Origin of the sequence: uncultured Serinicoccus sp., from assembly GCF_947487915.1 — a bacterium.
Lineage (GTDB): Bacteria > Actinomycetota > Actinomycetes > Actinomycetales > Dermatophilaceae > Ornithinicoccus.
The window spans coordinates 57,551-286,151 of sequence record NZ_CANKYH010000006.1 but is presented as its reverse complement, the minus strand read 5'-3'; the positions used below and the strand labels follow the sequence as shown (position 1 = coordinate 286,151).

General features: G+C 73.4%; 201 protein-coding genes, 9 tRNA genes, 1 pseudogene and 1 riboswitch (1 of these 212 only partly in view). Of the genes and pseudogenes, 133 read left to right on the top strand and 78 right to left on the bottom strand.

Annotated elements, in window-relative coordinates; genetic code table 11:
• The first annotated feature begins 10 nt into the window (after window positions 1–10).
• The 5 genes from Q0795_RS09910 (at window position 11) to Q0795_RS09890 (ending at window position 3,707) form a co-directional block, all read left to right on the top strand.
• Window positions 11–83, top strand: a tRNA-Ala gene (locus tag Q0795_RS09910).
• A gap of 141 nt (window positions 84–224) precedes the next feature.
• Window positions 225–1,229: an ornithine carbamoyltransferase gene (gene argF, locus Q0795_RS09905; protein ID WP_298889259.1), complete on the top strand. Its 1,005-nt coding sequence runs from the start codon at window positions 225–227 to the stop codon at window positions 1,227–1,229.
• On the top strand, window positions 1,226–1,747 hold the full coding sequence (locus Q0795_RS09900) for a PH domain-containing protein (RefSeq protein WP_298889257.1): 522 nt from the start codon (window positions 1,226–1,228) through the stop codon (window positions 1,745–1,747). Before argF ends, Q0795_RS09900 begins: the two co-directional genes overlap by 4 nt.
• Window positions 1,748–1,827: 80 nt before the next feature.
• Window positions 1,828–3,348: a PH domain-containing protein gene (locus Q0795_RS09895; protein ID WP_298889255.1), complete on the top strand. Its 1,521-nt coding sequence runs from the start codon at window positions 1,828–1,830 to the stop codon at window positions 3,346–3,348.
• Window positions 3,349–3,356: 8 nt separating this feature from the next.
• Window positions 3,357–3,707, top strand: coding sequence for a tetratricopeptide repeat protein (locus tag Q0795_RS09890; protein ID WP_298889254.1), 351 nt, complete (start codon window positions 3,357–3,359; stop codon window positions 3,705–3,707).
• 57 nt (window positions 3,708–3,764) lie between these two features.
• Here Q0795_RS09890 and Q0795_RS09885 read toward each other — a convergent pair whose 3' ends face one another.
• The gene (locus tag Q0795_RS09885; protein ID WP_298889253.1) at window positions 3,765–5,375 is read right to left on the bottom strand and encodes a phospholipid carrier-dependent glycosyltransferase; all 1,611 of its coding nucleotides are present in this window, start codon (window positions 5,373–5,375) and stop codon (window positions 3,765–3,767) included.
• A 96-nt stretch (window positions 5,376–5,471) separates the two neighbouring features.
• On the opposite strand from Q0795_RS09885, the gene Q0795_RS09880 reads away from it, so the two are divergent.
• The 5 genes from Q0795_RS09880 to Q0795_RS09860 all read left to right on the top strand — a co-directional run bounded on the left by Q0795_RS09880 (window position 5,472) and on the right by Q0795_RS09860 (window position 10,299).
• Window positions 5,472–6,173: a succinate dehydrogenase cytochrome b subunit gene (locus Q0795_RS09880; protein WP_298889251.1), complete on the top strand. Its 702-nt coding sequence runs from the start codon at window positions 5,472–5,474 to the stop codon at window positions 6,171–6,173.
• 8 nt (window positions 6,174–6,181) lie between these two features.
• On the top strand, window positions 6,182–8,170 hold the full coding sequence (locus Q0795_RS09875) for a fumarate reductase/succinate dehydrogenase flavoprotein subunit (RefSeq protein ID WP_298889248.1): 1,989 nt from the start codon (window positions 6,182–6,184) through the stop codon (window positions 8,168–8,170).
• Complete coding sequence (locus Q0795_RS09870; protein ID WP_298889246.1) at window positions 8,167–8,913, top strand: succinate dehydrogenase/fumarate reductase iron-sulfur subunit; 747 nt, start codon at window positions 8,167–8,169, stop codon at window positions 8,911–8,913. The genes Q0795_RS09875 and Q0795_RS09870 overlap by 4 nt, the downstream gene beginning before the upstream one ends.
• Window positions 8,914–8,918: 5 nt before the next feature.
• A complete protein-coding gene (gene rsmI / locus Q0795_RS09865; protein WP_298889245.1) occupies window positions 8,919–9,752 on the top strand; it encodes a 16S rRNA (cytidine(1402)-2'-O)-methyltransferase in 834 nt (277 codons plus the stop codon).
• Between the two features lie 118 nt (window positions 9,753–9,870).
• On the top strand, window positions 9,871–10,299 hold the full coding sequence (locus Q0795_RS09860; RefSeq protein WP_298889244.1) for a hypothetical protein: 429 nt from the start codon (window positions 9,871–9,873) through the stop codon (window positions 10,297–10,299).
• A 101-nt stretch (window positions 10,300–10,400) separates the two neighbouring features.
• Here Q0795_RS09860 and Q0795_RS09855 read toward each other — a convergent pair whose 3' ends face one another.
• Complete coding sequence (locus Q0795_RS09855) at window positions 10,401–11,012, bottom strand: DUF4126 domain-containing protein (RefSeq protein WP_298889243.1); 612 nt, start codon at window positions 11,010–11,012, stop codon at window positions 10,401–10,403.
• Between the two features lie 144 nt (window positions 11,013–11,156).
• Here Q0795_RS09855 and Q0795_RS09850 point away from each other — a divergent pair, with 144 nt between their 5' ends.
• The 7 genes from Q0795_RS09850 (at window position 11,157) to Q0795_RS09820 (ending at window position 19,976) form a co-directional block, all read left to right on the top strand.
• Window positions 11,157–11,639: a SigE family RNA polymerase sigma factor gene (locus Q0795_RS09850; protein ID WP_298889242.1), complete on the top strand. Its 483-nt coding sequence runs from the start codon at window positions 11,157–11,159 to the stop codon at window positions 11,637–11,639.
• Window positions 11,632–13,038 (top strand): hypothetical protein, encoded by a 1,407-nt coding sequence (locus Q0795_RS09845; protein WP_298889241.1) that lies wholly within the window; start codon window positions 11,632–11,634, stop codon window positions 13,036–13,038. Before Q0795_RS09850 ends, Q0795_RS09845 begins: the two co-directional genes overlap by 8 nt.
• 285 nt (window positions 13,039–13,323) lie before the next feature.
• Window positions 13,324–15,156, top strand: a complete 1,833-nt coding sequence (gene metG / locus Q0795_RS09840) for a methionine--tRNA ligase (RefSeq protein WP_298889240.1) — start codon at window positions 13,324–13,326, stop codon at window positions 15,154–15,156.
• A 19-nt stretch (window positions 15,157–15,175) separates the two neighbouring features.
• Window positions 15,176–16,021, top strand: a complete 846-nt coding sequence (locus tag Q0795_RS09835; RefSeq protein ID WP_298889239.1) for a TatD family hydrolase — start codon at window positions 15,176–15,178, stop codon at window positions 16,019–16,021.
• Window positions 16,022–16,070: 49 nt separating this feature from the next.
• Entirely contained in the window at window positions 16,071–16,976 is a 906-nt protein-coding gene (rsmA, locus tag Q0795_RS09830) for a 16S rRNA (adenine(1518)-N(6)/adenine(1519)-N(6))-dimethyltransferase RsmA (RefSeq protein WP_298889238.1), read from the top strand.
• A 43-nt stretch (window positions 16,977–17,019) separates the two neighbouring features.
• The gene (locus Q0795_RS09825) at window positions 17,020–18,033 is read left to right on the top strand and encodes a 4-(cytidine 5'-diphospho)-2-C-methyl-D-erythritol kinase (RefSeq protein WP_298889237.1); all 1,014 of its coding nucleotides are present in this window, start codon (window positions 17,020–17,022) and stop codon (window positions 18,031–18,033) included.
• A complete protein-coding gene (locus tag Q0795_RS09820) occupies window positions 18,033–19,976 on the top strand; it encodes an ABC-F family ATP-binding cassette domain-containing protein (RefSeq protein ID WP_298889236.1) in 1,944 nt (647 codons plus the stop codon). Before Q0795_RS09825 ends, Q0795_RS09820 begins: the two co-directional genes overlap by 1 nt.
• A gap of 17 nt (window positions 19,977–19,993) precedes the next feature.
• On the opposite strand, the gene Q0795_RS09815 is transcribed toward Q0795_RS09820, so the two are convergent.
• The 3 genes from Q0795_RS09815 to Q0795_RS09805 all read right to left on the bottom strand — a co-directional run bounded on the left by Q0795_RS09815 (window position 19,994) and on the right by Q0795_RS09805 (window position 21,461).
• Window positions 19,994–20,497 (bottom strand): MarR family transcriptional regulator, encoded by a 504-nt coding sequence (locus Q0795_RS09815; protein WP_298889235.1) that lies wholly within the window; start codon window positions 20,495–20,497, stop codon window positions 19,994–19,996.
• A gap of 142 nt (window positions 20,498–20,639) precedes the next feature.
• A tRNA-Gln gene (locus Q0795_RS09810) sits at window positions 20,640–20,718 on the bottom strand.
• Between the two features lie 134 nt (window positions 20,719–20,852).
• Complete coding sequence (locus Q0795_RS09805) at window positions 20,853–21,461, bottom strand: TetR/AcrR family transcriptional regulator (protein ID WP_298889234.1); 609 nt, start codon at window positions 21,459–21,461, stop codon at window positions 20,853–20,855.
• 92 nt (window positions 21,462–21,553) lie between these two features.
• On the opposite strand from Q0795_RS09805, the gene glmU reads away from it, so the two are divergent.
• The 4 genes from glmU (at window position 21,554) to pth (ending at window position 25,668) form a co-directional block, all read left to right on the top strand.
• Window positions 21,554–23,071, top strand: a complete 1,518-nt coding sequence (gene glmU, locus Q0795_RS09800; protein WP_298889233.1) for a bifunctional UDP-N-acetylglucosamine diphosphorylase/glucosamine-1-phosphate N-acetyltransferase GlmU — start codon at window positions 21,554–21,556, stop codon at window positions 23,069–23,071.
• On the top strand, window positions 23,068–24,051 hold the full coding sequence (locus Q0795_RS09795) for a ribose-phosphate diphosphokinase (RefSeq protein ID WP_298889321.1): 984 nt from the start codon (window positions 23,068–23,070) through the stop codon (window positions 24,049–24,051). The genes glmU and Q0795_RS09795 overlap by 4 nt, the downstream gene beginning before the upstream one ends.
• Before the next feature lie 242 nt (window positions 24,052–24,293).
• Window positions 24,294–24,971: a 50S ribosomal protein L25/general stress protein Ctc gene (locus tag Q0795_RS09790; RefSeq protein ID WP_298889232.1), complete on the top strand. Its 678-nt coding sequence runs from the start codon at window positions 24,294–24,296 to the stop codon at window positions 24,969–24,971.
• A gap of 97 nt (window positions 24,972–25,068) precedes the next feature.
• Complete coding sequence (gene pth / locus Q0795_RS09785) at window positions 25,069–25,668, top strand: aminoacyl-tRNA hydrolase (RefSeq protein WP_298889231.1); 600 nt, start codon at window positions 25,069–25,071, stop codon at window positions 25,666–25,668.
• Window positions 25,669–26,368: 700 nt separating this feature from the next.
• Here pth and Q0795_RS09780 read toward each other — a convergent pair.
• Complete coding sequence (locus tag Q0795_RS09780; protein ID WP_298889230.1) at window positions 26,369–27,091, bottom strand: PspA/IM30 family protein; 723 nt, start codon at window positions 27,089–27,091, stop codon at window positions 26,369–26,371.
• A 119-nt stretch (window positions 27,092–27,210) separates the two neighbouring features.
• On the bottom strand, window positions 27,211–29,280 hold the full coding sequence (locus tag Q0795_RS09775; RefSeq protein ID WP_298889229.1) for a TPM domain-containing protein: 2,070 nt from the start codon (window positions 29,278–29,280) through the stop codon (window positions 27,211–27,213).
• A gap of 136 nt (window positions 29,281–29,416) precedes the next feature.
• Between Q0795_RS09775 and mfd the strand changes: the two genes are divergently transcribed.
• Window positions 29,417–33,091 (top strand): transcription-repair coupling factor, encoded by a 3,675-nt coding sequence (gene mfd / locus Q0795_RS09770; protein ID WP_298889228.1) that lies wholly within the window; start codon window positions 29,417–29,419, stop codon window positions 33,089–33,091.
• Window positions 33,092–33,230: 139 nt separating this feature from the next.
• Here mfd and Q0795_RS09765 read toward each other — a convergent pair whose 3' ends face one another.
• Window positions 33,231–33,677, bottom strand: a complete 447-nt coding sequence (locus Q0795_RS09765) for a hypothetical protein (RefSeq protein WP_298889227.1) — start codon at window positions 33,675–33,677, stop codon at window positions 33,231–33,233.
• 54 nt (window positions 33,678–33,731) lie between these two features.
• On the opposite strand from Q0795_RS09765, the gene Q0795_RS09760 reads away from it, so the two are divergent.
• The 6 genes from Q0795_RS09760 to Q0795_RS09735 all read left to right on the top strand — a co-directional run bounded on the left by Q0795_RS09760 (window position 33,732) and on the right by Q0795_RS09735 (window position 39,030).
• Window positions 33,732–34,268: a hypothetical protein gene (locus tag Q0795_RS09760; RefSeq protein WP_298889226.1), complete on the top strand. Its 537-nt coding sequence runs from the start codon at window positions 33,732–33,734 to the stop codon at window positions 34,266–34,268.
• Window positions 34,244–35,260 (top strand): MazG family protein, encoded by a 1,017-nt coding sequence (locus Q0795_RS09755; RefSeq protein WP_298889225.1) that lies wholly within the window; start codon window positions 34,244–34,246, stop codon window positions 35,258–35,260. The genes Q0795_RS09760 and Q0795_RS09755 overlap by 25 nt, the downstream gene beginning before the upstream one ends.
• 119 nt (window positions 35,261–35,379) lie before the next feature.
• On the top strand, window positions 35,380–36,660 hold the full coding sequence (gene eno, locus Q0795_RS09750; protein WP_298889223.1) for a phosphopyruvate hydratase: 1,281 nt from the start codon (window positions 35,380–35,382) through the stop codon (window positions 36,658–36,660).
• A gap of 191 nt (window positions 36,661–36,851) precedes the next feature.
• Window positions 36,852–37,394, top strand: a complete 543-nt coding sequence (locus Q0795_RS09745) for a septum formation initiator family protein (RefSeq protein WP_298889221.1) — start codon at window positions 36,852–36,854, stop codon at window positions 37,392–37,394.
• Between the two features lie 23 nt (window positions 37,395–37,417).
• Window positions 37,418–38,071, top strand: a complete 654-nt coding sequence (locus Q0795_RS09740) for a DUF501 domain-containing protein (RefSeq protein ID WP_298889219.1) — start codon at window positions 37,418–37,420, stop codon at window positions 38,069–38,071.
• Entirely contained in the window at window positions 38,068–39,030 is a 963-nt protein-coding gene (locus Q0795_RS09735) for an exopolyphosphatase (protein ID WP_298889218.1), read from the top strand. The genes Q0795_RS09740 and Q0795_RS09735 overlap by 4 nt, the downstream gene beginning before the upstream one ends.
• A 12-nt stretch (window positions 39,031–39,042) precedes the next feature.
• Here the strand turns inward: Q0795_RS09735 and Q0795_RS09730 are convergent, their stop codons facing one another.
• From Q0795_RS09730 to Q0795_RS09720, 3 genes are all read right to left on the bottom strand, one after another.
• A complete protein-coding gene (locus Q0795_RS09730; RefSeq protein ID WP_298889216.1) occupies window positions 39,043–39,900 on the bottom strand; it encodes a uracil-DNA glycosylase in 858 nt (285 codons plus the stop codon).
• A gap of 159 nt (window positions 39,901–40,059) precedes the next feature.
• Window positions 40,060–40,133: transfer RNA gene (locus Q0795_RS09725), tRNA-Leu, on the bottom strand.
• 11 nt (window positions 40,134–40,144) lie between these two features.
• On the bottom strand, window positions 40,145–42,631 hold the full coding sequence (locus Q0795_RS09720) for a M14 family zinc carboxypeptidase (protein ID WP_298889214.1): 2,487 nt from the start codon (window positions 42,629–42,631) through the stop codon (window positions 40,145–40,147).
• Between the two features lie 161 nt (window positions 42,632–42,792).
• On the opposite strand from Q0795_RS09720, the gene Q0795_RS09715 reads away from it, so the two are divergent.
• Both Q0795_RS09715 and Q0795_RS09710 read left to right on the top strand, forming a co-directional pair.
• Complete coding sequence (locus Q0795_RS09715; RefSeq protein ID WP_298889212.1) at window positions 42,793–43,689, top strand: Bax inhibitor-1/YccA family protein; 897 nt, start codon at window positions 42,793–42,795, stop codon at window positions 43,687–43,689.
• 14 nt (window positions 43,690–43,703) lie between these two features.
• The gene (locus tag Q0795_RS09710) at window positions 43,704–44,036 is read left to right on the top strand and encodes a hypothetical protein (RefSeq protein WP_298889210.1); all 333 of its coding nucleotides are present in this window, start codon (window positions 43,704–43,706) and stop codon (window positions 44,034–44,036) included.
• Window positions 44,037–44,057: 21 nt separating this feature from the next.
• On the opposite strand, the gene Q0795_RS09705 is transcribed toward Q0795_RS09710, so the two are convergent.
• From Q0795_RS09705 to Q0795_RS09685, 5 genes are all read right to left on the bottom strand, one after another.
• Window positions 44,058–45,017: a DUF808 domain-containing protein gene (locus tag Q0795_RS09705; protein ID WP_298889209.1), complete on the bottom strand. Its 960-nt coding sequence runs from the start codon at window positions 45,015–45,017 to the stop codon at window positions 44,058–44,060.
• Window positions 45,018–45,226: 209 nt separating this feature from the next.
• Window positions 45,227–46,450: an acetyl-CoA C-acetyltransferase gene (locus tag Q0795_RS09700; RefSeq protein WP_298889207.1), complete on the bottom strand. Its 1,224-nt coding sequence runs from the start codon at window positions 46,448–46,450 to the stop codon at window positions 45,227–45,229.
• A gap of 163 nt (window positions 46,451–46,613) precedes the next feature.
• Entirely contained in the window at window positions 46,614–47,585 is a 972-nt protein-coding gene (locus tag Q0795_RS09695; protein ID WP_298889205.1) for an NAD(P)-dependent oxidoreductase, read from the bottom strand.
• Window positions 47,585–50,308, bottom strand: a complete 2,724-nt coding sequence (locus Q0795_RS09690; protein WP_298889203.1) for an alpha/beta fold hydrolase — start codon at window positions 50,306–50,308, stop codon at window positions 47,585–47,587. The genes Q0795_RS09695 and Q0795_RS09690 overlap by 1 nt, the downstream gene beginning before the upstream one ends.
• Before the next feature lie 16 nt (window positions 50,309–50,324).
• Window positions 50,325–51,347 carry a 3-oxoacyl-ACP synthase III gene (locus Q0795_RS09685; protein WP_298889202.1) on the bottom strand — a complete coding sequence of 341 codons (1,023 nt, stop codon included), beginning with the start codon at window positions 51,345–51,347 and terminating at the stop codon, window positions 50,325–50,327.
• Window positions 51,348–51,499: 152 nt separating this feature from the next.
• Here Q0795_RS09685 and Q0795_RS09680 point away from each other — a divergent pair, with 152 nt between their 5' ends.
• Both Q0795_RS09680 and Q0795_RS09675 read left to right on the top strand, forming a co-directional pair.
• A complete protein-coding gene (locus Q0795_RS09680) occupies window positions 51,500–52,396 on the top strand; it encodes a hypothetical protein (RefSeq protein WP_298889201.1) in 897 nt (298 codons plus the stop codon).
• A gap of 198 nt (window positions 52,397–52,594) precedes the next feature.
• On the top strand, window positions 52,595–52,918 hold the full coding sequence (locus Q0795_RS09675) for a hypothetical protein (protein WP_298889199.1): 324 nt from the start codon (window positions 52,595–52,597) through the stop codon (window positions 52,916–52,918).
• A gap of 9 nt (window positions 52,919–52,927) precedes the next feature.
• Here the strand turns inward: Q0795_RS09675 and Q0795_RS09670 are convergent, their stop codons facing one another.
• Window positions 52,928–55,624, bottom strand: a complete 2,697-nt coding sequence (locus tag Q0795_RS09670) for a CDP-glycerol glycerophosphotransferase family protein (RefSeq protein WP_298889197.1) — start codon at window positions 55,622–55,624, stop codon at window positions 52,928–52,930.
• Window positions 55,624–56,958 carry a Gfo/Idh/MocA family oxidoreductase gene (locus Q0795_RS09665; protein ID WP_298889195.1) on the bottom strand — a complete coding sequence of 445 codons (1,335 nt, stop codon included), beginning with the start codon at window positions 56,956–56,958 and terminating at the stop codon, window positions 55,624–55,626. The genes Q0795_RS09670 and Q0795_RS09665 overlap by 1 nt, the downstream gene beginning before the upstream one ends.
• A gap of 45 nt (window positions 56,959–57,003) precedes the next feature.
• On the opposite strand from Q0795_RS09665, the gene Q0795_RS09660 reads away from it, so the two are divergent.
• A complete protein-coding gene (locus Q0795_RS09660) occupies window positions 57,004–58,698 on the top strand; it encodes a glycosyltransferase (protein ID WP_298889193.1) in 1,695 nt (564 codons plus the stop codon).
• 21 nt (window positions 58,699–58,719) lie between these two features.
• Here Q0795_RS09660 and Q0795_RS09655 read toward each other — a convergent pair whose 3' ends face one another.
• Entirely contained in the window at window positions 58,720–59,787 is a 1,068-nt protein-coding gene (locus tag Q0795_RS09655) for an acyltransferase (protein ID WP_298889191.1), read from the bottom strand.
• A 44-nt stretch (window positions 59,788–59,831) separates the two neighbouring features.
• Here Q0795_RS09655 and Q0795_RS09650 point away from each other — a divergent pair, with 44 nt between their 5' ends.
• Entirely contained in the window at window positions 59,832–61,586 is a 1,755-nt protein-coding gene (locus Q0795_RS09650) for a glycosyltransferase (RefSeq protein ID WP_298889189.1), read from the top strand.
• Entirely contained in the window at window positions 61,583–64,126 is a 2,544-nt protein-coding gene (locus tag Q0795_RS09645; protein ID WP_298889187.1) for a hypothetical protein, read from the top strand. The genes Q0795_RS09650 and Q0795_RS09645 overlap by 4 nt, the downstream gene beginning before the upstream one ends.
• Here the strand turns inward: Q0795_RS09645 and Q0795_RS09640 are convergent.
• The 3 genes from Q0795_RS09640 to msrA form a co-directional block, all read right to left on the bottom strand.
• Complete coding sequence (locus Q0795_RS09640) at window positions 64,119–65,006, bottom strand: glycosyltransferase (RefSeq protein WP_298889185.1); 888 nt, start codon at window positions 65,004–65,006, stop codon at window positions 64,119–64,121. The genes Q0795_RS09645 and Q0795_RS09640 overlap by 8 nt on opposite strands.
• A complete protein-coding gene (locus Q0795_RS09635) occupies window positions 65,003–65,854 on the bottom strand; it encodes a CDP-alcohol phosphatidyltransferase family protein (protein WP_298889183.1) in 852 nt (283 codons plus the stop codon). The genes Q0795_RS09640 and Q0795_RS09635 overlap by 4 nt, the downstream gene beginning before the upstream one ends.
• A gap of 123 nt (window positions 65,855–65,977) precedes the next feature.
• Complete coding sequence (msrA, locus tag Q0795_RS09630) at window positions 65,978–66,649, bottom strand: peptide-methionine (S)-S-oxide reductase MsrA (protein ID WP_298748890.1); 672 nt, start codon at window positions 66,647–66,649, stop codon at window positions 65,978–65,980.
• A 226-nt stretch (window positions 66,650–66,875) separates the two neighbouring features.
• On the opposite strand from msrA, the gene greA reads away from it, so the two are divergent.
• Window positions 66,876–67,367, top strand: a complete 492-nt coding sequence (gene greA, locus Q0795_RS09625; RefSeq protein WP_058890847.1) for a transcription elongation factor GreA — start codon at window positions 66,876–66,878, stop codon at window positions 67,365–67,367.
• Window positions 67,368–67,394: 27 nt separating this feature from the next.
• On the opposite strand, the gene Q0795_RS09620 is transcribed toward greA, so the two are convergent.
• A complete protein-coding gene (locus Q0795_RS09620) occupies window positions 67,395–67,865 on the bottom strand; it encodes a DUF4307 domain-containing protein (protein ID WP_298889178.1) in 471 nt (156 codons plus the stop codon).
• 128 nt (window positions 67,866–67,993) lie between these two features.
• Here Q0795_RS09620 and mca point away from each other — a divergent pair, with 128 nt between their 5' ends.
• Window positions 67,994–69,049 (top strand): mycothiol conjugate amidase Mca, encoded by a 1,056-nt coding sequence (gene mca / locus Q0795_RS09615; protein ID WP_298889176.1) that lies wholly within the window; start codon window positions 67,994–67,996, stop codon window positions 69,047–69,049.
• Window positions 69,046–69,300: a hypothetical protein gene (locus tag Q0795_RS09610; RefSeq protein ID WP_298889174.1), complete on the top strand. Its 255-nt coding sequence runs from the start codon at window positions 69,046–69,048 to the stop codon at window positions 69,298–69,300. The genes mca and Q0795_RS09610 overlap by 4 nt, the downstream gene beginning before the upstream one ends.
• Before the next feature lie 54 nt (window positions 69,301–69,354).
• Here the strand turns inward: Q0795_RS09610 and Q0795_RS09605 are convergent, their stop codons facing one another.
• Window positions 69,355–70,056 (bottom strand): hemolysin III family protein, encoded by a 702-nt coding sequence (locus Q0795_RS09605; RefSeq protein ID WP_298889172.1) that lies wholly within the window; start codon window positions 70,054–70,056, stop codon window positions 69,355–69,357.
• Window positions 70,057–70,172: 116 nt separating this feature from the next.
• Here Q0795_RS09605 and Q0795_RS09600 point away from each other — a divergent pair, with 116 nt between their 5' ends.
• From Q0795_RS09600 to Q0795_RS09585, 4 genes are all read left to right on the top strand, one after another.
• Window positions 70,173–70,937 (top strand): isoprenyl transferase, encoded by a 765-nt coding sequence (locus Q0795_RS09600; RefSeq protein ID WP_298889170.1) that lies wholly within the window; start codon window positions 70,173–70,175, stop codon window positions 70,935–70,937.
• 218 nt (window positions 70,938–71,155) lie between these two features.
• Entirely contained in the window at window positions 71,156–72,529 is a 1,374-nt protein-coding gene (locus Q0795_RS09595; RefSeq protein WP_298889168.1) for a PhoH family protein, read from the top strand.
• A gap of 230 nt (window positions 72,530–72,759) precedes the next feature.
• Window positions 72,760–73,704 carry a lytic transglycosylase domain-containing protein gene (locus tag Q0795_RS09590; protein ID WP_298889166.1) on the top strand — a complete coding sequence of 315 codons (945 nt, stop codon included), beginning with the start codon at window positions 72,760–72,762 and terminating at the stop codon, window positions 73,702–73,704.
• Window positions 73,705–73,784: 80 nt separating this feature from the next.
• Entirely contained in the window at window positions 73,785–74,594 is an 810-nt protein-coding gene (locus tag Q0795_RS09585; RefSeq protein ID WP_298889164.1) for a DUF1206 domain-containing protein, read from the top strand.
• Window positions 74,595–74,645: 51 nt separating this feature from the next.
• On the opposite strand, the gene Q0795_RS09580 is transcribed toward Q0795_RS09585, so the two are convergent.
• From Q0795_RS09580 to coaA, 3 genes and pseudogenes are all read right to left on the bottom strand, one after another.
• On the bottom strand, window positions 74,646–75,200 hold the full coding sequence (locus tag Q0795_RS09580) for an MFS transporter (protein ID WP_298889319.1): 555 nt from the start codon (window positions 75,198–75,200) through the stop codon (window positions 74,646–74,648).
• Window positions 75,201–75,216: 16 nt separating this feature from the next.
• Window positions 75,217–75,720, bottom strand: a pseudogene (locus Q0795_RS17245) (MFS transporter); the annotation flags it as partial.
• Window positions 75,717–76,673, bottom strand: a complete 957-nt coding sequence (coaA, locus tag Q0795_RS09575; RefSeq protein ID WP_298889162.1) for a type I pantothenate kinase — start codon at window positions 76,671–76,673, stop codon at window positions 75,717–75,719. The pseudogene Q0795_RS17245 and the gene coaA, both read right to left, overlap by 4 nt.
• 86 nt (window positions 76,674–76,759) lie before the next feature.
• Here coaA and glmS point away from each other — a divergent pair, with 86 nt between their 5' ends.
• The 3 genes from glmS to Q0795_RS09560 are packed head-to-tail and all read left to right on the top strand — an operon-like array spanning window position 76,760 to window position 80,567.
• On the top strand, window positions 76,760–78,619 hold the full coding sequence (gene glmS, locus Q0795_RS09570) for a glutamine--fructose-6-phosphate transaminase (isomerizing) (RefSeq protein ID WP_298889159.1): 1,860 nt from the start codon (window positions 76,760–76,762) through the stop codon (window positions 78,617–78,619).
• Window positions 78,620–78,661: 42 nt separating this feature from the next.
• On the top strand, window positions 78,662–79,039 hold the full coding sequence (locus tag Q0795_RS09565; RefSeq protein ID WP_298889157.1) for a holo-ACP synthase: 378 nt from the start codon (window positions 78,662–78,664) through the stop codon (window positions 79,037–79,039).
• 1 nt (window position 79,040) lies between these two features.
• Complete coding sequence (locus Q0795_RS09560; protein ID WP_298889156.1) at window positions 79,041–80,567, top strand: bifunctional ADP-dependent NAD(P)H-hydrate dehydratase/NAD(P)H-hydrate epimerase; 1,527 nt, start codon at window positions 79,041–79,043, stop codon at window positions 80,565–80,567.
• On the opposite strand, the gene Q0795_RS09555 is transcribed toward Q0795_RS09560, so the two are convergent.
• On the bottom strand, window positions 80,564–81,031 hold the full coding sequence (locus Q0795_RS09555) for a transcriptional repressor (protein ID WP_298889155.1): 468 nt from the start codon (window positions 81,029–81,031) through the stop codon (window positions 80,564–80,566). The two genes, Q0795_RS09560 and Q0795_RS09555, sit on opposite strands and share 4 nt — an antisense overlap.
• Before the next feature lie 60 nt (window positions 81,032–81,091).
• Between Q0795_RS09555 and Q0795_RS09550 the strand changes: the two genes are divergently transcribed.
• Window positions 81,092–81,550, top strand: a complete 459-nt coding sequence (locus Q0795_RS09550) for a VOC family protein (RefSeq protein WP_298889153.1) — start codon at window positions 81,092–81,094, stop codon at window positions 81,548–81,550.
• 181 nt (window positions 81,551–81,731) lie between these two features.
• Here the strand turns inward: Q0795_RS09550 and leuA are convergent, their stop codons facing one another.
• From leuA to leuC, 4 genes are all read right to left on the bottom strand, one after another.
• On the bottom strand, window positions 81,732–83,480 hold the full coding sequence (leuA, locus tag Q0795_RS09545) for a 2-isopropylmalate synthase (protein ID WP_298889151.1): 1,749 nt from the start codon (window positions 83,478–83,480) through the stop codon (window positions 81,732–81,734).
• 127 nt (window positions 83,481–83,607) lie between these two features.
• Window positions 83,608–84,624 (bottom strand): TerC/Alx family metal homeostasis membrane protein, encoded by a 1,017-nt coding sequence (locus Q0795_RS09540; RefSeq protein WP_298889149.1) that lies wholly within the window; start codon window positions 84,622–84,624, stop codon window positions 83,608–83,610.
• 231 nt (window positions 84,625–84,855) lie between these two features.
• Complete coding sequence (leuD, locus tag Q0795_RS09535; RefSeq protein ID WP_298889146.1) at window positions 84,856–85,455, bottom strand: 3-isopropylmalate dehydratase small subunit; 600 nt, start codon at window positions 85,453–85,455, stop codon at window positions 84,856–84,858.
• Window positions 85,455–86,891: a 3-isopropylmalate dehydratase large subunit gene (leuC, locus tag Q0795_RS09530; protein ID WP_298889145.1), complete on the bottom strand. Its 1,437-nt coding sequence runs from the start codon at window positions 86,889–86,891 to the stop codon at window positions 85,455–85,457. Before leuC ends, leuD begins: the two co-directional genes overlap by 1 nt.
• Before the next feature lie 97 nt (window positions 86,892–86,988).
• Between leuC and Q0795_RS09525 the strand changes: the two genes are divergently transcribed.
• The 4 genes from Q0795_RS09525 to Q0795_RS09510 are packed head-to-tail and all read left to right on the top strand — an operon-like array spanning window position 86,989 to window position 90,342.
• Window positions 86,989–88,107: a 3-isopropylmalate dehydrogenase gene (locus Q0795_RS09525; RefSeq protein ID WP_298889143.1), complete on the top strand. Its 1,119-nt coding sequence runs from the start codon at window positions 86,989–86,991 to the stop codon at window positions 88,105–88,107.
• Window positions 88,104–89,285 carry an alanine racemase gene (gene alr / locus Q0795_RS09520; protein WP_298889141.1) on the top strand — a complete coding sequence of 394 codons (1,182 nt, stop codon included), beginning with the start codon at window positions 88,104–88,106 and terminating at the stop codon, window positions 89,283–89,285. Before Q0795_RS09525 ends, alr begins: the two co-directional genes overlap by 4 nt.
• Window positions 89,282–89,764, top strand: a complete 483-nt coding sequence (gene tsaE, locus Q0795_RS09515; RefSeq protein ID WP_298889139.1) for a tRNA (adenosine(37)-N6)-threonylcarbamoyltransferase complex ATPase subunit type 1 TsaE — start codon at window positions 89,282–89,284, stop codon at window positions 89,762–89,764. The genes alr and tsaE overlap by 4 nt, the downstream gene beginning before the upstream one ends.
• The gene (locus tag Q0795_RS09510) at window positions 89,761–90,342 is read left to right on the top strand and encodes a low molecular weight phosphatase family protein (RefSeq protein ID WP_298889137.1); all 582 of its coding nucleotides are present in this window, start codon (window positions 89,761–89,763) and stop codon (window positions 90,340–90,342) included. Before tsaE ends, Q0795_RS09510 begins: the two co-directional genes overlap by 4 nt.
• On the opposite strand, the gene Q0795_RS09505 is transcribed toward Q0795_RS09510, so the two are convergent.
• Complete coding sequence (locus tag Q0795_RS09505; protein ID WP_298889135.1) at window positions 90,333–90,701, bottom strand: S26 family signal peptidase; 369 nt, start codon at window positions 90,699–90,701, stop codon at window positions 90,333–90,335. The genes Q0795_RS09510 and Q0795_RS09505 overlap by 10 nt on opposite strands.
• Before the next feature lie 278 nt (window positions 90,702–90,979).
• On the opposite strand from Q0795_RS09505, the gene Q0795_RS09500 reads away from it, so the two are divergent.
• Together Q0795_RS09500 and pheA are read left to right on the top strand one after the other, a co-directional pair.
• Window positions 90,980–92,470, top strand: coding sequence for a sugar transferase (locus Q0795_RS09500; RefSeq protein WP_298889133.1), 1,491 nt, complete (start codon window positions 90,980–90,982; stop codon window positions 92,468–92,470).
• Between the two features lie 24 nt (window positions 92,471–92,494).
• Window positions 92,495–93,403, top strand: coding sequence for a prephenate dehydratase (gene pheA / locus Q0795_RS09495; RefSeq protein ID WP_298889131.1), 909 nt, complete (start codon window positions 92,495–92,497; stop codon window positions 93,401–93,403).
• 58 nt (window positions 93,404–93,461) lie between these two features.
• Here pheA and Q0795_RS09490 read toward each other — a convergent pair whose 3' ends face one another.
• The 13 genes from Q0795_RS09490 to Q0795_RS09430 all read right to left on the bottom strand — a co-directional run bounded on the left by Q0795_RS09490 (window position 93,462) and on the right by Q0795_RS09430 (window position 109,632).
• A complete protein-coding gene (locus Q0795_RS09490) occupies window positions 93,462–94,133 on the bottom strand; it encodes a GDSL-type esterase/lipase family protein (RefSeq protein WP_298889129.1) in 672 nt (223 codons plus the stop codon).
• Window positions 94,130–95,182 carry an N-acetyltransferase gene (locus Q0795_RS09485; protein ID WP_298889127.1) on the bottom strand — a complete coding sequence of 351 codons (1,053 nt, stop codon included), beginning with the start codon at window positions 95,180–95,182 and terminating at the stop codon, window positions 94,130–94,132. The genes Q0795_RS09490 and Q0795_RS09485 overlap by 4 nt, the downstream gene beginning before the upstream one ends.
• On the bottom strand, window positions 95,179–99,114 hold the full coding sequence (locus Q0795_RS09480) for a multifunctional oxoglutarate decarboxylase/oxoglutarate dehydrogenase thiamine pyrophosphate-binding subunit/dihydrolipoyllysine-residue succinyltransferase subunit (protein ID WP_298889125.1): 3,936 nt from the start codon (window positions 99,112–99,114) through the stop codon (window positions 95,179–95,181). Before Q0795_RS09480 ends, Q0795_RS09485 begins: the two co-directional genes overlap by 4 nt.
• Window positions 99,115–99,223: 109 nt before the next feature.
• Entirely contained in the window at window positions 99,224–100,063 is an 840-nt protein-coding gene (locus Q0795_RS09475; protein WP_298889123.1) for an ABC transporter permease, read from the bottom strand.
• Window positions 100,063–101,016, bottom strand: coding sequence for an ABC transporter ATP-binding protein (locus Q0795_RS09470; RefSeq protein WP_298889121.1), 954 nt, complete (start codon window positions 101,014–101,016; stop codon window positions 100,063–100,065). The genes Q0795_RS09475 and Q0795_RS09470 overlap by 1 nt, the downstream gene beginning before the upstream one ends.
• Window positions 101,017–101,103: 87 nt before the next feature.
• Window positions 101,104–102,537 carry an aldehyde dehydrogenase family protein gene (locus tag Q0795_RS09465; RefSeq protein WP_298889119.1) on the bottom strand — a complete coding sequence of 478 codons (1,434 nt, stop codon included), beginning with the start codon at window positions 102,535–102,537 and terminating at the stop codon, window positions 101,104–101,106.
• A gap of 216 nt (window positions 102,538–102,753) precedes the next feature.
• Window positions 102,754–103,788, bottom strand: a complete 1,035-nt coding sequence (gene selD, locus Q0795_RS09460; RefSeq protein WP_298889117.1) for a selenide, water dikinase SelD — start codon at window positions 103,786–103,788, stop codon at window positions 102,754–102,756.
• A gap of 168 nt (window positions 103,789–103,956) precedes the next feature.
• Window positions 103,957–105,648 (bottom strand): selenocysteine-specific translation elongation factor, encoded by a 1,692-nt coding sequence (selB, locus tag Q0795_RS09455; RefSeq protein ID WP_298889115.1) that lies wholly within the window; start codon window positions 105,646–105,648, stop codon window positions 103,957–103,959.
• Complete coding sequence (gene selA / locus Q0795_RS09450; protein WP_298889113.1) at window positions 105,645–107,090, bottom strand: L-seryl-tRNA(Sec) selenium transferase; 1,446 nt, start codon at window positions 107,088–107,090, stop codon at window positions 105,645–105,647. The genes selB and selA overlap by 4 nt, the downstream gene beginning before the upstream one ends.
• A gap of 28 nt (window positions 107,091–107,118) precedes the next feature.
• Window positions 107,119–108,513, bottom strand: coding sequence for an FAD-binding oxidoreductase (locus Q0795_RS09445; RefSeq protein WP_298889111.1), 1,395 nt, complete (start codon window positions 108,511–108,513; stop codon window positions 107,119–107,121).
• A complete protein-coding gene (locus Q0795_RS09440; RefSeq protein WP_298889109.1) occupies window positions 108,489–109,373 on the bottom strand; it encodes a class I SAM-dependent methyltransferase in 885 nt (294 codons plus the stop codon). Before Q0795_RS09440 ends, Q0795_RS09445 begins: the two co-directional genes overlap by 25 nt.
• 51 nt (window positions 109,374–109,424) lie before the next feature.
• A tRNA-Sec gene (locus tag Q0795_RS09435) sits at window positions 109,425–109,518 on the bottom strand.
• A gap of 42 nt (window positions 109,519–109,560) precedes the next feature.
• Window positions 109,561–109,632, bottom strand: a tRNA-Arg gene (locus tag Q0795_RS09430).
• A gap of 84 nt (window positions 109,633–109,716) precedes the next feature.
• Between Q0795_RS09430 and argS the strand changes: the two genes are divergently transcribed.
• From argS to Q0795_RS09325, 21 genes are all read left to right on the top strand, one after another.
• Window positions 109,717–111,378: an arginine--tRNA ligase gene (argS, locus tag Q0795_RS09425; protein ID WP_298889107.1), complete on the top strand. Its 1,662-nt coding sequence runs from the start codon at window positions 109,717–109,719 to the stop codon at window positions 111,376–111,378.
• A 65-nt stretch (window positions 111,379–111,443) separates the two neighbouring features.
• Entirely contained in the window at window positions 111,444–112,436 is a 993-nt protein-coding gene (locus Q0795_RS09420; RefSeq protein WP_298889104.1) for a homoserine dehydrogenase, read from the top strand.
• A 249-nt stretch (window positions 112,437–112,685) separates the two neighbouring features.
• Window positions 112,686–114,644 carry a transcription termination factor Rho gene (gene rho, locus Q0795_RS09415; protein ID WP_298889102.1) on the top strand — a complete coding sequence of 653 codons (1,959 nt, stop codon included), beginning with the start codon at window positions 112,686–112,688 and terminating at the stop codon, window positions 114,642–114,644.
• A gap of 110 nt (window positions 114,645–114,754) precedes the next feature.
• A complete protein-coding gene (rpmE, locus tag Q0795_RS09410; RefSeq protein ID WP_058890808.1) occupies window positions 114,755–114,970 on the top strand; it encodes a 50S ribosomal protein L31 in 216 nt (71 codons plus the stop codon).
• 82 nt (window positions 114,971–115,052) lie between these two features.
• Window positions 115,053–116,132, top strand: coding sequence for a peptide chain release factor 1 (prfA, locus tag Q0795_RS09405; protein WP_298889100.1), 1,080 nt, complete (start codon window positions 115,053–115,055; stop codon window positions 116,130–116,132).
• A 115-nt stretch (window positions 116,133–116,247) separates the two neighbouring features.
• Window positions 116,248–117,099 carry a peptide chain release factor N(5)-glutamine methyltransferase gene (prmC, locus tag Q0795_RS09400; protein ID WP_298889098.1) on the top strand — a complete coding sequence of 284 codons (852 nt, stop codon included), beginning with the start codon at window positions 116,248–116,250 and terminating at the stop codon, window positions 117,097–117,099.
• Between the two features lie 297 nt (window positions 117,100–117,396).
• Window positions 117,397–118,296, top strand: a complete 900-nt coding sequence (locus Q0795_RS09395; RefSeq protein ID WP_298889096.1) for an L-threonylcarbamoyladenylate synthase — start codon at window positions 117,397–117,399, stop codon at window positions 118,294–118,296.
• 10 nt (window positions 118,297–118,306) lie between these two features.
• A complete protein-coding gene (glyA, locus tag Q0795_RS09390) occupies window positions 118,307–119,617 on the top strand; it encodes a serine hydroxymethyltransferase (RefSeq protein WP_298889094.1) in 1,311 nt (436 codons plus the stop codon).
• Between the two features lie 67 nt (window positions 119,618–119,684).
• The gene (locus Q0795_RS09385) at window positions 119,685–120,791 is read left to right on the top strand and encodes a glycosyltransferase family 4 protein (RefSeq protein WP_298889092.1); all 1,107 of its coding nucleotides are present in this window, start codon (window positions 119,685–119,687) and stop codon (window positions 120,789–120,791) included.
• A gap of 123 nt (window positions 120,792–120,914) precedes the next feature.
• Window positions 120,915–121,352 (top strand): hypothetical protein, encoded by a 438-nt coding sequence (locus Q0795_RS09380; protein WP_298889091.1) that lies wholly within the window; start codon window positions 120,915–120,917, stop codon window positions 121,350–121,352.
• Window positions 121,349–121,582 (top strand): hypothetical protein, encoded by a 234-nt coding sequence (locus tag Q0795_RS09375; protein ID WP_298889089.1) that lies wholly within the window; start codon window positions 121,349–121,351, stop codon window positions 121,580–121,582. The genes Q0795_RS09380 and Q0795_RS09375 overlap by 4 nt, the downstream gene beginning before the upstream one ends.
• 73 nt (window positions 121,583–121,655) lie before the next feature.
• Entirely contained in the window at window positions 121,656–122,474 is an 819-nt protein-coding gene (gene atpB, locus Q0795_RS09370) for a F0F1 ATP synthase subunit A (protein WP_366942463.1), read from the top strand.
• A 93-nt stretch (window positions 122,475–122,567) separates the two neighbouring features.
• Window positions 122,568–122,783 (top strand): ATP synthase F0 subunit C, encoded by a 216-nt coding sequence (locus Q0795_RS09365; RefSeq protein WP_058890803.1) that lies wholly within the window; start codon window positions 122,568–122,570, stop codon window positions 122,781–122,783.
• A 142-nt stretch (window positions 122,784–122,925) separates the two neighbouring features.
• Window positions 122,926–123,480 (top strand): F0F1 ATP synthase subunit B, encoded by a 555-nt coding sequence (locus Q0795_RS09360; protein WP_298889315.1) that lies wholly within the window; start codon window positions 122,926–122,928, stop codon window positions 123,478–123,480.
• Entirely contained in the window at window positions 123,480–124,301 is an 822-nt protein-coding gene (locus Q0795_RS09355; RefSeq protein ID WP_298889088.1) for a F0F1 ATP synthase subunit delta, read from the top strand. Before Q0795_RS09360 ends, Q0795_RS09355 begins: the two co-directional genes overlap by 1 nt.
• A gap of 70 nt (window positions 124,302–124,371) precedes the next feature.
• Window positions 124,372–126,018 carry a F0F1 ATP synthase subunit alpha gene (gene atpA, locus Q0795_RS09350; protein WP_298889086.1) on the top strand — a complete coding sequence of 549 codons (1,647 nt, stop codon included), beginning with the start codon at window positions 124,372–124,374 and terminating at the stop codon, window positions 126,016–126,018.
• A gap of 58 nt (window positions 126,019–126,076) precedes the next feature.
• Window positions 126,077–126,976 carry a F0F1 ATP synthase subunit gamma gene (locus Q0795_RS09345; protein ID WP_298889084.1) on the top strand — a complete coding sequence of 300 codons (900 nt, stop codon included), beginning with the start codon at window positions 126,077–126,079 and terminating at the stop codon, window positions 126,974–126,976.
• A gap of 16 nt (window positions 126,977–126,992) precedes the next feature.
• The gene (gene atpD, locus Q0795_RS09340) at window positions 126,993–128,450 is read left to right on the top strand and encodes a F0F1 ATP synthase subunit beta (RefSeq protein WP_298889082.1); all 1,458 of its coding nucleotides are present in this window, start codon (window positions 126,993–126,995) and stop codon (window positions 128,448–128,450) included.
• 125 nt (window positions 128,451–128,575) lie between these two features.
• Complete coding sequence (locus Q0795_RS09335; protein ID WP_298889080.1) at window positions 128,576–129,901, top strand: solute carrier family 23 protein; 1,326 nt, start codon at window positions 128,576–128,578, stop codon at window positions 129,899–129,901.
• A 22-nt stretch (window positions 129,902–129,923) separates the two neighbouring features.
• Window positions 129,924–130,205: a F0F1 ATP synthase subunit epsilon gene (locus Q0795_RS09330; protein ID WP_058890797.1), complete on the top strand. Its 282-nt coding sequence runs from the start codon at window positions 129,924–129,926 to the stop codon at window positions 130,203–130,205.
• A gap of 17 nt (window positions 130,206–130,222) precedes the next feature.
• Window positions 130,223–130,654 (top strand): DUF2550 family protein, encoded by a 432-nt coding sequence (locus tag Q0795_RS09325; RefSeq protein WP_298889077.1) that lies wholly within the window; start codon window positions 130,223–130,225, stop codon window positions 130,652–130,654.
• A 24-nt stretch (window positions 130,655–130,678) separates the two neighbouring features.
• Here the strand turns inward: Q0795_RS09325 and Q0795_RS09320 are convergent, their stop codons facing one another.
• Complete coding sequence (locus Q0795_RS09320) at window positions 130,679–131,305, bottom strand: cob(I)yrinic acid a,c-diamide adenosyltransferase (RefSeq protein ID WP_298889075.1); 627 nt, start codon at window positions 131,303–131,305, stop codon at window positions 130,679–130,681.
• Window positions 131,306–131,339: 34 nt separating this feature from the next.
• Window positions 131,340–132,866, bottom strand: coding sequence for a gamma-glutamyltransferase (locus Q0795_RS09315; RefSeq protein WP_298889073.1), 1,527 nt, complete (start codon window positions 132,864–132,866; stop codon window positions 131,340–131,342).
• 71 nt (window positions 132,867–132,937) lie between these two features.
• Here Q0795_RS09315 and Q0795_RS09310 point away from each other — a divergent pair, with 71 nt between their 5' ends.
• Window positions 132,938–134,581, top strand: coding sequence for a DUF6056 family protein (locus tag Q0795_RS09310; RefSeq protein ID WP_298889314.1), 1,644 nt, complete (start codon window positions 132,938–132,940; stop codon window positions 134,579–134,581).
• On the opposite strand, the gene Q0795_RS09305 is transcribed toward Q0795_RS09310, so the two are convergent.
• From Q0795_RS09305 to nucS, 3 genes are read right to left on the bottom strand one after another with little or no spacing between them, the layout of a single operon-like run.
• Window positions 134,544–134,927 (bottom strand): GtrA family protein, encoded by a 384-nt coding sequence (locus Q0795_RS09305; RefSeq protein ID WP_298889072.1) that lies wholly within the window; start codon window positions 134,925–134,927, stop codon window positions 134,544–134,546. The two genes, Q0795_RS09310 and Q0795_RS09305, sit on opposite strands and share 38 nt — an antisense overlap.
• Window positions 134,924–135,910, bottom strand: a complete 987-nt coding sequence (locus Q0795_RS09300; RefSeq protein WP_298889070.1) for a glycosyltransferase family 2 protein — start codon at window positions 135,908–135,910, stop codon at window positions 134,924–134,926. The genes Q0795_RS09305 and Q0795_RS09300 overlap by 4 nt, the downstream gene beginning before the upstream one ends.
• 15 nt (window positions 135,911–135,925) lie before the next feature.
• Window positions 135,926–136,621 (bottom strand): endonuclease NucS, encoded by a 696-nt coding sequence (nucS, locus tag Q0795_RS09295; RefSeq protein ID WP_298889068.1) that lies wholly within the window; start codon window positions 136,619–136,621, stop codon window positions 135,926–135,928.
• Window positions 136,622–136,661: 40 nt separating this feature from the next.
• Here nucS and Q0795_RS09290 point away from each other — a divergent pair, with 40 nt between their 5' ends.
• The 3 genes from Q0795_RS09290 to Q0795_RS09280 all read left to right on the top strand — a co-directional run bounded on the left by Q0795_RS09290 (window position 136,662) and on the right by Q0795_RS09280 (window position 139,745).
• Window positions 136,662–138,323, top strand: coding sequence for a 3-hydroxyacyl-CoA dehydrogenase family protein (locus Q0795_RS09290; RefSeq protein ID WP_298889066.1), 1,662 nt, complete (start codon window positions 136,662–136,664; stop codon window positions 138,321–138,323).
• Window positions 138,324–138,327: 4 nt separating this feature from the next.
• Window positions 138,328–138,651 (top strand): hypothetical protein, encoded by a 324-nt coding sequence (locus Q0795_RS09285; RefSeq protein WP_298889064.1) that lies wholly within the window; start codon window positions 138,328–138,330, stop codon window positions 138,649–138,651.
• Between the two features lie 194 nt (window positions 138,652–138,845).
• Entirely contained in the window at window positions 138,846–139,745 is a 900-nt protein-coding gene (locus Q0795_RS09280; RefSeq protein WP_298889062.1) for an N-acetyltransferase, read from the top strand.
• Window positions 139,746–139,932: 187 nt separating this feature from the next.
• Here the strand turns inward: Q0795_RS09280 and Q0795_RS09275 are convergent, their stop codons facing one another.
• Both Q0795_RS09275 and mce read right to left on the bottom strand, forming a co-directional pair.
• Window positions 139,933–141,288, bottom strand: coding sequence for an AI-2E family transporter (locus Q0795_RS09275; protein WP_298889060.1), 1,356 nt, complete (start codon window positions 141,286–141,288; stop codon window positions 139,933–139,935).
• On the bottom strand, window positions 141,285–141,764 hold the full coding sequence (gene mce, locus Q0795_RS09270) for a methylmalonyl-CoA epimerase (RefSeq protein ID WP_298889058.1): 480 nt from the start codon (window positions 141,762–141,764) through the stop codon (window positions 141,285–141,287). Before mce ends, Q0795_RS09275 begins: the two co-directional genes overlap by 4 nt.
• A 70-nt stretch (window positions 141,765–141,834) precedes the next feature.
• On the opposite strand from mce, the gene Q0795_RS09265 reads away from it, so the two are divergent.
• From Q0795_RS09265 to Q0795_RS09235, 7 genes are all read left to right on the top strand, one after another.
• Window positions 141,835–143,349 carry an amidohydrolase family protein gene (locus Q0795_RS09265; protein ID WP_298889057.1) on the top strand — a complete coding sequence of 505 codons (1,515 nt, stop codon included), beginning with the start codon at window positions 141,835–141,837 and terminating at the stop codon, window positions 143,347–143,349.
• 78 nt (window positions 143,350–143,427) lie between these two features.
• Window positions 143,428–144,633, top strand: coding sequence for an acetyl-CoA C-acetyltransferase (locus tag Q0795_RS09260; RefSeq protein ID WP_298889055.1), 1,206 nt, complete (start codon window positions 143,428–143,430; stop codon window positions 144,631–144,633).
• Window positions 144,630–145,211: a GNAT family N-acetyltransferase gene (locus Q0795_RS09255; protein WP_298889053.1), complete on the top strand. Its 582-nt coding sequence runs from the start codon at window positions 144,630–144,632 to the stop codon at window positions 145,209–145,211. Before Q0795_RS09260 ends, Q0795_RS09255 begins: the two co-directional genes overlap by 4 nt.
• Before the next feature lie 173 nt (window positions 145,212–145,384).
• Window positions 145,385–146,368, top strand: coding sequence for a prolyl aminopeptidase (pip, locus tag Q0795_RS09250; protein WP_298889051.1), 984 nt, complete (start codon window positions 145,385–145,387; stop codon window positions 146,366–146,368).
• A gap of 6 nt (window positions 146,369–146,374) precedes the next feature.
• Window positions 146,375–147,142 carry a DUF1353 domain-containing protein gene (locus tag Q0795_RS09245; protein WP_298889049.1) on the top strand — a complete coding sequence of 256 codons (768 nt, stop codon included), beginning with the start codon at window positions 146,375–146,377 and terminating at the stop codon, window positions 147,140–147,142.
• 37 nt (window positions 147,143–147,179) lie between these two features.
• Window positions 147,180–148,301 (top strand): hypothetical protein, encoded by a 1,122-nt coding sequence (locus Q0795_RS09240; protein WP_298889047.1) that lies wholly within the window; start codon window positions 147,180–147,182, stop codon window positions 148,299–148,301.
• A gap of 52 nt (window positions 148,302–148,353) precedes the next feature.
• Window positions 148,354–149,373, top strand: a complete 1,020-nt coding sequence (locus tag Q0795_RS09235) for a tetratricopeptide repeat protein (RefSeq protein WP_298889045.1) — start codon at window positions 148,354–148,356, stop codon at window positions 149,371–149,373.
• Window positions 149,374–149,457: 84 nt separating this feature from the next.
• Here Q0795_RS09235 and glgB read toward each other — a convergent pair whose 3' ends face one another.
• The 4 genes from glgB to glgX are packed head-to-tail and all read right to left on the bottom strand — an operon-like array spanning window position 149,458 to window position 161,474.
• The gene (gene glgB / locus Q0795_RS17240; RefSeq protein ID WP_366942462.1) at window positions 149,458–155,448 is read right to left on the bottom strand and encodes a 1,4-alpha-glucan branching protein GlgB; all 5,991 of its coding nucleotides are present in this window, start codon (window positions 155,446–155,448) and stop codon (window positions 149,458–149,460) included.
• The gene (gene treS / locus Q0795_RS09215) at window positions 155,445–157,163 is read right to left on the bottom strand and encodes a maltose alpha-D-glucosyltransferase (protein WP_298889043.1); all 1,719 of its coding nucleotides are present in this window, start codon (window positions 157,161–157,163) and stop codon (window positions 155,445–155,447) included. The genes glgB and treS overlap by 4 nt, the downstream gene beginning before the upstream one ends.
• Window positions 157,164–157,174: 11 nt before the next feature.
• Window positions 157,175–159,265 carry a maltotransferase domain-containing protein gene (locus Q0795_RS09210; RefSeq protein WP_298889041.1) on the bottom strand — a complete coding sequence of 697 codons (2,091 nt, stop codon included), beginning with the start codon at window positions 159,263–159,265 and terminating at the stop codon, window positions 157,175–157,177.
• A gap of 10 nt (window positions 159,266–159,275) precedes the next feature.
• Window positions 159,276–161,474: a glycogen debranching protein GlgX gene (glgX, locus tag Q0795_RS09205; RefSeq protein ID WP_298889038.1), complete on the bottom strand. Its 2,199-nt coding sequence runs from the start codon at window positions 161,472–161,474 to the stop codon at window positions 159,276–159,278.
• A 70-nt stretch (window positions 161,475–161,544) separates the two neighbouring features.
• Between glgX and Q0795_RS09200 the strand changes: the two genes are divergently transcribed.
• The 11 genes from Q0795_RS09200 (at window position 161,545) to ligA (ending at window position 172,672) form a co-directional block, all read left to right on the top strand.
• Window positions 161,545–162,132: a hypothetical protein gene (locus Q0795_RS09200; RefSeq protein ID WP_298889036.1), complete on the top strand. Its 588-nt coding sequence runs from the start codon at window positions 161,545–161,547 to the stop codon at window positions 162,130–162,132.
• Window positions 162,129–162,929 (top strand): enoyl-CoA hydratase-related protein, encoded by an 801-nt coding sequence (locus Q0795_RS09195; RefSeq protein ID WP_298889034.1) that lies wholly within the window; start codon window positions 162,129–162,131, stop codon window positions 162,927–162,929. The genes Q0795_RS09200 and Q0795_RS09195 overlap by 4 nt, the downstream gene beginning before the upstream one ends.
• Window positions 162,930–163,231: 302 nt before the next feature.
• Window positions 163,232–163,588, top strand: a complete 357-nt coding sequence (locus tag Q0795_RS09190; protein WP_298889032.1) for a PadR family transcriptional regulator — start codon at window positions 163,232–163,234, stop codon at window positions 163,586–163,588.
• Complete coding sequence (locus Q0795_RS09185; protein ID WP_298889030.1) at window positions 163,585–164,322, top strand: hypothetical protein; 738 nt, start codon at window positions 163,585–163,587, stop codon at window positions 164,320–164,322. Before Q0795_RS09190 ends, Q0795_RS09185 begins: the two co-directional genes overlap by 4 nt.
• Before the next feature lie 107 nt (window positions 164,323–164,429).
• Window positions 164,430–165,209: an electron transfer flavoprotein subunit beta/FixA family protein gene (locus Q0795_RS09180; RefSeq protein WP_298889029.1), complete on the top strand. Its 780-nt coding sequence runs from the start codon at window positions 164,430–164,432 to the stop codon at window positions 165,207–165,209.
• Window positions 165,210–165,245: 36 nt separating this feature from the next.
• Entirely contained in the window at window positions 165,246–166,202 is a 957-nt protein-coding gene (locus tag Q0795_RS09175) for an electron transfer flavoprotein subunit alpha/FixB family protein (protein ID WP_298889027.1), read from the top strand.
• Between the two features lie 67 nt (window positions 166,203–166,269).
• Window positions 166,270–167,499: a cysteine desulfurase family protein gene (locus Q0795_RS09170; protein WP_298889026.1), complete on the top strand. Its 1,230-nt coding sequence runs from the start codon at window positions 166,270–166,272 to the stop codon at window positions 167,497–167,499.
• Window positions 167,499–168,617, top strand: coding sequence for a tRNA 2-thiouridine(34) synthase MnmA (mnmA, locus tag Q0795_RS09165; RefSeq protein ID WP_298889024.1), 1,119 nt, complete (start codon window positions 167,499–167,501; stop codon window positions 168,615–168,617). The genes Q0795_RS09170 and mnmA overlap by 1 nt, the downstream gene beginning before the upstream one ends.
• Before the next feature lie 71 nt (window positions 168,618–168,688).
• Window positions 168,689–169,675, top strand: coding sequence for a methionine synthase (locus Q0795_RS09160; RefSeq protein ID WP_298889021.1), 987 nt, complete (start codon window positions 168,689–168,691; stop codon window positions 169,673–169,675).
• Window positions 169,676–169,741: 66 nt separating this feature from the next.
• Window positions 169,742–170,404, top strand: a complete 663-nt coding sequence (locus Q0795_RS09155) for a hypothetical protein (protein ID WP_298889019.1) — start codon at window positions 169,742–169,744, stop codon at window positions 170,402–170,404.
• Window positions 170,405–170,464: 60 nt separating this feature from the next.
• Entirely contained in the window at window positions 170,465–172,672 is a 2,208-nt protein-coding gene (gene ligA / locus Q0795_RS09150) for an NAD-dependent DNA ligase LigA (protein ID WP_298889017.1), read from the top strand.
• A gap of 126 nt (window positions 172,673–172,798) precedes the next feature.
• Here the strand turns inward: ligA and Q0795_RS09145 are convergent, their stop codons facing one another.
• Window positions 172,799–174,205 (bottom strand): MFS transporter, encoded by a 1,407-nt coding sequence (locus tag Q0795_RS09145; protein WP_298889015.1) that lies wholly within the window; start codon window positions 174,203–174,205, stop codon window positions 172,799–172,801.
• 80 nt (window positions 174,206–174,285) lie between these two features.
• On the opposite strand from Q0795_RS09145, the gene Q0795_RS17235 reads away from it, so the two are divergent.
• The 11 genes from Q0795_RS17235 to Q0795_RS09090 all read left to right on the top strand — a co-directional run bounded on the left by Q0795_RS17235 (window position 174,286) and on the right by Q0795_RS09090 (window position 186,337).
• Window positions 174,286–174,726, top strand: a complete 441-nt coding sequence (locus Q0795_RS17235) for a glutaredoxin domain-containing protein (protein WP_366942461.1) — start codon at window positions 174,286–174,288, stop codon at window positions 174,724–174,726.
• Window positions 174,727–174,815: 89 nt separating this feature from the next.
• Complete coding sequence (locus Q0795_RS09135) at window positions 174,816–175,373, top strand: NAD(P)H-dependent oxidoreductase (protein WP_298889013.1); 558 nt, start codon at window positions 174,816–174,818, stop codon at window positions 175,371–175,373.
• A gap of 43 nt (window positions 175,374–175,416) precedes the next feature.
• Window positions 175,417–175,713, top strand: a complete 297-nt coding sequence (gene gatC, locus Q0795_RS09130; protein WP_298747162.1) for an Asp-tRNA(Asn)/Glu-tRNA(Gln) amidotransferase subunit GatC — start codon at window positions 175,417–175,419, stop codon at window positions 175,711–175,713.
• A 1-nt stretch (window position 175,714) separates the two neighbouring features.
• A complete protein-coding gene (gatA, locus tag Q0795_RS09125) occupies window positions 175,715–177,271 on the top strand; it encodes an Asp-tRNA(Asn)/Glu-tRNA(Gln) amidotransferase subunit GatA (RefSeq protein ID WP_298889011.1) in 1,557 nt (518 codons plus the stop codon).
• Window positions 177,268–178,839: an Asp-tRNA(Asn)/Glu-tRNA(Gln) amidotransferase subunit GatB gene (gatB, locus tag Q0795_RS09120; RefSeq protein WP_298889009.1), complete on the top strand. Its 1,572-nt coding sequence runs from the start codon at window positions 177,268–177,270 to the stop codon at window positions 178,837–178,839. Before gatA ends, gatB begins: the two co-directional genes overlap by 4 nt.
• Window positions 178,840–178,847: 8 nt before the next feature.
• Window positions 178,848–179,837 carry an NAD(P)-dependent oxidoreductase gene (locus Q0795_RS09115; protein WP_298889007.1) on the top strand — a complete coding sequence of 330 codons (990 nt, stop codon included), beginning with the start codon at window positions 178,848–178,850 and terminating at the stop codon, window positions 179,835–179,837.
• A 209-nt stretch (window positions 179,838–180,046) separates the two neighbouring features.
• Window positions 180,047–182,896 (top strand): cell wall-binding repeat-containing protein, encoded by a 2,850-nt coding sequence (locus Q0795_RS09110; RefSeq protein WP_298889005.1) that lies wholly within the window; start codon window positions 180,047–180,049, stop codon window positions 182,894–182,896.
• Between the two features lie 143 nt (window positions 182,897–183,039).
• The gene (locus Q0795_RS09105) at window positions 183,040–183,543 is read left to right on the top strand and encodes a histidine phosphatase family protein (protein ID WP_298889004.1); all 504 of its coding nucleotides are present in this window, start codon (window positions 183,040–183,042) and stop codon (window positions 183,541–183,543) included.
• 79 nt (window positions 183,544–183,622) lie between these two features.
• Entirely contained in the window at window positions 183,623–184,546 is a 924-nt protein-coding gene (locus Q0795_RS09100) for an ABC transporter ATP-binding protein (protein WP_298889002.1), read from the top strand.
• Window positions 184,539–185,459 carry an ABC transporter permease gene (locus Q0795_RS09095; protein WP_366942460.1) on the top strand — a complete coding sequence of 307 codons (921 nt, stop codon included), beginning with the start codon at window positions 184,539–184,541 and terminating at the stop codon, window positions 185,457–185,459. Before Q0795_RS09100 ends, Q0795_RS09095 begins: the two co-directional genes overlap by 8 nt.
• An 80-nt stretch (window positions 185,460–185,539) precedes the next feature.
• On the top strand, window positions 185,540–186,337 hold the full coding sequence (locus Q0795_RS09090) for an ABC transporter permease (RefSeq protein WP_298889308.1): 798 nt from the start codon (window positions 185,540–185,542) through the stop codon (window positions 186,335–186,337).
• Window positions 186,338–186,356: 19 nt separating this feature from the next.
• Here Q0795_RS09090 and Q0795_RS09085 read toward each other — a convergent pair whose 3' ends face one another.
• On the bottom strand, window positions 186,357–187,223 hold the full coding sequence (locus Q0795_RS09085) for a hypothetical protein (protein ID WP_298889000.1): 867 nt from the start codon (window positions 187,221–187,223) through the stop codon (window positions 186,357–186,359).
• 212 nt (window positions 187,224–187,435) lie between these two features.
• Between Q0795_RS09085 and Q0795_RS09080 the strand changes: the two genes are divergently transcribed.
• Window positions 187,436–188,536, top strand: coding sequence for a branched-chain amino acid aminotransferase (locus tag Q0795_RS09080; RefSeq protein WP_298888999.1), 1,101 nt, complete (start codon window positions 187,436–187,438; stop codon window positions 188,534–188,536).
• Here the strand turns inward: Q0795_RS09080 and Q0795_RS09075 are convergent.
• Complete coding sequence (locus Q0795_RS09075) at window positions 188,521–189,408, bottom strand: 3-methyladenine DNA glycosylase (protein ID WP_298888997.1); 888 nt, start codon at window positions 189,406–189,408, stop codon at window positions 188,521–188,523. The genes Q0795_RS09080 and Q0795_RS09075 overlap by 16 nt on opposite strands.
• Before the next feature lie 84 nt (window positions 189,409–189,492).
• Window positions 189,493–189,559: riboswitch (guanidine-III (ykkC-III) riboswitch) on the top strand.
• A gap of 31 nt (window positions 189,560–189,590) precedes the next feature.
• Between Q0795_RS09075 and Q0795_RS09070 the strand changes: the two genes are divergently transcribed.
• The 10 genes from Q0795_RS09070 to Q0795_RS09025 all read left to right on the top strand — a co-directional run bounded on the left by Q0795_RS09070 (window position 189,591) and on the right by Q0795_RS09025 (window position 198,981).
• Window positions 189,591–189,917, top strand: coding sequence for an SMR family transporter (locus Q0795_RS09070; protein ID WP_298748173.1), 327 nt, complete (start codon window positions 189,591–189,593; stop codon window positions 189,915–189,917).
• Between the two features lie 87 nt (window positions 189,918–190,004).
• On the top strand, window positions 190,005–190,787 hold the full coding sequence (locus Q0795_RS09065; protein WP_298888995.1) for a fumarylacetoacetate hydrolase family protein: 783 nt from the start codon (window positions 190,005–190,007) through the stop codon (window positions 190,785–190,787).
• 1 nt (window position 190,788) lies between these two features.
• Entirely contained in the window at window positions 190,789–191,616 is an 828-nt protein-coding gene (murI, locus tag Q0795_RS09060; RefSeq protein ID WP_298888993.1) for a glutamate racemase, read from the top strand.
• Window positions 191,617–191,841: 225 nt separating this feature from the next.
• Window positions 191,842–192,348 (top strand): DUF2975 domain-containing protein, encoded by a 507-nt coding sequence (locus Q0795_RS09055; protein WP_298888991.1) that lies wholly within the window; start codon window positions 191,842–191,844, stop codon window positions 192,346–192,348.
• Window positions 192,348–192,629 carry a helix-turn-helix transcriptional regulator gene (locus Q0795_RS09050; RefSeq protein WP_298888989.1) on the top strand — a complete coding sequence of 94 codons (282 nt, stop codon included), beginning with the start codon at window positions 192,348–192,350 and terminating at the stop codon, window positions 192,627–192,629. Before Q0795_RS09055 ends, Q0795_RS09050 begins: the two co-directional genes overlap by 1 nt.
• A gap of 4 nt (window positions 192,630–192,633) precedes the next feature.
• Window positions 192,634–193,806, top strand: a complete 1,173-nt coding sequence (locus Q0795_RS09045) for an NAD(P)/FAD-dependent oxidoreductase (protein ID WP_298888988.1) — start codon at window positions 192,634–192,636, stop codon at window positions 193,804–193,806.
• A gap of 176 nt (window positions 193,807–193,982) precedes the next feature.
• Window positions 193,983–195,494 (top strand): hemolysin family protein, encoded by a 1,512-nt coding sequence (locus Q0795_RS09040; RefSeq protein WP_298888986.1) that lies wholly within the window; start codon window positions 193,983–193,985, stop codon window positions 195,492–195,494.
• The gene (locus tag Q0795_RS09035; protein WP_298888984.1) at window positions 195,491–196,507 is read left to right on the top strand and encodes a hemolysin family protein; all 1,017 of its coding nucleotides are present in this window, start codon (window positions 195,491–195,493) and stop codon (window positions 196,505–196,507) included. The genes Q0795_RS09040 and Q0795_RS09035 overlap by 4 nt, the downstream gene beginning before the upstream one ends.
• On the top strand, window positions 196,504–197,271 hold the full coding sequence (locus Q0795_RS09030) for an MBL fold metallo-hydrolase (protein WP_298888982.1): 768 nt from the start codon (window positions 196,504–196,506) through the stop codon (window positions 197,269–197,271). The genes Q0795_RS09035 and Q0795_RS09030 overlap by 4 nt, the downstream gene beginning before the upstream one ends.
• A gap of 84 nt (window positions 197,272–197,355) precedes the next feature.
• Window positions 197,356–198,981 carry a molybdopterin-dependent oxidoreductase gene (locus Q0795_RS09025; RefSeq protein ID WP_298888980.1) on the top strand — a complete coding sequence of 542 codons (1,626 nt, stop codon included), beginning with the start codon at window positions 197,356–197,358 and terminating at the stop codon, window positions 198,979–198,981.
• A 60-nt stretch (window positions 198,982–199,041) separates the two neighbouring features.
• Here the strand turns inward: Q0795_RS09025 and Q0795_RS09020 are convergent, their stop codons facing one another.
• Both Q0795_RS09020 and Q0795_RS09015 read right to left on the bottom strand, forming a co-directional pair.
• The gene (locus Q0795_RS09020; RefSeq protein ID WP_298889306.1) at window positions 199,042–200,313 is read right to left on the bottom strand and encodes an MFS transporter; all 1,272 of its coding nucleotides are present in this window, start codon (window positions 200,311–200,313) and stop codon (window positions 199,042–199,044) included.
• A 160-nt stretch (window positions 200,314–200,473) separates the two neighbouring features.
• On the bottom strand, window positions 200,474–201,943 hold the full coding sequence (locus Q0795_RS09015) for a PLP-dependent aminotransferase family protein (RefSeq protein WP_298888978.1): 1,470 nt from the start codon (window positions 201,941–201,943) through the stop codon (window positions 200,474–200,476).
• A gap of 128 nt (window positions 201,944–202,071) precedes the next feature.
• Between Q0795_RS09015 and Q0795_RS09010 the strand changes: the two genes are divergently transcribed.
• Window positions 202,072–202,815, top strand: a complete 744-nt coding sequence (locus tag Q0795_RS09010; protein ID WP_298889304.1) for a hypothetical protein — start codon at window positions 202,072–202,074, stop codon at window positions 202,813–202,815.
• On the opposite strand, the gene Q0795_RS09005 is transcribed toward Q0795_RS09010, so the two are convergent.
• Window positions 202,790–203,071, bottom strand: coding sequence for a Rho termination factor N-terminal domain-containing protein (locus Q0795_RS09005; protein ID WP_298888976.1), 282 nt, complete (start codon window positions 203,069–203,071; stop codon window positions 202,790–202,792). The two genes, Q0795_RS09010 and Q0795_RS09005, sit on opposite strands and share 26 nt — an antisense overlap.
• A gap of 34 nt (window positions 203,072–203,105) precedes the next feature.
• Between Q0795_RS09005 and Q0795_RS09000 the strand changes: the two genes are divergently transcribed.
• The 5 genes from Q0795_RS09000 to Q0795_RS08980 all read left to right on the top strand — a co-directional run bounded on the left by Q0795_RS09000 (window position 203,106) and on the right by Q0795_RS08980 (window position 207,625).
• Window positions 203,106–203,906 carry an LLM class F420-dependent oxidoreductase gene (locus Q0795_RS09000; RefSeq protein ID WP_298888974.1) on the top strand — a complete coding sequence of 267 codons (801 nt, stop codon included), beginning with the start codon at window positions 203,106–203,108 and terminating at the stop codon, window positions 203,904–203,906.
• A gap of 94 nt (window positions 203,907–204,000) precedes the next feature.
• On the top strand, window positions 204,001–204,795 hold the full coding sequence (gene rph, locus Q0795_RS08995) for a ribonuclease PH (RefSeq protein WP_298888972.1): 795 nt from the start codon (window positions 204,001–204,003) through the stop codon (window positions 204,793–204,795).
• Window positions 204,792–205,499: a non-canonical purine NTP pyrophosphatase gene (locus Q0795_RS08990; RefSeq protein WP_298888971.1), complete on the top strand. Its 708-nt coding sequence runs from the start codon at window positions 204,792–204,794 to the stop codon at window positions 205,497–205,499. The genes rph and Q0795_RS08990 overlap by 4 nt, the downstream gene beginning before the upstream one ends.
• A 78-nt stretch (window positions 205,500–205,577) precedes the next feature.
• Window positions 205,578–206,672, top strand: coding sequence for a threonine synthase (thrC, locus tag Q0795_RS08985; protein WP_298888969.1), 1,095 nt, complete (start codon window positions 205,578–205,580; stop codon window positions 206,670–206,672).
• Entirely contained in the window at window positions 206,672–207,625 is a 954-nt protein-coding gene (locus Q0795_RS08980; RefSeq protein ID WP_298888967.1) for a homoserine kinase, read from the top strand. The genes thrC and Q0795_RS08980 overlap by 1 nt, the downstream gene beginning before the upstream one ends.
• 7 nt (window positions 207,626–207,632) lie before the next feature.
• On the opposite strand, the gene Q0795_RS08975 is transcribed toward Q0795_RS08980, so the two are convergent.
• Window positions 207,633–208,427 carry an SGNH/GDSL hydrolase family protein gene (locus Q0795_RS08975; RefSeq protein WP_298888966.1) on the bottom strand — a complete coding sequence of 265 codons (795 nt, stop codon included), beginning with the start codon at window positions 208,425–208,427 and terminating at the stop codon, window positions 207,633–207,635.
• A gap of 66 nt (window positions 208,428–208,493) precedes the next feature.
• Between Q0795_RS08975 and Q0795_RS08970 the strand changes: the two genes are divergently transcribed.
• A tRNA-Leu gene (locus Q0795_RS08970) sits at window positions 208,494–208,578 on the top strand.
• Between the two features lie 46 nt (window positions 208,579–208,624).
• On the opposite strand, the gene bcp is transcribed toward Q0795_RS08970, so the two are convergent.
• Window positions 208,625–209,110: a thioredoxin-dependent thiol peroxidase gene (gene bcp / locus Q0795_RS08965; RefSeq protein WP_298888964.1), complete on the bottom strand. Its 486-nt coding sequence runs from the start codon at window positions 209,108–209,110 to the stop codon at window positions 208,625–208,627.
• Between the two features lie 75 nt (window positions 209,111–209,185).
• On the opposite strand from bcp, the gene corA reads away from it, so the two are divergent.
• Together corA and Q0795_RS08955 are read left to right on the top strand one after the other, a co-directional pair.
• Entirely contained in the window at window positions 209,186–210,178 is a 993-nt protein-coding gene (gene corA / locus Q0795_RS08960; RefSeq protein WP_298888962.1) for a magnesium/cobalt transporter CorA, read from the top strand.
• Window positions 210,179–210,274: 96 nt separating this feature from the next.
• The gene (locus tag Q0795_RS08955; protein WP_298888960.1) at window positions 210,275–210,553 is read left to right on the top strand and encodes a DUF3618 domain-containing protein; all 279 of its coding nucleotides are present in this window, start codon (window positions 210,275–210,277) and stop codon (window positions 210,551–210,553) included.
• A gap of 6 nt (window positions 210,554–210,559) precedes the next feature.
• Here the strand turns inward: Q0795_RS08955 and Q0795_RS08950 are convergent, their stop codons facing one another.
• The 5 genes from Q0795_RS08950 to tdh all read right to left on the bottom strand — a co-directional run bounded on the left by Q0795_RS08950 (window position 210,560) and on the right by tdh (window position 216,014).
• Window positions 210,560–212,503, bottom strand: a complete 1,944-nt coding sequence (locus Q0795_RS08950; RefSeq protein WP_298889302.1) for a heavy metal translocating P-type ATPase — start codon at window positions 212,501–212,503, stop codon at window positions 210,560–210,562.
• Between the two features lie 170 nt (window positions 212,504–212,673).
• Complete coding sequence (locus Q0795_RS08945; RefSeq protein ID WP_298888958.1) at window positions 212,674–213,150, bottom strand: hypothetical protein; 477 nt, start codon at window positions 213,148–213,150, stop codon at window positions 212,674–212,676.
• Window positions 213,147–213,728: a hypothetical protein gene (locus Q0795_RS08940; protein ID WP_298888957.1), complete on the bottom strand. Its 582-nt coding sequence runs from the start codon at window positions 213,726–213,728 to the stop codon at window positions 213,147–213,149. The genes Q0795_RS08945 and Q0795_RS08940 overlap by 4 nt, the downstream gene beginning before the upstream one ends.
• A gap of 23 nt (window positions 213,729–213,751) precedes the next feature.
• Window positions 213,752–214,945 carry a glycine C-acetyltransferase gene (locus Q0795_RS08935; RefSeq protein ID WP_298888955.1) on the bottom strand — a complete coding sequence of 398 codons (1,194 nt, stop codon included), beginning with the start codon at window positions 214,943–214,945 and terminating at the stop codon, window positions 213,752–213,754.
• Between the two features lie 7 nt (window positions 214,946–214,952).
• A complete protein-coding gene (tdh, locus tag Q0795_RS08930; RefSeq protein WP_298888953.1) occupies window positions 214,953–216,014 on the bottom strand; it encodes an L-threonine 3-dehydrogenase in 1,062 nt (353 codons plus the stop codon).
• Between the two features lie 99 nt (window positions 216,015–216,113).
• Here tdh and Q0795_RS17230 point away from each other — a divergent pair, with 99 nt between their 5' ends.
• From Q0795_RS17230 to Q0795_RS08905, 4 genes are all read left to right on the top strand, one after another.
• Complete coding sequence (locus Q0795_RS17230) at window positions 216,114–217,223, top strand: NUDIX domain-containing protein (protein WP_366942459.1); 1,110 nt, start codon at window positions 216,114–216,116, stop codon at window positions 217,221–217,223.
• Window positions 217,224–217,374: 151 nt separating this feature from the next.
• A tRNA-Lys gene (locus Q0795_RS08915) sits at window positions 217,375–217,450 on the top strand.
• A 767-nt stretch (window positions 217,451–218,217) separates the two neighbouring features.
• Window positions 218,218–219,282: a YihY/virulence factor BrkB family protein gene (locus Q0795_RS08910; RefSeq protein ID WP_298888951.1), complete on the top strand. Its 1,065-nt coding sequence runs from the start codon at window positions 218,218–218,220 to the stop codon at window positions 219,280–219,282.
• 150 nt (window positions 219,283–219,432) lie between these two features.
• A tRNA-His gene (locus tag Q0795_RS08905) sits at window positions 219,433–219,505 on the top strand.
• A 70-nt stretch (window positions 219,506–219,575) separates the two neighbouring features.
• Here the strand turns inward: Q0795_RS08905 and Q0795_RS08900 are convergent.
• From Q0795_RS08900 to orn, 6 genes are all read right to left on the bottom strand, one after another.
• Window positions 219,576–220,397: an ABC transporter permease gene (locus Q0795_RS08900; protein WP_298888949.1), complete on the bottom strand. Its 822-nt coding sequence runs from the start codon at window positions 220,395–220,397 to the stop codon at window positions 219,576–219,578.
• Complete coding sequence (locus Q0795_RS08895; RefSeq protein WP_298888947.1) at window positions 220,394–221,371, bottom strand: ABC transporter ATP-binding protein; 978 nt, start codon at window positions 221,369–221,371, stop codon at window positions 220,394–220,396. The genes Q0795_RS08900 and Q0795_RS08895 overlap by 4 nt, the downstream gene beginning before the upstream one ends.
• Before the next feature lies 1 nt (window position 221,372).
• Window positions 221,373–222,143, bottom strand: coding sequence for a hypothetical protein (locus Q0795_RS08890; protein ID WP_298888946.1), 771 nt, complete (start codon window positions 222,141–222,143; stop codon window positions 221,373–221,375).
• Window positions 222,140–223,009, bottom strand: a complete 870-nt coding sequence (locus Q0795_RS08885; protein WP_298888944.1) for an ATP-binding cassette domain-containing protein — start codon at window positions 223,007–223,009, stop codon at window positions 222,140–222,142. The genes Q0795_RS08890 and Q0795_RS08885 overlap by 4 nt, the downstream gene beginning before the upstream one ends.
• The gene (locus Q0795_RS08880; protein ID WP_298888942.1) at window positions 223,006–223,380 is read right to left on the bottom strand and encodes a GntR family transcriptional regulator; all 375 of its coding nucleotides are present in this window, start codon (window positions 223,378–223,380) and stop codon (window positions 223,006–223,008) included. The genes Q0795_RS08885 and Q0795_RS08880 overlap by 4 nt, the downstream gene beginning before the upstream one ends.
• Before the next feature lie 160 nt (window positions 223,381–223,540).
• A complete protein-coding gene (gene orn / locus Q0795_RS08875) occupies window positions 223,541–224,137 on the bottom strand; it encodes an oligoribonuclease (protein ID WP_298888941.1) in 597 nt (198 codons plus the stop codon).
• A gap of 43 nt (window positions 224,138–224,180) precedes the next feature.
• Here orn and Q0795_RS08870 point away from each other — a divergent pair, with 43 nt between their 5' ends.
• Window positions 224,181–225,419: a PrsW family intramembrane metalloprotease gene (locus Q0795_RS08870; protein ID WP_298888939.1), complete on the top strand. Its 1,239-nt coding sequence runs from the start codon at window positions 224,181–224,183 to the stop codon at window positions 225,417–225,419.
• A 14-nt stretch (window positions 225,420–225,433) separates the two neighbouring features.
• Here the strand turns inward: Q0795_RS08870 and Q0795_RS08865 are convergent, their stop codons facing one another.
• Entirely contained in the window at window positions 225,434–225,664 is a 231-nt protein-coding gene (locus Q0795_RS08865) for a hypothetical protein (RefSeq protein ID WP_298888937.1), read from the bottom strand.
• A gap of 83 nt (window positions 225,665–225,747) precedes the next feature.
• Window positions 225,748–225,820, bottom strand: a tRNA-Arg gene (locus tag Q0795_RS08860).
• Window positions 225,821–225,865: 45 nt separating this feature from the next.
• Between Q0795_RS08860 and tyrA the strand changes: the two genes are divergently transcribed.
• Both tyrA and Q0795_RS08850 read left to right on the top strand, forming a co-directional pair.
• Window positions 225,866–227,008, top strand: a complete 1,143-nt coding sequence (gene tyrA / locus Q0795_RS08855; protein ID WP_298888935.1) for a bifunctional chorismate mutase/prephenate dehydrogenase — start codon at window positions 225,866–225,868, stop codon at window positions 227,006–227,008.
• Between the two features lie 53 nt (window positions 227,009–227,061).
• Window positions 227,062–228,601, top strand: partial view of an ABC transporter gene (locus Q0795_RS08850; protein WP_298888933.1) — the 5' portion only. It continues 161 nt past the right edge of the window; only the first 1,540 of its 1,701 coding nucleotides appear in the window; the start codon lies at window positions 227,062–227,064; its stop codon lies beyond the right edge, outside the window.

Genomic DNA, 228,601 nt, shown 5'->3' with positions numbered 1-228,601 from the left:
ACACGCACACGGGGCTGTGGCGCAGTTGGTAGCGCGTCTCGTTCGCAATGAGAAGGTCAGGGGTTCGATTCCCCTCAGCTCCACCCGAGTCCGACAGACGGCCCCGCCCACCGGCGGGGCCGTCTCTCGTCCCCCGGGGAACGCGGACCCGCGTCCGGACTACGCTGAGCCCGCACGAGCGCACCCTCGGCACGGTGCGTGCCCGACCCACGAAGGAGCCCGCCATGGCCGTCGACCTGCGGGGACGCAGCCTGCTGTCCCTGGTCGAGGAGACCCCTGAGGAGATCCTCGCGCTGCTGGACCTCGCCGCCGAGCTCAAGGCGGCCAAGCGGGCCCGCACCGAGCAGCGACGCCTGGTCGGCCGCTCCATCGCCCTCGTCTTCGAGAAGACCTCCACCCGCACCCGCAGCGCCTTCGAGGTCGCCGCCGCCGACCAGGGTGCGGCCACGACCTTCCTCGACCCCCGGAGCAGCCAGATCGGGCACAAGGAGTCGATCAAGGACACCGCGCGCGTGCTGGGCCGGATGTACGACGCCATCCAGTACCGCGGGGCCGCCCAGGCGACGGTCGAGCAGTTGCACCGGTATGCCGGGGTGCCGGTCTACAACGGCCTCACCGACGAGTGGCACCCCACGCAGATGCTCGCCGACGCCCTCACGATGCGTGAGCACGTGGCCAAGCCGTGGTCCGAGACGTCCTTCGCCTACCTGGGCGACGCCCGCAACAACACCGGCCACTCGCTGCTGCTCCTCGGGGCCAAGCTGGGGTGCGACGTGCGGATCGGTGCCCCTGCGGGCCTGCAGCCCGCGCCCGAGGTGGTCGCCCTGTGCGAGGAGGTCGCCGGGAGCACCGGGGCCCGGCTGACGGTGACCGAGGACCCCCGCGAGGCGGTCGCCGGGGTGGACGCGGTGCATACCGACGTCTGGGTGTCGATGGGGGAGCCGGCGAGCGCCTGGCAGGAGCGCATCGACCTGCTGCTGCCCTTCCGGGTGGACCGCGCGATGATGGAGGCGACCGGGAACCGGCGGGCGGTCTTCATGCACTGCCTGCCGGCGTTCCACGACACGGACACCGAGGTGGGGGAACAGCTCATGAGCATCCATCCAGAGCTGAAGGATGGGCTGGAGGTCACCGACGAGGTCTTCGAGTCCGGCGCCAGCATCGTCTTCGACCAGGCGGAGAACCGCCTGCACACCATCAAGGCCCTCCTGGTGGCGACGCTCGCATGACCGTCACGCAGCCCTCCTCCGTGCCCGACGCCGCGCCGCTGCACGAGCCGGCGCACCAGGTGAGCCCGCGGGCGGTGCGCTACTGGGCGCTCCAGGGCTTCCTCGGCGCCGTCGTCGTCTGGGCCATCCTGTTCGCGGTCTACTGGTTCGTGCCCGACGGGGTGAAGCAGTGGCTCGGGCCGGTCTTCGTGGCCATCCTCGTCTACACGGTCGTGGAGCAGGCGCTGGAGCCGCTCATCCGCTACCGCCGCACCCGGTGGGAGGTCACCGGGGAGCGGGTCTTCGCCCAGACCGGCTGGCTGTCCCGGGACCAGCGCATCGCACCGCTGTCGCGGGTGCAGACCGTCGACACCGAGCGGGGTCCGCTCATGCGGATCTTCCGGCTGGCCAACGTCACGGTGACCACCGCCTCGGCGGCCGGGCCGATCCGGCTCACCTGCCTGGACACCGACGTCGCCGACCGGGTCACCGCCGAGCTCGCGCGGGTGACCGGGCAGACGCGCGGCGACGCGACGTGACCGCGCTGCCGCCCCCCACGGGCGAGCCCCTCGCCCCGGCCGACCCGGGTACCCCGCCACCGCCACCGGAGGTGGGCGGGGTGCAGGACTGGCAGCGCCTGAGCCCGCGCATGCTGCTCGTGCACCCGGTGCGAGCCATCCGCTCGATGATCGTGCCGCTCGTCCTGGTCGTCTTCGGCACGACCCGTGGCGACGGGAACAGCTTCTGGTTCTGGGCCGCCCCGGTCTTCGCCGTCCTGGCCGTGCTGTTCGGGGTCCTCGCCTGGTTCTTCACCCGCTACCGGTTCACCGAGGAGCAGCTGCAGCTGCGGACCGGGGTGCTGAGCCGCAAGGTGGTGACCGCCCCGCTGGACCGCATCCGCAGCGTCGACCTGGAGTCCACCCCGATCCACCGTGTCCTCGGGCTGACCAAGGCCAAGGTCGGGACCGGGGTCGACGACTCCCAGATCGAGCTCGACGGGCTCACCCGCGACCAGGCCTCCTCGCTGCGGGTCTACCTGCTGCAGCGGTCCGGTGGAGCCGACGTGGACGAGGCCGAGGAGCCGCGCGCGGAGGGCGGGTCCGGGGACGCCGCCGGGGCGGGCGGGCCGCGGCGCGGTGAGGACACCGAGCTGGCCCGGATCGACTGGGGGTGGCTGAGGTATGCGCCGTTCAGCCTGTCCAGCCTCGTCGTGGTCGCCGGCGCCGTCGGTGTGCTCGGCCAGTTCGGGGACGACCTGCCGCTCGACGAGACCGAGGTCGCGCAGGACGCGTGGGGCTGGGTGGCGGCGCAGGCCCTGCTCGTCCTCGTCGCCGGCGCGATCGTCGTGGTGGTCCTCGGGTGGGTGGTCGTGTCCACGGCCTCCTACGTGCTGAGCTGGTGGAACCTGAGTCTCGTGCGCGAGGCCGGGGGCAAGATCCGCACCACGCGGGGCCTGCTCACCACCCGCAGCCAGACCATCGAGGAGGCCAAGATCCGGGGGGTCCGGATGACCGAGCAGTTCCTCCTGCGCTTCGTGCGCGGCGCCGAGCTGACCGCGCTGGCCACCGGGGTCGGCAGCGACGGCACCACCCGGCTCCTGCCACCGGCCCCGCGCCGGGTGGTCCAGGAGGTCGGGCACGCGCTGCTGGAGGAGGACGGACCGCTGACGATGACCCTCACCGGGCACGGTCCGCGGGCCCGCCGCCGCATCCACGTGAGCCGGCAGTGGGGGACCCTCACCCTCGCCGGACTGGCGGCCGTGCCGACCTGGTGGCTGGACGTCGGCTGGTTCGCGACCTGGCCCTGGTGGGTGCCGCTCGCCGTGCTCGTCGGGGTCGGCCTGCTCAACGTCGTCATCGCCGAGAACGCCTGGCGCAACCTCGGGCACGCGCTCACCGACCGGCACCTCGTCGTCCAGACCGGGGCGGTCATCCGCACGAGGGAGGTCTTGGAGCGCGGTGGCGTCATCGGCTGGGTCGTCCACCAGGGGCTGTTCCAGCGGCGGCTCGGGCTGGCCGACCTCACCGCGACCACCGCGGCCGGGCCCGAGCGCGTCGTGGCGCCCAACATCCCCTTGGGGATGGCGCTCGACCTCGCCGACGCCGCCACGCCGGGAATGCTGCAGGGCTGGCGGACGTAGTGCAGGGCATGGGTGACTTCGTGGACCTTCCCGACGACGCGAGGGTGGACGACCACGCCCGCTACGACCGGGCCACCTTCGCCTTCGAGACCAAGGACTACGTCCGCGCCGCCGGCCTCCTGGAGCCGCTCGCGCAGGCCGACCCGGGCAACGCCCAGGTGCGGCTGCTGCTCGCCCGCAGCTACTACCACTCCGCCCGGTTGGGCCGCGCCGAGACCGAGCTGCGCGCCATGGTCGAGCGGTGGCCCAGCGACGCCTACGCCCACCTCGTCCTGGCTCGCACCCTGCAGCGCGCCGGCCGCGCCGAGGAGGGGGCGCCGCACCTCAAGATCGCCGAGGCCATGGGCCTGGAGGCCTGAGCCGAGGGCATACCTCGGGGCGGGGGTCCGACCGCGGTGCTCTCGCGCGCGTCCCGCTCAGGTCCAGAAGTCGAACCACAGCCGCAGGTTCCAGGCCTCGCGCGGGATGGTGATGGCCGTGTAGACCGGCCAGTACCACGCGAAGAACGCGGCGGCCAGGGTGAGGTAGCCGACGACCGCGACGGCACCCCACCGCCGCCGCTGCGCCGGGGCGTCCGCCGGCCCCAGCACCAGCGCCAGACAGGTGACGACGACCAGCACCAGCCACGGGACGAAGGCGACGGCGTAGAAGCTGTAGATCGTCCGCGTCTGGTAGAGGAACCACGGCAGCCAGCCGGCCGCGATGCCGGCCAGGGCGGCCCCGGCCCGCCAGTCCCGGCCCAGCAGCCACAGGAAGAGGACGACCAGCAGCCCGATCGTCGCCCCCCACCAGAGCACGATGTTGCCCAGGGAGGCGATGTACTCCACGCACTCGGCGGCCTCGCAGCCCTGCTCGTCCCGCTCCGGCCACTCGGCGTAGAACAGGGTCGGGCGCCACTGGACCGTCCAGCTCCACGGGTTGGAGCTCCAGGCGTGCTCGTTGGCCAGGTCGATGTGGAAGGTCCACTGCTCGACGTGGTAGGCCCACAGCGAGCGCAGCGGGTCGGGCACCAGCGCCGCGAGAGAGCCGTCCGGGGCGGGGTGGTCGGCCGCCCACTGCCGCTTCCACCCGCCCCGGGTCGCGAACCACCCGGCCCAGCTGGCGACGTACGTCGCCAGCGCCGTGGGCACCATGAGCAGGAACGCCGGTATGCCGTCGCGCACGACCGTGCCGGCGAGCCAGTCGCGCGCGCCGACGGCACGGCGGGCACCGAGGTCCCAGGCCACGGTCATCAGCCCGAACACGGCAAGGAAGTACAGCCCCGACCACTTGGTGCCGATGGCCAGGCCGAGGCTGACCCCGGCCGCCAGCCGCCACCACCGGACGCCCAGCGAGGGGCCCCACCACCGTGCGGCGCGAGCCCACGCCGAGCGGGGGACCGGCACGTCGGGGCCGTGCCGCTCCTGCCACCACGGCCCCCACCGGGCCGCCAGCCGGCGCCGGCCCTGCTCGCGGTCCAGCAGCAGGAGGACGAAGGCGAGCAGGACCCACCACATGAGGAAGAGGTCGAGCAGGCCGATGCGGGAGGAGGCGAAGTGGTGCCCGTCGACCGCCAGCAGCGTGGAGGCGCTGATCGCCAGCACCGCGTTCTTCCAGATGAGCCAGGCGCACAGACCGAGGAGCGCGATGGACAGCGTGCCGATGGTCGCCGCGGACAGCCGCCAGCCGGTCGCGGACCCCGGGCCGGTGACGAGCTCACCGAGGGCGATCATCCACTTGCCCACGGGCGGGTGCACGACGAGGTCGGGCTGGTTGCCGAAGACGTCAGGGTTGCCGGCGTTCCAGAGCTCGTCCGGTTCCTCGAGGCCGGCCTTGGTCTCCCGCTCGTGCCCGAAGCGGACGAGGGACCAGGCCTGCTTGACGTAGTAGGTCTCGTCGAAGACCAGGCGGTCGGGGTGACCGAGCCGCCAGAACCGCAGTGCGCCCCCGATGACGGTCACCACGAGGATGCCGAGCGCGGCGACGCGCCGCTGCCCGGCGAGCTCTGCGGGCGCCGGGCCGAGCAGGCGCGCCCGCAGTGACTCCATACCGGCCATCGTAGGTGCTCACCCCGGCCCCGACCCGGGATCGGCCGGGGCGGGGCCAGCGGGAGACGACGCAGGTCGGGGGCTAGAATCAGGCTTGTGGCCACCTCAACCGCTCCCGCGCCTGCGGCCCGCAAGGGGCCGCCGACCATCCTGCTGAAGACCGTCGTGGCGGCCAGCGGGGTGTTCTTCGTGCTGTTCGTGCTCGTGCACATGTACGGCAACCTGCAGATCCTCATCAGCCCCGAGGCCTTCGACGAGTACGCCCACCACCTGCGGACCTTCGGCGAGCCGATGCTGCCGGAGCGGTCCTTCCTCTGGGTGGCCCGGATCCTGCTCCTCGTCTCCGTCGCCGCGCACGTGTGGGCGTCCATGTCGCTGTGGCGGCGCGCCGGGCAGGCGCGCCGGACCCGCTATGCGGGGAAGAAGAAGACGTCCTACGGGCGGTTCTACGCCAAGGCCATGCGGTGGGGCGGCCTGGCCCTGCTGGCCTTCGTCGTCTTCCACATCCTGCACTTCACCACCCAGACGATCACCGTGGCCGGCGAGTACCCGAGCCCGGCCGAGCGCGTCATCAGCAGCTTCGGTGTCTGGTGGGCCGTGCTCATCTACACCGTCGCGATGATCTTCCTGGGGATGCACCTGCTGCACGGCATCTGGGGCGCGGCCATGACCCTCGGCCTCAACACCTCGTTGCAGCGGGCCGAGCAGATCAGGTTCGTCTCCATCGCCCTGTCGACCATCATCGTCGTCGGCTTCCTCATCCCGCCCTTCGCCATCTTCTCCGGCTTCATCGAGTGAGTGGACCCATGACTGACACTGTGACCCGCGGCAACGACCTCGTCGACGGCATCTACCGCGAGGGTGCCCCCATCACCGACACCAAGGCCCCGACCGGGGACATCGCCGACAAGTGGACCACCCGCAAGTTCGAGGCGGCGCTGGTCAACCCGGCCAACCGGCGCAAGCTGTCGGTGATCATCGTCGGCACCGGACTGGCCGGTGCCTCGGCAGGGGCGACGCTGGGCGAGGCCGGCTACCGGGTGAAGTCCTTCTGCTACCAGGACAGCCCGCGCCGGGCCCACTCGATCGCCGCGCAGGGCGGCATCAACGCCGCCAAGAACTACAAGGGCGACGGCGACTCGGTGCACCGGCTCTTCTACGACACGGTCAAGGGCGGCGACTACCGCTCCCGGGAGACCAACGTCTACCGCCTCGCCGAGGTCAGCGCGGACATCATCGACCAGTGCGTGGCCCAGGGCGTGCCCTTCGCCCGCGAGTACGGCGGCCTGCTGGACAACCGCAGCTTCGGCGGCGTCCAGGTGTCGCGGACCTTCTACGCGCGCGGCCAGACGGGCCAGCAGCTGCTCATCGGGGCCTACCAGGCGCTGGAGCGGCAGATCGCCGCCGGGACGGTCGAGATGTTCGCCCGGCACGAGATGCTCGAGCTGGTCGTCGTGGACGGCAAGGCCCGGGGCATCATCGCCCGCGACATGGTCACCGGTGAGATCGAGACCCACCTGGCGGACGCCGTCGTCCTGGCCTCCGGTGGCTACGGCAACGTGTTCTTCCTCTCCACCAACGCCATGGGGTGCAACGTCACCGCGTCGTGGCGGGCCCACCGCAAGGGTGCCCACTTCGCCAACCCCTGCTACACGCAGATCCACCCCACCTGCATCCCGCAGACCGGTGAGCACCAGTCCAAGCTCACGCTCATGAGCGAGTCGCTGCGCAACGACGGCCGCATCTGGGTGCCCAAGAACGCCGAGGACTGCGACAAGAACCCGCGCGAGATCCCCGAGGAGGACCGCGACTACTACCTGGAGCGGATCTACCCCGGTTTCGGCAACCTCGTGCCCCGCGACATCGCCTCGCGGCAGGCCAAGAACATGTGCGACGAGGGTCGCGGTGTCGGGCCGGCCGTGGACGGCGTCCGACGCGGTGTCTACCTGGACTTCGCCGACGCGATCGAGCGGATGGGCGAGGACGCCGTGCGGTCCAAGTACGGCAACCTCTTCGACATGTACGAGCGGATCGCGGGGGAGAACCCCTACGAGGTGCCGATGCGCATCTACCCGGCCGTGCACTACACGATGGGCGGCCTCTGGGTCGACTACGACCTGCAGTCCTCCATCCCCGGACTCTTCGTCACCGGAGAGGCCAACTTCTCCGACCACGGGGCCAACCGGCTCGGTGCCTCGGCGCTCATGCAAGGCCTCGCGGACGGCTACTTCGTGCTCCCCAACACCATCCGCGACTACCTCGCCCAGGGGCCGTTCACCAAGATCACCGACGACGACCCGGCCGTGGCCGAGGCCGTGCAGGGGGTGCGGGACCGGATCGAGACGTTCTTGTCCATCGACGGCACCCGCAGCGTCGACTCCTACCACAAGGCCCTCGGCAAGATCATGTGGGAGAAGTGCGGCATGGAGCGCACCGAGGAGGGCCTGCGCGAGGCCATCGAGGAGATCCGGGCCCTGCGCGCCGACTTCTGGACCAACGTGCGGGTCCTCGGCTCGGCCGAAGGGCTGAACCAGAGCCTGGAGAAGGCCGGCCGGGTCGCGGACTTCCTGGAGCTGGGCGAGCTCATGTGCATCGACGCCCTGCACCGCAACGAGTCCTGCGGCGGGCACTTCCGCGCCGAGAGCCAGACCGAGGACGGCGAGGCGCTGCGGCACGACGACGAGTACGCCTACGTGGCCGCCTGGGAGTGGGGCGGTGACGGCGAGGCGCCGGTGCTCCACAAGGAGGACCTCGTCTACGACTTCATCGAGCTGAAGCAGAGGAGCTACAAGTGAGGATCGCGCTCAAGATCTGGCGCCAGGACGGGCCTGCCGACGACGGCCGCATGGTCGACTACCAGCTGCCGGACGTCAGCGAGGACAGCTCCTTCCTGGAGATGCTGGACCTGCTCAACGAGCAGCTCATCGAGAAGGGCGAGGAGCCGGTCGCCTTCGACTCCGACTGCCGCGAGGGCATCTGCGGCATGTGCGGCGTGGTCATCAACGGCGAGGCGCACGGCCCCGAGCGGACCACCACCTGCCAGCTGCACATGCGCAGCTTCGCCGACGGCGACGAGATCGTCATCGAGCCCTGGCGCGCCGACCCCTTCCCGGTCATCAAGGACCTGTGCGTGGACCGCACCTCCTTCGACCGCATCATCCAGGCCGGCGGCTTCATCTCCGCCAACACCGGCTCCGCCCCGGACGCCCACGCCACGCCGGTGCCGAAGGAGGACGCCGACCGCGCCTTCATGGCGGCCGAGTGCATCGGCTGCGGCGCCTGCGTCGCGGCCTGCCCCAACGCCTCCGCCATGCTCTTCATGGGCTCCAAGGTCACCCACCTGGGCGAGCTGCCGCAGGGCCAGCCCGAGCGCGAGGCGCGGGTGCTGCAGATGACCGCGCAGCACGACCTCGAGGGCTTCGGCGGGTGCACCAACCTCGGCGAGTGCTCCCGCGCCTGCCCCAAGGGCATCCCGCTCAACGTCATCAGCCAGCTCAACGGCGACTACCGCCGCGCGGGTTACGGCGGGCGCGACTGAGGGGTATGCCTGACGCCGCGCTCGTCCTCGCCGCCACCCCCATCGGCGACAGCCGCGACGCCAGCCCCCGGCTCCTGGCCGAGCTGGCGCACGCGCCGGTGGTCGCGGCGGAGGACACCCGGCGGCTGCGCCGGCTGACCGACCGCCTCGGGATCGCCGTCACGGGCGAGGTCGTCAGCTACCACGAGCACAACGAGGCCTCGAGGACCCCCGACCTGGTCCAGCGCATCGCCGGCGGGGAGCGGGTGCTCCTGGTCACCGACGCCGGTATGCCCTCGGTCTCCGACCCCGGCTACCGGCTCGTCCAGGCCTGCGTGGCCGCCGACCTGCCGGTGACCTGCGTTCCCGGCCCGTCGGCGGTGCTGATGGCGCTCGCGGTCAGCGGCCTGCCGGTGGACCGCTTCTGCTTCGAGGGCTTCCTGCCGCGCAAGCCCGGCGAGCGCGAGCGCACCCTCGCCGGGCTCGCCGACGAGCCGCGCACCATGGTCTTCTTCGAGGCGCCGCACCGCCTGGCGGCCACCCTGGCCTCGATGGCCGCGACCCTGGGGGAGGGACGAGCGGCCGCGGTCTGCCGCGAGCTGACCAAGACCTACGAGGAGGTGCGCCGCGGCGGGCTGGGCGAGCTGGCCACCTGGGCCCAGGGCGGGGTCAAGGGAGAGATCACCGTCGTCGTCGCCGGCGCCACCGCCGCCTCGCAGGTGGACTCAGCTGACGTCATACCCGAGATCCTGGGGCGGGTGGCCGCGGGCGAGCGGCTCAAGGACGTCACCAAGGATGTCGCGCGCGCCACCGGGCTGTCGGCCAAGGAGCTGTACGACGAGGCGGTCCGCTCCCGCTGACCGACCGCCGCGGCAACCCTGTCGACCCCGGCGAGGACGCTGGAGGGCGGGGCGGGCGCGTGGTTGACTGTGCCCGGCGCCGCACCGTGGTGGCGCACCCCTGACGGAGGACAGGCAGATGACCATCAACTGGCAGGCGATCCTCGGCGGTCTGGTGGGCGGCATCCTCGCCGGTCTCGTCGCGGCCTACGCCACCACGCAGGTGCTGCCCGCCGCGGAGCCCGCCTACGGCGTCGCGGAGATGCTGTGGGCGGCGGTCGTCGCGTGCGTCGGCGGGGTGCTGGGGGTGGCTGCCGGATGGCTGGTCAACGCCCGGCGGGCGCGCGGGCTGGGCGGGATCGCCGCGATCACGAGCCTGCTGGGGTCGGTCATCGGCACGTATGCCTGGGCCCGGGTGGTGAGTGCGCTCGACGAGACCGGGCTCTTCCTCGTGGGGTCGATCCTCATGCTCGGCGGGGGCCTCATCATGCTGGCGGCCGTGTGCGGGCTCACGGCCGCGCTGCTGCGGGTCCAGTCGCCCGCCGGCGAGGCCCCGGCCCGGCCGTAGCGTTCACGTGAACGCCTCAGCCGGTCGGGGTCGGCGTGTCGTCGGCCCAGGCGTTCACCTGAACGCCTCAGCCGGCGCGGCGGCCGTGCGGTCCTCGCCGCTCAGCTGTAGCCGGCGTCGGCCATGAGCTGGTCGCGGTGCGCCTTGCGGCGGCGCTTGCGGCGCCACAGGACGAAGGCGCCCCACAGCAGGAGCAGCAGCAGGAAGATCACCAGCACCGGCAGGAAGATCGCCACCAACGAGAGGGTCAGCGACACGCCGTCCTCGGCGGCGGAGACCACCGGCGTGCCCAGGCCCCCGGTCGTCGTGTTGACGATGGGCCGGCCGACGGCCTTGCCGGTGTGGACGATGCCGGCGGTGATGATGCCGAGGAGCACGCCCACCCACGGGTTGTCCTGCATGAAGCTCGAGCCCTGCTCGAAGTCCTCGGCGGCCGTGCTGGCGGCGAAGATGAGCCCGCCGGTCGCCGGGCGGACGAAGGTGCCGACCGCGTCGTTGACATGGTCGACGATGGCGATTTTGTCCAGCACGACCTCGGACAGCAGGAGCACCGCGGCGATGCCGATGGCCCAGTTGGACTCGATCCAGGCGTACTGGTGCGGGAGGTTGATGACGTCGGTGAACCGTGCGATGAGCGCGACGAGGATGAACGGGATGTAGGCGTTCAGCCCCGCCGCGGCCGACAGGCCGGCACCGGTGAGGGCAGCGAGCACGTCGTGGCCTCCTGACTCGCGCGGCGCCCGGCGGGAGCCGTCGTCACGACCCAGTATGCGCCATGAGCCGGTTCTCGCCCTCGACCCCACGTCCGGGCCACCCGGTCCGTTGAGGGGATGACAGGGTGTCGAGCAGGAGGCGGTATGCGGTCCACGCACGAGCAGGAGTTCGCGGAGTTCTTCGACTCCGCCTCCCCGCGGCTGCTCAGCGCGGCCTGGATGCTCACCGGCGACCCGCACCTGGCCGAGGAGCTGGTGCAGGAGGCGCTGGCGCGCACGTACGCCCGGTGGGGCCGGGTGCGTCGCGGGAACCCTGCGGCATACACCCGGCGCATCGTCGTCAACCTGCACACCGACCGCTGGCGCAAGCGGCGCCGTGAGGTGCTGACCGACGAGGTGCCCGAGCGGGCCACCTCGGACGACCCGATGTCGGTCGACCTGGTCCGGGCTCTGGCGCGGTTGCCGAGGCGTGAGCGCGAGTGCGTCGTCCTGCGCCACTACCTCGACCTCTCCGAGGCCGAGACGGCGCGCACGCTCGGTGTGGGCGTCGGCAGCGTCAAGAAGTATGCGATGAACGGTCGCCGCGCGCTGCGCGAGCTGCTGGAGGGAGTGGAGTCCTATGACTGAGGCCCGCGACGACATCGACGAGGTCGTGGCGCTCCTGGACCGAGCCGCCGGCGGCACCCCGCCCCTGCACGTGTCGCACGACGACGTGGTGCGGCGGGGCAGCACGATCCGTCGTGGTCGTCGGGTCGGAGCGGCCGTGTCGGCGCTCGCCGTGGCGGGGGTGCTGTGGTTCGGCTGGGCGGCCGGGCCGCTCGGCGAGGACCCCACCACCGACCCGGCGGAGGTCACCTGGTCGGAGCTCGACCTGGACGGCCGGCTCTTCGGGCTGTCGGGTGAGGGAAGCTCCACCTGGAGCGCCGAGCTGCGGACGGGGGACGGGGAGCAGCCTCCCGAGCTCGTCGTCTCGCGCGACGGTGAGGTCCTGCCCGAGCCGCTCGAGGCGCAGGACGGGCCGGGAGAGATCCAGGTGTTCCGCACCGACGGGCTGACGGTGGCCGTCTGGCTGCGCACCGGGGACGAACTCGGCCAGGTGGCGTGGGGTGGCCGGTGCAGCCTGTGCGTCGGCGGGGCGAGCGAGGTCGACGGGACGAGCATCGGGTATGCCGCGACCGCGGCGAACGGGTCGAGCGACCCGGCGGAGCTGTACGTGATGACCGAGGGCGCGGTCACCACCCTGGATGGACGCGATGTCCCGTCCCTGGAGCTCGCGGTGGAGGAGCGCCGCTTCACGGTCCTCCTGGACGAGCGGGCGGGCCTGTGGGGTGTCCGGGGGCCCGAGGACGGCGAACGCATCGAGGTCATGCCGGCCCATGGCGGCGCCGGTACGACGAGCGGTGGCGACGGATCCGCACCGTGGGTGGTGTCCTTGGTCCCGCCGGAGGCGGAGGCCGTCCTGGGGGACGGCGGCGTCGAGGGCGCGGCGGCAGAGCTGGCCGGGCACGAGGTCCTGGTCTCGATCGGCGCGGATTCGGTGGTGCCCGAGGTCGACGTCGTCGTGGCCGGGGAACGCCAGCCCATCGCGTCCTACGTCCGTGCGCACGCCACGGAGGTCGGCGTGGGCGAGCCGCCGGTGACCTGGACCTCCACCCCGCAGGGGTTCCTCCGGTTGGACCAGGGGCCGAGCACCGAGGCCCTGTCCGTCGAGGAGGAGCTGTCGGACGGGCGGGCCGTGGTGGTGCCGGTGGCGGGCGGCACCCTCGTCGTGGTCGGCGGCTGGGAGCCCGCGGCGGACGAGGCTTCCGTCCGCATCGGCGACGGCGCGGGAGGTCGCTGGGAGGCGGCCACCTCCGTGCGGGTGCGCGCCCTCGTCGACGGCCGGCCGGTCACCTTCCTCGGCCTTCCCGAGCTGTCGGCGACCGAGCAGGAGCAGGTCGTCGACGTGGGTGTGGTGGACGAGGACTCGCCAGAGCCCGAGCCCCTCGGGCTGGAGGAGGTCCAGGTCGTGCCGCTCGGCGACTGAGGCGGCGGGGCTGAGCAGCCGCGCGACGGCATACCGGGCGGAACCAGGTCACAGGGATCCCAGACGTCACGGGCGCACCGACCTGCGGGGATCTGCACCGATGACGGAGATATAACGGCGGTTTCGGCACTCTTCTCCGCAGTCTGCGCCTGGTGGGGCTCATGGGGCCTGCGTGAACGCCGGCCGTCGGTCGCGTACCGGCCGCCCGGCCGATCGTGTGCCGGGCGCCCCACCTCCGCCGGGAGAGGGAAGGCGCGGGCCGGGGCGCACCTAGACTGGTGACCCATGAGTCATGTCCTGTCCGCGGTCGCCTGGCCGTACGCCAACGGCCCGCGCCACATCGGCCACGTCGCCGGGTTCGGCGTCCCCTCCGACGTCTTCAGCCGCTACATGCGGATGGCCGGCCACGACGTGCTCATGGTGTCCGGCTCCGACGAGCACGGCACGCCGATCCTCGTGCAGGCGGACCGGGCGGGGCAGAGCCCGCAGGAGTTCATCGACACCAACCACGCGCTCATCGCCGCCGACCTCGCGGCCCTGGGGGTCTCCTACGACCTCTACACCCGCACCACCACGGCGAACCACGACGAGGTCGTGCAGCAGATGTTCCTCGCCTGCTGGCGCAACGGCTACCTGCTGGAGCAGACCCAGCAGGTGGCGATCAGCCCGTCGACCGGCCGCACCCTGCCGGACCGCTACATCGAGGGCACCTGCCCCATCTGCGGGTATGCCGAGGCGCGCGGCGACCAGTGCGACAACTGCGGCAACCAGCTCGACCCGGCCGACCTGCAGGACCCGCGCTCGAAGATCAACGGCGAGACGCCGGAGTTCCGCGACACCGAGCACTTCTTCCTCGACCTGCCCGCGCTCGCCGAGGCGCTCGGCGAGTGGCTCGACGGCCGGGAGGCCAGCGGCCTGTGGCGGCCCAACGTCATCCGCTTCTCCCAGAACATCCTCGCCGAGATCCGGCCGCGGCCCATCACCCGCGACATCGACTGGGGCATCACCATCCCGCTCGAGGGCTGGGCGCAGAACCCGACGAAGAAGCTCTACGTCTGGTTCGACGCGGTGATCGGCTACCTCTCGGCCTCGGTCGAGTGGGCGCGGCGGCTGCCCGGTGAGCAGGGGGAGCGCTGGCGCGAGTGGTGGAACGGCGACGACGCGCTGACCTACTACTTCATGGGCAAGGACAACATCACCTTCCACTCCCAGATCTGGCCCGCCGAGCTGCTGGCGCACAACGGCCGGGGCAGCAAGGGCGGGGAGGTCGGGCCGTTCGGAGAGCTCGCCCTGCCGACCGAGGTGGTCTCCAGCGAGTTCCTCACCATGGAGGGCAAGCAGTTCTCCACCTCGCGGGGCGTCGTCATCTACGTGCGGGACGTGCTGGAGCGCTACCAGCCGGACGCCCTGCGCTACTTCCTCTCCGCCGCCGCGCCGGAGACGGCCGACTCCGACTTCTCCTGGCCGGAGTTCGTCAAGCGCACCAACACCGAGCTCGTCGCCGGCTGGGGCAACCTCGTCAACCGGACCGCCTCGATGATCGCCAAGAACTTCGGTGAGATCCCGCGGCCCGGCGAGCTCGAGGACGTCGACCGGGCGCTGCTGGAGCAGGTGGCGGCCGGCTTCGACACCGTCGGTCGGCTCATCGCGACGCACAAGCAGAAGGCCGCGCTCGCCGAGGCGATGCGCCTGGTCGGCGAGGCCAACGCCTACGTCTCCACCACCGAGCCGTTCAAGCTCAAGGGCGAGGACCAGCGGGAGCGCCTGGCGACCGTGCTGCATACCTTGGCGCAGGCGGTGGTCGACCTCAACACCCTCCTCTCGCCCTACCTGCCGCACTCCTCGACCGCGGTGCACCAGGCGCTCGGCGGCGAGGGCGACTTCCAGCCGATGCCCCGCCTGGAGACCGTCGCCGACCTCGACGACCCGGGGCGGCCGGACTACCCGGTCATCACCGGCGACTACTCCGCGGCGCCGCGGTGGGAGCACCGCCCGGTCGCGGTCGGTGCGCCGGTCGCCAAGCCCTCGCCGATCTTCACCAAGCTCGACCCCTCGGTGGTCGAGGAGGAGCGCGCGCGCCTCGGGCTGGTGGAGGACACGACGGGTGCCGCGGTATGACGTCGCTCACCACCGCCCGATGAGCGGCGACCGCGAGGCCGGGCGGCCGCCGGCTCCGGACCCGTTGCCGATCCCCGTGGTGGACAACCACTGCCACCTCGACATCTCCCGGGACGACGCCGCCGTGCAGCCGCTCGAGGAGGTCGTGGACCAGGCCCGCGCGGTCGGGGTGGACCGGCTGGTGCAGATCGGCAGCGACCTCGCCGCCGCCCGGTGGACGGCGCAGGTCGCGGTCGGCCACCCCGCCGTGCTGGGCGGGGTGGCGATCCACCCCAACGAGGCGCCGGGCCACGAGGCCGCCGGAGACCTCGACGACGTCATCGACGAGATCGGCGAGCTCGCGCGGCACTCGCGCGTGCGGGTGATCGGCGAGAGCGGGCTGGACTACTTCCGCACCGGTCCCGAGGGCCTGGCGGCGCAGCACCACGCCTTCCGCCGGCACATCGCGCTGGCCAAGGAGCACGGGCTGGCCCTGCAGATCCACGACCGCGACGCCCACGACGACGTGCTGCGGATCCTCGCCGAGGAGGGCGCACCGGAGAAGACCGTGCTGCACTGCTTCTCCGGGGACATGGAGATGGCACGGGAGTGCGTGCGGCGCGGCTACTACCTCTCCTTCGCCGGCACGGTGACCTTCAAGAACGCGCAAGGCCTGCGCAACGCGCTGGCGGTGACCCCGCTGGAGCACCTGCTCGTGGAGACCGACGCGCCCTACCTCACGCCGACGCCGCACCGGGGGCGGGCCAACGCTCCCTACCTCGTCCCGCTGACGGTCCGCGCCATGGCCGCCACGCTCAACACCTCGGTGCCGCAGCTGTGCGAGGCCCTCTCGGCCACCAGCGAGGCCGTCTACGGGCCCTGGTGAGCCTCGACCCGTCCCCTCCGCGGAGTGGGCGCGTGCGAGGATGCCGCTCGTGAGTGCGGACCCCGACGTCGAACCGACCGACCCGCCGGGAGCAGCGCTCCTCGGGCCGGCGCAGGTCCGGGAGCTCGCCGACCGGCTGGGCATCCGGCCGACCAAGCACTGGGGGCAGAACTTCGTCATCGACAAGGGCACCGTGCGCCGCATCGTGCGCGCCGCCGGGGTCGGGCCGGAGGACGTGGTGCTCGAGGTGGGCCCCGGCCTGGGCTCGCTCACCCTGGCCCTGCTGCCGCAGGTCCGGCACGTCACGGCCCTCGAGATCGACCCGGCGCTCGCCACCCAGCTGCCGCGGACGGTGACCGACCTCGCCCCGGACCTCGCCGGCCGGCTGACGGTGCGGCATACCGACGCGCTGCGGGTCACCGAGCTGCCCGACCCGCAGCCGACCGCCCTGGTCGCCAACCTGCCCTACAACGTCGCCGTGCCCGTCGTCCTGCACCTGCTCGCCACCGTCCCCACGCTGCGCACCGTCCTCGTCATGGTCCAGCTCGAGGTCGCCGAGCGGCTCGCCGCGCGCCCGGGTGGCAAGGTCTACGGCGTGCCCAGCGTCAAGGCCGCGTGGTATGCCGACGTCACCGGTGCCGGACGCATCGGCCGGCACGTCTTCTGGCCGGCGCCCAACGTCGACTCCGGGCTCGTGCGCATGGTCCGGCGCGAGCCCCCCGCCTCCGTCGCGACCCGCGAGCAGGTCTTCGCGGTCATCGACGCCGCCTTCGCCCAGCGCCGCAAGACGCTGCGGGCGGCGCTCGCCGGGTGGGCGGGTTCCCCGGCGCAGGCCGAGGCACACCTCATCTCGGCCGGGGTCGACCCCCGGGCCCGCGGCGAGGTGCTGACCGTGGAGGACTTCACCCGCATCGCCGACGCCGCCGCAGGTCAGGACCCTGGGTCGGCGGGCTGACGCCCGCGGCGCCGCCCGGGGAGCGACACCATAGGGTGAGGTCATGACCACGGGCACCCAGGCGCACTCCGTCACCGTCCGGGTGCCCGGCAAGATCAACCTCGGGCTCTCGGTCGGGCCGCTGCGTGAGGACGGCTACCACGAGCTCTCGACGATCTACCACGCCGTGAGCCTCTACGACACCGTGACCGTGCAGCCCGCCGAGCGCTGGTCGGTGCACGTCACCGGACCCTGGGGCGAGCGGGTGCCGACCGACGAGAGCAACCTGGCCCTGGTCGCGGCCAAGACGCTGGCCAAGCGCCGGGGCCGCCGGGCCAAGGTCGACCCGGTGCGCATCGACATCGACAAGCACATCCCGGTGGCCGGGGGCATGGCGGGCGGCAGCGCGGATGCCGCGGCGGCCCTCGTCGCCTGCCGGGAGCTGTGGGGACTGGACCACTTCGAGAACGACCTGCTCGAGCTCGTCGCCGCCAGCCTGGGCTCGGACATCCCGTTCCTGCTGCACGGCGGTACCGCGATCGGCAGCGGCCGCGGGGAGCAGATCACCCCCGTGCTCGCCCGCGGCGAGCTGCACTGGGTGCTCTGGGCGGGGGAGGGGCTCTCGCTGTCCACCCCCGAGGTGTATGCCGAGTGCGACCGCCTCCGCGCCGAGGCCGGGGTCGAGGCGCCGGCGCCGGAGCCGTCCGGCGCGCTCATGACCGCGCTGCGCCGCATGGACACCGACGAGGTCGCCGACGCGCTGCGCAACGACCTCCAGGAGGCGGCCGTCTCGCTGCAGCCGGCGCTGGCCGAGGCGCTGGCCACCGGGCTGGACCTGGGCGCCCGCGGCGCGCTGGTCTCCGGCTCCGGACCGACGGTCGCCTTCCTCGTCGGCTCCCAGACCGAGGCCATCGACCTGTCGGTGGGGCTGGCCGCCAACGGGCCCACCGGCGACATCGTGCGTGCCGTCGGCCCGGTGCCCGGGGCCCAGATCGTCCACCACCGCCCCGGGCCCGAGCCGACCCGCCCGCGCAGCGACCCCGACCGCCCCGGGCCGCTGGGCCCGGTGGTCGGCTGATGGCGCCGGCCCGCGCCAGCCTCGTCACCCTCGACCGCGCGCACCTGCTCGCCGGCACCCAGGTGCTGCTGGACCAGGTGTCCGTCGGGGTGCTCGACGGTGACCGGATCGGCGTGGTCGGCCGCAACGGAGGGGGCAAGACCTCGCTGCTGTCGGTCCTCACCGGGCGGCGCTCCCTCGACGCCGGTCGGGTCATCCGGACCGGGGACGTCACCGTCGGCATGCTCAGCCAGACCGACGTGCTCGCCCCGGAGGCCACCGTGCGCGAGGTCGTGCTGGGCGACCTGGACGAGCACGAGTGGGCGGGGGACGCCCGGGTGCGGGAGGTGCTCGAGGGGCTGCTCGGCGGCACCGACGCGCCGGCCGTCGGCGGGTGGGACGCCGTCGTCGGGCCGCTCTCGGGCGGCGAGCGGCGCCGCCTCGCCCTGGCCTCGCTGCTCGTCGCCGACCCGGACCTGCTCGTCCTCGACGAGCCCACCAACCACCTGGACGTCGAGGGGGTCGCGTGGCTCGCGGCATACCTCTCGGGCCGCAGGCCGCAGCCCGGCAACGCGCTGGTCGTCGTCACCCACGACCGGTGGTTCCTCGACGCCGTGTCCACCCTGACCTGGGAGGTGTCCGACGGCGAGGTCCACGTCTACGAGGGCGGCTACGCGGCCTACGTGCTCGCCAAGGTCGAGCGGCAGCGCATCGCGCGGGTGACCGAGGAGCGCCGCGCCAACCTCGCCCGCAAGGAGCTGGCCTGGCTGCGGCGGGGGGCGCCGGCGCGGACGAGCAAGCCGAAGTTCCGCATCGACGCCGCGACCGAGCTCATCGAGGGCGAGCCGCCGCCACGGGACAGCGTCGAGCTCGTCCGCTTCGCCACGACGAGGCTCGGCAAGGACGTCCTCGACCTGCTGGGTGCCACGATCCGGGTGGGCGAGCGAGACCTGCTGACCGAGGTGACCTGGCGGATCGGCCCCGGCGACCGGTTCGGGGTGGTCGGCGTCAACGGGGCCGGCAAGTCGACGCTGCTGCGCGTGCTGCAGGGGGAGCACCCGCTCGTCGCCGGCAAGCTCAAGACCGGCAAGACCGTGCGCATGGCCTGCCTCACGCAGGAGCTGCGCGAGCTGGACCGGGTGGCCGGGTGGAGCGTCATTGACGCCATCACCGAGGTGCGCTCGTTCACCGTCATCGGCGGCAAGGAGGTCTCGGCGAGCTCGCTGGCCAAGCGGCTCGGCTTCTCCGGCGGGCGCCAGCAGTCGCGGGTCGGCGACCTGTCCGGCGGGGAGCGGCGGCGGCTGCAGTTCGTCCGGCTGCTCATGGACGAGCCCAACGTCCTGCTGCTCGACGAGCCGACCAACGACCTCGACATCGACACGCTCACCGCGATGGAGGACGTGCTCGACGGCTGGGCCGGGACGCTGCTCGTCGTCTCGCACGACCGCTACCTGCTGGAGCGCATGACCGACCGGCAGGTGGCGCTGCTCGGCGACGGCTCGCTGCGGGACCTGCCCGGTGGGGTGGAGGAGTACCTCCGGCTGCGCCGCGAGCGCTCCCGGGGCGCCGTGCGGGGCGCCGGCGGGCGAGGTGGTGGTGTCGCGGGTATGCCGTCCGGCGGCTCCGCCGGCGCGGCTCGCGGGCGCGGTGGTTCCGCGGGGGGCGCTGCGGGAGGTGGCGCGAACGGTGCCGCCGGGGCGGTCACGGGTGCCGGAGCCACGGGCGCCGGGGCGTCGGCATACTCGCCGGCGCAGGTCCGGGAGGCGCGCAAGACGTTGGCGCGGGTCGAGAAGGCGCTCGACCGGCTGCACACGCAGCAGTCGCGGCTGCACGAGCAGATGGCCGCCGCGGCCACGGACCCGCAGGAGCTGGGCCGGCTGAGCGCGCAGGACGCCGACCTCGTCGCCCAGGAGGAGGCGCTGGAGCTCGAGTGGCTCGAGGCGTCGGAGGCTGCCGAGGGCTGAGCGGGCGCGCCGGGTGGTCAGCTCCCGTCGAAACCGGTGAGCAGACCCTTGAGGAGCTGGGCCAGCTCGGTCTGGCGCTGCGGTGGCAGGCCGTGGAGCAGCTGGCGCTCGTCGGCGACCAGGTCGGCCAGCGCGGCGTCCACGACGTCGCGACCGGTCGCCGTCAGCCGCACCAGCGTGGACCGGTGGTCGGCCTCGGAGGCGGCCCGCTCGACCAGCGAGCGCTCGACCAGCCGGCTGATCCGGTTGGTCATGGTGCCGCTCGTGACCAGGGTCTGCCGGACCAGCTGCGTCGGCGTCAGCTCGTAGGGGTCACCGGCACGGCGCAGGGCCGACAGGACGTCGAACTCCCAGGACTCCAGACCGTGCGCCTCGAAGACCGCCCGGCGCGCCAGGTCGAGGTGGCGCGCGAGCCGGGAGACCCGGGAGAGCACCTCGAGCGGGCTGACGTCCAGGTCGGGACGCTCCCGGCCCCAGGCGGCGACGATGCGGTCGACCTCGTCGTCCGGCGCCTGGCTCATGGGGACCACAGTAGGCGACTGCCCGGGCCGCCGGCCCGGCGCAGGACAACCATCTGCGGCGCTCGGTGGGAGGGAGGGCAACCATCCGCGGCGCTCGGTGGGAGGGAGGGCAACCATCCGCGGCGCTCGGTGGGAAGGAGGGCTCCCCGGGTAGGAATCGAACCTACGTCGCTAATCCTGATTCAAAGTCAGGCGGCCCCTACCAGCAGAGCAACCGGGGAAAGCACCGGCCAGCCTAACGGTTCGCGCCCCGGCCCCTGCCCGGCTGCCCGGGGCGCCGGGACCAGCACGGCCCGGCTGCCCGGGGCGCCGGGACCAGCACCTGACCCGGCTGCTCGGAGCGTCGGGGGGGGGCTCAGTTCTTGACCCGGCTGCGCAGGGTCGGGCGGGCCTCCATACCGGCCAGGCCGTTCCACGCCAGGTTGACCAGGTGCGCGGCGACGTCCTCCTTCTTCATCCGGCGCGAGTCCAGCCACCAGCCGCCGGGGATCGCGACCATCCCGACGAGCATCTGCGCGTAGAGCGGCGCGGTCTTGGGGTCCAGCCGGCGCCGCTTGAACTCGGCCGCGAGGATGTGCTCGACCTGGGTCGCGATGTCGCTGATGAGCGAGGCGAAGGACCCGGTCGACTGGCCGGGCGGGCTGTCCCGCACGAGGATCCGGAAGCCGTCGGTGGAGGTCTCGATGTAGTCGAGCAGCGCCATCGCTGCCGCCTCCAGCAGCGCCCGGGCGTTGCCCTCGTGCTCGGTGAGCGCGTCGGTGATCTGCCCGAGCAGGGCCTGGATCTCGCGGTCGACGACGACGGCGTACAGCCCCTCCTTGCCGCCGAAGTGCTCGTAGATCACCGGCTTGGACACGTCCGCGGCCTCGGAGATCTGCTCCACGCTGGTGCCCTCGAAGCCCCGCTCGGCGAACAGGGCGCGCCCCACCTCGATGAGCTGCTGGCGCCGCTGGGGCCCGGTCATGCGATGTCGGGAGGTCTTCGCGCTGGGGGTCACGCCCCCATCATGCCAAGCGCCGCGTCCGGGGCCGCGGGCGCAGAGGTACAGTCGGTGCCGTGACGACCCACCACCCCGCTGCCGTCATCATCCTCGCCGCCGGCCAGGGCACCCGCATGAAGAGCTCGATCCCCAAGGTGCTGCACCGGATCGGGGGTCGCTCGCTCGTCGGTCACGCGATGTATGCCGCCCGCCGGGCCCGGCCGCAGCACCTCGCCGTGGTCGTGCGGCACGAGCGGGAGCGGGTCGCCTCGCACGTCGCCGAGCTGGACGGCGACGCGGTGGTCGCCGACCAGGACGAGGTGCCCGGCACGGGGCGGGCCTGCGAGTGCGGCCTGGACGCCCTGCCCGCCGACCTCACCGGCACCGTCCTGGTGACCATGGGCGACGTGCCGCTGCTGTCCGGCGAGACGCTGCTCGAGCTGACCCGGGTGCACGAGGAGCGCGGCTCGGCGGTCACCCTGCTCTCGGCGGTCGTCGACGACGCCGGCACCTACGGCCGCGTGGTCCGCGACGCCGACGGCGAGCTCGCCGAGATCATGGAGTTCAAGGACGCCCGGAGGCGGCGCGAGGAGGGTGACCCCGACTACGCGCACGTCGTGGACATCCGGGAGTTCAACTCCGGCATCTACGCCTTCGACGTCGAGGTCCTGCGCCGCGCCCTGGCCCAGGTCGGCCAGGCCAACGAGCAGGGGGAGAAGTACCTCACCGACGTCATCCGCATCGCCCGTGAGGAGGGCCGCACCGTCGTCGCGCACCCGTTGGCGGACCTCATGCAGACCGAGGGCGTCAACGACAAGGTGCAGCTCGCGGCGCTCGGCAAGGAGCTCAACCGGCGCGTGGTCACCCGGCACATGCGCGACGGGGTGATCGTCGTGGACCCGGACACGACCTGGATCGACGCCGACGTCACCATCGGGCAGGACACCGTCATCCGCCCGGGCAGCCAGCTGCTGGGGGCCACCACGGTGGGCGCCGAGGCTACCGTCGGTCCGGACACGACGCTGACCGACTGCGAGGTGGGGGACGGGGCCAGCGTCGTCCGCACCCAGGCCGAGCACGCGCTCGTCGGCCCGCGCGCCACGGTCGGTCCGTTCTCCTACCTCCGTCCCGGCACGGTGCTGGGCGAGGGCGGCAAGATCGGCGGCTTCGTCGAGACCAAGAACGCCGACATCGGCCCCGGCGCCAAGGTCCCGCACCTGACCTACTGCGGGGACGCCACGATCGGCGAGGGCGCCAACATCGGGGCCGGCACGATCTTCGCCAACTACGACGGGGTGGCCAAGCACCACACCACCGTCGGCCGGCACAGCTTCGTCGGGTCCGACTCGGTGCTGGTGGCGCCGGTCGTGATCGGCGACGGGGCCTACGTCGCGGCCGGCTCCACGATCGAGGGCCGGGTCGACCCCGGGCAGATCGCGGTCGCCCGCTCGCGACAGCGCAACGTCGACGGCTGGGTCGCCCGTCGCCGGGCCGGCACCGCGACCGCCGCCGCCGCCGAGGCTGCGGGGGCGGACGGCATACCCCCGCAGGACCGCGACGACACCCACCCCGAGCAGAGCGCGCAGGAGAGCTGATGGGCATCCACAAGACGACCGAGAAGAACCTCATGGTCTTCTCCGGGCGGGCGCACCCGGACCTCTCGGAGGAGGTGGCCGACGAGCTCGAGACGCACCTGGTCCCGATGCAGTCCTACACCTTCGCCAACAGCGAGATCTACGTCCGCTTCGACGAGTCGGTGCGCGGCTGCGACGCCTTCGTCATCCAGAGCCACACGGCGCCGGTCAACGAGTGGATCATGGAGCACCTCATCATGGTCGACGCGCTCAAGCGCGGCTCGGCCAAGCGGATCACCGTCGTGCTGCCCTTCTACGGCTACGCCCGCCAGGACAAGAAGCACCGGGGCCGCGAGCCCATCTCCGCCCGGCTGATCGCCGACATGTTCAAGACCGCCGGCGCCGACCGGCTCCTGACCGTGGACCTGCACACGGCCCAGATCCAGGGTTTCTTCGACGGCCCGGTGGACCACCTCATGGCGACGCCGATCCTGTCCAAGCACGTCCGGGAGAAGTACGGCGACCGCAAGCTCGCCGTGGTCTCGCCGGACGCCGGCCGGATCAAGGTCGCCGAGTGGTGGAGCAACAAGCTCGGCGGGGTCCCGCTGGCGTTCATCCACAAGACCCGCGACGTGGAGCGGCCCAACCAGTCGGTGGCCAACCGCGTCGTCGGTGAGGTGCAGGGGCGCACGTGCATCCTCGTCGACGACATGATCGACTCCGGGGGCACCATCTGCCAGGCCGCCGAGGCGCTCATGAAGGACGGCGCCAAGGAGGTCGTCATCGCCGCGACCCACGCCATCTTCTCCGACCCGGCCATCGAGCGGCTGACCAACTCGGTCGCCACCGAGGTCGTCGTCACCAACACGCTGCCGCTGTCCGAGGAGGCCCTGGCCATGGACAAGCTCACCCAGCTGTCCATCGCGCCACTGCTGAGCCGGGCCATCCGCGAGGTCTTCGAGGACGGCTCGGTGACCTCGATGTTCGAGGGCCGCGCCTGACCGGCCGTTCTGGACGTCGCTTCCTGGTGCCCGTCCCCCAGAAGGCGATGTCCAGAACCCCGGGGGCGGGGGATTTCGTGACCGGCCCGGGCGGGCGATAGACTGGAGGGCGTTGCCTCGGCGAGGGATGCTGCACGGTGTCCGTCATCGACGAAGAGCTCACGGTGGTCGCTGCCCCGCGCCGTGTCCCGCGTCGAGGCCTGACCCCATCCCACCGCATACCCCTGAACGAGGTCCCACCCATGGCTGACCAGCTGAAGCTTCCCGCCGAGAAGCGCACCGAGTTCGGCAAGGGCGCTGCCCGCCGCATCCGTCGCGCCGACAAGGTGCCCGCCGTGCTCTACGGCCACGGCACCCCGCCGCTGCACCTGTCGTTGCCCGGGCACGAGGCCATGCTCGCGCTGCGCCACTCCAACGCCGTCCTCACGCTGGACGTGGAGGGCGAGACGCACATGGCGCTGGCCAAGGACGTGCAGCGCGACCCGATCAAGCGCTTCATCGAGCACGTCGACCTGGTCGTGGTGCGCAAGGGCGAGAAGGTGACCGTCGAGGTCGGCGTCCACCTGGAGGGCGAGGCCGCGCCGGAGACCCTGGTCACCACCGACCACTCCGTGCTGGAGGTCGAGGCCCCCATCACCAGCATCCCCGAGTGGCTCACGGTCTCCGTCGAGGGCCTGGAGGCCGGCACCCAGGTGCTGGCCGGCGAGGTCGTGCTGCCGGCGGGCGTCACCCTGGTCACCGACCCGGAGGCGCTGGTCGTCAATGTCTCCCAGCAGCTCTCCGAGGAGGCCGCGGAGGCCGAGCTCGCCGAGGCCGAGGCCGAGGCCGGCATCGAGCAGGAGGAGTCCGACGACGAGGCTGCCGAGGGCGGCTCCGCCGAGGGCGACTCCGGCGAGGACGCCGAGGCCAAGGACGAGTGATCCGTCGCGGGCAGCAGCCCGCACCCCGCGTGTTCGTGGCCGTGCCCGGTGTCGTCCGGGCGCGGCCACGCCGCGTCGGAGCAGGAACGAGGAAGCGATGACTGAGGCACCGTGGCTGGTGGTCGGCCTGGGCAACCCCGGGACGAGGTATGCCGGCAACCGGCACAACGTGGGCGCCATGGTGGTCGAGGAGCTGGCGCGGCAGGCGGGGACGGGCCTGCGCCAGCACAAGGCCGGCCGCGCGTGGGCTGCCGAGGTGCGCCTGGGCACGGCCGCGGGCGGGCTCCCCGGCCCCCGGGCGGTCCTGGCCCGGCCCATGACCTACATGAACGTCTCGGGCGGGCCGGTCTCGGGCCTGGCGTCCTTCTACAAGGTGCCGGTCGAGCGGGTGGTCGTGGTGCACGACGAGCTGGACATCGAGCCGGGCCAGGTGCGGCTCAAGCGCGGTGGCGGGGAGGGCGGTCACAACGGGCTGCGCTCGATCAGCCAGTCGCTGGGGAGCAAGGACTACCTGCGGGTGCGGCTGGGGATCGGGCGGCCCCCGGGCCGGCAGGACCCGGCCGACTGGGTCCTGTCCGACTTTCCCACCAAGGACCGTGTCGAGACCGAGCTGCTCGTCGGGGACGGTGCCGACGCGGTCGTCGACCTCACCCAGCTCGGCCTGGAGGCCACGCAGCAGCGCTTCCACGCCCGCTGAGCAGAGGGCCTCCCGGGTGAGCACCCTGCCTGCCGAGCCCGGGTGGGTGGTGGTGGGGCGAGGCGGCCGGCGGGTGCCGGGCGGACGTGGGGCCACCCGGCGAGCGCGAGCACGTGAGCGGGGGAACGCAGACGGCCGGTCGGACGTGGGGCCACCCGGCGAGCGGGAGCACGTGGGCGGGGGAACGCAGGCGGCCGGTCGGACGTGTGGCGACCCGGCGAGTGCGAGCACGTGGGCGGGGGGAACGCAGGCGGCCGGTCGGACGGGGGCGGGGAATCCGGGGACGGCCCGGCGGACGAGTGTCACACGGGCACCTCCGGACCCGCGAGTCCCACCGTGCGGGGATGTGTCCGTCTGCGCCCGATATATCCCGCGCAGACGCACATGTCCTCGCATCGTGAGGCTCGTGCGACGACTGTGACTGGTGTGGCACGGGCTATCGCGCCTGCTGCGGCGCCCCGGCGCGGAGGCTCCAGCCGAGCCGAACCCCCTCGCACGAGCCACCCACCCGCGCAGCTCCCGCCCGGACGAGCCGCCGCCCGCCCACCGGCGCGAGGCCCTGAGGGCCCCGGCGGATGGACGGACGAGCCGCCGCGCGCCCACCCGCGCGAGGCCCTGAGGGCCCCGGCGGATAGACGGACGAGCCGCCGCCCGCCCACCTGTGCGAGGCCCTCACGGCCCCGGCGGGTGGGTGGGTCGCTCAGCCCCGGGACTGGTTCTTCAGCTGGGCGAGGCGGGCCTCGATCTCGGCGTCGCCGCTGCTCGTCTCCAGCTCGGCGAACTGGTCCTCCAGGCTCGCCGACTGCGCCTCGGCGCGCCCGGCGACCATGGCCTCCTGCTTGCGGATGCTGTCCTCCCAGCGGGACAGGTCGCTGCTGGGGTCCATGACGTCGATGGAGGACATCGCGTCCTGCACCTTCTCCTGCGCCTCGACCGAGCGGGCGCGGGCGACGAGGGTGCTGCGCCGCGCCTTGAGGTCCTCGAGCTTGGTCTTCATGGTGACCAGGCCGGCCTTGAGCTGCTCGACGGTCTGGTTCTGCTGGGCGATCGTGGGCTCGGCGGTGCGCACGTCCTCCTCGTGCTGGATCTGCCGGCCCAGCGCCACCCGCGCGAGGTTGTCGAACTTGTAGGCCCCGTCCGGGTCGCCCGCCCCTCGCATCTCCTCGGCCTTGGCCGAGGCCGCGGCGGCCTTGCGCCCCCACTCGGCGGCGGCCTCGCGGTCGGTCTGGAGGTCACCCTCGGCCATCCGCACGTTGGCGATGGTCTGCGCGACCGCCTCCTCGGCCTCGGCGATCGAGTTGGTGTAGTCCCGGACGAGCTGGTCCAGCATCTTCTCCGGGTCCTCCGCGCGGTCCAGCAGCGCGTTGATGTTGGCGCGGGCGAGCTGCCCCACCCGCCCGAGGATCGTCTGCTTCTGGGTCATGTGTGGTCCCATCCTTTCTCCGCCCGCGTCGTCGCGGGTCACGCTGGTCAGATGTCGAGGGTATGACGTGCCCGCCCCACCACCGGTTGCACTCGGCCCGGTGCGTGGTCGGGTCTGGCTCAGAACCGGCCGCCCGAGAACGTCCCCCCTCCTCCGCCGCCACCGAACGAGCCGCCACCGAAGCCGCCGCCCCCGCCGCCGAAGGACCCGCCCCCGCCCCAGCCGCCCCGGTGCCGGTGCGAATTGCCCATGCCGGAGAGGATGCCGCCCAGCACGAGCGACCAGGGGTCGATGCCGCGGTGCCCGCGCCCCGAGGTCGGACCCCCGAACCCGCCCGGGCCGCCCCACTGGTCGGCGTCCCGCTGCGCCTCGGTGAGCGCCTGCTCGCCGAGCTGCTCGGCGCGGGTGAGCAGCTGCATGGCCGCCGTCGGCGACTCCGCCGCCCGGGCCACCGCGTCGTCGTAGAGCCGCAGCGCCTCCGAGATGCGGGTGCGGGGGCCGCTGCCCACCGCACCACGCCGGGTGGCGACGGTCTGGTCGATGCTGCGCAGCCGCGCCCCGACCCGGCTCACCCGCGCCTCGAAGTCGCCGCGCAGCTTGGCCTGGTGGCGGTCCGACTCCCGCAGCGGCTCCAGCAGGGCGTCGAGGTCGTGCTCGGCGGCGTCGAGCTCGGTGAGGGCGCGCAGCGGGTCGCCGCCGTCCCGGCTGGCCTGGGCCTGCTCGATGGCGGCCCGGGCCCGCTGGACCGCCTGCGCCACCGTGGGCTCGCCCGCCCCCAACCGGCGGGCGTCCTGCAGGTCGGCGGACAGCGAGGCGATGCCGGCGGTGATGGCCTCCCCGGCCCCCCGCAGCTCGGCGTCGGCGGTGGAGACCTGGTCGAGCAGGGTCGCGGCCTGCCCCACGGACTCCTCCGCGGCGCGCGCGGCCGCGACCGCCGAGGCGCGGTCGTCCCGCTCCAGCGACTGCCGGCCGGCCGTGACGAAGCCGTCCGCCGAGTCCAGCAGGTTGGTGGCCTGGGCGAGGTTGCCGCGCACCGTCGCCAGCGCGGCGGCCGGGTGCCGCGCGGCCAGGCCGCGCAGCTCCTGCTCGGCGGCAGGCAGCCGCTCCCGCGTCTCCCGGGCCCGGGTGGCGAGCTCGGCGAGGAACTGCGGGGCGCGGTCCTGCAGCGAGCGCAGCCGGGCGAACTCCTGCGTGCGGGCGTCCAGCTCGGCGCGGGCGGTCCCGGTCAGCTCCAGGATGCGGCCCAGCATGCCGCGCTGCACGCTCTCCGGCTCCTCGGTGTCGTCGTCCAGCTGCTGGCGCAGGCTGAAGGCCTCCCTGGCCGCCTGCCGCGCCCGTTCCAGCGCGGCGCCGAAGGCCTCGGTCCGCTGGGTGCCGAACTGCGCGCGCGCGAAGTCGAGCTCCTCGCCCGCGGAGCGCACGGCGTCGTCCATGCCCACCAGCGCCTCGGCGGCCTCGCGGTGCAGCTCGGACAGGCTCCGCCCCTGGGCGTGGGGCGGCACGGGGGCCCCGGGGTCCGGGCGCCGCCGCTGCCGGCTCCGGACGGCCATGGCGACCCCGCCGACCACCAGGGGGGCGAAGAACAGCAACGGGAAGGCGCTGCCCAGGCCTCCGGAGGAGGTGGGGTAGACCTGGTCCCCGTCGGGCACGCTGACACCGCCACCCGAGGAGGCTCCGGCATACTCCCGGGCGAAGCCCTCGGTAGCGCCCTCGACGGCACCCGCCCAGTCGTCCTCGGCCAGTCGCGGCTCGATGTCCTGGAGCTGCACGGCCTCGACCTGCTCCGCGGACAGGGTGTCGCCGGCGTCGCCGACCCCGTAGGCGCGCTGGTCGACGGCGACCGCCAGCAGCAGGTCGCCGGTGCCCAGCTCGGACTCCTCGGCCGTGAGGGTGGCCCACTCCTCGCCGCCGACCGTGGCCCCGGAGGAGTCCTCGAAGGTGTCGACGTAGGCCACGAAGAGCTGCAGCCCGGTCTCCTCCCGCAGGGTCTCGATCTGCTCCGCGGCGGCGGCCTCCTCCTCGTCGGTGAGCACGTCGGCCGGGTCGTGGACCGCGTCCTCGAGGTAGCTGGGCTGCTCGGCGACGGCGCGGTCCGCGACCACCGGGGCCAGGGCCAGCGCGACCCCCACGGCGAGGAGCCCCGCCGCTCCCGGGCGCAGCGTCCTGGAGCGATGTGTCGAGTGGCTCACACCTCCTGATCCTGCCCGACGGGGGTGCGCGCCGCCACCCTGGGGTGGTCGCCTCCTGCTGGGGCCGGGTCCGTCGGTCGCCGGACCTAGACTGGACCGTCGTCCTCCACCCGACTCTCCCGTGAGGTCTCCCGGTATGCCGCTCGCCCCCCTCCTCGCCGCCCTGCGCACCCAGGCGGAGGTCGCCGCCGTGCTCGAGGCGCGGGCCCGCGGCGAGCAGGCCGTGGAGGTCTCCGCCGCGCCGGGGCTGCACCCGGCGCTGGTCGCGCTGCTCGCGACCAGCGAGGACGGGACCGCTCCCACCGACCCCACCCCGCCGCCGCTGCTGGCCGTGACGGCGACCGGCCGCGAGGCCGACGACCTGGTCGGGATGCTCGGCGAGCTGCTCCCCGGCGGGCCCGACGTGGTGGCCGGCTTCCCGAGCTGGGAGACGCTGCCGCACGAGCGGCTCAGCCCGCGCTCGGACACCGTCGGGCACCGGTTGGCCACGCTGCGCCGGCTCGCGCACCCGGACCTCACCGGGCAGGACCCGGCGACCGGCCCGGCCCACGTCGTGGTGGCCAGCGTCCGGGCCCTCCTGCAGCCGCTGGTCGAGGGCCTGGGTGAGCTCGTCCCCGTGGCGTTGCGCGCGGGCGAGGACCGCCCGCTCACCGAGGTCGTGGAGGCGCTGGCGGCGGCGGCATACACCCGGGTCGACATGGTCGAGCGGCGTGGCGAGTTCGCGGTCCGCGGCGGCATCCTCGACGTCTTCCCGCCGACCGAGGAGCACCCGGTGCGGGTGGAGTTCTGGGGCGACACGGTCGAGGAGGTGCGCTGGTTCAAGGTCGCCGACCAGCGCAGCCTGGAGATCGCGGGGCACGGCCTCTACGCCCCGCCGTGCCGCGAGGTGCTCATCACCGAGGCGGTGCGGGCCCGCGCCGCCGAGCTCGTGGACGTCCTGCCGGGGGCCGAGGACCTGCTCGCCAAGATCGCCGAGGGCATCGCCGTGGAGGGGATGGAGTCGCTCGCCCCCGCGCTCGTCGACGGCATGGAGACCCTGGTCGACGTGCTGCCCGAGGGGTCCGGCGTGGTGGTGCTCGACCCGGAGCGGGTGCGGACCCGCGCCCACGACCTGGTGCGCACCAGCGAGGAGTTCATGCAGGCCGGGTGGGCCGCCGCCGCCGGGGGTGGCGCGGCCGTGCCCATCGACCTGCAGCAGGTGCTCGGCACCGCCTCCTCGTGGTCGCTCGCCGAGATGCGCAGCCACGCGCTCGGGACCGGTCGCCCGTGGTGGTCGTTGTCCGCCTTCGCCGCCGACGAGTCCCTCGAGGAGTTCGTGGAGCAGACCGGCGCGGGCGAGCCCTCCGGGAGCGACGACGAGCCCGCCCTGCACACCCTGGACGTGCCGTCCGCCCCGGCGAGGGCATACCGCAGCGACGTCGACGCCATCGTCGCGGACGCCCGCGGGTGGCTCGCCGAGGGACGCCCGGTCGTCCTCGCGCTGGACGGGCCCGGCCTGGCCCGGCGCGTGGGCGAGGTGCTGACCGAGCACGAGGTCGCCCACCAGGTGGTGGAGCGCCTCGAGGCGCTCGGGGACGACCCGCTGCCGACCGACCGGCTCACCGTGACCACCGGCCGGGTGGGTCGCGGCTTCCTGCTCGGCGACGACGGGCTCGTGCTCCTCGGGGAGTCCGACCTCACCGGCCAGCAGGGCACCGGGGGCAGCACCAAGGACATGCGGCGGATGCCCTCGCGCCGCCGCCACCAGGTCGACCCGCTGCAGCTGCGCCCGGACGACTACGTCGTGCACGAGCAGCACGGCGTGGGCCGCTTCGTCGAGATGGCGCAGCGTCAGGTGCAGGGGGCGACCCGCGAGTACGTCGTCCTGGAGTACGCCCCGTCCAAGCGGGGCCAGCCCGGGGACCGCCTCTACCTGCCCACCGACCAGCTGGACCAGCTGACGAAGTACGTCGGCGGCGAGGCGCCCACGCTGCACCGCCTGGGCGGGGCGGACTGGCAGAAGACGAAGTCGCGGGCCCGCAAGCACGTCCGGCAGATCGCCGCCGAGCTCATCCGGCTCTACTCCGCGCGTCAGGCGACGCAGGGGCACGCCTTCGGCCCGGACAGCCCCTGGCAGCGCGAGCTGGAGGACGCCTTCGCCTTCACCGAGACCCCGGACCAGCTGGTCTCCATCGACGAGGTGAAGGAGGACATGGAGAAGACCGTGCCCATGGACCGCCTCATCAGCGGGGACGTCGGCTACGGCAAGACCGAGATCGCGGTGCGCGCGGCCTTCAAGGCGATCCAGGACGGCAAGCAGGTCGCGGTGCTCGTGCCGACCACCCTGCTCGTCCAGCAGCACTTCCAGACCTTCTCCGAGCGGTATGCCCAGTTCCCCGTCACCGTGCGTGCGCTGTCGCGTTTCCAGAGCGACAAGCAGGCCACGGAGGTCGTCGACGGGATCAAGGACGGCTCGGTCGACCTCGTCATCGGCACCCACCGGATCCTCGGCTCGACGGTGCGCTTCAAGGACCTCGGCCTGGTCATCATCGACGAGGAGCAGCGCTTCGGCGTCGAGCACAAGGAGCAGCTCAAGGCCCTGCGCACCAACGTCGACGTGCTGGCCATGTCGGCCACGCCCATCCCGCGCACCCTGGAGATGGCGATCACCGGCATCCGGGAGATGTCCACCCTGGCGACGCCGCCGGAGGAGCGCCACCCGGTGCTCACCTTCGTCGGCGGCTACGACGAGAGGCAGATCGCCGCCGCGATCCGCCGCGAGCTGCTGCGCGACGGGCAGGTCTTCTTCGTGCACAACAAGGTGAGCTCCATCGAGAAGGTCGCCTCCCGCCTGCGCGACCTCGTGCCGGAGGCGCGCATCGAGACGGCCCACGGGCAGATGGGCGAGCACCGGCTGGAGCAGGTCGTGGTCGACTTCTGGGAGCGCCGCTTCGACGTGCTCGTCTGCACGACCATCGTCGAGACCGGCCTGGACATCTCCAACGCCAACACCCTCGTCGTGGACCGTGCCGACACCTTCGGCCTCTCCCAGCTGCACCAGCTGCGCGGGCGGGTCGGCCGCGGTCGGGAGCGGGCCTACGCCTACTTCCTCTACCCCCCGGAGAAGCCGCTCACCGAGACGGCGGTGGACCGGCTGCAGACCATCGCCTCCCACACCGACCTGGGCGCCGGCATAGCGGTCGCGATGAAGGACCTCGAGATCCGCGGCGCCGGCAACCTGCTCGGTGGCGAGCAGTCCGGGCACATCGAGGGCGTCGGCTTCGACCTCTACGTCCGGCTGGTCGGCGAGGCCGTGTCCGCCTTCAAGGGCGAGGGCCAGGAGGCGCCCGCCGAGGTCAAGATCGAGCTGCCGGTCGACGCCCACCTGCCGCACGACTACGTCCCGGGGGAGCGGCTGCGGCTCGAGGCCTACCGCAAGCTGGCGCAGGTCGGCGACGAGCAGGGGCTGGAGCTCATCCGCGAGGAGCTCGTGGACCGCTACGGCGCACCGCCCCGGCCGGTGCAGACGCTGCTGGAGGTGGCGCGGCTGCGCACGGTCGCGCGCGCGGCGGGCATCAGCGACATCGCCCTGCAGGGCCAGATGGTCAGGTTCGCACCGGTGGAGAACCTCAGGGAGAGCCAGCAGCTGCGGCTCACCCGGGTCTACAAGGGCACGATCATCAAGCCCGCCTTGCGCCAGATCCTCGTGCCCGTGCCCAAGACCGCCCCGGTCGGCGGCAAGCCCCTGCGCGACCAGGACATCCTGGACTGGGCGAGCCAGCTCGTCCGCGGCATCCTGCTCGACGACTTCGCCGCCGCCACCGCCACCTGAGCACGGAGGCCTCGCCCCACCCGTACCTGTGCAGGGATCGGCAGCCGGTGCGGATGTTCTTCCGCACGCACAGGCTGCGTATGGCGTGCACAGGCCGCAGGTCGCACCCGCCGCGGCGGTGCGACCTGGGGAGGCACCCTCAGTGGACGAAGGTCTCCAGGGTGGTGCCGAGCCGGGGCAGGGCCGCGACGACGTGCTCCTTCGCCTTGCCGCGGAAGGAGGCATACACCCGACCGAGGGGGTTGCCCTCGACCCGGGCGGCGGCGGAGTCGGCGACGGCCAGCAGCTCGTCCGCCACCTGGCCCGAGCGCGCCGGGTCGGAGAGGTAGGTCCCGAAGGGCACCTCGCCCTTGGCGTCGAAGTGCGGGTCGAGCGCGCGGGCCATGCCCGGCAGCAGCCGGTCCACCCCCTTGCGGACGTTGCTCTCGCTGGCCTTGCGGGCCCCGCCGAAGGCGGTCTTCAGCATGGCGCCGGAGATGCCCTTCTTGGTGGAGACCTCCGCGTCGGCCAGGACGAGGAGCGCGTCGACCACGCGCGGGCGCGTGGCCGGGTCGAGGAGGGCGTCGCTCAGGGTGCTGGTGCTCATGGCACGAGCATGGCACGGCCGGTCGTCCGTAGGGTGCGTGCGATGATGGGCACCGTGAAGCGCGCATACTCCTTCCCCCTCGCAGCCCCGGTCACCGCGGTCGTCCTGTCCGGGTGCAGCGGGGTCGGCATGACCGAGGGTGTCGTCATCGACGGCACCGGCTACTCCGTCGGGGAGGTGCAGGAGGCGACCGAGCAGCTGAGCGAGGTGTCGCCCGAGCCGGTCGACACGGCGACGGTCATCTACCAGGCGGGCATCGCCCCGCTCCTCGGCGGCTGGTTCGAGGGCACGAGCTATGAGGTGACCGAGAACGAGGTCCGCAGCTCGCTCTCCGACGCCGGCCTCGAGGGGGACGCGGGCGACCTCACCGTGCAGGCCGTGAGCGCGCAGCGCTACCTCGCCGTCATCAACGACCAGGCCGCGATGTCCGACGAGGAGCTCGCGCCGGTCGTAGCCGAGCTGCAGACCCTCACCCAGGAGGACCTCGGGGCGCTCCCGGTGGAGGTCAACCCGCGCTTCGGTGCGTGGAGCCCGGCCGGTGACGGCGTCCTGCCACAGGTGCCCGAGTGGATCGTCCAGCCCGAGAGCTGAGCCTGCTGCTGACCTCTCCCCGGGTGGCGCCGGGGCTGTTGTCGGCCGCGGCCTGGCAGGCCCTGGGCGCGGCCGACCACGTGCTCGCCGCGGACCCCGCGGCACCCACCCCGGGCGCGCTGGCGGCGGCCGGCGTCGAGGTGGCCCGGTCGCGCGGGGCTACACCGGCGCAGCGCGCCGAGGAGCTGCTGACGCTGCCCGGGCGCGTCGTCTGGGTCGGCTCGCCCGACGGGGACCCCGGTCTGGCGGAGGCGCTCGCGGTGCAGCTCCCCGAGGAGGACGCGCCGACCCTGGAGCTGCTCGTCGGGTCCTGGGACACCCCCGGCTCCCGGCTGCTGGACGCCGTGGCCGTCATGGACCGGCTCCGCTCGCCCGGCGGCTGCCCGTGGGACGCGCAGCAGACGCACGCCAGCCTCACCCCCTACCTCGTGGAGGAGGCGCACGAGGCCGTGGAGGCGCTCGACCACCTCGACGAGGCCACGGGCCCGGCCCGGGAGCACGCCATCGAGGAGCTGGGGGACGTCCTGCTGCAGGTGCTCTTCCACGCCCGGGTCGGGGCCGAGCACGAGGAGGAGCCGTTCGACGTCGACGACGTCGCGGCCGGGCTGGTCGCCAAGCTGGTCCGGCGACACCCGCACGTCTTCGGCGGGACCGAGGTCGAGGGCCCCGACGACGTCGCCCGCGCCTGGGAGCAGATCAAGGCGCAGGAGCGCGCCGACGCAGGGGCGGCCTCCCGCGAGCACCCCCTGGACGGCATCCCCACCGGTATGCCCGCGCTCGCCCGCGCCGCCAAGGTCGCCTCGCGCTTGGGTCGGGACGGGCAGGGCGCGTGGCTGGACGACGCGGCGGCCGGGCTCGAGACCGACGGCGACGCCGGCGCGGTGCTGCTGCGCGCCGTCCTCGACCTGCGCGGCCGGGGGGTCGACCCCGACCAGGCGCTGCGGCATACCCTCCGGGCGGTGGAGGCGGCCGCGCGGGAGCGGAGCGGGTGACGCGGCCTGGCCCCGGGGCGCGGGCCTGCCGCGGCCTGCCCGCGGCGCTAGGCTGAGGCCCGACAGAGCCCGCCAGCGCTGCCGGACGACCCCGAGACGCCCTACCGAAAGGAGCGCACATGGCTGCCATCGACGCCATCATCGCCCGCGAGATCCTCGACTCCCGAGGCAACCCCACCGTCGAGGTGGAGGTCGGCCTGGACGACGGCACCGTCGCCCGCGCCGCCGTCCCCTCCGGCGCCTCCACCGGCGCCTTCGAGGCCGTCGAGCGCCGCGACGGCGATGAGACCCGCTACCTCGGCAAGGGCGTCGAGAATGCCGTCGCCGCCGTGATGGACGACCTCGAGCCGCGCCTGCTGGGCTTCGACGCCTCCGAGCAGCGCCTGGTCGACAACGAGATGCTGGCCGCCGACGGCACGGCCAACAAGGCGGAGATCGGGGCCAACGCCATCCTCGGCGTCTCGCTGGCCGTGGCCAAGGCCGCCGCGGACTCCGCCGGGCTGCCGCTGTTCCGCTACGTCGGAGGCCCCAACGCGCACGTCCTCCCGGTGCCGATGATGAACATCCTCAACGGCGGTTCGCACGCCGACTCCAACGTCGACATCCAGGAGTTCATGATCGCCCCGGTCGGGGCTCCCAGCTTCCGCGAGGCGCTGCGCTGGGGCACCGAGGTCTACCACGCGCTCAAGGCCGTGCTCAAGAAGCGCGGGCTGTCGACCGGTCTCGGCGACGAGGGCGGCTTCGCGCCCGACCTCGCCTCCAACCGGGCCGCGCTGGACCTCATCGTCGAGGCCATCACCGCCGCCGGCTACACGCCCGGCTCCGACATCGCCCTGGCCCTGGACGTCGCCGCCAGCGAGTTCTTCGAGAAGGGGAAGTACACCTTCGAGGGCAAGAAGCGCAAGGCCGCCGACATGGTGAAGTACTACGCCGAGCTGGTCGACGCCTACCCCCTGGTCTCCATCGAGGACCCCCTCGACGAGGACGACTGGGAGGGCTGGGCGCAGATGACCGCGCAGCTGGGCGACCAGGTCCAGCTGGTCGGCGACGACCTCTTCGTCACCAACCCCGAGCGGCTGCAGCGCGGCATCACCGAGCGCGCGGCCAACGCGCTGCTGGTCAAGGTCAACCAGATCGGCTCGCTCACCGAGACGCTGGACGCTGTCGCCCTGGCGCAGAGCAACGGCTTCCGCTGCATGATGAGCCACCGCTCCGGCGAGACCGAGGACGTCACCATCGCCGACCTGGCAGTGGCCACCAACTGCGGCCAGATCAAGACCGGCGCGCCGGCCCGCTCCGAGCGCGTCGCGAAGTACAACCAGCTGCTGCGCATCGAGGAGGAGCTCGACGACGCGGCGGTGTATGCCGGCGTCGGCGCCTTCCCGCGCTTCCGCGGCTGAGTCGCCGAGGCGGTCGCCGGGACTCCCGGCGACCGCGCCGGTGCCGGCCACCGCGACGGCGCCGCGTCCCCTCCGGGACGGGCCGCCGGGGGTGCCTGCATCGCGGCGCGGCGTCCGTCGACCGGTCGGGCGGACGGCATACCCTGGCCTCACCCGTCCCAGCCACCCCACCCGACGTTCGAGGAGCCCCGATGAGCACGGCCCGTGGCCCGCGCGACCGGCGCACCTCGCGCGCCGGCAGCCGCCCCACCGGCCCGACCCGTCGGACCCCGGCCCGTCGGCCCGGCGGACGGTCGCGCCCGGCGGCGACGGCGACCCAGCGGCAGGCGCCGGTGCACGTGCGCCGGTTGATCACGCTGGGGGTCCTGCTCGTCGCCATGGCCCTCGTCCTGGCCCCCGCGCTGTCCGGGTTCCTCCGGCAGCGGGCCGACATCGGTGCGCTGCACCAGGAGATCGCCACGGAGCAGGAGGAGATCGCCGCGCTCGAGCGCGAGCTGGCCCGCTGGGAGGACCCGGACTACGTGGAGCAGCAGGCCCGCGAGCGGCTGCGCTTCGTCAAGGAGGGCGAGACGGCCTTCACCGTCATCGACGACACCGGGAGCGACTACACTGAGGCGCTGCCAGGAATGGCCCCGGTGAGCGATGACGTGATGGCCGACAGCCCGTGGTACGCCCAGGTCTGGGAGTCGGTCACGATCGCGAACGAGGGGCTCCCCGAGACCACGGAGCCGTAGGAGCACGGCCCGCAGAGAAGGACATGAGCGAACTCGACCGCACCACGCTCGACGAGACTCCCACCGAGGAGGATCTCGAGGTCATCACCCGTCAGCTCGGCCGTGAGCCGCGCGGGGTCGTCGCCATCGTGCACCGCTGCCCGTGCGGCTGCCCCACGGTGATCCGCACCGAGCCGCGCCTGCCGGACGGCACCCCCTTCCCCACCAGCTTCTACGCCACCTGCCCCAAGCTCACCGGCGCGATCTCGACGCTGGAGAGCGAGGGGCTCATGAAGTCGATGTCGAAGCGGCTCGCCGAGGACGAGGGGCTGCGCTGGGAGTATGCCCAGGCGCACGACGACTACCTGCGTCGCCGCGAGGAGCTGGCGCACGTCCCGGAGATCGCCGGCATCAGCGCCGGCGGCATGCCCAACCGGGTCAAGTGCCTCCACGTCCTCGTCGCGCACAGCCTGGCCGCGGGGCCGGGGGTCAACCCGTTGGGGGACGAGGCCGTCGCGGCCCTCCCGGACTGGTGGGAGGGCGGCTGCTGCTCGGGGGTCTCCGCCGTCGACGACGAGCGCTGCGACTCCTGCCCCAAGCACCACCCGCTGCCCGAGCCCCGGACCGACGCCGACCCCCGGGGCGAGGGTGCGGACGAGGACCCCGAGGCGGGGCGGGCAGGCGGGTCCGCGGCATGACGCGCGTGGGTGCCGTCGACTGCGGCACCAACTCGATCCGGCTGCTCGTGGCCGACCTCGAGCCCGGTGACGGCGCCGCCCCGGCCCTGACCGAGGTCACCCGGCAGATGCAGATCGTCCGGCTGGGCGAGGGCATCGACGCGACCGGGGCGATCGGCGAGGCGGCCATGGCACGCACCCTGGCCGCGGCGCAGGGGTATGCCGAGCAGTGCCGGGACCTCGGCTGCGAGCGGGTCCGCTTCGTGGCCACCTCGGCGTCCCGCGACGCGTCCAACGCCGCCGACTTCGTCGGCGGGGTCCAGGACGCCTTCGGGGCGTTCGGCGTCACCCCGGAGGTGGTGAGCGGTCAGGAGGAGGCGGCGCTGTCCTTCGCGGGCGCGACCGGCCCGCTGCGCGATGCCGCGGCCCCGGGCCCCTACCTGGTCGTCGACATCGGCGGGGGCTCGACGGAGCTCGTGCTGGGGGACGGGACGGGCACCGCGGTGGCGGCGTCGCGCTCGGTGGACATCGGGTGCGTCCGGCTGACCGAGCGCCACCTGCACGACGACCCGCCGGGCGAGGACCAGGTGTGGGCGGCGCTGTCCGACATCGTCCGCGCCGTCGACGACGTGGCCGGGTCCGTGGACCTCTCCGGCGTCGGCACCCTCGTCGGCCTCGCCGGCTCGGTCACCACGGTGACCGCGCACGCGCTGGGGCTGCCGGCCTACCAGCGGGACCGCATCCACGGTGCCGAGCTGGACGTCGACACCGTGGTCGACGCCTGCACCGACCTGCTGCTCAGCCCACGCTCGCGCCGCCGGGAGATGCCGTTCATGCACGAGGGCCGCGTCGACGTCATCGGCGCCGGCGCCCTGGTGTGGCGCACCGTCGTCCAACGGGTGGCGCACGACTCGGGACTGCGGACCGTGCGGGCCTCGGAGTCCGACATCCTCGACGGGATCGCCCTGTCCCAGGCCTGAGCGGCGTCCGGCTCACAGCCGCGCGATGACCTCGTCCAGCATCGCCTCGGTGAGCCGGCCGGTGAAGGTGTTCTGCTGGCTGACGTGGTAGCTGCCCAGGAGCCGCACCGGCCGCCCCGTCGGGCTCCGCAGGCTCGCCTCCGCCCCGTGGCCGAAGCGGGGCCGAGGCCGGGGCACCTGCCAGCTGGCGGACCGCGCCCCGGCCAGGAAGGCGTCCCAGCCGATGCCGCCGAGCGCGAGCACCGAGCGGATCGTCGGCTCCACGAGGGCCAGCTCACGCTCCAGCCACCCCCCGCAGGTATGCCGTTCAGCCGCCGTCGGGGCGTTCCCGGGGGGCGCGCAGTGGACGGCTGCGGTGATGCGCACCGACCGCAGGGTCAGGCCGTCCCCGGCGTGCGTGGAGGACGCCTGGGAGGCGTAGCCGGCGCGGTGGAGAGCGGCGTAGATCCAGTCGCCGGAGCGGTCGCCGGTGAAGATGCGCCCGGTCCGGTTGGCCCCGTGGGCGGCGGGAGCGAGACCGACCACGAGGATCTCGGGGGCGGGGTCGCCGTAGCCGGGGGCCGGCCGCCCCCAGTACGGCTGGTCGGCGTAGGCGGCCCGCCGGGTGCTCGCGACCTCCTCGCGCCAGCGCACCAGCCGCGGGCAGGCCGAGCAGACGCTGACGCGCGCGTCGAGGGTGGCGAGGTCGGGGGACCCGGCCGCCTGTCTGCGCACCCCGCCCTCGCTGCGCGCCGCCCGTGTGCCGGGCGGCGCCGGGTCCTGCGGCCACCCCGACCCGGGCGGCACGGGGGAGGGGAACACCTCCCCGGTGAGCGGGTGCGGGTCGCCGGCGGCCGAGGGGACGGGGTCCGGGGAGGGGCGCTGCGGCATACCCCCATCCTGCCCGGCGGCTCACCCGTGCACGTGAACGCCTGGGCCGACGACACGCCGGGCCGCACCGGCTCATCCGTGCACGTGAACGCCTGGGCCGACGGCGGGCGGTCGAGGGCCGGTCCGGGCCCGGCATGAGACGCCTCAGGCCGGCCTGGGTGCCCCCGGCGGGACTCGAACCCGCACTGAACCCATTTTAAGTGGGCTGCCTCTGCCGATTGGGCTACGGGGGCAGGGCCGGGGCCTACCCGGCGTCCGACCCCACCCAGAGCAGCGCCCGGGCCACGAGGGCGAACTGCCCCTTCGGGTGGGCCCGGAAGAGCGGCTCGGTGCCGAAGAGCACCCCGCGCGAGCCGTCCGCCTCGGTGCTGACGACGACCGCCTGCCCGGCGGCGTCCTCCGGGCCGCCCTCGCCCGCCGACGTGGCCCGCCAGTGCCCGCTGACCAGGGGCTCCTCGCCGAGGCGCTGGTCGACGCGGACGTCGTCGCCGAGGTCGGTGAACCACACGGGGGAGTAGACGAAGGTCTCCGGGGTGGCCGCCGCCGCGACCGGGCTGTCCGCGTCGTTGTCGACGCCGACGACCCCGTTGGCGTCGCTGCGGCCGCGCACGGCGGTGGCCTCCACGAGCTGCACGGCGTCGTTGAGGCGGGCACCGGCCACGCCCCGTCCCACGATGCCGCCACCGTCGGCGAGGAAGTCCTGCACCTCGACGCGCGCGTCGTCGGACAGGTCGGCCCAGTCGAGACCGGTGGAGACGTAGAGCGCGTCCAGGTCGGACAGGTCGAGCCCGTCGTTGAGTGCGGCGCTGCTGACCTCGCGGACGGTCAGGCCCATCTCGGTGAGGGCCCAGCGCTCCTCGGCGCTCCCGGAGACCCCGACGACGCGGTCGGAGGACTCCAGCAGGCCCCCGGACGCCCCGGCGGGAGCGGCGCCGAGCTCGACGCCGAAGGTCTCGACGGCGTTGCTCGCCGCCCAGGGGTAGTCGGCCGGGACCAGCAGCGACCCGTCGGCCAGCAGCTCGACCGGCACGCCTTGCTCCAGCAGCAGGCTGGCGGCCTGCACGTCCGCCGGGTCCTGCATCGGCAGCAGCCACCCCGCTGAGCTGTCGGCGAGCGACCCGGTGGGGTCGGCCCCCTCGACCAGCTCACCGTCGATGCGCAGCGGGTCGCCGTCGGGCACGGTGTCGACGTCGGCACCCCACAGCAGGGCGTGGCTCCAGCCGGAGATGTCGTACATCGCGTCGACCCGGTCCGAGATGTCGGTGCCGCGGCCGAGGATGGTGTTGGCCATGCCGCGCTTGGCCTGGTGCAGGTCCACGACGTAGCTGCCGGCGGGGTAGGACCGTCCGGCGAGGAGCCGCTCCTGCTCGAGCCGGGTCACCTCGACGTCGTTGGCGACGAGGAAGTCCACGAGCCGGGCCGCGGCGGGGGCGGAGCGCTGCCCCTCACCCACCGGGATGACGTAGGCCCGTGGGTAGGAGGTGGTGTAGACGTCCTCGGGCCCGATCACGCCGTCGAAGAGACCCTCCTCGACCGGCGTCTGCGGCTCCCCAGCCTCGCCGCGCCGGAAGATCTCGATGTGGTCGGCGAGGAGCTCCTCGCGGTGCGCCGCGGCATACTCCAGCGTCCCGGAGATCGCCGCGTGGGCGATGTCGGTGTTGATCGCGGAGCGGCGTCGCAGCTCCTCGGCCGGCAGGTCGTAGGACGCGTTGTTGACCCGCAGCGGGATCTCGATGGTGTGCGCGACGGCGCCGTGCAGCGCGGCGTACTGCGGGGTGAAGATCGGCGGCCAGTCGTCCCAGCCCTCGTCCCAGTCGCGCAGCGGCACCTGGACCGGACGCACGCCGTCGCTCTCGTCGTAGCCGAGCCCGTTGATGGCCTCCTCCATGCCCAGCCCGTTGGGGTAGGCGTGCTTGATGAAGAGGTCGTACTCGTAGTTCTCCCCGTGCGGCGGCGTGGTGGGCTCGACGAGGGTGCCGTTGACGTAGCCGTGCAGGTCCAGCATGAGCAGCGGCTGGGTGTGGAGCAGGGCGTCGCGGACGGCGACGGTCTCGGGCTGGGTCGCGGTGACGAAGTCGCGGTTGAGGTCGAAACCGGCCGTGTTGCGACGGGTGTTGTCGTGCCGTCCGTCCGGGTTCATCGAGATGACGAGGTGGATGCGGGAGCGTTTGAGCAGCTGCTTGACCGCGGCGTCGTTGCTGGTCGCGTAGTCCTCCACGAGCCTCAGCGCGGCGTCGGTGCCCTCGAACTCGTTGCCGTGGATGTTGGCGTTGACGAAGATCGGCGTCTTGTACTGCTGCGCCAGCCGCCGGTCCTGCGCGGCCGCCGCCGGGTCCTCGGTGATGAGGTCGCGGTAGGCCGCCTGGCGCCGGGCCTGGTTGGCGTTCTCCTTGGCGGTCAGGGTGACGAGGTAGACCTGCCGACCCCCCGGGGTGTCGGTGAGGACCTCCGCGGAGACCCGGTCCGAGCGCCCCATCGCGGCGTTGAGTCGTCGCGCGATGTCGTGGTATGCCGTCAGCCCCGGCTTGAGAGCGGCGTCCGCCTCGTCCACCGGGGGCTCGGGCAGCGGCTCCTGACGCGGGTAGGCCGCGTCGCTGACCTGGTGGGCGGCCAGCGGGGTGGCGGCGACCTGCGCGGGGGGCGCGGCCGGTGCCGGTGCGGCGATGAGGCCGGCGCTGAGGGCCAGGGTCAGGGCGCCGGTGAGAGCGGCCGGGCCGGTGCGGTGTGGCATGCGTCTCCTCGTCGTGGGGCGCAGGTCAGGATAGCCCGCCCCATCGACCCGCACCAGGCTCGCCCTGTCGACCGGAATCCCCCGGTGGCCTCGCACGTTTATCCTGGTGACACCAGACACCGGGGTCGCACGGCCCTGGTGCCGACCAACTTGGAGGATCCATGGCCGTCAACCCGGTCTTCAACCGCATCGACAAGGAGGCCGCCCAGGGCGGGTATGCCGGTTTCGGCAGCCAGCAGCAGGGCGGATACGCCCAGCAGGGCTACGCCCCGCCCCAGGGTCAGCCCACGTTCCCCGCCGGCTACCAGCCCGGCCCCAGCGAGAGCATGTCCGACCAGCAGCTGCGCGACCTCTACGACCAGCCGCCCGCCGGCCCGGCGCAGACCGGCCGGCTCACGCTGGACGACGTCGTCGTCAAGTCGCTCATGCTCTTCGGCATCGTGGTCGCGGTCGCCGCGGCGACGTGGATCTTCGTCGGGCCCCGGCCCGAGGTGGCGATGCCGATCTGGCTGCTCGGCATGTTCGGCTCGCTCGGCCTGAGCTTCGCCATCGCCTTCAGCAAGAAGGTCAACGTCGGCCTCATCGTGACCCACGCGCTCCTGCAGGGTCTCTTCCTCGGTGCGGTCAGCGTCACCTTCAACGCGCTCTATGAGGGCGTGGTGACGACCGCCGTCGTGGCGACCATGGCGACCTTCGTCGGCATGTTCATCGGCTGGAAGGCCGGCTTCATCAAGGTGACGAGCAAGTCGCGGCGCATCTTCGGCATGGTCGCGATGGGCTACATGGTCTTCCTGCTCGTCAACCTCGGCGCCTCCTTCCTGGGCTTCGGCGACGGCTGGGGCATCTATGGCGGCCCGCTCGGCATCCTCGTCTCGCTGCTCGGTGTGGGGCTCGCCTCCTACAGCCTCGCCGTCGACTTCGACTCGATCGACCGCGCGGTGAGCGGTGGTGCCCCGGAGAAGTACTCCTGGCTGCTCGGCCACGGCCTCGTCGCGAGCCTCGTGTGGCTCTACATCGAGTTCCTGCGGCTCTTCGCGATCCTGCAGAGCAGCGACTGAGCACCCTGCACGACATGAGCGGCACGCGGCCCGCCGGCAGCTCGTCTGCCGGCGGGCCGTCCGCTGTCCGGACGGTCGACACCGAGGTCGATCGCCTCGGCCGGCGCTGGCAGCAGCTGCCGCTGGACCGGGCGCTCACGGCATACCCCGGGGTGCGGGGGGTCGTGCAGGAGCTCGCGGACGCGGTGGCCGACCGGACGGGGCAGCGGCGGGCGACGGTGCCCGACCTCGGCCCGGGGGTGGTCGTGGACCAGCTGCGGGTCATGGTCTACGACTGGCGTCAGGCGGACCTGCCCGAGGCCGACCTCGCCGGAAGGCTCACCATCCTGCGCCGCGGCCTGCCCTGAGGGGTCGTCCCGACCGAGCGCTCAGTGGGCCTCGGCGTGGTCGTCGTGCTTCTTGCCGATGGGCAGCAGGGCGACGACGCCGACGATGGCCAGGCCCACGACGAGCCCGAGGATGGCCGAGAAGAACGTGTTGGTGAGCCACGCCAGGGCGCCCTGGACGGCGGGGACGAGCCCGCCGACGACCTCCTCGGCGTGGTGCACGAACTCGTAGATCGGGTGGAAGCCGAGCTCGTCGATGCCGACGAGCAGGATGTGCCCGCCCACCCAGAGCATGGCGACGACGCCGACGATGGACAGGGTCTTCAGCACGATGGGCATCGCCTTGACCAGGCCACGCCCGAACCTCTGCGAGCCCTCGGACTCGCGCTGCGCGAGGCTCAGCCCGATGTCGTCCATCTTGACGATGAGAGCGACCGAGCCGTAGATCAGCGCGGTGATGGCGAGGGCCACGACGAGGAGGATGATGGCCCGGTTGAGCACCGGCTCGTCGGTCACCTCGTTGAGCGCGATGACCATGATCTCCGCCGAGAGGATGAAGTCGGTCCGGATCGCCCCGCTGGTGACCTTCTTCTCCGCCTCCGGGCCCTGCTCGACCGCGGGCTCGTCGTGGGCGGAGTCGTGCCCCACGCCGAGCCACTCCAGCACCTTGTGGGCGCCCTCGTAGGACAGGTAGCAGCCGCCCAGCATGAGGATCGGGGTGAGCAGCCACGGCACGAAGATGCTCAGCAGCAGCACCGCGGGGACGATGAAGAGCAGCTTGTTGCGGATCGACCCGATGGCGATGGTCTTGATCATCGGCAGCTCGCGGCTCGGGTCCACCCCGGTCACGTAGCGCGGGGTCACGGCGGCGTCGTCGACGATGACGCCGGCGGCCTTGGCCCCCGCGCGGCCCGCGGCCGCGCCGATGTCGTCGACGGACGCGGCGGCGATGCGGGCGATTGCCGCGATGTCGTCGAGCAGGGCAGCCAGACCAGCAGCCATGGGGTTCACCTCGGGTGGGTGGGACGGACAGATCGGCGTCAGGCTACCGGTCGATCGCGAGACGTGCGGGCCCGCGATGCCCAGCCAGCCCTCGGCATACCTCCGCCTGAGCAGAGAAAGGTGCTCGACTCGGGGGGTGCAGCCGCTGCCTGGGGTGCCTTTCTCTGCTCAGGCCGCGACGAGGGCCCGAGGAGGGGGCGTCCAGGCCGTCAGGAGAGCCGCTCGACGACCATCGCCATGCCCTGGCCCCCGCCGACGCACATGGTCTCCAGGCCGAACTGGCCGTCCCGGGTCTGCAGGGCGTTGATGAGGGTGGTGGAGATGCGGGCACCGGTCGAGCCGAAGGGGTGGCCGAGGGCGATCGCGCCGCCGTGGACGTTGAGCCGGTCCTCGTCCATGCCGAGGGCGTCGGCCGAGCCCAGCACCTGGACCGCGAAGGCCTCGTTGATCTCGTAGAGGTCCATGTCGGAGATGCTCATGCCCGCGCGCGCCAGCGCCTGCCGGGAGGCCTCGACCGGGCCGAGCCCCATGATCTCGGGGGAGAGAGCCGACACCCCGGTGGAGACCACGCGGGCCAGGGGGATCAGCCCGAGCTCGGCGGCGCGGGTGTCGCTCATGACGACCAGCGCCGCTGCCCCGTCGTTGAGCGGGCAGCAGTTGCCCGCGGTGACGGTGCCGCCCTCGCGGAAGACGGGCTGCAGCTGGCTGACCTTCTCCAGGGTCACCCCGGGGCGCGGCCCGTCGTCGGTGCTGACGACGGTGCCGTCGGCCAGGGTGACCGGGGCGATCTCGCGGGCGAAGACGCCGTCCACGATGGCCTGCTCGGCGCGGTTCTGGCTGCGGACCCCCCACTCGTCCTGCCGCTCCCGGGAGATCCCCAGGGAGGTGGCGACGTTCTCGGCGGTCTGGCCCATGGCGATGTAGGCGTCCGGCAGCCGGCCGTCCTCGCGCGGGTCGGTCCAGGTCTCGTTGGACGCGGCCATCGCCTCGGTGCGCGCGACCGCGTCGGCGAACACCGGGTTGCGCCAGGACTCCTTGCCGCCCCCCGCGCCGGAGAAGTCGGCATACCGCGACACGCACTCGACTCCGGCGCTGATGAAGACGTCGCCCTCACCCGCCTTGATGGCGTGCATCGCCTGGCGGGTGGTCTGCACCGAGCTGGCGCAGAAGCGGTTCACCGTGGCGCCGGGCACCGTGTCGAGCCCGAGCAGCACGCTCACCACCCGGGCCATGTTGAAGCCGTGCTCCCCCCAGGGCTCGGCGCACCCGAGGTAGAGGTCGTCCACCGTCGTCGGGTCGAGCCCGGGCACCTGCTCCAGGGCCGCGCGGATCACCCCCACGGCCAGGTCGTCCGGCCGCACGGTGGTCAGCGACCCCTTGAACGCGCGGCCGATGGGGGTGCGGGCGGCGGCGACGATGACGGCCTCGGCCATGGTGTCCTCCTTGACGTGAGCGGTATGCCGTGAGTCTAGGTGAGCGCTGCGGCGCCGCCGGGGGAGAGGTCGGGGCCGTGCCGCTCGCGGAGCTGCGCGAGTGCACCGGTTGTGCCGTGAGAACTGCCGCTGAGGCGACATGACCGCTGCAGTCGCGCGCAGCTCAGAGGCGGGTGAGGCCCTCGTCGATGGTCACGGCCGGCCGCCAGTCGAGGACCTCGCGGGTATGCCGCTGGTCGAACCAGTGCGCGGTCGACAGCTGCTCGGCGAGGAAGCGGGTCATCGGCGGCTGGGTGATGGTCGGCACGCCGGGGACCCGCTCGGACAGCGCCGTCGCCCCTTCGACAGCGGCGCCGAGCCCCCAGGCGAGGGGGACGGGCAGGTGCAGGCGCGGGGCGGGGGCTCCCACCGCCCGGCAGATGTCGCCGACCAGCTCGCCGATGGGCCGCGGCTCGCCGTTGGTCACCACGAGGGCCTGGCCGTGGGCGACCTCGATGCGCTCCAGGGCGGCGACCAGCGCGGTGGCGGCGTTGTCGACGTAGGTGGTGTCCACCAGCGCCGTGCCGGCGCCGACCAGCGCGAGCCGCCCCTGGCGCGCGCGCTCGGCGATGCGCCCGACGAGCTGGGTGTCGCCGGGTCCCCACACGAGGTGCGGGCGGACCGCCGTGGTCCTGAGCTCCGCGGAGTCGGCCTCCAGCGCGAACAGCTCGGCGGCGGCCTTGGTGCGGGCGTAGTGACCGCGCGCCCGCATCGGCGTGGCCGGCCCGGCCCCGGCCCCGGCGAGGGATCGGCCGGTGTGGGCCACCGAGGGCGAGCTCACCTGCACCAGCCGACCGCCGCCCTGGGCCCGCAGGGCCTCGATCACGCGGCGGGTGCCGCGCACGTTGATGTCCACGAAGTCGCGCCAAGGACCGACGACGTCGACCTTCGCGGCCAGGTGCACCACGGCGTCCTGGCCGGTCACCGCCCGGCGCACGGCGTCGGCGTCACGGATGTCCCCGAGCAGCTCGCGGTGTCGCCCACCAGCCGGTCGGCGCTGCATGACCGTCACGTCCCAGCCGTGTTCGGCCAGCAGGTCGGCCACGGCGCCGCCCAGCATGCCGCTCGCCCCGGTGACGAGCACCCGGCCCGCCATCAGCGGCTCCTCGTGCGGGGCGCCCCGCCGCGGCGCCGCTGTCGGGAGCCGTGCAGGACGGCCTCGGCCCAGTGCGCCAGCGCGGTGCGGTCCACCTTGCTCGCATGTCGGACGTCCACCGGCAGCCAGTCCCGGACGAGCACGGCCGCCACCGGCACCCCGGCCGCGGCGCGCGCCCGGGCAGCCAGGTCCGGTCCCGCCAGGGCGTGAGCCCCTCGGGGGGCACCGGTGGTGCGTGCCAGGGCACCGGCCCTCCGGGTGGGCACGAGCACGAGGACGACGAGCTGGGTCCCGACCGGACCGACCCCCACCACCGCCACGTCGGTGATCCCCTCCAGCCCCCGCACCCGGTCCTCGACGGGGTAGGGGGTCACCGGCCCGTCGGCGGTCGGGACGACGTGCGCCAGCCGGCCCTCCACCCAGAGCCGACCCTGGTCGTCCAGCCGCCCCACGTCACCGGTCCGGTGCCAGCCCACGGGGCGGGCGCTGCGCCGCTGCGTGCCCCAGCGTCGGTCGTAGCGGTCCTTCACGTGCGGGCCCCGCACCACGATCTCCCCGACCACCCCGGGGGAGGTCTGCAGGTCCTCGGCCGGCACCCCCAGGGGGTCCAGGGCCGCGATGCCGACCTCCACGCCCGGCACCGGGTGTCCGACGCAGACCCCGGCCCCGGGCTGCTCGCCGCCGGAGCCCGATCCCTGGCCCGAGCCCTCGCCCGGGGAGGTCGGGTCGTGGGTCGCCACCGGCAGCGCCTCGGTCATGCCGTAGGGCGTCTGCGTCTGTGCCCCGGTGAGGACGGCGCGCACCTCGTGCAGCAGGGAGGCCGGCACCGGGGCGCCCGCGGAGAGCACCAGCCGCGGTCCGGCGAGCACCTCGTGCTGATGGGTGGTGAGCGAGCCGGCGGTCGCGACGACGTTGCGCAGCGCCGCGGGCGCGGCGAAGACCATGGTCGCCCCGACCGCCTCGACGGCCTGAGCGAGCCCGTCGGCGGTGAGGGTGTGCGGGGCCGTCACGTCCATGTCCGGCACGGCGCTGGTCAGGCCCAGCGCCGGGCCGTAGAGCGCGAAGGGGGCGAAGGCGGCCACGAAGCGCTCGCCGGGCCCGAAGCCGAAGGTGTCGCGCAGCAGCGCCACCTGGGCGCCGAGGCCGCGCCGGGTGTAGACCACGCCCTTGGGCGGTCCGGTGGCGCCGGAGGTGAACAGCACCGCTCCGTCGGCGTCCTCGTCCAGGCCCTCCGGAAGCGGGGCGTCGTGGCCGAGCCCCTCGGCGGCCAGGTCGGCCAGCGTCGACCCGGAGCGGTCCACCCGGATCCGCCGGCCGGGCACCCGGGTCAGCGCGGCGAGCGCCAGGGCCGGGGCGATCCCGATGACGTGCCGGGGGCCGGCTCCCCGCAGTGCCGCACCCAGCCGGCCGAGACCGAGACCGGCGTCGGCGATGACGACGACGGCGCCGAGGCGCCACACCGCATACACGACCGTGGTCAGGTCGATGCCGGGCGGGACGAGCACGGCCACCCGGTCACCCGGCCGCACGCCGCGGGCGGCGAGGCCGCGGGCGAGGGCCTCCACCCGGCCGCCCAGCTCGCCGAAGCTCACCCGCCGCGGCCGGGCACCCCCGAGCTCCACCACCGCCGTCTCGTCCGGGCGGCTGACGTCCACGGCCACCGGCACGGTCGCCACGTGGTGACGGCGCTCCACCGCCGACGCGCGGTCGCCCTGCCCCTCCGGCCCGGCCGGTTCACCCGAGACGTGCTGCTGCACCCACTCCCAGACGACCCCGACCGCCTCGGGGCTGTCCTCGAGCACGAGGTGGGAGGCGGTGGGGCAGACGTGGACGTCGGCGTGCGGGAGACGGCCCAGCAGGTCCTCCAGGTAGCGCTGGGAGAACACCGGGTCCCGGGGGCCCCAGACGAGCAGCGCGGGCACGTCCAGCCCGCGGACGCCGTCGGCGATCTGGTCGAGGGTGGCCCGGCTCGGGTGGTCGTCCTCGAAGGGGATGTCGCGGACGAAGTCCGCGACGGCGTCCCTGCGGTGCGCGCTCGCGTAGGGCGCGGCGAAGGCGTCGCGGACCCCGCGGGGCAGCGAGGGCCGGGAGAGAGCGGTGGTCGCCCGCACGAAGGCCGGCGTGGTCCGGCACACCTGCGCGAGCAGCACGGGGGCCCGGGCGAGCCGGATGACCGACGGCGCGGCGTGCTCGACCGGCTGGTGGACGGCGGTGTTGGTGAGGACCACCCCCGCCACCAGCTCGGGGTGCGCCAGCGCCCAGCCCAGGGCGACCGGGCCGCCCCAGTCGTGCGCGAGGGCGACGACGGGCCCCTCGAGCCCGAGGGCGTCGGTGAGGCCCGCGAGGTCGTCCACCCGCTGGGCCAGCGTCCGCGGTCGTCCCGGGCGCTCGGACCAGCCCATCCCGAGCTGGTCGACCGCCACCACCCGCCACCCGGGTGGCGCCTGCTCCAGCACACGGCGCCAGAGGTAGGCCCAGGTGGGGTTGCCGTGCACCGCGAGCACGGTGCCGCGCACCGGGACGCCGGCCGCCTCCAGCGCAGGGCCGTTGTCGAGCAGGTGCCAGCGACGGGTCAGCCCGCCGGCGTCGGCCGCGAGGACCACCCGGGACCATCCGCGGTCCAGGCCGGGGAAGGTGCTCGGCGGCAGTCCCACCTCCTCGTGCGCCGACCGGCGCGCAGAGTCGTGGACGGACTGGCGGGGGGTGGGGGCAGGGGTGGGCACAGCGGTGTCGCTCAGCTCACCAGTCGAGCTCGAGACAGGTCATGTTGAGCCCGGAGCCGATGCCCATCATCAGGACGCGGTCGCCGCGCTCCAGCGTCCCGGTCTCCTTCGCGAGGGTGATCGCCACCGCGGCCGGGCCGACGTTGCCGTAGGTCGGGAAGGTCAGCGGGATGCGCGACTGGTCCAGCCCCAGCGACTCCGCCGTCTTGCTCGTGTGCACCTGGGAGACCTGGTGGACGATGTAACGGTCCATGTCGCTCCAGTCGAAATCGTGCGCGGCATCCGCCCACAGCTGCTTGGCCAACCCCATACCGGCGACGAGCAGCCCCTGGGCGTCGGTCCGCATCTCGGTGAAGTCCCCGATGCACAGCTCGTGGTGCTCGGTGGCCGCCCGGGTCACGCCGCCGACCACGCGGTGACCCTCGGGATGCTCGCTGGCCCGGCCGAGCAGCATCGCGGCCGCGCCCGAGCCCAGCGTGAGGGTGGCGAACTGGCTGACGATGTCCTGCGCCGTGGCGTCCTCCCCGGAGAGCCGCTCCAGGGTGCGCTCCTGCGGGGTGCGCGAGCCCTCGCCGCACACGACGAGGGCGTAGTCGATCTGGCCGGCGTCGATCATCGTGGCAGCGAGCTGCATACCGTTGACGAAGCCGAGGCAGGCGTTGGTGAGGTCGAAGTTCAGGCAGGCCGTCGGGAGCCCGAGCGCCTGGTGGATCGACACCGCGATCGAGGGCTCGAGGTGCTCCCGGCTGACCGAGGTGTTGATGAGCAGCCCGACCCGACCGGCGTCGACCCCCGCCTCGGCGAGCGCGTCCTGGGCGGCCTGCACGGCGCCGTCGACGAAGGTCTGATCCTCGCGCCACCACCGTCGTTCGGAGATGCCGGCGAGCTTGGCCAGCATGCCCGGGCGCAGCCCGTTGCGGGTGTAGGAGTCACCGATCACCTCGTCGAACTCGGCCGAGGTCTTGACGACCGGGGCGTCGACAGCGGTGACGGACAGCACGGCGGTGTCGCGGTGCCGGAAGGTGGCGTTGCCGGTCACGTGGTGGTTCCTGCGTTCTGCTGGAGGGAAGGTGTCAGACGTCCCATTCGACCACAGCACCGCAGGCTGGGCAGAACCGACAGGTGCGTTGTGCCACGATGGTTCCACCACGGCGGCCGTCGGGCCGGCACCCCAGGGAAGGGCATGGACACATGAGCACCACGAGGATGCGCCTCGGCGCGGTCGTCAGCGCAGGGATCCTGGGCCTCGGGCTCACCGGGTGCAGCGGGGGCTCCGAGGAGGGCGCGGACCCGACCGAGGCCGCGACCGAGCAGGGCGAGAGCACGCCGGCCGACGAGGAGGGGACCGAGGGCGACGCCGCCGAGGAGACCACGGAGGCGTCCGAGGAGGAGGACTCCGGTGGCGAGGCCGCCGAGGGCGAGGAGATCCCGGTCGAGGAGTTCCTGGCGATGCTGCAGGAGCCGGGCGAGGAGACCCTGTCGAGCTACACGCTCACCATGGACATGCAGGCGGACGGTCAGAGCATCCAGGCGGACGGCGCGGTGGACCTCAGCGGTGACGAGGCCGCCATGCAGATGATGATGACGATGCCGGAGATGGGGGAGCTGGAGATGATCACCACCGACGGCCAGCTCTACCTCGCCATGCCCGGGGTCACCCCGGAGGGGATGTACATGCAGGCCGGCGAGGACGTCCTCGGCCAGGCCGCGGCGATGGAGGACATCGACGTCTCCACCCAGTGGGAGGCGTGGGAGGAAGGTGCCGAGCAGGTCGTCTTCCTGGGAGACGAGGATGTCGACGGCACCGAGATGGGCCACTACCAGGTCACCGTCGACCCGCAGGCGATCGCCGAGGCCGGTGGCGAGGACGCGGCGGCGATGACCCAGGCCGTGGGCGACGAGCCGGTGACCTACGACGTCTGGCTGGACGACGACAACCTCATGCGGCAGCTGAGCTTCGAGCTCGAGGGGATGACCGCGGAGATGATGATGGACAACTGGGGCGAGCCGCAGGAGATCGAGGCTCCCCCCGCCGACCAGGTCATGGACATGGGCGACCTCGGCACCACGCCCGGCAGCGACGGCTGACCCCACCCCGCTCCGCACGACGGGCCGCTCCCTCCGGGGGCGGCCCGTCGGCGTGTGCGGGGACGCCCGCGCGACCGGCCGGGGACGGGTGCGTGAACGTGCCGTGAACCCTTGCCGATCCGGGCCGATCTGGCGCCCGGGGCCTTCTCGGCCGGGGCAGACTGACCGTGTCGGCACGTCGAGACGGAAGGAACGGTCATGACCACTGGGTGGGTTCCCGTGCGGGTCGTCCGCTGGCCCGCGCAGGAGGAGGACCGTGCGTGGTGCGCCCAGCGGTCACTGCCCTGCCTCCTGCTGGTCGCCGGGGGGACGCCGCTGCCGCAGCCGGGGCTCACGGAGGCCGTCCTGCCCGAGACGGCGGGCGAGGAGGCGGTCGCCGCGGCGGTGGACGACCTCGCCTGGCGCCCGGCCGCACAGCCGCGTCCCGACCGGTGTGCGGCGCGGGCCGGTGGCCGCAGCACGGTCCGGCGACCGGCCCGACGTCCCCGCTCGCTCGTGGGGGCGCTCGCGGCGCTGCTCTGAGGCGGGCCGTCAGCCCTCGGCGAAGAGACGACGCACGACCCGCTCGGCACTGTGCCCGTCGTCGAGGTGGTTGAACCGCTCGACCCAGTCGTCGTAGCGCCGGGCGTAGCGGTCGGTGTCGCCCATCGCCCGGATCGCGTCGACCACCGCCTCCTGGGTGCTCACCACCGGGCCGGGGGCCTGCTCGGCCAGGTCGAAGTAGACCCCGCGCACGTCGTCGCGGTACTCGTCGAGGTCGGGGACGTAGAAGATCATCGGCCGGCGGGTGACCGAGAAGTCGAACATCACGGAGGAGTAGTCGGTGATCATCGCGTCGGCCGCCAGGAAGAGCTCGGTGATGCTGGGGTAGGTGGTGACGTCGATGACGCCGGGCAGCTCCACGCTGCGACCGTGCCCGACGGTGCGGGAGTGGCCGCGCAGCAGCACGACGTAGTCGTCGCCGAGTCGGGCGGTGAGCCGCTCCAGGTCGAGGAAGAGCACCATCCCGGCGGCGTTGTCCCGCCAGGTCGGTGCGTAGAGGACCGCCTTCTGGTCCGGGCGGATGCCGAGCCGCTCGCGGACGTGCTCGCCCGACCCGTCCACCAGGGCGTCGTTGCGCGGGTAGCCCTCCTCGTAGAAGGTGCCCTCCCAGGCGTAGGCGCTGCGGAAGATCTGCGTGCTGTGGTGGTTCTGGCTGAGCAGGACGTCCCACTTGTCCCGCTCGACCAGGAGCGCGGCGCGGGTGGAGGCGCCCGCGGTCGGTCGGTCGAGGCCGATGCGCTTGAACATCGAGCCGTGCCAGGTCTGCAGGACGGTCTGGAACGGCTGCGGGACGAAGCGGCTGCGCAGCCAGTCGTTGACGACGACGTGGCGCGACCTCGCCCGCGCGTCGAACCACGCCTGCGTGCCGTCCACCACGGCGACCGCGCCCTCGGGCACGGGCACCGACAGGTCGGTGACGCCCCAGTAGCGCACCCAGTCCGGGTGCTCCCGGGCGATCACCGCGTCGATCGCGAACGGGTTGCAGGTGGCGAGCCGGCCGTAGAACGACTCGAGGTAGACCGACTGCTGCGGCTCGTGGGGACCGCGCAGGTATGCCGCGTCCATGCGCCGCTGGTGGAAGGAGCCGAGCTCCTCGGGACCGCGGGTCAGCCCCACCCGTAGCCGCAACGACCGGCCGCGACCGGTCTCCCAGCGCAGGCGGGCCTCGGTGAGGGCCAGCTTCTCGGGGGTCCGAGCGACCAGGGACGGTGCCGTCATGACCCGCACCGTCCGCCCGGTGGGGTCCACGGCCCGCAGCACGTAGCTGCCCGTGCGGGGCAGCTGCGCCGGTCCGCCCCACTGGCTCTGCCGGAGGTCGGCCCACGCCGACCAGGTGCCGTCGGGCCGAAGATCCAGGTGCGCGGCCAGCGTCTGCCGTCGACCGACCAGGCTGAGCGACAGCTGGTCCGCCGGCCCGCCCCAGGTCCCGTGGAACTGCAGGCGGGGGCCGGGGCCGGGATCCAGGGTCGCGTCGGTGACCACCAGCTGGGAGCCGGTCTCCCCGACGAGCAGGCTCCCACCGTCGCCGGAGTAGGCCAGCAGCCCGGAGCGGGGGTCCTGCACGGGATCGGACTGGTCCAGCGGGGTGGCCGCCACGTGCTCCACGCCCTGCTCGTCGACGACGACCAGGCGGTACGTCTGCGCGACCCGACGCTGGCCCTCGTGCTCGTCCCCCTGCGGCGCCGGGGCCGTGGAGGCCGACTGCTCCGCAGAGACCTCCTCCAGGCCCCCGTCCGCACCGTTCTCCTGGGCGCCCTGCGTCGAGGTCTCGTCGCTGTCCGACCCCAGCAGGTCGCTCTCCAGCCACGTCGTGGTCCACGTCTCGGGTACCTGCGCGCGGACCGTGACGATGGCCGGTGCGCCGTCCACCGGCTCGAGCGTCAGGGGGCGACGGGCATCCCGCGACACCAGCTCCGCCCGGGCGACGCGGCCTCCGCGCAGCTCGACCCGGGCCCGCACCTCACGGCCCTCGACCGCCACCTCGCCGGCCGTCGCGACCGGGAGGTGGCGCTCGACGGACAGCCCGCGGCGGCGGACCCAGCGCGGGACGAGCTGGACCCCGCCGGGGAAGGTGCGGACGCCCAGGACCCGGGCCGACCCCGCGCGGTGACGCGCCTTCAGCGTGCCGGAGGAGGATCTGCCGTCCGCTCCCGTGACCCGCACGTGCACCCGCCAGGGGTGGGGGTCCGTGTCGGCCAGGAGGGGTGCGAGGTCGAACCTGGCGACGAAGGCGGTGTTGGCGTAGTCGAACTCGGCGCGCCGGGCCAGGCCGTTGATCTCCATCTCGGTGACCGGCTCCACCTGGGCCCGGACCGGCGTCGAGGAGCCCCGCCGGCGCAGCTCGACCTCGATGCGCGGGTGCTGCTCGTGGCCGTACCCACGCTCGTAGGCCCACCCGGTGATCTCGTAGGTCGTGCCGTCGAGCCAGCGCGCCGACCAGAGGGTGGCCACCCAGCCGATCTGGCGGTCGGTGACCGTGTTGAGGGTGCGGCGGGCGGTCTGCCGGCCCAGCACGTAGGCGCGCTGCAGCACGGCGTTGTCCGAGCCGCGCGCGGCCACGAGCCGACGGCGCAGCACCCGTCGCGCCTGCCGGGTGAGGTGGAAGCGTGCGTCACGGACGGCGGAGCGCACCCGCGCACCGCCCGGCACCGAGGAGGGGCGCTGCGGCGGCGGCGCGGAGGTCATCAGGCGATCACCCGGGCGTCCGCCCGCCCCCGCTCGATGATGTCGGCGATCGCCACGGACTCCGCGGCCCGCAGCTTGTAGGACTCGGCCGTCTCGTTGCGGATGAGCCAGGCGAACTCCGCGAGCTCGTAGCGCAGGCCGTCACCGTCGAACTTGTAGTAGTACTTCTTGTTCTCCCGGCTGTCCTCGAAGCGGGCCTCGAAGTACTCCGTCTTCCACCACGGTGCGGGGACGTAGAGGTACCCGGCGCTGCCCGCCACCACGAGGTCGCCCTCGGCCTTGACGCCCAGGCCCGTCCGCGCGGTGGCCTCCCCGTGCCGGAAGGTCAGGTCCATCTTGGAGTAGACCTCGACGGCCGACCCCTCCGGGCGCAGCGACGTGGTCCGGACGTCGGTGACCTCCGTGCCCAGCAGCTTGATCACCGCCACGAGGGGGTAGCTGGCGAGCTCGGAGATGCTGCCGCCGGCCGGTGCCTCCAGCTCACGACCCTCGTCGACCAGCTTGGTGAAGGTGGCGTCGACCGAGCGGACCTGGCCGATCGCCCCGCTGCGGGCCAGGGCGACCATCCGCTGGAAGCCGGGCGCGAAGGCCGTCTTGATCGCCTCGACCAGCACCAGCCCGCGCTCGCGCGCCCGGGCGAAGAGCTCCTCGGTGTCCCTCCGCGACAGGGTCATCGGCTTCTCGCAGAGCACGTGGACGCCCGCGTCGAGCGCGCGCCGGGTGAAGTCGGCGTGCGTGTCGTGCGGGGTGGCGACGTAGACCGCGTCGACCGCCTCGAGCAGGGCGTCGTAGTCCTCGAAGGCCTGGTTCAGCTCGTGCTGGGCGGCGAACGCCTCGGCCGCGCGGTGCGTGCGGTTGTGCACGCCCTCGACGCTGATCCCGCTGACGAAGCGCGCCTCCTGCACGAAGCGGTGGGCGATCCGGCCGGCCCCCACGACCCCGAGCTTGATGACCCCGGCCTCGTTGCGCAGCTGCGTGCTGGACACGCCCTTGGTCCGCTCGAGGTAGACGACGTCGCAGTAGTCGTTGAGGTAGTCGAAGCGGCCGAGCCAGTCGGAGCCGATGGCGAAGACGTCGACCTGGTGCTTCTGGATGTCCTGGACCTTCTGGCCCTCGTACTCCTCGATGATGATCTTGTCCGCGAGCCCGCTGTCCTCGACGTTCTTGATCCGCGTCATCAGACTCTGCTGCACGTTCAGCTTGCCGCGGGCGTCGTCGTAGTTCTCCGTCGTCACGCCGACGATGAGGTAGTCGCCGAGCGCCTTGGCGCGCTCCAGGAGCCGCCGGTGACCCTCGTGGAACAGGTCGTAGGTGCCGTAGGTGATGACACGCACTCTCGGTAACCTCCTCGTGATGGACTCATGCGAGTATGCCTGTTGATGGCAGGAACACCGAGATCCACGCCGCGCCGCGTCCTCGACCGGCTGCGGCGCTCGCTACGGCCCGGCGACCGCGCGACGGCCTCGGAGCCCCCTCCACAGCCTGCCGCGAGGCGTCGCGACCCCGTCCCCGAGCTACGGCCGCCACCGGACGTCCTGCACGTCGTCCTGGTGGAGGGCATACCGATGGAGTTCGGGGGCCGCACGGCCTCCATCCTGGCCAAGTGCCGGACCCTCTACGAGCAGGGCGGCGTCCGCTCGGTCGTCCTGGTGCGCAACCACGCGCACACCCTGCCCCGCGCCGTCGAGGGCATGCGCCGCCGGGGCCAGCTCGGCGAGGGGGTGGAGATCCGCTGGCTCATGGACGCCTATCCGGACGGCACCGAGCCGGTCGACCCGCCCCTGCCCACGCGGGAGAGCCCTGCCGACCTCGAGGCCCGCGGGTGGGTCTGCAGGGGCCGCGCCCTCGTCCTCCGCTCCGGGGGCGTCCGCCGGGAGGTGCGCCGCTTCCGGGACGGGGTGCTGGAGCACGTGGACTCCTACGACCCCGACGGTCGTCGGGTGCGTCGCGAGGAGTACGACGCCACGGGCCGGCTGCGCCGCACGCTGCGGTGGATACCGGACGTGAGCACGCCCGTGGAGCACATCTTCCACCGCCGCAGCGGCGCGCCGATGTATGCGCTGACCCTCGCCCCACCACCCAGCGCCGGGGGGCGGTCCCGGGAGGTCTCGGTGACCCTCTTCGACGAGACCGGCGAGGTGGAGTCGACGCACGAGGGGTCACTGGCCCCCGTGGTCCACCGGGCCCTGGACACGCTCACCGCGGGTCGGCCGACCGTGCTCGCCGTCGAGGCGCGGCAGGTGGACCGCGACATCTTCGGCTACCGCCGCGACCATGTGCGCACGTGCGTCGTGGCGCACAACTCCCACCTGCGGACGGCCACCGGGGCGACGGACGACCTGCGCGGGTCCTTCCGCCGCCTCTTCCGGCACCTCGACGCCGTGGACGCGATGGTCTTCCTCACCGACAGCCAGCGCGCCGACGCCGAGGCGCTGCTCGGCCGCCGCGACACCTTCTGGGTGATGCCGCACGCCGCGCCCGGGACGGCCACGCACACCGACGTGGAGCGGGACCCCCGGTTGGTCATCATGATGGGCCGGCTGGCCGGGCAGAAGCGCACCGACCACGGCATCCGGGCCTTCGCCCAGGTGCTGGAGCAGGTGCCCGACGCACGCCTGGAGATCTACGGGGAAGGCGTCCGCCGGGCCGAGCTGCAGCAGCTCATCGACGAGCTCGGGGTGGGTGGGTCGGTCACCCTCGAGGGGTTCACCCAGCAGCCGGGGCGGGAGTACCGCCGGGCCACCCTGTGCCTGCAGTCGAGCCTCTTCGAGGGTGCGCCCATGGTGTTCGTGGAGGCGCTGCGGCAGGCGTGCCCGATCGTCAGCTACGACATCCGCTACGGCCCCGCCGACATCGTCGACCACGGGGTCAACGGGTTCCTGGTCCCGGACGGCGACATCGACGGGCTGGCGGCCCGGACCGTGCAGGTCCTGCAGGACCCGGGTCTGGCCCGCAGGCTCAGCCAGGGGTGCGCCGGGGTCGACGAGCGCTTCGGCCAGGAGGCCTTCGCCGCCCGGTGGTTCCACCTGTTCCGCACCCTCTACCCGGACCTGCCGGCCACGGTCCGGGGGTGAGCGTCGAGCCCCCCTGGGGGCTCAGCGCGCCGACAGTGAGCGCTGGACGGCGCGCCGCATCGGCCCGTGGAGCGGCCGCTCGACGAGTCGGTGGACGGCCCAGGCCAGCAGGAGCGACAGCGAGCTCGCCAGCGCCAGGACGACGTGGCTGTCGATGCGGCCGCCGAGGGTGTCGATGACGAAGAACCCGAACTGGCCGTGCACGAGGTAGAGGGGGTAGGTGAGGGCGCCGGCCGCGGTGAGCCAGGCCCAGTCCAGCCGGGCCAGCGGGCCGGTGGAGCAGGCGTAGACGAGGGCGAACAGCAGGACGACCAGCACTGCGACGACCGCCTCCGAGGCCGGTGCGTCGCTGTGCCGGGGCGCGACGGTGTCGGCATACCGGGTCGCCTGATGGACCGCCAGGACGACGTTCAGCCCGATCCCGAGCACGACCAGCAGGTCCGGCCCCTCGCGGTGGAGGAGGTAGAGCAGCATCCCGCCGGCGAAGTAGGGCGCCCAGCTGGTGATGAGCAGGGACTCCAGCAGAGCCGTGTCGGTCGCCCGGGCGAGCTGCGCCAGGACCGGCCACAGCAGCGCGAAGGCGAGGGCCCGGTGGCGGGTCACCTCGCCCAGGGCGAGGAGGACGCCGATGAGCAGGTAGAACTTCAGCTCGACCCACAGCGTCCAGAAGGCGCCCTGGACGTTGGTGACGCCCCACGCCTCCTGCAGCATCGTGAGGTTGACCAGCGCCTCGACGGGGTCGACGCGGCGCCCTCCGTCCCAGAAGGCCTGCAGCGCCACCGTGAGCAGGACCGCCGCCCAGTAGGCCGGGTACAGGCGCGAGATGCGGGAGGCGACGAAGGCGGGGAGGCTGCGGCCGTAGGCCGTCATGAGGATGACGAAGCCGGAGATGACGAAGAACAGCTCGACCCCGAGGTACCCGTAGCGGGTGAGCAGGCTGAGCTGGGGGAACTCCTGCGTGGCGGCGTGGCCCCAGAACTCCTGGTCGATCGCCGTGTAGTGGTAGGCGAGGACCGCCAGCGCCGCGAGCAGGCGCAGCCCGTCGAGCGCGGCCAGTCGTGGCCGGGCGGATGCGTGGCTCGTGGGCATGGTCAGGTCCCTCGTGGGGTGAGCGGGTGAGAGGATCGGTGGTCATGATAGGCAGGCTGACCCGGGCAGCGCGGCGGGCGATCGTGACCGGACGCGAACGGGCGCACGGCGCGACGGCCACCGGGCAGGAGGCGGCCACCGGTGCTGGACCGGCGCAGGAGGTCGCGGTCGAGGCCGTGACGGAGGGCGGCGAGCCGCTCCGGGTGCGCCACGACCCCCTGCCCGAGCCGGCGCCGGCCCCCGACGTGCTGCACGTGGTCGCGGTCGAGGGGATCCCGGTCGAGTACGGCGGGCGCACCTCCTCGATCCTCGCCAAGTGCGGCCACCTCTACGACGTGGCGGGCGTGCGCTCGGTCGTGCTCGTCCGCAACCACTCGCCGTTCCTGCCGCGCGCCGTGGCCTCGATGCGCCGCCGCGGCCACCTCTCGGACGGGGTACAGGTCCTGAGCGTCCTGGACGCCCTCCCCGACGCCAGCGCACCAGGGGTCCCCGACGACCGGGCTGGCCTCACCGGTGAGCAGCTGCTCGCGCAGGGATGGACCGACGTGGGGTCGACGGGATCGGCGTACTCGTGGTTCGAGGAGGGCCGGCTGGTGGCGAGGCGGCGGTATGCGCAGGGTCGGCTCCTGCTGGAGGACCGGTTCGACGACGTCCGGGTGCGGGTGCGCCGGGACGAGTTCTCCGAGGACGGCCGCCTGGTCCGCTCGACGTTCGGTGACGACGGCCCCGGGAAGCGCCGGCAGCACGTGGCCTACCGACGGGACGGGCGGCCCCTGTTCGCGCACGTCCTGCGGCAGCCCGAGACCGGGAAGGGGTGGGCCACGGACCTCGGCGCCACCACCTTCGACGAGGCGGGTGTCCCCGAGGGGGAGCACGAGTCCTTCGCGCCGGTGCTGCACCGTGCCCTCGACGCGGTCACGGCGGGCCGGCCCACCATCCTGTCCGTCGAGGCGCGCATCCTGGACCGGGAGCTGACCGGCTACGACCGCCCCCACGTGGCGCGGTGCTCGGTCCTGCACAGCTCACACCTCGCGGCGCCGGGCGACGACGTGAGCCGGCTGCGGCCGAGCTTCGCGCGGGTGCTGCGGAGCACGGGGCCGGACCCGGTGGTCTTCCTCACCGAGCGCCAACGGGCCGAGGCCGAGGCCTACCTGGGGGAGCAGGCGCGCTTCCGGGTGATCCCGCACGCGGCGCCGCACCCGGAGCAGGGGCGGGCGGTCGACCGGGACCCCGACCTGGTCGTCATGGTGGGGCGGCTCAGTGACGTCAAGCAGACGGGCCACGGGGTGAAGGCCTTCGCGAGGGTCCTGAAGAAGCACCCGCAGGCCCGGCTGGAGATCTACGGGGACGGCGAGCTGCGGCCCCGCCTGCAGGAGCTCATCGAGCGTCGCGGACTGAGCGGCTCGGTGCGCCTCATGGGCTTCACCACCGACCCGCAGGAGGTCTTCCGACGAGCGAGCCTCTGCCTGCTGACCAGCAAGTACGAGGGGGCCCCGATGGTCCTCGGCGAGGCGATGGTCAACGGCTGCCCGGTCGTCAGCTACGACATCCGGTACGGTCCCTCGGACATGATCACCGACGGGGTGAACGGCTTCCTCGTCGCCCCGGGTGACGTGGGCGCGGTGGCCGAGGCTACGCTCCGGGTGCTGCAGGACCCCGGACTGGCGCACCAGCTGAGCGCCGGGTGCGCCCGGGTCGCCGAGCAGTACGGACGCGAGGCGTTCGTCACCCGCTGGGTCCACCTCTTCCGCGAGCTGTCCACGCAGCTGTCCCCGAGTCACCAGGAGGCCGTGTCATGAGCAGGCCGCGCCCGCTGTCCTCCGCCCGTCGGGTGCTGCGCCGGGTGGCCCGCAGGAGGGCCCCCGCCCCGCGCACGCCCGGGCGCCCGAGCGGACCGGCGGGGACCGACGGCCCCGCCCGGGAGGTGACCCAGGAGCCCGCCCCCGCCGCACCCGCTGCGCGACCGGACCACGGCCACGCGGCGGAGGTCGCTCCGCTCGGCAGCCGCGGCCCCACGCTCAGCGAGCGCGTGGTGACCTCGGTCCGTCAACTGCTGGGCGAGGCGCGCGTCGGGGAGGCCGTGTCGACGGGGTATGCCCTCCTGGCCGACCCCGTCGGCAGGCCGCTCGGGCACCTGGTGCTCGGTATGGCCCGCCGGTCCATCTCCGAGGCCGAGATCGCCTGGCAGGACCTCAGCCAGGTCGGGGAGGCGGAGCTGGCCGCCCTGGGTGCGGAGGACTGGTTCGTCCCGGCCTACGAGTTCGACCCGCAGGGCGCCGCCGACATGCTGCGCCGGGTCCTGGACGAGCAGCGTCACCTGGCGTGGACCGGCACCCAGCTGCTGCTCGTCGCCCGGGCCGCGTATGCCGCGCAGGACTGGGAGGGCGTCCGCGCGGTCGTGGCGTCCGTGACGGCCGGGGACACCGTCCACGTGGCGGCGAGCCGTCGCCACGAGCTGCTCGACCTGCTGGAGTGGCTCCCGGGCGGGCGGTACCGCGCGGCGACCCCGACGCTGGACTCCACGGTCCGGGTCGGGCTGATGAACTACCGGGCGCCCGGGCCGGGGTCGCGCAACGTCGGGGACTGGATCCAGACCCTGGCCTCCACCGGCCACCTGGTGCGCCACGCGAACGTCTCCTACGTCGCCGACGACCCCGAGCTGCTGCGCCTCGTGCAGGACCTGGCCGCCGGGGTGCGACCGGAGCGGGTGCTGCGCGACACCCCCCGAGCGACGGTCCAGGTCGTCGAGGTGCACCGGGACGGCATGGCGCTCCAGGACCTCCCGCAGCCGACGTGGGTGCCGACCTTCGGCTGGTTCCTCCACCCCGTCACCGGGCAGGACTACCTCTTCCCGTTCGCCGACGCCGTCCGCCCGATCTTCATCTCCTTCCACGTCAACAAGCCGGACATGCTCACCCCGGCCGCGGTCGACTACCTTCGCCGCTACGGTCCGGTGGGGTGCCGCGACTGGCAGACCGTGGCACTGCTGCACGCCGTCGACGTCCCGGCCTTCTTCTCCGGGTGCATGACCACGACGGTCGACACCGTGGTGCCGCCGGGGCCCGCCGAGGACCGCACGGAGGTCGCCTACATCGACTTCCCGGGTGGGCCGGACGTCGCGGTGGTCGAGCAGTCGATCACCGGGCTGCGCAGCCTCAGCTTCGCGCAGAACCTGGAGCTGGCGCGGCAGTGGGTCGACGACTACGCGAGGCGCTACCACACCGTGCGGACCTCCAGGCTGCACTCCAACCTGCCCTCCCGGTCGGTGGGGTGCACGGTCGAGTTCGCTCCGAAGAACCGGTCCGACGTGCGCTTCGGCGGGCTCATCGACATCGACGACGAGGCGTTCGAGGCCATCCGCCACGGCATCCTGGACAAGCTGGCGGCGGTGATGGAGCTCGTCCTGGCCGGAGCGCACGAGGACGAGGTCTACGCCCGGTGGCAGGAGGTCTGTGCCCCCGACGTGGAGATGGCCAGCACCACCCTCGGTGCGATGCACCTCGACCTCGCCGAGCCCGTCCCGGTCCCGGCGTGGACGGGTGCGGCTGAGCACGCGGTGGTCGTGGACCTGGGCCCCGGCGAGGCGGCGCACCTCCCCGGTCTGCTCCGGGCGTTGGCCGACCGGCTGCCGCCCGCCTCCTGCGTCCTGGTGTCAGGCGACGAGACCCTCAAGGCCGGGCCGCTGCCCGAGGTCGGGGTGCCGGTGACCCTCGTGAACCGGACCACCGCCGACCTCGGGGCGCACGGTCCGCGCCTGCGGGACAGCACGCTGCGCCGGGAGGTGCTGCTGGCGGTGGCGGTGCAGAGCGTGCCGGACGCACGCCGCGTGGTGGTGCTGCCTGCCGCGGTGCTGCTTCCCGACGACCTGTCGGGACTGTTCGACGTCGACCTCGAGGACCTGCCCCTGGCGGCTCCGGCGGACCCGCGGCGCGGGCGTCGGCAGCTGGCCGGACTGATCCGCTCGCTCAGCTCGAGGCAGGGCGACGACGCGGCCGGCGCCCTCGAGCTGGTCGCGGCCGCCTCCCGCGACGCGGACGTGCTCCGGGTGCCCTTCGACCCGGTGGTCCTCGTCGCCGACCCCGCCGCGCTGCGCGCCGCCGGGCTGGAGCGGGTCGTCCCCCTGATGCTGCGCTACGGCGCGACCTTCCGAGAGGCCCTCAACATCGTCCTCGGCGGCCGCTGGACCGCGTTGGCCACCGAGTGGGCCACCGCAGCACACCTGCAGACACCGTCGGCCGACGCCGAGGTGGTCACCTACCGGGTCGGGGCACGGCCGTGGTCGGACCTCGTGACGGCGGGCCAGGAGGCCTGGCAGGCGCAGCAGCCCACGGTCAGATGACGAGGAAGCGGCCGTGGCGCGCCATCCGCGCCACGTCCCGCCAGCGCAGCCGGGACCGGTCCTCGCCGGGCTCGAACGGGTCCTGGCGCCATCCGTCCCACCACCCCGCCCACCAGGACTGCAGGCCGTCCCGCTGGGTCGTCCAGCGCACGAGCTGGATGCCCGTCCAGCTGGTGACGTACGCGAGGGCCAGCGGGCCGGGGAGGTTGCGGCGGGCCAGCCAGACCCGGTTGCGGGCGTTCTTGTAGAAGTAGTCGGAGTGGCGGCGCGGGTCGATGACCGGGTGGCCCGTGCGCAGCGAAGGGACGTAGCGCACCGTGTAGCCCGCCGCCCACACCCGCCACGCCAGCTCGATGCCCTCGTGGGCGTAGAAGAAGATGCCCGGCCAGCCCCCGGTCGCCTCGAAGGCCTGGCGGCGCATCGCGACGGTCATCTCGACCACGCTGAAGACGTCGGCCTCGGTATGCCGCTGGCGCGCCCCGAGCCGGGGGATCCACCGGCCCGGCAGGGGAGCCTCGCCGGCGTCCGGGTCTTCGATGAGCGGCTGGACGAGCCCGACCTCGGGATGGTCCTCGAGGTAGCGGGCCGTCCTCAGCAGCACGTCGTCGTCGATGAGCCAGGCGTCGTCGTCGAGGAAGAAGAGGACGTCGCCCTCGACGTGCGGGACGCCGGCGTTGCGCCCGGCCGGGATCCCGACGTTGGTGGGCAGGGCCAGGGTCTTCACGTGCTCGGGCAGGCCGGAAGGGTTCCACGCGTTGCCCACCACCACCACGTCGAGCTCGACCCCGCGCTGGCGCAGGAGCGAGTCCAGGCCGCGCCGCAGCTCCTCCGGGCGACGCCCCTGGGTGAGGACCACGACGGCGAACCGGGGGGCGCTCACGACGAGCCCTCCCGGCGCAGCCGCCCCGAGGCGAGGATGGCGCTCGCGTGCCCGACCGTCACCGGCACGACGAGGACGGCCATGGCCACGACCTGGACCCGGGCGGCGGCCAGCTCCTCGCCCACGAGCGCGCCCACGAGGGCGACCGCGAGCGTGACGAGGGTCATCTCGACGGAGTGGAACATCCGGTGCACGGGCAGCAGGCGGGCCGTCCGGCGCAGGGTTCCGAGGGCCGTGCGCGGCGGGACGGCGCGGGCCGCCGCGGTGTCCGGGAGCGGCCCCAGGCCGACGGCGGCCCGGGAGGCGTGCACCATCTCGTTGAGCGCCTTGTTGAGGACCAGGAAGGTGGCGAGGACGGCGCCGGCGAAGGCATACCCGAACCACTGCGCCGGGTCCTGCTCCGCGCCACCGACGAGGCCTGCGGCCCGCCACCCCAGGGCGAGCGCGATGGCGGCCTCGACCGTGTAGTGGCCCACCTTGTCGAGGAAGATGCCGACCGGGCCGGACAGCCCTTTCCACCGGGCGACCTCCCCGTCCGAGCAGTCGAGCAGCATCTGCAGCTGCGCCAGCAGCGCGCCGAGCGCCGCGCCGAGCAGACCGGGGACGAGCAGCGCTCCGGCGGCGGCCCAGCCGGCGACCATCATGAGGGCGGTGACGCCGTTCGCCGAGAGCGGGGTGGGGATGAGGGCGCGGGTCAGGTGCGGCGAGAGCCTCCGCAGGTACAGGTCACCCGTCCAGTGCTCGGCGTTCCCGCGGGCCAGGACCTCCGGCGGCTGCGCGACGGCCCGCACCTGGGCGAGGGTGGGCCGGGGAGGCCGCGGGCCGTCACCGGCCGACGGGTCAGCCATGGACCAACTCCCTCGCTCGACCGGCAGTCCGACCCGCTGGAGTCTAGACGGTGAACGCCGGATGTCCGAGGGACACCGTCCACGACCCCGCCGTCGGACGGGCGGGAGGTCGAGGGCGCGGCCTCAGTCGGGCGGGGCGATCGAGGTCTGCGCCGGGAGCTGGTCCTGGGACACGAGGCCGACCGGGCAGGTGTAGCCGTTGGGCCCGTGGTTGCAGTACCCACCGGGGTTCTTGTGGAGGTACTGCTGGTGCGCCTCCTCGGCGTAGTAGAACGGGCCGGCCTCCGCTGCGGGGAGCAGCTCGGTGACGATCGGCCCGTGCCCGGCCCGCGCCAGGACCTCGCCGAAGGCCGCGGCCGTGGCCCGCGCCGCCTCCTCCTGCTCGGCGGTGGTCCAGTAGATCGCCGAGCGGTACTGGGTCCCGATGTCGTTGCCCTGGCGGTCGGCGGTCGTCGGGTCGTGGTTCTCCCAGAACGCCTTGAGCAGCTGCTCGGGGTCGGTGCGGGCGCGGTCGTAGGCGACGAGGACTGACTCGGTGTGGCCCGTGCGCCCCGTGCACACCTCACGGTAGGTGGGGTTCGGCGTGCTGCCCCCCTGGTAGCCGGCTGCCGTGGTCACGACCCCGGGCAGCTGCCAGAAGATGCGCTCGGCACCCCAGAAGCACCCCATGGCCACCGTCATCACCTCGGTGCCCTCCGGCCACGGTCCGTGCATCGACGACCCGAGCACGACATGGCGCTCCGGGATGTCCGGCAGGGGGGTGGGGCGTCCGGGAAGGCTGCTCTCGCGATGCATCCTTCGAGTGTCGCACCCGCCTCGCGGCCGTGCCAGCGCGGGCCGCGTGGGTCGACTCCTCCGGTGCTGCGGGCTAGACTGGTGCGTTGATCCACGGTCCGGGCCCTTCGGTGGCCCGGACCTTGTGTTTGGGCGACGGTGCGTGACCGCACCGGTCCGGACGCACGACCGCAGGGCGCGGTCGGGCCCGGAGCCCGGCCACGCGAGACGACACGAGGAGAGAGCAGTGAGCGACACCGCAGCAGCCAGCTACCTGACGCAGGAGGCGTACGACCGCCTCCACGCGGAGCTGTCCAGGCTCAAGGAGCAGGGACGCTCGGAGATCAGCAAGCGCATCGAGGCCGCGCGCGAGGAGGGCGACCTCAAGGAGAACGGCGGCTACCACGCCGCCAAGGAGGAGCAGGGCAAGATGGAGGCCCGGATCCGCCAGCTCGAGCACCTCCTCCAGACCGCGGTCGTCGGGTCGGCCCCTCCGGACGACGGCGTCGTCGAGCCGGGCATGGTGGTGACCGTGGAGATGTTCGGGGACGAGGAGACCTTCCTCCTCGGGTCCCGGGAGATCATCTCCGAGGGCAGCGACCTCGACGTCTACAGCGAGCAGTCGCCGCTGGGGGCGGCTCTGCTCGGGGCCCGGACCGGTGACACGGTGAGCTACGAGGCGCCCAACGGCAAGACCGTCGAGGTCACCATCGCCAAGGCCTCGCCCTACCAGGCCTGATCCCCACCCCCTCGGCCGACGGGGTGCTCAGCCCTCCCGCGGCGCCTCGTCGGCGTACCAGCACTGGTCGACGTAGCCGGTGATCGCCGGGGACGCGGTCGCGACGCTCTCGACATGACGGCTGGGCGACTCCGCGGACCCCGCGACCCGCACCTCGGTGCGTCCGACGACGACGTGCGCCGCCGACTGGGCCTCCAGGGTGCAGATGGCCTCGCGGGCGGGGTCGCGCCGCAGGTCGAAGCGCACGTCGACCCGGCCGTCGGTGACGACGTCGAAGCCGGTGTTCACCCAGTGCACCCGGCCGCGCGTCGCCCCGAGCCCCCAGACGACCGCCACGAGGCTCATGGCCAGCACGGCGACCAGCCCCACCGCCCACCACCGGCGGTCGCGGGGCGCCGACCGCTGTGCAGCCTCGGCCTGCTCCTCCACGAGGTCCCAGTCCACGTCGTCGGCTCCACCGGCCCGCGGCTCGGGAGGTTCAGGACTGCGGGCGGTCACGTGCGGCTGCCTTCCGGGATGGTGAGAGGATGACACGGTGCCGATCGGCGGCACGACCACCATTGTCCGTCACCCCGGGGTCGACCGTGACGTCGGCCCCGGGGTGACCCGACGCGGAAAGGACCGCCATGCCCACGAGCGGATCGGGCCTGCGCCTCATGGCCGTGCACGCCCACCCCGACGACGAGTCGAGCAAGGGCGCCGCCACGGTGGCGCACTACGTCTCGCAGGGGGTCGACGTGCGCGTGGTCTCCTGCACGGGCGGCGAGCGCGGGGACGTCCTGAACGAGAAGCTCAAGGACGACGTGCACATCGTGCGGGACATCACCCAGGTGCGCCGGGACGAGATGGCCCGCGCCGCACAGATCCTCGGGGTCAGCCACACCTGGCTCGGCTTCGTCGACAGCGGTCTTCCCGAGGGTGACCCGCTGCCGCCGCTGCCGGAGGGCTGTTTCGCCCTGGAGCCGCTCGAGGTGACGACCGAGGCGCTGGTCCGGGTCATCCGGGAGTTCCGCCCGCACGTCCTCACGACGTACGACGAGAACGGCGGCTACCCCCACCCCGACCACGTCATGACCCACACCGTGACCATGGCGGCCTTCGAGGCGGCCGGCGACCCCGAGGCATACCCGCACGCGGGTCAGCCCTGGCAGCCGCTCAAGGTCTACTACAGCGGCTGGGACCCGCAGCGGATGATCCGCCTGGACGAGGCGATGGTCGAGGCCGGCCACGAGCCCCCCTTCGCGGACTGGCGCAAGCACCTGGGGAGCCGGCCGCGGCGGGTCCTCACCACGCGGGTGCCGTGCGGCGAGCAGTTCTCGGTCCGCGACGACGCGCTGCGCGCGCACGCGACGCAGGTGGACCCCGACGGGCCGTGGTTCCGGGTGCCCCTGGAGATCCAGCAGCGCGTCTGGCCCACGGAGGACTACGAGCTCGCGCGCTCCCTCGTCGCGGTCGAGCTCCCCGAGGACGACCTCTTCGGCGGCCTGCGCGAGCACCCGGTCGGGGAGCTGGACCAGCTGTGCGGCCGGGTGCACGAGCGCGACCCCGACGGATCCCTGGTGCTGGCGCACCGTGGCGACCCGCCGCTGCCGCCGTCGGGCGAGGTGCCCGGTGACGGGGACGGCGATGCGGACGGCGACGGGGTGGACGACGTGCGCCGTGAGGAGGGGCACGAGCAGTGAACGAGACCGGCGTCCAGATCACCGCGGGGCTGGGAGGATTCCTCGTCCTCTTCGGCCTGTGCCTGGCCCTGTGGTTCCTGGGGCGCGACCTCACCCGCCGGCTGCGCCGGATGCGTCGCGCGGAGGACGTCCGGCTGCAGGAGCAGGAGAGTCGGGCCCGGCGCCCGCCGGTGCAGGACGGGGCGGCCACCGAGCGCCGCGAGGGCGGGCAGCCCGACGAGGCGCGCGCCGACGAGGACCCGATCGGCTGAGCTCGACGCGCCTGGGAGCGCCGGTCGCATCCCCGGTCGGTTCGGGGCTCCGGCTCAGGACGCGGGGGTGGCGGCGGTGAGGCTGAGGTAGGTCGCCGCCCAGTGCGCGGCGAAGGCCGCGACGGTGAAGGCGTGGAAGACCTCGTGGAAGCCGAACCACCGCGGCGAGGGGTCCGGCCGGCGCAGTCCGTAGACGACGGCGCCCAGGGTGTAGCACAGACCGCCGAGGGCGATGAGGGCGACGACGAGCGGGCCGCCGCTGCGCCACATGGGGACGAGGAAGAAGACGGCCACCCACCCCAGCGCGATGTAGACGCCGGTGTAGAGCCAGCGCGGGGCGCCGAGCCAGAACACCCGGAAGAGCACCCCCGCGATCGCGCCGGACCACACCGTCCACAGCAGGATCTGCCCTTGCGTGGGAGGGAGGAGCACCACCGCGAAGGGGGTGTAGGTGCCCGCGATGATGAGGAAGATGTTGGCGTGGTCCCAGCGCTTGAGGATCTGCGCCGTGCGGGGGCTCCAGCGTCCGCGGTGGTAGAGCGCGGAGGTCCCGAACAGCAGGACCCCGGTGATCGCGAACACGAGCGCGGCCACCCTGGCGGCGGGCGTCGGCGCCACGACGACGAGCACTGCCCCGGCGGCCAGCGCCACCGGCACCATCCCCAGGTGCAGCCACCCGCGCAGGTGCGGCTTGACGTGGTCGGCGAGAGAGCCACGCGGGCCTGTGGTGGGGCTCGGGGCCGGGCGCGATGACATACGGCCAGGCTAACCTACGCAACCGTAGGTTACGAAGTCGTAGGTTGCCCTCCGGGCCCCGCCCGCCCCTCCGCTGGGTGCAGACGGTGCTCAGGGGCTGCGGGTAGGTTGGGCGTATGCCGACGCCGAGGGACCTGGTCTACCGGGCCTACAACTCCTCGCTGCGCCGGCACCTGCCCAGCGAGCGGCTCCCGCGGCACATCGGGGTGATGCTGGACGGCAACCGGCGGTGGGCGAGGCTTCGGGGCGCCGAGACCGCCGACGGCCACCGCGCTGGTGCCGAGAACATCGCCCCCTTCCTCGGATGGTGCGAGGAGGCCAGGGTCGAGGTGGTGACGCTCTGGCTGCTGTCCACGGACAACCTCAACCGCCCGACCCAGGAGCTGGGGCCGCTGCTCACCATCATCGAGGGTGTCGTGGAGCAGCTCGCCCTCACCGGACGGTGGCCGGTCCGGGTCGTCGGCGCCCTGGACCTCCTGCCCGCCGAAACCGCGGACCGGCTGACCGGCGCCGCCCGGAGCACCGGGGCGGTGGACGGGATGCTCGTCAACGTCGCGATCGGCTACGGGGGCCGGCGCGAGATCGCGGACGCCGTGCGTTCGCTGCTGCGGGACGCGGCGGAGTCCGGCACCACCCTGGAGGAGCTCGCCGACACCGTGACCGTCGAGGACATCGCCGGTCACCTCTACACCCGTGGTCTGCCGGACCCCGACCTGGTGATCCGCACGTCCGGCGAGCAGCGGCTCGGCGGCTTCCTGCTGTGGCAGAGCGCGCACAGCGAGTTCTACTTCTGCGAGGCCTTCTGGCCCGACTTCCGCAAGGTGGACTTCCTGCGGGCGCTGCGCGCCTACGCCGAGCGCGAGCGACGCTTCGGCAGCTGAGCGACACGCCGCGCGCAGGTGCGCCCGCCGGGCGGAGCGCGGCATACGGTCGGAGCAGACGCGGGGCACTCCCGCCCCGCCTCTCGGGAGGCCCACCACATGGAGCTCTGGCTCAGGCGGAGGGCCGGTTCCGGCTCACGCCGTGGCGTGGCCCGGTCCCGGACCGCCCATCGCCGCCGATGCGCTGCCGACCGGCGCGCGTCGCCGAAGGAGCCCGCATGAGCCAGCGCCACGGCACGCCCACCGTCGACGTCCTCGACACCGACGTCACCCCTTTCGACGCCCTGCCCGAGGTGGGTCGCAAGACCTACGTCCTCGACACCTCGGTGCTGCTCTCCGACCCGCGGGCGCTGCTGCGCTTCGCCGAGCACGAGGTCGTGGTCCCGGTGGTCGTCATCACCGAGCTGGAGGGCAAGCGGCACCACCCGGAGCTGGGCTACTTCGCCCGGCAGGCGTTGCGCATGCTCGACGACCTCCGGGTGGTGCACGGGACGCTCAGCGAGCCGGTGCCGGTGGGGCAGGCCGGGGGGAGCCTGCGGGTCGAGCTCAACCACACCGACCCCGCGGCCCTGCCGGCGGGTTTCCGGTTGGGTGACAACGACTCCCGCATCCTCGCCGTGGCGGCCAACCTGGCCGCCGAGGGTCAGGACGTCACCGTGGTGAGCAAGGACCTGCCGATGCGGGTGAAGGCCTCGGCCGTCGGGCTGGACGCGCAGGAGTACCGCGCGGAGCTGGCCGTCGACAGCGGCTGGACCGGCATGGCCGAGATCGAGGTCGACGACGAGCAGATGCGCCAGCTCTACGACGGGGGGCGGCTGCAGCACCCCGAGGCGGCGGAGCTGCGCACCCACACCGGCCTGACGATCCTGGGTGCCTCGGGCAGCGCACTCGGTCGCGTCACCCCGGACCGTTCGGTCAAGCTGGTGCGCGGCGACCGCGACGCCTTCGGGCTGCACGGTCGGTCCGCGGAGCAGCGCATCGCGCTGGACCTGCTGCTCGACCCCGACGTGGGGATCATCAGCCTCGGTGGCCGTGCCGGCACGGGCAAGAGCGCCCTGGCCCTGTGCGCCGGGCTGGAGGCGGTGATGGAGCGACGCCAGCACCGCAAGGTCATCGTCTTCCGCCCGCTGTACGCCGTGGGGGGGCAGGAGCTGGGCTACCTGCCCGGCAGCGAGAACGACAAGATGGGACCGTGGGCCCAGGCCGTGTTCGACACCCTGGGGGCGGTGGTCTCCAAGGAGGTCGTGGAGGAGATCCTCGACCGGGACATGCTCGAGGTGCTCCCGCTCACCCACATCCGGGGTCGCTCCCTGCACGACGCCTTCGTCATCGTGGACGAGGCCCAGAGCCTGGAGCGCAACGTCCTGCTCACGGTCCTGTCCCGCATCGGCCAGAGCTCGCGGGTCGTGCTCACCCACGACGTGGCGCAGCGCGACAACCTGCGGGTCGGTCGGCACGACGGGGTGGCCGCGGTGATCGAGGCCCTCAAGGGGCACCCGCTCTTCGCCCACATCACGCTGCACCGCAGCGAGCGCAGCCCGATCGCCGCCCTGGTGACAGAGATGCTGGAGGGGTCGGACGCGCTCCTGTGACGCACGCGGCGTAGCGTAGTCGTCACGGCAGTCACACCGGCCCCAGGTCGGTGTGACCTTCGCCACGTCTCGGCGCCAGGGTTTGACGCGACCACCGCGAACCGGCACGGTAGAGGGGTACATCACGTTTTGGTAACGCCGTCCGGCCCCGATCGTCCACGATCTCCCTGCCGGGCCCCCTGCATCCCTGCGACAGCGACGGCGCCAACCCGACTGAGGAAGTTGTGCCCATGCCCCATGCCCCCCTGACCGACGACCAGCAGGCCCGCCACACGCGCGGCCGACGGATGAGCCCGGCGGCCATCGCCGTCACCGCATCCATCGCCGCCGGGTCGCTCGGCCTGGCGACCTACGCCGCCACGGCCGGCGCCGGCACCGCGGAGTCCGCGGACTCGCAGGACTCGATGCGCGCGTCGGTCGGGCAGTTCTCGCCGACGGTCGCCGCGGACGCGGTCGCCGCGCTGAGCGACACCGCGGCCGAGGAGTCCACCGGCATGTTCGCGCAGATGAAGCAGATGCGCGAGGACCAGGCGGCCGCCCTCGGGGTGTCCACCGGTGTCCGCGACGAGAGCCTGCAGACGGTTCAGGACCAGGCCGAGCGCATCTCGCAGGAGCGGGCCGAGGAGAAGCGCGCCGCCGCGGAGAAGGCCGCCCGCGAAGCCGCCGAGAAGGCCGCTGCGGAGCAGGCCGCCGTCGAGGCCGCTGCCGCCGAGCAGGCTGCCGTCGAGGCCGCTGCCGCCGAGCGGGCCGCCGCCGAGCGCGCCGAGCAGGAGCAGGCCGCCTCCCGTAGCCAGGAGCGGGCCGCCCAGCCCGAGCCGCAGCCGCAGGCGCAGCCCGAGCCGGAGCCGGAGCCGGAGCCCGCCCCGGTCTTCAGCGGCGACGCCCGGGGCATCGCGCAGTCGATGCTCGGCAGCTACGGCTGGGGCATGGACCAGTGGGGCTGCCTGGACTCGCTGTGGCAGAAGGAGTCGGGCTGGAACCACACCGCCATGAACCCCAGCTCGGGGGCGTACGGCATCCCGCAGTCTCTGCCCGGCAGCAAGATGGCCACCGCCGGCGCCGACTGGCAGACCAACCCGGCGACCCAGATCGAGTGGGGCCTGGGCTACATCTCCGGCCGCTACGGCTCGCCGTGCGCCGCGTGGGCCCACTCCCAGGCCGTCAACTGGTACTGAGACCGGGCACACCGGCTCCCGGCACCTCCTGACAGCACCCCCGCTCGCGCCGCGACGGGGGTGCTGTCATGCTCGCCGGCGTGAGCAAGGACATCGTGGACGAGGGTTCCCGCCGCGCGCGCCAGGTCGCGGACCACCCGTGGCTGGAGACGCTCGCGCGGGTCGGTTTCGCGGCGAGCGGGCTCATCCACCTGGCCCTGGGCTGGATCGCCGGCCGGGTGGCCCTCGGGGGCGGTGGCGAGGCCGACACCAGCGGTGCCATCGCGACGGTGCGGGAGGCACCGGCGGGGCCGGTGCTGCTGTGGTTCTGCGTGGTCGGCTTCCTCGCCCTCGCCCTCTTCCAGGTCCTCGAGGGGACGGTCGGGGGCGGTGAGATCGGTGACCGGGTCAAGGCGGTCGGCAAGGGGGTGCTGTATGCCGTCCTCGGCGTCATCTCGGTGCGTTTCGCGACCGGAGGAGGGAGCTCGGGGGGAGGGGAGTCCAGCGCCGACCTGACCCAGCGGCTCATGGAGATGCCCGGCGGGCGGCTGATCGTCGGGGCCGTCGCGCTCGGCGTCCTCGGGGTCGCGGGCTACCACGTCTACAAGGGCCTGAGCCAGAAGTTCCTCGAGGACCTCGCCGCGACCGGCGGTGGCAGCCTCGGGACGGGGGTGAAGGTCGCCGGCACCGTGGGCTACACCGCCAAGGGTGTGGCGCTCCTCGTCGTCGGCGGGCTCTTCGGGCTCGCCGCGTGGCAGGCCGACCCGGAGGAGGCCCAGGGCCTGGACGGCGCGCTCAAGACGCTCGCCGAGCAGCCGTCGGGCACCGTGCTGCTGCTCGCCGTCGCGGTGGGCCTGGCGCTCTACGGCGTCTACAGCCTGGCCCGTGCCCGCTACGCCCGCATGGACTGACCCGCTGCAGGCGTGACGGATCGAGCAGGGCCTGCAGGGGGCCCGTGAGGGTCAGGCGGGTGCGTCGCCCACCCGGGCACCCCGGACCGGGGAGGCGGCCGTGACCAGCGCCGCGCCGAGGAAGACCAGGGCGGCCAGGGCGAGCGCGCCACGGTAGCCGAGCCCGGCGGCGAGCAGGCCCCCGAGCAGCGCCCCGACGACGGCGACCGACCGGTTCACGGTCCGCCGGGAGGCGTTCACCCGACCGAGGAGCTCGCGGGGGGTCAGGGCCTGCCAGTAGCCCATCTCGTTGGGGTCCTCAAGCCCCATCGCGAACCCGTAGAGGGCCTGCGCCGCCCCCAGCACCACGAGCGCGAGGGCCGCACCGTGGTCCCCGGGGGTGAGCAGGGCGAGGATCCAGGCCAGGGTGCAGAGCAGCCGCCCCAGGATCATGGCGTCCCCCTCGCCGAGCCGACGGCCGACCGCCGGGGCGACGAGGGCTCCGGCGAAGCCACCGGCACCCGCCGCGGCCAGCACGAGTCCGTAGCCGGCGGCGCCGAGGTCCAGGGCCCGCAGGGCGAACAGCCCGAGCACGGTGACGGCGACGCTGTTGGCGAGGAACCACAGCGAGAGCCGAACCCGCCCCGAGCGCGGCGACCAGCGCGCCCGCCGCCGGCGGGCCGGCCGACTGCGCGACGGTCATGGACTGGCCGAGCCGGGCGTTGGCGAGCACCAGCGCATGGTGGGGCACGAGGTCGGGCAGCACCGACTGCTCCGCGGCGGCACCGAAGACCGCGAAGGTCCCCGCGACCAGGACGAGGGCCACCACACGCCATACCGTCAGGACGTCCAGCCACCACAGGAGCGCGAGCAGGAGCAGGACCACCCCCTGGGCGAGGTGGGTGACGACCAGCGTCGGGCGGCGTCTCCAGCGGTCCACGAGCGCGCCGGCGAGGAGCCCCACCAGCAGGTAGGGGGCGAACTGCGCCGCCCGGACCACGCCCACCTCGACCTCGTCGGCGCCCAGGTCGCGGATCACCAGGACGTCGAGGCCCAGGGTGGCCGTCGACAGGGCGACGAAGCCGAGGGTGCTGGCGGTCCAGAAGCCGGTGAAACCGGCGGGTCGGGGCTCGCTCGTGGACGTCACAGACGCCGCAGCCGGACCCGGTCGACGCTGTGGTCGGCCCCCTTGAGCAGCACCAGCCGGGCCCTGCTGCGGGTCGGCAGGATGTTGTCGACGAGGTTGGGGGCGTTGATGGTGTCCCAGATGTTCTCGGCGATGTCCACGGCCGCGTCGTCGGTGAGCGTGGCGTAGCGGTGGAAGTGCGAGTCCGGGTCGGCGAAGGCGGTCCTGCGCAGCTCGAGGAAGCGCTCGACGTACCACCGCTTGATGTCCCCGGCGTGCGCGTCGACGTAGACCGAGAAGTCGAAGAAGTCGCTCACGGCCAGCCCAGCCCGGCCGTTGTCGTGCGAGCGCGGCGGCTGCAGGACGTTGAGCCCCTCCACGATGAGGACGTCCGGGCGCCGGACGACGGTCCGCTCACCCGGGACGATGTCGTAGACGAGGTGGCTGTAGACCGGAGCGGTCACCTCCGCCTTGCCGGCCTTGACCTCGCTGACGAAGCGCAGCAGGGCACGGCGGTCGTAGGACTCGGGGAAGCCCTTGCGCGGCATGAGGTTGCGGCGGGCCAGCACGTCGTTGGGGAAGAGGAACCCGTCGGTCGTCACCAGGTCGACCTGGGGCCGGGACTCCCACCGGGAGATGAGCTCCTGGAGGATGCGCGCCGTCGTGGACTTGCCCACGGCCACCGACCCCGCCACGCCGATGACGAAGGGGGTGCGCTCGTGGCCCTCGTCGAGGAAGTCGCTGGTGACCTGGTGCAGCCGCCCGGTGGCGCGCTCGTAGAAGGACAGCAGCCGGCTGATGGGCAGGTAGACCTGCTCGATCTCGGCCAGGTCCAGCCGCTCGCCGAGGCCCCGCAGCCGCTCGACGTCGGCGGCGTCCAGCTGCATGGGATGCTCCTCGCGCAGCCGGGCCCAGTCGTCGCGGTCGAGCTCCACGTAGGGAGAGGGGATGGCGGTGCTGCCCGGCGAACCCATGGGGGCATTCTGCCAAGGCGGACGGGATGACGTGCCGGAGCCTGGGGATGCCGGCTGCGGGGGCCGGGACACGTAGGCTGGAGCCCATGTGCGGAATCGTCGGATACGTCGGGCCACGGACCAGCGAGAAGGCCCTCGGCGTGGTCATGGAGGGGCTCGGCAGGCTCGAGTACCGCGGCTACGACTCGGCGGGGGTGGCGGTCGTCGAGGACGACGGCGTGCAGACCCGCAAGCGGGCCGGCAAGCTGGCCAACCTGCAGCAGGCACTGGCCGACGCGCCGCTGCCGCCGACGGCCACCGCGATCGGGCACACCCGGTGGGCCACCCACGGCGGACCCACCGACGCCAACGCGCACCCGCACCGCGGCGGTGCCGACGGCAAGCTCGCGCTCGTCCACAACGGGATCATCGAGAACTTCCACGCCCTCAGGAGCAGCCTGCTCGAGGACGGGGTGACCTTCACCTCCGAGACCGACACCGAGGTCGTGGCGCACCTGGTCGAGCGGGCCTTCGGCCGCACCAGCGACCTGACCGACGCGATGCGCGAGGTCGTCGGCACCCTGGAGGGCGCCTTCACCCTGCTGGCGGTGCACGCCGACCAGCCCGAGGTCGTCGTCGGCGCCCGACGCAACAGCCCGCTCGTCGTCGGCCTGGGGGAGGGGGAGAACTACCTCGGCTCCGACGTCGCCGCCTTCATCGGGCACACCCGGCAGGCCCTGGAGCTCGGGCAGGACCAGATCGTCACCATCTCCCCGGACACCTACACGGTCATCAACTTCGACGGCTCGCCCAGCGACGGCAAGACCTACGAGGTCACCTGGGACGCCGCCGCCGCCGAGAAGGGTGGCTACGACACCTTCATGGAGAAGGAGATCCACGAGCAGCCGCGCGCCGTCGCCGACACCCTGCTGGGGCGCACCGACGCCGACGGCGACCTGGTGCTGGACGAGCTGCACATCCCGGTCGAGGACCTGCGGGCCGTGACCAAGATCGTCATCGTCGCCTGCGGCACGGCCTCCTACGCCGGGATGGTCGCGAAGTACGCCATCGAGCGGTGGACCCGCATCCCTGTCGAGGTCGAGCTCGCGCACGAGTTCCGCTACCGCGACCCGGTGGTCGACGAGCGGACGCTGGTGGTGTCGATCTCGCAGTCGGGCGAGACGATGGACACCCTCATGGCCGTCCGGCACGCCAAGGAGCTCGGGGCCCGGACCGTGTCGATCTGCAACACCCACGGCTCGACCATCCCGCGGGAGTCCGACGCCGTCCTCTACACCCATGCCGGCCCTGAGATCGCGGTCGCCTCGACCAAGGCCTTCCTCGCCCAGATCACCGCCTCCTACATCCTCGGCCTCTACCTCAGCGCCCTGCGCGGGGAGTCCTACGGCCGCAGCGCCGCTGAGGTCATGGCCGAGCTGCAGGGCATCCCCGCCCACATCGAGGCGCTGCTCGGCACGATGGACCGGGTCGAGGAGATCGCCCACTTCATGGCCGACTCCCGCTCGGTGCTCTTCCTCGGTCGCCACGTCGGCTACCCCGTCGCGATGGAGGGCGCGCTCAAGCTCAAGGAGCTGGCCTACATCCACGCCGAGGGTTTCGCCGCCGGCGAGCTCAAGCACGGTCCCATCGCGCTCATCGAGCCCGGGCAGCCGGTCTTCATCGTCGTCCCCTCCCCGGACAGCGAGCACGGCCTGCACGGCAAGGTGGTCTCCAACATCCAGGAGATCCGGGCCCGGGGCGCCCGCACCCTGGTCATCGCCGAGGAGGGGGACGAGGACGTCGTGCCCTTCGCCGACGAGGTCATCCGCGTCCCGCGCACCTCGCCGCTGCTGGCGCCGCTGCTGACGGTGGTCCCGCTGCAGGTCTTCGCACTGCACCTGTCGACCGCCAAGGGCCTGGACGTCGACCAGCCGCGCAACCTCGCCAAGTCGGTCACGGTCGAGTAGGCCGGTGACGGGCGTGCCGGACCGGGCCGCGCGAGGTGCCCGGTGATCGTCGGCGTCGGGATCGACGTCGTCGACATCGCGCGGTTCGCCGCGCGCATCGAGGCCAACCCCCGCCTCGGCGAGCGGCTCTTCACGGCCGACGAGCTCGGGCTGCGGGCCGAGTCCTTGGCCGCGCGCTTCGCGGCCAAGGAGGCGCTGGCCAAGGCGCTCGGTGCCCCGGTCGGGTTGCGGTGGACCGACGCGTGGGTCGAGCGGGACGGCAGCGGCCGACCGCACCTGCGCACGCAGGGCACCGTTCGCGCCCGCGCCGACCAGCTCGGCATCACCCACCTGCACGTCTCGCTCTCGCACGACGCCGGGGTCGCCTCGGCCGTGGTCGTCGCCGAGGCCCACCCGTCCCCGCTCCCGGGAGGAGACTGACATGCTCCGGGCGTATGCCGTCCCTGACGTCCGCGCGGCCGAGGACGAGGTGCGCGCCGGGCTCGCGGACGGCGAGCTCATGCGGCGCGCCGCCCACGGCCTGGCCGAGGTGGTCGCGGCCCGCCACGGCGAGCGTGGCGGAGGGAGGGTCGTGGTCCTCGCGGGCCCGGGCGACAACGGCGGTGACGCGCTGCACGCCGCGGCGCTGCTCGTCGACGGCGCGGACCGGGACGTGCACGTGGTCGGCATCGCCGAGCGGCTGCACGCGGGCGGCCTGGCGGCGGCGCGGGCCGCGGGTCTGACCGTCCACGACGTCGCCCCCGACAGCGCTGAGCTGCCCGGGGCCGTGCAGGGGTTGCTGTCCTCGGCGGACCTCGTGGTGGACGGACTGCTCGGCATCGGTGGCCGCGCCGGCCTGCGCGGGGCGATGGTCGCCGCCGTGCGCGCGGTGCCGGACACCGCATACGTGCTGAGCGTGGATCTGCCCAGCGGCGCCGACCCGGCCGGCCTGGAGGCGCTCGGCGAGACGGTCCTCGCCGACGAGACGGTGACCTTCTCGATGCTCAAGCCGGTGCACCTGCTCCCCGCGACCGAGCCGGCCGTCGGCGTCCTGACGGTGGTGGAGATCGGTGTCCGGATGGAGGCGCCCCCCGCCGTGGAGCGCCTGGAGCACACCGACGCCGCTGACCTCTGGCCGGTGCCGGGGCCGACCGACCACAAGTACACCCGGGGGGTGGTGGGTGTCGTGGCCGGCAGCGATGCCTACCCCGGCGCGGCGGTGCTGTGCGTCACCGCAGCGCTGGAGACCGGGACCGGGATGGTGCGCTACCTGGGGCCGCGCAGGGCCGAGGACCTGGTGCTGGCGAGCTGCCCCGAGGCGGTGCCCGGACCGGGGCGGGTCCAGGCAGCGGTCGTGGGGCCGGGGATCGACCCGCAGGGATGCGAGGAGCCGGAGTGCTCCGACGGTCAGGTGCACCACATGCGCGAGGCCCTGGACGCGGACACGGCCCTGGTCGTGGACGCCGGTGGTCTGCAGACCCTGGCGTTCTGGCTACGGGGCGAGCGACGTGACGTCGAGGGTGGGTTCCGGGCCCGGGAGGCGGGGACGCTGCTCACCCCGCACGCCGGCGAGCTGGCGAGCCTGCTCGCCGCGCTGGAGGACCGGCCGGTGACCCGGGAGCAGGTGCAGGCCGACCCGGTCGGGCACGCGCGCCGCGCGGCCGTGCTGACCGGGGCCGTGGTGCTGCTCAAGGGCTCCAGCACCCTGATCGTCGACCCCGACCCGGCGGTGCCGGTCCGCACCCAGGCCGACGCGCCGCCGTGGCTCGCGACCGCGGGCGCCGGCGACGTGCTGGCCGGGATCTGCGGCGCGCTGCTCGCCGCCGGGCTGCCGCCGCGCGAGGCGGGCTCCGTCGGAGCGCTCGTGCACGGGCTGGCCGCCGGCCACGCGAACCCCGGCGGTCCGGTGCGCGCCACCTCCGTCGCCGGCGCGGTCGCCCCCGTCGTCGCCGGACTGCTGCGAGGCTAGTCCCGGACGCAGTCCGGGCAGGTGACCGACAGCGCGGTATGCCCCAGGTGGGGCAGGTAGCCCCGCTCCGCGAGGTGCCGGTGCGCCGGCTCCAGGACCTCCGCCGGAAGGTCGAGGACCGCCCCGCAGCCGCGGCAGGCGGCGTGCGCGTGCTCGAGCCCGCTCCCGGTGACCCGCGCGGAGAAGTGGTAGCGGGGCGGGGCGTGGTCGAGGTGCACGTGGGTGAGGATGCCCGCGGCGCACAGGTGCTCCAGCGCGCGGTAGGTCGTGGCCAGGTGCGTCGCCCCGCGCGCCTGGACAGCGGCGTGCACCTCGGCGACGTCCGGGTGGCCGGGCAGCGCGCCCATCGCCTCCAGCACGCGGCGGCGCGGCCCCGTCAGCCGGTCCCCGCGCTCGCGGAGCAGGTCCACGGCGGCGCGCACGTGCCCGTGCGGCGCGACCTGCGCGGGCTCGGGCGTCGGCATACCTCCAGTGTGCCTGATGCTGGCTGCGGGCCTGGTCGGCCGCGTTGCTAGGTTGAGGCCATGGATCAGCGTGTGTCCCTCGTCACCCTGGGGGTGAGCGACCTCGAGCGCGCTCGCGCCTTCTACCAGGCCCTGGGCTGGGAGCCCGGTCCCTCGCCCGACCACATCACCTTCTTCCAGGCCGGCGCCATGGTCGTCGCCCTGTGGGAGCGGGCCGCCCTCGCGGTCGACTCCGGCATCGACGTCGACTCCGACACCGAGGACACCCCCGGCAGCGGCGACTCCTGGGGCGGCAAGGTCGTCGGGGTCAACCTGCCCAGCGCCGCGGACGTCGACGAGCAGATGAAGGACGCCGAGGCCGCGGGCGCCACCGTGCTCCGGCCGGCGTCCACCCGCTTCTGGGGCGGCTACTCCGGCGTCTTCACCGACCTCGACGGCCATGTGTGGGAGATCGCCCACAACCCGTTCTGGACCGTCACCGAGGACGGTCAGACCCTCCTCGGCGACGGCCGCGGCTGACGCTTCCCGATCAGGACTGTGCGCGCGGGTGGCCCTCATAGGGCCACGACCGCACACGGTCTGACGCTTCCCGATCAGGACCGTGTGCCCCGGTGGCCCCCATAGGACCGCGACCGCGCACGGGCAGTCCCACCCCGCGGGCCACGACCGCGGCCGCCAGGGTCCCGGGCCGTCGGGCCCCTCAGGCCTGCGGCCGGTTGAGCGCGCTGCAGACCGCGTGCAGGGAGGCACGGACCGTCGAGGGGTCGATGCCGACCCCCCAGCGCACCTCGCCGTCCACCGCGCACTCCACGTAGGCCGCGGCCAGCGCGTCCTCGCCCGCCGACAGCGCGTGCTCGGCGTAGTCCAGTACGCGGATGTCGATGCCGAGGCCGTTGAGCCCGGCGACGAAGGCCGAGATGGGGCCGTTGCCGTGGCCGCTGATCGCGTGGTCCTGACCGGCCGCGGTCACCCGGGCGTCCAGCCGGACGTCGGCGTCCTCGCCCTCGACGTGGGTGCTGGTGAAGTCGTGCAGCACCACCGGGCCGTCCTGCTCGAGGTACTCGTGGGTGAAGGACTCCCAGATCTGGCCGGGCGTCATCTCCCCACCGGCGGAGTCGGTATGCCGTTGCACGGCCCGGCTGAACTCGATCTGCAGGCGGCGCGGCAGGTCCAGCTTGCGCTCGGTCTTCATGACGTAGGCCACGCCGCCCTTGCCGGACTGGCTGTTGACCCGGATGACGGCCTCGTAGGTGCGGCCGATGTCCTTGGGGTCGACCGGCAGGTAGGGGACCTCCCAGCGGAAGTCGTCCACCGCGGTGCCGGCCGCACCGGCGTCGCGCTCCATGGCCTCCAGGCCCTTCTTGATCGCGTCCTGGTGGCTGCCGGAGAAGGCGGTGAAGACGAGGTCGCCACCGTAGGGGTGACGCTCGGGGACGGGCAGCTGGTTGCAGTGCTCGACGGTGCGCCGGATCTCGTCGATGTCGGAGAAGTCGATCATCGGGTCGACACCCTGGCTGAAGAGGTTCATCCCCAGGGTCACCAGGCATACGTTGCCGGTGCGCTCGCCGTTGCCGAACAGGCAGCCCTCGATGCGGTCCGCCCCGGCCAGGTAGCCCAGCTCGGCCGCCGCGACCCCGGTGCCCCGGTCGTTGTGCGGGTGCAGCGAGAGCACGACGTGCTCGCGGTGGTCCAGGTGACGGTTCATCCACTCGATGGAGTCGGCATACACGTTGGGCGTCGCCATCTCCACGGTCGCGGGGAGGTTGATGATGACCGGGGCCTCCGCGCTCGGGACGAAGACCTCCATGACCGCGTTGCAGATCCGGGCCGCGAACTCCAGCTCGGTGCCGGTGTAGGACTCCGGCGAGTACTCGTAGAACACCTCGGTGCCCGGGGGCAGCTGCTCCTCGTACTTCTTGCAGGCCCGGGCGCCGCGCACGGCGATGTCCACGATCTCGTCCTCGGAGGCGTCGAACACCACGCGGCGCTGCAGGGTGGAGGTGGAGTTGTAGAGGTGCACGATGGCCTGCCGGGCCCCGGCGATGGCCTCGTAGGTGCGCTCGATGAGGTGCTCGCGCGCCTGGGTCAGCACCTGGATGACGACGTCGTCGGGGATGAGGTCGTCGTCGATGAGCATGCGCACGAAGTCGAAGTCGGTCTGGCTCGCGGCCGGGAAGCCGACCTCGATCTCCTTGTAGCCCATGCGGACCAGCAGCTCGAACATCCGCCGCTTGCGCTCCGGTGTCATCGGGTCGATGAGGGCTTGGTTGCCGTCCCGCAGGTCCACCGCGCACCAGCGCGGGGCCACGGTGATGGTCCGTCCCGGCCAGGTGCGGTCCGGCAGGTCGACGGCGGGGTATGCCGTGTAGCGGCCGACCGGCATCCCGCTCGGCTGCTGGGGGTTGGGGTAGCGCGTGGCGCTGGGTGAGGGGGCGGTGCTGATGCTCATCGGTGGCTCTTCTCGCTGGGGCGCTGGGTGTCCGGGACAGCGGCGACTCCGCAGCGAGGGCCGGACCTAGGAGGTCTCGCTGCGGCAGCCGAGGAGGAGCAGGTGAGTCATCGTCCCGAACTCTAGCTCATGACGATGACGCAGCGTCAACCCGCCGGCGCGCGTCGCGGCGCTCGGCGACCAGGCTCGTGAGCACGGTGAGCGCGAGGATGCCGACGATCACCAGCAGCGAGGCCAGCGTGGGGACGGTGGGCACGCCCTCCCAGACGCCGTGCGCCCAGTGCAGCACCAGCTTGACCCCGATGAAGGCGAGGATCAGCGACAGCCCGTAGCCGAGGTGGCGCAGCTGGCCCAGCGCCCCCTCGAGGACGAAGTAGAGGGCGCGCAGCCCCAGCAGGGCGAAGGCGTTGGTGACGAAGACCAGGTAGGGGTCACCGGTGATGCCGTAGACCGCCGGCACCGAGTCGACGGCGAAGACGACATCGGTCCCGAGGATGGCCAGGGCCACCAGGGCGAAGGGGGTGAGGGCCCGGCGCCCGCCCTCGCGGACCGTGAAGCGGGTGCCGCGGTAGTCGTCGGTGACGGCGAAGAAGCGTCGGGTGAGGCGCACGGCGGGCAGCTTGGCCACCTCCACGTGGCTGTCCTCGCGGGCGTCCTTGAGGACCTTCCACGCGGTCGCCAGCAGGATGAGGCCGAAGACGAGGAAGGTGATGGCGAAGTTGGCGATGAGCGCGGCGCCCAGGGCGATGAAGACACCGCGCAGCACCAGCGCGCCGATGATGCCGATGAGCAGCACCCGCTGCTGCAGCTCGCGGGGCACGGCGAAGGCGGTGAGGATGAGGATGAAGACGAAGAGGTTGTCGACCGACAACGACTTCTCGACGAGGTAGCCGGTGTAGTACTCCAGCCCGGTCTGGCTCCCGAACTGCTGCCAGACCCAGAGGCCGAAGAGCAGCGGCAGCGCCAGGTAGAAGGCCGACCACGCCAGGGCCTCCTTCATCGACACCGCGTGCGGCCGACGGGTGAGGACCATGTCGAAGGCCAGCAGCAGCACGACGCCGCCGAGCGTCAGGGCCCAGAGCATCGGGTCGGCGATGCTGGTGGACGAGGCGCTGCCGGCAGCAGCCAGGGGGAGGGGCGTCATGGAAGACCTTCCGATCACGACGGCGCGGATCGAGGTCTCTTTCACCCTGGGCGACAGGGCGCGCGCCGAGCGGGGCATGGGCCCCGCGTCATGACCGACGCGACATTCGGGAAATACTCCCCTCGAGGTGGGACCACCTTAGGAACGCCGGGGCCGGGGTGTCAACGCGACCGGCGCGTCGACGCGGCCCCCGGCGGGCGGCACCGCTGGCCCGGCGCCGGTCGGGGTCGGTCAGCCGACGGCCCGCGTGACGGTCGGCTTCCAGGACGGTCGGCCGCGTTCGAAGGCTGAGATGTCCTCCTCGTGCCCGAGGGTCAGGGAGATGTCGTCCAGGCCGTTCTCCAGCCGCCAGGCGACGTAGTCGTCGACGTCGAAGGTCGTCACCAGGTCGCCGCAGGTGACCGACCGGGCGGGCAGGTCGACGGTGACCTCGGTGCCGGGCTCGGCCTCGAGGATCTTCCAGATGAGCTCGATGTCGCCCTGGTCGAGCTGGGCGGTGAGCAGGCCCTGCTTGCCGGAGTTGCCACGGAAGATGTCCGCGAACCGGCTGGACAGCACGGCGCGGAAGCCGTACTGCTGCAGCGCCCACACCGCGTGCTCGCGGCTGGAGCCGGTGCCGAAGTCCGGGCCGGCGACGAGGACCGAGCCGCGTGCGTAGGGCTCGGTGTTGAGGACGAAGGAGGGGTCCTCGCGCCAGCGCGAGAAGAGGCCCTGGTCGAAGCCGGTGCGGGAGACCTGCTTGAGCCACTGGGCGGGGATGATCTGGTCGGTGTCGACGTCGGAGCGGCGCAGCGGCACACCGATCCCGGTATGCGTGGTGAAGGGGTCCATCAGGCGGTCACCTCCTGCGGCTCGCGGGCGGGGTCGAGGTCGGTCGGGGAGGAGAGGGTGCCGCGGACGGCGGTCGCCGCCGCCACCGCGGGCGAGACGAGGTGGGTCCGGCCACGGGCCCCCTGTCGGCCCTCGAAGTTGCGGTTGGAGGTCGAGGCGCACCGCTCCTCGGGCGCGAGCTGGTCGGGGTTCATGCCGAGGCACATCGAGCACCCGGCCAACCGCCACTCGGCCCCGGCGCCGGTGAAGACCTCGTCCAGGCCCTCCTCCTCGGCCTGCTGGCGCACGGCGTGGGAGCCGGGCACGACGAGCATCCGGACCCCGTCGGCGACCCGGCGCCCGCGCAGGACGTCGGCCGCCAGGCGCAGGTCCTCGATGCGCCCGTTGGTGCAGGAGCCGAGGAAGACGGCGTCGACGGCGATCTGGCGCATCGGGGTCCCGGGGTCCAGGCCCATGTAGTCCAGGGCGCGGCGGGCGGTGTCCTGGGCGTCCTCGTCGCCGGCCAGCGCCGGGTCGGGCACGGCCTCGCCGAGCTGCACGGACTGGCCGGGGTTGGTCCCCCACGTGACGTAGGGGGTGAGGGAGGCGGCGTCGATGACGACCTCCGCGTCGAACACGGCGTCGTCGTCGGTGCGCAGGTCCCGCCACGCGGCCACGGCGGCGTCCCACTCAGCGCCCGACGGGGCGTGCGGCCGTCCCCGCAGGTAGTCGAAGGTCGTCTCGTCCGGGGCCACCATGCCGGCCCGGGCCCCCGCCTCGATGGACATGTTGCAGATGGTCATCCGGCCCTCCATCGAGAGCGACTCGATGGCCGACCCGCGGTACTCCAGGACGTAGCCCTGGCCACCCCCGGTGCCGATCCGGTGGATGACCGCCAGGATGACGTCCTTGGCGCCGACGCCCTCGGGGAGCTGTCCCTCGACGGTGATGGCCATGGTGCGGAACGGCCGCAGCGGCAGGGTCTGGGTGGCCAGCACGTGCTCGACCTCGGAGGTGCCGATCCCGAAGGCCAGCGCGCCGAAGGCGCCGTGGGTCGAGGTGTGGCTGTCGCCGCAGACGATGGTCATCCCGGGCTGGGTGAGCCCCAGCTCGGGCCCGATGACGTGGACGATGCCCTGCCCCCTCTGCCCCCGCTCGTGGTGGACGATCCCGAACTCCGCGCAGTTGGTCCGCAGGGCCTCTAGCTGGGTGCGGGAGGTGAGGTCGGTGACCGGGCCCAGCGTGGTCGGCACGTTGTGGTCCTCGGTCGCCAGCGTGAGGTCGGGGCGGCGGACCGGGCGGCCCTTCTCCCGGAGGCCGTCGAAGGCCTGCGGGCTGGTCACCTCGTGGACCAGGTGCAGGTCGATGTAGAGCAGGTCGGGCTCGCCGTCGGCGGAGCGCACGACGTGCTGGGCCCAGAGCTTCTCGGCCATCGTCAGCCCGGATGACGCGGACATGGGTCGACCCTTCCGTTTCGCTGGTGGGGGCGGTGCGAGACAATGACGCCACTGTAAGCCCATCCCTTGACGTGACGTCACGGAGGTCCGACGACTCATGCGCTCCCACTCCATCGCAGTCCTGCCCGGCGACGGGGTCGGCCCCGAGGTGACCGCCGCGGCCCTGGAGGTCCTCGACGCGGCGCAGGAGGCCTTCGGGTTCACCACCGAACGCACCGACGTCCCGCTCGGCGCCGAGCACTACGTGCGGACGGGTGAGCTGCTCACGCCGGAGATGGTCGAGCGGCTGCGGTCCCACGACGCCATCCTCTTCGGGGCCATCGGCAGCCCCCAGGCCCCCCCGGGGATCCTCGAGCGCGGGATCATCCTCGCGCTGCGCGGCGCGATGCAGCAGGCGGTCAACCTGCGCCCGGTCCGGCTCTACCCCGGGGTGCCGACGCCGGTCGCCGGGCTCACGCCGCAGCGGTGCGACCTCGTGGTCGTCCGGGAGAACACCGAGGGCTCCTACGTCGCCCAGGGAAGCGCGGTGCACCGCGGGACCGCGGCGTGGACGGCCGTGCAGGAGTCGGTCAACACCTGGTATGCCGTGGAGCGGGCGGTCGACTTCGCCTTCCGCCTGGCCTCGGTCCGTCGGGGCCGGCTGACGCTGTGCCACAAGACCAACGTCCTGGTGGAGGCCGGTGCCCTGTGGTCGGCGGTCGTCGAGGAGGTCGGGCGGCGCTACCCGGACGTCGAGACCGACTACGTCCACGTGGACGCCATGTGCATGTATCTCCCGGTCAGCCCGGAGCGCTTCGACGTGGTCGTCACGGACAACCTCTTCGGGGACATCGTCACCGACCTCGGGGCGGTCCTGCAGGGAGGCCTGGGGGTGGCCGCCAGCGGCAACCTGCACCTCGGGGGCCAGGCTCCGAGCATGTTCGAGCCCGTGCACGGCTCGGCCCCCGACATCGCCGGGCGCGGCTGGGCCAACCCGGCCGGTGCCTGCCTCTCGCTCGCCATGATGCTGGGCCACCTGGGCGAGGGGGAGGCCGCCGCCGCCGTCGAGGGGGCGACGGCGCAGGTGCTCGCCGACCTGCCGGCCCTGGCCGGTGCGGGGATGGGGGCTAGCACCGGCGAGCTGGGTGGGCGGATCGCGGCCGCCGTGGCGCAGCGCTCCGCCCCCGTCGTGGAGGACAGCCTGATGAGCCAGCTCGCCCAGGTGATGTCCGCGTGAGCGACGCGGGCGCCTCCCCGTGGCCGGCGCAGGTCACGGTCGACCTGGACGCCATCGCGCACAACGTGGGCGTCCTGCGTGGGCACGCCGGGTCCGCGGGCGTGATGGCGGTGGTCAAGGCGGATGCCTACGGGCACGGTCTGGTGCCGAGCGCCCGTGCGGCGCTCGCCGGAGGGGCAGCGGCACTGGGGGTCGCCCAGCCGGCCGAGGCGCTGGCCCTGCGGCAGGCAGGGGTGGCGGCGCCGCTGCTGTGCTGGTTGCTGACGCCCTCGGTGGACACGGACGCGCTGCTGGCGGTCGACGTCCAGGTGGCGGCCTCGGCCCCCTGGGCCCTGGACCTGCTCGCGGCGGCGGCCCGTCGGGCGGGCCGGACCGCGCAGGTGCAGCTCAAGGTCGACACCGGTCTCTCCCGGGGCGGGGCCTTCGCCCTCCCGGTCGGCCCCGGTGACCCCCGCACCGACTTCCAGGCGCTCGTCCGGCACGCGGCAGCCCTGAGCGCCGAGGGGGTGGTCCGAGTGGTGGGGGTCTTCTCCCACTTCGCCTACGCCGACGCGCCGGAGCACCCCACCGTCCGCGCGCAGCAGGAGGCCTTCGCCGACGCCGTGCGACTCGCCGAGCGGGCCGGGCTGGACCTCGAGGTCCGTCACCTGAGCAACTCGGCCGCCACCCTGACCACGCCGGCCGCGGCCTGGGACATGGTCCGCCCCGGACTGGCGGTCTACGGCCTGTCACCGGTCCCCGAGCTCGCCTCCGCGGCCGACCTGGGGCTGCGTCCCGCCATGAGCGTCAGCGCACGGGTGGCGGTGGTCAAGCGGATCCCCGCGGGGCAGGGCGTGTCCTACGGCCACACCTACGCCCCGGAGCAGGCGACCACGGTGGTCGACGTGCCCATCGGGTATGCCGACGGGGTGCCCCGGCACGCCTCCGGGACCGGGCCGGTGCAGGTGGCCGGGCGACGCTTCCGGGTCTCCGGGCGCGTCTGCATGGACCAGTTCGTCGTCGACGTCGGCGACGTCCCGGTGGCGGCCGGCGACGAGGTGCACCTCCTCGGCGGGGACGTCGACGGGGCACCGACGGCGCAGGAGTGGGCGGACGCGGCCGGCACGATCAGCTACGAGATCGTCAGCAGGTTCGGGCCCCGCCTGCCGCGCCGCCACGTCGGGGAGGCCGGACGATGAGCGAGCACGTCGAGCTGCCCGCGGCCGAGGACACCCGTGCGCTCGGCCGCCGCCTGGGCGCCCTCCTGCGGGCCGGCGACCTCGTCGTCCTCACCGGTGATCTCGGCGCCGGGAAGACCACCCTGACCCAGGGTCTGGGGGAGGGTCTGGGGGTCAGGGGCCCGGTGACCTCACCGACCTTCGTCATCGCCCGCGTGCACCCCTCCACGACCGGTGGACCGGACCTGGTGCACGTCGACGCCTACCGGCTCGCCGACGGGGCCGAGCTCGACGACCTCGACCTCGACGCCTCCCTGGAGGAGTCGGTCACCGTCGTCGAGTGGGGCGAGGGGCTCGCCGAGGTGCTGACCCAGGACCGGCTGGAGGTGCTCCTGCAGCGCTCCGGCAGCGAGGCGCTGCAGGACCAGTCGCGCCGGGCGGTCCTGCGGGGCCGTGGACCCCGATGGGCCGGCGGCGTCCTGGAGAGGGAGGGCCCGTGACCGCGGCCCCCATCCCGACCGTCCTCGTGGTCTGCACCGGCAACGTCTGCCGCTCGCCCCTGCTCGAGCGGCTGCTCCAGCGGGAGGTCGACGTGGCCCACGGGCCGGGCGCCGTGGCGGTCCGCTCGGCCGGCACCCGGGCGCTGGTGGGCTCGGCCATGGACGAACGGTCCGCGCAGCTGCTCCGGCGGCTGGGGGGCGACCCCGAGGGCTTCGCGGCGCGGTCCCTGACCGACCAGGTCGTGGCCGGCGCGGACCTGGTCCTCACGGCGACGCCAGAGCACCGCTCGGACGTGGTGCGGCTCGACCCGCGGGCGCTGCGGCGGACCTTCACCGTCCACGAGTTCGCCGCCCTGGCGGACGCCGTCCCCGCCGAGGCGCGGCCGCGGTGGGGCGACCCGGTGGAGGCGTTGGCCGGGCTCGCCCACTCGGCCCGGGCACAGCGAGGGACGGTGGGGCGGACCTCCTCCGCCGGTCTCGTGGACCCCTACCGCCGGTCCGACGAGGTGTATGCCGCCCTCGAGCAGCAGGTCCGCGAGGTCCTCCCCGCGCTGGCCCGGGCGCTCGGTCAGGGCTGAGCGGCCCGCCGCAGCAACCGCGGTGGTTTCAGCGGGCGTCGCCGGGGCAGGCGCAGCAGGGCCACCGCGACGAGCGCGTCGGGGGGGAGGTGACCCAGCTGGCGGGAATCCGTGCCGGTGCCGTCGGAGCTGATCCAGAGCGCGCCGTCCGGGCGCACCGAGGTGAGGCGCTTGACCGCGACCGGGCGGGGTGTGCCGCGCTCGTCGGCCGGCAGCGCGACGACGACGACCGCGCCGACGCGGGGCCGCCCCCCGTGCAGGACGACGAGGGTGTCCCCGGCCTCGAGGGTGGGCGACATCGAGCTGCCGGAGACGCGGGCCAGACCGAGCCGGCGCACGTCGTTCCGGTGGGAGGGCACGGGCGCTAACCTAGGGCACGACGGGGGGTCGGCGCGGACGCCAGGGCGGACCCGGGGGACCAGAAGGTGTCGGGAGGGCGAACATCGGGGGCGTTGCGGGGTAGACGTACCGACGGTTCAGTGCTTAACTGAGAAGTAGGTAAAGATTTGGTAAGGAGATTTGCTCTGGGGAGAGCATTCTTCGCGCAGGGACAGGACGGAAATCTCCCGTGACCGTGATCACAGGCACAGCAACAGGGACAGCTTTCAGGGACTCGCACGACACCGCGGTCTCCCGCGTGTTCGAGGCGAGACCCTTCGTCATCCCGGACGCCCTCAGGCACTCCGAGAGCCTGCCCAACGGCGGCCGCAAGGCCCCGCACCGGGCGCGCCGCTACCTCAGCGGCTACCTCACCACCCTCAAGGTCCTCGACCTGGTGCTGGTGACGTCCGCGGTGCTGGTGGCCTACGTCACCCGCTTCGGCCTCGACGAGCAGTCGGTGGGCGGGCTCAGCATCGGCTACGGCTACGTCGCCCTGGGTCTGGTCGTCGCCTGGGTGTTGTCGTTGAACATTCAACGCGCCTACGACGGGCGGACCGTCGGGCACGGGGTGCAGGAGTACCGCCAGGTGTTCCAGGGGTCCACATGGGTGTTCGCCGTGCTGGCGATCCTCGGGTTCGCCTTCCAGATCGAGTTCGCGCGGGGCTTCGTCCTGCTCGCCTACCCGCTCGGCACGCTGCTGCTGCTGACCGGTCGCTGGGGCGCGCGGCGCTGGCTCGTCGCCCGCCGCAAGAAGGGCGACCTCTCCGACCGGGTCATCCTGGTCGGTGACGCGGACCACGTGGCCGGGCTGGTCGGCGCGCTGGGGCGGGCGCCGGACGCCGGCTACCACGTGCTCGGCGCCTGCGTCGACGACGCCAGCGGCGAGGTGGCCGGCGTGCCGGTCCTGGGGCCGGAGTCCGACGTGCTGCTCAAGGCGTTCGAGCACCACGTCGACGTCGTCGCGGTCTCCTCCTCCGCGGGTCTGGGCACCACCGGTCTGCGGCAGCTCGGCTGGGCCCTGGAGGCCACCGACATCGACCTCGTGGTCGCACCCGGCATCATGGACGTCGCCGGCCCGCGGGTTCTCACGCGCCCGGTGCAGGGGCTGCCGCTGATCCACGTCGAGGCTCCTCGCTTCGTGGGCCCCGAGCGGGTGCTCAAGAACGTCATGGACCGGCTCGCCGCGCTGGCGGTCACCCTGCTCCTCGGCCCGGTCATGCTCGCCGTGGCGCTGGCCGTCAAGCTCGAGGACCGCGGCCCGGTGCTGTTCCGGCAGGAGCGGGTGGGCCAGGACGGCCGCGGCTTCTCGATGTTCAAGTTCCGCAGCATGGTGCTGGACGCGGAGGACCGGTTGGCCGACCTGACCGCCGCCAACGAGGGTGCGGGGCCGCTGTTCAAGATGCAGCACGACCCGAGGGTGACCAAGGTGGGTGCCTTCATCCGCCGCTACTCCCTCGACGAGCTGCCGCAGCTGCTGAACGTGCTGCGCGGCGAGATGAGCCTCGTCGGTCCGCGGCCGCCGCTGCCCCGCGAGGTGGCGGAGTATGCCGAGGACACGCACCGCCGACTGCTGGTCCGGCCGGGCATGACGGGCCTGTGGCAGATCAGCGGACGCAGCGACCTGTCCTGGGACGAGGCCGTCCGCCTCGACCTCTACTACGTCGAGAACTGGAACCCCATCCTGGACCTCATGATCATGTGGCGCACGGCGCGCGTGGTGGTGAGCACGGACAGCGGAGCCTACTGACGGATGCTCGGCTAGGGTTCCGGGGTGACCTCGCGCATCGCCTACCTCGGCCCGGCCGGCACCTTCACCGAGCAGGCTGTGCGGCAGTGGGACACCCGCCAGGAGCACGAGGCGACCCCGGTGCCGACCGTGGCCGAGGCCCTGCAGCGGCTGGTGGCTGGGGAGGCCCACGCCGCCGTGGTCCCCTTCGAGAACTCGGTCGAGGGGTCGGTCCCTGCGACCCTGCAGGCCCTGCTCGACCAGGAGCGGGTGCGCATCGTCGAGGAGGTCCTCGTCGAGGTGCAGTTCGACCTGCTGGCCCGCCCCGGGACGAGCCAGGACCAGGTGCGGGTCGTGGCCACGCACCCCCACGCGGCCGCCCAGACCCGGGCCTGGACGGCGCGGCACCTGCCGCAGGCGCAGCTCGTGCCGGAGTCGTCCACGGCCCGGGCCGCGCAGGCGGTGGCGGAGGGGACCTATGACGCGGCCATCGCCTCCGCCGAGGCGGCCCGGTCCTACGGCCTGGACCGGCTGGCCGAGCGCATCGCCGACCGGGCCGGCGCGCTCACCCGTTTCGTCGTGCTGCGGCACGCCGCCCCGGCGGGCGCGCCCACGGGCGCCGACCGCACGACCCTGGTGGCCCTCATCTGGCAGAACCGTCCCGGGGCCCTGCTGGAGCTGCTCGAGCAGTTCGCCGTGCGGGGCATCGACCTCACCCGGCTGGAGTCCCGCCCGACCGGGGAGGGACTGGGGGAGTACTGCTTCTGGATCGACGCCGACGGTCACGTCTCCGAGCCGCGGATGGGCGAGGCGCTGCTGGGGCTGCGCCGGACCTGCCGGGACGTGCGCTTCCTGGGGTCCTACCCCCGGGCCGACGGCCAGGCCCGGCCGGTCCCCGTCCATGCCGACGAGCAGGCCTACGACGAGGCGCGCTCGTGGCTCGAGGGGCTCTGACCCCCCGCCCACCCGCCGGAGCGGGAGGGCCGCCCGAGGGCCGGCAGCCTCGTGGCGCTCAGCCGTCCAGCTGCAGCCAGGTGGCCCAGCCCCCGTTGAGGACCAACCAGGCCATCAGCCCGTACCCCGCCTGACCGGGGTGGACGGTGTCGCCGGCGGCGAGGTCGGACTGCCACTGGTCGTGACCGAGCAACGGGGTGAAGCAGTCGACGAAGGGCACTCCCCGCCGCGAGCACACGTCGGCCAGCGCATCGGCGAGCGTCTGGAGCCGCGCATTGACCTCCGCGTCCAGGGTGGGGGTGGGGCCGACGAGGAAGGTCGCGATGCCCGTCGAGCTCGCCTCGTCGAGCACGTTGGCCAGGTTGAGCCGCGAGCGTGCGGTGGTGATCCCCTGGTCGACGTCCTCGGCGCCGACGCCGATGACGAGACGCCGCTCACCGCGACCCTGCCACCGGGCGGGGCACTCGCCCCTCCACCGGTTCATCACGTCGGCCGAGCTGGCGCCCCGGACCCCGAGGTTGTAGCTGGTGATGTCGGTGTCCGTCCCCCCGCGATCGGTCCGGCCCACCACGCGGTTGACCCAACCCAGGGCCTTGGGATCGCCATACCCGGCGACGAAACCGTCACCGACGAAGCACAGACCGATGTCCCGGGGCCCGTCGGCCACCTGGAAGTCGGCGCTGGGGGCGTACTCCAGCTCGACGCGTCCGCCGTGGTCGCCCGCGCTCACCGCTCACCCTCCGCGTCGAGGCTGACCATGCGGTGCCAGGACTGCGTGACGTAGCGGGTCTCCCAGCCCAACGAGCGGTAGAGCCCGTCGGCGCCGGTGGGGGAGTCCGCGTCCACCTCCAGACCGACCGAGGAGCGGCCCCGGGCCGCCGCGTCCGCGACGACGGTCCGCAGGAGACCCTTGGCGACCCCGCGGCCGCGCGCCCGGCGGTGCACCCCGATGTAGTCGATGTAGGAGCTGTCCGGCGACGCCGTGCCGTCCGCACCGATGCTGCCGCGGCTGATGGAGGCGACGACCGCTCCCGCGGGCTCACCGTCCACCGTGGCCAGCCACCAGTGGTCCCAGCGGTGGCCCGGGTCCTCGCGCAGCCGCGACACGAACTCCTCGAAGGTCTCGCGGTAGGAGTTGAAGTGGTCGGCGAAGGACTCCTCCAGGACGAGGTGCACGGCCCGCAGGTCGTCCTCGTCGGGCATCCCCACCCCGTCGTCCTGACGCACCCGGAAGATCTCCACGCCCTCTCGCAGCTCGGGGGTCTCGTCGTCCGCGGCCGGGTCGACCGGACGGGTCATCTGCCACCAGTCCCGGACGTGCTCGTACCCGGCCGCCCGCAACCACCGCTGCTGGCGCTCATCGTCGGCGAAGGCCCCGGAGTCCAGCTGGGTGCGCTGCATACCGCGCTCCTCCAGCAGCTCCCGCCCCAACTCCTGGACGCGGTCGAAGGCCCAGTCCGCCAGCGGGTCCGCGTGCTCGTCCGGCAGGTCGGGGTCGATCGTGACCCCCACCAGCACCCGCCCGGCGGCCCGGTCGTGCAGGCTGAGCCAGGCGCGGGCGGTCCCGTCGGCGTCCCGCACCATCTCGTGACGGTGGGTGCTGGCGCCCCGACCGCTCACCTCGGCACGGACCGAGTCGCTCTGCGCCCCGGGCCACCCTCGGGCCTCGTGCTCGTGCCGGCGCAGCAGCCGGACCAGGTCGTCCAGGTCCGCCTCGGTCGGGCTCGCCGCCGACATGCCCTCCGGGAGGGGTGCCGGGGCGTGCGTCGCCGTGCTCATGCGCGCCGGGAGAAGGCCGCGTCGTGCAGGGCAGCCTGCTCGACGGCGTGGACCTTGGCCGACCCGGTCGCCGGCGAGGCGGAGGCCGGGCGGCTGACCACCCGCAGCGGGCGCTCCTCGCCGTGCTGGCGCAGCGCGTCCGGCAGGTTGAGGGCCATGAACGGCCAGGCTCCCTGGTTCTTCGGCTCGTTCTGCACCCAGACGAGCTCCGCGTCGGGGTACTGCTCGGTGAGCGCCGCCAGCTGCTTGCCGGGGACGGGATAGAGCTGCTCGACCCGCAGGATCGCGGTCCGCTCGTCCTCCCGCTTGGTGCGCTCGTCCTCCAGGTCGTAGACCAGCTTGCTCGAGGCGATGAGCACCCGGTCCACGGCGCCCCGGTCGAGGTCCACCCGGTCCGGCAGCACCGGCTCGAAGGTGCCGTCGGTGAAGTCCTCGACCGCGCTCGCCGCCGCCTTGAGGCGGAGCATGGCCTTCGGGGTGAAGACCACGAGGGGGCGACGGGGCCGCGCGACGGCGTGCGAGCGCAGCAGGTGGAAGTAGGACGCCGGGGTGGAGGGGTAGGCCACCCTCATGTTGTCCTCGGCGCACTGCTGCAGGAAGCGCTCGATGCGGGCGGAGGAGTGGTCCGGTCCCTGCCCCTCGTAGCCGTGCGGCAGCAGCAGCACCACCGAGCTGCGCTGGTCCCACTTCTGCTCCGAGGAGCTGATGAACTCGTCGACGACCGTCTGCGCGCCGTTGACGAAGTCGCCGAACTGCGCCTCCCAGAGCACGAGCGTGTCGGTCTTCTCCACCGAGTAGCCGTACTCGAAGCCCATGGCCGCGAACTCGGACAGGAGGGAGTCGTAGACCTCGAAGGGAGCCTGGTCGTCGGTGAGGTGGTCCAGCGGAGTCCAGGTGGAGGCGGTGTCCTTGTCGGTCAGCACGGCGTGCCGCTGCACGAAGGTGCCGCGCCGGCTGTCCTGGCCGACGAGCCGGACCGGAGTGCCCTCCGTGACCAGCGACCCGAAGGCGATCAGCTCGGCCATGGCCCAGTCGATCCCGCCCTCGCGGGCCATCTGCCGTCGGGAGGACAGCAGCTTGGCGAGCTTGGTGTGGACGGTGAACTCCTCCGGCGGGGTGGCGAGGGCGTCCCCGATGTCCCGGAGGGCCTGGTCGGAGATCGCGGTGGGCCGCGGCCGGGCCGCCGCGTCACCCTCCTCCTGGGCGTGCGGGCGCTCGAGCCCGCCGCCGCCGTCGTCGCTCTCGCCCTTGAGCGCCTTCTTGGTCTCGGTGAAGACGTTCTCGAGCTGACGCTGGTAGTCGCGCAGCGCCGCCTCGGCGTCCTCGACCGAGATGTCCCCGCGGCCGATGAGCGACTCGGTGTAGAGCTTGCGGACCGAGCGCTTGGCCTCGATGAGGTCGTACATGAGCGGCTGCGTCATCGAGGGGTCGTCGCCCTCGTTGTGGCCGCGGCGCCGGTAGCACACCAGGTCGATGACGACGTCCTTGCCGAACTTCTGCCGGAACTCGTAGGCGAGCTCGGCGACCCGGACCACGGCCTCGGGGTCGTCCCCGTTGACGTGGAAGATCGGTGCCTGCACGGTCCGCGCCAGGTCGGTGCAGTAGACCGAGGAGCGTGAGTGCTGCGGGGCGGTGGTGAACCCCACCTGGTTGTTGATGACGATGTGCAGCGTCCCGCCGGTGCGGTAGGCCGGCAGCTCGGACATCTGCATCGTCTCCAGCACCACCCCCTGGCCGGCGAAGGCCGCGTCGCCGTGCATGAGCACCGGCATCACCGTGCTGAGGTCGGCGTCGGTCTCGCGGACCAGACGGTCCTGCTTGGCCCGGGTGATGCCCTCCAGAACCGGGTTCACCGCCTCCAGGTGCGAGGGGTTGGCCGCGAGGTAGACACGGGTGGTCTTGCCGTCCTCCGTGGTGAACTCCCCCTCGGTGCCGAGGTGGTACTTCACGTCGCCGGACCCCTGGACCGAGCCGGCCGCCTGCTTGCCCTCGAACTCGCGGAAGATCTGGCCGTAGGACTTGCCCGCGAGGTTGGCGAGGACGTTGAGCCGGCCGCGGTGCGGCATACCGATCGTCACCTCGGTGAGGCCGTCGTCCGCCGCGCGGTTGAGCACCTTGTCCAGCAGGGCGATGACCGACTCGCCGCCCTCCAGGCTGAACCTCTTCTGCCCGACGAACTTGGTCTGCAGGAAGGTCTCGAAGGCCTCCGCCGCGTTGAGCCGGCGCAGGATCCGCAGCTGCTCCGCGGGGGCCGGCTTCTCGAAGGGCACCTCGAGCTTCTTCTGGAACCACTCGCGCTGGTCGGGGTCCTGGATGTGCATGTACTCGATGCCGACCGTGCGGCAGTACGTGTCGCGCAGGATCCCCAGGATGCGGCGCAGACTGAGCCGTGGCTTGCCGCCGAAACCTCCGGTGGGGACCTCGCGGTCGAGGTCCCACAGCGTGAGGCCGTGGTTCTCGATGGCGAGGTCGGGGTGCCGACGCTGGCGGTACTCCAGCGGGTCGGTGTCGGCCATGAGGTGCCCGCGGACCCGGTAGGCGTGGATGAGCTCCTGGATCCGGCTCGGCTTGGAGATGTCGTCGTCGTGGGTGGCCGCGATGTCCGGGTGCCAGCGGATCGGCTCGTAGGGGATCCGCAGCGAGGTGAAGATGTCGTCGTAGAAGCCCTCCTGCCCCAGCAGCAGCTGGTGCATGATCTTGAGGAACTCCCCCGACTGGGCACCCTGGATGATGCGGTGGTCGTAGGTGGAGGTCAGCGTGAGGATCTTGCTCACCCCGTTGGCCAGGATGCGCTCGGTGGCGGCCCCCTGCCACTCGGCCGGGTAGTCCAGCGAGCCGACGCCGACGATCGTGCCCTGACCCTTCATGAGCCGGGGCACCGAGTGCAGGGTGCCGATCCCGCCGGGGTTGGTGAGGGTGATGGTCGTGCCCTGGAAGTCCTCGAGGGTGAGCTTGCCGTCGCGGGCCTTGCGCACCACCTTCTCGTAGGCGCTCCAGAACTCGTAGAAACTCATCTCCTCGGCGCTCTTGATGCTGGGCACGAGGAGCTGGCGGGTGCCGTCGGACTTGGGCACGTCGATGGCCAGACCCAGGTTGATGTGGGCCGGCTCGACGAGGTTCGGCTTGCCGTTCTCCTCCGCGAAACCGTTGTTCATGGCCGGCATCGCGCGCAGCGCCCGGACCATGGCGTAGCCGATGATGTGGGTGAAGCTCACCTTGCCGCCGCGGCTGCGGGCCAGGTGGTTGTTGATCACCGTCCGGTTGTCGATGAGCAGCTTCGCCGGCAGGTTGCGGGCGCTCGTCGCGGTCGGCACCTCCAGCGAGGTGTCCATGTTGGACACCACCCGGGCCGCCGCGCCGCGCAGCGGGGTGAGGGTGACGTCCTCCTGGGGGCCGGTCTTCTTGGGGGCGGGTGCCTCGCGGGACATCGGTGCCTTCGTGCTCGTGCTCTGCTCGGTGCTGCCGGCCTCGGCCGGCGGGGTGGACGCCGGGGCGTCCGACTGCTGCGCTCCGGCGGTGGGGCTGCCCCCGCCGCTCTTCGTGGCGGTGCTGCCGCCGGTGCTGCCCTCGGTGCTCGTGCCGGTGCCGCTCTTGGCCGTGCTGCCGCTGCCGCCCCGGTCCGCGGACTCGCGAGGTGGTGCCGGGGCCACCTTCGGTCCGGAGGAGGGGGCCGGGCGGGTCCGGGTGGACCCGCGTGCGGGGCTCGAGCCGTTGCTGCTCGCCCGGTCCTGCGCCCCGGACGCGCCGTCCCCCGAGCGGTCTGCCGACCCCGAGCCGTTGCCGCTGGTGCCCCCGCCACCCTTCTCGAAGTATCGTCGCCAGGAAGGGTCGACCGACCCCGGATCCTGGTCGAACTGCTCACGCATCTCCTCCACGAGCCACTCGTTGGCTCCGAAGTCGGTGGTGGTGTCGCTGCTCGGCGGGTTGGCCACGGGGTTAGCGCCTCATCTCACGTCCGGGGACGACCAGCATGCGTCCGCTGCATGTGCGCCGCCCAGCCTATCCCCCTGCCCCTCCGGCCGCAGGGGCAGGGGCGCGAGGTCAGGCGACGTCGCGCCGGGAGGTGAGCAGCCAACCCAGGGCGGCCATGAACGCGGCATACCCGAGGAGCACCAGGGTGCCCCAGCCCCACGACAGGGCGTCCTGCGCACCGCCCAGCGACTGGGCCATGCCCGGGTCGACCCCGGCGAAGAGGTCGAGGGCGCTCATGCTCGCCTGGCTGGGGAAGAACTTGGAGGCGTCCGCCAGCTGCTCCACGAAGGTGAGGCCGAGGCCGAGCAGGGGCTCGACGAGGAGGGTGACGCCGACGCCCACGAAGAGGGCCACCACCTGGTTGGTGATGAGCACCCCCAGCCCGAAGCCCATGAGGCCCCAGAGCACCAGCACGAGGATCATCCGAGCGAAGGTGGCGAGCAGCCCGGCCGGGTCCGGGAAGAGGCTCGCGTCGCCGAGCGCCAGGGTCAGACCGCCGCCCACGACGCTGCCGAGGGTGAAGGCCACGGAGTTGACGGCGACGATCACGGCGACCGAGGCGAGCTTGGCGGCGATGAGCTGGCCACGGCGGGGAGCGGCGAGCAGGGTGGCGGTGATCGTCTTGTGCCGGAACTCGCCGCTCATCGACAGGATGCCGAGCACGAGCGCGAGGAGGTAGCCGATCTGCACGCCACCCGTGTAGACCAGCCGGGCCACGACGTCCTCCCCGAACGCCTCGGCCGGCACGATCATCGAGCCGTCCGGACCGGGGAACTCCCCGATGACGGCGAGGAAGAGCCCTTGGAGGGCGGCGAAGAGGCCTCCCAGCACGGCCATGGCCAGCGGCATCGACCAGGAGAGGCGGGTGGTGAAGTACTTGCGCAGCTCGGCGCGCACGAGCGAGATCATCAGGCGGCCTCCGTCCCGGTGGCGAGGTTGCGGTTGCGGTGCTCGGGCGACTCGGTGAGCTCGAGGAAGAGGCGCTCCAGGTCCGTACGGAGCGGGCGCAGCTCGTGCACCGGGTGACCGGCGGCGTGCGCGGCCTCCCCGATGCAGGCGCCGTCGGCACCCGTCACCCGCAGGCCACCGTCCTCGGGCTGCACGTCGAGCCCGGCCTCCTGCAGCACCCGGGCCAGCCCGGCCGGGTCGGCGACGCGGACCAGCACGGCCGGCTCGCCGCGCAGCTCGTCGATGGTCCCCTGGCGGGCCATCCGCCCGTTGGCGATGATGACGACGTCCTCGACGGTCTGCTCCACCTCGCCGAGCAGGTGCGAGCTGACCAGCACGGTCTTGCCCTGCTCCTGCGCGAGGTGACGCATGAAGCCGCGCATCCAGCGGATCCCCTCGGGGTCCAGGCCGTTGGCGGGCTCGTCGAGCAGCAGCACGTCCGGGTCGCCGAGCAGCGCGGCCGCGAGGCCCAGGCGCTGACGCATCCCCATCGAGTAGCCCCCCGCCTTCTTGCGGGCGGCGGCGGGGATGCCCACCAGCTCGAGCAGCTCGTCGACCCGGCGGTCGGGGATCCCGTGGCTCGCCGCGAGCACCCGCAGGTGGTTGCGGCCGCTGCGTCCGGGGTGGAAGCCGGTCGCCTCCAGGGCCGCCCCGACGGTGCCCATGGGCGCGGGCAGGTCGGCATACCTCCGTCCGCCGATGAGCGCCTCCCCGGAGGTGGGGCGCACCAGGCCGAGCAGCATGCGCAGGGTGGTCGTCTTGCCGGCGCCGTTGGGACCGAGGAAACCGGTCACCCGGGCGGGCGCGACCTCGAAGCTGAGGTCGTCGACGGCGGTGAAGGAGCCGAAGGTCTTGGTGAGGCCGCGGACGCTGATGCCGGTCCCCAACGGCGACGGCGCAGGTGGTGTCGTCATGGGCGTCAGTCAACCAGCCGACGTCGGCCCGGACATCCACCGGTGGAGGGATCCGTGCGGACCCCGGCTCATCCTGCGGGGGGAGGCTCAGCCCAGCCGGACGACCACGGTCTTGGTGTGCGTGAAGCCGGCCAGCGCCTCGATCCCCTTCTCCCGGCCGTAGCCGGAGGCCTTGACCCCGCCGAACGGCAGCTCGACGCCGCCGCCGGCACCGAAGGTGTTGACGAAGACCTGACCGGCCTCGAGCGCCCCCGCCAGGCGGTGCGCCCGCGACAGGTCCCGGGTCCACAGCGCGGCGATCAGCCCGTATGCCGTGCCGTTGGCGAGTGCGAGGGCCTGGGCCTCGTCCTCGAAGGGCAGGGTCACGAGCACCGGCCCGAAGACCTCCTCCTGGGCGATCGGATCCCTCGGGTCGACCCCGTCGATGAGCGTGGGCAGCCAGAACGCCCCGTCGGCGAGGGTGCCGTCGCGCGGCGGGGCCGTGCCGCCCACGACGACGTCCCCGCTGGAGGCGCCCTCGACGTAGCCGCGCACCCGCTCCTGCTGGCGCAGGGAGACGAGGGGCCCGAGGTCGGGGTCGTCCAGCCCGGAGCCGAGGGTGGTCGCCCGGAAGCGGTCCGCGACCGCGGCGACCAGCTCGGCGCGGACGTCCTCGTGCACGACGAGCCGGGACCCGGCGGAGCAGGTCTGGCCGGCGTTCTGCAGGATGCTGCGGGTGATGGCCTCGGCGGCGGCGTCGAGGTCCGCGTCCGGGAAGACGACGTGCGCGGACTTGCCGCCCAGCTCCAGCACCGCAGGGACTACCCGCTCCGCGGCGGCGTGCGCCACCTGCCGCCCGGTCTGCGTGGAGCCCACGAAGCCGAGGTGGGCCACCTGGGGGTGGGCGGTCAGGGCAGCGCCCGCCTCGGCGCCCAGACCCGGCACGACGTTGACCACGCCCGCCGGGAGCCCCGCCTCCATCGCGAGGGCGGCCAGCGCCACCGCCGTCCTGGGGGTCTCATCGGCCGGCTTGAGCACGACGGCGTTGCCGGTGGCGGTGGCCGCGGCGATGGAGCGGGACGCGAGCTGGAGCGGGTAGTTCCAGGCCACGATGCTGCCGACGACGCCGTAGGGCTCGCGCCGGGTGTAGACGTGGGTGTCCGGGCCGAGCGGGATCGTGTCGCCGTAGGCCGCCTCGACGACACGCCCGTAGTAGCGGAAGTAGCGGGCGGCGACCGTGGCGTCGGCGCGGGCCTGGGACAGCGGCTTGCCGGTGTCCTGGGACTCGGTGCGGGCCAGCTGCTCGCGGTCCCGGTCGACGAGGGCGGCCAGGCGGGTCAGGACGTCGGCCCGCTGCTCGGTGGGGGTCGCCGCCCACGCGGGCTGCGCCTGCGCCGCCGCCCGGACGGCCTGGTCCACCTCGGCGGCGCCCCCGCGGGCGACCTGCCCGAGGACCGAGCCGTCGGCCGGGTCCACGTTGTCGTAGGTGTCACCGACCGCGAGGGAGGAGCCGGCGACGAGGGGGAGGGTGAGCTCGGGCATACCCCCACGGTAGATCGCCGCGGGGCGATCCCGTCCGCTGGTGCGCGACTGCAGCGGATATGTCGCCCGCCGGGGCGATTCCGTCCGCTGGTGCGCGACTGCAGCGAATATGTCGCCCACCGGGGCGATTCCGCGACATACCCGTGCAGTCGCGCCCTTCCGGTCCGGAGGGAGGCGCGAAGCACCACCCACCGGCTGCGAGAGGAATCCCGCCGGTCAGCGCAGGGCGAGCGTCGGGCGGGGCGAGGGCAGGGTGCGGCCGACGACCGTGCCGACCCCGGGCGGGAGCTCGCCCACGAGCAGCAGCCCGCCGCTGGTCTGCGCGTCGGCGAGCAGGAGCAGGTCGTCCTCGGTCACGCCGTTTCCCACCTGCAGGTGCGGCCGCACCCACTCCAGGTTGCGCCGGCTGCCGCCGGGCAGGTAGCCCGCGGCGAGGCTCTCGCGGGCGCCCGAGATGGTCGGGACGGCGGCGACCTCGAGCTCGGCACCGACGCCAGAGGCGCGGCACAGCTTCCACAGGTGGCCGAGCAGGCCGAAGCCGGTGACGTCGGTCCCGGCCCGGACGCCGGCGGCCACCGCGGCCTCGGAGGCCGCCTGGTTGAGGGCGGTCATGGTCGCGACCGCCTCGGCGTGCACCTCCCCGGTGCGGCCGTGCCGGTTGTTGAGGATGCCGGTGCCCAGGGGCTTGGTGAGGGTGATCGGCAGGCCAGGTCGCGCCGCGTCGTTGCTGATGAGCGCGTCGATGCGCGCGGTGCCGGTGACGGCCAGGCCGTAGGTCGGCTCGGGAGCGGTGATGGAGTGGCCCCCGGCGAGCGGGCACCCTGCCTCCGTGGCGACCGCCGCGCCGCCGCGGAGCACCTCACGGGCCACCTCGTCGTCGAGCCCGGCCGGCCAGCCGAGCAGGTTGATCGCGAGGATCGGCCTGCCACCCATGGCGTAGATGTCGGACAGCGCGTTGGCGGCCGCGATGCGCCCCCAGTCGAAGGGGTCGTCCACGACCGGGGTGAAGAAGTCGGCGGTGGAGAGCACCGCGAGGCCCGAGGCTTCGTCGAGGCGCACGGCGGCGGCGTCGTCACCGTGCTCCAGCCCGACGAGCAGGGTGCCGGGTGCGCCGACCGCGTCCCGCCGGGCCTCGCCGCACCCCAGGCCGGCGACCATCCGTTCCAGGCGCTCGGCCGGGATCTTGCAGGCGCACCCACCCCCGGCAGCGAGGGTGGTCAGACGTGGTCGAGCGGTGGGGCTGCCTGTCATAGGAGGCAGCGTAGGCGCCGGTTCAGCGGGCAGGGCGGCACCGCAGGCAGGTCGCCCGGGGGCAGGGCGGCGAAGAGGGGCTCACGTCGTTCGGGGTATGGGGCAGGCCGGCGGAGGGGGACTGCGGACGGACCGTGGCAGCGGTGGTGCCCTGGTCAGGGGCGGCGGTCATCCGGACGCGGTGACCGTGCGCAGACCGTCGGCCCCACGATGCGTCCGGCCGCGGGCGTCGAGGTGCTCGAGGAGCGGGATGAGCACCCGCCGGCTGGTCCCGAGCCTCTCCCGGGCCTGGGCGGCGGTGAACGGCTGCGGCAGGTCGCGCAGCAGCCCGACGGCCAGTGTCGGCGCGGTCGAGCCCAGGAGGACGTCACCCGGCAGACGGAGCACGGACTGGGACCGCGCGGCGGCCGCGATCTCGCGCACGCCCAGGCCCAGGGCGGCCAGCTCCGGGCGGGACGGCGCGTCGAGGGGGTCCTCCGCCAGCCGCTGGAGCAGGGCGTCGAGGCCGGAGGAGACCTGCGGCGCGGCGGAGCCGTGCCGCACGAGGCGACCACCCTCGACCCGCAGGCCCGACCCCGAGGCGACGGCGCGCAGCGTGGCGAGATCCGGCATACCGACCCGGCGGCGCAGCTCCGTCAGTGCGGCCTCCTCCTCCACCCACGGCGTGAGCGGATCGGCGTCGGCGCGCCGCGCGAGCAGATCGGCCAGCCCCAGCTGCCAGGCGCTCGCGGTGGCCCGGGACACCGCGCGGCCCGCGATCGTCGTGGTGGCACCGGCCGCCGCCGTGAGCGCGGACGCCCGGGCCCGCGCGGCCCCGGTGCGCCGCAGCGGAGGGGTGATCGCGTCGAGGACGAGGGCGCCGACGAGGGAGCCCTCGCGGCCGGGGTCGCGCAGGATGAGGCGGTCCCCGGGGGCGAGCGGCACCGGCGTCTGCCAGGAGACCCGCGCGTGCCGGCCCGCCAGCAGACGGAGCCGGGCGGAGACCGCAGCCGTCCCGACGTGGGCGGTGACCTCTGCAGGCAGCTCGTCGTCGTCCAGGAGCACGTCAGCCGTGACGGTCGGCCACCACGAGTGGTCGGGGGAGAGCAATGTCTGGCCGCGCCCCACGTCCTCGACGTCCACCCCACGCAGGTTGAGCGCGACCCGCGCGGGGCCGGCCGCCGCCTCGACCGCGCGATCCATGCTGTGCACGCCTCGCACGACCACGTCGCGCTCCCGTCCGCCCAGGGTGGTGAGGGCCAGGTGGTCGCCCGGGCGCACGGTGCCCGCGGCCAGGGTTCCGGTGACCACGGTGCCGGCACCGCGCACCGTGAAGCTGCGGTCGACCCACAGGCGCACCGGGGAGTCTGCGGGGGGTCGCGGCATCCGCCGGGCGAGGGCCGCGAGCTCCTCCCGCAGCCCCTCCAGGCCGGTCCCGGTCCGGGCCGAGACCGTGACGGCCGGTATGCCGTCCAGGCTGGTGCCGCGCAGGCGTGACCGTGACTCGGCGAGGGTCGGGTCAGGGTCGGCGAGGTCGCTGCGGGTGACGGCGAGGACGCCGTGCTCCAAGCGCAGTGCGTGGGCGGCGCGCAGGTGCTCGGTCGACTGGGCGCTCCACCCGCCGTCGGCCGCGACGACGAGGAGCACCCCCGCCGCCGGCCCGATGCCGGAGAGCATGTTGCCGATGAAGCGCCGGTGGCCGGGGACGTCGACGAAGGCGACCGTGCCGGCCCCGGGCAGGGTGGTCCAGGCATACCCGAGATCGATGGTCAGACCGCGACGACGCTCGGCCTCCCAGCGGTCCGGCTCGATCCCGGTGAGCGCGCGGACCAGGGCCGACTTGCCGTGGTCGACGTGGCCGGCGGTGGCGATGACGCTCATGGCGCCGGGTGCCCACCCGTCGGTGGCACGTGGCCCGCGTCCTTGACCCCGACGTCACCGGCCCGTCCGGCTGCGGCGAGGACCGCACCGGCCAGCACGTCGTCCTGTGCGGGCGGCACACAGCGCGGGTCCACCAGGCAGCGCCCGTCGTGCACCCGCGCCAGCACGGCGGGGTCACCGAGGCGCAACGGGGCGGCCAGGCCTTCGGGCAGGGCGATCGCCCACCCGGGCAGCGGCACCTCGGGTGCGCCACCGCCCCCCACCCGGCCGTCGTGCTCGACGACCTCGCAGGGCAGGCCGTGGTCGACCAGCGCGCGGTGGAGCGCGTCCGCCCGCGCCCGCAGCTCGTGGGCGGACGCCCGGCGCGCCACCGTCACCGGCGCTGCCGCAGGGTCACGCAGCGTGGCCTCCAGCGCGGCGAGGGTGAGCTTGTCGACACGCAGCGCCCGGGCCATCGGGTGACGACGCAGGCGCGCGACGAGGTCGACGTCGCCGAGGATGAGGCCGGCCTGCGGGCCACCGAGGAGCTTGTCGGCGCTCGCGGTCACCAGTCCGGCGCCGTCGCGCAGCGTGGTGCGGGCGTCCGGCTCGCCGGTGAGCATCGGGTCCGACTCCAGCAGGCCGCTGCCGGTGTCGACGACGAGGGGGAGCCCGGCACGGTGGGCGACCATTGCCAGGTCGGCGACGGGCACGCTCGCGGTGAAGCCGGCCACCCGGAAGTTGCTGGGGTGGACCTTGAGCAGGGCCGCGATCGAGCTCCGTGCCGTCCCGGTGGTCCCGTCTCCAGATCCCTGCGCCAGAGCGTGCTCGTAGTCGGCCAGGTGGGTGCGGTTGGTGGTGCCGACCTCCCGCAGGCGGGCACCGCCGGACTCGATGAGGTCGGGCAGCCGGAAGCCGTCGCCGATCTCGACGAGCTCCCCGCGGCTGACGAGCACCTGGCGCCCGGCGGCGAGCGCGGTCGTGGCGAGCAGGAGGCCGGCGGCACCGTTGTTGACGACGAGGGCGTCCTCCGCCTCGGGCACGGCCCGCAGCAGGGCGTCGACCACGGACCCGCCCCGGCGCCCGCGACGACCGGTGGCGAGGTCGAGCTCGACGTCGGCATACCCCGACGCGTCGGCCAGGGCGGCCCGCGCCGCCTCGCTGAGCGGGGCTCGCCCCAGGTTGGTGTGCACGACCACCCCGGTCGCGTTGAGGACCGGCCGGGGGCCGGGGGACCCGGCGAGCCCGGCGAGCCGGGTCGCGACCACGGTCACCACCTCCGCGGCCGGGAGCGCCCCCTGGCGGGCCTGCCGCTGGACCTCCCGCACGACCTCCAGCGCGCGGGGACGGCCGAGCCGGCTGGCGTGGTGGCTGACCGAGGGATCGGTCAGCAGCGCGTCCACGGGGGGTATGCCGCGGCGCGGGTCGGGGGACCCTGCCGCGGCGCCTGGAGTCGTCCTCACCCGGTTGATTGTGACCCCTCGACCCGGGTCAGTCCTCGAGGGTCCGCCGCAGGTGGCGGTACCACTCGCTCTGGAAGCGGTCGTCGGGGTCGTGGCGGTGCTTCTCGGCGAGGAAGGCCGGAAGGGTGGGGTGGGCGGCGAGCAGCTGGGACCGGCTCGCCCACCTGTGGTAGGTGAGGTAGAAGGAGCCGCCGCGCTCCAGTGCCCGGTCGATGATCCGGCGGAAGTCGGCGGCGGCCTTGTTGATGCCGGCGAGGTCGTGCTCCACGTGCAGGTTGAAGATGACGCACGCCCGCGCGCCCTGCGCCCAGGGCAGGAAGCTCTCGTCGTCCGGCTCGATCACCCGGACGGTGCCGTAGATGCACTCGACGTCGTGGGCGCGGAAGTCCTCCTGACAGGCGCGCATGAAGGAGATGAGCTCCCCGCGGGGGACGTAGACCTCCGTGATCATCTCGCTGGCTGCCGGGCCGCCGAGGGCGTCGTGGTACCCGTCCACGTAGACACCCATCTGGTGCAGGTCGGAGCGGTAGACCTGCCCGTCGGTGCTGAGGTAGTGCGCGGAGTAGAGGTCGAAGGCACGGGCCTTGTCGGTGTGGGCCAGGGAGAGGAGCTGCTGCCACCGCTCGGCGGTGAGCTCCACGGGGTCCGCGGTCGGGACGACGTCGTCCGGCACCGGCACGTAGGACGCCAGCACGCCACGGTCGAGGAAGCCGGTGGCCTGCGGATCGGTGACGAACTGGAAGTCGCCGTAGGTGGCACCCGCGCGCAGGCGGTCCTCGAACGAGCGCTCCACCTCGCGCAGGTCCAGGATCTCGACGTTGCGGCGCAGGTGGTGGCGGGGGACGAGCCGCAGGGTGACCTCGGTGATGACTCCGAAGAGGCCATAGCCGCCGATGGCCAGGGCGAACAGCTCGGCCTCCTCGGTCCGTGAGCAGTGGTGTATCTCGCCCTCGGCGCCGACCAGGACGAAGGACTCCACGTCGTCGATGAAGGGCCTGAACCGCAACCCACGCCCGTGCACGTTGGCCGCCAGCGCCCCGCCCAGGCTGAGCCGGTCGGCACCGGTCTGCTTCTGCCGGAAGGTCAGGGGGCGTGAGGACCCGGAGGAGGCCTGCTCCAGCTCACGGACGAGGCCCGGCCACTGGATGCCGGCGCCCACCGACAGCAGCGCCCGCTCGGGGTCGAAGGCACGGACGGCGGTGAGGTCGGACAGGTCGAGCTGGACGGCGTCCTCCCCGAACTGCTGACCACCCATGGCGTGCCGGCCGCCGCAGATCGAGACCGACGCGCCCTGGGCGGCCGCGGAGCGCACCGCGGCGACGACGTCGGCGGTGGACGTCGGGGCGTGAACCGTCCGGACCCGGGTGGTGTTGAGCCGCGAGTGCAGGTCGTTGAGGATCACTCGGTCGTCCGGGTCAGGCACAGCGCCTCTCCTTGCGCCAGCGCCCCGTCGATCCCTCGCGGGTCGAGGTAGCGGGCCCGGAGCTGGGTCGCCGTGACGATCTCCTGGGGCTCCAGGCCGAGCGGGGCGAGGAACTCGGGCACGACCCCGAGCGCCAACCCCCAGGTGAAGGGCTCGCGCCGGCTGGCGAGCCAGGCGGAGACCGCCGCTCGGGCCTGGTGGAAGCGGACGTGGCCCCGTGCGTCCGGGTGCATGAACGTCCAGACCAGCTGGGAGCCCGGGGCCATCCGCGCGCAGCCCTGCAGGGTCTCCTCGACCGCCTGCTCGGTGAGGTACATCGTCACGCCCTCCAGGACGACGAAGGTCGGCAGCGCCGGGTCGATCCCCTCCGCCTCCGCCCACGGGCTACGGCCCAGGTCGAGGGGGACCAGGACCAGGTTGGCGGGGACATCGCCGCCCATCGCGTCCCGCTTGAGCGCCGATGTCGCCGGGTGGTCCAGCTCCACGCACCGGATGTCGGGCATGTCGCGGGCTATCCGGGTGGCGAGGGTGTCCAGGCCGGCCCCGATGACCAGCAGCTGCCCACCGGCCCCGGCGAGAAAGGCTCGTGCCGCGTCCTCGATGTAGCGCTTGCGCGCGGCGTAGTGACGCTGGATGCCCGGCAGCACCAGGCGTTCGAACCCGAGGACCAAGCCCCGGGCGCCCGGTCGGGACAGCGCCCGGATGAGCCGGAGCGCCAGGGGTGCCGTCCGCGTGAGCAGACTCTCGGACAGCGCGGCGGCCTCAGGGGGTAGCAGGTCGCGGTCGCGAGGCTGGTGGGAGAGGAAGACGGTGCTGAGAGCGATGAGGCGCGCGGTGGAACTGGCGCGGTGCGGCTGCACGATCCCCCCTCGCGGCGTCGCTGGTGCCCGCGAGGGTAGCACCGCTAGAGGCGGAGGCGGACAGGAATCGAACCTGCCAACGACGACGAGTCGCCGTTCCACGGGTTTGAAACCCGGGGGGCCCACCAGGAACCCTGACACCTCCCTCGCAGGAGTGTTGCCTGCGCCTCCTCCCGAAGGAGGGGAGCGCCCCCGGCAGGATTCGAACCTGCGCACCCGCCTCCGGAGGGCGGTGCTCTATCCCCTGAGCTACGGGGGCAACAGCGAACAACTCTAGCAGCGTCGCAGGGGTGGCTGAAATCCCCGTGCTGAGGCGGTGGGCGGCGGCCCTAGACTGCAGCGGGTGACCCCCGAACAGCTCGCTGCAGCGATCCATGCCGTGCTCACCGAGGCCGTGGAGGCCGGTGACCTGCCCCTGGCGCAGGGTGACCTGCCGGCCGTCGAGGCGCTGCGCGTGGAGCGGCCGCGCAGCCGCGAGCACGGCGACTGGGCGAGCAACGTCGCGATGCAGCTGGCCAAGCGGGCGGGTATGCCGCCGCGCCAGGTCGCCGAGGTCGTCGCCGCCGGGCTGGGCGCCGTCGAGGGGGTCGCCGGGGTCGAGGTCGCCGGACCGGGCTTCCTCAACATCACCCTGGACGCCGCGAGCGCGGGCGCGCTGGCCCGGGACATCGTCGAGGCCGGCGCCGTCTACGGCCACAACGACACCATGTCCGGGCGCACCATCAACCTCGAGTTCGTGTCGGCCAACCCGACCGGGCCGCTGCACATCGGGCACACGCGATGGGCCGCCCTCGGTGACGCGCTGCACCGGCTGCTTGCGGCCAGCGGCGCGGCCGTCACCGCCGAGCACTACACCAACGACGCGGGCGCGCAGACGGTGCGGCTGGCGTCCTCGGTCCTGGCCCGTGCCCGCGGCGAGGAGGTGCCGGAGGGCGGCTACGCCGGGGACTACGTCGACGCGCTCGCCGAGCAGGTGCAGCGGGCCCGTCCGGACCTGTTGTCGCTGCCCGAGCAGGAGGCGCTCGAGGTGTGCCGGGAGACCGGCATGGCGCTGCAGGTCGCGGCCAACCAGCAGACGCTGACCGCCTTCCACGTGACCTTCGACGTGTGGTTCAGCGAGAAGAGCCTGCACGACGCGGGTGCCGTCGAGCAGGCCGTGGACCGGCTGCGGGAGCAGGGCCACGTCTTCGACGCCGACGGCGCGGTGTGGCTGCGCACCACCGACTTCGGCGACGACAAGGACCGTGTCCTCATCCGGGCCAACGGCGAGCCGACCTACTTCGCCGCCGACTGCGCCTACTACCTGTCCAAGAAGGACCGCGGGTTCACCGAGAAGGTCTACATGCTCGGGGCCGACCACCACGGCTACGTCGGGCGGCTCAAGGCCATCGCCGCCTGCGCGGGCGACGACCCGGAGACCAACATCGAGGTCCTCATCGGCCAGCTCATCAACATCAGCGGGGAGCGGATGGGCCGGCGCCGCGGCAACGCGGTCTACCTCTCGGACCTGCTGGAGTGGATCGGGGCCGACCCCATCCGCTACAGCCTGGGCCGCTTCCCCGCGGACACCCCGCTCGACCTGGACGGGGAGGAGCTGCGCCGGCGGTCCAACGACAACCCGGTCTTCTACGTGCAGTACGCCCACGCCCGCACCTGCAACGTCGCCCGGCTCGCCGGCGAGGACGGGGTGCGCCGCGAGGACGGCTTCGCCCCCGGTCTGCTGGACCACCACACCGAGTCGGTCCTCCTCGCGGCCCTCGGTGACTTCCCCCGGGTCGTCGCCCAGTCCGCCCAGCTGCGTGAGCCGCACCGGGTGGCGCGCTACCTGGAGGACCTGTCGAGCCACTTCCACAAGTGGTACGACGAGTGCCGGGTCCGGCCGATGAGCGCCGAGGAGGAGATCACCGACCTGCACCGCTCCCGCCTGTGGCTCAACGACGCCACCCGCCAGGTGCTGGCCAACGGCCTGACGCTGCTCGGCGTCAGCGCGCCCGAGCGCATGTGACCGAGGGCGCCGGGCACCTCCGTGCCGGCGCCGGACCGCCCCGCCCCCGACCCCTGGAGCCGCCCGTGCCCTCTCCCGCCCCCTCCTCCGTCCTGCGCGTCGCCCTGCTCGGTGGCGGCACCGTCGGCGCCGCTGTCGCCCGTCACCTGCTGCAGCACGACGACCGGTATGCCGCGACGCTGGGTCGGCGCCCCGAGCTCACCGGGGTCGCGGTCCGCGACGCCACCAGGGTGCGCGACGGCATACCGGCGCACCTGCTCACCACCGACGCCGCCGCGCTCGCCGCGGACCCGGACGCCGAGGTGGTCGTCGAGGTCATGGGCGGGATCGAGCCGGCCGGGTCGCTCGTCGAGGCCGCGCTGCGGCGGGGTGCGCAGGTGGTCACGGCCAACAAGCAGCTCGTGGCGCGCCGGGGCGAGGGCCTGCACGCGCTCGCCCGCGAGCACGGGGGAGGGCTGCACTACGAGGCCGCGGTCATGGCTGCGGTGCCGGTCCTGGCGGTCGTGCGCGAGTCGCTGGCCGGCGACGAGATCACGGCGATCCGGGGGATCGTCAACGGCTCCACCAACTACGTGCTCGACCTGGTGGCCCGCGAGGGCGTGCCCTTCGCCGACGCCGTCCGGCAGGCCGGTGAGCTGGGCTACCTCGAGGCGGACCCCACCGAGGACCTCGAGGGTCTGGACGCCGCCGCCAAGGTCGCCATCCTGGCCCGGACGGCCTGGGGGGTGCCGGTGCCCCTGGAGGAGGTCGGGACGACGGGAATCTCGGGACTGACCGACGCCGACTTCGCGGCCGCCGCCGGTCGGGGCGAGGTGCTCAAGCTCGTGGCGGACGCGAGGAGGGACGCCGACGGCCGGGTTCGGGCCTGGGTCGCTCCCACCGCGCTCCCCGCCGTCGACCCGCTGGCGCAGGCCCGCGGCGGGACCAACGTCGTGGAGGTCGAGGCCGTGCTGGCGGGGACCGTGCGGCTCACCGGCGCGGGTGCCGGCGGCGACCAGACCGCCTCGGCCGTGCTGGGGGACCTGGTCCGGGCGTCCCGGGCGACGCGGGTGGGGTGAGGGCCTCGCGGCGGGTATGGTCCGGGCCCGCCCCCGTGTTATCGTGAGGGCGCCTCGTGACACGGCCGGACACATCGGTGAACGGCTCCGAGGCACTCCACGCACGGGCCGTCGGCTTCGCGACGTGTCCTGATACTGAGGCCGCTGCACCGGTCGTCCCCGTGCCGAGTCCGACAGCGGTGCCACCTTCCGTGCACCGCGACACCCTAGGCCCCGAACCGGTTGCGACCGAGGGGGAAGGAATCCCACGTGACTGAGATCACCGACGCCGGCGCGACCCGCACGGGCGCGCTGAGCACCCTTCGTCTGGCCGAGCTCCAGGAGCTCGCGTCGGGCATGGGTATCACCGTGAACAACAAGATGCGCAAGGCCGACCTGGTCTCCGCCATCCGGGATCAGCGCGGGGGCGCTGCCAGCACCAACGGCTCCGCCGGTCGTCAGGACGCCATCGAGGCCGCCCTGGACCGCGCGCAGGCCGAGCGCGAGGAGACCACCGGCACCGCCGGGGGCTCGCGCACACGGCGCAGCCGCCGCGGCGGCTCCAGCGCCGGCGCGCCCCGCAGCGAGCAGGACCGGCAGGCCGACCAGCAGGAGCGCGCCCAGGGCGACCCGGTGGGCGGGGGCTCCGCGCCGAACGGCGAGGACCGCCGTGAGGGCGCTCAGCGCAGCCAGGACGACCGCCAGGGTCAGCAGGGCCGTGAGGGCGGCCCGGACGAGCGCCGCCAGGACGACCGCCGCCAGGACGAGCGTCGCCAGGACGAGCGTCGTGAGGGCGGCCAGCGCAACCAGGACGACCGCCAGGGGCAGCAGGCCCGCGACGGCCGGCAGGACGACCGCCGCCAGCCCGACCGGGGCGATCAGCAGGGCCGGGACGGCGACGGCGACTGGGGCGACGACGAGGGAGGCCGGCGCGGACGTCGGCGCAGCCGCAACCGCAACCGCGACCGCAAGCGGGGCCGTGGTGCCCAGCCCGCGTCGGGAGGCCAGCAGCAGCAGGACTCCCCCGAGAGCTACTCCGAGGAGGACGTGCTCGTCCCCGTCGGCGGTGTCGTGGACCTGCTCGACAACTACGCCTTCATCCGGACCACCGGGTACCTCCCCGGCCCGACCGACGTCTACGTCCCGATGGGCCTGGTCAAGAAGCACGGCCTGCGCAAGGGCGACGCGGTCACGGGTGCCATCAAGGCCCCGCAGGACGGCAGCGACGTCGGGCAGCACACCGTGTCCTCGACCGGCAACAAGCGGGACAAGGGCAAGTTCAGCGCCCTCGTGCGGCTGGACAGCATCAACGGTCAGGAGCCCGACCAGGGCCGCCGTCGGCCGGACTTCTCCAGCCTCACCCCGCTCTACCCGCAGCAGCGGCTGCGGCTGGAGACCGAGCAGAAGAACCTCACCACCCGGGTCATCGACCTGGTGACGCCGATCGGCAAGGGCCAGCGCGGTCTCATCGTCAGCCCGCCCAAGGCGGGCAAGACGATGGTCATGCAGTCCATCGCCAACGCCATCACCACCAACAACCCCGAGGTGCACCTGATGATCGTCCTGGTGGACGAGCGTCCGGAGGAGGTCACCGACTTCCAGCGCAACGTCAAGGGCGAGGTCATCTCCTCGACCTTCGACCGCCCGGCGAGCGACCACACGATGGTGGCCGAGCTGGCGATCGAGCGGGCCAAGCGCCTCGTCGAGCTGGGCCAGGACGTGGTGGTGCTGCTCGACGGCATCACCCGCCTGGGCCGCGCCTACAACCTGGCGGCCCCGGCCTCGGGCCGGATCCTGTCCGGTGGTGTCGACTCCGCCGCGCTCTACCCGCCGAAGAAGTTCTTCGGTGCCGCGCGCAACATCGAGGAGGGCGGCTCGCTGACGATCCTCGCGACGGCGCTGGTGGAGACCGGCTCCAAGATGGACGAGGTCATCTTCGAGGAGTTCAAGGGCACCGGCAACATGGAGCTCAAGCTCTCCCGTCACCTGGCCGACCGCCGGACCTTCCCGGCCGTCGACGTCAACGCCTCGAGCACCCGGCGCGAGGAGATCCTCATGTCGTCGGAGGAGCTCAAGATCATGTGGAAGCTGCGCCGTGTGCTGTCCGCCCTCGACCAGCAGCAGGGAATCGAGCTGCTCCTCGACCGGTTGAAGAAGACGAAGCACAACTACGAGTTCCTCACCCAGGTCCAGCAGACCAGCTCGGTCCGGCTGGACGACGACGACTGAGCGGTGCACGGCACCGACCCCGGTCGCGTAGACTGATCCGCTGGCCCACCGGTTCACGACCGCGCTCCCGCGCGGTCGACCCGGGGACACCACGCCACCCAAGGAGAGACATGCAGAAGGACATCCACCCGGAGTACGTCGAGACCCAGGTCACCTGCACCTGCGGTGCGTCGTTCACCACCCGCAGCACCGCGACGTCGGGCCGCATCAGCGCCGACGTCTGCTCCCAGTGCCACCCCTTCTACACCGGCAAGCAGAAGATCCTGGACACCGGTGGGCGCGTCGCCCGCTTCCAGGAGCGCTACGGCAAGAAGGCCGCCAACTAGCAGCCACGTCCCGCCGGCCCCGCGAGAGCTCGCGGGGCCGGCGTTCGTCGTCCCGGCCCCGGCTCGTCCCTAGGAGGACACGGTGTTCGACTCCGCCCGGCCGCTGCTCGAGGAGCACGCCGACCTCGAGCGCCGGCTCGCCGACCCCGCGGTGCACGGCGACCCGGGGGCGCTGCGCCGCCTCAACACCCGGTATGCCGCTCTCACGGCGACGGTCACGGCATACCGGGCCTGGGAGGCCGCGAGGGGGGACCTGGAGGCCGCGCGCGAGCTCGCCGCGGAGGACGAGGGCTTCGCCCAGGAGCTCCCCGCCCTCGAGGCCGCCGAGCAGGACGCCGCCGAACGGCTGCGCCGCCAGCTGGTGCCCCGAGACCCCGACGACGACCGTGACGTCATCCTCGAGGTCAAGGCCGGTGAGGGGGGAGAGGAGTCCGCCCTGTTCGCCGGTGACCTCCTGCGGATGTACCTCCGCTACGCCGAGCGCCGCGGGTGGCGCACCGAGCTGCTGGACGCCACCCCGTCCGACCTCGGGGGCTACAAGGAGGCCCGCGTCTCGGTGACGGCCACAGGCTCGCCGGCGCCGGGCGAGGCGCCGTGGGCGCGGCTGAAGTACGAGGGCGGCGTCCACCGCGTGCAGCGCGTCCCCGTGACCGAGAGCCAGGGGCGGGTGCATACCTCCGCCGCCGGGGTGCTGGTCATGCCGGACCTCGAGGACCCCGCGGAGGTCGAGCTGGACCCGAACGACCTCAAGGTCGACGTGTTCCGTTCCTCGGGGCCGGGGGGCCAGTCGGTGAACACCACCGACTCGGCCGTGCGCATCACCCACTTGCCGACCGGCCTGGTCGTCTCCTGCCAGAACGAGAAGAGCCAGCTCCAGAACAAGGAGTCCGCGCTGCGCGTGCTGCGTGCCCGTCTGCACCAGATCGCGGTCGAGGAGGCGGAGCAGGCGGCGAGCGCGGCCCGGCGCAGCCAGATCCGCACGGTGGACCGCAGCGAGCGGATCCGCACCTACAACTTCGGTGAGAACCGCATCGCCGACCACCGCACCGGCTTCAAGGCCTACAACCTGGACCAGGTCCTGGACGGCGACCTCGACCCGGTGGTGCGGTCCGCGGTCGAGGCCGACGAGGCCGCCCGGTTGGCGGCGGCGGGGGAGCAGTGACGCCGGACCCGCGCGCCGTGGCGGCCCCGGGGCGTCAGCGTCAGGACGACACGCAGCCAGCACGCCAGCGGTCCTCGGCCCCCGAGGTGAGGTCGGCGACGAGCGGGACGGCGTCGTGAGCGTCGACGAGCTCGTCCGCGCCGCCACCGGCCGGCTCCAAGAGGCGGGGGTTGCCAGCCCGGAGGTCGACGCCGAGCTGCTGCTGGCCCACGCGATGGGGCTGGACGGTCCGCAGCTGCGCCGGGCCCGGGTGATGCGCGAGCAGGTGCCCCCGGAGGCCCACGGCGCGTTCCTGGAGCTCGTGGTGCGCCGCGCTGACCGGGTGCCGCTGCAGCACCTCACGGGGACCGCCTGGTTCTCCGGCCTCGAGCTGCTCGTGGGGCCCGGGGTGTTCGTGCCTCGCCCGGAGACCGAGACGCTCGTCCACCTGGCACTGGCGGCTCTGGAGCCGTTGCAGAGCCCCTCCGTGGTGGACCTGTGCACGGGAAGCGGGGCGGTCGCGCTGGCGCTCGCGCACCGGCGCCCGGACGCCCGGGTCGGTGCCGTCGAGCTGGCGCCGGACGCGCACCGCTACGCCCAGGCCAATCTGGGGCGCACCGGGCTCGCGGTCGACCTGCGCCTCGGCCCGGCCCAGGAGTCCTTCGAGGACCGGCTCGGCCGGGTGGACGTCGTGGTGAGCAACCCTCCGTACATCCCTCCCGACGCCGTGCCGGTGGACGTCGAGGTCCGGGACCACGATCCCGAGGTCGCGCTCTACGGCGGTGGGGCGGACGGGCTGCTGCTGCCGGGCCTGCTCGCCGCGCGGGCGATGGCCCTGCTGCGCCCGGGCGGGGTGCTCCTCATGGAGCACGCCGACGTGCAGTCCGGGTCGGCCGTCGAGCTGCTGACCCACGCCGGGTGGACGTCCGTCACCGACCACGACGACCTCGCCGGTCGCCCGCGGGTCGTCGTCGCCACCCGTCCCTGACGGCTGCGGACACGGACGAGCCCCGGAGCCAGCGGCTCCGGGGCTCGGTTGGGCCGTCGGTCGGCGCCCCTCGGGGCACCGACGCTCAGGGGTCGGGGGTGATCAGAAGATGAAGATCAGCAGGGCGATGATGAGCAGAACGCCCACGATGGTCCAGATCAGGCCGCTACCACGCATACGGGTCACTCTCCTTGTGTCGAGGCGGGCGCGCGGGTGCGCCCGCCGTGGGCAACACCTCACCCAACTGGTTCCGCCGGCGTCGTGCAAGTCGAAGCGCCGCGGGCCTGACGTGGGAAGATGATCCTCGTCCACACCGAGCACCCCGACGGAGGCCCCATGTCCGGCACCGCGCCGCTGCAGGACCGCCTGCTCGACTGCGTCGACGAGCAGCAGCGGGAGGACGCCCTCGCGCGTGCGGCGGCGGTCGTGCGCGAGGGCAAGGTGGTCGTCCTGCCGACCGACACGGTCTACGGTGTCGGCGCCGACGCCTTCGACGTCGTCGCGGTGGCGATGGTGCTCGCGGCCAAGCACCGCGGCCGGGAGATGCCTCCACCGGTCCTCGTGCCCAACCCGCGCACGGTCGACGGGCTGGCGACCGACGTGCCGATGTACGCCCGCATCCTCATGCGGCACTTCTGGCCCGGGCCGCTCACCCTCGTGCTGCGGGCGCAGCCGTCGCTGCAGTGGGACCTGGGCGAGACCAACGGGACCGTGGCGCTGCGCATGCCCGACGACGAGCTCGCCCTGGAGCTGCTCGCCGAGGTCGGGCCCCTGGCGGTGACCAGCGCCAACGTCACCGGTCAGCCCGCCGCCACCACGGCGCAGGAGGCCCTGGACCAGCTCGGTGGCGCGGTCGCGGCCTACCTCGACGGCGGTCCGCGCACCGGAGGGCAGCCCTCGACGATCCTGGACTGCACGGGGGAGGAGCCCGTCGTCCTGCGGCTGGGCGCGCTGGGCTCCGAGGAGATCCGCGGGGTGCTGGGCACCACGGTCCTGCACGACTCCCCGGAGGCGGCGGTCGCCGCGACGAGCACGAGCACCCCCGACCAGGCGGACGAGCCGGGTCCTGCGGACCCGGGGGACGGGGAGCGGGCGAGCCTGGTCGGCTCGGTCACCCCGAGCGGGGTGCGGGTGCCGGCCGAGGCCGTGCGCACGGTCGCCGCGCCGCGGGCCGACGAGAGCGCAGCCACCCCATAGAGTGGGCCGCATGACGACGCGCGTGACCCCGGACTCCTACTACGGCCCGTCCTTCGGCGCCCTGCTCGAGCAGGACCCGCAGGTGGCCGAGCTCCTCGTCTCCGAGCTGGACCGGCAGCGGGCCGGCATCCAGCTCATCGCCAGCGAGAACCAGACGAGCCCGGCGGTGCTCGCCGCCCTGGGGAGCACGCTGTCGAACAAGTATGCCGAGGGCTACCCCGACGCCCGCTACTACGGCGGCTGCGCCGAGGTGGACAAGGTCGAGAAGCTGGCGATCGAGCGGGCCAAGCAGCTCTTCGGGGCCGACCACGCCAACGTCCAGGCCCACTCCGGGGCCAGCGCCAACCAGGCCGTCTACGGCGCCTTCGCCTCGCCCGGCGACACCATCCTCGCCATGTCGCTGGACCACGGCGGGCACCTCACCCACGGCTTCAAGGTGAGCTTCTCCGGCAAGTGGTTCAACGCCGTCCACTACGGCGTGGCCGCCGACACCGAGCACATCGACTACGACCAGGTCGAGGCGCTCGCCAAGGAGCACCGGCCCAAGATCATCCTGGCCGGCGGCTCGGCCATCCCCCGCCTCATCGACTTCGCGCGCTTCCGGGCGATCGCCGACGAGGTCGGCGCGATCTTCTGGGTGGACGCCGCGCACTTCATCGGGCTGGTGGCCGGTCAGGCCATCCCCTCTCCGGTGCCGCACGCCGACGTCGTCTCCTTCACGACCCACAAGGTGCTCCGCGGGCCCCGCGGGGGAGCCATCGTCTGCACGGAGGAGCACGCCAAGAAGATCGACCGTGCGGTCTTCCCGATGATGCAGGGCGGGCCGCTCATGCACGGCGTCGCGGCCAAGGCCGTCAACTTCGCCGAGTGCATGACCCCGGCCTACCAGGACTACGCCCAGCGGGTGCTGACCAACGCCTCCGCGCTCGCGGGAGCACTCGACGAACGGGGCATCCGGCCGGTCACCGGCGGCACCGACACGCACCTGTCGCTGCACGACCTGCGCGGCGTGGGGGTGACCGGGGTGGACGCCGAGGCGCGCTGCGACGCCGCCGGGATCGTCCTCAACAAGAACGCCATCCCCTTCGACCCGGAGAAGCCCAACGTCGCCTCCGGGATCCGGGTGGGCAGCCCCTCGGTCACGACGCAGGGGATGGGGCCCGAGCAGATGGCGGTCGTCGCCGACCTCATCCACCGGGCGGTCACCGAGACCGACGGCAGCCCGGACCACCCGGTCGCCCGGGAGGTCCGCGAGGCCGCCGGCGAGCTGCTCACCGCCTACCCCGCCTACCCCGCCTATCCCGAGCCCGCGGCCGGCTGACGGACCGCGGGCCGGGCCGACGGCATACCTCGACGAGGCCGACCGCCGGGAGGGGTGAGACAGACCAGTGCGCGAGTTCCTCATGGTGCTGCTGACCGCGGCGGTCGTCACCTACCTCGCGACCCCCCTGGTCCGCCGGATGGCGCTGCGGGTGGGCGCCATCACGGCGGTGCGGGACCGCGACGTGCACTCCGTGCCGATCCCGCGGCTGGGCGGGGTGGCCATGCTCGCGGGCTTCGCCGCGGCGGTCGTGCTCGGCTCGCAGCTGCCCTACCACGGCCAGCTCTTCGACGCCACGCCCCGACTCTTCGGCGTGCTGGCCGCGGCCGTCCTCATCACCGCGCTCGGCGCCGTCGACGACGTCCGCGAGCTGGACTGGATGACCAAGCTGGCCGGCCAGATCCTGGCCGGCGGGATCATGGCGTTCTACGGCGTCCGGCTGCTCTCGCTGCCCATCCTCGGGGTCACCTACCTGCCCGAGCCGGTCATGGTGACCCTCACCATCCTCGTCGTCGTCATCTCGACCAACGCGGTCAACTTCATCGACGGGCTGGACGGTCTGGCCGCCGGGGTGGTCCTCATCGCCGCCGGGGCGTTCTTCAGCTGGACCTACCTGGTCAGCCGCAGCTTCGACCCACCCAACGTCTTCTCCGAGGCGACGTTCATCAGCGCCGCCATCGTCGGGGTGTGCCTGGGCTTCCTCCCGCACAACTTTCACCCGGCGCGGTTGTTCATGGGCGACGCGGGGGCCCTGCTGCTGGGGCTGCTCCTCGCCGCCGCGACCATCTCCATGACCGGGTCGGTGGACCCGAGCTCCTCGGTGGCCAGCGCCTCCGCGGTCACCGCCATCCTGCTGCCGGTCGTCATCCCCCTGGCCATCCTCGCGCTGCCGTTCCTGGACATGGTGCTGGCCATCCTGCGCCGCACGCGGGCGGGGCAGCTGCCGTGGAAGCCTGACCGCGGGCACCTGCACCACCGGCTGCTCGACATCGGTCACAGCCACCGCCGGGCCGTCGTCCTGCTCTACCTGTGGTCGCTGCTCATCGCCGCCGGGAGCGTGTCCTTCGCCTACCTCCCCGCCTGGGTCTCCCTCACCGGCATCGCCGGGCTGCTGGCCCTGGCCGTGGTGCTGACCCTGCGGGCGGCGCCTGACCTCGCGGGCGGACGGCGGTAGCGTGGTGAGCCTGATGAGCGGCGACGGCCCGGGCGCGGGTGTGCGGATTGGGCTGGACCGCCACGCTTGTGATAGTTTTCACAAGCGCCCCGACCCTCCTCCCCCGTCCGGAGCCTCGACGCCATGACCTCCACCGTGACCCCTGCGACCGCCCGCCCGGCGGCGCGCACGATGATGCTCGGTGCCCTCGTGGCGGGCGTCCCGGTGGCCGTGCTGGTGCCCCTGCTGACGTGGGCTGCGACCGGCGGCTGGGGTGCGGTCTCCGCCCTCGTCGGCAGTGCGCTGTCGCTGGTGGTGTTCGCCCTGGGGGTCCTCGGCATCCGCGGTGTCCTGGCCGGCCCGACGGCGACCACGATGGCCGGGGCGTTCGGGGTCTTCGTGCTGCAGATGGCGGCGTTGGGAGCGGTCATCTGGGCCCTGGGCCAGACGACCTGGCTGCAGATCGTGCCGCTGGTCGTCGCCTTCGTGCTCGTGGGCCTGGTCTTCCAGGCCGGGCTGGTCGTCGGCTACCTGCGGTCGCGGTCCACGCTGACCCTGCCGACCGCGGGAGGTGGGGCATGAGAGTGCCGTCCCCGCACGGCGGGCACGAGCCGGAGGTCGAGGGCATGAGCGCCCAGACCGACATCGCCAACGGTGCACTCGCCTACCTCCTCGCAGGGCCGGCCGGGTTCGGGCTGGTCGGGTTCGCCCTGGACCACTGGTGGGGGACCGTCGCGGCCCTCCCGGTCGGCGTGGTCCTCGGGATGGTGGCGTCCATGTACGTCATCTGGCTCAGGTACGGTAGGTCATGACCTCGGAGCCGGGTCCCGTCCCTGTCTGCCCAGGGGCTTCGATGTCCGACAATGACTGTGTGGAGGAGAACGCGTGAACGCGACCATGACGGCCGCTGGCCTCGTCCTGCCGACGGCCGGTGGGGAGAGCCACTTCCCCCCCACCCCCGGCGACTTCTGGCAGCCGCTCTTCGCGATCCCCGGGACCGAGTACTACTTCACCCGTCCCATGCTGCTCATGGCCATCGCGACAGGACTGCTCATGGTGGGGCTGTTCGTCACGACCCGCCGGGCCGCGATCGTCCCGGGCAAGGGGCAGTGGCTGACCGAGCAGGTCTACAACTTCGCCCGCAACGGCATCGCCCGCGACATGATCGGCAGCAAGGACTTCATGCCCTTCGTGCCGTTCCTGTTCTCGCTGTTCGTGTTCATCCTGCTCAACAACGTCTTCGGGATCATCCCGCCGTTCCAGAACCCCACGATGGCGCGGATCGGCTTCCCGATCGGCCTCACCCTCATCGTCTACGTCGTCTACCACTGGGTGGGGCTGCGCAAGGCTGGCGGTCTGGGCTCCTACATCGGGGGCATGCTCCCGGCCGGGCTGCCGGGGTGGATCAAGCCGTTCATCCTCTTCCTCGAGCTCATCACCTTCTTCATCACCCGGCCGCTCACGCTGGCGCTGCGACTCTTCGGCAACATGTTCGCCGGTCACATGCTCCTCGTGGTCTTCATCGTCGGCGGCTGGTACCTCTTCAAGACCTTCGAGCCCGGCCTCATGCTGGTGGCCCTGCCCGCCTGGATCCTGGGTGCCCTGCTCACGGTCTTCGAGGCGCTGATCCAGTTCCTGCAGGCCTACGTCTTCACCCTCCTCGCCGCGTCCTACATCGGCGGGGCCCTGGCGGACGAGCACTGACCTGCCCCGTTCCACCCCCGACCACAACTGAATACGCACTAGAAGCCTCCGGCGCCCGACGGGTGCCGGGACCTCAACAGAAAGAGAACTGACGTGTCTGGTGACATCACCCTCCTCGGCTACGGCGTGTCGACCATCGGCCCGGCGATCGCCGTGGGTCTGATCTTCGCGGCCTACATCAACGGCGTCGCCCGCCAGCCCGAGGCGCAGGGCAAGCTGCAGCCGATCGCCATCCTCGGCTTCGCGCTCGCGGAGGCCCTCGCCATCTTCGGCCTGGTGCTCTTCTTCATCGCGTTCTTCGTCGGCTGACCCCCCTGCCCCTTCCCCAGACCCGTCCGCAGCACCGGTCCGCCGGTGACGGACACGTACACGTGAGGAGCCGCTCGTGGACTACACCACGATCGTTGCGGGCGCGCTGAAGGCCGCGACCGAGGACGACCACTCCGAGCCCATCGGGGCCGGTGAGGGAGCCATCCCGATCCTGCCCTACATGCCGGAGCTCATCTTCGGGCTGATCGTCTTCGGCATCTTCTACTTCTTCGTCAAGCGCAAGATCGTCCCCAACCTCGAGAAGGCCTACGCCGACCGCACGTCGGCCATCGAGGGTGGGATGGAGCGCGCCGAGAAGGCCGAGGCCGAGGCGGCCGCCGCGAAGAAGAAGTACGAGGACCAGCTCGGTGAGGCGCGGGCCGAGGCCGCCCAGATCCGCGAGCGGGCCAAGGAGCAGGGCGCGCAGATCATCGCCGAGATGCGCGAGCAGGCCCAGGTCGAGGCCAACCGGATCACCGAGACCGCGCACAAGCAGGTCGAGGCCGAGCGCCAGCAGGCCTTCGTCCAGCTGCGTGGCGAGGTCGGCGAGATCTCCACCGCCCTGGCCAGCAAGATCGTCGGCGAGTCCCTCGAACAGGAAGCGCGGCAACGAGGAATCGTGGACCGCTTCCTCGCCGACCTGGACTCCGGTGCCATCGCCCCCGCGAAGCACGGCGCCCGCGACGAGGTCCGCTGATGGACAGCGCCTACCGGCGGTCCTACCACGGGGCCCGCGAGGGCCTGGAGCAGGTGCTCCAGCACGAGGGCGGGGCGGTCGACCCGGCCCGCGTAGGCGACCAGGTGTGGGCCGTGGCCCGGCTGGTGGACGGCAACAAGGTCCTCGCGCGCACCCTCGCCGACCCCTCCCGCGAGGGGCAGGAGCGGGCCGCGATCGCCCAGCGTCTGCTCGCCGGCAAGGTGGGCGACGAGGCGCTGCACGTCGTCCAGGCCGTCGTGACGCAGCGGTGGGCCGGGACCGGTGACCTCGCGACCGCCCTCGAGCGGCTCGCGGTCGAGGCGCACCTGGTCCACGCGCACCGGCACGACCGGCTGGGCCAGGTCGAGGACGAGCTGTTCCGGTTCAGCCGGATCGTGCAGTCCGCGCCCGAGCTGCAGGCGGCCCTCGCCGACCGGCGCGCCCCGGCCGAGGCCAAGCGCGCGCTCGTGGAGCGCCTGCTCTCGGTGAAGTCCGCCCCGGAGACGGTCCGCCTCGCCGCGCAGGCGGCCGTGGGGGTCCGTGGCAGCCGCCTCGAGCGGACGCTCGCGGCATACCTCGAGCAGGCCGCCGAGGTCCAGGACCAGGTCACCGCGATCGTCACCACCGCCGTGCCGCTGACCGGCGAGCAGGAGGAGGCCCTGCGCGCGACGCTGAGCCGGCAGTACTCCCGCACCGTGCACACCAACGTGGTCGTCGACCCCGACGTCGTCGGCGGCATCCGGGTCGAGATCGGTGACGAGGTCATCGACGGCACCGTCAGCCATCGTCTCGACCAGGCCCGCCGCCTCATGGCCGGCTGACCAGAGCCCACCACCTACCCCACAGCACCGGCCCGACCCCAAGCCCAGGGCCATGACGAGGAGAAGAATCATGACGGAGCTTTCGATCCGTCCGGAGGAGATCCGGGACGCGCTGGACCAGTTCGTCAAGTCCTACGAGCCGGGTGCGGCCTCACGTGAAGAGGTCGGCCGGGTGGTCGACGCCAGTGACGGCATCGCGCACGTCGAGGGTCTGCCCTCGGTGATGACCAACGAGCTGCTCGAGTTCGCCGACGGCACCCTCGGTCTGGCCCTGAACCTCGACGTGCACGAGGTCGGCGTCATCGTGCTGGGTGACTTCTCCGGGCTCGAGGAGGGCCAGGACGTCCGTCGCACCGGCGAGGTCCTCTCGGTCCCCGTCGGTGACGGCTACCTCGGTCGCGTCGTCAACCCGCTCGGCCAGCCCATCGACGGGATGGGCGACCTCGAGACCGAGGGCCGCCGCGCGCTCGAGCTCCAGGCCCCCGGTGTCATGGCGCGCAAGTCGGTGCACGAGCCGCTGCAGACCGGCATCAAGGCGATCGACGCGATGATCCCCATCGGCCGTGGTCAGCGCCAGCTCATCATCGGTGACCGGCAGACCGGCAAGACCGCCGTCGCCATCGACACCATCCTCAACCAGCGGGCCAACTGGGAGTCCGGCGACCCGGACAAGCAGGTGCGCTGCATCTACGTCGCGATCGGCCAGAAGGGCTCGACCATCGCCTCGGTGCGCAGCACGCTGGAGGAGAACGGCGCGCTGGACTACACGACCATCGTGGCCGCCCCCGCCTCGGACGCGGCCGGCTTCAAGTACCTCGCCCCCTACACCGGCTCGGCCATCGGCCAGCACTGGATGTACGACGGCAAGCACGTGCTCATCGTCTTCGACGACCTGTCCAAGCAGGCCGAGGCCTACCGCGCGGTGTCGCTGCTGCTGCGCCGGCCGCCGGGCCGCGAGGCCTACCCGGGCGACGTGTTCTACCTGCACTCCCGGCTGCTGGAGCGCTGCGCGAAGCTGTCCGACGAGATGGGCGCCGGCTCGATGACCGGGCTGCCGATCATCGAGACCAAGGCGGGCGACGTCTCGGCCTACATCCCGACCAACGTCATCTCCATCACCGACGGGCAGATCTACCTGCAGGCGGACCTGTTCAACTCCAACGTCCGCCCGGCGATCGACGTGGGTGTGTCGGTCTCCCGGGTCGGTGGCGCCGCGCAGATCAAGGCGATGAAGTCGGTCTCCGGCCGGCTCAAGGTCGACCTCGCGCAGTTCCGTGAGATGGAGGCCTTCGCGATGTTCGCCTCCGACCTCGACGACGCGTCCAAGGCCCAGCTGGCCCGCGGTGCGCGCATGGTCGAGATCCTCAAGCAGCCGCAGTCCTCCCCGGTCTCGGTCGAGGACCAGGTCGCGATCATCTGGGCCGGCACCAACGGCCACATCGACGAGGTGCCCGTGAGCGACGTGCGTCGCTTCGAGAACGAGTGGGTGGAGTTCCTGCGCCGCGAGCACGACGGTCTCCTCGCCGGCATCCGCGAGAGCGGCAAGCTCGGCGACGACACCGCCGCCGCGCTGGCCGACGCCATGAGCACCTTCCAGTCCGAGTTCACCCCCGACGACAGTGCCGAGGTCGGCGTCGGCTCCGCCGAGGACGACCCGGTCGACGCCATGGGTGACGACGAGGTCGACCAGGAGCAGCTGACCGTCCAGCGCAACTGAGCGCAGGGCATACCCCAGCGATCCGACCGACCACCAGAGCCAACGAGAGAGGCGAGATATGGGAGCGCAGCAGCGGGAGTACCGCCAGCGCAGCCGGTCCGTCCAGTCGACCAAGAAGATCACCCGGGCCATGGAGCTCATCGCCGCCTCCCGGGTGGTCAAGGCCCGGCAGCGGGTCGCGGAGACCACGCCGTACGCGCGGGCGATCACCCGGGCCGCCTCGGCGGTCGCGACGCACGCCGACGTCGACCACCCGCTGACCACCAAGCGGGAGCAGCCGCGCCGCGCCGGGGTGCTCGTCATCACCTCCGACCGAGGCCTGGCGGGCGCCTACGCGGCCAACGTGCTCAAGCGCAGCGAGCAGCTGCGCGAGCTCGTCGAGGACTCCGGGATGGAGTACGTCCCCTTCCTCACCGGGCGCAAGGCGGAGTCCTACTACTCCTTCCGCAACCGGCCGTTCGAGGACTCGTGGAGCGGCTTCTCCGACTCCCCGACCTTCGACGTCGCGCAGGAGATCTCCGAGCGGCTCATCGGTGAGTTCACCAAGGGCACCGACGAGGGCGGGGTCGACGAGATCCACCTCGTCTACACCCGGTTCGTCAACATGGTCACCCAGGAGGTGCAGGTCACCCGCCTGCTGCCGCTGGAGGTCGTCGAGGACGCCGCGCCGCGCACCCGGGAGAACGGCTTCCCGCTCTACGAGTTCGAGCCGGACGCCGCGGAGGTGCTCGACGCCCTGCTCCCGCGCTACATCACCTCGCGGATCTGGAACGCCCTGCTCCAGTCCGCCGCGTCCGAGCTCGCCGCCCGCCAGCGGGCGATGAAGTCGGCGACGGACAACGCCGAGGAGCTCATCAAGACCTACACGCGTCTTGCCAACCAGGCCCGCCAGGCCGAGATCACCCAAGAGATCAGCGAAATCGTGGGCGGCGCGAGCGCCCTCGCCGACGCCAAGTGAGAGGAAGCACGCAGCCATGACTGCCACCACCGAGGCTCCCACCACGGAGCAGACCCAGGGCGCCGTGGGTCGCCTGGCCCGGATCATCGGCCCCGTCGTCGACGTCGAGTTCCCCCCGGGGCAGATGCCGTCGCTCTACAACCTGCTGAAGACCGAGGTCGAGATCGGCGGGGAGACCAAGACCGTCAACCTCGAGGTCGCCCAGGACATCGGCGACAACATGGTCCGCGCCATCTCCCTGCAGCCCACCGACGGCCTGGTCCGCGGCGCGAAGGTGCAGGACACCGGCGGCCCCATCACCGTCCCGGTCGGCGACGTCACCCTCGGTCACGTCTTCAACGCCACCGGTGACGTCCTCGACCTGCCCGAGGGCGAGACCCTCGAGGTCAACGAGCGGTGGGGCATCCACCGCCAGGCGCCGGCGTTCGACCAGCTGGAGCCCAAGACCCAGATGTTCGAGACCGGCATCAAGGTCATCGACCTGCTGACCCCCTACGTGCAGGGTGGCAAGATCGGCCTGTTCGGTGGGGCCGGGGTGGGCAAGACGGTGCTCATCCAGGAGATGATCGCCCGCGTCGCCCGCGACCACGGCGGTGTGTCGGTCTTCGCCGGCGTCGGTGAGCGGACCCGTGAGGGCAACGACCTCATCGTCGAGATGGAGGAGGCCGGGGTCCTCGGCCAGACGGCGCTGGTCTTCGGCCAGATGGACGAGCCGCCGGGTACCCGCCTGCGGGTCGCGCTGTCCGCGCTGACGATGGCGGAGTACTTCCGCGACGTCCAGAAGCAGGACGTGCTGCTCTTCATCGACAACATCTTCCGCTTCACCCAGGCCGGGTCCGAGGTGTCCACGCTGCTCGGGCGGATGCCCTCGGCGGTGGGCTACCAGCCCAACCTCGCGGACGAGATGGGCACCCTGCAGGAGCGCATCACCTCCACCCGCGGTCACTCGATCACCTCGATGCAGGCGATCTACGTGCCGGCCGACGACTACACCGACCCGGCCCCGGCGACGACCTTCGCCCACCTCGACGCCACGACCGAGCTGTCCCGCCCGATCGCCTCGATGGGCATCTACCCGGCCGTGGACCCGCTGACCTCGACCAGCCGGATCCTCGACCCGCGCTACATCAGCCGGGAGCACTACGACACGGCCGTCCGGGTGAAGTCGATCCTGCAGCGCTACAAGGAGCTGCAGGACATCATCGCGATCCTCGGCATCGACGAGCTGTCCGAGGAGGACAAGATCCTCGTCGGTCGCGCCCGTCGGATCCAGCGCTTCTTGTCGCAGAACACCTACGTCGCCAAGCAGTTCACCGGCATCGAGGGTTCGACCGTCCCGCTGTCGGACACGATCGAGGCCTTCACCAAGGTGGCGAACGGTGACTACGACCACCTGCCCGAGCAGGCCTTCTTCATGTGTGGTGGGCTCGAGGACGTCGAGCGCCAGGCCGCCGAGCTGGAGAAGAACAGCTGAGCACGCCCGTCGCCTGAGCCAGGCCCCGGCACCCGCATCCGCGGGCACCGGGGCCTGACTGCGCCCGGTGCGTCCCGACGACGCGCCCGGTGCAGAGACCAGCCAGACCAGCGAGGAGACCAGCCATGTGGATCGTGCACGGAGACGGCACCCGCATCACGCCGGGGGAGGTCGTCGGGCCCGGGGAGCGGCTCGCGTGGGTGCCGACCATCGGGATCGGCATGCAGCACGTCGTCGCGATGTTCGGCGCGACCTTCCTTGTCCCGCTCATCACCGGCTTCCCGCCCAGCACCACGCTGCTCTTCAGCGGGCTGGGGACGGTCCTGTTCCTGGTGCTCACCCGTAACCAGGTGCCGTCCTACCTGGGGTCCAGCTTCGCCTTCCTGGCGCCCATCGCCGCGGCACAGGCCGAGCACGGGCCGGCAGGGGCGCTCGGCGGGGTGGTGATCGCCGGGGTCGGGCTGGCCCTGGTGGGGGTCCTGGTGCAGCTCGTCGGGCACGGCTGGATCGCCCGCCTCATGCCTCCCACCGTGACCGGGGCGATCGTGGCGCTCATCGGCCTCAACCTCGCGCCGGCGGCGTGGGGCAACGTCGAGCAGGCACCGGTCACCGCCCTCGCCACGCTCGCCGCGATCCTGCTCTGCACCGTGCTCTTCCGCGGGCTGCTGGGCCGGCTGTCGATCCTGCTCGGCGTGCTCGTCGGGTATGCCGTGGCGCTGGTCCGCGGCGAGGTCGACCTGGCGGTCGTCACCGAGGCGGGGTGGCTGGGGGCGCCCCCGCTCATGGCACCCGAGTTCCACCTCGGCGTCGTCGGGCTCTTCCTGCCCGTCGTGCTCGTGCTCGTGGCGGAGAACATCGGGCACGTGAAGTCGGTGGCGCAGATGACCGGGGAGTCCGCGGACGCCCTGGACCATCTGCTCGGCCGCACGCTGCTCTCGGACGGCCTGGCGACCACGCTGGCCGGGGCGGGCGGTGGCTCGGGCACGACGACCTACGCCGAGAACATCGGGGTGATGGCCGCCACCCGGGTCTACTCCACCGCGGCCTACTGGGTCGCCGCCCTCACGGCGGTGGCCCTGGCCTTCCTGCCGAAGTTCGGGGCCCTCATCCAGACCGTGCCGGCCGGGGTGCTCGGCGGCGCCGCCACCGTGCTCTACGGCATGATCGGGGTCCTGGGCGTCCGCATCTGGGTCGAGCACCGGGTCGACTTCGGCAACCCCATCAACCTGGCGACCGCCGCGGTGGCGCTGATCGTGGGCATCGCCAACTACACGTGGGACGCGGGCGCGCTGAGCTTCGAGGGGATCGCCCTCGGCACCGGCGCGGCGCTGCTCGTCTACCACGGCATGTCGGCGCTCAACCGCCGCACCGGGGCGGTCGAGGTCGCCCCGGCGGAGCGCGACCGGTCGCGTTCCGGGTCCTCCGGGCGGGCCGGTAGACTCGATCCTTGAACCGTCATCGAAGGGACATCTCGTGAGTGCACTGCAGGTCGAGCTGGTCGCCGCGGACCGCAAGGTCTGGGAGGGCGAGGCTTCCATGGTGAGCGCCCGCAGCATCGACGGTGACCTGGGCATCCTGCCCGGTCACACGCCGGTCCTCGCGGTGCTCGTCGAGGGGGACGTCACCATCCACACGGGGGGCACGCCGCAGGCGGTCACCATCGACGGGGGCTTCCTCTCCGTCGACGAGGACAAGGTCGTCGTGGTGGCCGACCGGGTCGACGCCGGGTCGCTGTCCGCCCCCGCCGCCGGCTGACGGGCACGCCACCGTTCATGACCGGCGCCGGTGCCATCGTCCTGGTGCTCATGGCTCTGGTCGGGGCCCTGGTCATCCTGGGCCTCGGGCTGCTCTCCTTCCGGATCGCCGGGGAGCGCGGGAGCATGTGCCCGCCGATGCCCGCGGCCTACCGGGACGCCGAGCGCCCCTGGCGCCGGGGCACCCTGCGCTTCACCGAGGACCGTCTCTCCCTGCGGGGACGAGGCGGTCCGTCCGTCGGTCCGTGGATGCGGGGCAACCTCGACCTGGGAGTGGCCGGTCCGCTCGACACCGACGACGCCGACGCCCTGGGCGGGGCCGCCCTCATCCGGGTGCCGGTGAGCTACGGCACCGCGCGGTTCGAGCTGGCGCTGGGGGAGCAGCACTACACGGCCCTGCGCTCCTGGGTCGAGGCCGTGCCGCCCGGCTGGAACTCCCACGTCGCCTGACCGGCCCCGCTGGGCGGGTCCGCCTCAGCGCGAGGGCTGCTCCCGGCCGCCACCGGGCTGCCAGAGCACGTCGCCCTCGCCGGCGCGACCGGCGACCCGGGCCAGGATGAACAGCAGGTCGGAGAGCCGGTTGAGATAGGTCGCGGTGAGCGGGTTGACCCCGCCCACGCCCTTGTCCGCGCCCTCGTCGGCCGGCTGGTCGCCATACTCCTCCAGGGCGGCCCAGGTCGAGCGCTCGGCCCGCCGGGCGACCGTGCGCGCCTGGTGCAGCAGGGCGGCGGCGGGGGTGCCCCCGGGCAGGATGAACGAGCGCAGGGCCGGCAGGTCGGCGTTGAAGCGGTCGCAGTCGGCCTCCAGCTCCTCCACCCAGGCGGACTTCACCCGCAGCGGCTCCCACTCGTAGCTCGCCCGCAGCGGCATGCACAGGTCCGCCCCGACGTCGAAGAGGTCGTTCTGGATGCGGGCCAGCGTGTCCTGCACCTCGACGGGGAGGTTGCCTCCGGCCACGGCCACCCCGATCACCGCGTTGGTCTCGTCGGTGTCGGCGTAGGCCGCCAGCCGGGTGTCCGTCTTGCGGGTCCGGCCGTTGTCGCCCAGGGCGGTGCTGCCGTCGTCGCCGGTCCGGGTGTAGATCCGCGTGAGGTTCACCATGTCCTGCATGCTGCCATGCGCGGGCGGCGGCTGCTCAGGCGACCAGCGTGGCCGCCACCCGGCGGGCGTCCGCCGCCGCCTCGAGGACGCCGTCCGGGGCGCGCAGGGCCGCGCCGACCCCGCCGAAGTACATCGAGCTCGGCGGGTGCTCGTGCCGCGCCAGCCCGGCGGCGTCCAGGCTCGCCGCGATCTGCGCGTCCTGCTCGTGGTCGATGCGGGTGGTGCCGTCCTCGAGCCGGCGCGGGTGCATGCGCGGCTGGTCCACCGCCGTCTGCAGGTCCTCGCCGTGCCGGGCCAGGTGGGTGAGCACCTGCGCCAGCGCGGTGGTGATGCGGTCGGCCCCTGGTGTGCCGATCGCCAGCACCGCACCGTCCTCCCGGCGGGCCGTGGTCGGCGCCATGTTGGAGGCCAGCCGGGTGCCCGGCGCGAGGGCGTGCAGCCCGTGCCGGTTGAGCTCCAGCTCGCCGAGGGAGTTGTTGGCCACCAGGCCGGTGCCGGCGATGGTCATCCCCGAGCCGTAGCCCGCCGACGCGGTGAGCGCGCACGCCAGGCCGTCGGCGTCGACGACCGAGACGTGCGCGGTCGAGGGGGAGGTCGGCAGTCCGGTCGAGCCGATGTGGTGCAGCGTCTGCAGCAGCTCGGCGCCGGCCGCCTCGAGGTCGTGCGCGGTGTCGATCCGGTCGAGGCGGATGTCGAGCACCTCCCTCATCACCAGCGCCGCCTGCGCCGGGTCGATCGGCCCGTCGATGGCCCCGAGCAGGCGCAGCAGCGCGGTGAGCACCGGGCCGCCGATGGAGGGCGGAGGGTTGCAGGCGAGGTCCCAGGGGCCCAGGTTGCTGCGCAGCGCCCGCCGCACGACCGGCTGGTAGGCCTCCAGGTCGACCAGCGAGAGCAGCCCGCCGCGGGCGCGCATGTCGGCGTCGATCGCCCGCGCGACGTCGCCGTGGTAGGCCGTGCCGGCCCCCTGTGCCCCGATGTGCTCGAGGGTGTCGGCCAGCACCGGGTCGACGACGCGGTGGCCGACGGCCGGGGCGGCGCCGTCGACGGTGAGCAGCGCCCGGGTGGCCGGGTCCCACGCCAGGATGGTGTCGGTGACCAGGACGAGGTAGGACTGCGCGGTGCGGCTGAGGGGGTAGCCCGCCCGGGCGACGTCCGCGGCGGGCTGCAGCAGCTCGGCCCACGGCGCCCGCCCGTAGCGCTGGTGGGCCCAGCCCATCGCGGCCAGCATCCCGGGGGTGGCGACCGACCCCGGCCCCACGTAGGTCACCATGCCGCCGCCGTAGTCCGAGGCGGCCTCGATGAGACCCTCCCCGCGGCGGTCGGCGCTCATGCCCCGGCCCGGCATCTCGACGTTGCCGTCGATGACGAGCGGCTCCTCCCCGGGTGCCCAGACGTTGACGAAGCACCCGCCCAGGGTGGAGACGACCCCGGGCTCGGTGACGGTGGCGGTGAGCATGGCGGCCACCGCGGCGTCCAGCGCGTTGCCCCCTGCCGACAGGGCCTGGGCGGCCGCCTCCGTGGCGTAGGTGTTGGGCGCGGCGATGGCGGCGGAGCGGGTCACGGGACGATTCTGCCGCAGCGGCCCGCCCGGAGGCACGAGCCGGCCTGCGGCTCTGGCATCGTGTCCTGGTGATGAACGCCGCCGCCCGGCCCCGACCGGCCACCCCGCGTCGGTCCGCGGCGCTGGTGCTGGTCCTCGGAGTGGCCCTGGCGGCCGTGGGCTGGGGGCTCGTGCTGCGGCACGGCTTCCCGCACGGCGACGACTGGCTGCACGCCATGGCGGGGGACCAGCCGGGGGACGCCGCCACCCTGCGGGGCTGGCTCGCGACCTGGCAGTTGGACTACACCTACCGCAACGGCCGGGCCGCGGACGCCGCCGCCCGGCTCATCCTGCTCGGCGGGCGGCCCGGGGCACTGGTCGTCGGGGTGGCGATCATGGTGCTGTCCGGGCTCGCGACCTGGCCGTGGCTGCGGATGGCCGGCTCGCACCGGACCCGGCCGCTGGTCTGGGCGGTGCTCGGGCTGGGCGTGCCGTTCCTCGCCGTCCAGGCGCACTCCTGGCTCACCGGCGAGGGCCTGCTCTGGGTGTCCGGGATGGCGAACTACCCGCTCGCCACGCTCGCCTTCCTCGTCGCCGGCGCGGCTGTCAGCGGAGCCCTCCCGCCCCGGGTGACCTGGCTGGTCCTGCCCGTCGTGGTGTATGCCCACGTCGGGCACGAGGTGTCCGCCGTGGCCACCCTCGTGGTCACCGTGCTCGCGCTCGCCCTGCGGCGACCGGCCCGCGGGCGCTCCCGGTCCACCTGGGCCGCCGTCGGAGCCTCCGTGCTGGGCTTCCTCGTGCTGGCCACGGCCCCCGGTCTGTGGCGCCGCACCGGCGAGGAGGACCTCGCCCTGCCGCTGCTGCAGGCGCTGTCCCGCACCACCCTGATGTTCGCCTCGCTCACCCTCGGGTGGTGGCTGGCCCTCGGGGTCCTGGCGGTGGTCGCGGTGCGGCTGTCCGGCCGGGCACCCCGACGGGGCGCCCTGGTGGCGGGCGCGGCCTCCTGGGCCCTGCTCCTGCTCGCCCGCCGCCGGTGGCCGCGCCTGGCCGACCTGTGCGCGGACGCCGACACGGCCGTCCCGGCCACCCTGCTGGCCCTCGCCGTCGTCGCCGCGGCGGTGGTGCTCGTGGTGGGCGTGCTCGTCCTGGTCGTGGACGCGTGGGGGGCCGTCGCGGCATACCCCGTGCTGGCGCTCACCGCGGCGGGTGTCGTGTCCGCCGGGGTGCCGATCGTGGCCTCCGTCTGCGGGCAGCGCGCCTTCTTCCTGCCGGTCACGGCGCTCGTCCTCGCGGTGGCCTGCGCCCTGCGCCTGGTCCTCGGCGCGCTCGCCGGCGGGGGCCCGCGGCAGGCGCGGGCGGGCCGCGTGCTCACTGCGGCCGCCCTGGCCGCCACCCTCGTCGCCGCGACCGGCTACGTGGCGGTCACCTCGCCGCGCGCCGCGCGCAACGCCGCCGCCTACGACGCCTTCGTCGCCCAGGTGGAGGCCGCGCGCACCGCGGGGGCCGGGGAGGTGGTCGTCCCGGAGCTGCCCGAGGAGGGGTATGCCTACCGCCGCGCCTTCTACCTCCTGCGCTACGCCTGCGACCTGCGGCTCTTCTACGACCTCCCCGACGGGGTGGTGCTCACCGACGTCGAGCGGCGCGAGGACCGCACCACCGACACCACGACCGGGTGCGAGACGACGTGGCAGCGCACCCTCACCCGCGCGGCGGAGCAGGCTCCCGACCGGCGGTGAGGACGGTGCGGGTGAGCAGGAAGGTCACCGGCACGGCGGCGATGCCCATGAGGAGGGTCGCGTAGCGCTCGTCCAGGCCGGCCGCCTCGACGAGGAGCACCGAGCCGACCGTCGTGAAGGCGAGGTTGACCAGCGTGGTGGCCGGGTAGGCGAGGAAGCGCCGCCAGGTCGGCCGCACCCCGAAGGTGAACAGGCTGTTGGCGAAGAAGGAGAAGACGACCGCCCCGGACCACGCGAGCAGGTGGGCCGGGACGTACGGCATACCGAGCAGCAGAAGGCGGTAGAGGAGGTAGTAGACGGCCGTGTTGGCCACCCCGACGACGACGAAGCGCAGCAGGCTCCTCATCGCGCTCCGGCGGCCCCGGTCCCCTCGGGACCAGGTCCGTCCCCCTCGCCACCCCGGATCACCTCGTGGACGAGGTAGCTGGGTCGCGCCTTGACCTCCTGGTAGATCCGCCCGACGTACTCGCCCATGACGCCGACGGCGAGCAGCTGCACGCCGGACAGCCCGGTGATGACCGCGATGGTGGTGATGTAGCCCGGCTGGGTGACCCCGTGCAGGAGGTAGCCGACGAGCAGCCACAGCAGGTAGCCCAAGGCGGCGAGCACCGCCCAGCCGCCCAGGTGCATGAGCAGACGCAGGGGGCGGGTGTTGAAGGCGAGCGCCCCGTCGATGCCGTAGTTGAGCAGGGAGCGCAGCGTCCAGCCGGAGTGCCCGCTGCCGCGCTGCACGTTGCGGTAGCTGACCGTGCCCGTGGGGAAGCCGACCCAGGAGAACAGGCCCTTGGAGAAGCGGTTGCGCTCGGGCAGCGCCAGCAGGGCGTCGAGGACCGGCCGGCTCAGGACCCGGAAGTCGCCCACGCCGTCCTGGATGCGGACCGTCTCGATGAGGCCGTTGACCAGCCGGTAGTAGAGCCGGGAGAGCTGGGACCGGACGAAGGGGTCGTCGGCGCGGTCGCGGCGGGCCACGACCTGCTCGACCTCGGTGGTCCGCAGCAGGGTGTACATCGAGGTCAGCAGCTCCGGGGGGTGCTGCAGGTCGGCGTCCATGATCGCCACGCTGCGCCCGCCCGCGTGCCGGAGGCCGGCGAGCATGGCCGCCTCCTTGCCGAAGTTGCGGGACAGCCGCAGCACGACGACCCGGGGGTCCTGCGCGGCCAACGTGCGGGCCACCTGCAGGGTGTCGTCGGTCGAGCCGTCGTCGACGAGCACCAGCTCCAGGGAGTCGCCGACGCCCAGCTCGTCCGCCACGGCGCCCAGACGGGCGTGCAGCTCGGCGAGGGTGCCCTGCTCGTTGAAGCACGGGACCACGACGGACAGGGCGGTCATGGCGGTCACGCTAGCTCAGAAGAGCCGCGCCTCCGCGTCGTCGATGCCGCGCAGCGCCTCGTAGTCGAGCGTGACGCAGCGGATCCCGCGGTCGGTGGCGAGGACCCTGGCCTGCGGCTTGATGAGCTGGGCGGCGAAGACGCCCTGCACCGGGGAGAGGTGGGGGTCGCGGTTGAGCAGCTCGAGGTAGCGGGTCAGCTGCTCGACGCCGTCGATGTCGCCGCGCCGCTTGATCTCCACGGCCACCGTCGTGCCGGCCGCGTCCCGGCACAGGATGTCCACCGGGCCGATGGCGGTGGGGAACTCCCGGCGCAGCAGCGTCCAGTCCTCGCCCAGGGTGGTGATGTGCTCGGCCAGCAGCGCCTGCAGCTGGGCCTCGACGCCGTCCTTGACCAGCCCCGGGTCGACGCCGAGGTCGTGGCTGGTGTCGGAGAGCACCTCGTGGATCTTCACCCGCAGGGTGTCCTCGCGCTTGCCGTGCGAGACCTGCCACACCTGGGTGACGCCCTGCTGCGCCTCCACCTCGTCCGGGTCGGTCTGCGCCATCGAGCAGGGAGGGGCCATCCAGTTCAGCGGCTTGTAGGACCCGCCGTCGGAGTGGACGAGCACCGACCCGTCGGCCTTGACCATGAGCAGGCGGGTGGCGAGGGGCAGGTGGGCTTCGAGGGCTCCGTGGTAGTCCACCGAGCACCGGGCGATCACGACACGCACGGGCCTCACCCTAGCCGGGGGTGATGAGAGGATGCCCGGTATGCGTCAGATCACCACCGTCGGGGTCATCGGGCTCGGCACCATGGGTGCCGGCATCGTCGAGGTCTTCGCGAGGGGAGGGGTGCAGGTCGTCGGCGTCGAGACGACCGAGGAGCTCGCCGAGCGCGGGCGCGGCATCCTGCGGGCCTCCACCGACCGGGCGGTGGCCAAGGGCCGCCTCGACGAGGCCGGGCAGCAGGAGATCCTGGACCGGGTCACCATCACCACCGCCCTGGCCGACCTCGCCCCGGCCGACCTCGTCGTCGAGGCGGTCCCGGAGGTCCTGGACCTCAAGCACCAGGTCTTCTCCGCCCTGGACGACATCGTCGCCCCCGACGCCGTGCTCGCGTCCAACACCTCGAGCCTGTCGATCACCGCCATCGCCGCGGGTACGGCATACCCCGGGCGCGTGGTGGGGATGCACTTCTTCAACCCCGCTCCCGTCCTGCAGCTGGTCGAGGTCATCACGACCGTGCGCACCGACGACGCCGTCCGCGAGGCGGTCGTGGAGCTGGCCGGGCGGATCGGCAAGCGGCCGGTCGTGGTGGGTGACCGGGCCGGGTTCGTCGCCAACTACCTGCTCTTCGGCTACTTCGTCTCCGCGCTGCGCATGCTCGAGCAGGGGCACGTCTCGCGCGCGGACCTCGACACCGCCATGCGGGTCGGCGCCGGCCTGCCGATGGGTCCGTGCACCCTCATGGACCTCGTCGGGCTCGACGTCTGCCACCACATCGGCGACGTCATCTACGCGCACAGCCGCAGCCCGATGCACGCCCCGAGCCCGATGCTCGAGCGCATGGTGACGGCCGGTCTGCTCGGCCGCAAGAGCGGCGAAGGGTTCTACACCTATGCCCGGCCCGGGAGCGGGCAGGTCGTGAACGAGCCGGAGGCAGGGGCGAGCGCACCCGAGGTCGGCGCCGTGGGCGTCGTGGGCGGCGGCGAGATCGCCGACGAGCTGGTCTCCCGCCTGCGCGAGGGTGGGTATGCCGTCACCCACGTCCCCGACCCCGCGGACCGGGGCGACCTGGCCGGTCTGGCGGGGGTCGACGTCGTGGTCGAGGCGGGGACGGCGACGCCGGAGAGCGAGCTCGCGGACGCCGAGCCGGAGCCGGTGACGCCGGTGCAGGAGGAGGTGTGGGAGCTGCTGGCCGACGTCGTGGGGGAGCGCACGGTCCTCACCACCGTCGGCGAGGACCTCGCGGTGGCGATCGGCGCGCTCTCCGGCCGGCCGGAGCGCGCGGCCGTGCTGCGGGTGCACGCCCCGACGGGCCACGGCCAGGTCGTCGAGATCGGCCGCTCCAGCGCCACCGACGACGAGACCGTCGAGATCCTGCGCGCCCTGGTCCGGACGATCGGCGCCGAGCCGGTCGTCTGCCGGGACCGCCCGGGTCTGGTGGTCGACGCCCTGCTCATGCCGCACCTCATGGACGCCGTGCGGATGCTGGACGAGGGCTACGCGGGGGTGGAGGACATCGACACCGCTCTCCGGTACGGGCTGGGCTACCCGGCCGGGCCGTTCGCGATGATCGACCAGATCGGGGCCGAGGAGGTCCTCACGGTCTGCGAGGAGCTGGCCGAGGCGGGCGGCCTGCCGCGCGAGTCGGTGGCCCCCTCGCCGCTGCTCATCGAGCACGTCCTGCTCGACCGGCCCTTCACGGCCTGAGCCGGTGCCCCGGTCCAACCGCCCTCGGCGGGGCGGCCGGCCGCGGGCCCGGCAGGGCGGGGGGCCGGCCGGCGTGGGTGACCCGTTGCGGCGCGGGGTCGAGGAGGTCCGGTACGCCGGTCAGGTGTGGGCGGTGCGGCGGGTGCGGCCCAACGACAGCGGCCGGGCCTACCGGTGCCCCGGGTGCCAGCAGGAGGTGCGCGCCGACGTGGCGCACACCGTGGCCTGGCCCACCGAGGGCATGCAGCAGGCGGAGAACCGCCGCCACTGGCACACCGTCTGCTGGTCCGCCCGCGAACGCCGCCGACCCGGCGGCTCCTTCGCCTGACCCCTTTTCACCGACCGAGCGTCGCGAATGGTGGGCAGTGTCCCGACCGGGCGTCGTGAATGGTGGGCAGTGGCCCGACCGGGCGTCGGAAATGGTTGGCCCGGCCGCTCCGGCCGTCGGAAATGGTTGGCTCGGCCGCCCCGGCCGTCGGAAATGGTTGGCTCGGCCGCCCCGGCCGTCGCTAGCCTGCCCTCATGACCATCACCAGGGCCGACGCGGACCAGCAGGATGCCGCCCTGGCGCTCATCGTCACCGCCCAGCGCGCGCCGGACACGGCGTGCGCCTACCTCGGCACCGAGGCCGACGGGGTTCGGGCCGAGCTCGACGACCTCGACACGCCCTGGCAGGAGACGCTGCGGGTGGCGGTCGAACCCTCCGGCCGGGTGGTCGGCGCCGTGCTGCACGACGCCGACCCCGAGGAGACGATGCGCAGCTGGATCCACGGTCCGTGGACCCTCGATGAGCAGACCTGGTCGGCGTATGCCGTCGCGCTCGTCCGTGCGGCCCTGGAACAGCTGCCGCCGGGGGTCGAGCAGCACGAGCTGAGCGCGGCCCCGGCCCACACCGGTATGGCGCGGCTCGCCGCCGACCTGGGCTGGCACGCCACCGGCCTGAGCATCGCCTACCAGGCCACGACCGCGACGGCGCACCGCTGGCCGGCCGATGCGCCGGACGCCCGCGTCGCCACGTCCGCCGACCTGCCCGCGATCGGCGCGCTGCACGACGCCGCCTTCCCCGGCACCTACGCCACCGCCCGCCAGCTGCTGGCGGACGAGGCGCGGTCCACCCTGGTGCTGGAGCACGACGGGGAGGTGGCCGCATACGCCTCCGGCGAGATCCAGGCCGACGGCGCCGGCTACCTCGACTTCCTGGCGATGGCGCCAGCGCACCGCGGCCAGGGCCTCGCGCCGGGCCTGCTCGCCGCGATCTCGCGCGCGCTGCTCGCCCGCTCCTCGCAGGGCACGGTCAACCTCGTCGTCGACGAGGCCAACGCGCCCGCCGTCGCGTTGTACGAGGGGTTCGGCTACGTGCGGGACGCCGAGCTGCTCGGCTACCGCTCGTGGCCCCAGCCCCAGCCCCAGCCCCAGCCCTAGGCGATCGGCGGCTCCTTCGCCTGACCGAAGTGTCCTTCACCAGACGTCGCGGATGGTTGGTCGGGGCAACCATCCGCGACGCTCGGTGGGTTCTCAGGCAACCATTCGCGGCGCTCGGTGGGGTGTCAGGCAACCATTCGCGGCGCTCGGTGGGGTGTCAGGCAACCATTCGCGGCGCTCGGTGGGCCTAGAGACGCTCCTGGCGCGGGACCAGGACCTCCTCGTAGATGAGGAGCAGGCCCGCGGCCACGGGGATGGCGATGAGGGCACCGAGGACCCCGAGCAGGGTGCCGCCCGCGAGCACCGCGACCACCGTGACGGCCCCGGGCACCGAGACGGTGCGCTTCATGATGCGGGGGACGATCCAGTAGTTCTCGAGCTGCTGGTAGACGACGTAGTAGACGAGCACGACCAGCGCCACCGTGGGTGACACGGTCAGGGCCGAGACGGCCACGATGACGGCGCCGAGGGTGGCGCCGATGAGCGGGATGAGGCCCAGCAGACCCACCGAGACGGCCAGGATCGCGGCGTAGGGGATGCCGAGGACCTGCATCATCAGCCACGAGCACACGGCGTTGATCGTCGCGACGGTGGCCTGGCCGAGGGCATACCCGCCGACCCGGCGCATGATCTCCTCGGCGAGCCGGACGACGCCCGGGCGGCGGCTGCTCGGCACCAGACGGTATGCCGCGTCCTTGACCGAGGGCAGCGTCGCCAGGAGGTAGAGGGTGAGGATCGCGGAGGTCAGCAGCCCGACGAGGCTGCCGGCGACCCACCCGGCCGCGCCGAGCACACCGCCGAAGAGCGCGGTCCAGGTGTCGCTCTCGGTGAGCAGCCGGTCGACCTCGGTGGTGGCGCGCTCGCTCACGGCGTAGCGCCGGTCGAGCTCGACCATCCACGGGGTGCCGGACAGCTCGTCCAGGACCACCGGGGCGCGTTCGACGAGGGTCACCGCCTGGCCGACCACCCCCGGCAGCAGGGTCACCGCGCTCACCCCCACGACGGTGACGAAGCTCATGAAGACGCAGAAGACGCTGCTCGGCCGGCTCACCCCACGCCGGGTGAGCCACTCGACCAGCGGGTTCAGCGCGAGGGTGAGGAAGACGGCGACCAGCAGGTAGGTGAGCACCGAGGACAGCCGGGTGAGGTTCTGCAGGAGCAGCCAGGCCAGCAGCACCCCCAGCGCCCCGGTAAAGCCGATGGAGAAGGCCGAGGCCGACAGCAGGGTAGGTCGCCGCGGCGACCCACCCACCCGGGGTGGGTGTCCCTCGACGGTGGGCGCGAGGGGTGGGTGGAGGCCGGCTGCGGGGCCTCCGTGGACGGCGGCCGCCGCCTCCGGGTGGTCCGCGTGGATCTGCGCCCAGAGCTCGGACTGCAGCCGGTTGCTCTCGTCCAGCAGCTCGCGCTGGCGCACCCGGAAGTCTCGCCAGCGCTGGACGGCTCGCACCCCCGCCCGGGGGACGGCCGTCGGGTGGACCGCCCGCGCGGCCGCGCGCAGCCGCGCGGCCCGGGCCGGGGGGTCCTGCGTGCGCTGCGTCGTCACCCGGCGGGCTCCACGAGCTCCACGAGCACCCCGCCGGCGTCCTTGGGGTGGATGAAGTTGATGCGCGACCCCGCCGTCCCGCGGCGCGGCTGGTCGTAGAGCAGCCGCAGCCCGCGGCCGCGGAGCACGGCGCTGGCCGCCTCCAGGTCGTTGACCCGGTAGGCCAGCTGCTGCAGCCCGGGTCCGTGGCGCTCGAGGAACCGGGCGATCGGGGACCCCGGGTCGGTGGGGGCGAGCAGCTGCAGCATGGTCGGCTGGTCGCCGCCGTGGGGGTCGGCCGGGCCGACCGCGACCATCGCCTCCCGCACCCCCTGCTCGGCGTTGGTCTCCTCGTGGACGACCCGGTGTCCGAGGACGTCGCGGTGGAAGGCGATCGCGGCGTCCAGGTCGGGCACCGCCAGCCCGACGTGGTCGACCGACAGCAGGAAGGGCGCGAGGGCCTCGCCCCCCGCCGTCTCGTGGCTGGGCTCGCTCATGAGGTCCACCGTAGGGCTGGCGCGGACCCACCCTGCGGAGCCGGGGCGGTATGTCGCCTAGCATCCGTGCATGAGCGACCTGCTGCTGCGCGACGTGCGCGTCGTCGCGATCGACGCCGGCCCGCCCACCGAGCCGGTGGACGTGCTCGTCCGGGACGGGGTCGTCGCGGCGGTCGGGCCGCGCCTGCGCCCCGAGGGCCCGGCCGTCCCCGAGCTCGACGGCGGCGGACGGCATGTCATCCCGGGCCTGTGGGACACCCACGTGCACATGGTCCAGTGGGGCCTCGGGCAGACCCGCCTCGACACCTCCGGCACCTCCAGCCCCGCCGAGGTGCTGGCCCGGGTGGTCGACCGGCTGACCTGGGGCTTCGACAGCCCCACCGGGGTGCTCGTCGGCTGGGGCCACCGCACGGGCAGGTGGCTGCAGCAGCCGACGGTGGCCGAGCTGGACGCGGTGACGGGCGAGGTGCCGGTGGCCCTCATCAGCGGTGACGGGCACCACGGCTGGCTCAACACGCCGGCCCTCCGGCTGCTCGGCGGCCCATCCGTCGAGGGGGTCGTGGCCGAGGCCGACTGGTTCCCGCTCTACGACCGCCTGCAGCGGCTGCACGGCGCGCAGGAGGAGTCGGAGTATGCCGTCACGCGCGCCATCCAGGGCGCGCACGCCCTGGGGGTGGTCGGGATCGTCGACCTGGAGTTCGGGCGGCCGTGGGAGCAGTGGCGCGAGCGCAGCGCCGAGGGCACGCCGCCGCTGCGCGCCCGCACCGGCGTCTACCCCGAGGGCCTGGAGGACGCGATCAGCGCCGGGTTGCGCACCGGCGACCCGATCCGGGCGACCGACGGCCTGGTGACCATGGGCCCGCTCAAGGTCATCACCGACGGCTCGCTCAACACCCGGACCGCCTGGTGCTGCGACCCCTACGCCGACGGCCACCTCCTCGACCAGCCGGCGGGGGCGGCGAACTACCCGGTCGACGAGCTCATCGGGCTCCTGCACCGTGCCCGCGGGGCCGGTCTCCAGGCCGCGCTGCACGCGATCGGCGACGCCGCGGTCGGCGCCGTCCTGGACGCCTTCGAGGCCACCGGGGCCTCCGGGTCGATCGAGCACGCCCAGCTCATCACCCCCGCCGACGTCCGCCGGTGGGCCGAACTGCCGCAGCGCGTCGTCGCGAGCGTGCAGCCCGCCCACCTCCTGGACGACCGCCCGGTGACCGAGCGCTGCTGGCCGGACCGGACCGCCCGCACCTTCACGCTGCGCAGCTTCCTCGACGCGGGCATCGAGCTCAGCCTGGGGTCGGACGCGCCGGTCTCCCCCCTGGACCCGTGGCTGGCGATGGCCGCGGCGGTGCACCGCGGCCCCGAGGACGGGGAGAGCTGGCACCCCGAGCAGGAGATCGGCGCGCGGGAGGCGCTCGCCGCCTCGGTGGACGGGCAGCGCGTCCGGGTGGGTGCCCGGGGCGACCTGGCGCTGCTCGACCACGACCCGCTCGTGGACGCCCCCACCAGCGCCGAACGGGCGCGACGGTTCCGTTACACGGTCGTCAGCGCGACGGTCCTGCACGGTCAGGTGGTGCACGGCGGCTGACCCCGGGGAAGGGGTCCCGCGCCGCTACAGTGGCGAGTGGCTGCATACCCGTCACCGTCGCTGGAGGAGTCCGCGCAGATGTCAGAACCCACCACCTCGGTCCTCGTCGCCGGCGCCCGCACGCCCATGGGACGCCTGCTCGGCTCGCTCTCCTCACTGTCCGGCGCCCAGCTGGGCGGTGCCGCCATCGCCGGCGCCCTTGAGCGGGCCGGGGTGCGCGGCGACCAGGTCGACTACGTCATCATGGGCCAGGTGCTCACCGCCGGCGCCGGCCAGATCCCGGCCCGGCAGGCCGCGGTCGCCGGGGGGATCCCCATGGACGTCCCCGCCCTCACCATCAACAAGGTCTGCCTGTCCGGCATCGACGCCATCGCGCTGGCCGACCAGCTCATCCGCGCCGGGGAGGTCGACGTCGTCGTCGCCGGCGGCCAGGAGTCGATGAGCCAGGCGCCGCACCTGCTGGAGCGCTCGCGCACGGGGTTCAAGTACGGCGACGTCACCATGCGCGACCACCTGGCCCACGACGGGCTGTGGGACGCCTTCACCGACCAGGCGATGGGTGGGCTCACCGAAGGGGCCAACCAGGCCGACGCGGCTGGGCACTTCACCCGCGAGCAGCAGGACGCCTTCTCCGCGCGCAGCCACCAGCGGGCGGCCGCGGCCTGGGAGAACGGCCTCTTCGCCGACGAGGTGGTGCCCGTCCAGATCCCGCAACGCAGGGGTGAGCCCCTCACCGTCTCGGCCGACGAGGGCATCCGGGCCGACACCACCGTCGAGTCCCTGGGCCGGCTGCGGCCGGCGTTCTCCCCGGACGGCACGATCACCGCCGGGTCGGCCTCGCAGATCTCCGACGGCGCCTGCGCCGTGGTCGTCATGAGCAAGGCCCGGGCCACCGAGCTCGGGCTGGACTGGATCGCCGAGATCGGCGCGCACGGCATGGTCGCCGGACCGGACTCGACCCTGCAGAGCCAGCCGGCCCGCGCCATCGCCGCGGCCTGCGCCAAGCAGGGCATCGAGCCCGCCGACCTGGACCTGGTCGAGATCAACGAGGCCTTCGCGGCCGTCGGGCTGGCCTCCGTGCAGGAGCTCGGCCTCGACGAGGAGCGGGTCAACGTCAACGGCGGCGCGATCGCGCTCGGTCACCCCATCGGGATGTCCGGGGCGCGGATCCTGCTGCACCTCGCCCTCGAGCTGCAGCGCCGCGGCGGCGGCACCGGCGCGGCCGGGCTCTGCGGCGGCGGGGGCCAGGGCGACGCCCTCCTCGTCACCGTGCCGTCCCGGTGACCGAGGAGGACCGAGCCCCGTCCACCCGGCGAGCCGGGGGCCGGGACGGGGCCGGGGACGGACTATCTGGGTCCTGGGAGATCCGCGCGCCGCAGGTCGGGGACCCCGAGCCGTTCGCCCTGCTGCACGCCCGTGTCTGGCGGGAGACCTACCGCGGCATCATGTCCGATGAGCTGGTCGACGCGCTGGACGCCGAGCAGTTCCGTCCGATGTGGGAGCAGGTCGCCGCGGCGTATGCGCAGGGGCGGGTCGCCGACGACGGGCGCGGCTTCCTCGTCGCCCTGGTCGGGGGTGAGCCGGCCGGATTCTGCCTGCACGGGCCGGCGCGCGAGGAGGACGCGCCGGTCCCGCACCAGGTCTGGTCGCTCAACGTCGCCCCCGAGCACCAGGGGAGCGGTCTCGCGCAGGAGCTGCTCCTGCGCAGCATCGGTGAGCGGGCGGCATACCTCTGGGTGGCGCGGGGCAACCGCCGGGCCGTCCGCTTCTACGAGCGGCAGGGGTTCGTCCTGGACGGCGCGGAGAACCTCGACGGCCACGACGGGGTCGTCGAGTTGCGCATGGTGCGCCACCGGGCCTGAGCCTGCCCCACCCCCGTCGCCTGAGCAGAGGAAAGTGCCTCCCCGGCACCTGAGCAGAGAAACGTCCCCTTCTCGAGCGCCTGAGCAGAGAAAGGCACCCGAAGCGGCTGCTGAGACCCCTGCGCCGGGCCTGCTTCTCTGCTCAGGCCTGCCGCACGGGCTACCGTCGGGGGATGAGCGAGCGGCGGACCTTCTACCCCGAGATCGAGCCCTACGCCACCGAGATGCTGGACGTGGGGCAGGGCCACCAGGTCTACGTCGAGCAGTCCGGCAACCCGGAGGGCAAGCCGGTGATCTTCGTGCACGGCGGCCCGGGCAGCGGCACGAGCCCCAAGCAGCGACGCGTGTTCGACCCCGAGCGCTACCGCATCGTCCTCGTCGACCAGCGGATGGCCGGACGCTCCACCCCGCACGCGTCGACCACGGTGGACCCGGCCGTCTGGGCGACCAACACGACCGGTCACCTCGTCGCCGACATGGAGCACATCCGTGAGCACCTCGGCATCGGGACCTGGCAGGTCTTCGGCGGGTCGTGGGGGTCCTGCCTGTCCCTGGCCTACGCGCAGGCGCACCCCGACCGGGTGAGCGAGCTGGTGCTGCGCGGCATCTTCACGCTGCGCCCGGCCGAGCTGTCCTGGATGTACGAGCGGGGTCACCTCGAGCACGTCTACCCCGACCACTGGGCCGACTTCGTCGCGCCGGTGGCCCCCGAGCGGCGGCACGAGATGCAGCTCGCCTACCACGAGCTGCTCTTCGACCCCGACCCTGCGGTCCACGTCCCTGCCGCCGTCGCGTGGAGCGGGTGGGAGTCGCGGGTCATCACGGTGGAGCCCGACGAGGAGTCCTTCCAGAAGGCGACCGAGCCGCAGCAGGCGGTGGCCTTCGCCAGGATCGAGAACCACTACTTCGTGCACGGCGGCTTCCTGCGGGAGGGCTCGCTGCTCGACCAGGCCCCGGCGCTGGCCCACATCCCCACGGTGATCGTCCAGGGCCGGCTGGACATGTGCACGCCGGCGCGCACGGCCTTCGACCTCGCCGCGCGGCTCCCGGACGCCGACCTCACGGTGGTCCCCGACGCGGGGCACGCGTTCTCCGAACCAGGCAACCTGGATGCGCTCGTGCGGGCGACCGACAGGTTCGCGACCAGCAGGAGGTAGACCACCATGGGGGAGTTCTTCGCTCCGCAGACCGGGGGCCCGCTGCGCCTCGAGGTGCGCAGCGTGGACGGGCGCGACTTCGTGCTGCTGCAGCCGGTCGGTTACGTCGAGGAGGGCGGTGACACCTTCGTCGTGCCCGCCGGCTTCACCACCGACTTCGCGTCGGTGCCCCACCTCTTCACCTGGCTGGTGCCCAAGAGCGGTGACTTCCTCCCGGCCGCCGTCCTGCACGACGCCCTGGTCTGCCCCGGCAGCTTCGAGGGGCCCGAGACCGGTCGGCACGAGGCGGACCGGGTGTTCCGGACGGCGATGATCGGGCTGGGCACCGGCCGGGTGCGGGCCTGGCTGATGTGGGCGGCCGTCACCATCGGCACGCTGTGGGCCAGCCGTGACCTGGGGAAGCGGGCGCAGCTGGTCGGCCTGCTGGGGCTCGTCGCCCTCCTCGGCACGGCGGCCACCCTCGACTTCTTCGACCTGGTCGCGGTCGTCCCGTGGATGGGGGACCGCCCGTGGCCGGTCGAGCTGGCGCTCGGGGCGCTCTTCGCGGTCGTGCTGCCGAGCGTGCTCGCCGTCTCCTGGGGACGCTACTGGCCGGCCGGGGTGATCGTCGGGGTCGCGCTGGCGCTGCTGCTGCACGTCACCGCGGCGTTGCTGGCGATCTACGGCTTCTATCTCCTCCTGGAGCGGCTCGTGAGCGGGCCGGCCGACGACGACGGGGTGCGGGTGCGCGACCGTCGGGCCGCCGATGCAGGGACGAGCCTGGGAGATCGCTGATTTCCCCCCACCAGTCCCCGATGTTTACCATATCGTTATGAAGTTCTCCAGGATCACCGCCGCCGCCACCCTGAGCTCGGCCCTCGTTCTTGCCGCCTGCTCCGGTGACGACACCGGCGGCGAGGCCACCACCGACGCCGCCGGAGGCAGCTCGAGCGCCACCGCCGACGACGCCGCGTCGACCGACGACGCCGCATCGACCGACCACGCCGGGTCTGACACCGCCGACGCCACGGGTCAGACGGTGGAGATGACGACCGACGCCGAGACCGCCGACCTGCCGCTGGACGAGGCCGAGGACGTCGCCACCGAGGTGCTCACCCAGCGGGTCCGCGCCGACCAGGGCGACGGTGACGACGTCCAGGAGGCCCAGGAGGCGTCCATGGCCGGCAGCGTGCTGCGGGCGCACCGGGCCGCCGACCGGCTCGAGCCGGTGACCGGCGAGCCGGCCGAGGTGGACCTGGAGGAGACCCCGGTCGAGCCCAACGTGCTGGCGGTCAGCCGCGAGGACGACCAGGACGCGGCCTACCTGCTCGTGCAGACCGTTCCCGAGGACGGCGCGCCCGTGCTGCACCTGCTCTCGAGCGAGAGCGGCCAGAGCGAGGACTTCCGGATCACCTGGGAGGCGCCGATGCTGCCGGACACCCAGGTCCCGACCTTCGACCCGCGCTCCGAGGGCAGCCCGGTGCTGCGCGGTGACCAGGGCGAGCTCACCATGCAGCCGCGCGAGCTGCTCCGGTCGGTCGGGGCCTACACCGAGTGGCCCCAGCCGGACGAGGTGCCGGACTACCGCACCCACGGCTACGCGCCCTCGGTGCGCCAGGCCGCCGAGGAGCAGGCCGAGGCCCTCTCGGGCCAGGCGAGCCTGCGCGAGAAGAACTGGCTGGTCTCCGACGACGTCGTCACCCTGCTCTTCGAGGACGGCAGCGGCTTCGTCATGGGCTCGCTGCTGCGCGACACCCAGTTCGTCGTCGACCAGGGCAGCGAGCTCACGACTTCGGACGAGTTCCGGGTCTTCCAGGACAGCGAGGTGCTGACCGAGCAGGCCACCCTGCGGACCTCCGTCTTCGTGGGGATGCGGGCGCCGTCGGAGGACGTCGACTTCAAGCCGGAGATGCTGGCTGCGACCGAGCAGCTGGTGGACGCCTCCGGCGAGTGAGGTCCGGCCCGGGGCGTTCGAGGCCCGGGCGCCCACGGCATACCCTGGAGACATGAGCCAGCAGCCCTTCTCCTCTGCCGCCCTGCGCGGCGCCGTCGACCTCTCCGCGCTCTCCTCCCGGCCCGGTGCCCCGGCCGCGGGTCCCGGGCAGCAGCCCGGTGGTGCGCCTGCGGGAGCACCCGCGGGCGGCGTCCCCGGCCGCAGCGGTGCGCTCGTCCAGGTGAGCGACGACACCTTCGAGTCGGTCGTCAACGCCAGCCTGACCACCCCCGTCGTGCTGGTGCTGTGGACGCCGCAGCTGCCGGAGTCGCTCACCCACCTGCGCGACCTGGCCGAGCGGGCCCGCACCGGGGGCGGCCGGTTCCAGGTGGCCGGGGTCGACGTGGCCGACAGCCCAGGCATCCTGCAGGCCCTGACCCCCGTGCTGCAGCAGGTCTTCGGACAGGTCTCCTCCCTGCCGGTCGTCATGGGCCTGCTCAGCGGTCAATCCATGCCGTTCTACCTCGGCGTGCAGCCGATGGAGCAGGTGGACCAGCTGCTGGAGAAGTTCCTCGAGGCGGCCGTGCAGAACGCCGTGACCGGTCGGGTCGAGGTCGGCGAGGACGACGGCCCCGGGGAGGACGACGCGGCCGCCGACGAGGGCGAGGAGGCCGCCGAGCTGCCGCCGCTGCACCAGGAGGCCTACGACGCGATCGACCGCGGGGACTGGGCGGCGGCGATCACCGCCTACGAGAAGGCGCTCGCCCAGGACTCCTCCGACGAGCTCGCCCGTCTCGGTCTCGGGCAGGTCACGCTGCTCGAGCGCACCTCCGGGATGGACCTCGCCGCCGTCCGGCAGGCCGCCGCCGACCGGCCCGACGACGTGCAGGCCCAGCTGGACGCGGCCGACGTGGACCTCGTCGGCGGGCACGTCGAGGACGGCTTCGGCCGGCTCATCGAGACCGTGCGCCGCACCGCGGGGGAGGACCGTGACCGGGCCCGCACCCACCTGCTGGGGCTCTTCGAGGTCGTCGGCACCCAGGACCCGCGCGTCACCAAGGCCCGCCGGGCCCTCATGAGCGCCCTGTACTGACGCCCACCGAGGGGCACACCGGACGTGCGTCCGGTGTGCACCTACGACGCGTCCGGTGCGGTCCTACGACGCGTCCGGCGCGGGTCAGGCGTCACCGGAGCCGAGGGCGGCGTCCACGACCTGCTGGGCCTGCGCCTGCACCTGAGCGAGGTGCTCGGGGCCACGGAAGCTCTCGGCGTAGATCTTGTAGACGTCCTCGGTGCCCGAGGGGCGGGCCGCGAACCACGCGCTGTCGGTGCAGACCTTGACCCCGCCGATGGCGGCCCCGTTGCCGGGGGCCTCGGTGAGGATGGCGGTGATGGGCTCACCGGCGATCTCGGTGGCCGAGATGTCGTCCGCGGACAGCTTCTTGAGCCGCGCCTTCTGTTCGCGGCCGGCCGGCGCGTCGACGCGGGCGTAGGCGGGCGTCTGCCCGCCCCCGACCTCGCTGACGAGCTCGGCGTAGCGCTGGGAGGGCGAGCGGCCCGTCCGCGCGATGATCTCGGCGGCGAGCAGGGCCAGGATGATGCCGTCCTTGTCGGTCGACCACACCGAGCCGTCCCGGCAGAGGAAGGACGCTCCGGCCGACTCCTCACCGCCGAAGGCGATGGAGCCGTCCAGCAGCCCGGGCACGAACCACTTGAAGCCCACCGGCACCTCGGTGAGCTCACGGCCCAGTCCCTCGGCGACCCGGTCGATCATGGACGAGCTCACCAGGGTCTTGCCGATGGCGGTGCCCTGCGGCCACTCCGGCCGGGCCCCGCCGTAGAGGTAGTCGATCGCGACCGCGAGGTAGTGGTTGGGGTTGAGCAGCCCGCCGTCGGGGGTGACGACCCCGTGCCGGTCGGCGTCCGCGTCGTTGCCGGTGGCGACGTCGTAGTCGGCCCCGCCGCTCATGACCTCGATGAGCGAGGCCATCGCATCGGCGGACGAGCAGTCCATCCGGATCTTGCCGTCCCAGTCCAGCGTCATGAACGACCAGGCCGGGTCCACCCGCGGGTTGACGACCGTGAGGTCGAGCCCGTGGGTGTCGGCGATGGCCTGCCAGTAGTCGACGGCGGCCCCGCCCAGCGGGTCGGCGCCGATGCGCACGCCGGCCTCCCGGATGGCGTCCACGTCGATGACCCGGGGCAGGGCGCGGACGTACTCGCCCATGAAGTCGTAGCGACCGGCCGCGGCGACCGCGTCGTCCGCCGGGACCCGGCGCACCCCCTCCAGACCGGCGCGCAGCAGCGCGTTGGCCCGGTCCGCGATCCACCCGGTGGCGTCGGTGTCGGCCGGACCGCCGTGCGGAGGATTGTACTTGAAGCCGCCGTCGCGGGGCGGGTTGTGCGAGGGCGTCACGACGATGCCGTCGGCCTCGCCGACCGCACCCTCGGTCTCCCGGTTGTGCGCCAGGATCGCTCGCGAGACCGCCGGCGTGGGGGTCCACCCGTCGCCCTCGTCGACCTGCACGTCCACGCCGTTGGCGACGAGCACCTCGAGAGCGCTGCGCCAGGCCGGCTCGGACAGCGCGTGGGTGTCCCGGCCGAGGAAGAGCGGGCCGTCGGTGCCCTGCTCGGCGCGGTAGTCGCAGATCGCCTGGGTCGTCGCCAGGATGTGGTGCTCGTTGAAGGCGCCGTCCAGCGAGCTGCCCCGGTGCCCGGAGGTCCCGAAGGCGACCTGCTGGTCCAGGTCCTCCGGGTCCGGCACGACCTGGGTGTATGCCGTGACCAGCGCCCCGATGTCCGTCAGGTCCGACTCCTGGGCCGGCTGGCCGGCGCGGGGGTGGCGACCGCCCTCGTCGGCGTCGGCCCCGGCCTCGGACGCGCCGGTGTCAGCCGCCGCGGTGCCGTCGTCGTCGACGGGGTCGGGCACGAACCACACGGCGCCCATCGGCGGCACGGTGACGAGCGCCGAGAAGGGCTGGCCCTGGTGCGGCTCGTCGACCGCCTCGACCGCGCCGAGGTTGCCCTCGCCGGATCCGCCGTAGGTCTGCGCATCGGTGTTGAGCACCTCCCGCCACCGGCCGGAGTAGGGCAGGCCGATGTGCACCTGGTGGTGCGGTACCCCGCTGAAGTTGACCACGCAGGCGACGACCGGCCGCAGCCCGTCCGGCCCCTCGTTGCCCCAGCGCAGGTAGGAGTACTGGTTGCGGCCGGCGTCGTTGGCGTCCAGCCAGCTGAATCCGTGCTCGTGGTGGTCGATCTCCCAGAGGGCGGGCAGCTGCGCGTAGAGCCGGTTGAGGTCGGCGACCAGCGACTGGACCCCGGCGTGCTCCGGGCGCTCGGTCAGCTCCCAGTCCAGGCTCCCGCCGTCGGCCCACTCCCGGGCCTGGGCGAACTCGCTGCCCATGAAGAGCAGCTGCTTGCCGGGGTGGCTCCACTGGTAGGCGAGGAAGGCCCGCGTGGTCGCGAACTTCTGCCAGGCGTCGCCGGCCATCTTGCGCAGCAGCGAGCCCTTGCCGTGCACGACCTCGTCGTGGCTGATCGGCAGGATGTACTTCTCGCTGAAGGCGTACACCAGCGAGAAGGTCAGCGCGTGGTGGTTGTGCGCCCGGCTGAACGGCGAGGCGCCGAGGTAACCGAGCGTGTCGTGCATCCAGCCCATGTTCCACTTGAACCCGAAGCCCAGCCCGCCCTCGTCGGTGGGCGCGGTGACGCCGGGCCACGAGGTGCTCTCCTCGGCGATCATGACGACGCCGGGGGAGCGGCGGTAGGCCGTGGCGTTGGCCTCCTGCAGCAGCGCGACGGCCTCGAGGTTCTCCCGCCCGCCGTGCTGGTTCGGGATCCACTGGCCCTCGTCGCGGGAGTAGTCGAGGTAGAGCATCGAGGCCACACCGTCGACGCGCAGGCCGTCGGCGTGGAACTCCTCCAGCCAGTAGGTCGCGTTGGCGACCAGGAAGTTGCGGACCTCCGGGCGGCCGAAGTCGAAGATGTAGGAACCCCACTCCGGGTGCCACCCCTTGCGCGGGTCCGGGTGCTCGTAGATCGGGGTGCCGTCGAAACGGGCGAGCGCCCACGGGTCGGTCGCGAAGTGCCCGGGCACCCAGTCGAGGATGACCCCGACCCCGGCCTGGTGCAGGCGGTCGATGAGGTAGCGCAGGCCGTCCTCGTGGCCGAACCGGCTGTCCGCGGCGTAGTAGCCGGTGACGTGGTAGCCCCATGACCCGCCGTAGGGGTGCTGCATGACCGGCATGAGCTCGACGTGGGTGAAGCCCATCCGCGCGACGTAGGGGACGAGCTGGTCGGCGATCTCGGTGTAGCCCAGCCCCTTGCGCCAGCTGCCGAGGTGCACCTCGTAGACGCTCATCGGCCCGTGGTGGATGTCGCCGGCCGCACGGGCCGCCATCCACTCCGCGTCGCCCCAGCGGTGCGTGCTGACGGTGACCACCGAGTTGGTGAACGGTGGGACCTCGCTGGCGCGCGCCATGGGGTCGGCCTTGGCGCGGCGGACGCCGTCCGGGCCGGTGATGTCGTACTTGTAGTGGGCGCCCTCCCGGACGCCGGGGACGAACAGCTCCCAGACGCCGACCTCGTCGTGCGCGCGCAGCGCGTGCGTCGCGCCGTTCCAGCCGTTGAAGTCGCCGACGACGTGGACCGCCGACGCGTGCGGGGCCCAGACGGCGAACCGGGTGCCGGTGACCTCGCCGAGCTCGTCGCGCACCGTCATGACCCGGGACCCCAGGGCCCGCCACAGCTCCTCGTGGCGGCCCTCGCCGATGAGGTGCAGGTCGGTCTGACCCAGGCTGGGCCCGTGCCGGTAGGCCTCGTCGACGAGGTGCGCACCGCGCCCGGTGTCGACCTTGAGCCGGTAGGCCGGGACGGTCGCGGTGGGCAGCACCGCCACCCAGATGCCGCCGGTCTCGTGCGTCATCGGCACCGTGACCCCGTCGGTCAGCACGATCTCGACGAGCTGCGCCTCGGGCTGGAGGGTCCGGACGGTGACGTGGTCGTCGAAGACGTGCGCGCCCAGGAGGGCGTGCGGGTTGCGGTGCAGCCCCTCGACGACGTCGGTCGCCTCGTCCAGGTCCAGCGGGAGGGTATGCGGCGCGGTCGGCTCGACCGGCTCGCTCAGGGACCGGCGCGGCCCGGTCGGGCGAGCCGTGACGACGCCGTCGGTGGCGTCCTCCCACGCGGTGGCGCGCAGCACCTCCGGGTCGCCCTGCGGCTGCCCGGACCAGCCGCTGGCGGCGGCTCGGGGGCGCGGGGCGAGCTCGACGTCCTCACCGGTCCGCCGGCCGGGGGGCACCGTCTCGATGACCATGTCCTCGGGCGGGGGGACCGGGGCGTGCGGGTAGCCGCCGCTCGCCCCGCCCGGGCGGCCGGAGGCGCTCGCGGCGCTGCCGCTGGCGGCCCGTGGGTCGCCGGTCGGCGGGTGGGACAACGGGCCGTCGTGCCGCTCCACCTCGATGAGCGAGGAGCCGTAGTCGTCGTCGACCGGCGCCGGACCCGCCTCCTGGGCGGTCTGCCGCTCGGCCGCCGGGCCGTCCTGCTGCACGTCGTCGTCACCCATGGTCGTCTCCTCGGTGGTGTCGTGCGCGATGTCCTGTGAGCCGGGGGCACCCGCCTGCTCCGCCTGCGCCCGGTCCGCCGGGGCGGCTGCGGCGCTGCGGTGGCGTCCGGCCTCGGTGGGGAACGCCTCCTCGGCGGACCCCGCCTCGTGCTCCTGCTGCTCCTGGGGGGCGTCGCGGTGGCGGCCCTCGCTCGGCGGCGCGGCAGGCTCGGCGTCGGGGGCGTCGCCCGGGGCGGCGGCCTGGCGCAGGAGCCGGTGCACGGCTCCCAGGGGGATCGGCAGCCAGTCGGGGCGGTTGCGCGCCTCGTAGCTGACCTCGTAGAGGGCCTTGTCCAGCTCCAGGGCAGCCAGCACGGCGCCCGCGGCCTCGGCGCGGGGGTCGGCCCCGGCCTGCTCGGCGTACCCCTGGAGGAACGCCTCGCGGGCAGCGTCGGCCCAGTGGCTGCGGTCGTCCGCGGCCGCGGCCGCGGCGTAGTCGAAGGAGCGCAGCATGCCCGCGACGTCGCGCAGCGCCAGGTCGGGCTCGGTGCGCTCGGCCAGCGGCCGCAGCGGCTCGCCCTCGAAGTCCAGGAGCACCCAGCCCCGCTCCGGGGCGTCGAGGACCTGGCCCAGGTGGTAGTCGCCGTGGACCCGCTGCAGGTCGGGCAGGTCCGCGGCCTCCAGCGCGGCATACATCCCCAGCACGGCGTCCCGGTGCTCGGCGAGCCCGGGCGCGTCCCGGAAGGACTGCTCGGCGCGGTCGCGCATCTGAGCCAGCAGCTCGGCCCGTCGCTCGTCGGCCGGGTGGGCGCCGAAGGCCTCCCGCAGCGCGGCGTGCACGGCGGCGGTGGCCGCCCCCAGGCTGCGGGCGCGCCCGCTGAAGTCGTCGTCGGCGTCGGCGGCGACCCTGGCCTGACGCCAGGCGTCCTCGGTGTCGGTGAGGAACTCCTGCGCGAAGGCGAGGTGGCCGTGGACCTCCCGGCCCTCCTCGGCGGGCCAGCGCCCCTCGACGTAGCCGAAGGGGTCCGGCACCTGACGCGAGCCGCCGCGGCTGATGGCGGTCTGCACCGACACGTCCGGGTTGTCCCCCTCGTGCAGGACGCGGAAGAGCTTGATGATGAGCGGCCGTCCGCCGCGGTGGGTCTCGACGATGACCGAGGTGTTGGACTGCTCACCCGACAGCACCCGCGCCGTGGCCAGCGCCGGGCGCTCCCCCTCCGGCGCCACCCGGCGCGAGCGGGCGGCGGGCACCTCGTGGTCGGCCGCCATCTCGGAGAGCAGCACGTCGGCGAAGACCGGGTCGTGGGTGGCGTCGTAGACGTAGCGGGTGCCCAGCTCGGGGTGCTCCGCGGTGGCCACCAGCGCGTGCTCGAGGAAGGGCACCGCCTCGGCCCGGTAGGTGAGCGGGATCTGGTAGACGGTGGGCCCCTCGCCCGACGACGACGTCTCGTCGAGCACGATGTGGTCCTCGATCCCGACCTCGCCGTAGGGGTCCTGCCAGCGGATGCTCGAGACCCGGCGCAGCCGCGGCGTCCCGCCGGCGGCCTGCTTGCCGCGGAACCAGCGCTGGCGGGCCACCCAGGCGGGCAGGAAGTCCTCGAACGACGGGGTGAGGTCGGTCATCGCTGTTCCTCCTTCGGGGTCAGGCCCAGCCAGTAGAAGCCACGCGAGCCCATGCTGAGGGTGACGGTGCCGTCGGCACCGACGTCGGGGAAGTTGTGCCCGCCGAAGAGGTCCCGCACGTCGGCCCCGTGCAGGGGCTCCGGCAGGGTGATGGTGCTGGCCTGCGGCCGGGAGGACAGGTTGTTGATGCACAGCACCGCGGGGTAGCCCTCGCGCTCCTCCTCGTCGCTGCCCGGCGCCAGGGCGCGGACGAAGGCCAGGACCGCGTCGTTGTCGGCGACGCAGGGGAGGTACTCGCCCGTGCCGAAGACCTCGTGGGTGGCCCGCACCTGCAGCATGCCGCGGGTCCAGTGCAGCAGCGAGGAGCCGCTGGCCATCTCGGCCTCGACGTTGACGCTGTTGTGGTGGTAGACCAGCGAGCTGATGACGGGGAGGTACAGCTTGCCGGGGTCCGCGGTGGAGAAGCCGGCGTTGCGGTCCGGGGTCCACTGCATCGGGGTGCGCACGGCGTCGCGGTCGCTGAGCCAGATGTTGTCGCCCATGCCGATCTCGTCACCGTAGTAGAGGCACGGAGACCCCGGGAGCGAGAGCAGCAGCGCGTTGATGAGCTCGATCTCCTCGCGGGAGTTGTCGAGCAGCGGGGCGAGCCGGCGCCGGATGCCGATGTTGGCGCGCATCCGCGGGTCGGGGGCGTACCAGCCGTACATCGCCGAGCGCTCCTCCCCGGAGACCATCTCCAGGGTGAGCTCGTCGTGGTTGCGCAGGAAGGTGCCCCACTGCGTCCCCTCGGGGATGCGGGGCGTCTCCTCCATGACCCGGACGATCGGCTCGGCCTTCTCCTCGCGCAGCGAGTAGTAGAGCCTCGGCATGACCGGGAAGTGGAAGCACATGTGGCACTCCGGCGCCTCGGGGGTGCCGTAGTAGTCGACCACCTCGGCCGGCATCTGGTTGGCCTCGGCCAGCAGCACCCGGCCCGGGTACTCCTCGTCCACCATCGCCCGCAGCCGGGCCAGGAACTCGTGGGTGCGGGGGAGGTTCTCGCAGTTGGTGCCCTCCTCCTCGAAGAGGTAGGGCACGGCGTCCAGCCGGAAGCCGTCGATGCCGAGGTCCATCCAGAACCGGACGATGTCGAACATCGCCTCCGCGACGGCCTCGTTCTCGAAGTTGAGGTCCGGCTGGTGGGAGAAGAAGCGGTGCCAGAAGAACTGTCGGCGGACCGGGTCGAAGGTCCAGTTGGAGGTCTCGGTGTCGACGAAGATGATCCGCGCGTCGGCATACTTCTCATCGGTGTCGGACCAGACGTAGAAGTCGCCGTAGGGGCCCTCGGGGTCCGAGCGGCTGGCCTGGAACCACGGGTGCTGGTCGCTCGTGTGGTTCATCACCAGGTCGGTGATGATGCGGATGCCGCGCGCGTGCGCCTGGCTGATGAGCTCGCGGAAGTCCGGGAGGGTGCCGAACTCGGGCAGGACCGCGGTGTAGTCCGCGACGTCGTACCCGCCGTCGCGCAGCGGCGAGGCGTAGAACGGCGGGATCCACAGGCAGTCGACCCCGAGCCACTGCAGGTAGTCCAGCCGGTTCATCAGCCCGGTGAAGTCGCCCGAGCCGGAGCCGGTGGAGTCGTCGAAGGCCCGCACGAGGACCTCGTAGAAGACCGCCTTGCGGAACCAGTCGGGGTCGTTCTTCAGCCCTGGCTGATGGAGGTTGAGCCCGCGCATCGTGCTCCTTCTCAGGCGGTGGTGACGTGGACGATGTGGATCGGCTCGTGGCCGTAGCCGGGACCGAGCTCGACGTAGGGCGCGTCGTCCCAGGTCCAGGTCGACCCGGTGACGAGGTCCTGCGCGCGGAAGCGGTCGCCCCAGGAGAGCCCGAGCGCGGGCAGGTCCAGGTGCAGCCGGCTCCCGCGGACGGTGTAGGGGTCGAGGTTGGCGACGACGAGCACGGTGTCCTGCTCCGAGCCGTCCCCGGCGCCCCCGCCGTGCTTGGAGAAGACGAGGAGGTTCTCGTCCTCGGCGTGGTGGAAGGTGACGTTGCGCAGCCAGTGCAGGCTCGGGTGCTCGGCCCGGACCCGGTTGAGCATCGTCAGCCAGCCGGTGAGGTCGGGCCGGCCGTCCACCGGCTCGCCCCAACGACGGTCCTTGAACTCGTACTTCTCGTTGTCCACGTGCTCCTCGGCGCCCGTGCGCGGCACGTTCTCGACGTGCTCGAAGCCGGCGTAGATGCCGTAGGTCGGGACGAGGGTCGCGGCCAGCGCGGAGCGCACCAGGTGGGCGGTCACCCCGCCGTTGCTCATGTAGGGCGTGAGGATGTCGTGCGTCGTCGGCCAGAACGAGGGGCGCATGTAGGGCGCCGTCTCGGTGGCCAGCTCGGTGACGTACTCGGACAGCTCCGCGGCGGTGCTGCGCCAGGCGTAGTAGGTGTAGGACTGCTGGAAGCCGACCTTGGCCAGGGTGCGCATCATCATCGGCTTGGTGAAGGCCTCGGCCAGCCAGATGACGTCGGGGTGGTCCTGCGCCACGTCGGCGATGAGCCACTGCCAGAAGTTCACCGGCTTGGTGTGCGGGTTGTCGACCCGGAAGATCCGGATGCCGTGGTCGATCCACACCTGGACCACCCGGCGGATCTCGGCATACACCTCGTCCGGGGTGTTGTCGAAGAAGACGGGGTAGATGTCCTGGTACTTCTTCGGGGGGTTCTCGGCGTAGGCGATGGAGCCGTCCGCGCGGATCTGGAAGAACTCCGGGTGCTCGGTGGCCCACGGGTGGTCCGGGGACGCCTGCAGGGCGATGTCCATCGCGACCTCCAGGCCCAGGGCCTGCGCGCGGTCGACGAAGGCGTCGAAGTCGGCGAAGTCGCCGAGGTCCGGGTGCAGCGCGTCGTGCCCACCCTCGGCGGAGCCGATGGCGTAGGGCGAGCCGGGGTCGTGCTCGCCGGCGTCGAGGGTGTTGTTGCGCCCCTTGCGGTTGGTGCTCCCGATCGGGTGCACGGGGGTGAGGTACACCACGTCGAAACCCATGTCGGCGATCGCCGGCAGCCGCTCCTGGGCGGTGGTGAAGGTGCCGCTGGTCCACAGCCCGGTGTCCGGGTCCCGGGTGGCGCCCTCGGAGCGCGGGAAGATCTCGTACCACGCCCCGGTGAGCGCCAGCGGGCGCTCGACCAGCCAGGTGACGCCCGGGGACGGGCTGACCAGCTCGCGCAGCGGCGTGCGGGCCAGGACGTCCTCGACCTGCGGCGACGTGCCGGCGTGCAGCCGCTCGGGAACCGGCAGGGCGCTGCGCCGCAGGGTGTCGACGGCCTCCTCGAGGACCTGGCGGTCCGCGTCGTCGTGCCCGCCGTCGTCGAGCGCGCGCTCCAGCACGCGGGCGCCCGTCTCGAGCATGAGCTCGACGTCCACCCCGGCCTCGACCTTGATGGTGCCGTCGTGCTCCCACGTGGCGTAGGGGTCGGACCACCCCTCGACCCGGAAGCTCCAGACGCCCTCGCGGTCGGCGTGCACCTGCGCCTGCCAGTGCGAGAGCCCCGGGTTGGTGCACGTCATCGGCACGTGGCGCTCCCGGCCGTCCGGGTCGGTCAGCACGACGGTGGCGTTGACCGCGTCGTGCCCCTCGCGGAAGACGGTCGCGGTGACGGTGAAGATCTCGCCGACGACGGACTTGGTGGGGCGGCGTCCGCCGTCGACCACGGGCTCGACGTCCAGGACGGGGATCCGGCCCAGCGGTTCCTGACCGACGGTGGCCAGGACCGACCGGTCGATCGAGGAGGGGACGGGGCGTCCGGACGCAGGGGCGGACGGGGTGGGCGTGGTCGAGTGCTCGGTCACCCGCACCAACCTACCGGGCTTCCGCGTCGGAAACCACGCGCGACGACGCGGCCCGCCCGCCCGTCCCGCCGAGCGCCGCGGTGAGCACGGTGAAGCTCGTCGGACCGACCTCGACCGCACCCCCGGGGTCCACCCACGACCCTGCCGACACCGTGCTCCCGCTGGCGAAGCGCACGTGCCAGGACCGGACGTCCCCGACCTCCGGCAGCCGCAGGGAGGCCGACGCGGTGCCCGCGTGCAGCAGCAGGGCGACGGCGCGGCGGCCGCCGTCGGGGGTGTCGTCGTGCAGGGAGTCGAAGAGGGCCGTGAGCGTGCTGCGGTGCGGGTCGTTCCACTGGTGCTCGCCGAGGACGTCGCCCTCCTCGGCGAACCAGCGCAGCCGGGTGCGGCCGGGTCGGGCGTCGAAGGTCGGGAAGGCGCTCGTGCGCAGCAGCGCGAGCTCGCGCCGCAGCGCCAGCAGCGACCGGGTGTCCGCCAGCAGCGCGGACTGCCACTCCTCCAGGTCCCAGTCCACCCAGGCCAGCTCGGAGTCCTGGCAGTACGCGTTGTTGTTGCCCTGCTGGGTGCGCCCCAGCTCGTCCCCGGCCACGAGCATCGGGACCCCGGGGGCGAGCAGCAGGGTCCCGAGCAGGTTGCGGACCGAGCGGCGGCGACGGCGCAGCACCTCGGCGTCGTCGGTCGGCCCCTCGACCCCGTGGTTCCAGGACCGGTTGTCCCCGTGGCCGTCCCGGTTGTCCTCGCCGTTGGCGTGGTTGTGCTTGTGCTCGTATGCCGTGAGGTCGGCCAGCGTGAAGCCGTCGTGGGCGGTGACGAGGTTGACCGAGGCGAGCGGTCCCCGTCCGTCGTGCCCGAACAGGTCGGCCGAGCCGGCCAGGCGGGTCGCGAGCTCGCGCACCCCGTGGCCGCCGTGCCCGTGCAGACGGCGGCCCACGTCGGCCAGCCAGAAGGTGCGGGTGGTGTCGCGGAAGCGGTCGTTCCACTCGGAGAAGACGGCGGGGAACTGCCCGGTCCGCCACCCGTGGACCCCGACGTCCCACGGCTCTGCGACGAGCTTGACCCGCGAGAGGACCGGGTCGGTCTCCAGAGCCACGTGGAAGGCGTGCTCCCGGTCGTAGGCGTCGTCGCGCCCGCGGGCCAGCGCCGGGGCGAGGTCGAACCGGAAGCCGTCGACGTGGAACTCCCGGACCCAGTACCGCAGCGAGTCCAGGACCATCCGTGCCACCTGCGGGTCCCGCAGGTCCAGGGTGTTGCCGCAGCCGGTGACGTCGATGTCGCGACCCCGGTCGTCGAGGCGGTAGTAGGTGCGGTTGTCCAGGCCGCGCGGACCGAGGGTGGGGCCGTCCCAGGACGACTGCTCGGCCGTGTGGTTGTAGACGACGTCGAGGACCACCTCGATGCCCGCGCCGTGCAGGGCGCGGACGGCGCCCTTGACCTCCTCGACGACCCCCTGGGGGTCGTGGGCGGCGGCATACGGGGCGTGCGGGGCGAAGAAGCCGAGGGAGTTGTAGCCCCAGTAGTTCGACAGGCCGCGCCGGACCAGCGAGGGCTCGGAGGTGAAGGCGTGCACGGGGAGCAGCTGGAGGGTCGTCACCCCGAGGCTCGTCAGGTGCTCGACCACCGCGGGGTGGCCGAGCGCCGCGTAGGTGCCCCGCTGCTCCGGCGGGACCTCCGGGTGCAGCCGGGTCAGGCCGCGCACGTGCGCCTCGTAGAGCACCGTGTCGGTCCAGGGCACCTGGGGCCGGACGTCCCCGCCCCAGTCGAAGGTGCTGTGGTCGACGACCACCGAGCGGGGCACGAACGGGGCCGAGTCCCGGTCGTCGCGGGCCTCCGGGTCCGACCAGCCGTGGTCGCCGGCGACGTGCCCGTAGACCTCCGGACGCCAGGTGACCTCCCCCTCCACGGCCCCGGCGTAGGGGTCGAGCAGGAGCTTGTCGTGGTTGTGCCGGTGGCCCTGGTCGGGGGCCCAGGGGCCGCGCACCCGCAGGCCGTAGCGCGTACCCGGGACCAGCTCGGGCACGAGGTCCCACCAGATCCCGTGGGCGGTGCGGGTCAGCGGGACCCGGCGCTCGCCGGTCGGGGTGGACAGGCAGACCTCGACGGCGGTGGCGTGCCGCGCCAGCACGGCGATCTCGGGGCCGTCGGCCGTGGTCGTCACGCCCAGCGGCGGCGGGCGGTCGAGGCTGCGGCGGGGCCGGGGCGGAGGGGGCACGGTGGCCCAGCGTAGGGCCAGCGGCGGGCGGGGCTGCGCAGGACCTGGGCCGAGCCGTTACGTTGGAGCCATGAGTGATCCGACCTCGCTGCCCAACTTCCCGCCGCCCCCGCAGGAGCACCCGCTGACCGGTCGCGTCCTCGACGCCCTGCAGGACCTGCAGATGTCGCCCAACCTGGACAAGGCCGGCGACGTCGCCTTCGAGGTCCAGGGGCAGAAGCTGTTCGTCAAGGTCATCGAGGGCGAGCAGTTCGACATCATGCGGATCTACGGCCAGTGGCAGATCGCCAGCAGCGTGCCCGAGGAGCTCTTCACCCGGCTCAACGGGTGCAACGACGTGACCCTGGGGGTCAACCTCGTCAAGGCCGGCATCGCGAGCGGCAACCTCGTGCTGGCGGTCGAGCAGATCATCGCGCGCTCCGAGCCGCCCAAGGCGAAGGTCCAGATCGCCACCGGTCTGCTGCTGCAGGCGCTCCAGCTCTGGCACCGCAACGTCATCGCCAAGGCGCAGGTCGAGCGCGGGGAGGAGCCCGACCTCCCGGAGGGCGCCCCCGAGGGGACCGAGGTCGGCCCGTGGCTGAGCGTCGGCTCCCGGGGCCAGCAGGCCCCCGCTGACGGGACCGCCGACGGGGGCGGTGCGCCGGGGGACCAGGCGTGAGCCGCACCGTCGCCACCGCGAGCGACCTCGTCCGCATCGAGGTCGAGGACGGCATCGCCACCGTCCGGGTCGACCGGCCGAGCATGAACCCGCTGTCGATCGAGGTGCAGGACGCCCTCGGCGAGGCGGCTCGGCTGGTCGGCGACGACGATGAGGTCGCGGCCGTCGTGCTCTACGGCGGTGAGAAGGTCTTCGCCGCCGGCGCCGACATCAAGGAGATGCAGGACATGTCCTACCCGGACATGGTCCGGCGCGCCCCGGTCATCCAGGAGTGCTTCTCCGCCGTCGCGCGCATCCCCAAGCCGGTGGTCGCCGCCATCGAGGGGTATGCCCTCGGCGCCGGCAACGAGCTCGCGCTCTGCGCCGACTTCCGCGTCGCGGCCTCGGACGCCCGGCTCGGCCAGCCGGAGATCCTGCTGGGCGTCGTCCCCGGTGCAGGAGGGAGCCAGCGGCTCGCCCGCCTAGTGGGCCCGGCCAAGGCCAAGGACCTCGTCTTCACCGGCCGGATGGTCGACGCCGCCGAGGCGCTCGAGATGGGCCTGGTCGACCGCGTCTGCGAGCCCGGCCAGGCGCACGCCACGGCGCTGGAGATGGTGCGGCAGTACGTCGGTGGCCCGGGCCTGGCCCTGCGGGCCGCCAAGGAGGCCATCGACCGCGGTCTGGACGGCGACCTCGAGACCGGACTCGCCATCGAGGCCATGCAGTTCGCCGGTGTCTTCGCGACGAAGGACCGGGAGATCGGCATGCGCTCCTTCGTCGAGCAGGGGCCCGGCAAGGCGGAGTTCACCGGCCGCTGACCCCTCAGCCCTGTCGCTCCTCTCCGACCGAGCGCCGGGTGTGGTTGCTGGCGCAACCACACCCGGCGCTCGGTCGGTCTGGGAGCAGCCATTCACGACGCTCGGTCGGTCTGGGGGCAACCCTTCACGACGCTCGGTCGGTCTGGGGGCAGCCATTCACGACGCCCGGTGGCCCATCGACCCCCACCGGGCGTCGCCTGTGGTTGCCCCTCACCCCACCGGGCGTCGCCTGTGGTTGCCTCCCCCTTGCCTCGCACCCGCTCTAGTTGACGTGCCTGACTAGTCAGCCATACGATCTAGTCATGACCTCGGACGAGTGGCCCGGCGAGTGGCTGCGCGGCGTGCTGGGGGTGTGCGTGCTCCGGGTCCTGCTCGAAGGGCCCAGCTACGGCTACGCGATCACCCAGCGGTTGGCGCAGGTCGGCTTGGGCACCGTCAAGGGCGGCACCCTCTACCCGCTCCTGGGGCGGCTGGAGGAGGCCGGCCACGTCGAGGTCGAGTGGCGCCCGGGGGAGGGCGGACCCGGGCGCAAGTTCTACGCCCTCACCCCCCAGGGGCGGCGGCACGCCGACGAGCAGGCCGACCGCTGGGCCGCCTTCACCACCACCACCCGCCGACTCACCGACGGTGCGCCGGCCGACGCAGGGAGCGTGCGATGACGAGGACCGCCGACGAGGCCATGGACCCGCGCCACCTGGCGCCGACGGTGGAGCGGCGGTGGCTGGACGCCTTCCTGCTGGAACGGAACCTCCTCGGTGTGCGGCCGGACCGGCTGGGCGACGACGTGGTGACGGTCGAGAGCCACGTCCGCGAGTCCAACGAGAGCGCCCAGGAGGTCTTCGGCGACCCGGTGGCCTACGCGCGGGCGCTGCCGGTCGGTGCCGACCGCGAGACCGGTCTGCGCCGGACCGACGTGGCGCACATCTGCCTGGGGCTGGCCGGCCTGATGCTCACCGCGTGGGCGCTCACCGGCTGGCTCCGCGGCGACGGGCTGGCGGTCACCGGCGGCGACCTCGGCTCGGCCGCCCTGCTCGGACTCCTGACGGCGCTGCTGCTGGCCGCGCCGGAGGCCACGCTGCGGGTGCTCGTCGGGAGGCGCCGGGTCGTCGTGGTGGCGCCGATCCTCCTGATCGGCGGGTTCGTCGCGGTCCAGCTGCTGTGGCCCGAGGAGCTCTTCACCCTTCCGGTGCTCGGGCCGACGCTGGTGGGCCTGGCGGCGCTCCTGGCCTCCAGCGTCATCGCCTACCGCACGTTCCGCGACGGCGCTCTCCGGGCGCCGGGGGAGGCCGCGGCCCCCGGGGCCGCCCGGCGGCGCTGGACCCTCGTGCTGCTCTACCCGGTGCTCCTGGTGTTCCTGGTGCTGATGGGCTGGGTCCCCAGCCTCTTCGGCTGACCCGGTCCCGTCGCCGGGCCGATGGCATACCCTCCCGGTTGGCTTGACGCGTGCGTCAAGTGTCAAGATGGCATCAACGACCACCCACAACCACGAGGACGTGAGCAGTGAACATCGTCGTCTGTGTGAAGTACGTGCCGGACGCCCAGGGCGACCGCGGCTTCGAGTCCGACCGCACCACCGACCGCGAGGGTGTGGACGGCCTGCTCTCCGAGCTCGACGAGTATGCCGTCGAGGAGGCCCTCAAGATCGTCGAGGCGGGCGAGGGCGAGGTCACGGTGCTCACCATGGGCCCGGACGACGCCGCGACCGCGATCAAGAAGAGCCTCCAGATGGGGGCCCACCAGGGTGTCCACGTGCTCGACGAGGCCATCGCCGGCTCCGATGCCGTGGCGACGTCGCTGGTCCTGGCCGAGGCGGTCAGGAAGTGCGGCGAGGTCGACCTCGTGCTCACCGGGCTGGCCTCCACCGACGGCGTCATGTCGGTCGTCCCCGCCATGCTCGCCGAGCGGCTCGGCCTGCCCCAGGTGACCTTCGCCTCCGAGCTCACCGTCGACGGCGGCCACGTGCGCATCCGGCGCGACAACGAGTCCTTCTCCGAGACCGTCGAGGCCGACCTGCCGGCCGTGGTCTCCGTCACCGACCAGATCAACGAGCCGCGCTACCCCTCCTTCAAGGGGATCATGGCGGCCAAGAGGAAGCCGGTGCAGACCTGGAGCCTGGCCGACCTCGGCGTCGACCCCTCCCAGGTCGGACTGGACGCCGCCTGGGCGCGCGTCGAGGAGACGCAGGCCCGCCCGCCGCGCGAGGCCGGCGAGGTGGTCACCGACGAGGGCCAGGGTGGCGAGGCGCTCGCCGACTTCCTGGCCGGGCGCCGGCTCGCCTGACCCGGCCGGACACGACATACCAAGGAGTCTGCAGACATGAGTGAAGTCCTCGTCCTGGTCGACCACGTCGACGGCGACGTCCGCAAGACCACCGCCGAGATGCTGACCGTGGCGCGCCGCCTCGGCGAGCCGTCGGCCGTCTTCGTCGGTCAGGGGTATGCCGCGGCGAAGGAGGCGCTGGCCCGCTACGGCGCGGCGAAGGTCTACGTCGCGGACGACGCGGTCTACACCGACCACCTCGTCGCCCCGGTGGCCGAGCTGCTGGCCGACCTCGTCGCGCGCACCTCGCCCGCCGCCGTGCTGGTCGCGTCCACCAACGACGCCAAGGAGGTCGCCGGGCGGCTGGCGATCAAGACCGGGTCGGGCCTCATCACGGACGCGGTCGACATCGAGAGCGCCGACGGCGGGCTGCGGGTGACCAAGTCCGTCTTCGCCGGCAGCTACACCGTCGCCGCGCAGGTGGGCACCGGCACCCCCATCATCACCGTCAAGCCCAACAGCATCCCGGCGCAGGAGTCGGCCGCCACCCCGGCCGAGGAGACCGTCACCACGGAGGTCTCCGAGGCCGCGCGCGCGGCGCGGGTCACCTCGCGGACGGCCAAGGAGAAGTCGGGCCGCCCCTCGCTCACCGAGGCCGCCATCGTGGTGTCGGGCGGGCGCGGCACCGGCGGAGACTTCGGCCCGGTCGAGACCTTCGCCGACGCGCTCGGCGCGGCCGTGGGCGCCTCGCGGGCGGCCGTGGACGCGGGGTGGTACCCGCACTCCCACCAGGTCGGTCAGACCGGCGTGTCGGTGAGCCCGCAGCTCTACGTCGCGGCCGGCATCTCGGGCGCGATCCAGCACCGGGCCGGGATGCAGACCTCCAAGACCATCGTCGCGGTCAACAAGGACGCCGAGGCGCCGATCTTCGAGCTCGTGGACTTCGGGGTCGTCGGCGACCTGTTCACCATCCTGCCGCAGGCGGCCGACAAGGTGCAGCAGAACAAGGGCTGAGGCCCGCGGCCGCCGGCGGTCCGCGGTTCCCGCCCGCCGGCTGGCCGCTCGTAGACTGGTCCCCGTCATGTCTGTGCCCGCACCTGCCCACGTCTACCTCGACCACGCCGCGACGACGCCCGTCCTGGACGAGGTGGTCGAGGTGGTCGCCCGCGAGATGCGGCAGACCGGCAACGCCAGCTCGCTGCACGACCCGGGCCGCCGGGCGCGCCGCGTCGTCGAGGAGGCGCGGGAGCAGGTCGCCGAGGCCCTCCGGGTGCGGCCCTCGGAGGTCGTCTTCACCTCTGGCGGCACCGAGGCCGACAACCTCGCGGTCAAGGGCACGTATGCCGCGCGCCGCGCCGCCGACCCCGCCCGCGACCGGCTCGTGGTCGCCGGGACCGAGCACCACGCCGTCCTCGACCCCGTCGAGCACCTCGTGGCGCACGCTGGCGCGCGGGTGACCTGGGTCGAGCCGGACGCGGAGGGCCTCGTGACCCCGCAGGCCCTCGCCGCCGCGCTGGACGCCGACGGAGGCCCCGCCACCGTGGCGCTCGTCAGCGTCATGTGGGCCAACAACGAGGTGGGCACGGTGGCGCCCGTCCCGGCGCTGGCCGCGGTCACGCGGGAGCACGGCGTCCCGTTCCACTCCGACGCCGTCCAGGCGCTCGGCCAGGTGCCGCTGGACCTCTCCGGTGTCGACCTGGGCGTGGTCACCGGCCACAAGGTCGGTGGGCCGCTCGGCGTCGGGGTGCTCACCGCCGGGCGTGACCAGGCCCCCGTGCCGCTCACCCACGGCGGCGGCCAGGAGCGCGGCCTGCGCTCGGGCACCCTCGACACCCCGGCGATCGCCGGCCTCGCGGTCGCGGTCACCCACGCGGCGCAGCACCAGGCCGAGCACGCGGCATACCTCGCCGGGCTGCGGGACGACCTCGTCACCGGCGCGCTGGCGCTGGACCCCGGCATCACGGTCTCCGGGCCGTGGAGCCCCGGGGACACGACGAGCCGCCTCGCCGGCAACGTGCACCTGCGGGTCGCGGACTGCGAGGGGGACTCGCTGCTCTACCTGCTCGACGCGGCGGGCGTCGCCTGCTCGACCGGGTCCGCCTGCCAGGCCGGGGTGCCCCGACCGAGCCACGTGCTGCTCGCCATGGGGGTGCCCGAGGAGGAGGCGGCCGGCGCGCTGCGGCTCACCCTCGGCCACGGCTCCACCCGCGCGGACGTCGACGCCGTCCTCGCGGCGCTGCCGCCCGCCCTGGAGCGCGCCCGCCGGGCGCACGCCGCGGCGTCGGGGTCGCGGACGGCGAGGAGCGCCTGATGCGCGTCGTCGCCGCGATGAGCGGCGGGGTCGACTCGGCGGTCGCCGCCGCGCGGATGCTCGACGCCGGTCACGAGGTGGTCGGGGTCCACCTGGCGCTGGCCCAGTCGGCCGCCACCCTGCGCGAGTCGGCCCGCGGATGCTGCACCATCGAGGACGCCGGCGACGCGCGCCGGGTCGCCGACCGGCTCGGCATCCCGTTCTACGTCTGGGACATGGCGCAGCGGTTCCGGGAGGACGTCGTCGAGGACTTCGCCGCGGAGTACGCCGCCGGCCGCACCCCCAACCCCTGCCTGCGCTGCAACGAGAAGATCAAGTTCGCCGCGCTGCTGGACAAGGCGCTCGCGCTCGGCTTCGACGCGGTCGCGACCGGCCACTACGCCCAGGTCGAGGAGGTCGCCGACGCCGGGGCCCCCGGCGGCGTGCGGCGCGAGCTGCACCGCGCGGTCGACCCGGCGAAGGACCAGTCCTACGTGCTCGGGGTGCTCGACGCCGACCAGCTGGCCCGCAGCTTCTTCCCGCTCGGTGACACCACCAAGCCGCAGATCCGCGAGGAAGCTCGCCGTCGGGGGTTCTCCGTCGCCACGAAGCCGGACAGCCACGACATCTGCTTCATCGCCGACGGCGACACCCGCGGCTACCTCGCCCAGCGCCTCGGCACGGCCCCCGGCCCCATCGTCGACAGCGACGGGGAGGTCGTCGGCGAGCACGGGGGAGCGCACGGCTACACGGTGGGACAGCGCCGCGGGCTGGGGCTGAAGGTCCCCGCGGCCGACGGCAAGCCGCGGTATGTCGTGTCCACCGACACCCGCTCCAACACCGTCGTCGTGGGCCCGGAGGAGCTGCTCGGGGTCGACGTCATCGAGGGTGACCACCTGCGCTGGTGCGGTCCGGCGCCGGCTGGTGAGGTGGACCTGGGCGCGCAGATCCGGGCGCACGGCCGGGAGTACCCGGCCCGGGTGGACGTGCACGCAGACGGCGGCGACGGCATACCGGAGCAGGTGACGGTGCGGCTCGCCGAGCGGGTCCGGGGGGTCGCCCCCGGCCAGTCGGTCGTGCTCTACGACGGCACGCGCGTCGTCGGATCGGCCACGATCGCCTCCACCGGACGGGCCTGAGCCGCGCTCGTCGCGACTCCCGCCGGTCGGCGGCTGCTGCCTCACCGGCGCCACCGCCTACAGTGAGCGCCGTGGTCGACGTCACTGGTATCGGATCCTGGCCCGGCACCGACGTGCGCGAGGCGCTGCGGATGGTCCGGGACGAGCTCGCCTCCGGTGCGCCCGAAGGGGTGCGGGCCGTCCCCTACCTGCCCGAGCTGCCCGCCCGGGGGCCGGGCGCCGACATCGTCGGACGCGCCGCGCACCTGCTCGTGGACCTGCCGGTGGACCTGCAGCCGCAGGGCTGGCGCCTGGTCGACCGGCCCGGTCGGGACGCCGAGCGCGCCGCCTCCCTGCTGACCCAGGACCTGGACGAGCTCGCCGAGGCCCTGGACGGCTACGCCGGACCGCTCAAGGTGCAGGTCGCGGGGCCGTGGACCCTGGCGGCCTCGCTGTGGCGACCGCTGGGGGACCGGGTGCTGGACGACCCCGGCGCCACCCGCGACGTGGTGGCCTCGCTCACCGAGGGGGTGGCGGCCTACCTGGGCCGGGTGCAGCGGCTGGTCCCCGGGGCCGAGCCGGTGCTGCAGGTCGACGAGCCGTCGCTGACCCCCGTGCTGGCTGGTCGGATCCGCTCCGAGTCGGGCTACCGCGTGCTGCGCACACCCGAGCGGGGTGAGGTGGTCACCGCGCTGCGGCAGGTGCTCGACCAGCCCGGCGCGCAGGTGTGCGGCGTGCACACCTGCGCCGCCGACCCGCCGGTCGACGTGCTCGCCGAGGCCGGCGCGGGGTTCGTCGCGGTGGACCTCGCGCAGGTCGGGCGCGGACGGTTCGAGCAGGTCGCGACGGCCGTCGAGGCGGGACGTCGCCTGTGGGCGGGGGTCGATCCGGGCGCCGCCGACCCGCTCGAGCCGCTGCTGCGGCGCTGGCACGAGGCCGGCCTCCCGGCCGCCGCGCTCGCCGACGTCGGTCTGACCCCGGCCTGCGGGCTGGCGTCCGCCAGCCCGGCCGGTGCGCTGCAGACCACGCGGGCAGTCTCCCAGGCGGCGCTCAGGCTCGCCGAGGCGGCTGTCGCGTAAGTCACTCCAGCCCCGCTAGGGTGTCCGCGTCACGCGTGCGTCCGGCACGCCCACCGAAGGGGAGACATGTCACAGAACCCGGGTCACGAGGACCCGCACCACGACCCGAACGCGCCGCACCACGAGGCGGGCGCCCAGCAGCACGACCCGAACGCGCCCCACGGCGAGGGGGCCGCACCCCGGCACGAGGGTGGCTACCAGGCGGCGCCGAGCTACGACACCCACGGAGCGCACGACGGAGCCCCGGCGGGCGCCGTCGCGAAGCCGCAGCCGGTGGGCCTCGCGGAGAAGCTCATGTACGCCGGCGGTGTGGTGTCCCTCGTCACCGGTCTCGTGGGCTTCTTCGAGAGCGAGGACAGCATCCGCGACCGGCTGAACCAGGCCTCGGACGCGATGGGGACGTCCATGACCCCGGAGATGATCGACCAGCAGGTGGCCGTCGCGCCCGCCAGCGCCCTCGTCTCAGGTCTCATCGCCGCGCTGCTCTGGTTCCTCGTCGGTCGCTTCTGCGGCAAGGGGAAGGGATGGGCGCGCATCGTCGCGACGGTCCTCGCTGTCCTCAACGTCATCAGCTTCGTCGTCGGGCTGCTCGGCAGCAGCATGATCCCGGGTGCCGGCGGAGGCACCGTCGTCATGCTGCTCAACGCGGTCTCGGCGATCATCGCGGCGGTCGTCCTGTTCTTCCTGTGGAAGAAGGAGTCGACGGCCTACTTCAAGGCCACCCGCTGAGCCGGGCCTGACCGACCAGCACGAGGGGCTGGTGTCGGTGGCGTGCAGCACAATGAGCACGTGACCGACACCAGCCCCTCGACGCGTCCCGACGGCCCCGGCGAGCAGCCCGAGCCCCCGGAGGACGTCCGCCGCCGGGCGGGCGAGCTGGCCGAGGAGATCCGGGGCCACCAGTTCGCCTACTACGTCCGCGACGCGCCGACCGTCAGCGACGGCGAGTTCGACGGGCTGCTGCGCGAGCTGGAGGAGCTGGAGGAGGCATACCCCACGCTGCGGACCCCGCAGAGCCCGACCCAGCAGGTGGGTGGCACCTTCTCCACCGAGTTCACCGCCGTCGACCACCGCGAGCGCATGCTCAGCCTCGACAACGCCTTCTCGCCGGAGGAGCTGGACGAGTGGTTCGACCGGGTCGAGCGGGAGGCCGGGGGCGCCGACGTGCACTACCTGTGCGAGCTCAAGATCGACGGGCTCGCGGTCAACCTCCTCTACGAGGACGGCCTGCTCACCCAGGCCCTCACCCGCGGCGACGGCCGGACGGGTGAGGACGTCACCCTCAACGTCCGCACCATCGAGGGCGTCCCGCACCGGCTGGCCCCGCCGACCGAGCAGCAGGCGGAGTCTGCGGACGTGCCCACCGAGATACCTGGCCTGGTGGAGATCCGCGGCGAGGTCTTCTTCCCGCTGGAGGGCTTCACCGAGCTCAACGCCTCCCTGGTCGAGGCGGGCAAGGCGCCCTTCGCCAACCCGCGAAACTCGGCTGCCGGGTCGCTGCGGCAGAAGGACCCCCGGGTCTCGGCCAGCCGCCCCCTGCGCATGCTCGTGCACGGCATCGGGGCACGCACCGGCTTCGACATCACCCGCCAGTCGCAGGCGTATGCCGTGCTCGGCGCCTGGGGGATGCCCGTCAGCCCGCGCGCCCAGGTCGTCTCCTCCCGGGCCGAGGTGCACGAGATCGTCCGCTACTACGGCGAGCACCGGCACGACGTCGAGCACGAGCTCGACGGGGTGGTCGTCAAGGTCGACGAGGTGGCGGTGCAGCGCCAGCTCGGGGCGACCTCGAGGGCACCGCGGTGGGCCATCGCCTACAAGTACCCCCCCGAGGAGGTCACGACCAGGCTGCTCGACATCAGGGTCGACGTCGGTCGCACGGGGCGGGTCACGCCCTACGGGCTGATGGAGCCGGTGCTCGTCGCCGGGTCGACCGTCGAGCGGGCCACCCTGCACAACCAGCACGAGGTCCGGCGCAAGGGCGTGCTCATCGGCGACACCGTCGTGCTGCGCAAGGCCGGCGACGTCATCCCCGAGATCCTGGGGCCGGTGGCCGACCTGCGCACGGGTGACGAGCGGGAGTTCGTCATGCCGACGCACTGCCCGTCCTGCGGCACCGAGCTGGCCGCCCAGAAGGAGGGCGACAAGGACATCCGCTGCCCCAACAGCAAGGAGTGCCCCGCGCAGCTGCGCGAGCGCCTCTTCAGCCTGGCCGGCCGGGGCGCCTTCGACATCGAGGCGCTCGGCTACGAGGGGGTCACCGCCCTGCTGGACGCCGGGGTGATCCGCAACGAGGCGGGGCTGTTCGGGCTGGCCCACGGCACCGGCCAGGAGCCGCCGACGCCCGAGGAGGAGCGGGTCGACCGCGAGCGCCTCGTGCAGGTGCCGCTGTTCACCCGGAGCGCCAAGAAGTCGGACCCGCCGGAGGGCGTCGTGGACGGCCGCGTGCTCTCGGCCAACGGCGAGCGCCTGCTGACCCACCTGCGCGGGGCCAAGGACCAGCCCCTGTGGCGGGTGCTCGTCGCCCTGTCGATCCGGCACGTCGGGCCCACCGCGGCGCGAGCGCTGGCCACCGAGTTCGGGTCCTTGGAGGCCATCCGGTCGGCGTCCGTCGAGGAGCTGGCGGCCACCGAGGGCGTGGGTCAGATCATCGCCGAGTCGGTGGTGGCGTGGTTCGAGGTCGACTGGCACGGGGAGGTCGTCGAGCAGTGGGCCGCCGACGGGGTGCGCATGGCCGACGAGCGCGACGCCTCCATCGAGCGGACCCTCGAGGGCCGCACGGTGGTCGTCACCGGCTCGCTCGAGGGGTTCTCGCGCGACGAGTCCAAGGAGGCCATCATCAGCCGCGGTGGGAAGGCCTCCGGGTCGGTGAGCAAGAAGACCGACTTCGTGGTGGTGGGCGCCAACGCCGGGTCCAAGGCGGCCAAGGCGGAGGAGCTCGGCGTGCCCGTGCTGGACGAGGAGGGGTTCGTGCGGCTGCTGGCCACCGGCGAGGCCTGACCCGTCGGCCCGCACCATGCTCCCGACGGCAGGTGACCGTGGATCTGTCGCCGGGGCGGTACTTCGACGGTCGGGCATCTGGGGTGACCGTGCATCTGTCGCCGCGGCAGTACTTCGGCGGTCGGCTCAGTCGCGTGTGGGCCCGGGCCGCAGCCCGAACCAGCTGATGACCCCGCCGCCGGCGAGCAGCGCGGTGCAGATGAGCATCGCCCAGCGGTAGCCGCCGGTGAAGGCCACCGGGTCGGCGTAGTCCGTGCCCGACAGCCCCACGAGCGCCGGGAGCGCGGCGACCGCGAGCAGCGACCCGGTGCGGGCGACGGCGTTGTTGATGCCGCTGGCGAGCCCGGCGTACCGGTCTGCGACGGCCGCGAGCACCGCGGCGGTGAGCGGGGAGACGAGCAGCGCCAGCCCGAGGGCGAAGAGCACCATGCCCGGCAGGACCCCCGCCCACCCGGTGTCCCGGCCGATCCCGACCATGAGCAGGGTCCCCAGGGCACAGACCAGTGGCCCCACCGTCATGGGGACGCGCGGCCCGATGCGGTCGGCCAGCGCGGCCGCGCGGGTGGAGAGGAACAGCAGCGCCACGGTGACCGGGAGGCCGGCCAGCCCGGACGCCGTCGCCGACCAGCCGGAGGTGACCTGCAGCTGGATGACGACGAAGAGCATGACCACGCCGAGTGCTCCGTAGACCAGCAGGGTCATGGCGTTGGCCGCGGAGAAGACCCGCGAGCCGAAGAGGTGCAGCGGCACCAGCGGGTGCGCCGCGCGCCGGCTCCACACGAGGAAGCCGGCGCCCGCCAGGGCCGTCACCACCCAGGCGAGGACGAGCGCCGCCGTCGGTGCCTCGGCGGCGGTCGTGAGCGCCCACGTCGAGGCGGCCAGCCCGATGACGACGAGCGCGGAGCCCACGAGGTCGAACCTCCCGGTCGACTCCATGTCCTTGCTCTCCGGCGCCGACCAGGCGGCCAGCGCGATGACGACGACGCACAGCGGGATGTTGATGGCGAAGATCCACCGCCAGCTGGTGGTGTCGACGATGGCGCCGCCGACCAGCGGGCCGATGGCCGCCGCGATGCCGGAGACGCCGGCCCAGGTGCCGATGGCCGGTGCCCGGTCGCCGGGGGCGTAGCTCGCCTGGATCAGCGCGAGGGCACCGGGCGTGAGCAGCGCCGCGCCCACCCCCTGGACGAGGCGCGCCCCGATGAGCTGGGCCGGGTCCTGCGCGAGCGCGCACAGGGCCGACGCCAGGAGGAACCAGGCCATGCCGACGAGGTAGACCCGGCGGCGGCCGAGACGGTCGCCCAGCGCACCGGCGACCAGCACGAGCGAGGCGAGCGAGAGCAGGTAGCCGCCGACGATCCACTGCAGCTGCGGCAACGTGGCTCCGAGGTCCTCCCCGATGGTGCGCAGGGCCACGTTGACGATGGAGCCGTCCAGGATCGCGACCCCCGACCCGAGGGTCACCGCCGCGAGCATCGTCCGCCCCCGGGGCGAGCGGCGGTCCAGATATCCCTCCTGCGGGCGAGCGGTCACCGCACCAGCGTAGGCCCAGGACGCGCGATCTCCCCCGGGTGACGGAGGCGGGACCGGCGGTTCCGCGCCACCATGGGGGTATGAGGTCACCGTGGTGGTGGGCAGCGTTCGTCGTCGTCCTGGGTCTGGTCGTCGTGGACTTCGTCCTCGACGGGCGCACGGCCTGGGCGGTCGGCTACGGTGTGCTGGCGCTCGGCATCGCCTGGTGGACCTCCCCCTGGCGTGGCCGCCGAGGTGGGACGACGCAGCAGGAGGTCGAGGACATGGCGCAGGACGACCCACGCGGGGACGTCGTCATCTACTGGCGCCCGGGGTGCGGTTTCTGCGCGATGCTCAAGGCGCGGCTCGGCGGGCTCAAGGACCGGGCCACCTGGGTGAACATCTGGGAGGACGAGGAGGGCGCCGCCTTCGTCCGCAGCGTCAACGACGGCAACGAGACGGTCCCCACCGTGGTGATGGACGGCATACCTCACACCAACCCGAGCCCGGGCAGGGTCAAGGAGCGGCTCGCCCGCGGATGAACGTCCCGTGCGGGTCGGGCACGGTGCCGAGGTCCACGGGACCGAACTCTCGCGGAATACCCACGTCGAGCTGATGGTTGACGCGTCACGTGACTACTGCCACCGACCGTCCCACCGTGCTCGTCCTCCTCGGCAGCCTGCGACCGGACTCGACCAACCGCCGGCTGGCGGAGACCGCCCTCGCCGCCCTGCCCGACGGGGTGCACGGCGCGATCAGCACGCTGCTGCCCTCGCTGCCGCACTACGACCAGGACCTCGACACCGACACCCCGCCGGAGGTCGTCCGCGCCTTCCGTGAGCAGGTCGCCGCGGCCGACGCCCTGGTGGTGGCCACGCCGGAGTTCAACGGCTCCTTGCCCGGGGTGCTCAAGAACGCCATCGACTGGGCCTCCCGCCCGCGAGGGACGGCCGCCCTGGCCGGCAAGCCGGCCGCCGTGCTCGGCGCCTCCGCCTCGCCGAAGGGGGCGCAGTGGGCGCGCGAGGACGCGGTGCGGGTGCTGCAGGTCGCCGGGGCGCGGCCGATCGAGCAGACGGTCGGGCTGGCCTCGGCCGGGGCAGCCCTCGAGGGCGGGGAGCTGGCCGAGGACGTCCGCAGCCAGGTGGCCGAGCTCATGGGCCGGCTGGTGCGCGAGCCGCTGGCTGCCTGAGACGGGGGTCGGTGCCCCGTCCGGGGCGACCTAGACTGGCCCCATGTCCCACCTCTCGCGCGAGGACGTCGCACACGTCGCCATGCTGGCCCGCATCCAGCTCGAGGACGCCGAGCTCGACCGGCTCGCCGCCCAGCTCGACCAGATCGTCGACTGGGTCGGCCAGGTCGGTGAGGTCGCCTCGGCCGACGTGCCGCCCATGTCCCACCCCATGCCGCTGGCCAACGTCACCCGACCCGACGAGGTGCGGGAGAGCCTGACCGTGCAGCAGGCCCTGGCCAACGCCCCGCAGGCCCAGGACGACCGCTTCGCGGTGCCGCGCATCCTGGACGAGGAGTGACATGAGCGACTCCACCACCCAGGCCGCGTCCGGCGCCGGGGCGGCCGACGCCGACCCCACCCGGCTCACCGCCGTCGAGATGGCCGACCGGCTGGCCGCCGGCACCCTCACCTCGGTCGAGCTCACGCAGGCCCACCTGGACCGGATCGAGCGGCTCGACCCCACCGTGCACGCCTTCCTCCTGGTCGACGCCGAGGGCGCCCTGGCGACGGCCCGCGAGGTCGACGCCGCCCGGGCCGCCGGCGAGGAGCTGCCCCGCCTGGCCGGGGTGCCGGTCGCGGTCAAGGACATCGCCTGCACGCAGGGGCTGACCACGACCGCGGGCAGCCGCATGCTCGAGGAGTTCGTGCCGCCCTACGACGCGACGATCGTCACCCGGCTGCGGGACGCCCGGATGCCCATCCTCGGCAAGACCAACATGGACGAGTTCGCGATGGGCTCCTCCACCGAGCACTCCGCCTTCGGCCCGACCCGCAACCCCTGGGACCTCGAACGGATCCCCGGCGGGTCCGGGGGCGGCAGCAGCGCGGCGGTCGCGGCCTACCTCGCGCCGCTGGCGATCGGCTCCGACACCGGCGGGTCGATCCGGCAGCCGGCCGCGGTCACCGGCACCGTCGGCACCAAGCCGACCTACGGCGCGGTGAGCCGCTACGGCATCATCGCGCTCGCCTCCAGCCTGGACCAGATCGGTCCCTGCGCCCGCACCGTCGCCGACGCGGCGCTGCTGCACGAGGTCATCGCCGGGCACGACCCGATGGACTCCACCTCGGTCGACGCCCCGGTGCCGGACGTCGTCGGCGCGGCCGGGACCACCGACCTCGCCGGGCTACGGGTCGGTGTCGTCCGTGAGATCAGCGGCTCCGACCAGGGCTTCCAGCCGGGCGTGCAGGCGCGCTTCGAGGAGGCGCTGGACGCGCTGCGTGGCCTGGGCGCGGAGGTCACCGAGGTCTCCTGCCCGCACTTCGCCTACGCGATGGCGGCCTACTACCTCATCCTGCCCTCGGAGGCGAGCAGCAACCTGGCCCGCTACGACGCGATGCGCTACGGCCTGCGGGTCACCCCGGACGACAGCCCGAGCGCCGAGCAGGTCATGGGCGCGTCCCGGGACGCCGGGTTCGGCGACGAGGTCAAGCGGCGCATCATCCTGGGCACCTACGCGCTGTCCAGCGGCTACTACGACGCCTACTACGGCCAGGCGCAGAAGGTCCGCACCCTCATCGCCCGCGACTTCGAGGCCGCCTTCGGGCAGGTCGACGTGCTGGTCAGCCCGACCGCGCCGACCACCGCCTTCCGCATCGGCGACCAGACCGAGGACCCCATGGCGATGTACCTCAACGACATCGCCACCATCCCCGCCAACCTCGCCGGGGTCCCCGGCATGTCGGTGCCGTCCGGTACCGCGGAGGAGGACGGACTCCCCACGGGGCTGCAGATCCTGGCCCCCGCGATGCAGGACCAGCGCCTGTATGCCGTGGGCGCGGCCCTGGAGGCCCGCCTGCGCGAGCGGCAGGGCGGCTACGTCATCGAGCAGGCTCCCGAGATCGAGGTGAGGGCATGAGCACCCGGACCACGGCCGGTCCCGAGCGGACCGTCGCCTACGACGACCTGCTGACCCGCTACGAGCCGGTGCTGGGGCTGGAGGTGCACGTCGAGCTGGGCACCGCCACCAAGATGTTCTGCGGCTGCGCCACCGGCTTCGGCGCCGAGCCCAACACCCAGACCTGCCCGGTCTGCCTCGGGCTGCCCGGGGCGCTGCCCGTGGTCAACCGCACGGCGGTCGAGTCGGCCATCCGTATCGGCCTCGCGCTGAACTGCGGGATCGCGGACTGGTGCCGGTTCGCCCGGAAGAACTACTTCTACCCGGACATGCCGAAGAACTTCCAGACGAGCCAGTACGACGAGCCGATCGCCGTCGACGGCTGGCTCGACGTCGAGGTGCCGCCCCGGGAAGGGCCGGAATTCCTCGACGAGGAGCCCTTCACCTACCGCGTCGAGATCGAGCGGGCCCACATGGAGGAGGACACCGGCAAGTCCACCCACGTCGGCGGCGCCACCGGGCGCATCCATGGCGCCTCGCACAGCCTCGTCGACTACAACCGCGCCGGCATACCCCTCATCGAGATCGTCACCAAGCCGCTCACCGGCGCGGGCGAGCGGGCACCCGACGTGGCCCGGGCCTATGTCGGCGCGCTGCGCGACCTGCTGCGGGCGCTCGACGTCTCGGACGTCAAGATGGAGCAGGGGTCGCTGCGCTGCGACGCCAACGTCTCGCTCATGCCGACCGGTGCCGAGCGCTTCGGCACCCGCACCGAGACCAAGAACGTCAACAGCCTGCGCTCGGTCGAGCGGGCGGTGCGCTACGAGATGACCCGGCACGCCGCCGTCCTCGACGCGGGTGAGGCGATCGTCCAGGAGACCCGGCACTGGCACGAGGACACCGGGGTCACCACCTCGGGCCGGCCCAAGTCGGACGCCGACGACTACCGCTACTTCCCCGAGCCCGACCTCGTGCCGGTCGCCCCGACCCGGGAGGACGTCGAGCGGCTGCGGGCGACGCTGCCGGAGAACCCGGCCGACCGTCGGCGCCGGCTGCAGGAGGAGTGGGGCTACTCGGACCTGGAGATGCGCGACGTCGTCAACGCCGGCGCGGTCGAGGTCATCGAGACGACCGTCGCGGCCGGGGCCTCGCCGGCCGCGGCCCGCAAGTGGTGGATGGGCGAGCTGGCCCGCCGGGCCAAGACCGCGGGCGAGGGCGGCGGAGCCGTCGACCTGCTCGACCTCGGGGTCACCCCCGCCCATGTCGCCGAGCTGGACTCCCTCGTCACCGGGGGCCGGCTCAACGACTCGATGGCGCGGCAGGCACTCGAGGGCGTGCTCGCCGGCGAGGGCACCCCCACCGAGGTCGCCGACGCCCGTGGGCTCGAGCTGGTGCAGGACGACGGTGCGCTGCAGGCCGCGGTCGACGAGGTCATCGCCGAGAACGCCGACGTCGTGGAGAAGATCCGGGGTGGGAAGGTGCAGGCCGTCGGGGCCCTCATCGGCCAGGTGATGAAGAAGATGCGCGGCCAGGCCGACGCCGGCCGGGCGCGTGAGCTCATCCTGGAGACGCTCGGCGTGCAGGGCTGATCTCCGGTATGCCGTCGTCCACCCCGGTGGGGGTCGCACCCCGCCGCGCGCCCGTCGCCGCCGTCCCCGAGGAGCTGCTGGCGCACCTCGGGCCGGTGGAGGGTGTCGAGGTCCTGCCGTACGACCACACCGACGCGGAGGCCCTGCCCGGCGGCGGGCGGGACGTGGACCTCCTGGCGCTGTCGATGATCGCCGGGCCGTGGCTGCGCCGGATGGGGGAGGTGCCGGGGCTGCAGGCGGTGGTCCTGGCCTCGGCGGGCTACGAGCACGCCCTGCCCTTCCTGCCGGACGGGGTGCGGCTGGCCAACGCGGTCGGCGTGCATGACACCGCCACCAGCGAGCTGGCCCTGGCGCTGCTCCTGGCCGCGCAGCGCCACCTGCCGCACCACGTGCTGCGCCAGGCGGACGGGGTGTGGGACCGCTCCGCTCCCGGCCCGTGGCGTTCGCTGGCCGACTCCACGGTGCTGGTGGTGGGCTACGGCGGCATCGGCACCGCCCTGACCAGGCGGCTGCTGGCCTGCGAGTGCGACGTCCTCGCCGTGGCCCGTGCGGACCGGCCCGGCGACGGCCTGGTGGAGCGGGTGCACGGCGTCGACCACCTGCCCGAGCTGCTGCCGCGGGCCGACGCCGTCGTGCTCACCCTGCCGCTGACCGAGGGCACCCGAGGGCTGCTGGGCGCCGCCGAGCTCGCCGCGCTGCCCGACCAGGCCCTCGTCGTCAACGTCGCCCGTGGGCCGGTGGTCGACAACGACGCCCTGCTCGCCGAGTGCGCGGCCGGTCGGCTGCGGGCGGCCCTCGACGTCACCGACCCCGAGCCGCTGCCGGACGGGCACCCTGCCCTCTCCACCCCGGGGGTGCTCGTCGTGCCGCACGTCGGGGGAGCCTCGCCCGCCTCGCTGCCGCGGATGGGAAGTTACCTGGCGTCGCAGCTGACGGCATACCGGGACGAGGGTCGACTCCTTCACCAGGTGGCCGGACCGGGCTCGCATCCTGCCTGACCTGCTGGTTCGTCGCCCTGGTGAACATCAGGCGACGATCAGCCCGCACCCTTGCGCGAACCTACTGCGGTCGGTATAGGCTCCAGGGGCCGGACCTGCAGGGGTGCGGCGTCATCTGCGCGCTCGTCCTGCAGCGCGCTCACAGGGAATCAGGGGACTTGATCGTGACCTATCGCTCAACATCGGGGGCTCGCCGCGCCCTGGCCGCCGTGGCTGGACTCAGCCTCGTGGCCGGGCTCGCGCCGGTGGCCGCATTCGCGACCGACGGACCGGCGGTGGCCGGACCGGTCAGCGCGACCGGCGACTTCCAGGACGGCGCCTACATCGTGGTGCTCGACCGGCTGCCGCTGGCCACCAACCCGGGCACAGCCGGGTCCGCCCTGCAGAAGGTGGACACGACCTCCGCGGAGGCGCTCAGCTACACCGACCAGCTGCTCGCCCAGCAGGACGGCGTGCTGCAGGGGGTGGCCGCCGAGCCGACCTACCGCTACACGGTCGCCCTCAACGGCTTCGCGGTGCGGCTCACCGCGGCCGAGGCCGCCGCCCTCGCCCAGCGCGAGGACGTGGTGTCGGTGACGCGGTCCACGCTGCGCCAGCTGGACTCCGGTGTCGTCGGCGAGCCCGACGGTGCGCCGGCCAACCCGGACACGGACGTGTCGCCGGACCTGCTCGGTCTGCGCGGCCCCGGTGGCGTGTGGTCCCAGCTGGGCGGGCCGATGGAGGCGGGCAAGGGCACGGTCGTCGGCGTCATCGACTCCGGCATCGCCTACGACAGCCCCTCGTTCGCCGCGGACGGCATGCCGGCCCCGCCGGCCGGGTGGGCCGGGGAGTGCGAGACCGGTGAGGGCGACGACGCGGGTGACTTCCCCGCCTCGGCGTGCACCGACAAGATCGTCGGCGCCCGCTACTTCGTCGAGGGGGCCCGCGCGGAGGGCTACGAGCCGACCGAGGCCGAGAGCGTCAGCCCGCTGGACACCGACAACCACGGTTCGCACGTCGCCAGCACGGCGGTCGGGCGCGAGGTGTCCCTGGAGGACGCCGAGGGCAACGCCTACGACCTGGCCGGGATGGCACCGGGGGCGCACGTGGCGGCCTACAAGGCCTGCTTCGACTTCGAGGGTGTGAGCGGGTGCCACCCCGACGACTCGATCGCCGCGATCGACGCCGCCCTCAGCGACGGGGTCGACGTCATCAACTTCTCCGTCAGCGGCGACTCGACCACCTACGAGGACCCGGTCGACCTGGCCTTCAAGAACGCCGCGGCCGCCGGGGTGTTCAACGCCGCGTCCGCCGGCAACTCGGCGGAGTCCGGGGTCGCCGTCGCGCACCTCGGACCCTGGCAGACCACGGTCGCCGCCTCCTTCCACCGCCCCGAGGACGGCACCGTGCCCTCCATCGCGCCGTTCTCCGGCCGCGGCCCGGTGGACGTCGACGCCGACGAGCAGACCATCCTCAAGCCCGACCTGGGTGCGCCTGGCGTCAACGTGCTGGCTGCCTACGCCAGCCAGGGCGGCGAGACGCGGTACGGCTACCTCACCGGCACGTCGATGGCCTCACCGCACGTCGCCGGCCTGGGGTCGCTGCTCGCCGCGGCGCACCCGGAGTGGTCGCCGATGGCCATTAAGTCGGCCCTGCAGACCTCGACGACCGACTACGGCAACGCCGAGAGCAACCAGGCGGTCGTCGGGGGCACGGGCTTCGTCGAGCCGCGCGCCTTCCTCGAGCCCGGCCTCGTCTTCGACTCGACCGAGGCCGACTGGGACTCCTTCCTGGCCGACCCGACGACCGGCTACGACCTCAACGCGGCCTACGTCTCGGTCCCGGCGCTCGGCACCCAGCCGACCACGCTGACCCGGACGGTCACCAACCCCGGTGCGGCGGACGCGACCTTCGAGGCCTCCGTCAGCGGCCCGGACACCCTGTCCGTGACGGTCGAGCCGGCCAGCGTCACCGTGCCGGCGGGCGGCTCCGCCGAGGTGACGATCACGGTCGCCAACACCGGCGCCGCCACCGACGTGTGGCAGCAGGGCGAGATCGCCTGGACCTCCGGCGACGTGGTCGCCGCGATCCCGGTGCTCGCCCGCGGCGAGGTCGCCGACGAGGAGCCTGAGCCCGACCCCACGGTCGAGCGGGTCTTCGGCACGGACCGCTACGGCACCGCCGCGGCGATCTCCGCGCTCTACCCCGACGGGGTCGAAACGGTCTACATCGCCTCCGGCACCGGCTTCGCCGACGCCATGTCCGGCTCGCCGGCCGCCTCGCGCGGTCTGCTCCCCGGCACGATGAACACGCCGGAGGGTGACCCGGCCCCGGTGCTGCTGGTCAAGAACGACCGGCTGCCCCAGGACACCCGGGACGCCCTGGAGGCCGTGGACCCGAGCAGCATCGTCATCCTGGGCGGCACCGGTGCGGTGTCCGCGGGCGTCGCTGGTGACCTCGACGCCTATGGCGAGGTGTCCCGCGTCGAGGGGACCGACCGCTACGAGACGGCGGCCAACCTGGCGATGATGTTCGAGGACCCCGAGGTCGTCTACGTCGCCTCCGGGCAGGACCGCGCCTACGCCGACGCCCTGACCGGCAGCGCTCGCGCCGGTATGGAGAACGCCCCGGTGCTGCTCACCCGCCCGGACGCGGTGCCCGGCGCCACGGCGGCCGCGCTCGCCGAGCTCGACCCGGACCGGGTCGTGGTGCTCGGTGGGGAGGTCGCCGTCGACGACGACACCTTCACCGCGCTCGGCGCGGACGAGCGGGTGTCCGGTGGGGACCGCTACGAGACCGCGGTCGCGGTCTCGCAGGTCCACGGGACGGACGTCCCGCTGGTGCACATCGCCTCGGGCCGCAACTTCCCGGACGCGCTGGCGGGCTCGGCCCTGGCCGGTCACCAGGGTGTCCCGGTGCTGCTGACCAAGCCCGGTCAGCTGCCGGACGCGACGCTGGCCGAGCTGGAGCGGCTCAGCCCGGAGCGGGTCGTCATCCTCGGTGGCACCAACGCGGTGTCCCAGGACGTCGAGGACGCGCTGAACGAGTACTACCCGGACTGGGTGGACGCCCAGCCCTGACGGTCGGCACGACCGGAGGTGGACGCAGGGCCGTGGCGGCGAGAGCCGCCCGGCCCTGCGGCCGTTCCCGGCTAGTCTCGGAGGAGACCGCGGGGCGAACACCCACGCCGGAGCGGTCCCGAGGACGACCAGGAGGTCGAGGTATGCCCACCCTCGTGCTCATCCGGCACGCCAAGGCCGAGAACACCCCGCCCGGCCCGGGGGGTGACCACGCCCGCGTGCTCGCCGCGCGCGGTGAGCACGACGCGGCGGTGCTGGGGCGCGCCCTCGTGGACGCCGGCTGGCTGCCGGCGCTGGCGCTGGTCTCCACCGCGGCCAGGGCGCAGCAGACGCTGCAGCACGTGCTGGGCGACCGCGCGCTGGAGACGTGGTCCACCCGGCGCATCTACGACGGCGGCATCGACGGGGTCCTCGAGGCGGTCCGGGAGGTGCCCGACGGGGTCGAGGTGCTCTGGGTCGTCGGTCACGAGCCGGTGATGTCGAGCACCGCGTGGGAGCTGACTGACACCGGCGAGCAGGACGAGGGTCGTGAGGCCCTGCACGGGGGACTGCCCACCGCGTCCGCGGCGGTGCTCGAGCTGGGCGTGCCCTGGTCCGACGCGGGGCCGGGCGTCGCGACCCTGCGGACGGTGCTGCGCGGACGATGACCGTCGCCGCGCGCGGCGGGGGACGGCATACCGGATCAGCCGTGGGCCGGCCCTGGGCGACGCAGTAGAGTCTCGGCTCGTGCCTGCCGTGATCACCGCCCGAGGGCTGCGCAAGACCTATGGGGACTTCACCGCCGTGGACGGGATCGACCTGGACGTCGAGGCGGGGGAGAGCTTCGGCCTGCTCGGGCCCAACGGGGCGGGCAAGTCGACCACGATGCGGATGATCGGCGGCACCCTCGACCGGGACGGCGGTGAGCTCACCGTGCTGGGGCTGGACCCGGGGGCCCAGGGCCCGCAGGTGCGCGCCCACCTCGGTGTGGTGCCGCAGCAGGACAACCTCGACGAGGAGCTGCGGGTCCGCGAGAACATCGTGATGTACGGGCGCTACTTCGGGCTCTCCCGGGCCTACCTCGTGGACAAGTCGGCCGAGCTGCTCGCCTTCGCCCAGCTGGAGGCCAAGGCCCGGGACAAGGTCAGTGCGCTCTCCGGCGGCATGAAGCGTCGCCTCACCATCGCCCGCGGACTCGTCAACGAGCCGCGGATCCTGCTGCTCGACGAGCCGACCACCGGCCTGGACCCGCAGGCCCGCCACATCCTCTGGGACCGGCTCTTCCGGCTCAAGGAGGCCGGCACGACCCTCGTCGTCACGACCCACTTCATGGACGAGGCCGAGCAGCTGTGCGACCGCCTCATCGTGGTCGACCACGGCCGGATCATGGCGCAGGGCAGCCCCTCCTCGCTCATCCGCGAGCACTCGACCCGCGAGGTGCTGGAGCTGCGCTTCGGCTCGGCCCGCAACGCCTCCGTCGTGGCCCAGCTCGACGGGGTGGGCGAGCGCAACGAGGTGCTGCCCGACCGCATCCTCGTCTACGCCCACGACGGCGAGGCCGCCCTGGAGGAGGTCACCTCGCGGGGGCTGCACCCGGTCACCTCGCTGGTGCGGCGCGCCTCCCTCGAGGACGTCTTCCTCCGCCTCACCGGGAGGTCGCTCGTTGACTGAGCTCAGCCACGGCACGGGCTCCGACGAACCCGGGTCCGCAGCGACCCGGACCGGTGCGCAGGAGTTCGACGCGGCCGGGCTGGTCGCTTCCGGCAGGGTGCCGCCGCACACCGAGATGGCGGCGCGCACGCGGCGGTCCGGCTCCTGGTTCTACGCCGAGACGACGCTGCGCGGGATGCGCGCCTTCGCGCTGCCGATCGCGGTGTATGCCGTGCTCCAGCCGCTGCTCTACATGGTCGCCCTCGGGGTCGGACTGGGCGAGCTCGTCGACCGGGGCACGGGGCCCGTCGACGGCGTCGACTACCTGACCTTCGTCGCGCCGGCCCTGCTCGTGTCGACGGTCGTCATGTCGGTCACCGCCGAGATGACCTACCCCGTCATGAGCGGCTTCAAGTGGCAGCGGCTGTACTACGGCCCCGCCGCCTCGCCCCTGGAGCCGGGGCAGATCGCCAGGGGCCACCTCCTCGCGGTGGTCCTGCGCTTCGTCCTCCAGGGGGGTGTCTTCTGGGTGATCATGATGGCCTTCGGCGCCGCCCCGTCCGGGTTCTGGCAGTCCGCGCTCGTCGTGCCGATCGGGGTGCTGACCGCCACCGCGTTCGGCACGCCCCTGCAGGCCTATGCCTCGACCATCGAGGACGAGGCCTACCAGTTCGCCTTCATCCAGCGCTTCGTGGTCATGCCGATGTTTCTCTTCGCGGGGACGTTCTTCCCGCTCTCGGCGATGCCGGTGTGGCTGCACTGGATCGGGTGGGTCAGCCCGGTGTGGCACGGGACGCAGCTCGCCCGGGTGGCGTCCTACGGCGCGGACGTCCCCCCGGTGATGATCGCGGTGCACCTGGTCTTCCTCCTGGCCTGCACCGTCGGCGGCGTCGTCTGGGCGACCCGCTCCTACACCCGCAGGCTGCACTCGTGAGCGCGCCGGGGCAGGAACGGGCGGCGGGCCGGGGCGAGCACCGTGGACCGGGCGACGCCACCGCGGCGGCGAGCCACGGCATACCGCGGCCCGCGTGGCTCTCGTCGTTGGCGTCCGGCAACGTCGGCGCCGTCCTGGAGCGCGGCTTCGCCGTGGTCCGCAACCAGAACTGGATGGTGCTCGCCTCCGGGTTCTTCGAGCCGGTGTTCTACCTGCTGGCCATGGGTATCGGCATGGGGGCGCTGGTCGGCACGGTGACCGGACCGGGCGGCCAGCCGGTGGAGTACGCCGCCTACATCGCCCCCGCCCTCCTCGCGACCTCGGCGATGAACGGGGCGATCTACGACTCGACGTGGAACGTGTTCTTCAAGCTGCGCTTCGCCAAGCTCTACCAGGCGATGCTGCAGACCTCGCTCGGGCCGTTGGACGTCGCGCTCGGCGAGATCCTCATGGCCCTCTTCCGTGGCTTCCTGTACGCCCTGGGCTTCCTCGGCGTCATCGCGGCCCTGGGTCTGGTGACGTCGTGGTGGTCCTTGCTCATGGTGCCGGCGGCGGTGCTCATCGCCCTGGGCTTCGCCGCGCTGGGCATGGGGGTCACGAGCTACCTCACCAGCTTCCAGCAGATGGACCTCATCAACTTCGCCCTGCTGCCGATGTTCCTCTTCTCCGCGACCTTGTACCCGATCGCGGTCTACCCGGAGTGGATCCAGTGGGCCATCATGGCGATGCCGCTGTGGCACGGGGTGGAGCTGATGCGGCAGCTGTCGGTCGGCCACGTCGACGCGCTGACCGGGGTGCACGCGCTCTACTTCGTCGGCATGACGCTCGTCGGCCTGGTGCTGACCACCCTGCGGCTGCGTGCGCTCTTCCTGCGCTGAGCCGCGAGGTGGGGCCGGGTCAGCGCAGCCAGCTGGTCATGGCGCGGACCTGTCGTCCGGCGTGCTCCAGGGCGTGGGCCCCCGCCGCCGCCTCGCGACGGCTGCTCGCCGCAGGGTCGCCGGCCGCCTGGCCGGAGGGCCCGTGCTGGGTGGCGAAGCCCGCCGCGTAGATCTGGTCGACCTGCGTCTTGAGCTCGTGCACGAGGGCGACGTAGGCGACCTCGGGCTCCACGCCGCGGCCCACCAGGTCCTCGAAGGTGCTCTCGAGGGCCTCCTGCAGCGGCACCTGGATGCGGTCGCGTGCGATCGCCATCGCCGTGCTCTCGTGCTCGACGGTCGTGACGACGGCACCGGAGCGCAAGGCCCCCATGGCCGCTGCGTACGCCGTGAGCGTCGCCCAGGCGGCGCCGCTGCGGTCGTGGGCCACCGCGACGAGGGCGGGACACCCGCGACCGTCGAGGTACTCCTCCCGCACCCGGTCGCCGCTGCCGACGCTGCGGAGCATGGCCAGGTCCACCCCGTCAGGGACGGTGAGCCGGCCCTCCCGGACGGCGGAGGCGCTGGTGACGATGACGAGGTCGCCGGGTTCCGTGTGCCCCTCGACCAGAGCGGTCACCCGGCGCGGCTCGTTCTCGCCCCGGCCGGCACCCGGGACGAGGATGATGTCGCAGCGCTCGACGGCCTGCTCGGGCGGCGACACGGGCAAGCCCTCGAGCTCCGCGCGGGCCGCGAGCCGACTGTCCGGGTCCGTGCCCACCCAGACGTCCACCCCGCTGTCCCGCAGGTTGAGCGCGTGCGCAGCGCCCATGGCGTCGAAGCCCAGCACCGCCACCTGGCGGTCCTGAAGCAGGGTCAGATCGGCGCTGCTGGGGTCCAGGGTGCTCACGTCGACACCCTACCGAGCGCTGGTGGACGGTGGCCGCGAGGCCAAGACGGGGTGGGCTGTGCGCGCTGGTGGCCCGCGGAGGGCCACGACTCCACACGGACCGTGGCCACCACCGCGCACAGTCGGCGCATGATGGCGGACACCCCGCCGGTTGCCTCCACGTCAGGTCCACCCCTGGCGATGACGAGGCGTCAGGCGGCTACGCTGCGGCCATGAGCCAGACAGCGACGTCCACCTCCTTCGCCGTCACCGAGGCGCCCGCCCGCCGCGGCCCCGAGCAGATCGCCGAGCTGCTCGCCAACCCCGGCTTCGGCAGCATCTTCACCGACCACATGGTGATGGTGGAGTGGGACAAGGAGCAGGGGTGGCACGACGCGCGGGTGGTGCCCTACGGGCCGATCCCGCTCGACCCCTCCGCGGCGGTGTTCCACTACGCCCAGGAGATCTTCGAGGGCATGAAGGCCTACCGCCACGCCGACGGCACGGTCTGGACCTTCCGCCCCGAGCGCAACGCCGAGCGCTTCAACAGCTCGGCCCGTCGCCTGGCCATGCCCGAGCTGCCGCCGACGCTGTTCCTCGACGCGATCAAGGAGCTCGTCACCCTCGACCAGGGGTGGGTGCCGGGGGCGGACGCCGGTGAGATGTCGCTCTACCTGCGTCCCTTCATGATCGCGACCGAGGAGGCCCTGGGGGTGCGCCCGAGCAACCGCTACCTCTTCAGCGTCATCGCCTCCCCGGCCGGCTCCTACTTCCCGGGCGGGCTCGAGCCGGTCAGCCTGTGGGTCAGCGACCAGTACGTCCGGGCCGCCGCCGGCGGCACCGGTGCGGCCAAGTGCGGTGGCAACTACGCCGCGTCGCTGGCCAGCCAGGCCGAGGGCATCGAGCACGGTTGCGACCAGGTCGTCTTCCTCGACGCGGTGGAGCACCGCTACGTCGAGGAGCTCGGCGGCATGAACCTCTTCTTCCTGTATGCCGACGGTCGCGTGGTCACCCCCGAGCTGACCGGCACGATCCTGCCCGGCGTCACCCGCTCCTCCCTGCTCGACCTGCTGCGCGAGCGCGGGCACCAGGTCGAGGAGCGCCGGTTCACCCTCGACGAGTGGCGTGACGGCGTGGCCTCCGGAATGATCACCGAGGTGTTCGCCTGCGGCACCGCGGCCGTCATCACCCCGGTCGGCCGGCTCGCGTGGAGTGGCGGCGAGCTCGACATGCCGACCGACCACCAGGTCACCGAGGACCTGCGCTCCGAGCTCCTCGACATCCAGTACGGCCGCGCCGAGGACCGCCACGGCTGGCTCTACCAGCTGGTCTGAGCCAGCGGGTCCAGCACCTCCAGCAGCTGCTGGCGCAGCGCGTTGGAGCGGCGGGCGAACCCGCGCTGGGCCTCGGCGTACTTGCGCTTGCCCTCCGACGTCTCGATGCGCACCGGCTCGTAGCCGAGGTCGCGCAGGTCGTAGGGGGCTGCGCGCATGTCCAGCTCGCGGATGTCGCGGGCCAGGTGGAAGGCCTGCAGCGTCAGGTCGCTCGGCACCGCCGGCGCGAGCTTGAAGCACCACTTGTAGAGGTCCATCCCGGCGTGCAGGCAGCCCGGCTGCTCGAGGTCGAGCTGGCCCTCCCGGGTCGGTCGCAGCGTGTTGCGTGGCGCGGCCTCGGGGGTGAAGAACCGGTGGGCGTCGAAGTGCGAGCAGGCGACCTGGTGGCTCTCGACGACGGCGTCGGTGCCCTCGGCGCCGAGCCGCAGCGGCCAGTCGTGACGCACGTCCTCCCGGTCGGCGCGGTAGACCATGGCCCACTCGTGCAGCCCGAAGCAGCCGAACCTCCCCGGCCGGGACAGCGTCGCGCGCAGCAGGTCACGGACGAAGGAGATGGTGCGTCCGCGCCGCTCCACGAACCGCCGGACGTCGAGGTATGCCGTGCCCGCCCCGTCGACGAGGTAGCCGCTCCACCCCTCCCGCTCCTGCCCGTCCGCGAGGCCCACGCCCTGCCCGGGGTGCCAACGGGCGAGCTGCGCAGGGCGGAAGGCGTAGTACTCCCACAGGAAGTCGTCGACCGGGTGCGTGCGCCCCTCGACCCGGCGTGCCAGCCGGTCCGCGGTGAGCGCCTCGACGGTGCGCGCGTGCGCGGCGGCGCGGGCGCGCCATACCGGTGCGTCGAGCACCTCGAGAACGGTCGCGGGGGTCTGCACGACCGTCAAGCCTAGCCGCGCGCTCCCCGGTCCGGCGCCGGCCGCGAGGCTGGCCCGGGCGCTCTGGCTGTGAGATCCTGGGGCCGGGCCGCCCGGCAGGGGCGGATCCCCGGACGAGGCACGTCGTACCCGGCACCGACGACGACGTGGCACGCCCCAGGGAGGGCGTCATCATGGTTGCGCTGTCATGGATCGTCCTCGTCGTCTCCGGCGTCCTCGAGGCCGTGTGGGCCGGGGCGCTCACCCGCTCCGAGGGGTTCACCCGCCTGTGGCCGAGCGTCGTCTTCGGGGTGGCCCTGGCCCTGAGCATGGCGGGCCTGGGGTGGTCGCTGCGCACGATCCCGCTCGGCACGGGGTATGCCGTGTGGGTCGGGATCGGCGTCGTGGGCACCGCGGCCTACGGGATCGTCGCGCTGGGGGAGCCGGCCACGGTCGCGCGCGTGCTGTGCCTGGTCGCGATCATCGCCGGGATCGTCGGTCTGAAGCTCACCTCGGGCGGCGCGCACTGAGGTTCTGGACATCGGTTTCTGGGGACGGGGGCTCAGAAACCACTGTCCACTTCGGACGAGGTGGGGTGCGCGGCATACCCTGGCGCCATGCGTATCTGCCGCTTCACCGACGGTGACGACCCCCGCTTCGGCCTCGTCGACGGGGCCGGGGAGCGGATCGCCGAGATCTCCGGCGACCCGCTCTACACCAAGATCGACCTGACCGGCCAGACTTTCGAGGTGGCCGACGTGCGCCTGCTGGCGCCGGTCATCCCGCGCAGCAAGGTCGTGGCCATCGGCCGCAACTACGCCGACCACGCGCGCGAGATGGGCAGCGAGCTCCCGGCCGAGCCGATGATGTTCTTCATCCCCAACACCTCGGTGTGCGGGCCCGGCGACCCGGTGGTCATCCCGTCCTTCGCGACCGAGATCTCCTACGAGGCCGAGCTCGCCGTCGTCATCGGGCGGATGTGCAAGGACGTCGCGGCGCAGGACGCGGCCTCGGTGGTCTTCGGCTACACCTGCGCCAACGACGTCACCGCGCGCGACCTGCAGCGCGGCGACGGGCAGTGGGCGCGGGCCAAGGGGATGGACACCTTCACCCCGCTCGGACCCTGGATCGAGACCGACCTGGACACCGCGGACCTGTCGGTGCGCTCGACCGTGGACGGCGAGCTGCGCCAGGACGGCACGACCGCCGACCTGCACTTCGAGATCCCCGAGCTCATCGCGCACGCGTCCGCGGCCTTCACCCTGCTCCCCGGCGACGTCATCCTCACCGGCACCCCGGCCGGCGTCGGCCCGATCACCGCCGGGCAGCGCTGCGAGGTCGAGATCGAGGGCATCGGGGCGCTCGCCAACCCGTTCGTGGCGGCGGACGACGACCTCTGAGATGACCGAGGCGCCCATCGGGGTCTTCGACTCCGGCTTCGGCGGCCTGACCGTCGCCCGCGAGGTCCTCGACCAGCTGCCGCACGAGTCGGTGCTCTACCTCGGTGACACCGCGCGCACGCCCTACGGGCCGCGACCCATCGCCCAGGTGCGCGAGTTCTCCCTCGAGTGCCTGGACCGGCTGGTCGAGCACGGGGTGAAGGCGCTGGTCATCGCCTGCAACAGCGCGTCCGCCGCGGTGCTCGCCGACGCGCGCGAGAGGTATGCCGTGCCCGTCGTCGAGGTCATCCGCCCCGCCGTCCGGCGGGCCATGGCCGTGACCCGCAACGGGCAGATCGGCGTCATCTCGACCGCGGCCACCCACCAGTCGCGGGCCTACGTCGACTCCTTCGTCGCCGCACCGCCCTCGGTGCGGGTGGCGAGCCAGCCCTGCCCGCGCTTCGTCGAGCTCGTCGAGGCGGGGGTCACCAGCGGGCCGGAGGTCATCGAGGTGGCGCAGGCCTACCTCGCGCCGCTGCAGGAGCGCGACATCGACACCCTCATCCTCGGCTGCACGCACTACCCGCTGCTGACACAGGCGCTGCAGTACGTCCTCGGGGAGCAGGTGCAGCTCGTCTCCTCGGCCGCGGCGACCGCGGCGGACCTCTTCCGGGTGCTCACCGACGGCGGGCTGCTCGCCGCCCAGGGCAACGTGCCGGTGCACCAGTGGCTCACCACCGGCGACCCGGACGGCTTCCACTACCTCGCCCGGCGCTTCCTCGGGCCCGAGGTCGAGCAGGTGCACCGGGCCTTCGTGGGCCGGCCGGAGGAGCGGGTCGCCTCGAACTGACGCCCCGGGCGCTGCTGTCGGGTCACTCCTGCCCCGGAGGCCCCGGCCGTCACGGACTGCGGAGACATGTCCGCCAGCGCACGGTATATCTCCGTCAGACGGCATCTTCTCCGCACGGTGTGACGGCTGGTGCGGGTGTGACGCATGAATTGTGCGGGCCACTCCTTGCCTCAATATATCGATACACGATAGATTGCTCTCGTTGGTCGACATCTGGGAGGAACCATGGACCGCTGGGTCGTCCGGGTGCTGCAGGGAGTGATCGCGGTGGCGCTGCTGGGTTCGCTCGTGGTGCAGCTGGTCGTCGTGCCGCTGCTGTGGCTGGACCTGGAGGCCGCGCCCCCGGGGATCAGGACCAGCCTCGCGGTCATCGGCGTGCTGGGGGTCCTGACGCTGCAGGTCGTCGGCGTCTGCGTGTGGCGCCTGCTGACCATGGTGTCGCGGCACACCGTCTTCAGCCCGGCGGCCTTCCGCTGGGTGGACGTGGCCATCGGTGCCATCGGCACCGGTGCGCTGCTCCTCCTCGCGCTGGCCGTCGTCGCCAGGAACGCCAACCACGCCGTCACGGGGGACGCGGTCGCGCCCGGCGTGGTCGGCCTCGTCTGCGGTGCCGCGCTGGTCGTCGGCGGCGTGGCGCTGCTGGTCTACGTGATGCGGACGCTGCTCGCGCAGGCGATCTCGCTGGGCGCCGAGGCACGTTCGCTGCAGTCCGAGCTCGACGAGGTCATCTGATGCCCATCGTCGTCGACATCGACGTCATGCTCGCGCGGCGCAAGATGGCCGTCGGTGTGCTGGCCGAGCGCGTCGGCATCACGCCGGCCAACCTCGCCGTGCTCAAGAACGGCCGCGCCAAGGCGGTCCGCTTCACCACCCTGGAGGCCCTGTGCCAGGTCCTGGAGTGCCAGCCCGGTGACCTGCTGCGGTGGGAGGACGACGCCGACGACGCCGACGACGCCGCCGGTGCCGACGGGATCGACCGGCGCGAGCCCGCCGATGAGCCCCGGGGCGGGTGACCCGGTGGGAGCTGCGCGCATCCCGGACCTCGACGTCCTCGTGGTCGGAGCCGGGCTGGCGGGACTCCGGGTCGCGACGGGGCTGGCCCGGCGCGGTCACGACGTCCTGCTCGCCGAGGCCCGACCGAGCCTGTCGGCCAGCATCCGCACGACCGGGATCTTCGTCCACCGCACGCTGCAGGACTACACCTTCCCGGACGGCGCCCTCGGCCCCCCGATCCGCCGGATGGTCCTCTACCCACCGGGACGGCGGCGCCCGGTCGAGCTGGTCAGCGCTCGCGAGGAGTTCCGCGTGGGCCGCATGGGGCTCATCTACGAGGCGGCCGGGGAGCAGGCGCTGCGCGCCGGGGTCGACCTGCGGCTGTCGACCCGGTATGCCGGCCGCGCCGGCGGGGTCTGCCGCCTCGAGGGCCCGCGTGGCGACCTGGACGTCCGTGCCCGGTATGTCGTGGGTGCCGACGGGGCCAGGTCCCGGGTCGCCCGTGACCTCGGGCTGGACCGCAACCGGCAGCTGCTGGTCGGCGCTGAGGAGGTCTACCCGATCGCGCCCCGTCCGGGGTCGACACCGGCCTTCCACTGCGTCCTCGACCCGCGCCTGGCCCCGGGGTACCTCGCCTGGGTCGTCGAGGACGGCGAGCACGTGCACCTCGGCACCGCGGGCTACCCCACCCGCTTCGAGGGAGGTCTGCGTCGTGCCCTGGAGGGCCTGCGGGCCGACCCGCCGGGACTGGACGGGGTGCGCAGGACCGGTCCGGTGGAGCAGCGGGCCGGGCCCATCCCCGTCGGTGGTCTGCTCCGCCGGATCAGCGGGCCCGACGGACTGCTCGTCGGCGACGCCGCAGGAGCCGTCTCCCCGCTCACGGCCGGAGGGCTCGACCCGTGCCTGCGGCTGTCCGACCGGGCGGTCGACTCGCTCGACGACGCGCTGCGGGGCGGCGGGCGCGGGTCTGCCGGCGGGCGCGGGTCACTGCACGGCTACGACGGACGCGCCCTGCGCCGCCGCCTGACCGGTCGCCTGGGCCTGCGGTCCGTGCTCGCGCACCTGCACCCACCCTGGGTCTACGAGGCAGGGTTCGAGCTGCTGCGCACGCCGGCGGGCCGGGCCGCGGCCCGCGCCGTGCTCCTCCACGACCAGTCCTTCCCGCTCGAGTCGCGACCGCGCGGGGCAGCGCTCTAGCGACCTGGCCGCCTGGGTCCGGCGGCCCGCCCACGGCGGGACGCACCGGCCGGTCGGCCCGGTCCCGTATCCTGGAGGTTCTTGCCCCACCCGCTGCATACCCAGAGAAACGGACCCATGGACCCTGGCTGTACCTACGGCTCACCCGCACGCTCCACCGAGCGGAGGGGTGAGTCGTGACCACCGCCATCATCCTGCTCCTCGTCGGCGTCCTGGCGATCGCCGTCATCATCGCGGCCAACGGCTACTTCGTCGCGCAGGAGTTCGCCTACATGTCGGTCGACCGGCTGCGCCTGGCGGCCGAGTCCGATGCCGGTGACGAGGCGGCCGCGCGGGCGCTCAAGGTCACCAAGCGCACCTCCTTCATGCTCTCCGGCGCCCAGCTGGGGATCACCGTCACCGGTCTGCTCGTCGGCTACGTCGCCGAGCCGCTCGTCGGCCGCGGGCTCTCCATCATCCTCGGCGGCACCGGGGTGCCCGAGGCCCTGAGCATCACCGTGGGCACCGTGGCGGCGCTGGCCATCGCGACCGTCGTGCAGATGGTCTTCGGTGAGCTCTACCCCAAGAACCTCGCGATCGCCAACGCCGGACCGCTGGCCCGCGCCCTGGCCCGGTCCACGCTCATCTACCTCGCGGTCTTCGGCTGGCTCATCAAGGTCTTCGACTGGTCCGCCAACGCTCTGCTGCGGCTGGTGCGGATCGAGCCGATCCACGACCTGGACACCACCGCGACCGCCGAGGACCTCGAGCGGATCGTGGCCGACTCCCGCGACAGCGGGGACCTGCCGGCCGAGCTGTCCGTGCTCCTCGACCGGATCCTCGACTTCCCGGACCAGGACGTCGAGCACGCCCAGGTGCCGCGCTCCCGGGTCGACGTCATCGACCCCGAGACCCCCGTCGACGAGCTGCGCCAGCTCATGGCGGAGGGGCATACCCGTTATCCCGTCGTCGACGGCGACGGGCAACCGGTCGGCGTGGTCAGCCTCGTGGACCTCCTGCGCAACCCCGCGGCCGGACGGGCCCACCAGATCATGCGTGAGCCCGTCATCGTGCCCACCCTCATGCCGCTGCCGGACGCGGTGGCCGAGCTGACCGGCTCGGGCCAGCAGCTGGCCTGCGTCGTGGACGAGTACGGCGGCTTCGCCGGGGTGCTCACGCTGGAGGACCTCGCGGAGGAGCTGCTCGGCGAGATCACGGACGAGCACGACGACGAGGTGCCCGAGGGCATCGTCGGCGAGGGGGAGGACGTCTGGCGCATGGACGGTGACGTGCACGTCGACGAGCTCCAGCGGGCCCTGGGCCACGACCTGCCCGAGGGCGACTACGAGACCGTCTCGGGGCTCGTCATCGCCGAGCTCGGCGCGCTGCCGGACGTCGGGCAGACCGTGGTCGTGGACCTCGCCGAGAACCCGAGCGAGCTCGTGCTCGAGGAGCGGGTGACGCGCTGCGTCGAGATCGAGGTCCTCGAGATCGACCGCCACGTGCCGAGCCTGCTGAGGGTCCGTCTGGTGGAGCGCTCGCTCGACGAGGCGCAGGTCGAGGAGCCGTCGTCGGAGGACGACGACGACCGCGGCGACCGCAGCGACCGCGGGGACGACCGGCGCGGAGACCGCGGCGATGACGACCACGACGGCGGTGACGACCGGCCCCGGGACGTCGATGCCGGGAGCAGGGAGGAGCAGCGATGAACGCCCTCACCGTCGTCCTCGTCACCATCGGTCTCATCGTGCTCAGCGCGATCTTCGTCATCGTGGAGTTCTCGTTGCTCGGCGCCCGCCGCAGCCGGCTGGAGCAGGAGGCCGAGCACTCCCCGTCCGCGCGGGCCGCCCTGCGCAGCATGAACGAGCTCACCGTCATGCTGGCCGGGGCCCAGCTCGGGATCACGGCGTGCACCTTCGCGCTCGGCGCGGTCACCAAGCCCGCTGTGGACTACCGGCTCGGCCCGGTCCTGGCGGACCTGGGCCTGCCCGGGTGGGTCGCCGGAGGTACGTCGTTCGCGATCTCCCTGCTCCTCGTCACCTTCCTGCACCTCGTGGTCGGTGAGATGGCGCCCAAGTCGTGGGCGATCGCCCACCCCGAGCGCGCTGCCAAGCTGGTGTCGGTGCCGATGCGCGGCTTCATCGCCGTCGTGCGGCCGCTGCTGGTCTGGGTCAACTCCCTCGCCAACCGACTGGTCAGCGCGAGCGGCATCACCCCGGTCGACCGCGCGGCGGTCGGCGGCCAGGACGTGCACACCATCCGGGTGCTCGTCGAGCAGTCGGCCGCCGAGGGTGCGCTGGAGAGCAGCTACCAGGAGCAGATCTCCGACGCCCTCGAGCTGCAGGACCTCACCCTGGGCGAGCTGGCGCCCGAGCACGTCGACCTCGCCGCCGTCGGCTCCGACGCGACCGTCGAGCAGGTGCAGGCCGTCGCGGCGCGCACCGGGCACAAGCGGATCCTCATGCTGGACGACGACACCACCGACCCCCGCGTCGTGCACGTCCGGGACACCCTCATGCACGACGCGCAGGAGCCGGCCGAGCCGGTGGCCCGCCCCGCGCTCGTCCTGCCAGCCACGACCCCGGTCTACGAGGCGCTCACCCTCATGCGCGGGTTCGGCGAGCAGCTCGTCGTGCTGCGTAGCGACGAGCGGCTCACCGGGCTGGTGAGCATCGCGGACATCATGCACCGCGTGCTGCCCCGGGAACGTCAGCCGCAGTGAGGCTCACCGTCGTGGGCTGCTCCGGGTCGGTGCCCGGGCCGCAGGCTGCGGCCAGCTGCTACCTCGTCACCGCGCACGACGGCGAGCGCAGCTGGCGGGTGCTGCTCGACCTGGGGTCGGGCGCGCTCGGGCCGCTGCAACGGCATACCGATCCGCTCGCCCTCGACGCCGTCCTGCTGTCCCACCTGCACCCGGACCACTGCCTCGACCTCACCGGCCTGTCCGTGCTGCGTCGACACGGCCCGGTGCCGGCGACGAGCGACCTCCCCGTCTGGGGGCCTCCGGGCGTGGCCGAGCGGATGGCCCGGGCGCACGGGGTGCGGCAGGCCGAGACCCTGCCCGGTTTCCGCTTCGGCGAGCTGTCCCACGAGTCGCCACTGCGACTCGGGCCGTTCGTCATCACGCCGTATGCCGTCCGGCACCCGGTCCCTGCCTTCGGGCTGCGGCTCGCCTGCGGTGACGCCGTGCTCGCCTACACCGGGGACACCGACACGTGTGCGGAGCTCTCGCCACTGCTCACCGGAGCCGGGCTCGCGCTCGTCGAGGCCGGCTTCGGCGAGGAGGAGCAGGGTCGGGGGATCCACCTGACGCCGCGGCGGGCCGCCGACGCCGTCAGCGGGGCCGGAGGTGTCGGACGTCTGCTGCTGACGCACCTGCCACCCTGGGCGGAGCCGGACCGCGCGCTGCAGGAGGCGGGGCAGCGGTGGTCGGGGCCGGTGGCGGTGGCAGCCCCTGGGCAGGAGTGGGAGGTCGGCGCGGGCTGAAGGTTCGCCGGGGCGGGGTTACGAGAGTGTGACGATGTCCGGCTCGGGGAGGCGGGTGCCGGGGGCGGCGCGCATGATGGAGACATGGTCATGACTCGCGACCCCGAGACCGGGACCGGCGACCGGCGACCGGTCCGGCGCGGCCCGCTCGCCGCTCTCGCCGGGGTGGCCGCAGGTGCCGCCACCCTCGGCACGGCCGAGCTGCTGGCCGCCCTCTGGACCCGGTGGCTCGGCTCGGCCGGCACGTCCTCACCGCTGCTCGCGGTCGGGGGCGCGTTCGTCGACCGCACCCCGCCCTGGCTCAAGGACTGGGCGGTCGCGACCTTCGGCACGGCCGACAAGGTGGCCCTCGGGGTCGGCATGGCGATCACCCTGACGGTGGCGTGCGCCCTGCTGGGCGTGCTCGCCTGGCGACGTCCCGCTCTCGGGGTGGGTGCCTTCGCGGCCGTCGGCGTCGTCGGGCTGCTGGCCGTGCTCAGCCGCCCCGCGACCGGGGTGGTCGACCTCGTCCCCACGGCGCTCGGCGTCGTGGTCGGCATCCAGGTCCTGCGCTGGCTCACCGGCATGGTGGCCGGTCTGCGGGCGGCAGCGCCCGGCGGCCCGACCCACCCGGCGGCCACCCGGACGGGCGGGGCCTCCCGACGTCAGGTGCTGCTGACGGCCGGGGGTGTCACCGGGGTCGGGGCGCTCGGCGTCCTCGCGGGGCAGCTGCTGAGCACCGTGGGGCGGGCGGCGACCCGGACGGCGCAGGCCATCGGTCTGCCCACCCCCGTGAGCACGGTGAGCGTCCCGGACGACGCCTCCAGCAGCATCACCGGCCACTCGGACTACCTGACCGACAACGCCGACTTCTATCGCATCGACACGGCGCTGCGCGTGCCGCGGGTCGACGCGCAGGGGTGGACGCTGCGGGTGACCGGCATGGTCGACGAGGAGATCGAGATCAGCTATGACGACCTGCTCGCCGAGGAGCACGTCGAGGCCTTGGTGACGCTGACCTGCGTGTCCAACCAGGTCGGGGGCGACCTCGTCGGCAACTCGCGCTGGCAGGGCTGGCCGGTCCGTGAGCTGCTCGCCCGGGCCGGGGTGCGGCCGGAGGCCGACATGGTGCTCTCGCGCAGCGTCGACGGCTGGACGGCCGGCACGCCGATCGAGGCGCTCACCGACGAGCGCGACTCCCTGCTCGCGGTGGCCATGAACGGGGAGCCTCTCCCGGCCGAGCACGGCTATCCCGTCCGGCTGGTCGTGCCGGGGCTCTACGGCTACGTCTCGGCGACCAAGTGGGTCACCGAGCTCAAGGTCACCCGCTTCGACGAGGACGAGGGCTACTGGACCCCCCGCGGGTGGTCCGAGCGGGGCCCGATCAAGACGGCCTCGCGCATCGACGTGCCGCGCTCCGGCGGCGAGCTCGCGCCGGACGCCGACGGATCGGTCACCCTGGCGGGGGTGGCCTGGGCGCAGCACCGGGGCGTCGACCGGGTCGAGCTGCAGGTCGACGACGGGGACTGGCAGGAGGCCACCTTGCTCGCCGAGCCGAGCGTGGACTCCTGGCGGTTGTGGACGTACACCTGGCCCGACGCCGTCCCCGGCAACCACCAGGTGCGCGTGCGCGCGACCGACGCGACCGGCGAGACGCAGACCGAGCAGACGGCCTCCCCGGCCCCGGACGGGGCCAGCGGCTGGCACACGGTGGACTTCTCTGTCGCCTGACGCACCGGACGCGGGCGCGGGTCGCCTCGCACGCGTCCCCACCACGCGTCCGGTGTGGCTCTAGCGTGCGCTCGGGGTGGGGGTAGGTGCGTGGGTGTCGGTCTGGGCGTAGGGGTGCGCGGGGGTGCGTGCGAGGGCGTGGCGCACCGGGCGGGCGCCGGCCCAGGCCAGGCTGGCGGCGACGAGGGTGGCGAGGACGGTCACCGCGAAGGCCGGCTGGTGGCCGCCGAGGTCGGCGAGGCGGCCGGCGAGGGCGGCGCCGACGGCATACCCGGTCCCGGTCATCGCCGCGAGGATCGTCATCGCGGCGCCCAGCCGGCGGGCCGGGGTGGTGCGCTCGGCCAGCGTGAAGGTCGTGATCATCGACGGCGCGATGGCCACCCCCAGGCACAGCAGGGCGACCGCCAGCGATCCCAGGGAGCCCACGAGCAGCAGGGGCAGGGAGAGCAGGACCATCGCGCTGGTGAAGCCGCGCAGCCGACGCACGTGCCCGATGCTCTCGGGCAGGGCGACGACGGCCAGCCCGGCCAGCACGCTCCCCACCCCCAGCAGCGCGTGCAGCAACCCCGTCAGGCCCGGGTGGCCGGCCTGCGTCGCGAGCACCGAGGTGCCCGTCTGGATGGAGCCGAACACCATGCCGATGCCCAGCTGCGTCCCGGCGAGCACCAGCAGCGCCGGCGTCAGCAGGCGCACCCGGCTCGCCGGGCCGGGCGGGGCGGCGCCGACCAGCGCCACCGTCGGGTGCAGCGCGAACCACGTGCCGAACGCGCCGAGCAGCAGGGCCGCCACGACGAGCGAGGTGACCGGCGCCGCGACCGCCACGATGACGCCGACGAGCGCCGGGCCGAGCACGAAGGACGCCTCGTCGGCCGACCCCTCGTAGGAGAACGCGGCGTCCATGACGCGGGGGTCTGCCCCGGGCATCGCGCCGCTGATCGGCCGCCAGCGCACCCGCGCCATCGTCCCGATCTGCGGCACGAAGGCTCCCGTCAGGGCCGCCGCCGCCGGCAGCGTCCACCAGGGCTCGCCCGGTTCCAGGGTGATGGTCAGGGTGGCCAGCACGAGGAGCCCGAGGGTGCCGACGAGGCTCTGCACGAGCAGGACGGGGCGCTGCCCCACCCGGTCGGTGAGCGAGCCGGCGACCGGCGCGCCGACCGCGTTGGCGAGGGCGAGGGCGCCCGCGGTGGCGCCGCCGGCTGCATACGACCCGGTCGCGCCGGACACCGCGAGCAGCGCGGCGATCTGCGACATGGCGAGCGGCAGCCGCCCGAGGAAGGCGATGACGACGTAGAGGGGCCCGGTCAGGGCGAAGAGATGACGGTAGGACTGCACGGGGGACAAGGGGTATGCCTCTCGCATCGGTCCGTGAGCACGGACGCGCGCGCCGTCCCAGCCACCCGGCGCGCAGAACCCTTGTCAAGCACCTCCATTCTACCCCCGGGAGGCAGGGCCCCGGGTCCGGCACCCGACCGGGCCGCGCCTGCCGCACCGCTCAGGCGATGATCCTGCGCTGGCGGTCGCCGCGGTCCAGGGCGTCGACCCGTCCGCCTCCCGATCGGCCCGCCAGCACGTCCGCCCAGGCGAGGACGAGGCGGGGGACCACCTGCTCCAGCTGCTCGGGCGGCAGGACGAAGGGCAACCGGATCCAGCCGTCCAGCCCGCCTCCGGCGGCGAAGTTGGGCCCGGAGGCCAGCGCGACGTCGTAGCGGCGGGCGGCGGCCGCCAGCGCGGTGGAGGACCCCTCGGGCAGCCGGCACCACAGCGACATCCCGCCCGTCGGCACCCGCACCTGCCAGTCGGGCAGCTGGGCGCGCAGGGCCCGGAGCAGCGTGTCCCGCCGCTCGCGCAGCCGCGCCCGGTGCTCGAGCAGGATCTCGTCGGCACGGTCGAGCAGGTGGACGAGCACCAGCTGCTCCAGGACCGGCACCCCCAGGTCGAGCCGCAGCCGGCTGGCGGCCATCTCCTCCATCCGGGAGCGCGGGACCCGCAGCCAGCCGACCCGCAACCCGCCCCAGAACGACTTGCTCGCGCTGCCCGCGGTCACGGCGGTGGGCACGTGCGCCCCCAGCGGCTCCGGCATGGGCTGACCCTCCAGGGCGAGCTCGGCGGGTGACTCGTCGACGACCGGCACGACGCCGTGGCGCCGCAGCACCCGGCCCACCTCCTCGCGCTGGGCGCTGCTCATGAGCGCTCCGGTGGGGTTGTGGAAGTCGGGGATGAGGTAGGCCGCCCGCACGCCCGACTGCTGCACCGTCCGCGCCAGCGCGTCGACCTCCCAGTTGTGGTCCACGTGGTCGATGGGATGCGGGACGATCCTCGCCCCGGCTCCCTCCAGGGTGGCGATGGCGTTGGGGTAGGTCGGGGTCTCCACGAGCACCCGGTCGCGTCGCTGGATCAGCGCCCGGAGCGAGATGGCGACCGCGGCGAGGGCGCCGGGGGTGACGAGCACCTGGTCCGGCGTGGTGGCCAGGCCCCGTGTGGTGAAGCGGTCGGCGATGCGCTCCCGGAGCACCGGCAGGCCGCTGGGGTAGTAACCGGTGCCGCAGAGGTAGGCCCCCAGGTCCTCCGCCGCGCGGGCGTAGGCGTCCGCGATGCCGGCCGGGGCGCCCGGGGCGGTGATCGTGAGGTCCAGCGCCCCCTCGTCGAGCGCGGCCGGGGTGAGCAGGTGATCGACCCGGCCCCCCGGCACCCGCGGCAGCTGGACCACGCTGCCCGAGCCGCGGCGGGTGGCGAGATAGCCCTGGGTGCGCAGCTCGGCGTACGCCCGGGTCACCGTGGTCCGGCTGAGCCCGATCGGTCCGGTGAGGTCGCGCTCGCTCGGAAGCCGGACGCCCTGCGGCAGCCGGCCGTCGACGATCGTGCGTCGCAGGGCCTCGGCCAGGCGGGCGTAGGCGGGGCCGTCCCCCGCCAGCGCCGGCAGCACGAGGTCGGCGACGCGGGAGGCGGGGGCGAGAGGCGGCATACCCCCACTGTGGCGTGGCAGTGGCCTCCTCGTCCATAGCCACCTGGTGTCCACCGGTCCTCAGGTGGCTATGGATCGCGGGACCACTTGCTCTCATCCTGGAGGGCGTGAGCATCTCGGACAGCACGATGGGACGGACCGGTCGTCGAGCCCTCCAGGGGGCCAGGACCCGGGCCCGCGACCCCCGCCGCCAGCTGGCCGCCCTCGGGCCGGTGGAGCAGCTGCGCGCCGGCCGGCTCGGGCGACGGGTCGCCCAGCTGCTGGTCGGCCTGGCGCTCTACGGCGCGTCGATCGGCTTCATGGTCCGCGGGGTGCTCGGCAACATGCCGTGGGACGTCCTGCACCAGGGCATCGCGCGGCACGTCCCGCTGAGCCTGGGCACGATCATCGTGGCCATGTCGGTGATCGTGCTGCTGCTGTGGCTCCCGCTGCGGCAGCCGCCCGGTCTGGGCACGGTGGCGAACGCGCTCCTGGTGGGGGTGGCGGCCGACGCGACGCTCTGGCTCGTGCCGCCCGGCGAGGGGTGGCTGGAGCGGACCGCGCTCATGGCGGGCGGGGTGCTGCTCAACGGGGTCGCCAGCGCGATGTACATCGGGGCCCAGCTCGGGCCCGGCCCTCGTGACGGCCTCATGACCGGCCTCGCCCGGCGCACCGGATGGTCGCTCCGGCTGGTCCGGACGGGGATCGAGGTCACCGTCATCGCGCTGGGCTGGTTGCTCGGCGGGGTGGTGGGCCTCGGGACCGTGCTCTACGCCGTCGCGATCGGCCCGCTGACCCAGGCGCTGCTGCCGTGGTTCACGGTCGACCTCTCGCCCCGGACGCGCGGGAGGGCCCGCCGCGACGAGCTCAGTGGTGGCGCAGGGCGTCGATGAGCTCGTCCTTGGTCATCGAGGACCGACCCTCGATGTCGAGCTCGGCCGCGCGCTCGCGCAGCTCGTCCACGGTCCGGTCCTCGTAGTTCTCGGCCTCGCCGCCGCGCTCGCCGACGTCCGAGCGCGAGGACCTGGCGGCCGCGTTGGCGATCCGCGCGGCCTTCTCCTTGCTGGCGCCGTCCTCGCGCACTGCCTCGTAGACCTCCGGGTCCTTGACGCTGGGTCCCGGGTCCTCCGTCTTCTTCTCACCTGCCATGCGCCCGACGGTATGCCGTGACAGGCTGGGTCGCATGGCGAACACCCCCGACCGTCCGGTCCGGCTCGGCGTGCAGGTCCAGCCGCAGCACGCGACCTACCAGCAGATCCGCGACACCGTCAGCCGCCTCGAGGACGCCGGGGTCGACGTCGTGATGACCTGGGACCACTTCTTCCCGCTCACCGGCGAGCCGGACGGGCTGCACTTCGAGTGCTGGACCACTCTCGGCGCCTGGGCCGAGCAGACCTCGCGGGTCGAGATCGGCGCGCTGGTGACCTGCAACTCCTACCGCAACCCCGACCTGCTCGCCGACATGGCGCGCACCGTCGACCACGTCAGCGAGGGGCGGCTCATCCTGGGGATCGGCTCGGGCTGGTTCGAGCGGGACTACGAGGAGTACGGCTACGAGTTCGGCACCGCCGGCTCACGGCTGGACGACCTGGCCGCCGCGATGCCGCGCATCCGCGAGCGCTGGGCGCGGCTCAACCCGGCGCCCACCCGGCCGATCCCGGTGATGATCGGTGGCGGCGGGGAGAAGAAGACGCTGCGCATCGTCGCCGAGCACGCGACGATCTGGCACTCCTTCGGGGACGCCGACACCCTGCGGCACAAGCTCGGGGTCCTCGGGCGGCACTGCGAGGACGTCGGGCGGGACCCGGGCGAGATCGAGGTGTCGGTCGCGGCCGCGGGCTCCCTCGAGCAGGGTCCCGGGGAGGACGCGGAGGCGAAGTATGCCGCGGGCGCGCGGCTGTTCACCGTGCACACCAGCGGCCCGGACCACCCGCTGGACCAGCTCGAGGCCTGGGTCGCCTGGCGGGACGAGCACAACCGCTGAGCGACCAGGGGCGGTGCCCGGTGGGAGCGCGGACCACCCGGCGCAGCCGGTGCGTCGGTCCACGAGGTGGGGGCGAGCGCATACCCTGGCTGGCATGACCTCACGCCACGACGGCCGCAGCGCCGACCAGCTCCGCGAGATCCGCATCACCCGTCACTGGCTCGACCACGCCGAGGGCAGCGTGCTGGTGGAGTTCGGGCGGACCCGGGTGCTGTGCGCCGCGTCGTTCACCGGCGGCGTGCCCCGCTGGCGCAGGGGCAGCGGCAAGGGTTGGACGACCGCCGAGTACGCCATGCTCCCGCGCTCCACCCACACCCGCTCGGACCGCGAGTCGGTCAAGGGCAGGCTGGGGGGTCGCACGCACGAGATCAGCCGGCTCATCGGCCGCTCCCTGCGGGCGGTCGTCGACCTGGATGCGTTGGGGGAGAACACCATCCAGATCGACTGCGACGTCCTGCAGGCCGACGGCGGCACCCGGACGGCCGCCATCACCGGCGCCTACGTCGCCCTGGTCGACGCCGTGGAGACCGCCCGCGCCAAGGGCCTCATCGCGAAGAAGGCCGAGCCCATCACCGGCTCGGTCGCGGCCGTCAGCGTCGGGGTGGTCGACGGGGAGCCGGTGCTCGACCTGGACTACCCCGAGGACTCCGGCGCCGAGACCGACATGAACGTCGTCATGACCGGTGACGGGCGGTTCATCGAGGTGCAGGGCACCGCCGAGGGGACCCCCTTCGACCGGGAGCTGCTCGACGCCCTGCTCGACCTCGCCGCCGAGGGCTGCGCCGAGCTCACCGCCCGCCAGGCCGCGGCGTTCGGCGCCGACGACATCGGTGGCGCCGACAGCCACGCCGCGGGGGCGGACGTGGACCAGGGGCCGCCGACGTGGTGAGCGGGTCCGCGACCCCCGGGGAGCCGGACCGCCGGATCGTCCTGGCGACCCGCAACCCGGGCAAGGTCGGCGAGCTGCGCGACATCCTCGCCGACGCGCTCGACCGGGCCGGCCTGGAGCTCGTGGGGCTGGACGCCTTCCCGGACCTCGAGGACGTCGTGGAGTCCGGGGTCACCTTCGCGCAGAACGCCCTGCTCAAGGCCCGGTATGCCGCGGCCGCCACCGGCCTCCCCGCGCTCGCCGACGACTCCGGCCTGGCGGTCGACGTCCTGCGCGGCGCCCCGGGGATCTTCTCGGCCCGCTGGTCCGGCCCGTTCGCGAAGGCCACCGGGCGCACCAAGGACGAGGCCAACAACGACCTCCTGCTCGCCCAGCTCGCCGACGTGCCCGACGAGCACCGGGGTGCCGAGTTCGTCTGCGCCGCGGCGCTCGTGCTCCCGGACGCCCGCATCCCCGAGGACGTCGTCGCCGCCGGTGGCACCACCCCGCAGCTCCCGGACGTCGAGTGGGTCCGGGAGGGCCGGTGCCGCGGCGTGCTCGGTCGGGAGCCCCGGGGGAGCAACGGCTTCGGCTACGACCCGCTGCTGGTCCGCCCCGACGGACGAACGCTGGCCGAGCACACCAGCGCCGAGAAGCACGCGATCTCCCACCGCGGCGAGGCCTTCCGGGTCCTGGGCCACGACCTCGTCAGCCTCCTGACCTGACCGCGGTCCGCGTCGAGGCGCGCACCGCATACCCTGGTCCCCTGACCCGTGGTCAAGGACGAAGGAAACGACACCTCCATGCCCCACCAGTGGCGCGGCGTCATCGCCGAGTATGCCGACCGTCTGCCCGCGTCGATCACCGAGCAGGTGGTCACGCTGCGCGAGGGCGGCACGCCGCTCATCCCCGCGGAGCACCTCAGCGATCTCGTGGGGGCGCAGGTGCACGTCAAGTACGAGGGCCTCAACCCCACCGGCTCGTTCAAGGACCGTGGCATGACGGCGGCCATCAGCGACGCCGCACGCCAGGGTGCCCAGGCCGTGATCTGCGCGTCGACGGGCAACACCAGCGCCAGCGCCGCGGCCTACGCCACCAAGGCCGGGATGGAGTGCGGCGTCCTCGTGCCGGACGGCAAGATCGCCATGGGCAAGCTGAGCCAGGCCATCGCCGGGGGCGCGACCCTCATCCAGGTGCGCGGCAACTTCGACGACTGCCTCACGCTCGCCCGCAAGCTGGCGGAGGCCTACCCCGTCGAGCTGGTCAACTCGGTCAACCCGGCCCGCATCGAGGGGCAGAAGACTGCCGCCTTCGAGGTCGTCGACGCGCTGGGGGACGCGCCGGACATCCACTGCCTGCCGGTCGGCAACGCGGGCAACATCACCGCCTACTGGCAGGGCTACGGGGAGTACGCCGACCCGCACGCCCCCGGGGCCGCCGGCCACGCCCCCGCGACCCGGCGTCCGCGGATGTGGGGCTTCCAGGCCGCGGGCGCCGCGCCGATCGTCAAGGGCCACCCGGTCGACGACCCGGAGACCATCGCCACCGCCATCCGCATCGGCAACCCGGCGTCGTGGGCGCAGGCGGAGGCCGCGCGGGAGGAGTCCGGTGGGGTCATCGAGGCGGTGACCGACGAGGAGATCCTCACCGCGCACCGGCTGCTGTCCTCGCGCGAGGGGATCTTCGTCGAGCCCGCGTCGGCGGCCTCGGTCGCGGGGCTGCTGAAGCGGCACGCCGCGGGCCAGGTGCCGGCCGGCGCGACGATCGTCTGCACGGTCACCGGCCACGGCCTCAAGGACCCGCAGTGGGCGCTCAAGGGCGCCGACGGCAGCGACGTCGACCCGGTGCGCGTGTCGGTCGACGTCGTGAGCGTCGCCGACGCTCTCGGGCTGGAGTGATGGGCGCGCTGACCCCGGGCGCGGCCGCCCGGGTGCGGGTCCCTGCGAGCAGCGCCAACCTCGGTCCCGGTTTCGACAGCGTCGGGCTCGCGCTGGGCCTCTGGGACGAGTATGCCGTCGAGGTCCTCCCCGAGGCCGGTCACCTCGAGGTGGTGCTCGCCGGGCAGGGTGCGGGGGAGCTCGCCACCGACGGACGGCACCTGGTGGCCACCCGGCTGCGGGAGGCGCTGGAGGCGTGCGGCGTGGGGTGGCTGGAGGGCTACGGGCTGCGGCTGACCTGCGCCAACACCATCCCGATGTCGGCGGGGATGGGCAGCTCGGCGTCGGCCATCGTCGGTGGGCTCGGGCTCGGGTTCGCGCTCGTCCGCGACGGCGAGCTCACCGAGGCCGACCTGGGCCTGGTCAACACCCGTGCGGGGGTGGCCGAGGGGCACCCGGACAACTCCTCGGCCTCGGTGTGGGGCGGCCTCACGGTGTCGTGGATGCCGAGCCCGCGGGTCGTGCGCACCGCCCGGCCCGCCGTGCACCCCGACGTGGTGCCGGTGGTGCTGGTGCCCGCGGACCAGCGGCTCGACACCGCCACCGCGCGCGCGGTGCTCGGCCCGACGGTGGCGCGGCCGGACGCGGTGCGTCAGGCGGGTCGGGCCGCCCTGCTCGTGCACGCGCTCACCACCGAGCCGGCGCTGCTGCTCGACGCGACGAGCGACTGGCTGCACCAGGAACAGCGGCGGGCGGCCTACCCGGTGACCATGGGGGCGGTCGACACGCTGCGCGGGCTGGGCCACGCCGCCGTCGTGTCCGGCGCCGGACCCACCGTCCTCTGCCTCACGACGACCGACCTGGCCCCCACCGTCCTCGCCGAGGCCCGCACGTGGGGCCGCGGCTGGCGGGTCCTGAGCCCCGGCATACCGGAGCGCGGCCTGCACGTCCCCCCCGCGCCGGGGCCGCGCTGACGCCGGCTCAACGCAGGCGCTGCGGAGCCAGGGCGGCGGTCAGCGCCGCGGCGTAGGTCGACTGCCCCTGCACGGTGGGGTGGAAGGTGCTGGGGTCGACCCAGGGGGCGGGCGCGTTGACGCCGTGGTCCTCGAACCTGCGCACCACGTCGACGTAGTCGAAGCCCCGGCGCTGGGCGGCGGCCGCGACTGTCGCGTTGAGCAGGTCGGCGCCCTCGTTGAGGGCCTCCTGCTCCTCGGGTGAGGCGTTCACGAAGGCGCCGGCCTCCGGGGTGAAGAGGTGCGGGTAGCCGGTGACCACCACGTGCGCGTCCGGGGCCGCCCGCCCGACGGCGGTGAGAGCCGCATCCAGCCGGGCCGGGAGCAGACCCTGGACGAGCAGTCGGGAGCCGGCGAGGGCCTGCGCGCAGGTCGGGTCGTCGAGCAGCAGGCACGCGCCGATCGTCTGCGTCCAGCCGATGTCGTTGCCGCCGATGGTGAGGGTGACGAGGTCGGTGTCGGCGTCCAGCGCGGGCAGCTGCGCGGCGAGGTCGGCGGTCGTGGCGCCGCTGCAGGCGGCGAAGTCGTCCAGCGCGATCCGCTGGCGCCCGTCCAGGCGCAGCGGCGCGGCCGCGTCGGTGCGGGAGCACCCGCCGGCGTCCTCGAGCACCGTGCCGGCGCCGAACCCGGCGGCGTAGGAGTCGCCGAGCGCGTCGTAGACCACCTCGTCCGGCGCGGCCGAGGCCGGTGCGGACAGGGTCAGGCCCATCCCCATCGCCACCGTGCCCAGGGCGGCCACGGCCAGCCGTGCGTGGGTGCTCATCGCCTCAACCTACTCCGGCGACGGGCCCACGGGCGGGTCGGGGGCGCTCGCTAGGCTGGCTGGCAGGCGCCCGTGGTGGAACTGGTAGACACGCAGGATTTAGGTTCCTGTGCCTCACGGTGTGCGGGTTCGAGTCCCGCCGGGCGCACCAGCGGCGGCACCGGGAAGGGCCCGAGGGGTATGCCGGGGGGTATGCCTCAGGCCGGGTCGCCCGGGAGCTGCACCCCGACCTGCTTGGCCAGCGAGGCGACGTGGCCCTTGGCGCGCACGTTGTACTTCGCCACCTCGACGACGCCCTGCTCGTCGAGGACGAAGGTCGAGCGGATGACGCCCACCACGGTCTTCCCGTAGTTCTTCTTCTCGCCGTAGGCGCCGTAGGCGGTGAGCATCTCCTTGTCCTCGTCGGAGACGAGCGGGAAGGCGAGCGCCTCCTGCTCCGCGAAGCGCGCCAGCTTCTCGACGGGGTCGGGGGAGACCCCGACGACGGCATACCCCTCGCGGGTGAAGACCGCCTCGTTGTCGCGGAAGTCGCAGGCCTGCGTCGTGCACCCGGGCGTCATGGCCGCGGGGTAGACGTAGAGGACGACCTTGCGCCCGGCCAGGTCGCCGAGGCTGAGCTGCGAGCCGTCTGCGGTGGGCAGGGTCCAGGCGGGGGCGGGCTGACCGGGCTCGAGGCGCGTCATGGTGACCTTTCGGACGGGGCGGGCGTGCTGGATGATCGTCTCAGACCGCGACCCCGACCGGGAGGATGCCACCAGGTGATCGTCGACCAGGCCGTCTACCGAGACGGCGTCCGGGAGTCCTGCGACGTCGACACGCTCGCGCACGAGCTGGAGCGGCTGCGCGCCGACGGGGCTCCGGAGCACGACTTCCTCTGGATCGGGCTCAAGGACCCCACGCCGCAGGAGTTCGAGGTGGTCCGGCGCGCCCTCGACCTGCACCCGCTCGCGGTCGAGGACGCCCTCGACGGCGACCAGCGGGCCAAGCTCGAGGTCTACGACACCGGCATCTACGCCGTCGTCAAGACCCTGGACTACGACCCCGCCACCTCCGACATCGAGACGGGGGAGGTCAGCGTCATCCTCAGCCCGCACGTGGCCGTGACCCTGCGCCACGGCGAGGTCGCCCCGCTGCGCGGGGTGCGCCAGCGGATGGAGCAGGAGCGCCAGCAGGCCCTGCTCTCCTACGGTCCCCTCAGCGTCCTGCACGGGGTCCTGGACACGGTCGTGGACACCTACAGCGCCATCGACGACGCCGTCGCGGACGACCTGGAGACCATCGAGCGCGACGTCTTCGGCGGCGGCAACCGGACCCACTCCACCACCATCTACCGTCTCAAGCGCGAGGTGCTCGAGTTCCGGCGCGCGGCGACCCCGCTCGGCCCGGTGCTCGAGGCGCTGACGCAGAAGGACGGGCTGGTGCGCAGCCGCGAGTTGCGGCTGCACTTCCGGGACGTGGCCGACCACCTGTCCGCCGTCCTGCAGGACGTGGAGAGCTACGACACCCTGCTCAGCGACATCCTCGGGGCGCACCTGTCGCAGATCGGGGTGCAGCAGAACGCCGACATGCGGCGGATCTCCGCGTGGGCCGCGATGATCGCGGTCCCGACCCTGGTGGCGGGCATCTACGGGATGAACTTCGAGCACATGCCCGAGCTGCACTGGGCGCTGGGCTACCCGCTGGCGCTCGGGGTGATGGCGCTCGTGGTCACCCTGCTGCACCGCGCCTTCCGCCGGTCCGGGTGGTTGTGAGGCGCCAGGTCGTTCGGCGCCGCCCGCAGCGCCAGGGTGCGTTATCGTCTGCGGGAGGCACGACCACCGTCCGACGACCCAAGGGACCCACCGCTGATGGCCAACACGCAGCCTGCTCGCTCCGTCACGGAGATCGAGGCCGACATCGCCGCGACCCGCAGCCGCCTCGCGCGCACCGTCGACGAGCTGACCTACCGGATCAGCCCGGACACCATCAAGGCCAACACGATCGCGACGGTCAAGGGCAAGGTCGAGAGCGCCACCCTGGATGCCGACGGCAACCCGAGGTATGACCGGCTCGCCACCGCCCTCGGCGGCGTCGCCGCCGTGGCGCTCGCCCTGGGTGGGATGCGCCGCATCTTCTACCGCGGCTGAGCGGGCTCAGCCGGCGCCGCCCACGCGACGGGTGCTGGCCTCCGGGGAGAGGTCGAGACGCCGCAGCAGCTGGGCGTTGAGGGCGACGACCACGGTCGAGGCCGACATGAGCAGGGCTCCCACGCTCATCGGCAGCACGAACCCGACGGGCGCGAGCACCCCTGCTGCGAGCGGGACCGCGAGGAGGTTGTAGCCCGCGGCCCACCAGAGGTTCTGGGTCATGGTGCGGTAGCTCGCCCTGGACAGGTCCATCACCGCCAGCACGGAGCGGGGGTCGGAGCCGGCGAGCACGACCCCGGCGGAGCCGATCGCCACATCGGTGCCGGCCCCGATCGCGAGGCCGACGTCGGCCTGGGCGAGAGCCGGTGCGTCGTTGACGCCGTCGCCGACCATGGCGACCGTGCGGCCCTCGGCCTGCAGCTCGGCGACGGTGGACGACTTGTCCTCGGGGCGGACACCGGCGAAGACGCGGTCGACGCCCAGCTCGTGCGCCACGGCGTCGGCGACCGCCTGCGCGTCGCCGGTGATCATCACCACGTCGACCCCCGCCGTGTGCAGCGCGTCGATCGCCTCGCGGGACTCGGGCCGGACGCCGTCGGCCAGGCGCAGGGCGCCGACCACCTCCCCGTCCGCGACGACGTGGAGGATGATCGCCCCGTCCGCGCGCCACCGCTGTGCCACGTCCAGCTCGGGCAGCCCCTCCTGCTCCAGCAGCGAGGGGCCACCCACCTGCACCGTCACCCCGTCGACGACGGCACGGACACCGACCGCGGGGGAGGAGGCGAAGTCGCCCGACCGGGGGACGTCGAGCCCGCGCTCGGCGGCCGCGTCCACGATCGCGCGGGCGAGCGGGTGCTCGCTGTCCGCCTCGGCCGCGGCGGCCAGGCGCAGGACGTCCTGCTCGGTGCGCCCGTCGGCCGGCTCGACGGCCGTCACGGTCGGCTCGCCCAGGGTGAGGGTCCCCGTCTTGTCGAAGAGCACCGTGTCGACCGAGCGCATCGTCTCCAGCGCCAGGCGATCGGTGACGAGGACACCGCCCCGCGCGGCGCGCTCGGTCGCGATCGAGACGACGAGCGGGATCGCCAGACCCAGCGCGTGCGGGCAGGCGATGACGAGGACCGTGATCGCGCGCACCACCGCGGCGTCCGGCATACCGAGGGAGGACCACACCACCGCCGTGACCACCGCGGCACCCAGGGCGAACCAGAACAGCCACCCTGCCGCCCGGTCGGCGAGCCGCTGGGTGCGGGTGGAGGAGGACTGCGCCTGGGAGACCAGCTTCTGGATGCCGGCCAGCGTGGTCTCGTCACCGGTCGCGGTGACCTCGACCCGCAGACCCGAGTCGGTCGCCACGGTGCCTGCCACGACGTCGTCGCCCTGCTCGCGCCGCACCGGCGTGGACTCGCCGGTCACCATCGACTCGTCCATGCTGGCCGAGCCGTCGACGATCCGCCCGTCCGCCGGCACCGAGGCCCCCGGCCGGACCACCACCACGTCCCCGACCTCCAGGTCGGCGGGCGCGACGGTGACCGTGGAGTCGCCCTCCACCCGCTCCGCCTCGTCCGGCAGCAGCGCCGCCAACGAGTCCAGCGCCGAGCTCGTCGCCGCCAGCGACCGCATCTCGATCCAGTGGCCCAGCAGCATGATGACGACGAGCAGCGCCAGCTCCCACCAGAAGTCGAGGCGCTCGTCGAGCACCCCGAGGGTGGACCCCCACGACGCGAGGAAGGCGACCGTGATGGCCATGCCGATGAGCAGCATCATCCCCGGGCTGCGACCACGGACCTCCGAGACCGCGCCGGTGAGGAAGGGGCGCCCGCCCCAGGCATACATCACCGTCCCGAGGACGGGGGAGACCCAGGCCAGGCCGGGCAGGTCCGGCAGCTCGTAGCCCAGCAGGTGCGCGAACATCTGGCTGGCCAGCACGGTGGGTACCGCGAGGGCCAGCATGACCCAGAAGAGTCGTCGGAACTGCGCGACGTGGCCGCCGTGGCCACCCGCGTGGCCCTGGTCGCCACCCTCGGGCCGCTCGCCGGCAGCCGGGGTGTCTCCGCTCGGTGAGGTGTCGTGCGTGCTGTCGTGCTGCATGCCCCCAGGGCATACCCCTGAGGGGTATGTGCTCAGACCGCGCCACCCCGGACCGTGAGGACGGGGCGGACGCCGTCGACGTGCTCCGGGACGACCAGACCCATCGCGGAGCCGTAACCCAGGCCGGGTGAGACCAGCACCGTGTCGCCGACCGCGAGGCCCGTCGTCGTCCTGGGCAGGACCACGCGCACCGTGACGCCACCGTCGCCGCCGCCGAGGACGACGGCTGGCCCCCCGCGCGCGTCCTGGGCCACGTCGAGGACCTGTGCCCGCTCGACCGGGCCGTCGGGGTGCCGGACCCAGGCGGCGCCGAGCACGAGGTACTGCACCAGCCCGATGCCGAGCACCACGACGGCCCCGAAGGTCAGGGCCTCGGTCACCGAGCGGTCGAGCAGCCAGACCTGGACGCCGACGTAGCCGAGGTAGAGCATCGCGAAGATCGCGGCGTGCAGCACGCGCAGGCGTCGCGCCTCGGCCCGCAGCGCGTCCCTGGCCCGCTCCTCGCTCACGAGGTATGCCCTCGCTCGGGGCCGTCGGCCGGCGGAGGCGGGTGGTCCGCCGCCTCGTGCGGCGACGCGGTGTCGACCGCGACCGCCTCGGTGCGCGGGCCGAGGACGTCCTGGAGCAGGCCGTGGGTCGGCGTCGCGCGGACGAGGACGATGTGCTCGTCGGGCGCGATGCGGGGCGCCGCCCAGACCGGGTCGCCCTCGCTGAGGCCGAGGGCCGCCTCGGTCCGCCACGTGACCTCGTGGTCGTCGCCGCGGACGGTCAGCCGCCGTCCCTCCTTGGCCGTGACGACGCCCCGCTCGAGGCTCGTGGTGCCGGCGACGTGCTGGCGACGCCGACGGCGGCGGCTCTCGCCCCAGCCCCAGAGGAGGACGAAGCACGCGGCATACACGAGGGAGAAGAACAGGGCCGGGCCCCATCTCTCGCCGCTGAGGAACCGCTGGAACAGCAGCATGACGAGGGTGAGCCCCATGAACATGGACGCCAGCGTGCCCCACATCGCGAGGGGCTCGGTGCTCCTGCGCAGCAGGGCCAGGGCCTGCTGCTCGTCCTGTCCGGCCCTGCCGGTCCCGCGTCTCATCCGATCACCCTGTCCGCGCGCGATCAGCCCACCTCGTCCCGCGCCGCGACGAAGGCGTCCACGCAGGCCCGGACGTCCTCCTCGCTGTGCGAGGCGGAGAGCTGGACCCGGATGCGGGCCTGGCCCTTGGGGACGACGGGGTAGGAGAAGGCGATGACGTAGACGCCCCGCTCCAGCATCGCGTCGGCGACCTGGCTGGCCCGGCGGGCGCCGTCCTCGCCGGCGAACATCACCGGCACGATCGGGTGCTCGCCCGGTAGCAGCTCGAAGCCGGCCTCCTCCATGAGGGAGCGGAAGCGCTCGGCGTTGCGCCGCAGCTGGGCCCGCGGCTCGTCGCTGTCGCGGGCGATCTCCAGCGCCTTGAGCGACCCCGCGACCACGGACGGCGCGACGGCGTTGGAGAAGAGGTAGGGCCGCGCCCGCTGCTTGAGCAGCTCCACGATCTCGGTGTGGGCCGCGACGTACCCGCCGCTGCCGCCCCCGAGCGCCTTGCCGAGGGTGCCCGTCATGATGTCGATCCGGTCGACGACTCCGCACGCCTCGTGCGAGCCGCGCCCGCTCGCGCCGACGAAGCCGGTCGCGTGGCTGTCGTCGACCATGACCATGGCGCCGAACTCCTCGGCCAGGTCGCAGATCTGCTCCAGCGGCGCGAGGTAGCCGTCCATCGAGAAGGCGCCGTCGGTGACGACGAGCACCCGCCGCGCGCCCGCCTCCCGTGCCGCCTCCAGCTGGGTGCGCAGGTCCTCCATGTCCCGGTTGGCGTAGCGGAAGCGCTGGGCCTTGGACAGCCGCACCCCGTCGATGATCGAGGCGTGGTTGAGCTGGTCGGAGATGATCGCGTCCTCCGGCCCGCAGATGACCTCGAAGATGCCGCCGTTGGCGTCGAAGCAGGACGGGAAGAGGATCGAGTCCTCCATCCCGGTGAAGTCGGCGATCGCCCGTTCCAGGTCCCGGTGCTGGGTCTGGGTGCCGCAGATGAACCGGACCGAGGCCATACCGAAGCCCCACTCGTCCAGTGCCTGCCGGGCGGCACCGACCACCTCCGGGTGGTCGGCCAGACCCAGGTAGTTGTTGGCGCAGAAGTTCAGCGCCTCGCCCGCCGTCGTCGCGATGTGCGCGCTCTGGGGCGTGGTGATCTGCCGCTCGGTCTTGGTCAGCCCGTCGGCCTCGATCTGCGCCAGCTCCTGCGCCAGCTGGTCCTTGACGTCTGCGTACATGTGTCTCCTAGTGTCCGTCGCTCCAGTCCATGACGACCTTGCCACCCTCGCCGGAGCGGGCCGCCGCGAAGGCGTCCTGCCACTGCTCGGCGGGGAAGCGGTGGGTGATGACCGACCGGATCCGGTCCCGCAGCAGCTCGGAGGTCTGCAGCATGGCGGTCATCTTGTACCACGTCTCGTACATCTCGCGCCCGTAGATCCCCTTGAGGGTGATCATGTGGGTGATCACCTTGCCCCAGTCGATCGCGAACGGCTCGGCGGGCAGCCCCAGCATCGCCACCCGGGCGCCGTGGGTGCAGTTGTCGATGAGCTCGGCCATCGCGGCGGGGTTGCCGGACATCTCGAGCACCAGGTCGAAGCCCTCGGACATGCCCAGGCGGTCCTGGGCGCTCGCGATCCGCTCCCGACCGACGTTGATCCCGAGGTCGGCGCCGGCGGCGAGCGCCAGCTCGAGCCGGGAGTCGGAGAGGTCGGTCGCCACGACGTAGCGGGCGCCGGCGTGCCGGGCGATCGCGGTCGCCATCACCCCGATCGGTCCCGCGCCGGTGATGAGCACGTCCTCGCCCTCCAGCGGGAACGACAGCGCCGTGTGCACGGCGTTGCCGAGCGGGTCGAAGACGGCGCCGAGGTCGGGGTCGATGACCTCGGGCTGCACCCAGACGTTGGTGTGCGGCACCACGACGTGGTCGGCGAAGCACCCGTCGCGGTTCACGCCGAGGTTCGAGGTGCGCACGCACATGTGTCGGCGCCCCGCGCGGCAGTTGCGGCAGGTGCCGCAGACGACGTGGCCCTCGACCGAGCAGCGCTGGCCCACCGCTAGACCGTCCGGGGCCTCGGTCGGCACCCCCGGACCCAGCTCGACGATCTCGCCGTAGAACTCGTGCCCCACCACGAGCGGTGGTTCGAGCATGGAGGCGGCCCAGTCGTCCCAGGCCTCGATGTGCAGGTCGGTGCCGCACAGCCCGGCCCGCAGCACCCGGATCTTGACCTCGCCCGGGCCCGGCGTGGGCTCGGGGACGTCGGTCAGCTCCAGGCCTGGCCCGGCGGTGGGCTTGATGAGGGCACGCACGGGTCCATCGTGACGCATGGGTCGGGGCGAGGGGTCGGCGGGCGGGGGCGCAGCCGGGACGACGCGGCGGGGCCGGGCGTCGGGCCGTAGGGTGGCGCGGTGGACGTGCGGACGCGGGTGGGGTGCTACGCCTGGATCGAGCGGGACGGCGCGGTGCTGCTGAGCCGGTGGCGGGGCATGACGCTGCCGGACGGCCGGGTCGCGCGACCGGGCTGGACGCTGGTGGGCGGGGGGATCGAGCCGGGGGAGACGCCCGAGCAGGCGGCGGTGCGCGAGGTGCGTGAGGAGAGCGGGTATGCCGTCCGCCTCACCGGGGTGCTCACCACCGACGCCTGGAGCGGGGTGGACGACCGCGACCCGACCGGCCGGCGGGTCTGGCAGGCGGTGCGCATCGTCTTCACCGCGCGGGTCGAGAGCGGGCAGCTCGCGGTGGAGAGCGAGGGCAGCAGCGACGACGTGCGGTGGGTGCCCCTCGAGGAGCTGGCCACGCTGCCGTGCCTCAGCCTGGTCGACACGGCCTGGCGGGCCGCGGGAGGCCCGGGGTTGCCCGAGGTCGCCCTCGGCGTCGGACCGGTCGACGAGGCCGTGGTCGGCCGGATGCGCTCGCTGGTCGAGCAGGCGCGCGAGGCACGGGTGCGCCGTGCACCGTCGCGGCCCGCGCCCGCGGGGAGCGAACCCGACGGGGGGCTGGACGGGACGCCCCCGGGGGTCACCGTGGTGGCGGTGGACGGGCCGAGCGGATCGGGCAAGACGGTGCTCGCACGGGCGCTGGCCCGCGACCTGGGTGCCCCCCTCCTGCACATGGACGACCTCTACCCCGGGTGGGACGGCCTCGCGGCGAGCCCCGCCCTCCTGGCCGAGCAGGTGCTGGAGCCGCTCGCGCGAGGTGAGCGGGCGGCATACCGGCGCTGGGACTGGCACGCGGGCGACTGGGCGAACGACCCCGTCGAGGTGCCCGAGCCGCCCGGCGGGGTGCTCGTCGTCGAGGGGTGCGGCAGCAGCGTCGGACCGGCGGGGGAGCACGCCGCCGTCCGGGTGTGGGTGGACGCCGAGCCGGCTCTGCGGATGCGTCGCGGGGTCGCCCGGGACGGGGAGGCCTACCGGCCGCACTGGGAGCGCTGGGCCGCGCAGGAGGTGCGGCTCTTCGCCGCCGACGGCACCCGCGGTCGCGCCGATCTCGTCATCGACACCTCGCCCGGGGCGAGCTGACCGTCGAGGCGCTGCCCCGGCAGCAGAACCACGGTCACCGCGGGCGACCGACCGGGGAACGTGTGCCGCGGCAGCAGATCGACGGTCAGTCCACCGACCCGCGAGGATTTCGTCGGCCGCTCGACCCGGTGGTAGAGTTCGTCGTTGTTGCGCGCCTATAGCTCAATTGGCAGAGCAGCTGACTCTTAATCAGCGGGTTCGGGGTTCGAGTCCCTGTGGGCGCACCACCACACCCCCGTCCGGGCCGTCGCCCGGGCGGGGATTTCTCTTGTCGTGAGCCACGGCACATCGACACCGTGGCGCGGCATCTGCGCCCGCTCCCCAGGCGAGGGTGGGGCGCTCTTCGCTGACCTCGTCGGCCGGTACCGGCAGGTAACTTCGCGGCCAGATCCGGGATATCATGAGAACGCCGCAGTCCCGGGCCGACCGCAAGCGGGAGGCCAACGCGGCATCGTCCCTTCAGTGACTTGTGGTGCATGCACGACAAGCCCTCACCCCACCTTGCAGGAGGTAACCCCATGATCCGTCGACTCATCGCGGCCACCCTGATCGCGCTCGGCCTCGCCGCCGGCGGCACCGTGCCCGCCACGGCCGCCCCGGCCGGGACCGACGTCGTGCAGTGGAACGGCGGCCGCTGAGCCATCGCTCTCCCGGCACCAACTACGCCCCACCCTCACGACGAGGGTGGGGCGCAGTGTTCCGTCCTCGGAGACCCAAGAGCGCCCTGGCTTCGTCGACGACAGTCTTTGCCTGACGATCGTGGATGGCTGAGGTCCCCAGGCCGAACGACCAGGCCTGGGTGATCTGCCTCTGCCTGGTGATCCCGTCCCCTTGCCCGCAGTTCGTCGGCCGGGTCCGCAAGGAACGCGTCGGGACGGTGAGAGATGAACACCACGTGGGGCGTCCTGGGTCAGGTCAAGGCGCTTCTCGCATGCCGGGGGGTATGCCGATGATCCGTCCTGCCGGGGTCGGCCCCGCGTGCCAGACTGACGCCGTGAGCACCGATCAGGCCAAGAAGACCACAGCGAGGACGGACTGGAAGGCCGTGGCCAAGCGCACCGTGTCCGAGTTCCTCGAGGACGGCGGCCCGGACCTCGCGGCGGCGCTGACCTACTTCGCGATCCTCTCGCTGGCCCCCATGGTGCTGGCGCTGTCCACCCTGCTGACCTTCCTCGGTCAGAGCGGCGGCACCCAGCAGGTGGTGGAGGAGCTCGGCGGGCAGCTGGGGATGGAGCAGAGCACGATCGACACGGTCAACGGCTACCTCGAGACCATGGGGAACTCGCAGGGCAGCGGGGTCCTGCTCGTCGTCGGACTGCTCGGGTCCTTGTGGTCCGCCTCCAACTACGTCAACGCCTTCAGCCGCATGATGAACAAGGTCTACGAGATCGACGAGGGTCGCCCGGTCTGGAAGCTGCGGCCCTGGCTGCTGGGGCTCACCCTGGTGCTCATCGGCGGGGTCATGCTCATCATCTTCTCGGTCACCCTCTCCGGGCCCGTCTCCGAGGCGATCTTCGGGGCCATCGGGCTGTCGGGGACCGTCACCACGGTGTGGAACCTCGCCAAGTGGCCGGTGATCCTGCTGATCCTCGTGGTCATCGTGGGCCTGCTCTACTGGGGCACCCCCAACGTGCGGCACCCGTCCTTCCGGTGGCTGTCCCCGGGAGCGGCGCTCGCCGTGCTCACCGCGATCGTCGCCGCCGGAGGCTTCTACGTCTACCTCACCGGGTTCGGCGGCCAGGAGAGCTACAATGGCACCTACGGCGCCATCGGGGGTGTCATCATCCTGCTGCTGCTCCTCTACATCGTCAACAACGTGCTGGTGCTCGGTGCCGAGCTGGACGCCGAGATCGAGCGCGGCCGGCAGCTGGCCGCGGGCATGGCCGCCGAGGAGGAGATCCTGCTGCCGCCGCGCGACGTCGTGGGCACCGAGAAGAAGGAGGCCAAGCAGGCCGAGGCGGTCCGGGAGGCTCGCCAGGTGCGGATGCAGGCGGCGGCCGACCTGCGCGCCAGCGGGCAGGAGACCGGCCTCGAGGGACGCGAGGACGCGCGGCGCTGACGCAGGGGCCCTCGTGCCTCGGCCGGCCACCGGAGCGCGCGTGCCGGTCGTGCGCACTGCGCGCGCCGACCCGGGCGTCGTCGGTTTCGGAGCACCGGGCCCGAGGCGCTACGATGGACGGCGTTGCCCGGACGTGTCCGGCGCAGCATGGTGGGCGTAGCTCAGCAGGTAGAGCATCGCGTTGTGGTCGCGAGGGTCGCGGGTTCAAACCCCGTCGCTCACCCCGAGGTATGACGAAGGGCCCCGGCATGATGCCGGGGCCCTTCGTCGTCGGCCGACCTCGTCGGTCCCGCTCAGCGCCAGCGGAACACCTTGACCGCGATGGTGAACGTGGACACCGTCCACAGCCCCATCGAGACGAACTGCTCGGTCGGGAAGTCGCCGACGCCGAACCAGGCCGTGGTCATCGCCTGGCTGGCCCCGCCCAGCGGCATCCAGGTGGAGAGGGTCTGCAGCGCCTCCGGCATGGCCGGGACGGGGGTCCACAGCCCGGCGAAGAACAGCAGCGGGAAGTAGATGAGCATCCCGATGCCCCCGGCGGCGCTGGCCTTGCGCAGCACACCGCCCAGGATCAGCCCGATGCCGAAGACCGAACCGATGGCCAGCGGCAGGGTGAGCAGCAGCAGTCCCCAGTCCCGCGGTAGCGGCACGTCGAGGAGCAGCACGGCGACGGCGACCGCGGTGACGCTCCCGATGAGCAGCCAGATCAGGTTGACCGACGCCTGGGCCACGAGCACTCCCTGCGGTGCCATCGGGGTGGTGGACAGTCGGCGCAGGACGCCCCTCTCGCGGTAGCCGGCCAGGTAGGTCGGGAACGACGTCAGGCCGGCGGTGGCGATGGCCACGCAGATCATCGTCGGTGTCATCAGGTCGACCGCCTTCAGCCCGGTCCACGGGCCGGCGTCCTGGAGCGGCTCGCGCATCCCGGGGATGGCCAGAGCCATGCCGACCAGCAGCACGGTCGGGAAGGCGACCACGAAGAAGACGCTGCCCAGGTCGCGGGTGAAGAGCCGCAGCTCGGTGGCGACCAGGCGGCCGAGGCCGGGCATCCCCCCGCGTCCTGGCAGGGTGCGGGCGGCGAGCGGGCGCGGCGCGGTGGGGGCGGTGGTGCTCATATCTTCTCCTCGGTGCGGGTGACGAGCTCGACGAAGACGTCCTCCAGCGAGCGGGTCCGGGTCTGGATCTCGTCGGGGACGACGCCCTGGCCGTCGAGCGCGACCACGACGGCGGGCAGCACCCGGTCGGTGCCGGTGAAGGTCCATCCGGCCCCGGCCGGCGTGATGTCGGTGACCTCGGGCAGCGCGTCCAGCCCCAGCGAGGCCGGGGAGTGCCCGGGCGGCAGGGCGAGGCGGAAGGTGCGCCGCCCGTCCGGGGCGGCGGTCAGCTCGGCCGGTGTGCCCAGGGCGGCGACGACACCGTCGTCGATGACCATGAGCCGGTCGCAGAGCCGCTCGGCCTCGTCCATGAAGTGGGTGACCAGGACGATGGTGACGCCGGAGTCCCGGACCCGCTCGATGAGGCCCCAGGTGTCGCGGCGGGCCTGCGGGTCGAGGCCGGTGGTCAGCTCGTCCAGGATCGCGATCTCGGGGCGACCGACCAGCGCCAGCGCGATGGACAGGCGCTGCTTCTGTCCACCGGACAGGTCGTCGAAGGCGGTGTCGGCCCTCTCCTCCAGGCCGAGCAGCTGGAGCAGTGCCTCCGGGTCCTCGGGGTCGGGGTAGAACGCGGCATACAGGCGCAGCGCCTCTCGCGGCGTGATCTGGCCCTGCAGGGTGGACTCCTGCAGCTGGACGCCGACGCGGTTCTTCACGTGGGCCGGATCCCGGCGGGGATCCACCCCCAGGACCTCGATCCGACCGCCATCCGCAGTGCGCAGGTTGGCCACGATCTCCACGGTGGTGCTCTTGCCGGCACCGTTGGCGCCGAGGATGCCGAAGATCTCCCCGCGCCCGACCTCGAAGGACACGTCGCGCACGGCGACCTTGTCGCGGTAGGCCTTGCGCAGGTGCTGCACCCGGATGACCGGGTCCTCGTGACGCTGGGCCGTGGGTGAGGTCGTCGCGGTCGTCGCCGTCGTCGGGGTGGTCATCTCAGGACTCCTTCGGGGCCAGGGTGAGGGTGCGGGTGAGACGGAGGTAGGCCAGGGCCGCGGCGGCGATGACCGCCACCGCGAGCACCGGGTGCCACGCGCCGAGGTCGAGGCTGAGGTCACCGGGCAGGGCGTCCTGCCCCGAGCCCCACACCGCGTCCGGTCGGGTCCCCAGGACGGCGACCAGCAGCACGGGGGCCAGGCTGAGCGGCAGCGCGACCGTGCCCCCGAGGCCGCCGAGGCGGTAGTAGGCGGTGTGGACCAGCAGGCCGGAGACGTTCCCGGCGCAGTACAGGAGGAAGAGGCCGAGCAGCTGCTCGGGCCACTGGGTCGTGGCCAGCACGCTCCCGCCGTCGGCGAGTCCGGCCCGCCAGCCGAGCGCCTCGAAGAGGGGCCGCTCCAGCAGCAGCAACCCCACCAGCCCGGCCGAGAAGAGCGCGGCCAGCCCGAGGGCGGTGAGCAGCGAGCCGACGGCGACGCCGACCCGGGTGATCCCGTTCATGATGATCGTCGGCGACATCACACCGCACATGATCATCAAGGAGAAGGCGAACCACAGGCCGGCCTGCCGGCCGAACTGGACGATCGAGACCTCCGGGGTGGCGTAGTAGAGGTAGACCAGGCTGGCCCCGACACCGAGGACGAGCATGATCAGCAGGAACCACTTCGCCACGTAGAGGCACATCCCCATCGTCATGTCGAAGCTGCGGCGCCAGTGCGGTCCCAGGTCACGGGGCGGGGGTGCCGGTCGGGCGACGGTCGTGGTGCTCATCGAGGGTCCTCCTCGGTCAGGTGGATGAACAGGTCCTGCAGGGGGACGGCGCCGATCTCGACGTCGGCGGCGCGAGCGCGCTCGAGGTCGGTGGCGGCCAGCTCGCCGAAGAGCGTCAGCTGACGGGTGGGGCCGAGGTCCCGGCTGCCGATGACCGGCAGGCCCTGCGCCAGCTCGGTCACCGTCGCCGCCGGCCCGGTGAGGGTGAGCCCACGGGTGCGGACGTCGTCGGCCTCCGCCTGCAGCAGCAGCGAGCCCGCGCGCAGGATGGTGACCGTCTCGACGATGGGCTCCAGCTCGGCGATGAGATGGCTGGAGATGACGTAGGTCCGCGGGTTCTCGGCGTAGTCCGCGATCAGCTCGTCGTAGAACCGCTGCCGGGTGGGCGCGTCCATCCCCAGGTGGACCTCGTCCAGCAGGGTGAGCGGGGCCCGGGTCGCCAGGCCGACGATCGCCCCGACGGTGGAGCGCTGGCCGCGGGACAGGGTGTTGAGCTTGGCCTTCGGCCGCAGCCCGAAGGACTCCAAGAGGTCGTCGGCATACGCCCGGTCGAAGGTGGGGCGCAGCGTCTCCAGCATCCCCAGGGTGTCGGAGATCGGCTCCTCGTCGATCAGGTCGCCGCCCTCGCGGACCAGGCAGATCCGTTCGGTGAGCATCCCGCGCTCCCACGGGTCCTGGCCCTCCACCCGGACGGTCCCGGAGGTGGGTCGTCGTCCGGCGGCGATCAGGGACAGCAGGGTCGACTTGCCGGCGCCGTTGCGGCCCAGCAGCCCGTGGATCCGTCCCTCGGACCAGTCGAGCGACACGGTGTCCAGCGCAAGGGTGTCCGGGAAGCGGACGCTGACGTCCTCCAGCGTGACGTTCATCGGTCGGTGCCTCCTGTCGGGTGCTGGTCGGTGATGTAGCTGACGAGCTGCTCGGTGGTGATGCCCAGGTGGGCGGCCTCGCGCAGCACGGGGGAGAGGCGTTCGGCGAAGAAGCTGTCGCTGCCCTTGGTCCGCAGCCGGGCCGCGGCGCCGTCGGTGACGAACATGCCGACCCCCCGCTGCTTGTAGAGGACCCCCTCGTCGACGAGCTCGGCGAACGCCTTGGCGGCGGTCGCGGGGTTGATGCGGTAGGTGGTGGCGTACTGGGTGGTGCTCATCACCTGCTCCCCTTCCTGGAGGGCGCCGGAGAGGATCTCGCCCCGGATCGCCTCGGCGATCTGGACGTAGATCGGTTCGCGTCCGTCGAACACGGAACCTCCTGGGTCATGTGGTTCATTACTTGACTAATGAACCATAAAACGGTGGGTGCGTCAAGAGTGGATGCGAAGACCCCCGCCGCGGCGGTGCCGTGGCGGGGGTCGGGGGGGGGGCGGGCGGATCAGCCTCGGACCCTTCACGGGTCGGCAGTGCTCAGCTGGTGTGCCGCGCGGCGATCTCCTTGAGGGTGTCGCTGTCCAGGCCGGGGAGCTCGCGGAAGACCGCCTCACGGTAGTAGCGCAGCTCGGCGATGGAGTCCCTGATGTCCCCGAGCGCGCGGTGGCCACCGGTCTTCTTCGGCGCCAGGTAGTAGGCGCGGGGGAACCAGCGCTTGGCCAGCTCCTTGACCGACGACACGTCGACGATCCGGTAGTGCAGGTGGGTCTCCAGCTCGGGCATGTCCCGGGCGAGGAAGGCCCGGTCGGTGCTCACCGTGTTGCCGCCCAGCGGCGCCTTGCGGCCCTCGGGGACGTGCGCGCGGACATACTCCAAGACCCGCTGCTGGGCTTCCTCCAGGGTGACGCCGGAGTCCAGCTGGGGGAGCAGCCCCGACTCGGTGTGCATCGCGCGGACGAAGTCCCCCATCTGCTCCACCGCCGCGGCCGGTGGCCGCACGACGACGTCGACCCCCTCACCCAGCACGGTCAGCTCGGAGTCGGTGACCAGGCAGGCCACCTCCACCAGCGCGTCGGCGACGAGGTCCAGGCCCGTCATCTCGCAGTCGATCCAGACGATGCGTTCACCACTCACGGCAGACAAGGGTATGCCCCGTGCCCCCGGTACTCTTCGCCCCATGGTCCTCCAGCCGCGACCGCCGACCAGCTCGGTGTCCGACGCCCCAGGTCAGCGCCCTCCCGGCGACCCCGGGCCGGGGGGTGACTGGCACCAGGTCATGACCTTCCAGCCGCAGTCGCCGGCCGGGGCGACACCCAACGCCACGCGCCGCCCCGCGGTCCGCCGGCTGCTGCTGTGGAGCGCGGTGGTGACCGTCTTCGGGCTGGCCGCACTCGCCATGACCCTGCTCGTCACCACCGCGGTGGGGCTGCAGGCCGCGATCCTGGGGATGGTGAGCGCCTCGCTCGCCCTGGGCATCGTCATACCCCTCTTCATCTGGGTCGACCGCCTCGAGGCGGAGCCGACGCGGCTGCTGTGGTTCGCCTTCCTCTGGGGTGCGCTCATCTCCACGCTCGGCGCCGTGGTGCTGAACGAGCTCGGCGTCGCCTTCTTCGCCGGCAGGCACGCCGACCCCCTCGTCGTCGGCGCCGTGGTCGTGGCGCCGCTCACCGAGGAGTTCTTCAAGGGGCTGGGGGTCCTGCTGATCTTCCTCGTGGCGCGCCGGGAGTTCAACGGCGTCACCGACGGGATCGTGTATGCCGGCATCGTCGCCGCCGGCTTCGCGTTCGTCGAGAACATCATCTACCTGGGGCAGATGTACCTCGAGGCGGGGACCGCCGGCCTGGTCGGCATCTTCATCATGCGCTGCCTGGTGAGCCCCTTCGCGCACCCGATGTTCACCGTCTGCATCGGGCTGGCCCTCGGCCTCGTCACGCACCGCCGCCGGGCCAGCTCGGCGGGGATCGTGCTCGTGGGCTTCGCCGGTGCGGTCTTCCTGCACGCCCTGTTCAACTACAGCGCCGTGGCCGCCTCGCAGAACTACCTCGTGCTCTTCGCGCTGGTGCAGGTGCCGTTGTTCGTCGGCTTCCTGCTGCTGCTGCGCTGGGCCCGCAACCGCGAGTCCCGGCTGCTGCGGGACGTGCTGACCGGCTACGGCATGGCGGGGTGGTACACCCCCGCCGAGGTCGCCATGCTCGCCAGCCCGGGCGAGCGGCGCCGCGCCCGCAGGTGGGCGCGCGGGGTGGGCGGCCGCCCGGCCGAGCGGGCCATGGAGGCCTTCCAGGACGAGAGCGGTGAGCTGGCGATGGTGCGCAAGCACCTCGTGCACGACGGCCCGGACGCGGTATGGCTGGCCCGCGAGCAGCGCATCCTCGAGGCGGTCACGGCGCACCGGCGGGTCTTCGTGCCGCAGGCCTGAGCATGCCTGCGACCTCAGGCGTCGCGCGCCTCGACCTTGGGCTGGCTGATCTCGACGCCGGGGACCGAGAGGTCCTTGAGGGCCTTGGAGACCCCGGCCACCAGGCTGGAGGCGGCCCGCTCCTCCTCGCGGATGTCGTGGGGGGAGAGGGAGTCCTCGGGGGTGTCCTGCTCGACCGACTCCACCAGGGCGTCCTCGTCGGTGATGTCGGCGTCCAGGGTGATGGTCAGGGTGTGCTTCGTCATGGCACCAGACTCGCCGATGACGTCGCCGGGGGCGACCTGGACCTGCACCGGTGGCCCGTGAGGTGCGGCAGACACCCGCCACGCGCCCCCGGCAGGACTCGAACCTGCAACCTACGGATTAGAAGGCCGGTGCTCTATCCATTGAGCTACGGGGGCCACAGCCTCCCAGTCTAGGACCCCGCTCCTCTAGGATCGGGCGCCATGACCACACCCTCGGGGGCGCAGGATCCGCTGGCCCGGTTGCGGACCGAGATCGACGACGTCGACGCCCAGGTCATGGAGCTGCTGGCCCGGCGGCTCGAGCTCGTCTCGCAGGTGGGGGAGGTCAAGGGCCGGCACGGCCTGCCGATCTACGACCCGGAGCGGGAGCGGGCCATGATCGCGACCAAGCGGGAGCGCGCGGCCGAGCGCGGGCTGCCGCCGGACCTCGTCGAGGACGTCCTGCGCCGGTGCATGCGCGAGGCATACACCCATGAGAAGAACATGGGCTTCACCCGCCAGGCGCCGGACCTCGGGCCGGTCGTGGTGGTCGGAGGCGGGGGCCGGATGGGTGCCCTGTGGGGCCGGATGTTCGCCCTGTCCGGGTATGCCGTGCGCGTCGTCGAGCGCGAGGACACCCCCGAGCAGGTGGCTGCGGCGGTCGAGGGCGCCGGGATGGTGCTCGTGTCCGTCCCCATCCACGACACCGTGCAGGTGGTGCGGGACCTGCCAGCCCTGCCGGCGGACTGCCTGCTGGTGGACCTCACCTCGACCAAGCGGGCCGTCATGCAGGCCATGATGAGCGCGCACGACGGGCCGGTGCTCGGGCTGCACCCGATGTTCGGGCCCGACGTCGACAGCTTCGCCAAGCAGGTCGTCGCCGCGGTGCCCGGCCGCGACGCGGACGCCAGCACGTGGCTGCTCGAGCAGATCCGGCTCTGGGGCGCGCGGGTGCACGAGGTCGACGCCGACGAGCACGACCACGCGATGGGTCTCATCCAGGCGCTGCGCCACTTCTCGACCTTTGCCTACGGCTGGCACCTGGCCCACGAGGACCGCAACCTCGACACCCTCCTGGCGCTGTCCTCACCGATCTACCGGCTCGAGCTCATCATGGTCGGCCGGCTCTTCGCGCAGGACGCCGAGCTCTACTTCGACATCATCACCGGCTCCTCGGACGCGCTGGAGCTCATCGAGCGCTACCACGAGCGCTACGCCACCGCCATCGAGCTGCTCCGCACGGGTGACCGGGAGGCCTTCGTCCGGCAGTTCGGCGAGGTCGAGCAGTGGTTCGGCGAGCACGCCGGACGCTTCCTCGGGGAGTCCAAGGCGCTGCTCGCGCACGCCGACGCCTCCCGCGCCTGACCCGGGCGGCGGTTCGTCTTGGAGGTCGGCCCCGGGGCGTCCACACTAGGGCCGTGACCACCGACCCCGCCGTGCTGCTCGAGGCCGTCGAGAGGCTGCGGTCCTCCGCGGGGGAGGTGCGGCTGCCGCTGGAGCTCGAGCGCGCGGCTCCGGCGCGGACCGCCCGGCGCGAGCTCGAGCAACAGCTCGACGACTACGTCCTGCCCCGGCTGCGCTCGCTCGACGCGCCCTTGCTGGCGGTCGTGGGTGGGTCGACCGGCGCCGGCAAGTCGACCCTGGTCAACTCCGTCGTGGGCCACGAGGTCAGCCGCGCGGGGGTCCTGCGACCCACCACCCGCGCCTCCGTGCTGGTGCACCATCCGGACGACGCGCGGTGGTTCACCGGGGGCCGGGTGCTGCCCGGGCTCGCCCGGGTCGGTGGGGACGCCGCCGGGGTCGAGGACCCGGGCGCCGTCCGGCTGGTGCCCACGCCGGACCTCCCGGCCGGGCTCGCGCTGCTGGACGCCCCCGACATCGACTCGGTCGTGCAGGCCAACCGCCAGCTCTCCCGCCAGCTGCTCTCGGCCGCCGACCTGTGGGTCTTCGTCACGACCGCCGCCCGCTACGGCGACGCCGTGCCGTGGGACCTGCTCCGCGAGGCGAGCCAGCGCGGCACGTCGGTGGCGGTCGTGCTCAACCGGGTGCCGCCGGAGGCCCTCCAGCAGGTCCGCGTGCACCTGGCGACGATGCTCCGGGACCAGGGGCTGGGGCAGTCCCCGATCTTCACCATCCCCGAGGACGAGCTGGACGCGGGCCGCATCCCGGACCGGCACGCCGCCCGGGTGCGCGGGTGGCTGCACTCGCTCGCCCTGGACGCGCGCGCCCGGGCCGTGGTCATCAGGCGCACCCTCGACGGCACGCTCGGGTCGCTCGGCGGGCGGGCCACGGCGCTCGCGAGCGCCGGACGCGAGCAGGTCGAGGCCTGGCAGGTCCTCGAGGAGGGGCCGCGCACGGCATACCAGGACGCGCTGGAGTCGGTCGGCCAGGGCGTGCAGGACGGCTCGCTGCTGCGGGGCGAGGTGCTCGCGCGCTGGCACGAGCTGGTCGGGACCGGGGAGTTCCTGCGCTCGGTCGAGGTGGGCGTGGGCCGGGTGCGCGACCGGGTGACCTCCTTCCTCACCGGCAAGGAGGTCTCCTCCGAGCCGCTGGGCGAGGCGCTGCAGAGCGGCGCCGCCGCCCTCATCACCTCGCACGGCCAGGTGGCCGCGAGCACCGCGGCCCGCTCCTGGAGGCAGGCGCCGGGCGGGCGGCCGCTGGTCGAGGCGCACCCCGAGCTGGGCCGGGCCACCCCCGACCTCTCCGAGCAGGTGGAGCGCCTCATCCGCGACTGGCAGCGCGACATCCTGGAGATGGTCCGGGAGGAGGCGGGGTCGCGGCGGACCACGGCGCGCTATCTGGCCTTCGGCGTCAACGGTCTGGGGGTGCTGCTCATGCTCGTCGTCTTCAGCGCCACCGCCTTCATCCCCACCGGTGCCGAGGTGGCCGTCGGCGCGGGCTCCGCCGTGCTCGCCCAGCGGCTGCTCGAGGCCGTCTTCGGCGACCAGGCCGTCCGCG

Bases quoted from the DNA above. Each gene is read 5' to 3' on its own strand.
- argF (WP_298889259.1), top strand. From the start codon at position 225: ATGGCCGTCGACCTGCGGGGACGCAGCCTGCTGTCCCTGGTCGAGGAG.
- Q0795_RS09900 (WP_298889257.1), top strand. From the start codon at position 1,226: ATGACCGTCACGCAGCCCTCCTCCGTGCCCGACGCCGCGCCGCTGCAC.
- Q0795_RS09890 (WP_298889254.1), top strand. From the start codon at position 3,357: ATGGGTGACTTCGTGGACCTTCCCGACGACGCGAGGGTGGACGACCAC.
- Q0795_RS09885 (WP_298889253.1), bottom strand. From the start codon at position 5,375: ATGGAGTCACTGCGGGCGCGCCTGCTCGGCCCGGCGCCCGCAGAGCTC.
- Q0795_RS09875 (WP_298889248.1), top strand. From the start codon at position 6,182: ATGACTGACACTGTGACCCGCGGCAACGACCTCGTCGACGGCATCTAC.
- rsmI (WP_298889245.1), top strand. From the start codon at position 8,919: ATGCCTGACGCCGCGCTCGTCCTCGCCGCCACCCCCATCGGCGACAGC.
- Q0795_RS09860 (WP_298889244.1), top strand. From the start codon at position 9,871: ATGACCATCAACTGGCAGGCGATCCTCGGCGGTCTGGTGGGCGGCATC.
- Q0795_RS09850 (WP_298889242.1), top strand. From the start codon at position 11,157: ATGCGGTCCACGCACGAGCAGGAGTTCGCGGAGTTCTTCGACTCCGCC.
- Q0795_RS09845 (WP_298889241.1), top strand. From the start codon at position 11,632: ATGACTGAGGCCCGCGACGACATCGACGAGGTCGTGGCGCTCCTGGAC.
- metG (WP_298889240.1), top strand. From the start codon at position 13,324: ATGAGTCATGTCCTGTCCGCGGTCGCCTGGCCGTACGCCAACGGCCCG.
- Q0795_RS09835 (WP_298889239.1), top strand. From the start codon at position 15,176: ATGAGCGGCGACCGCGAGGCCGGGCGGCCGCCGGCTCCGGACCCGTTG.
- Q0795_RS09825 (WP_298889237.1), top strand. From the start codon at position 17,020: ATGACCACGGGCACCCAGGCGCACTCCGTCACCGTCCGGGTGCCCGGC.
- Q0795_RS09820 (WP_298889236.1), top strand. From the start codon at position 18,033: ATGGCGCCGGCCCGCGCCAGCCTCGTCACCCTCGACCGCGCGCACCTG.
- Q0795_RS09815 (WP_298889235.1), bottom strand. From the start codon at position 20,497: ATGAGCCAGGCGCCGGACGACGAGGTCGACCGCATCGTCGCCGCCTGG.
- Q0795_RS09805 (WP_298889234.1), bottom strand. From the start codon at position 21,461: ATGACCGGGCCCCAGCGGCGCCAGCAGCTCATCGAGGTGGGGCGCGCC.
- Q0795_RS09790 (WP_298889232.1), top strand. From the start codon at position 24,294: ATGGCTGACCAGCTGAAGCTTCCCGCCGAGAAGCGCACCGAGTTCGGC.
- pth (WP_298889231.1), top strand. From the start codon at position 25,069: ATGACTGAGGCACCGTGGCTGGTGGTCGGCCTGGGCAACCCCGGGACG.
- Q0795_RS09780 (WP_298889230.1), bottom strand. From the start codon at position 27,091: ATGACCCAGAAGCAGACGATCCTCGGGCGGGTGGGGCAGCTCGCCCGC.
- mfd (WP_298889228.1), top strand. From the start codon at position 29,417: ATGCCGCTCGCCCCCCTCCTCGCCGCCCTGCGCACCCAGGCGGAGGTC.
- Q0795_RS09765 (WP_298889227.1), bottom strand. From the start codon at position 33,677: ATGAGCACCAGCACCCTGAGCGACGCCCTCCTCGACCCGGCCACGCGC.
- eno (WP_298889223.1), top strand. From the start codon at position 35,380: ATGGCTGCCATCGACGCCATCATCGCCCGCGAGATCCTCGACTCCCGA.
- Q0795_RS09745 (WP_298889221.1), top strand. From the start codon at position 36,852: ATGAGCACGGCCCGTGGCCCGCGCGACCGGCGCACCTCGCGCGCCGGC.
- Q0795_RS09740 (WP_298889219.1), top strand. From the start codon at position 37,418: ATGAGCGAACTCGACCGCACCACGCTCGACGAGACTCCCACCGAGGAG.
- Q0795_RS09735 (WP_298889218.1), top strand. From the start codon at position 38,068: ATGACGCGCGTGGGTGCCGTCGACTGCGGCACCAACTCGATCCGGCTG.
- Q0795_RS09730 (WP_298889216.1), bottom strand. From the start codon at position 39,900: ATGCCGCAGCGCCCCTCCCCGGACCCCGTCCCCTCGGCCGCCGGCGAC.
- Q0795_RS09720 (WP_298889214.1), bottom strand. From the start codon at position 42,631: ATGCCACACCGCACCGGCCCGGCCGCTCTCACCGGCGCCCTGACCCTG.
- Q0795_RS09715 (WP_298889212.1), top strand. From the start codon at position 42,793: ATGGCCGTCAACCCGGTCTTCAACCGCATCGACAAGGAGGCCGCCCAG.
- Q0795_RS09710 (WP_298889210.1), top strand. From the start codon at position 43,704: ATGAGCGGCACGCGGCCCGCCGGCAGCTCGTCTGCCGGCGGGCCGTCC.
- Q0795_RS09705 (WP_298889209.1), bottom strand. From the start codon at position 45,017: ATGGCTGCTGGTCTGGCTGCCCTGCTCGACGACATCGCGGCAATCGCC.
- Q0795_RS09700 (WP_298889207.1), bottom strand. From the start codon at position 46,450: ATGGCCGAGGCCGTCATCGTCGCCGCCGCCCGCACCCCCATCGGCCGC.
- Q0795_RS09695 (WP_298889205.1), bottom strand. From the start codon at position 47,585: ATGGCGGGCCGGGTGCTCGTCACCGGGGCGAGCGGCATGCTGGGCGGC.
- Q0795_RS09680 (WP_298889201.1), top strand. From the start codon at position 51,500: ATGAGCACCACGAGGATGCGCCTCGGCGCGGTCGTCAGCGCAGGGATC.
- Q0795_RS09675 (WP_298889199.1), top strand. From the start codon at position 52,595: ATGACCACTGGGTGGGTTCCCGTGCGGGTCGTCCGCTGGCCCGCGCAG.
- Q0795_RS09670 (WP_298889197.1), bottom strand. From the start codon at position 55,624: ATGACCTCCGCGCCGCCGCCGCAGCGCCCCTCCTCGGTGCCGGGCGGT.
- Q0795_RS09660 (WP_298889193.1), top strand. From the start codon at position 57,004: ATGGCAGGAACACCGAGATCCACGCCGCGCCGCGTCCTCGACCGGCTG.
- Q0795_RS09655 (WP_298889191.1), bottom strand. From the start codon at position 59,787: ATGCCCACGAGCCACGCATCCGCCCGGCCACGACTGGCCGCGCTCGAC.
- Q0795_RS09650 (WP_298889189.1), top strand. From the start codon at position 59,832: ATGATAGGCAGGCTGACCCGGGCAGCGCGGCGGGCGATCGTGACCGGA.
- Q0795_RS09645 (WP_298889187.1), top strand. From the start codon at position 61,583: ATGAGCAGGCCGCGCCCGCTGTCCTCCGCCCGTCGGGTGCTGCGCCGG.
- Q0795_RS09635 (WP_298889183.1), bottom strand. From the start codon at position 65,854: ATGGCTGACCCGTCGGCCGGTGACGGCCCGCGGCCTCCCCGGCCCACC.
- msrA (WP_298748890.1), bottom strand. From the start codon at position 66,649: ATGCATCGCGAGAGCAGCCTTCCCGGACGCCCCACCCCCCTGCCGGAC.
- mca (WP_298889176.1), top strand. From the start codon at position 67,994: ATGCCCACGAGCGGATCGGGCCTGCGCCTCATGGCCGTGCACGCCCAC.
- Q0795_RS09605 (WP_298889172.1), bottom strand. From the start codon at position 70,056: ATGTCATCGCGCCCGGCCCCGAGCCCCACCACAGGCCCGCGTGGCTCT.
- Q0795_RS09600 (WP_298889170.1), top strand. From the start codon at position 70,173: ATGCCGACGCCGAGGGACCTGGTCTACCGGGCCTACAACTCCTCGCTG.
- Q0795_RS09595 (WP_298889168.1), top strand. From the start codon at position 71,156: ATGAGCCAGCGCCACGGCACGCCCACCGTCGACGTCCTCGACACCGAC.
- Q0795_RS09590 (WP_298889166.1), top strand. From the start codon at position 72,760: ATGCCCCATGCCCCCCTGACCGACGACCAGCAGGCCCGCCACACGCGC.
- coaA (WP_298889162.1), bottom strand. From the start codon at position 76,673: ATGGGTTCGCCGGGCAGCACCGCCATCCCCTCTCCCTACGTGGAGCTC.
- glmS (WP_298889159.1), top strand. From the start codon at position 76,760: ATGTGCGGAATCGTCGGATACGTCGGGCCACGGACCAGCGAGAAGGCC.
- Q0795_RS09560 (WP_298889156.1), top strand. From the start codon at position 79,041: ATGCTCCGGGCGTATGCCGTCCCTGACGTCCGCGCGGCCGAGGACGAG.
- Q0795_RS09555 (WP_298889155.1), bottom strand. From the start codon at position 81,031: ATGCCGACGCCCGAGCCCGCGCAGGTCGCGCCGCACGGGCACGTGCGC.
- Q0795_RS09550 (WP_298889153.1), top strand. From the start codon at position 81,092: ATGGATCAGCGTGTGTCCCTCGTCACCCTGGGGGTGAGCGACCTCGAG.
- leuA (WP_298889151.1), bottom strand. From the start codon at position 83,480: ATGAGCATCAGCACCGCCCCCTCACCCAGCGCCACGCGCTACCCCAAC.
- Q0795_RS09540 (WP_298889149.1), bottom strand. From the start codon at position 84,624: ATGACGCCCCTCCCCCTGGCTGCTGCCGGCAGCGCCTCGTCCACCAGC.
- leuD (WP_298889146.1), bottom strand. From the start codon at position 85,455: ATGGACCCCTTCACCACGCATACCGGGATCGGTGTGCCGCTGCGCCGC.
- leuC (WP_298889145.1), bottom strand. From the start codon at position 86,891: ATGTCCGCGTCATCCGGGCTGACGATGGCCGAGAAGCTCTGGGCCCAG.
- Q0795_RS09525 (WP_298889143.1), top strand. From the start codon at position 86,989: ATGCGCTCCCACTCCATCGCAGTCCTGCCCGGCGACGGGGTCGGCCCC.
- tsaE (WP_298889139.1), top strand. From the start codon at position 89,282: ATGAGCGAGCACGTCGAGCTGCCCGCGGCCGAGGACACCCGTGCGCTC.
- Q0795_RS09485 (WP_298889127.1), bottom strand. From the start codon at position 95,182: ATGAGCACGGCGACGCACGCCCCGGCACCCCTCCCGGAGGGCATGTCG.
- Q0795_RS09475 (WP_298889123.1), bottom strand. From the start codon at position 100,063: ATGATCTCGCTCGTGCGCGCCGAGCTGCGCAAGTACTTCACCACCCGC.
- Q0795_RS09470 (WP_298889121.1), bottom strand. From the start codon at position 101,016: ATGACGACACCACCTGCGCCGTCGCCGTTGGGGACCGGCATCAGCGTC.
- Q0795_RS09465 (WP_298889119.1), bottom strand. From the start codon at position 102,537: ATGCCCGAGCTCACCCTCCCCCTCGTCGCCGGCTCCTCCCTCGCGGTC.
- selD (WP_298889117.1), bottom strand. From the start codon at position 103,788: ATGACAGGCAGCCCCACCGCTCGACCACGTCTGACCACCCTCGCTGCC.
- selB (WP_298889115.1), bottom strand. From the start codon at position 105,648: ATGAGCGTCATCGCCACCGCCGGCCACGTCGACCACGGCAAGTCGGCC.
- rpmE (WP_058890808.1), top strand. From the start codon at position 114,755: ATGCAGAAGGACATCCACCCGGAGTACGTCGAGACCCAGGTCACCTGC.
- Q0795_RS09395 (WP_298889096.1), top strand. From the start codon at position 117,397: ATGATCCTCGTCCACACCGAGCACCCCGACGGAGGCCCCATGTCCGGC.
- glyA (WP_298889094.1), top strand. From the start codon at position 118,307: ATGACGACGCGCGTGACCCCGGACTCCTACTACGGCCCGTCCTTCGGC.
- Q0795_RS09380 (WP_298889091.1), top strand. From the start codon at position 120,915: ATGACCTCCACCGTGACCCCTGCGACCGCCCGCCCGGCGGCGCGCACG.
- Q0795_RS09375 (WP_298889089.1), top strand. From the start codon at position 121,349: ATGAGAGTGCCGTCCCCGCACGGCGGGCACGAGCCGGAGGTCGAGGGC.
- Q0795_RS09355 (WP_298889088.1), top strand. From the start codon at position 123,480: ATGGACAGCGCCTACCGGCGGTCCTACCACGGGGCCCGCGAGGGCCTG.
- atpA (WP_298889086.1), top strand. From the start codon at position 124,372: ATGACGGAGCTTTCGATCCGTCCGGAGGAGATCCGGGACGCGCTGGAC.
- Q0795_RS09345 (WP_298889084.1), top strand. From the start codon at position 126,077: ATGGGAGCGCAGCAGCGGGAGTACCGCCAGCGCAGCCGGTCCGTCCAG.
- atpD (WP_298889082.1), top strand. From the start codon at position 126,993: ATGACTGCCACCACCGAGGCTCCCACCACGGAGCAGACCCAGGGCGCC.
- Q0795_RS09335 (WP_298889080.1), top strand. From the start codon at position 128,576: ATGTGGATCGTGCACGGAGACGGCACCCGCATCACGCCGGGGGAGGTC.
- Q0795_RS09325 (WP_298889077.1), top strand. From the start codon at position 130,223: ATGACCGGCGCCGGTGCCATCGTCCTGGTGCTCATGGCTCTGGTCGGG.
- Q0795_RS09320 (WP_298889075.1), bottom strand. From the start codon at position 131,305: ATGGTGAACCTCACGCGGATCTACACCCGGACCGGCGACGACGGCAGC.
- Q0795_RS09310 (WP_298889314.1), top strand. From the start codon at position 132,938: ATGAACGCCGCCGCCCGGCCCCGACCGGCCACCCCGCGTCGGTCCGCG.
- Q0795_RS09305 (WP_298889072.1), bottom strand. From the start codon at position 134,927: ATGAGGAGCCTGCTGCGCTTCGTCGTCGTCGGGGTGGCCAACACGGCC.
- Q0795_RS09300 (WP_298889070.1), bottom strand. From the start codon at position 135,910: ATGACCGCCCTGTCCGTCGTGGTCCCGTGCTTCAACGAGCAGGGCACC.
- Q0795_RS09290 (WP_298889066.1), top strand. From the start codon at position 136,662: ATGCGTCAGATCACCACCGTCGGGGTCATCGGGCTCGGCACCATGGGT.
- Q0795_RS09280 (WP_298889062.1), top strand. From the start codon at position 138,846: ATGACCATCACCAGGGCCGACGCGGACCAGCAGGATGCCGCCCTGGCG.
- mce (WP_298889058.1), bottom strand. From the start codon at position 141,764: ATGAGCGAGCCCAGCCACGAGACGGCGGGGGGCGAGGCCCTCGCGCCC.
- Q0795_RS09265 (WP_298889057.1), top strand. From the start codon at position 141,835: ATGAGCGACCTGCTGCTGCGCGACGTGCGCGTCGTCGCGATCGACGCC.
- Q0795_RS09260 (WP_298889055.1), top strand. From the start codon at position 143,428: ATGTCAGAACCCACCACCTCGGTCCTCGTCGCCGGCGCCCGCACGCCC.
- pip (WP_298889051.1), top strand. From the start codon at position 145,385: ATGAGCGAGCGGCGGACCTTCTACCCCGAGATCGAGCCCTACGCCACC.
- Q0795_RS09245 (WP_298889049.1), top strand. From the start codon at position 146,375: ATGGGGGAGTTCTTCGCTCCGCAGACCGGGGGCCCGCTGCGCCTCGAG.
- Q0795_RS09240 (WP_298889047.1), top strand. From the start codon at position 147,180: ATGAAGTTCTCCAGGATCACCGCCGCCGCCACCCTGAGCTCGGCCCTC.
- Q0795_RS09235 (WP_298889045.1), top strand. From the start codon at position 148,354: ATGAGCCAGCAGCCCTTCTCCTCTGCCGCCCTGCGCGGCGCCGTCGAC.
- glgB (WP_366942462.1), bottom strand. From the start codon at position 155,448: ATGACCGACCTCACCCCGTCGTTCGAGGACTTCCTGCCCGCCTGGGTG.
- treS (WP_298889043.1), bottom strand. From the start codon at position 157,163: ATGCGCGGGCTCAACCTCCATCAGCCAGGGCTGAAGAACGACCCCGAC.
- Q0795_RS09200 (WP_298889036.1), top strand. From the start codon at position 161,545: ATGAGTGATCCGACCTCGCTGCCCAACTTCCCGCCGCCCCCGCAGGAG.
- Q0795_RS09190 (WP_298889032.1), top strand. From the start codon at position 163,232: ATGACCTCGGACGAGTGGCCCGGCGAGTGGCTGCGCGGCGTGCTGGGG.
- Q0795_RS09185 (WP_298889030.1), top strand. From the start codon at position 163,585: ATGACGAGGACCGCCGACGAGGCCATGGACCCGCGCCACCTGGCGCCG.
- Q0795_RS09175 (WP_298889027.1), top strand. From the start codon at position 165,246: ATGAGTGAAGTCCTCGTCCTGGTCGACCACGTCGACGGCGACGTCCGC.
- Q0795_RS09170 (WP_298889026.1), top strand. From the start codon at position 166,270: ATGTCTGTGCCCGCACCTGCCCACGTCTACCTCGACCACGCCGCGACG.
- mnmA (WP_298889024.1), top strand. From the start codon at position 167,499: ATGCGCGTCGTCGCCGCGATGAGCGGCGGGGTCGACTCGGCGGTCGCC.
- Q0795_RS09155 (WP_298889019.1), top strand. From the start codon at position 169,742: ATGTCACAGAACCCGGGTCACGAGGACCCGCACCACGACCCGAACGCG.
- Q0795_RS17235 (WP_366942461.1), top strand. From the start codon at position 174,286: ATGAGGTCACCGTGGTGGTGGGCAGCGTTCGTCGTCGTCCTGGGTCTG.
- gatC (WP_298747162.1), top strand. From the start codon at position 175,417: ATGTCCCACCTCTCGCGCGAGGACGTCGCACACGTCGCCATGCTGGCC.
- gatA (WP_298889011.1), top strand. From the start codon at position 175,715: ATGAGCGACTCCACCACCCAGGCCGCGTCCGGCGCCGGGGCGGCCGAC.
- gatB (WP_298889009.1), top strand. From the start codon at position 177,268: ATGAGCACCCGGACCACGGCCGGTCCCGAGCGGACCGTCGCCTACGAC.
- Q0795_RS09115 (WP_298889007.1), top strand. From the start codon at position 178,848: ATGCCGTCGTCCACCCCGGTGGGGGTCGCACCCCGCCGCGCGCCCGTC.
- Q0795_RS09105 (WP_298889004.1), top strand. From the start codon at position 183,040: ATGCCCACCCTCGTGCTCATCCGGCACGCCAAGGCCGAGAACACCCCG.
- Q0795_RS09080 (WP_298888999.1), top strand. From the start codon at position 187,436: ATGAGCCAGACAGCGACGTCCACCTCCTTCGCCGTCACCGAGGCGCCC.
- Q0795_RS09065 (WP_298888995.1), top strand. From the start codon at position 190,005: ATGCGTATCTGCCGCTTCACCGACGGTGACGACCCCCGCTTCGGCCTC.
- murI (WP_298888993.1), top strand. From the start codon at position 190,789: ATGACCGAGGCGCCCATCGGGGTCTTCGACTCCGGCTTCGGCGGCCTG.
- Q0795_RS09055 (WP_298888991.1), top strand. From the start codon at position 191,842: ATGGACCGCTGGGTCGTCCGGGTGCTGCAGGGAGTGATCGCGGTGGCG.
- Q0795_RS09050 (WP_298888989.1), top strand. From the start codon at position 192,348: ATGCCCATCGTCGTCGACATCGACGTCATGCTCGCGCGGCGCAAGATG.
- Q0795_RS09035 (WP_298888984.1), top strand. From the start codon at position 195,491: ATGAACGCCCTCACCGTCGTCCTCGTCACCATCGGTCTCATCGTGCTC.
- Q0795_RS09025 (WP_298888980.1), top strand. From the start codon at position 197,356: ATGGTCATGACTCGCGACCCCGAGACCGGGACCGGCGACCGGCGACCG.
- Q0795_RS09015 (WP_298888978.1), bottom strand. From the start codon at position 201,943: ATGCCGCCTCTCGCCCCCGCCTCCCGCGTCGCCGACCTCGTGCTGCCG.
- Q0795_RS09010 (WP_298889304.1), top strand. From the start codon at position 202,072: ATGGGACGGACCGGTCGTCGAGCCCTCCAGGGGGCCAGGACCCGGGCC.
- Q0795_RS09005 (WP_298888976.1), bottom strand. From the start codon at position 203,071: ATGGCAGGTGAGAAGAAGACGGAGGACCCGGGACCCAGCGTCAAGGAC.
- Q0795_RS09000 (WP_298888974.1), top strand. From the start codon at position 203,106: ATGGCGAACACCCCCGACCGTCCGGTCCGGCTCGGCGTGCAGGTCCAG.
- rph (WP_298888972.1), top strand. From the start codon at position 204,001: ATGACCTCACGCCACGACGGCCGCAGCGCCGACCAGCTCCGCGAGATC.
- thrC (WP_298888969.1), top strand. From the start codon at position 205,578: ATGCCCCACCAGTGGCGCGGCGTCATCGCCGAGTATGCCGACCGTCTG.
- Q0795_RS08980 (WP_298888967.1), top strand. From the start codon at position 206,672: ATGGGCGCGCTGACCCCGGGCGCGGCCGCCCGGGTGCGGGTCCCTGCG.
- Q0795_RS08975 (WP_298888966.1), bottom strand. From the start codon at position 208,427: ATGAGCACCCACGCACGGCTGGCCGTGGCCGCCCTGGGCACGGTGGCG.
- bcp (WP_298888964.1), bottom strand. From the start codon at position 209,110: ATGACGCGCCTCGAGCCCGGTCAGCCCGCCCCCGCCTGGACCCTGCCC.
- Q0795_RS08955 (WP_298888960.1), top strand. From the start codon at position 210,275: ATGGCCAACACGCAGCCTGCTCGCTCCGTCACGGAGATCGAGGCCGAC.
- Q0795_RS08950 (WP_298889302.1), bottom strand. From the start codon at position 212,503: ATGCTGGCCCTCGCGGTACCCACCGTGCTGGCCAGCCAGATGTTCGCG.
- Q0795_RS08940 (WP_298888957.1), bottom strand. From the start codon at position 213,728: ATGAGACGCGGGACCGGCAGGGCCGGACAGGACGAGCAGCAGGCCCTG.
- Q0795_RS08935 (WP_298888955.1), bottom strand. From the start codon at position 214,945: ATGTACGCAGACGTCAAGGACCAGCTGGCGCAGGAGCTGGCGCAGATC.
- Q0795_RS08900 (WP_298888949.1), bottom strand. From the start codon at position 220,397: ATGAGCACCACCGCCCCCACCGCGCCGCGCCCGCTCGCCGCCCGCACC.
- Q0795_RS08895 (WP_298888947.1), bottom strand. From the start codon at position 221,371: ATGACCACCCCGACGACGGCGACGACCGCGACGACCTCACCCACGGCC.
- Q0795_RS08890 (WP_298888946.1), bottom strand. From the start codon at position 222,143: ATGAGCACCACGACCGTCGCCCGACCGGCACCCCCGCCCCGTGACCTG.
- Q0795_RS08885 (WP_298888944.1), bottom strand. From the start codon at position 223,009: ATGAACGTCACGCTGGAGGACGTCAGCGTCCGCTTCCCGGACACCCTT.
- Q0795_RS08870 (WP_298888939.1), top strand. From the start codon at position 224,181: ATGGTCCTCCAGCCGCGACCGCCGACCAGCTCGGTGTCCGACGCCCCA.
- Q0795_RS08865 (WP_298888937.1), bottom strand. From the start codon at position 225,664: ATGACGAAGCACACCCTGACCATCACCCTGGACGCCGACATCACCGAC.
- tyrA (WP_298888935.1), top strand. From the start codon at position 225,866: ATGACCACACCCTCGGGGGCGCAGGATCCGCTGGCCCGGTTGCGGACC.